General features: G+C 64.9%; 177 protein-coding genes and 1 pseudogene (1 of these 178 cut by a window edge). 82 read left to right on the plus strand and 96 right to left on the minus strand.

All coding sequences use genetic code 11. The features are described 5' to 3' along the window. The 6 genes from ACFWB0_RS00845 to ACFWB0_RS00870 form a co-directional block, all read right to left on the minus strand. Positions 1-632: the 5' portion of an FAD-dependent oxidoreductase gene (locus ACFWB0_RS00845; RefSeq protein WP_378488513.1), read on the minus strand. Its footprint begins 1048 nt before the window's first position; the window shows 632 of its 1680 coding nt (coding positions 1-632); its start codon is at positions 630-632; its stop codon lies off the left edge, out of view. 122 nt (positions 633-754) lie between these two features. Next, positions 755-979 carry a dodecin gene (locus ACFWB0_RS00850; RefSeq protein WP_054712891.1) on the minus strand — a complete coding sequence of 75 codons (225 nt, stop codon included), beginning with the start codon at positions 977-979 and terminating at the stop codon, positions 755-757. Between the two features lie 146 nt (positions 980-1125). Next, entirely contained in the window at positions 1126-2277 is a 1152-nt protein-coding gene (locus tag ACFWB0_RS00855) for a serine hydrolase domain-containing protein (RefSeq protein WP_378488680.1), read from the minus strand. 217 nt (positions 2278-2494) lie between these two features. Continuing rightward, positions 2495-3016 carry a DUF6764 family protein gene (locus ACFWB0_RS00860; protein WP_378488514.1) on the minus strand — a complete coding sequence of 174 codons (522 nt, stop codon included), beginning with the start codon at positions 3014-3016 and terminating at the stop codon, positions 2495-2497. Positions 3017-3115: 99 nt separating this feature from the next. Further along, positions 3116-4129 (minus strand): DNA polymerase domain-containing protein, encoded by a 1014-nt coding sequence (locus ACFWB0_RS00865; RefSeq protein ID WP_378488681.1) that lies wholly within the window; start codon positions 4127-4129, stop codon positions 3116-3118. 62 nt (positions 4130-4191) lie between these two features. Then, complete coding sequence (locus ACFWB0_RS00870) at positions 4192-5256, minus strand: ATP-dependent DNA ligase (protein WP_378488515.1); 1065 nt, start codon at positions 5254-5256, stop codon at positions 4192-4194. Positions 5257-5445: 189 nt separating this feature from the next. On the opposite strand from ACFWB0_RS00870, the gene ACFWB0_RS00875 reads away from it, so the two are divergent. Then, a complete protein-coding gene (locus tag ACFWB0_RS00875; protein WP_378488516.1) occupies positions 5446-6066 on the plus strand; it encodes a hypothetical protein in 621 nt (206 codons plus the stop codon). 106 nt (positions 6067-6172) lie between these two features. Then, positions 6173-6952, plus strand: a complete 780-nt coding sequence (locus ACFWB0_RS00880) for a 3'-5' exonuclease (RefSeq protein WP_378488517.1) — start codon at positions 6173-6175, stop codon at positions 6950-6952. A gap of 8 nt (positions 6953-6960) precedes the next feature. Here ACFWB0_RS00880 and ACFWB0_RS00885 read toward each other — a convergent pair whose 3' ends face one another. Next, positions 6961-8325, minus strand: coding sequence for an FAD-binding oxidoreductase (locus ACFWB0_RS00885; protein ID WP_378488518.1), 1365 nt, complete (start codon positions 8323-8325; stop codon positions 6961-6963). A gap of 100 nt (positions 8326-8425) precedes the next feature. On the opposite strand from ACFWB0_RS00885, the gene ACFWB0_RS00890 reads away from it, so the two are divergent. Next, entirely contained in the window at positions 8426-9109 is a 684-nt protein-coding gene (locus ACFWB0_RS00890) for a GntR family transcriptional regulator (protein ID WP_378488519.1), read from the plus strand. 9 nt (positions 9110-9118) lie between these two features. On the opposite strand, the gene ACFWB0_RS00895 is transcribed toward ACFWB0_RS00890, so the two are convergent. After that, positions 9119-9997: a LuxR C-terminal-related transcriptional regulator gene (locus ACFWB0_RS00895; protein WP_378488520.1), complete on the minus strand. Its 879-nt coding sequence runs from the start codon at positions 9995-9997 to the stop codon at positions 9119-9121. A 124-nt stretch (positions 9998-10121) separates the two neighbouring features. Between ACFWB0_RS00895 and ACFWB0_RS00900 the strand changes: the two genes are divergently transcribed. From ACFWB0_RS00900 to ACFWB0_RS00950, 11 genes are all read left to right on the plus strand, one after another. Further along, positions 10122-11762: an acyl--CoA ligase family protein gene (locus ACFWB0_RS00900; RefSeq protein ID WP_378488521.1), complete on the plus strand. Its 1641-nt coding sequence runs from the start codon at positions 10122-10124 to the stop codon at positions 11760-11762. 36 nt (positions 11763-11798) lie between these two features. Beyond that, the gene (locus tag ACFWB0_RS00905; RefSeq protein ID WP_378488522.1) at positions 11799-12518 is read left to right on the plus strand and encodes a TetR family transcriptional regulator; all 720 of its coding nucleotides are present in this window, start codon (positions 11799-11801) and stop codon (positions 12516-12518) included. 161 nt (positions 12519-12679) lie between these two features. Further along, on the plus strand, positions 12680-13837 hold the full coding sequence (locus tag ACFWB0_RS00910) for an acyl-CoA dehydrogenase (RefSeq protein ID WP_378488523.1): 1158 nt from the start codon (positions 12680-12682) through the stop codon (positions 13835-13837). Between the two features lie 63 nt (positions 13838-13900). Next, positions 13901-14749 carry a 3-hydroxybutyryl-CoA dehydrogenase gene (locus ACFWB0_RS00915; protein WP_378488682.1) on the plus strand — a complete coding sequence of 283 codons (849 nt, stop codon included), beginning with the start codon at positions 13901-13903 and terminating at the stop codon, positions 14747-14749. A 162-nt stretch (positions 14750-14911) separates the two neighbouring features. Further along, positions 14912-15211: a hypothetical protein gene (locus tag ACFWB0_RS00920; protein ID WP_378488524.1), complete on the plus strand. Its 300-nt coding sequence runs from the start codon at positions 14912-14914 to the stop codon at positions 15209-15211. Then, positions 15208-16203 carry a hypothetical protein gene (locus ACFWB0_RS00925; RefSeq protein WP_378488525.1) on the plus strand — a complete coding sequence of 332 codons (996 nt, stop codon included), beginning with the start codon at positions 15208-15210 and terminating at the stop codon, positions 16201-16203. Before ACFWB0_RS00920 ends, ACFWB0_RS00925 begins: the two co-directional genes overlap by 4 nt. A 253-nt stretch (positions 16204-16456) precedes the next feature. Next, the gene (locus ACFWB0_RS00930; protein ID WP_378488526.1) at positions 16457-17215 is read left to right on the plus strand and encodes a hypothetical protein; all 759 of its coding nucleotides are present in this window, start codon (positions 16457-16459) and stop codon (positions 17213-17215) included. 152 nt (positions 17216-17367) lie between these two features. Further along, entirely contained in the window at positions 17368-18300 is a 933-nt protein-coding gene (locus ACFWB0_RS00935) for a hypothetical protein (RefSeq protein ID WP_378488527.1), read from the plus strand. Positions 18301-18418: 118 nt separating this feature from the next. Then, entirely contained in the window at positions 18419-19339 is a 921-nt protein-coding gene (locus ACFWB0_RS00940; RefSeq protein ID WP_378488528.1) for a hypothetical protein, read from the plus strand. Beyond that, positions 19336-19893, plus strand: a complete 558-nt coding sequence (locus tag ACFWB0_RS00945; protein WP_378488529.1) for an LpqN/LpqT family lipoprotein — start codon at positions 19336-19338, stop codon at positions 19891-19893. The genes ACFWB0_RS00940 and ACFWB0_RS00945 overlap by 4 nt, the downstream gene beginning before the upstream one ends. 723 nt (positions 19894-20616) lie before the next feature. Further along, the gene (locus ACFWB0_RS00950) at positions 20617-23088 is read left to right on the plus strand and encodes an ATP-dependent Clp protease ATP-binding subunit (RefSeq protein ID WP_378488530.1); all 2472 of its coding nucleotides are present in this window, start codon (positions 20617-20619) and stop codon (positions 23086-23088) included. A 6-nt stretch (positions 23089-23094) separates the two neighbouring features. On the opposite strand, the gene ACFWB0_RS00955 is transcribed toward ACFWB0_RS00950, so the two are convergent. Genes ACFWB0_RS00955 through ACFWB0_RS00965 form a run of 3 tightly spaced genes read right to left on the minus strand, consistent with a single transcriptional unit; the run spans position 23095 to position 26147 of the window. Then, a complete protein-coding gene (locus tag ACFWB0_RS00955) occupies positions 23095-23796 on the minus strand; it encodes a GTP pyrophosphokinase family protein (RefSeq protein WP_378488531.1) in 702 nt (233 codons plus the stop codon). After that, the gene (locus ACFWB0_RS00960) at positions 23771-25111 is read right to left on the minus strand and encodes a nitrate/nitrite transporter (protein WP_378488532.1); all 1341 of its coding nucleotides are present in this window, start codon (positions 25109-25111) and stop codon (positions 23771-23773) included. Before ACFWB0_RS00960 ends, ACFWB0_RS00955 begins: the two co-directional genes overlap by 26 nt. 40 nt (positions 25112-25151) lie before the next feature. Continuing rightward, positions 25152-26147, minus strand: a complete 996-nt coding sequence (locus ACFWB0_RS00965) for an aldo/keto reductase (RefSeq protein WP_378488533.1) — start codon at positions 26145-26147, stop codon at positions 25152-25154. Between the two features lie 116 nt (positions 26148-26263). On the opposite strand from ACFWB0_RS00965, the gene ACFWB0_RS00970 reads away from it, so the two are divergent. Both ACFWB0_RS00970 and ilvD read left to right on the plus strand, forming a co-directional pair. Then, the gene (locus ACFWB0_RS00970; RefSeq protein ID WP_378488534.1) at positions 26264-26827 is read left to right on the plus strand and encodes a TIGR03086 family metal-binding protein; all 564 of its coding nucleotides are present in this window, start codon (positions 26264-26266) and stop codon (positions 26825-26827) included. A gap of 22 nt (positions 26828-26849) precedes the next feature. Further along, on the plus strand, positions 26850-28568 hold the full coding sequence (ilvD, locus tag ACFWB0_RS00975; protein ID WP_378488535.1) for a dihydroxy-acid dehydratase: 1719 nt from the start codon (positions 26850-26852) through the stop codon (positions 28566-28568). A 6-nt stretch (positions 28569-28574) separates the two neighbouring features. Here ilvD and ACFWB0_RS00980 read toward each other — a convergent pair whose 3' ends face one another. Together ACFWB0_RS00980 and ACFWB0_RS00985 are read right to left on the minus strand one after the other, a co-directional pair. Further along, on the minus strand, positions 28575-29237 hold the full coding sequence (locus ACFWB0_RS00980) for a serine protease (RefSeq protein ID WP_378488683.1): 663 nt from the start codon (positions 29235-29237) through the stop codon (positions 28575-28577). An 82-nt stretch (positions 29238-29319) separates the two neighbouring features. Then, entirely contained in the window at positions 29320-30063 is a 744-nt protein-coding gene (locus ACFWB0_RS00985) for a DUF6319 family protein (RefSeq protein WP_378488536.1), read from the minus strand. A gap of 141 nt (positions 30064-30204) precedes the next feature. On the opposite strand from ACFWB0_RS00985, the gene ACFWB0_RS00990 reads away from it, so the two are divergent. After that, positions 30205-31257 carry an adenylate/guanylate cyclase domain-containing protein gene (locus ACFWB0_RS00990; protein WP_378488537.1) on the plus strand — a complete coding sequence of 351 codons (1053 nt, stop codon included), beginning with the start codon at positions 30205-30207 and terminating at the stop codon, positions 31255-31257. Between the two features lie 33 nt (positions 31258-31290). On the opposite strand, the gene ACFWB0_RS00995 is transcribed toward ACFWB0_RS00990, so the two are convergent. Then, a complete protein-coding gene (locus ACFWB0_RS00995; protein ID WP_378488538.1) occupies positions 31291-31941 on the minus strand; it encodes a TetR/AcrR family transcriptional regulator in 651 nt (216 codons plus the stop codon). A 158-nt stretch (positions 31942-32099) separates the two neighbouring features. Between ACFWB0_RS00995 and ACFWB0_RS01000 the strand changes: the two genes are divergently transcribed. The 8 genes from ACFWB0_RS01000 to ACFWB0_RS01035 all read left to right on the plus strand — a co-directional run bounded on the left by ACFWB0_RS01000 (position 32100) and on the right by ACFWB0_RS01035 (position 40783). Continuing rightward, the gene (locus ACFWB0_RS01000; RefSeq protein ID WP_378488684.1) at positions 32100-33578 is read left to right on the plus strand and encodes an MFS transporter; all 1479 of its coding nucleotides are present in this window, start codon (positions 32100-32102) and stop codon (positions 33576-33578) included. Positions 33579-33699: 121 nt separating this feature from the next. Then, positions 33700-34632, plus strand: coding sequence for a diiron oxygenase (locus ACFWB0_RS01005; RefSeq protein ID WP_378488539.1), 933 nt, complete (start codon positions 33700-33702; stop codon positions 34630-34632). A gap of 94 nt (positions 34633-34726) precedes the next feature. Continuing rightward, complete coding sequence (locus ACFWB0_RS01010) at positions 34727-35503, plus strand: SDR family oxidoreductase (protein ID WP_378488540.1); 777 nt, start codon at positions 34727-34729, stop codon at positions 35501-35503. Positions 35504-35688: 185 nt separating this feature from the next. Then, a complete protein-coding gene (locus ACFWB0_RS01015) occupies positions 35689-36483 on the plus strand; it encodes an enoyl-CoA hydratase-related protein (protein WP_378488541.1) in 795 nt (264 codons plus the stop codon). A 31-nt stretch (positions 36484-36514) separates the two neighbouring features. After that, positions 36515-37246, plus strand: a complete 732-nt coding sequence (locus tag ACFWB0_RS01020; RefSeq protein ID WP_378488542.1) for an SDR family NAD(P)-dependent oxidoreductase — start codon at positions 36515-36517, stop codon at positions 37244-37246. Positions 37247-37275: 29 nt separating this feature from the next. Continuing rightward, positions 37276-38946 carry a class I adenylate-forming enzyme family protein gene (locus tag ACFWB0_RS01025; protein ID WP_378488543.1) on the plus strand — a complete coding sequence of 557 codons (1671 nt, stop codon included), beginning with the start codon at positions 37276-37278 and terminating at the stop codon, positions 38944-38946. Further along, on the plus strand, positions 38943-40091 hold the full coding sequence (locus ACFWB0_RS01030) for an acyl-CoA dehydrogenase family protein (protein WP_378488544.1): 1149 nt from the start codon (positions 38943-38945) through the stop codon (positions 40089-40091). The genes ACFWB0_RS01025 and ACFWB0_RS01030 overlap by 4 nt, the downstream gene beginning before the upstream one ends. Before the next feature lie 29 nt (positions 40092-40120). Continuing rightward, positions 40121-40783, plus strand: a complete 663-nt coding sequence (locus tag ACFWB0_RS01035) for a TetR/AcrR family transcriptional regulator (RefSeq protein ID WP_378488545.1) — start codon at positions 40121-40123, stop codon at positions 40781-40783. On the opposite strand, the gene ACFWB0_RS01040 is transcribed toward ACFWB0_RS01035, so the two are convergent. Continuing rightward, the gene (locus tag ACFWB0_RS01040) at positions 40762-41574 is read right to left on the minus strand and encodes an IclR family transcriptional regulator (protein ID WP_378488546.1); all 813 of its coding nucleotides are present in this window, start codon (positions 41572-41574) and stop codon (positions 40762-40764) included. The two genes, ACFWB0_RS01035 and ACFWB0_RS01040, sit on opposite strands and share 22 nt — an antisense overlap. Before the next feature lie 411 nt (positions 41575-41985). Here ACFWB0_RS01040 and ACFWB0_RS01045 point away from each other — a divergent pair, with 411 nt between their 5' ends. After that, entirely contained in the window at positions 41986-43299 is a 1314-nt protein-coding gene (locus ACFWB0_RS01045) for a bifunctional o-acetylhomoserine/o-acetylserine sulfhydrylase (RefSeq protein WP_378488547.1), read from the plus strand. Positions 43300-43362: 63 nt separating this feature from the next. On the opposite strand, the gene ACFWB0_RS01050 is transcribed toward ACFWB0_RS01045, so the two are convergent. From ACFWB0_RS01050 to ACFWB0_RS01060, 3 genes are read right to left on the minus strand one after another with little or no spacing between them, the layout of a single operon-like run. Next, complete coding sequence (locus ACFWB0_RS01050; protein ID WP_378488548.1) at positions 43363-44328, minus strand: TIGR00341 family protein; 966 nt, start codon at positions 44326-44328, stop codon at positions 43363-43365. 27 nt (positions 44329-44355) lie between these two features. Then, positions 44356-45060 carry a GAP family protein gene (locus ACFWB0_RS01055; protein ID WP_378488549.1) on the minus strand — a complete coding sequence of 235 codons (705 nt, stop codon included), beginning with the start codon at positions 45058-45060 and terminating at the stop codon, positions 44356-44358. A 2-nt stretch (positions 45061-45062) separates the two neighbouring features. Next, on the minus strand, positions 45063-46730 hold the full coding sequence (locus tag ACFWB0_RS01060; protein ID WP_378488550.1) for a SulP family inorganic anion transporter: 1668 nt from the start codon (positions 46728-46730) through the stop codon (positions 45063-45065). Between the two features lie 222 nt (positions 46731-46952). On the opposite strand from ACFWB0_RS01060, the gene ACFWB0_RS01065 reads away from it, so the two are divergent. Beyond that, on the plus strand, positions 46953-49571 hold the full coding sequence (locus tag ACFWB0_RS01065; RefSeq protein ID WP_378488551.1) for a LuxR C-terminal-related transcriptional regulator: 2619 nt from the start codon (positions 46953-46955) through the stop codon (positions 49569-49571). A gap of 38 nt (positions 49572-49609) precedes the next feature. On the opposite strand, the gene ACFWB0_RS01070 is transcribed toward ACFWB0_RS01065, so the two are convergent. Beyond that, positions 49610-50008 carry a hypothetical protein gene (locus ACFWB0_RS01070; protein WP_378488552.1) on the minus strand — a complete coding sequence of 133 codons (399 nt, stop codon included), beginning with the start codon at positions 50006-50008 and terminating at the stop codon, positions 49610-49612. A 178-nt stretch (positions 50009-50186) separates the two neighbouring features. Between ACFWB0_RS01070 and ACFWB0_RS01075 the strand changes: the two genes are divergently transcribed. The 12 genes from ACFWB0_RS01075 to ACFWB0_RS01130 all read left to right on the plus strand — a co-directional run bounded on the left by ACFWB0_RS01075 (position 50187) and on the right by ACFWB0_RS01130 (position 63207). After that, positions 50187-50414 (plus strand): hypothetical protein, encoded by a 228-nt coding sequence (locus tag ACFWB0_RS01075; protein ID WP_378488553.1) that lies wholly within the window; start codon positions 50187-50189, stop codon positions 50412-50414. A 17-nt stretch (positions 50415-50431) separates the two neighbouring features. After that, positions 50432-50884, plus strand: coding sequence for a DUF6069 family protein (locus ACFWB0_RS01080; RefSeq protein ID WP_378488554.1), 453 nt, complete (start codon positions 50432-50434; stop codon positions 50882-50884). 66 nt (positions 50885-50950) lie between these two features. Next, positions 50951-52849 (plus strand): alkyl/aryl-sulfatase, encoded by a 1899-nt coding sequence (locus tag ACFWB0_RS01085; RefSeq protein WP_378488555.1) that lies wholly within the window; start codon positions 50951-50953, stop codon positions 52847-52849. A 93-nt stretch (positions 52850-52942) separates the two neighbouring features. Beyond that, positions 52943-54208 carry an NAD-dependent epimerase/dehydratase family protein gene (locus tag ACFWB0_RS01090; protein WP_378488556.1) on the plus strand — a complete coding sequence of 422 codons (1266 nt, stop codon included), beginning with the start codon at positions 52943-52945 and terminating at the stop codon, positions 54206-54208. A gap of 141 nt (positions 54209-54349) precedes the next feature. After that, complete coding sequence (locus ACFWB0_RS01095; protein WP_378488557.1) at positions 54350-56248, plus strand: hypothetical protein; 1899 nt, start codon at positions 54350-54352, stop codon at positions 56246-56248. Beyond that, on the plus strand, positions 56245-58092 hold the full coding sequence (locus ACFWB0_RS01100) for a glycosyltransferase (protein ID WP_378488558.1): 1848 nt from the start codon (positions 56245-56247) through the stop codon (positions 58090-58092). Before ACFWB0_RS01095 ends, ACFWB0_RS01100 begins: the two co-directional genes overlap by 4 nt. A gap of 105 nt (positions 58093-58197) precedes the next feature. After that, positions 58198-58629, plus strand: a complete 432-nt coding sequence (locus ACFWB0_RS01105; RefSeq protein WP_378488559.1) for a DUF6325 family protein — start codon at positions 58198-58200, stop codon at positions 58627-58629. A 68-nt stretch (positions 58630-58697) separates the two neighbouring features. Beyond that, positions 58698-59018 (plus strand): SHOCT domain-containing protein, encoded by a 321-nt coding sequence (locus ACFWB0_RS01110; RefSeq protein WP_378488560.1) that lies wholly within the window; start codon positions 58698-58700, stop codon positions 59016-59018. A gap of 56 nt (positions 59019-59074) precedes the next feature. Beyond that, positions 59075-59728, plus strand: coding sequence for a GAP family protein (locus tag ACFWB0_RS01115; RefSeq protein ID WP_378488561.1), 654 nt, complete (start codon positions 59075-59077; stop codon positions 59726-59728). Beyond that, positions 59728-61446 (plus strand): SulP family inorganic anion transporter, encoded by a 1719-nt coding sequence (locus tag ACFWB0_RS01120; RefSeq protein ID WP_378488562.1) that lies wholly within the window; start codon positions 59728-59730, stop codon positions 61444-61446. Before ACFWB0_RS01115 ends, ACFWB0_RS01120 begins: the two co-directional genes overlap by 1 nt. Positions 61447-61549: 103 nt before the next feature. Further along, complete coding sequence (locus ACFWB0_RS01125) at positions 61550-62038, plus strand: DUF1269 domain-containing protein (protein WP_378488563.1); 489 nt, start codon at positions 61550-61552, stop codon at positions 62036-62038. Positions 62039-62064: 26 nt separating this feature from the next. Next, positions 62065-63207 (plus strand): AI-2E family transporter, encoded by a 1143-nt coding sequence (locus tag ACFWB0_RS01130; RefSeq protein ID WP_378488564.1) that lies wholly within the window; start codon positions 62065-62067, stop codon positions 63205-63207. An 18-nt stretch (positions 63208-63225) separates the two neighbouring features. Here ACFWB0_RS01130 and ACFWB0_RS01135 read toward each other — a convergent pair whose 3' ends face one another. The 5 genes from ACFWB0_RS01135 to ACFWB0_RS01155 form a co-directional block, all read right to left on the minus strand. Next, positions 63226-63603: a hypothetical protein gene (locus ACFWB0_RS01135; RefSeq protein WP_378488565.1), complete on the minus strand. Its 378-nt coding sequence runs from the start codon at positions 63601-63603 to the stop codon at positions 63226-63228. After that, entirely contained in the window at positions 63600-64304 is a 705-nt protein-coding gene (locus tag ACFWB0_RS01140; protein WP_378488685.1) for an ABC transporter ATP-binding protein, read from the minus strand. Before ACFWB0_RS01140 ends, ACFWB0_RS01135 begins: the two co-directional genes overlap by 4 nt. A 20-nt stretch (positions 64305-64324) precedes the next feature. Then, complete coding sequence (locus ACFWB0_RS01145) at positions 64325-65068, minus strand: ABC transporter ATP-binding protein (protein WP_378488566.1); 744 nt, start codon at positions 65066-65068, stop codon at positions 64325-64327. Continuing rightward, positions 65061-67331, minus strand: a complete 2271-nt coding sequence (locus ACFWB0_RS01150) for an ABC transporter permease (protein ID WP_378488567.1) — start codon at positions 67329-67331, stop codon at positions 65061-65063. The genes ACFWB0_RS01145 and ACFWB0_RS01150 overlap by 8 nt, the downstream gene beginning before the upstream one ends. A gap of 64 nt (positions 67332-67395) precedes the next feature. Next, entirely contained in the window at positions 67396-68769 is a 1374-nt protein-coding gene (locus tag ACFWB0_RS01155) for an ABC transporter substrate-binding protein (RefSeq protein WP_378488686.1), read from the minus strand. A 310-nt stretch (positions 68770-69079) separates the two neighbouring features. On the opposite strand from ACFWB0_RS01155, the gene ACFWB0_RS01160 reads away from it, so the two are divergent. Then, complete coding sequence (locus ACFWB0_RS01160) at positions 69080-70744, plus strand: class I adenylate-forming enzyme family protein (RefSeq protein WP_378488568.1); 1665 nt, start codon at positions 69080-69082, stop codon at positions 70742-70744. 82 nt (positions 70745-70826) lie between these two features. Here the strand turns inward: ACFWB0_RS01160 and ACFWB0_RS01165 are convergent, their stop codons facing one another. Further along, positions 70827-71702 (minus strand): amidohydrolase family protein, encoded by an 876-nt coding sequence (locus ACFWB0_RS01165; RefSeq protein ID WP_378488569.1) that lies wholly within the window; start codon positions 71700-71702, stop codon positions 70827-70829. Between the two features lie 183 nt (positions 71703-71885). Between ACFWB0_RS01165 and ACFWB0_RS01170 the strand changes: the two genes are divergently transcribed. From ACFWB0_RS01170 to ACFWB0_RS01180, 3 genes are all read left to right on the plus strand, one after another. Continuing rightward, the gene (locus ACFWB0_RS01170) at positions 71886-72893 is read left to right on the plus strand and encodes a siderophore ABC transporter substrate-binding protein (RefSeq protein ID WP_378488570.1); all 1008 of its coding nucleotides are present in this window, start codon (positions 71886-71888) and stop codon (positions 72891-72893) included. Between the two features lie 109 nt (positions 72894-73002). Then, positions 73003-73983 carry an ABC transporter permease gene (locus ACFWB0_RS01175; protein ID WP_378488571.1) on the plus strand — a complete coding sequence of 327 codons (981 nt, stop codon included), beginning with the start codon at positions 73003-73005 and terminating at the stop codon, positions 73981-73983. A gap of 22 nt (positions 73984-74005) precedes the next feature. Then, complete coding sequence (locus ACFWB0_RS01180) at positions 74006-75073, plus strand: iron chelate uptake ABC transporter family permease subunit (RefSeq protein ID WP_378488687.1); 1068 nt, start codon at positions 74006-74008, stop codon at positions 75071-75073. Here ACFWB0_RS01180 and ACFWB0_RS01185 read toward each other — a convergent pair whose 3' ends face one another. Next, positions 75074-76090 (minus strand): RNA-guided endonuclease InsQ/TnpB family protein, encoded by a 1017-nt coding sequence (locus ACFWB0_RS01185; RefSeq protein WP_378488572.1) that lies wholly within the window; start codon positions 76088-76090, stop codon positions 75074-75076. A gap of 83 nt (positions 76091-76173) precedes the next feature. On the opposite strand from ACFWB0_RS01185, the gene ACFWB0_RS01190 reads away from it, so the two are divergent. Beyond that, on the plus strand, positions 76174-76929 hold the full coding sequence (locus ACFWB0_RS01190; RefSeq protein ID WP_378488573.1) for an ABC transporter ATP-binding protein: 756 nt from the start codon (positions 76174-76176) through the stop codon (positions 76927-76929). A gap of 39 nt (positions 76930-76968) precedes the next feature. On the opposite strand, the gene ACFWB0_RS01195 is transcribed toward ACFWB0_RS01190, so the two are convergent. After that, positions 76969-77493, minus strand: coding sequence for a ribonuclease H (locus tag ACFWB0_RS01195; protein WP_378488574.1), 525 nt, complete (start codon positions 77491-77493; stop codon positions 76969-76971). 91 nt (positions 77494-77584) lie between these two features. On the opposite strand from ACFWB0_RS01195, the gene ACFWB0_RS01200 reads away from it, so the two are divergent. The 3 genes from ACFWB0_RS01200 (at position 77585) to ACFWB0_RS01210 (ending at position 79904) form a co-directional block, all read left to right on the plus strand. Beyond that, positions 77585-78490, plus strand: a complete 906-nt coding sequence (locus ACFWB0_RS01200; RefSeq protein WP_378488688.1) for a DNA-3-methyladenine glycosylase family protein — start codon at positions 77585-77587, stop codon at positions 78488-78490. A 78-nt stretch (positions 78491-78568) separates the two neighbouring features. Beyond that, on the plus strand, positions 78569-79033 hold the full coding sequence (locus ACFWB0_RS01205) for a MarR family winged helix-turn-helix transcriptional regulator (protein ID WP_378488575.1): 465 nt from the start codon (positions 78569-78571) through the stop codon (positions 79031-79033). 31 nt (positions 79034-79064) lie between these two features. Further along, a complete protein-coding gene (locus ACFWB0_RS01210) occupies positions 79065-79904 on the plus strand; it encodes an SDR family NAD(P)-dependent oxidoreductase (protein WP_378488576.1) in 840 nt (279 codons plus the stop codon). A gap of 22 nt (positions 79905-79926) precedes the next feature. On the opposite strand, the gene ACFWB0_RS01215 is transcribed toward ACFWB0_RS01210, so the two are convergent. The 12 genes from ACFWB0_RS01215 to ACFWB0_RS01270 all read right to left on the minus strand — a co-directional run bounded on the left by ACFWB0_RS01215 (position 79927) and on the right by ACFWB0_RS01270 (position 96709). After that, positions 79927-81075: an acyl-CoA dehydrogenase family protein gene (locus ACFWB0_RS01215; protein WP_378488577.1), complete on the minus strand. Its 1149-nt coding sequence runs from the start codon at positions 81073-81075 to the stop codon at positions 79927-79929. Between the two features lie 18 nt (positions 81076-81093). Then, on the minus strand, positions 81094-82605 hold the full coding sequence (locus ACFWB0_RS01220) for an acyl-CoA synthetase (RefSeq protein ID WP_378488578.1): 1512 nt from the start codon (positions 82603-82605) through the stop codon (positions 81094-81096). A gap of 67 nt (positions 82606-82672) precedes the next feature. Then, positions 82673-83452 carry an enoyl-CoA hydratase gene (locus tag ACFWB0_RS01225; protein WP_378488689.1) on the minus strand — a complete coding sequence of 260 codons (780 nt, stop codon included), beginning with the start codon at positions 83450-83452 and terminating at the stop codon, positions 82673-82675. Positions 83453-83530: 78 nt separating this feature from the next. Further along, positions 83531-84361: an NmrA family NAD(P)-binding protein gene (locus ACFWB0_RS01230; protein ID WP_378488579.1), complete on the minus strand. Its 831-nt coding sequence runs from the start codon at positions 84359-84361 to the stop codon at positions 83531-83533. A gap of 3 nt (positions 84362-84364) precedes the next feature. Further along, the gene (locus tag ACFWB0_RS01235) at positions 84365-86317 is read right to left on the minus strand and encodes a hydantoinase B/oxoprolinase family protein (RefSeq protein WP_378488580.1); all 1953 of its coding nucleotides are present in this window, start codon (positions 86315-86317) and stop codon (positions 84365-84367) included. Beyond that, positions 86314-88416, minus strand: a complete 2103-nt coding sequence (locus ACFWB0_RS01240) for a hydantoinase/oxoprolinase family protein (protein WP_378488581.1) — start codon at positions 88414-88416, stop codon at positions 86314-86316. Before ACFWB0_RS01240 ends, ACFWB0_RS01235 begins: the two co-directional genes overlap by 4 nt. A gap of 226 nt (positions 88417-88642) precedes the next feature. After that, positions 88643-89284 carry a carbon monoxide dehydrogenase subunit G gene (locus tag ACFWB0_RS01245; RefSeq protein ID WP_378488582.1) on the minus strand — a complete coding sequence of 214 codons (642 nt, stop codon included), beginning with the start codon at positions 89282-89284 and terminating at the stop codon, positions 88643-88645. Continuing rightward, a complete protein-coding gene (gene cutA, locus ACFWB0_RS01250) occupies positions 89281-91752 on the minus strand; it encodes an aerobic carbon-monoxide dehydrogenase large subunit (protein ID WP_378488690.1) in 2472 nt (823 codons plus the stop codon). Before cutA ends, ACFWB0_RS01245 begins: the two co-directional genes overlap by 4 nt. A gap of 17 nt (positions 91753-91769) precedes the next feature. Beyond that, positions 91770-92372 carry a (2Fe-2S)-binding protein gene (locus tag ACFWB0_RS01255; RefSeq protein WP_378488691.1) on the minus strand — a complete coding sequence of 201 codons (603 nt, stop codon included), beginning with the start codon at positions 92370-92372 and terminating at the stop codon, positions 91770-91772. 68 nt (positions 92373-92440) lie between these two features. Beyond that, entirely contained in the window at positions 92441-93355 is a 915-nt protein-coding gene (locus tag ACFWB0_RS01260; protein WP_378488583.1) for an FAD binding domain-containing protein, read from the minus strand. A gap of 87 nt (positions 93356-93442) precedes the next feature. Then, the gene (locus ACFWB0_RS01265) at positions 93443-94882 is read right to left on the minus strand and encodes a uracil-xanthine permease family protein (RefSeq protein WP_378488584.1); all 1440 of its coding nucleotides are present in this window, start codon (positions 94880-94882) and stop codon (positions 93443-93445) included. Positions 94883-95047: 165 nt separating this feature from the next. Next, entirely contained in the window at positions 95048-96709 is a 1662-nt protein-coding gene (locus tag ACFWB0_RS01270; protein WP_378488585.1) for a helix-turn-helix domain-containing protein, read from the minus strand. Positions 96710-96952: 243 nt separating this feature from the next. On the opposite strand from ACFWB0_RS01270, the gene ACFWB0_RS01275 reads away from it, so the two are divergent. Continuing rightward, on the plus strand, positions 96953-98140 hold the full coding sequence (locus ACFWB0_RS01275; protein WP_378488692.1) for a CaiB/BaiF CoA transferase family protein: 1188 nt from the start codon (positions 96953-96955) through the stop codon (positions 98138-98140). Between the two features lie 11 nt (positions 98141-98151). On the opposite strand, the gene ACFWB0_RS01280 is transcribed toward ACFWB0_RS01275, so the two are convergent. After that, positions 98152-99522, minus strand: coding sequence for an amidase (locus ACFWB0_RS01280; RefSeq protein ID WP_378488586.1), 1371 nt, complete (start codon positions 99520-99522; stop codon positions 98152-98154). A gap of 141 nt (positions 99523-99663) precedes the next feature. On the opposite strand from ACFWB0_RS01280, the gene ACFWB0_RS01285 reads away from it, so the two are divergent. Next, a complete protein-coding gene (locus ACFWB0_RS01285; RefSeq protein ID WP_378488587.1) occupies positions 99664-100854 on the plus strand; it encodes an MFS transporter in 1191 nt (396 codons plus the stop codon). Here the strand turns inward: ACFWB0_RS01285 and ACFWB0_RS01290 are convergent. After that, the gene (locus ACFWB0_RS01290) at positions 100810-101706 is read right to left on the minus strand and encodes an alpha/beta fold hydrolase (protein WP_378488588.1); all 897 of its coding nucleotides are present in this window, start codon (positions 101704-101706) and stop codon (positions 100810-100812) included. The genes ACFWB0_RS01285 and ACFWB0_RS01290 overlap by 45 nt on opposite strands. Before the next feature lie 87 nt (positions 101707-101793). Continuing rightward, complete coding sequence (locus ACFWB0_RS01295) at positions 101794-102762, minus strand: LLM class F420-dependent oxidoreductase (RefSeq protein WP_378488589.1); 969 nt, start codon at positions 102760-102762, stop codon at positions 101794-101796. 53 nt (positions 102763-102815) lie between these two features. Here ACFWB0_RS01295 and ACFWB0_RS01300 point away from each other — a divergent pair, with 53 nt between their 5' ends. The 3 genes from ACFWB0_RS01300 (at position 102816) to ACFWB0_RS01310 (ending at position 104581) form a co-directional block, all read left to right on the plus strand. Continuing rightward, the gene (locus ACFWB0_RS01300; RefSeq protein ID WP_378488590.1) at positions 102816-103544 is read left to right on the plus strand and encodes an MOSC domain-containing protein; all 729 of its coding nucleotides are present in this window, start codon (positions 102816-102818) and stop codon (positions 103542-103544) included. 186 nt (positions 103545-103730) lie between these two features. Beyond that, the gene (locus tag ACFWB0_RS01305; protein WP_378488591.1) at positions 103731-104363 is read left to right on the plus strand and encodes a hypothetical protein; all 633 of its coding nucleotides are present in this window, start codon (positions 103731-103733) and stop codon (positions 104361-104363) included. Further along, the gene (locus ACFWB0_RS01310; protein WP_378488592.1) at positions 104363-104581 is read left to right on the plus strand and encodes a helix-turn-helix domain-containing protein; all 219 of its coding nucleotides are present in this window, start codon (positions 104363-104365) and stop codon (positions 104579-104581) included. Before ACFWB0_RS01305 ends, ACFWB0_RS01310 begins: the two co-directional genes overlap by 1 nt. Positions 104582-104788: 207 nt before the next feature. Here the strand turns inward: ACFWB0_RS01310 and fahA are convergent, their stop codons facing one another. The 9 genes from fahA to ACFWB0_RS01355 form a co-directional block, all read right to left on the minus strand. Further along, positions 104789-105979 carry a fumarylacetoacetase gene (fahA, locus tag ACFWB0_RS01315; protein ID WP_378488593.1) on the minus strand — a complete coding sequence of 397 codons (1191 nt, stop codon included), beginning with the start codon at positions 105977-105979 and terminating at the stop codon, positions 104789-104791. Further along, positions 105976-106860 (minus strand): hypothetical protein, encoded by an 885-nt coding sequence (locus ACFWB0_RS01320; RefSeq protein WP_378488594.1) that lies wholly within the window; start codon positions 106858-106860, stop codon positions 105976-105978. Before ACFWB0_RS01320 ends, fahA begins: the two co-directional genes overlap by 4 nt. After that, positions 106857-108056 (minus strand): homogentisate 1,2-dioxygenase, encoded by a 1200-nt coding sequence (locus tag ACFWB0_RS01325; protein ID WP_378488595.1) that lies wholly within the window; start codon positions 108054-108056, stop codon positions 106857-106859. Before ACFWB0_RS01325 ends, ACFWB0_RS01320 begins: the two co-directional genes overlap by 4 nt. A 121-nt stretch (positions 108057-108177) precedes the next feature. Next, a complete protein-coding gene (locus tag ACFWB0_RS01330) occupies positions 108178-108705 on the minus strand; it encodes a MarR family winged helix-turn-helix transcriptional regulator (RefSeq protein ID WP_378488596.1) in 528 nt (175 codons plus the stop codon). Between the two features lie 123 nt (positions 108706-108828). Next, complete coding sequence (locus ACFWB0_RS01335; RefSeq protein WP_378488597.1) at positions 108829-110160, minus strand: MFS transporter; 1332 nt, start codon at positions 110158-110160, stop codon at positions 108829-108831. 35 nt (positions 110161-110195) lie between these two features. Next, complete coding sequence (locus ACFWB0_RS01340) at positions 110196-111656, minus strand: FAD-dependent oxidoreductase (protein ID WP_378488598.1); 1461 nt, start codon at positions 111654-111656, stop codon at positions 110196-110198. Further along, complete coding sequence (locus tag ACFWB0_RS01345; RefSeq protein WP_378488599.1) at positions 111653-112450, minus strand: SDR family NAD(P)-dependent oxidoreductase; 798 nt, start codon at positions 112448-112450, stop codon at positions 111653-111655. Before ACFWB0_RS01345 ends, ACFWB0_RS01340 begins: the two co-directional genes overlap by 4 nt. Continuing rightward, positions 112443-113273, minus strand: a complete 831-nt coding sequence (locus ACFWB0_RS01350) for a glucose 1-dehydrogenase (RefSeq protein ID WP_330133604.1) — start codon at positions 113271-113273, stop codon at positions 112443-112445. Before ACFWB0_RS01350 ends, ACFWB0_RS01345 begins: the two co-directional genes overlap by 8 nt. Before the next feature lie 53 nt (positions 113274-113326). Next, positions 113327-113758 (minus strand): nuclear transport factor 2 family protein, encoded by a 432-nt coding sequence (locus ACFWB0_RS01355; protein ID WP_378488600.1) that lies wholly within the window; start codon positions 113756-113758, stop codon positions 113327-113329. A 178-nt stretch (positions 113759-113936) separates the two neighbouring features. On the opposite strand from ACFWB0_RS01355, the gene ACFWB0_RS01360 reads away from it, so the two are divergent. Continuing rightward, positions 113937-114599, plus strand: a complete 663-nt coding sequence (locus ACFWB0_RS01360) for an IclR family transcriptional regulator (protein WP_378488601.1) — start codon at positions 113937-113939, stop codon at positions 114597-114599. A 98-nt stretch (positions 114600-114697) separates the two neighbouring features. Here ACFWB0_RS01360 and ACFWB0_RS01365 read toward each other — a convergent pair whose 3' ends face one another. From ACFWB0_RS01365 to ACFWB0_RS01395, 7 genes are all read right to left on the minus strand, one after another. After that, entirely contained in the window at positions 114698-115642 is a 945-nt protein-coding gene (locus ACFWB0_RS01365) for a permease prefix domain 1-containing protein (protein ID WP_378488602.1), read from the minus strand. Continuing rightward, positions 115639-115989, minus strand: a complete 351-nt coding sequence (locus ACFWB0_RS01370; protein ID WP_378488603.1) for a PadR family transcriptional regulator — start codon at positions 115987-115989, stop codon at positions 115639-115641. The genes ACFWB0_RS01365 and ACFWB0_RS01370 overlap by 4 nt, the downstream gene beginning before the upstream one ends. 70 nt (positions 115990-116059) lie before the next feature. After that, positions 116060-117625: a polyamine aminopropyltransferase gene (locus ACFWB0_RS01375; protein ID WP_378488604.1), complete on the minus strand. Its 1566-nt coding sequence runs from the start codon at positions 117623-117625 to the stop codon at positions 116060-116062. 13 nt (positions 117626-117638) lie between these two features. Further along, positions 117639-118109, minus strand: coding sequence for a DUF350 domain-containing protein (locus tag ACFWB0_RS01380; RefSeq protein ID WP_378488605.1), 471 nt, complete (start codon positions 118107-118109; stop codon positions 117639-117641). Positions 118110-118142: 33 nt separating this feature from the next. Then, entirely contained in the window at positions 118143-118553 is a 411-nt protein-coding gene (locus tag ACFWB0_RS01385; protein ID WP_378488606.1) for a DUF4247 domain-containing protein, read from the minus strand. Beyond that, a complete protein-coding gene (locus tag ACFWB0_RS01390; protein WP_378488607.1) occupies positions 118541-119047 on the minus strand; it encodes a DUF2617 family protein in 507 nt (168 codons plus the stop codon). Before ACFWB0_RS01390 ends, ACFWB0_RS01385 begins: the two co-directional genes overlap by 13 nt. After that, positions 119044-119658 carry a DUF4178 domain-containing protein gene (locus tag ACFWB0_RS01395; RefSeq protein WP_378488693.1) on the minus strand — a complete coding sequence of 205 codons (615 nt, stop codon included), beginning with the start codon at positions 119656-119658 and terminating at the stop codon, positions 119044-119046. Before ACFWB0_RS01395 ends, ACFWB0_RS01390 begins: the two co-directional genes overlap by 4 nt. Positions 119659-119783: 125 nt before the next feature. Between ACFWB0_RS01395 and ACFWB0_RS01400 the strand changes: the two genes are divergently transcribed. Next, a complete protein-coding gene (locus ACFWB0_RS01400; RefSeq protein ID WP_378488608.1) occupies positions 119784-121127 on the plus strand; it encodes a YhgE/Pip domain-containing protein in 1344 nt (447 codons plus the stop codon). Between the two features lie 7 nt (positions 121128-121134). On the opposite strand, the gene ACFWB0_RS01405 is transcribed toward ACFWB0_RS01400, so the two are convergent. Next, positions 121135-121908, minus strand: coding sequence for a CPBP family intramembrane glutamic endopeptidase (locus ACFWB0_RS01405; protein WP_378488694.1), 774 nt, complete (start codon positions 121906-121908; stop codon positions 121135-121137). A gap of 319 nt (positions 121909-122227) precedes the next feature. On the opposite strand from ACFWB0_RS01405, the gene ACFWB0_RS01410 reads away from it, so the two are divergent. Beyond that, a complete protein-coding gene (locus tag ACFWB0_RS01410) occupies positions 122228-123814 on the plus strand; it encodes a bifunctional 3'-5' exonuclease/DNA polymerase (protein ID WP_378488609.1) in 1587 nt (528 codons plus the stop codon). On the opposite strand, the gene ACFWB0_RS01415 is transcribed toward ACFWB0_RS01410, so the two are convergent. The 4 genes from ACFWB0_RS01415 to ACFWB0_RS01430 are packed head-to-tail and all read right to left on the minus strand — an operon-like array spanning position 123766 to position 126236. Then, on the minus strand, positions 123766-124662 hold the full coding sequence (locus ACFWB0_RS01415; protein ID WP_378488610.1) for a DNA-3-methyladenine glycosylase family protein: 897 nt from the start codon (positions 124660-124662) through the stop codon (positions 123766-123768). The genes ACFWB0_RS01410 and ACFWB0_RS01415 overlap by 49 nt on opposite strands. Next, positions 124659-125234 carry a methylated-DNA--[protein]-cysteine S-methyltransferase gene (locus tag ACFWB0_RS01420; protein WP_378488695.1) on the minus strand — a complete coding sequence of 192 codons (576 nt, stop codon included), beginning with the start codon at positions 125232-125234 and terminating at the stop codon, positions 124659-124661. The genes ACFWB0_RS01415 and ACFWB0_RS01420 overlap by 4 nt, the downstream gene beginning before the upstream one ends. 8 nt (positions 125235-125242) lie before the next feature. Continuing rightward, positions 125243-125752 (minus strand): RNA polymerase sigma factor, encoded by a 510-nt coding sequence (locus tag ACFWB0_RS01425; RefSeq protein ID WP_378488611.1) that lies wholly within the window; start codon positions 125750-125752, stop codon positions 125243-125245. Beyond that, positions 125733-126236 (minus strand): methylated-DNA--[protein]-cysteine S-methyltransferase, encoded by a 504-nt coding sequence (locus ACFWB0_RS01430; RefSeq protein ID WP_378488612.1) that lies wholly within the window; start codon positions 126234-126236, stop codon positions 125733-125735. The genes ACFWB0_RS01425 and ACFWB0_RS01430 overlap by 20 nt, the downstream gene beginning before the upstream one ends. A 93-nt stretch (positions 126237-126329) precedes the next feature. Here ACFWB0_RS01430 and ACFWB0_RS01435 point away from each other — a divergent pair, with 93 nt between their 5' ends. Beyond that, positions 126330-126929 (plus strand): ribulose 1,5-bisphosphate carboxylase large subunit, encoded by a 600-nt coding sequence (locus tag ACFWB0_RS01435; protein WP_378488613.1) that lies wholly within the window; start codon positions 126330-126332, stop codon positions 126927-126929. A 19-nt stretch (positions 126930-126948) separates the two neighbouring features. Here ACFWB0_RS01435 and ACFWB0_RS01440 read toward each other — a convergent pair whose 3' ends face one another. The 5 genes from ACFWB0_RS01440 to ACFWB0_RS01460 all read right to left on the minus strand — a co-directional run bounded on the left by ACFWB0_RS01440 (position 126949) and on the right by ACFWB0_RS01460 (position 131799). Then, complete coding sequence (locus tag ACFWB0_RS01440) at positions 126949-127686, minus strand: SDR family NAD(P)-dependent oxidoreductase (RefSeq protein WP_378488614.1); 738 nt, start codon at positions 127684-127686, stop codon at positions 126949-126951. Continuing rightward, the gene (locus tag ACFWB0_RS01445) at positions 127683-128714 is read right to left on the minus strand and encodes a phosphotransferase family protein (protein ID WP_378488615.1); all 1032 of its coding nucleotides are present in this window, start codon (positions 128712-128714) and stop codon (positions 127683-127685) included. The genes ACFWB0_RS01440 and ACFWB0_RS01445 overlap by 4 nt, the downstream gene beginning before the upstream one ends. Continuing rightward, positions 128711-129928 (minus strand): acyl-CoA dehydrogenase family protein, encoded by a 1218-nt coding sequence (locus ACFWB0_RS01450; protein WP_378488616.1) that lies wholly within the window; start codon positions 129926-129928, stop codon positions 128711-128713. Before ACFWB0_RS01450 ends, ACFWB0_RS01445 begins: the two co-directional genes overlap by 4 nt. A gap of 81 nt (positions 129929-130009) precedes the next feature. Beyond that, positions 130010-130636: a TetR/AcrR family transcriptional regulator gene (locus tag ACFWB0_RS01455; protein ID WP_378488617.1), complete on the minus strand. Its 627-nt coding sequence runs from the start codon at positions 130634-130636 to the stop codon at positions 130010-130012. A gap of 35 nt (positions 130637-130671) precedes the next feature. Then, complete coding sequence (locus ACFWB0_RS01460) at positions 130672-131799, minus strand: NDMA-dependent alcohol dehydrogenase (protein WP_378488618.1); 1128 nt, start codon at positions 131797-131799, stop codon at positions 130672-130674. A 157-nt stretch (positions 131800-131956) separates the two neighbouring features. Between ACFWB0_RS01460 and ACFWB0_RS01465 the strand changes: the two genes are divergently transcribed. Beyond that, positions 131957-132400, plus strand: a complete 444-nt coding sequence (locus ACFWB0_RS01465) for an SRPBCC family protein (RefSeq protein ID WP_378488619.1) — start codon at positions 131957-131959, stop codon at positions 132398-132400. A gap of 228 nt (positions 132401-132628) precedes the next feature. Here ACFWB0_RS01465 and ACFWB0_RS01470 read toward each other — a convergent pair whose 3' ends face one another. Both ACFWB0_RS01470 and ACFWB0_RS01475 read right to left on the minus strand, forming a co-directional pair. Beyond that, positions 132629-132922 (minus strand): hypothetical protein, encoded by a 294-nt coding sequence (locus ACFWB0_RS01470; RefSeq protein ID WP_378488620.1) that lies wholly within the window; start codon positions 132920-132922, stop codon positions 132629-132631. Between the two features lie 99 nt (positions 132923-133021). After that, positions 133022-133444 (minus strand): Hsp20/alpha crystallin family protein, encoded by a 423-nt coding sequence (locus tag ACFWB0_RS01475; RefSeq protein ID WP_378488621.1) that lies wholly within the window; start codon positions 133442-133444, stop codon positions 133022-133024. Between the two features lie 128 nt (positions 133445-133572). On the opposite strand from ACFWB0_RS01475, the gene ACFWB0_RS01480 reads away from it, so the two are divergent. Then, on the plus strand, positions 133573-134109 hold the full coding sequence (locus ACFWB0_RS01480) for a helix-turn-helix transcriptional regulator (protein ID WP_378488622.1): 537 nt from the start codon (positions 133573-133575) through the stop codon (positions 134107-134109). 36 nt (positions 134110-134145) lie between these two features. On the opposite strand, the gene hppD is transcribed toward ACFWB0_RS01480, so the two are convergent. Then, on the minus strand, positions 134146-135351 hold the full coding sequence (gene hppD / locus ACFWB0_RS01485; protein ID WP_378488623.1) for a 4-hydroxyphenylpyruvate dioxygenase: 1206 nt from the start codon (positions 135349-135351) through the stop codon (positions 134146-134148). A gap of 187 nt (positions 135352-135538) precedes the next feature. Here hppD and ACFWB0_RS01490 point away from each other — a divergent pair, with 187 nt between their 5' ends. The 3 genes from ACFWB0_RS01490 to ACFWB0_RS01500 all read left to right on the plus strand — a co-directional run bounded on the left by ACFWB0_RS01490 (position 135539) and on the right by ACFWB0_RS01500 (position 138842). Then, on the plus strand, positions 135539-136048 hold the full coding sequence (locus ACFWB0_RS01490; RefSeq protein ID WP_378488624.1) for an Lrp/AsnC family transcriptional regulator: 510 nt from the start codon (positions 135539-135541) through the stop codon (positions 136046-136048). Between the two features lie 141 nt (positions 136049-136189). Next, positions 136190-137443 (plus strand): Glu/Leu/Phe/Val dehydrogenase dimerization domain-containing protein, encoded by a 1254-nt coding sequence (locus ACFWB0_RS01495; protein ID WP_378488625.1) that lies wholly within the window; start codon positions 136190-136192, stop codon positions 137441-137443. Further along, positions 137436-138842: an amino acid permease gene (locus ACFWB0_RS01500; protein ID WP_378488626.1), complete on the plus strand. Its 1407-nt coding sequence runs from the start codon at positions 137436-137438 to the stop codon at positions 138840-138842. The genes ACFWB0_RS01495 and ACFWB0_RS01500 overlap by 8 nt, the downstream gene beginning before the upstream one ends. Positions 138843-139001: 159 nt before the next feature. On the opposite strand, the gene ACFWB0_RS01505 is transcribed toward ACFWB0_RS01500, so the two are convergent. Then, positions 139002-139190 carry a DUF86 domain-containing protein gene (locus ACFWB0_RS01505; protein WP_378488627.1) on the minus strand — a complete coding sequence of 63 codons (189 nt, stop codon included), beginning with the start codon at positions 139188-139190 and terminating at the stop codon, positions 139002-139004. Positions 139191-139202: 12 nt separating this feature from the next. Here ACFWB0_RS01505 and ACFWB0_RS01510 point away from each other — a divergent pair, with 12 nt between their 5' ends. Then, complete coding sequence (locus tag ACFWB0_RS01510) at positions 139203-139334, plus strand: hypothetical protein (protein WP_378488628.1); 132 nt, start codon at positions 139203-139205, stop codon at positions 139332-139334. Between the two features lie 23 nt (positions 139335-139357). Here the strand turns inward: ACFWB0_RS01510 and ACFWB0_RS01515 are convergent, their stop codons facing one another. The 3 genes from ACFWB0_RS01515 to ACFWB0_RS01525 form a co-directional block, all read right to left on the minus strand. Then, positions 139358-139876: a helix-turn-helix domain-containing protein gene (locus ACFWB0_RS01515; RefSeq protein ID WP_378488629.1), complete on the minus strand. Its 519-nt coding sequence runs from the start codon at positions 139874-139876 to the stop codon at positions 139358-139360. 117 nt (positions 139877-139993) lie between these two features. Beyond that, positions 139994-140338 carry a CD225/dispanin family protein gene (locus tag ACFWB0_RS01520; RefSeq protein ID WP_378488630.1) on the minus strand — a complete coding sequence of 115 codons (345 nt, stop codon included), beginning with the start codon at positions 140336-140338 and terminating at the stop codon, positions 139994-139996. Positions 140339-140392: 54 nt separating this feature from the next. Further along, positions 140393-141955 carry an FUSC family protein gene (locus tag ACFWB0_RS01525; protein ID WP_378488696.1) on the minus strand — a complete coding sequence of 521 codons (1563 nt, stop codon included), beginning with the start codon at positions 141953-141955 and terminating at the stop codon, positions 140393-140395. A 230-nt stretch (positions 141956-142185) separates the two neighbouring features. Here ACFWB0_RS01525 and ACFWB0_RS01530 point away from each other — a divergent pair, with 230 nt between their 5' ends. Both ACFWB0_RS01530 and ACFWB0_RS01535 read left to right on the plus strand, forming a co-directional pair. Continuing rightward, positions 142186-143193, plus strand: a complete 1008-nt coding sequence (locus ACFWB0_RS01530; protein ID WP_378488631.1) for an ABC transporter substrate-binding protein — start codon at positions 142186-142188, stop codon at positions 143191-143193. Positions 143194-143250: 57 nt separating this feature from the next. Beyond that, positions 143251-144144, plus strand: a complete 894-nt coding sequence (locus ACFWB0_RS01535; RefSeq protein WP_378488632.1) for an aldo/keto reductase — start codon at positions 143251-143253, stop codon at positions 144142-144144. A 15-nt stretch (positions 144145-144159) separates the two neighbouring features. On the opposite strand, the gene ACFWB0_RS01540 is transcribed toward ACFWB0_RS01535, so the two are convergent. Next, positions 144160-147354: a type I restriction endonuclease subunit R gene (locus ACFWB0_RS01540; RefSeq protein WP_378488633.1), complete on the minus strand. Its 3195-nt coding sequence runs from the start codon at positions 147352-147354 to the stop codon at positions 144160-144162. Positions 147355-147490: 136 nt separating this feature from the next. Here ACFWB0_RS01540 and ACFWB0_RS01545 point away from each other — a divergent pair, with 136 nt between their 5' ends. The 3 genes from ACFWB0_RS01545 (at position 147491) to ACFWB0_RS01555 (ending at position 149410) form a co-directional block, all read left to right on the plus strand. Next, positions 147491-147991 carry a hypothetical protein gene (locus ACFWB0_RS01545; RefSeq protein ID WP_378488634.1) on the plus strand — a complete coding sequence of 167 codons (501 nt, stop codon included), beginning with the start codon at positions 147491-147493 and terminating at the stop codon, positions 147989-147991. 32 nt (positions 147992-148023) lie between these two features. Next, positions 148024-148728, plus strand: a complete 705-nt coding sequence (locus ACFWB0_RS01550) for a DUF4352 domain-containing protein (RefSeq protein WP_378488635.1) — start codon at positions 148024-148026, stop codon at positions 148726-148728. Between the two features lie 82 nt (positions 148729-148810). Continuing rightward, a complete protein-coding gene (locus tag ACFWB0_RS01555; protein WP_378488636.1) occupies positions 148811-149410 on the plus strand; it encodes a DUF2510 domain-containing protein in 600 nt (199 codons plus the stop codon). A 16-nt stretch (positions 149411-149426) separates the two neighbouring features. Here the strand turns inward: ACFWB0_RS01555 and ACFWB0_RS01560 are convergent, their stop codons facing one another. The 3 genes from ACFWB0_RS01560 to ACFWB0_RS01570 form a co-directional block, all read right to left on the minus strand. After that, on the minus strand, positions 149427-150272 hold the full coding sequence (locus ACFWB0_RS01560) for an SGNH/GDSL hydrolase family protein (RefSeq protein WP_378488697.1): 846 nt from the start codon (positions 150270-150272) through the stop codon (positions 149427-149429). 138 nt (positions 150273-150410) lie between these two features. Then, a complete protein-coding gene (locus ACFWB0_RS01565; RefSeq protein WP_378488637.1) occupies positions 150411-151178 on the minus strand; it encodes a hypothetical protein in 768 nt (255 codons plus the stop codon). A 101-nt stretch (positions 151179-151279) separates the two neighbouring features. Continuing rightward, positions 151280-152725 carry a PLP-dependent aminotransferase family protein gene (locus ACFWB0_RS01570; protein ID WP_378488638.1) on the minus strand — a complete coding sequence of 482 codons (1446 nt, stop codon included), beginning with the start codon at positions 152723-152725 and terminating at the stop codon, positions 151280-151282. An 81-nt stretch (positions 152726-152806) separates the two neighbouring features. On the opposite strand from ACFWB0_RS01570, the gene ACFWB0_RS01575 reads away from it, so the two are divergent. Both ACFWB0_RS01575 and ACFWB0_RS01580 read left to right on the plus strand, forming a co-directional pair. Continuing rightward, positions 152807-153475, plus strand: a complete 669-nt coding sequence (locus tag ACFWB0_RS01575) for a pyridoxamine 5'-phosphate oxidase family protein (protein ID WP_378488639.1) — start codon at positions 152807-152809, stop codon at positions 153473-153475. Between the two features lie 42 nt (positions 153476-153517). Then, a complete protein-coding gene (locus tag ACFWB0_RS01580; RefSeq protein ID WP_378488640.1) occupies positions 153518-154423 on the plus strand; it encodes a phosphotransferase in 906 nt (301 codons plus the stop codon). A 467-nt stretch (positions 154424-154890) separates the two neighbouring features. On the opposite strand, the gene ACFWB0_RS01585 is transcribed toward ACFWB0_RS01580, so the two are convergent. After that, positions 154891-155586: an MspA family porin gene (locus ACFWB0_RS01585; protein ID WP_378488641.1), complete on the minus strand. Its 696-nt coding sequence runs from the start codon at positions 155584-155586 to the stop codon at positions 154891-154893. Between the two features lie 365 nt (positions 155587-155951). Here ACFWB0_RS01585 and ACFWB0_RS01590 point away from each other — a divergent pair, with 365 nt between their 5' ends. From ACFWB0_RS01590 to ACFWB0_RS01605, 4 genes are all read left to right on the plus strand, one after another. After that, the gene (locus ACFWB0_RS01590) at positions 155952-156392 is read left to right on the plus strand and encodes a hypothetical protein (protein ID WP_378488642.1); all 441 of its coding nucleotides are present in this window, start codon (positions 155952-155954) and stop codon (positions 156390-156392) included. Positions 156393-156446: 54 nt separating this feature from the next. Continuing rightward, positions 156447-157457 carry an FAD-dependent oxidoreductase gene (locus tag ACFWB0_RS01595; protein ID WP_378488643.1) on the plus strand — a complete coding sequence of 337 codons (1011 nt, stop codon included), beginning with the start codon at positions 156447-156449 and terminating at the stop codon, positions 157455-157457. A gap of 100 nt (positions 157458-157557) precedes the next feature. Next, a complete protein-coding gene (locus ACFWB0_RS01600; protein ID WP_378488644.1) occupies positions 157558-158952 on the plus strand; it encodes an IS1380 family transposase in 1395 nt (464 codons plus the stop codon). 199 nt (positions 158953-159151) lie between these two features. Further along, positions 159152-159610 carry a hypothetical protein gene (locus ACFWB0_RS01605; RefSeq protein WP_378488645.1) on the plus strand — a complete coding sequence of 153 codons (459 nt, stop codon included), beginning with the start codon at positions 159152-159154 and terminating at the stop codon, positions 159608-159610. Positions 159611-159743: 133 nt separating this feature from the next. Here the strand turns inward: ACFWB0_RS01605 and ACFWB0_RS01610 are convergent, their stop codons facing one another. From ACFWB0_RS01610 to ACFWB0_RS01640, 7 genes are all read right to left on the minus strand, one after another. Then, positions 159744-159947: a cold-shock protein gene (locus ACFWB0_RS01610; protein ID WP_378488646.1), complete on the minus strand. Its 204-nt coding sequence runs from the start codon at positions 159945-159947 to the stop codon at positions 159744-159746. A 258-nt stretch (positions 159948-160205) separates the two neighbouring features. After that, entirely contained in the window at positions 160206-160382 is a 177-nt protein-coding gene (locus ACFWB0_RS01615; RefSeq protein ID WP_378488647.1) for a hypothetical protein, read from the minus strand. A gap of 95 nt (positions 160383-160477) precedes the next feature. Further along, positions 160478-160651: a hypothetical protein gene (locus tag ACFWB0_RS01620; RefSeq protein ID WP_378488648.1), complete on the minus strand. Its 174-nt coding sequence runs from the start codon at positions 160649-160651 to the stop codon at positions 160478-160480. Between the two features lie 53 nt (positions 160652-160704). Then, the gene (locus ACFWB0_RS01625; RefSeq protein ID WP_378488649.1) at positions 160705-162126 is read right to left on the minus strand and encodes a wax ester/triacylglycerol synthase family O-acyltransferase; all 1422 of its coding nucleotides are present in this window, start codon (positions 162124-162126) and stop codon (positions 160705-160707) included. A gap of 477 nt (positions 162127-162603) precedes the next feature. After that, positions 162604-163104 carry a nitroreductase/quinone reductase family protein gene (locus tag ACFWB0_RS01630; protein ID WP_378488650.1) on the minus strand — a complete coding sequence of 167 codons (501 nt, stop codon included), beginning with the start codon at positions 163102-163104 and terminating at the stop codon, positions 162604-162606. Positions 163105-163187: 83 nt separating this feature from the next. Further along, positions 163188-163448 (minus strand): SHOCT domain-containing protein, encoded by a 261-nt coding sequence (locus tag ACFWB0_RS01635; protein ID WP_378488651.1) that lies wholly within the window; start codon positions 163446-163448, stop codon positions 163188-163190. 55 nt (positions 163449-163503) lie between these two features. After that, positions 163504-163953, minus strand: coding sequence for a DUF6325 family protein (locus tag ACFWB0_RS01640; RefSeq protein WP_378488652.1), 450 nt, complete (start codon positions 163951-163953; stop codon positions 163504-163506). A 317-nt stretch (positions 163954-164270) separates the two neighbouring features. Between ACFWB0_RS01640 and ACFWB0_RS01645 the strand changes: the two genes are divergently transcribed. From ACFWB0_RS01645 to ACFWB0_RS01655, 3 genes are all read left to right on the plus strand, one after another. Further along, positions 164271-164426, plus strand: a complete 156-nt coding sequence (locus ACFWB0_RS01645; protein ID WP_378488698.1) for a hypothetical protein — start codon at positions 164271-164273, stop codon at positions 164424-164426. Positions 164427-164565: 139 nt separating this feature from the next. Continuing rightward, positions 164566-166035, plus strand: a complete 1470-nt coding sequence (locus tag ACFWB0_RS01650; RefSeq protein ID WP_378488653.1) for a hypothetical protein — start codon at positions 164566-164568, stop codon at positions 166033-166035. Beyond that, positions 166032-167732 (plus strand): alpha/beta hydrolase, encoded by a 1701-nt coding sequence (locus ACFWB0_RS01655; protein WP_378488654.1) that lies wholly within the window; start codon positions 166032-166034, stop codon positions 167730-167732. The genes ACFWB0_RS01650 and ACFWB0_RS01655 overlap by 4 nt, the downstream gene beginning before the upstream one ends. 71 nt (positions 167733-167803) lie before the next feature. Here the strand turns inward: ACFWB0_RS01655 and ACFWB0_RS01660 are convergent, their stop codons facing one another. The 4 genes from ACFWB0_RS01660 to ACFWB0_RS01675 form a co-directional block, all read right to left on the minus strand. Then, complete coding sequence (locus tag ACFWB0_RS01660) at positions 167804-169408, minus strand: MFS transporter (protein ID WP_378488655.1); 1605 nt, start codon at positions 169406-169408, stop codon at positions 167804-167806. Positions 169409-169744: 336 nt separating this feature from the next. Beyond that, positions 169745-169984: a three-helix bundle dimerization domain-containing protein gene (locus ACFWB0_RS01665; protein WP_378488656.1), complete on the minus strand. Its 240-nt coding sequence runs from the start codon at positions 169982-169984 to the stop codon at positions 169745-169747. Positions 169985-170129: 145 nt separating this feature from the next. Further along, positions 170130-171173, minus strand: coding sequence for an LLM class F420-dependent oxidoreductase (locus ACFWB0_RS01670; RefSeq protein ID WP_378488657.1), 1044 nt, complete (start codon positions 171171-171173; stop codon positions 170130-170132). A 1041-nt stretch (positions 171174-172214) separates the two neighbouring features. Then, positions 172215-172820 (minus strand): TetR/AcrR family transcriptional regulator, encoded by a 606-nt coding sequence (locus ACFWB0_RS01675; RefSeq protein WP_378488658.1) that lies wholly within the window; start codon positions 172818-172820, stop codon positions 172215-172217. A gap of 97 nt (positions 172821-172917) precedes the next feature. Between ACFWB0_RS01675 and ACFWB0_RS01680 the strand changes: the two genes are divergently transcribed. Then, positions 172918-174018: an ABC transporter permease gene (locus tag ACFWB0_RS01680; protein WP_378488659.1), complete on the plus strand. Its 1101-nt coding sequence runs from the start codon at positions 172918-172920 to the stop codon at positions 174016-174018. A 19-nt stretch (positions 174019-174037) separates the two neighbouring features. On the opposite strand, the gene ACFWB0_RS01685 is transcribed toward ACFWB0_RS01680, so the two are convergent. Next, positions 174038-175294 carry a VWA domain-containing protein gene (locus tag ACFWB0_RS01685; RefSeq protein ID WP_378488660.1) on the minus strand — a complete coding sequence of 419 codons (1257 nt, stop codon included), beginning with the start codon at positions 175292-175294 and terminating at the stop codon, positions 174038-174040. A 164-nt stretch (positions 175295-175458) separates the two neighbouring features. Here ACFWB0_RS01685 and ACFWB0_RS01690 point away from each other — a divergent pair, with 164 nt between their 5' ends. Further along, the gene (locus ACFWB0_RS01690) at positions 175459-175905 is read left to right on the plus strand and encodes a GNAT family N-acetyltransferase (RefSeq protein ID WP_378488661.1); all 447 of its coding nucleotides are present in this window, start codon (positions 175459-175461) and stop codon (positions 175903-175905) included. Between the two features lie 538 nt (positions 175906-176443). Here ACFWB0_RS01690 and ACFWB0_RS01695 read toward each other — a convergent pair. Beyond that, positions 176444-176605 carry a hypothetical protein gene (locus tag ACFWB0_RS01695; protein WP_378488662.1) on the minus strand — a complete coding sequence of 54 codons (162 nt, stop codon included), beginning with the start codon at positions 176603-176605 and terminating at the stop codon, positions 176444-176446. 133 nt (positions 176606-176738) lie between these two features. Here ACFWB0_RS01695 and ACFWB0_RS01700 point away from each other — a divergent pair. Then, positions 176739-177125, plus strand: a pseudogene (locus tag ACFWB0_RS01700) (TRAP transporter large permease subunit). 217 nt (positions 177126-177342) lie between these two features. Here the strand turns inward: ACFWB0_RS01700 and ACFWB0_RS01705 are convergent. Further along, positions 177343-177996, minus strand: a complete 654-nt coding sequence (locus ACFWB0_RS01705) for a superoxide dismutase family protein (RefSeq protein WP_378488663.1) — start codon at positions 177994-177996, stop codon at positions 177343-177345. Positions 177997-178066: 70 nt separating this feature from the next. On the opposite strand from ACFWB0_RS01705, the gene ACFWB0_RS01710 reads away from it, so the two are divergent. Next, complete coding sequence (locus ACFWB0_RS01710) at positions 178067-178624, plus strand: DUF2231 domain-containing protein (protein WP_378488664.1); 558 nt, start codon at positions 178067-178069, stop codon at positions 178622-178624. Between the two features lie 26 nt (positions 178625-178650). Here ACFWB0_RS01710 and ACFWB0_RS01715 read toward each other — a convergent pair whose 3' ends face one another. Both ACFWB0_RS01715 and ACFWB0_RS01720 read right to left on the minus strand, forming a co-directional pair. Then, on the minus strand, positions 178651-179067 hold the full coding sequence (locus ACFWB0_RS01715) for a hypothetical protein (RefSeq protein WP_378488665.1): 417 nt from the start codon (positions 179065-179067) through the stop codon (positions 178651-178653). A 163-nt stretch (positions 179068-179230) separates the two neighbouring features. After that, positions 179231-179836: a carboxymuconolactone decarboxylase family protein gene (locus ACFWB0_RS01720; protein WP_378488666.1), complete on the minus strand. Its 606-nt coding sequence runs from the start codon at positions 179834-179836 to the stop codon at positions 179231-179233. 674 nt (positions 179837-180510) lie between these two features. Here ACFWB0_RS01720 and ACFWB0_RS01725 point away from each other — a divergent pair. After that, positions 180511-181110, plus strand: a complete 600-nt coding sequence (locus tag ACFWB0_RS01725) for a nucleotidyltransferase family protein (protein WP_378488667.1) — start codon at positions 180511-180513, stop codon at positions 181108-181110. A gap of 44 nt (positions 181111-181154) precedes the next feature. Then, the gene (locus ACFWB0_RS01730; RefSeq protein ID WP_378488668.1) at positions 181155-181355 is read left to right on the plus strand and encodes a hypothetical protein; all 201 of its coding nucleotides are present in this window, start codon (positions 181155-181157) and stop codon (positions 181353-181355) included. Positions 181356-181407 lie beyond the last annotated feature (52 nt).

Raw genomic sequence — 181407 nt, forward strand, 5'->3', positions numbered from 1 at the left:
ACGCCGAGATGACGGTCGCTCGATGCGCCGACCGCGTAGATCACGGCGTGGTGGTGTGCGAGGAGCTCGTCGTGGGTGATGTGCGTGCCGACCTCGACGTTGAACCAGCACTGGGTGTTCTTGTGACCGATCGCGCTGCGGAAGACGTCGCCGACACCCTTGGTGGTCTGGTGATCCGGCGCGACACCGGCCCGCACCAGCCCGTAGGGGGTGGGTAGACGGTCGAACATGTCGACCCGGATGCTCGAGTGCGAGACGAGTTCCTGCGCCGCGTAGCACGCGGCCGGACCGGATCCGACGATCGCGACACGCAGCGTTCCGAGATCGGCGGGGATCTTCTTGCGGCTGCGCAGCTCGGGCCAGTCGGGGCCGATCGGGTACCGCTCGTAGTACGCGGCGTTGATCTCGAGGTACGGCTCCTGCTCGGGAGTGATCTCGTTGTCGGCGAAGATTGCGTCGACCGGGCATTCGTCGACACACGCCCCGCAGTCGATGCAGGTCTCCGGGTCGATGTAGAGCATCTCCGTCGTTGCGAACGGCGCCTCGTCCGGTGTCGGGTGTATGCAGTTGACCGGGCAGACTTCGACGCACGAGACGTCGTTGCAACATGCCTGGGTGATCACATAAGCCACTTCGCTACCTGCCTGAGAGTGCCGGTGGGGTCGTCGAAACCCCAGACTATAACACGTTACAGATTTGGTCGAGAATCACATTGCCCAAATCGTACCAGGCCGTTACCGGTAACGAGAATGCGCTATTCGGACAATTCGTCGCCGGACTCGATGCGGAATCCGATCTTGAGGGTAACTTGCGTGTGCGCGACCGCCCCGTCATCGATGTGGCCTCGCGTGTTGACCACTTCGAACCATTCCAGGTGACGCGTCGTCTCCCCGGCCCGCGCGACAGCCTTGGCAATCGCGTCGTCGACCCCGACGGTCGACGACCCCACGACCTCGATCACTCGGTACACATGACTCATGGCGGCGCTCCTCATACGTCTCGGCACAGGCATGGAATGCCCTGCCCCGGATAATGCCCTGCCCCGGATACTGCCCGCCTCGCCTCCTCTTCGTACCGGAACGGGAATCTCCGCAGTCCCGAAGCCGGCAGCCCGCGGCCGGGAACTCACGTCCTCCTGGCCAGGTCTCGTGCCTGCGCTCCGAGTCGGGCCAGGCGGAGATCTCCGAGCGGGATCGCGCCGGCACCGAGCCGGTTGGTGGTGAACGCGAGCGACAGACCCGAGTCGAGGTCGGCGAACGCTCCCGAACCACCCACTCCGTAGTGCCCGAGCGCGCCTCGTGGGCGCTCGGTGCTCGCGAATATCGGCTGGTGATATCCGAGTCGCCACGCCATCGGGACACCGAGGACGTAGTCGTTGCTGCGACGGCGCACCTTGTTCATCTCCGCAATCGTCTCCGGCTTCAGGAAACGCCGACCGTCGAGCGAGCCCCCGGCCGCGATCGCCCCGTACATCCGCGCGAGCGACCGCGCGGTGAACACCCCGTTCCAGCCGGGCATGACCGCATCGTGCACCGCGGGATCACGGACGAGTTCGTCGAAACCCTCGGGCATTCCCGCCTCTGCGAGGCCCCGGGTCGGTCCGATCCGCGACAGCACCGATGCGCCCAGAGCCCAGTTCATCCGCATCGGATTGATCCGGGGAAACAGCGGTGCGATGCGGTGTCGTTCGCCGACGGGAACCCGGTACCAGAAGTCGCCGATACCGAGCGGCTCGGCGATCTCCTGTTCGACCACCTCGACGAACGGCTTCCCCGTGACCCGCGCGGCGATCTCCGCGACCAGCCAGCCGTACGTCACCGCGTGGTAACCCGACCCACGGCGACGACGCTCGTCGGGGCGGGCCGCAGCAAGTGCGGCAACCGTCCGGTCGTAGTCGAGGATTCCGTGGGTCCCGGGAACGAGACCGCGCACCCGGTGCAGCCCGGCGCTGTGGGTCATCACCTCGGCAACGGTGATGGAGCTTTTGCCGCCCGCCGCGAACTCCGGCCAGTACTGCGCGACGGGGGCGAAGTAGTCGATCAGGCCGCGCTCGGCGAGCCTGTGCACGACGGTCGACGCGACACCCTTCCCCGTCGAGAAACTCAGTGACATCGTGTCGCGGGCCCAGCGCCGGTTGCGACCGGCCCAACCCGCCCAGATGTCGAGGACCTTCTCCCCGTGCAGGTATGCAGTGAGCGCCCCGCCTCCGTGCTGCGGCTCTTTGTAGAGGGCGAAGAATCGGTCGGCGAGTGGCAGGAACCGAGGGTCGACGTGCATCGCGGTCGGTGGCAGGGCCCGGACATCCCGCTCACATGAAGCTTGTTCCCGGTCGATCGTCTGGATGCTCATCGGCACCTCCACTCGGATGTTTCCGACACGCACTCGGATGTTTCCGACACGGTACGGGGTCGACGTGCGTCCGGGAAGGCCTTACATACAGATTGTCGGCACTCCGGTGGCCACCGGCCCACACAGCTGGCCGAGATCCGTCGGACTACGGCATCGTCGTGTACCTGAAGGATCCGTACACGAAGCAGCCCTGGCCGGTCGTGACGTTCGCCGCCAGTGCCGTCTCGCCCTCGCACAGGACCGGATCGGTGGCGTCGCCGATGAAGGCCTGCGAGCCGGGACCCGTGGCGACGAACGCGACGCCCGGCTGATCGAGCACACCGAGCGCGAGCGATCCGGCGCCCACGCCGATGGCGGCAAGCAGTCCCCCCGCACTTTCGGCAGCTCCGACACCACCGTCGAGACCGGCTGCACCGACTCGGGAGTCACCGCGTGAATCGGCGAATCCCACCCCGCCGCTCCCGTAACTCCATGCCCCTCCGGGACCCTCGGTGGTCGCGCCGCATGCTTCGGACCCGAGAATCTCGACGGATTCCGCCGGCGCGCCGGGAGGCGCCGAACACGTCAACGAATGCGCCGGTGCCGCGGTCAGCAGTGCTCCGCCGAGTGCTGCAGCCATCAACGCACCGACTGCCGACACCCGACCTGACATTTTCACCCAGGTCACCACTGCGGCCCTCCAACGCTGACGACGATCCATCTCGTGAGAGAGTCTAAAGAAGTTCGCCTCGACGCGCTGTTCCGTGCGATAACGACCGGGTCTCGGTCAGGTCTTGTTTCCGCTGGTCCACCCACTGTTCAGATCCCGGTCACGACTCGGTTGCACACGCTTCGGTTCGCCGGGCATCTTCGGGTGGTTCGGTGGATACGGCAGATCACCGAGCCCCGCGGCCTCGTCGCGCGCGGCCATCTCCAGCAGAACATCGAGCGACTGCGCGGCATCGTCGAGCCCGGACATCGGATCGGGTCGCCGGGCCAGCAGCTCCGGCACCGTCGCGATCGTGAAATCGTCCGGCTCGGCGTCGGCGAGTTCGTCCCATGTCAGCGGCGTCGACACCGTCGCAATCGGAGTACGTCGGACCGAATACGCCGACGCGATGGTTTTATCGCGCGCATTCTGGTTGAAATCGAGGAAGATTCGTTCGCCGCGCTCTTCTTTCCACCACGCGGTCGTCGCCCGGTCACCGCTGCGTCGCTCCACCTCCCGCATCAGTGCGATCCCGGCACGACGCACCCCGACGAAATCCCATTCCGGCACGATCCGTAGGTAGATGTGGATACCGCGACCACCCGACGTCTTCGGGAAACCCGTCAAACCCAATTCGTCGAGCAACGGACGGACCACCTCGAGCGCGACCGCGCGTGCGTCACCGAAATCCGTCCCCGGCTGCGGGTCGAGATCGATCCGGAGTTCATCCGGTCTGTCCGTGTCGCCGCAGCGCACTGCCCACGGGTGGAACGTCACGCACCCCAGATTCGCTGCCCACACCACATCCGCCGCCGACCGCACGCGCAGCGCATCGGCCGTGCGGCCGGACGGGAAGGTGATCTCACACGTCGCTACGTGGTCGGGACGTTTCGCAGGAGCGCGCTTCTGATAGATCTCCTCCCCCTCGATGCCGTCGGGGAAGCGCTGGAGGTGAGTGGGCCGGTCTCGGAGCGCATCGAGCAGTGGCGCACCCGACGACGTCGTGAGCGTCCGGTAGTACTCGACGAGGTGACGTTTGGTGCCGCCCTCCGTCCCGAGCCTGGGGAAGTAGATCTTGTCGGGGTTCGACATCCGCACGGGCACACCGTCGACGTCGAGTTCTTCTGCGGGTGATCGTTTCGCTGTCGCCACCGTCAGTTCTCCGTCCGGTCGAGTACATCGGCGAGGTCGTAGCGCACCGGCACCTCGAGTTGGTCGTAGGTACAGCTCAGCGGGTCGCGGTCGGGTCGCCAGCGGAGGAACCTGGCCGCGTGACGGAACCGCATCGCCGTCTCGGGGGCTCCCTCCATCTGGTCGTACGCAACTTCGAGTACCCATTCCGGACGCAGCGGGACCCAGCTTCGGTCTGCCGCCGAACGCCACCTCGTCTGTTCCCCATCGGCGACCACGTCGTCGCCCACACGCAACGGTTGCAGTTCGGCGAGCAACTCCTGGCGTCTGACCGTGGTGAATGCGGATGCGCCGCCGACCATCGCGAGTTCGTCGCCGTGGTAGAGCCCCAGCAACAGTGAGCCGACCCCGTCGATGCTCTTGTGCTTGCGGTAGCCGATGAGCACGCAGTCGGCGGTCCGGGCATGTTTGAGCTTGATCATGTCGCGCTTGTCCGGGCGGTAGATCCCGTCGAGCCGTTTCGCGACCACACCGTCGAGGCCTGCGCCCTCGAACTCTTCGAACCACCGCATGGCGGTCGCTGGATCGGTGGTCGCAGCGGTCACATGGCAACTCGGACCGCCGCCGACGGCCTGTTGTAGTCGCGCGCGTCGCTCGGCGAACGGCTCCTCCATGAGGTTGTCCTCGCCGAGCGCCAGCACATCGAACCCGATGAACTGTGAGGGAGTTTCTTCCGCGAGCATCGCGACACGACTCGCCGCCGGATGGATCCGCTCGGACAGCGCCTGCCAGTCGAGCCGGGTACGTCCGCCGCGTTCACGCGGTACGACGATCTCGCCGTCCACCGCACAGCGCTCGGGAAGTTCGACCCGCACCCGGTCGACGAGTTCCGGGAAATACCGGGCGAGGTCCTTGCCGCCGCGCGACGCGAACACGACCTCGTCTCCGTCACGAAACACTATGGCGCGGAATCCGTCCCACTTCGGCTCGTACGACCACTGTGCCGCACCGGATTCCGGTTGCTCCGGCACTGTCGATGCGGCCTTCGCGAGCATGGGCGCTATCGGTGGAACGACAGGCAGATCCATGACCCTCATCGTTGCATCCGAATTCCCTGCGCGCGCCCGTTGCGACCGATCGTCCTCACCGTTCTCCCTTTTCACAGGAGACGAAAATGCAGGTGATGCCGATCATATCGAAGGCATCACACGAGGTAGAACCCTTGATCGGCAACCTTGACGCGAACAGGATCCTTTCGTTCCGTACTCTCAGCAGCCATGATCACCTTTCGCAGTGCGGCCGGCATTGTTGTCGCAGCCGTTGCCGCAGTGTCGTTGATCGCCGGGTGTTCCAGCGACGTCGAATTCCGGGCCGTGCCCGAGGCCGGCTCCTCGGCGACCTCGACAACGGAATCGTCGACGACGTCGCCCAGCACGTCGCGCACCACCACCTCGGCACCGTCGACGACCTCCGGCAGCCCGTCGGCGTCCGGTCTCGACCTGGAGGTCGACGTCGAGGTCGGCGACTGCGTCCTGCTCGGCGGCACGGTCGACGACGCGACGATCGAGGAAGCGACCTGTGGCAGCTTCGACTCCAACTACCTGGTCGTCGACGTCGTGACGGGCAGCTCGGAGTGCATCTCCGACCAGCAGTACTTCGAGTCCATCCGCGGCAACGAACTCGGTGCGTTGTGCCTCGACATCGACTGGCAGGTCGACGACTGCATGGATCTCGGTGGCGAGGACCCGAAGCGAATCGACTGCTCGGACACTGCCATCGAGGGCGAGATGGTCACGGAAATTCTCGAAGGCACCACCGACGTCAACGAGTGCTCGATCTCCGACAGCGGGTTCGTCTACGAGGAGCGCGAGATGGTCGTGTGCGCCGACTCGTTCTGACGCTTCCGGACAGTCTCGACCGGCCGCGACGGGATGTGTCGGTGCCGGCAGACACAATGCCGAATGAACCGCCGACCACGCCCACCGAACGGATAGGGGACTGCGCATGACGCCTTGGCCCGACCGACCCCTCTGCGCGTTCGATCTCGAAACGACCGATCGCGACCCGAGGGCAGCCCGCATCGTCAGCGCGTGTGTCGCGACGTTCGACGGCGAGCACATCGACTCGCGCACGTGGCTGCTCGACCCCGGTATCCCCATTCCGGCCGAGACCACCGCCATCCACGGCATCACCGACGAGCAGGCCCGGGCCGACGGCATGAACTATCACGCCGGATACCTCGAGATTCGGCAGGCGCTGCTCGATGCGTGGGCACGCGGGCACATCGTCGTCGCGTTCAACGCGAGTTATGACCTGACGGTGATGGACGCCGAAGGGAAGCGGCTCGGATTTCCTCCGCTCGAGTTCGGGTTGGTCGCCGATCCGTATGTCATCGATCGCGAGATGGATCGCACGCGGCCGGGTAAGCGCACCCTCGGCGCGGTGTGCGAGGCGTACGGCGTGATCCTGGCGTGCGCGCACGAAGCCGAGTCGGATGCGCTCGCCGCGGGCAATCTGGTCCGTGCACTCGTCGTCCGCTTCCCGCAGCTCGCCGAACTCGACATCATGGCCGATCAGGCCGCGTGGCATGCCGAGCGGCAACGAAACTTCGCCGAGTATCTCGAGGGCCTCGGTCGCGACACCACCGACGTCGACGGCAGTTGGCCGCTGCGCGGTGCGGGCGGCGTCGACGTTCTCGAACGTCCCGCGAGTACGGTCGCCGAGCCGTGGACAGCACGGCTCCGGCGGCGGTTTCGCGAATTCTTGCAGCGCTTTCGTCGGTAGCGGACCGGCTAGATTCCGCGCCCGGGATTGAGGATCGAGGTCGGATCGAATGCGGCCTTCACCTTGCTCATCAATTCGCGTTCCACCGAACCCACCATCTCCTCGAGGTAGGGCTCCTTGAGGACGCCGATGCCGTGTTCGCCGCTGATCGATCCGCCCAGTGCCAGGCATTCCGCCACCATGTCGTCGAACGCCTGCCGGGCCCGTGTCGTCTGGTCGACATCGGCGGCGTCGAACACGATGGTGGGGTGCAGATTGCCGTCGGCGGCGTGACCGAACGTGCCGATGACAAGGCGGTGCGTCGCGGCGATTCGTTCGATCGCCGACAACATCTCGGGCAGTCGCGGAATGGGGACTGCCAGGTCGTCGAGCAAGGTACTGCCCTGCCGTTCGAGTGCGGTCAGCGCGACCCGGCGGGCCTGCATGAATTCTTCGCCTTCGCTCGGGTCGTCGGTGTCGTATACCTCGGTTGCCCCGGTCTCGGTGCACGCGCCGGCGCATGCCTGGGCGGCGGCAGCGGCGTCGCTGCCGTCACATTGGACGAGCAGCAGAGCCCCGGCAGATTCGTCGAGGCCCATGTGGGTCATCGCGTTGACCGCGGCGATGGTGGTGCGATCCATCAATTCGACCAGGCACGGTTCGGCGCGGTCTCGGATCGCGAGCACTGCCTCGATGGCCTGCCCCGTCGACGGGAACGCCGCGACAACCGTCGACGCGGCCGTCGGCGCCGCCCTCAACCGCATGGTCGCCTCGACGATGACCGCGAGAGTCCCCTCCGACCCGACGAGCAGCTGAGTCAGGTTCAGGCCGGCCACGTTCTTCCTGGTCACCGCTCCGGTGTGGATGATGCGTCCGTCGGCGAGCACTGCTTTGATCCGGGCGACGTGATCGGCGGTGACACCGTACTTTGCGCAGCAGGTTCCACCGGCGTTGGTGGCGAGGTTGCCGCCGATGGTCGAGATGGCACGGCTTCCGGGATCGGGTACGTACCAGAGTCCCTGCGCGGCGACCGCGGTCGCCAGGTCTGCGTTGATCACACCGGGTTGCACCGTCGCGGTCCGCGCTGCGACATCGATGTGGAGGATCGAGTTCAGTTTCTCGACGCTGAGCACGATGCATCCGTCGAGCGCATTCGCCGCTCCTGCCAGGCCGGTTCCCGCGCCACGGGTCACCACCGGAACCCCGTGTCGGTGGGCCCACCGCAGGGTGGAAACCACGTCGTCGGTGTCGCGGGCCCGCACGAGGGCGAGCGGCATGCCCGCTTCGGTCAGGAGCGACTGGTCGCGTCGATACGCCGTCATCCGATCCGGGTCGGTGACGAGCGCGTCACCAAGGGTGGCACTCAGATCTTCGATGCTCGCAGAATCAACCATCGACAAATTGTCAGACAAGTACACTAGACAGTCAAGAGCGCACCGGGTGTTCACGTGGAAGAATCGCGCACCGATTCGACAGCGGAGGGAGGAACCGGAAATGACGGGACGGATCAAAGCCCTGTCGATCGTCGACGCCCTGACCGAGGAGCTGCGAAGACGTCTGTTCTCCGGTGAACTCGCGCAGGATGATGCACTGACCGAGGCCGAGGTCGCCCGCGCCTACGAGGTGGCGCGACCGACAGCGAAGGCCGCCATCGAGAAACTCGTCGGCGAAGGCCTACTGCAGCGCAGCGCCCACAAGACCGCGCGCGTACCGAACCTCGGGCCCGACGACGTCCGCGACATCTACCGCACCCGCGCACATCTCGAATCCATCGCCTTGCGACACCTCGCACGAAATGCACACCTTCCCGATCCTGCCGTCGCCGCCAACGGAGAGATCTCCGCGATGACGGACAGCACGCCACTGTCGATCGTCGAACCCGACATGCGCTTCCACACCGCTCTGGTCGACGCGATGGGCAGCCCCCGGACGAGTCGCATGTTCGGTTCCCTCGTCTCCGAGGTGCGGCTGTGCATGGTGCAGGTGCAGGGCCAGCACCTTCTGACCACGCAGAGCATCGCCGCCGAACACCAGCAGATCCTCGATGCGGTCGCCGCTGGAGACGGCGACGGCGCTGTCACGATCCTCTCGAAACACCTCGGACGCGCTCGCGAACGCCTCGTCGCGGCGCTCGGTGGCACTCCCGGCGCGGAGGCCGAACTTCCCGAGCCGGCCTGACGGATCGACTCAGGGCAACACACCCTGCCGACGCGCCTCCACCACCGCTTCATGGCGACTGTGCACCTCGAGTTTCGCCAGGATGTTGCGCACGTAGCTCTTGACGGTTTCGAGGCTGAGAGCGAGACGTTCGGCTATCTCGGCGTTGCGGCAGCCCAAGGCCACATATCCGAGCACCTCCTGTTCGCGCGGAGTCAGGTGCGCTGTCGGCACCCGCGACCCGGAGCTCCCGAGCGCCCGCAGCTTGTCCTCGATCGCCTTCAGCCGAGATTCCAGCTCCGGGTCGTCCGCTCCGGCCGCGAGCTCACGCAACTCCAGGTAGCTTTCGGTGATCGTGTCGGACACCGTCAGCGGGAGCCGCTCACCGTTTCCCACCTGGACGCACGCTCCGACGTTGTCGAGCAGCGTCACCCGGCGATCCACCTCGTCGCGGATCTCGATCTCCCGCGCCAGTGCCCGCGCGGACTGCACGAGTTGTTCGGTGACGGTGTCGCCGATGGGCAGCGGCGTTCGAAGACCCCCGTACATCGCCGCGCGGGTCCGCCCCCGCACGACGACGGGGACCGCCAGCAGCGACTCGATGCCCTCGCCGCCGACGGGCCTGTCGTAGTCGTGGGTGATGTGTCGCGACGCGAAGTAGTCGGCGACCGAACGGGGGCGCTGCTCGGCGATCGCCCGTCCGCCGAGCCCACGTTCGGAACTGATCACGAGGTTACGGAGAAAGCGGCCACGGGTTCCGACGTAACCGGACAACACCAGGTCGGCGCCGTGGACGGTGCCCCCGAAAAGGATGGGCAGACCGGTCGACAGCTTCAAGGAACGCAACTCGGCGCGCAAGGTGTCGACGTCGCTCGGCCGGAGCAGGTCGGCACGGTTCGTAGTACTCACTTGTCGGCCCTCTCACTCCCAACGCCCTCTTCCTAGGGTAGCGACGCCGATTCCGTGATTCGTAACCTCCACTGGATCCGGTGTTGCGACGATCACACGTGACGCCGCCTGTTCTGTTGTCCCGATGTCCCCGGAGGTTTCCGTGTCCACCGCACTCGACCACTCTGCCGCGACCGCCAACCACAGCCAGCTGAGCCCGCTACGCTTCCTCGAGCGCTCGGCGTCGGTGTTCCCCGACCGCACGGCGATCATCTACGGCGACCGCCGGTACACGTATGCCGAGTTCGCCGAGGAGACCCAACGGCTCGCCCGCGTACTGAAGAGCCGGATCAACCCCGGCGACCGGGTGGCCTACCTGACGCCGAACGTGCCCGAGACTCTCATCGCGCACTTCGCGGTGCCGCTTGCCGGCGGTGTACTCATCGCGTTGAACTCCCGGCTCGCCGGCCCGGAGCTCGACTACATTCTCGGTCATGCGGAGGCTTCGCTGCTCTTCGTCGATTCCGAGTTCGTCGGCTCGCTCACCGACATCGACGTCCCGACACTCACCGATATCGTCGAGATCCCCGATTCGACGGTGCCGACGCCCGAGATCCCCGCCGGTGTGGTCACCGCGCGCTACGACGAGTTCCTCGCACTCGCCGATTCGCTCGACGACAGCCCGCTGCCGTGGAGCGTCGACGACGAACTCGGCGTCATCACGCTCAACTACACCTCGGGCACCACCGGCAAGCCGAAGGGCGTGATGTATTCGCATCGCGGTGCCTACCTCAACTCGCTCGGCGAAACCTTCCACAACGGGTTCACCGGGCAGAGCAAGTACCTGTGGACCCTGCCGATGTTCCACTGCAACGGCTGGTGCACGCCGTGGGCGGTCACCGCGGCGGCCGGTACGCACATCTGCCTGCGCGCGGTGCGGGCCGACGCGATCTGGGATGCCATAGACAACCTCGGCGTGACCAACCTGTGCGGTGCGCCCGCGGTGTGCTCGACCATCGCGAACGCCGAGCAGGCGCATCCGCTCGACCGGCCCCTGCACATCACCACGGCCGGGGCACCGCCGTCGCCGACGGTGATCGCGCAGCTCGAGCAGCTGGGCATCACGGTCGTGCACGTGTACGGCCTGACCGAGGTGTACGGGCCCTACACGATCTGCGAGTACCAGGAGTCGTGGGACGACAAGTCCGGTGACGAGCGCGCGGCACTGCTGTCGCGTCAGGGCGTCGGCATGTTGCAGGCCGAAACGGCGCGGGTGGTCGACGACACCATGAACGATGTGCCCGCCGACGCCGAGACCATGGGTGAGATCGTGCTGCGCGGCAACAATGTCATGCTCGGCTACTACCGAGACCCCGACGCCACCGCCGAGGCGTTCGCCGGCGGCTGGTTCCACACCGGTGACCTCGGCGTCATGCACCCGGACGGATACATCCAGCTCAAGGACCGTGCCAAGGACATCATCATCTCCGGCGGCGAGAACATCTCGACGGTCGAGGTGGAGCAGGCGATCATGGCGCATCCCGCGGTGATCGATGTCGCGGTCGTGGGCGTTCCCGACGAGAAGTGGGGTGAGCGGCCGAAGGCCTTCGTCATTCTGAAGGACGGGCAGACCGCGACGGCCGACGACATCATCGCCCACACCCGCAGCCTGCTCGCCGGCTACAAGGTGCCCCGCGACATCGTCTTCCCTCTCGAACTGCCGCGTACCTCGACCGGCAAGATCCTCAAATTCGAACTCCGGGCTTCGGAAACCACCCAGTCCTGACATAACTCCCGCGGCCACGTTGGATACTCGGTAGTTATGTCGCACGGAACAGTCCCCGCCCGTCGTTCCGAATCAACGGGACCTGATCCCGCACAGTTCCGGGTACACGTGGTCTCGCAGGCCATCAGGCTGTTCTCGCAGCACGGCTACGAGTCGACGACGGTCGAGCAGATCGCTGCGGCCGCGGGAGTCTCTCGTCGCACATTCTTCCGGCAGTTCCGCTCCAAGGAAGACGTCATCTTCGCCGATCACGAGTCGCTGATCGAGCAGGTGTCGGAGTACTTGTCGCGCGAGTTCGACGACCCGTGGGCCGCTTCCTGCGACGCGGCGCAACTCGTCTTCGGCTATTTCCGCGACCGGCGCGACCTGTCGGTGTGGCGGTACCGGGTCGTACAGCGGGTCCCTGCGCTGCGCGATCGGGAACTCGTGATGACCTACCGCTACGAGCGGTTGTTCACGGATTTCCTGCGCCAGGCGGTGCCGGGTGAGAAGCCGATCCGGATCGTCAGTTTCGCCGCCGCGATCACCTCCGCCCACAACTTCCTGTTGCGGGCGATGATCCGCGGCGACGACACCGCGACCGCGGAGGTCCTCGACCGAGAGTTGTACGAGATCAGACGCACGTTCGGCGTAGTTCCGGGCGCCGCCCCGACCTCGCCTCCTGAGGCACCGCGTGCCGTCACGGTGGTGACGTATCCAGCGGGAATGCAGCCCGCCGACGTCGCCGAGGAAGTCCGTCGCGCCCTCGGCGGATAAGCGTCACGCGTTGCATCGGCAACCCTCCAACCGTTGACCTGGCACTCAGTGCCGTGGTTAGAATTGAACGATTACGCGACGTTGCGCACTTCACCCTGGATAAGGTGAGCGCAGATCCACCCCTTGGTATGGCACCGCGTGCCGATAGGAGTTCCGACCTCATGGCCTTCAATGCCGATTTCGATCTGTTCCAGCTCAGCGAAGAACACGACGCCCTGCGCGAAGCGATCCGTGCGCTTTCCGAAAAGGAGATCGCGCCGTACGCGAAGGACGTCGACGAGAACTCCCGCTTCCCGCAGGAGGCGCTCGACGCGCTCAACAAGTCCGGCTTCAACGCCATCCACGTCCCCGAGCAGTTCGAGGGCCAGGGTGCCGACTCCATCGCCACCTGCATCGTGATCGAGGAAGTCGCCCGCGTGTGTGGCTCCTCGTCGCTGATCCCGGCCGTCAACAAGCTCGGCACCATGGGTCTGATCCTGCGCGGCTCCGACGAGCTCAAGGCCAAGGTCCTGCCGGACATCGTCAACGGCGCGATGGCGTCGTACGCGCTGTCCGAGCGTGAAGCCGGCTCCGACGCCGCGTCGATGCGCACCCGCGCGAAGGCGGACGGCGACGACTGGATCCTCAACGGCTCCAAGTGCTGGATCACCAACGGTGGCAAGTCCGCGTGGTACACGGTCATGGCCGTGACGGACCCCGACAAGGGCGCCAACGGCATCTCGTCCTTCATGGTTCACAAGGACGACGAGGGCTTCGTCGTCGGCCCGAAGGAGAAGAAGCTCGGTATCAAGGGCTCGCCCACCGCCGAGCTGTACTTCGAGAACTGCCGCATCCCCGGCGACCGCATCGTCGGCGAGCCGGGCACCGGCTTCAAGACGGCCCTCGCGACCCTCGACCACACCCGCCCCACCATCGGCGCGCAGGCCGTCGGCCTCGCCCAGGGTGCGCTCGACGCCGCGATCACCTACGTCAAGGATCGTAAGCAGTTCGGCCGCCCGATCTCCGACAACCAGGGTGTGCAGTTCATGCTCGCCGACATGGCCATGAAGGTCGAGGCCGCCCGCCTGATGGTCTACACCTCGGCAGCTCGCGCCGAGCGCGGCGAAGGCAACCTCGGCTTCATCTCGGCAGCCGCGAAGTGCTTCGCATCCGACGTCGCCATGGAGGTCACCACCGACGCCGTGCAGCTGTTCGGTGGCGCCGGCTACACCACCGACTTCCCGGTCGAGCGCATGATGCGCGACGCCAAGATCACGCAGATCTACGAGGGCACCAATCAGATCCAGCGCGTCGTCATGTCGCGCGCACTGCTTCGCTGACCCTGGTCGGTTAGGTTTGGACCAGCTCGAACATCACACCGATCAGGAGTTTTCGTAGTGGCTGTGGAAAAAGTAGGCGTCATCGGCGGCGGCACCATGGGTGCCGGAATCGCAGAGGTGTGCGCGAAGGCCGGTAGCGACGTCCTCATCAAGGAGACGACGGAGCAGTTCGCCGAAGCAGCGCGTGAGCGTCTCGCGAAGTCGATCGCACGCGGCGTCAAGTCCGGCAAGATCACCCAGGAGGACGCCGACGCGATCCTCGCCCGTATCAAGGTCACGCTCGATATGAGCGAGTTCGCCGACCGCGACCTCGTCATCGAAGCCGCACCCGAAATCGAGTCGCTGAAGGCCGAGATCTTCGCCGAACTCGACAAGGTCGTCAAGCCCGAGGGCATCCTCGCGACCAACACGTCGTCGATCCCCGTCATCAAGATGGCACAGGCAACGCAGCGTCCCGGCAAGGTCGTCGGCGTGCACTTCTTCAACCCGGTCCCCGTGATGCCGCTCGTCGAGGTCATCTCCGCGCTGACCACCGACGAAGCCGCGGCCGACACGGTGTTCGACTACGCGAAGAACACCCTCGGCAAGACCGCGGTACGCGCGGGCGATCGCGCGGGCTTCATCGTCAACGCGCTGCTCATCCCGTACCTGTGCGACGCGGTTCGGATGCTCGAATCAGGTTATGCAACAAAGGAAGACATCGACGCAGCGATGAAGGGTGGCTGTGGTTACCCGATGGGTCCGCTGACGCTGCTGGACACCGTCGGCCTCGACATCGCGCTCAATGCCGCGCAGTCGTTGTACGACGAGTTCGCCCAGCCGAACTACGCTCCCCCGGCGTTGCTCCGCCGCATGGTCGAAGCGGGCCGTCTGGGCCGCAAGACCGGTGAGGGCTTCTACAGCTACAAGTAGGTTCTCGGCTCCACCCCTCGGGCCCTGTCGATCCGTTCGGATCGTCAGGGCCCGAGTTGCGTCGATCCCCCGTGTCCGACCCGAACAGCCACGGCGGGAACAACACACCCATCTGTTACTGTCTCCGCAGACACATCGGGGGATTCTGTCGGGGGGACAGTCGTGACATTGCAGGTAGATCCGCAGGCACTACGCGCGTTCGCCTCATCGGTCACCGGCGCAGCCGACGCCCTCGGATCATGGGACACCGACGCACCCTATGCATATTCGCAATCAGCGCTTCCCGGTACAGGTTTCAGCGATATAAACGCTCGCAGCCACCTCGCCACCACACACGCACTGGTCAACATACGCCTGCGCCTGCTCGAAGTCGTCGACATCTCCAACGGCGCAGCAGACGACTACGACATCGCCGAGGCCGACTTCGTCGCAGCACTCGCGGCGATGGATCCGGCCCGGTGAGTCCCGGCGTCTCGGCCGTCCAATCCTGGAATCCCGACTCCTTCCGGTCGACTGCCGACGCCCTCGACGTGCTCGTCGACAAACTCGACGACCGCATGAAGGGCCTGCTGACCGACCAGGACGCCCTCGCCGAACAATGGAAAGGCGACGCCGCGAAGGCCGCCGCCCTCCGCGTGGTCCGGGAACGTTCACTCGGCAGCGCCATCGCCGGAGCCCTCCTGCAGGTCGCCGACGCCTACCGCACCGGTGCGCCGATCATCGACGGCGCCCAGATGCACGTCGCCGGATTGGTGAGGGCGGCCGAATCCCAATCGTTCACCGTGCACGACAACGGCATCGTCGACGCAGCGAGCCAGATCGCACTGCTCCGTGCCCTGCTACCGTCCGGCGCGACCTACGACACCGCATCCCTCCAACTCGAACGCCAGGCAGCCGAACTGAGCGTCGCGCTGGTCGATGCACTCCAACAGACTGCGGCAGCGGCGGACGACGCCATGGGTCGCATCACAGCCGCAGTCGCAACGCTCGAAGATGCGGCCAAAGCGGCGACGCCCGGAGAGGTCATCAGATCCGACGACGGCGAGTTCTCCTGGGTACCGGACGTGCCCGCCACCGTTGCCGCGTCCACGATCGGGCTCATGTCCGAGGCGACCAAGGAAGGTTTGAAAAGCGCAGCGCTCTCTTCCGGTGACGACCTCGGAAGGGGTATCGCCAGAGGACTCGGCCCGTACGCTGCGATACTCGGCACCATACCGGCCATCAGCAACGACATCGATGGTGGAATGGACCCCACCAAAGCAGTGGTCACGGAAGGCGCCGGTTCTGCTGCAGGTTTCGCTGCGGGAACCTTTGCAGGAACCAAACTCGGCGGGATCATCGGCACTGCAATTGCGCCCGGTGTCGGAACGGCGGCAGGGATTGTCATAGGTGCCGCAGTCGGCAGCTTCTTCACATGGGGTGTCTCGAAAGGGGCTCAAGCTGCTTGGAACTGATACTCCCACACCCAAGACCTCTCGACACCCAAAGGAATCGAGCATGCACACCTCGAGAAGCAATATGCATTCCGAATGCGCGGCGGATCGCAACGTTCCGTCCCGTCCTCAGCCTTGGCCGCAAGCCCTCCGCCCCTTGCAACTTGCCGCCGCTGCAGTCATATTCCTTTCCGCCATAGTCTGCGCAACGACAGCATGGAACGGGGCACAGGGCGGCGAGACACTCACTGCCATCGGATTCGCTGGAGTAGGCGTGGCTGCACTCCTGATAGGCGTTGGCCTCTTACAGGAATCCGGCCTTCGACACATTTCCCTTCCGCGCAGAATCGTGCACCATGCCGATTGCAGATACGGGGCAGGTGTGAATGTGCCGATGGTCAGGTCACTGATCCCAGCCCTGATCGCAGTCCTCGTCGGAATCACCGTCTACGGCCTCACTATTTGGATCAGTTGGCTGGCAGATGTCAGCGACAGCCTCGTGCCCTTCGGGCGCGACACACGCGAGGTCGCGATATTCGCCGCAATCGGTTCAGCCGTCACTGGCACTGCCGTATTGCTGTTGTCCTCTGTACGATTCACAACATCGCTGCAGATCTACCCGAGTGGCATCAGACGGTACACCCGTCGACGCATCCTGTTCTCGATCCGTGAATCCGAGTTGTTCCTCCGCTGGGGCGACATTGCGCAAATCTCTCCGGGGAGCTTGGGTATACGTATCGGATCGGCAGGGCACCCCGTCGTCAATCTGTCCACGACATCGATTGTTCCCATGTCTCTCAGGACTCAACATGATTCCGACAACCTCGTCGCGGTCATGACCCACATGCTGATCTCGGAGCCGAACACATTGTTCGGCTTGTTGGAACGCCTTCACGAAAACCCGGACGACCGGAATCTCATCAGCGAGCCGAACGCAGCCGAGTTACTCAGGCCCCCTCCACTACTCGAGCGCTTCCGCGCCGCACGCACGGGGAGTCGTGGGCGTGGAACCTCAGGATCCACTTCGCATTGACACCCAGGACAACTGCTGCAGCAGTGGATGATCAGTACTATCATCCCTCCACCCACTCTGCCGTTGTCATGGCCAGGCGCGCATCGAGAGATTCCTCCGAGTGCACAGGTAGTGCCCAATCACGGCAATGGAATACCGCAAGGAGGGCAGACATGCCTGTACTGAACCAGGGCACGAACTCATCTGAACCCGAAGGCGCCCCCGCTGGGGATGGTCGCCCGGAATGGCCACAGCGGTTCCGCCCGGCACTACTGATGGCCTCGGTGGGAATGCTCGCAATGACGGTCATTGGCTTCACCACCGCCGCAGAAAGCTGGCGGAGTGGGGACCCCCTAGTCACTACCGGATACGGAGGTGGTGCAGTGATGGCGGCGATGCTATCCATTGTGATGCTGCGCGAAGCAGGCTTTCGTCTCATGGGACTGTCAGGAAGAATTCGCCCAATTCAGGATGCAACCCACGGCAATGGAGTATCGATTCCGACGAGCCGCATCCTGGCCCCTCTCCTGATCGCCTTGCTCGTTGCCGCCGCGGCCTACGGTGTCGCTGCGTCCGTCGGCTGGTTCATAGGCGTGGACGAGTCGCTGCTACCGGATGGGCGAAACTCTCGTACGGGGGCGATCAACGTGGCCACGCTCGCGGCTGTTGCAGTCACGCTCGCACTGTTCGCCTCCTGGATCAGAGTCGACATCGTCGTACGCATATACGGCGAGGGCGTCGAACGTTACTCCCGTCGACGCATTCTGCTATCCACCAAAGAATCCGACGTATTCGTGAGATGGCAGGACATTACACATATCGATGGGCGGACCATCGACTCGTTTCAACACCCCGGCATCGACCTACAAACGTCTTCTGCCATCCCGAAGAAGCTGCGAACGCCACATGACGGAGAGCACAAGATCGCACTCATGGCCCACGCTCTGACCTCCGAACCCAACACGCTTTTCGCGCTCCTGAAACGCCTTCACGAGAACCCGGACGACCGGAAACTCATCAGCGAGCCGAACGCAGCCGAACTCCTGAGGCCCCCTCCACTACTCGAACGCATTCGCATCGCTCGCACCCTGAAGACAAAAGCGTGAAACCTTGGTCGCACAGGGGTCGGCTCAGCATCCTCCCTCGGGTCGGGGCCCTAATTCACAGGGTCCGGCGTCGAACCAGCATCTCGGCATCGGGTTCCCATCGAGTTCAGGAGTGAGGGTGCCCCGAAACCCATCGCATGCGCTCAATGACCGCATTCGTTCCTCCTACGAAGCGCCGTGGCCGCAGCGCCTCGAGCGAGGGAAACTCATCGCCGCCGCAGTTGCACTCCCGTTGGCGGCAGTACTCAGCGCCTTCGCGTTGGAAGGTGTTCGGAGGAACGAGCCCGACACCGCGGTCGGATTCGCGGGATTCACCCTCCTGATGTCGACGGCCGCTGGAATCGTACTCTCAGGGGGTGGGTTCCGCCACCTTACTGTGTCCCGGCGCGTGACCCGAGACCAAACCAGTGAGCACGAAAACGGCATCCACATTCCTCACAAACGAGATCTGCTCCTGATTCTCGTACTGTGTAGCCTCCCGATTGCCACACTCCCCGTTCTTCTGCCTCACCAGCGCCAGGGTGACTTCAGCTTGCTCGACGAGGTGTTTCAACGCATCGGTGGGACGGTAGGTGCCGCAGTTCTCGGAATATTCTCACTCGCCCTCTTCGTCCTTTCGCTGATCATCCGAGCGCCGACTTCCCTCGGGATCTACCCCAACGGGCTTCATCTCACTGTGCGTCGCCTCATTCCCTTCTTCACGAGTACAGCCAAGCACGTCATCGAGTGGGATCACATCGAATCAATAACCCCGGCCTTCTATTCCGGACCGAACAGCAAGTCGCCCACTCACCACCCAGTGATCAGAATCGACGGTGTGGTCATTGACGTCCACACCGGAGAAGAATCGGGCGGCCTCGAAGTTCCGGTCTATCGCCTTATAGGAGAGCCGAATACCCTCTACAGATTGCTTCGCTTCTTTCACGAGAACCCGGATCAGCGAGGCACTCTGAGCGATGCCGACTCGCTTGAACTCCTCCAGCCACCCTCGTTGCTCGAACGCTTTCGCGCCGCACGCACCCAGAAGGCAAAAGCATGAGCCCTGACCCGACCCCTGAAAACCTCCGCGCGTACCTCGAAAGTCACGAGGTCGAGCTCATCGCCTGCCCATCCGATGCACCCGGGCACCCACATGTCACGATCCCGACCCCGGATGGGTGGATCCGTGTACCCGACGAGGTATTCCCCCACGCATACGCGGTCCTCGTCGCACCCGAATACACAGAAGACGAGTGGACACCCAACGCGGTATTGCTCCACGGCCGCCTCTCGCGTTGGCGCCCGACCGACGAACTCCTCCATGCTGCCGCATCGGAATGCCGGTCGCTTCCGGAGTGGACCGAACTTCAGTCCGACACCGGCAATGTCGGCGGTCACCGCTCAGTTCTCACACGAGGCACCTACCACGTCGGTGGTGTCTGGTTCGATGCAACAACTCGATTCCTCGTCGTCGATGCCGAGTACGACCGGTACCTCACCCAGCTGACCGTTACCACACGCGCTGAGCCCGATGCGACACTCGCCGCCGACGCATCCACGATTCACCACGGGTTGATGGCCGTGGTGGATACGCATCCCATGGTGGGCCGATAGATGGACAACCACGAAATGGTGCATGCGGAGGCCATGGCGATACCCAGTTGGCCTCAGGGCTCCCGCCCCTTCAGGTTTGCCGCGGGCTTGGCATCCGCGTGCGATCGAAATACCCACGGGAGCAGACTCTCTTACTGGCCTCCCTGATCGCAGCACTGGTGACACCGGTGGGCGCTGATCCATGTCTGAGCAACGCACGCTGACGCAGTGTTGATCCCGCGCGACGAAGTGGCCGAGCACGTTCCGTTCATCGCCTCGACCGTCGTCTCGACACTGGTGATCGCACTGCTCCCGCTGAGGCTCCGCAGCACCACGGTGCTGAGGTTGCACGAGGACGGAATCCGACGACGGGTGACGATCCGCAGACTCCGTGTTCGCACTTACGACACCTTCGTAAAGTGGGACGACATCGAGGATGTCGTGTCCGACGTCTACACCGTCCACGCAAAGGACACAACCGTCCACTATCAGATGATCCCGCCGCTGTTCGATCGGTTCCGAGCTGCGCGCGGAGCCGAGCCGCGGGTGGTGAGTCGGGTCTCGCCCGAATCCGCCGACCCGCACACAAATCGTAAGTCGGCTACTACGATCGAACTCATTGGTCGGCACGCATCTGTTGTCGGCGTAGCGGAGTCCTCCTCCGCAATAGATCTGTGCTGCAAAGAAAGTGCGTGCGGCACTTCCTGTGGAAACCGAGATTCAGGTCGAAACCGTGGAGTGACAATGACCGACAGCTGGCTTTCCCGCGACCCGTTCGACGACATTTTCGACCGATTCTTCAGCTCCGGCGGACTCCGCCAACCGCAGGTACAGCGGGTGGATCTGAGCCGGTTGCTCAACGACGATGCGAAGCAATTGGTCGCCGAAGCCAAAAAGGCAGCCACTGAGTGGGGCAGTGCCGAGCTGGCACCCGAGCATCTTCTCTATGCCGCCACACTCAACGACCCGACTCGCGGCGTGATCAGTGGCCTGGGTCTGGATCCCGATGCGGTCGCGGAGCAGATGCGTTCCCTCGCCGGAGGCGCGGGGGAAGGCAACGACGACGAGCAGGTGACGCTCAGTCCTGCGACCAAGCGTGCACTGAGGGTTGCCCAGCAGCAGGCGGGACAGTCGGGCATCAGCTACATCGGTCCCGAACACATCCTCTACGGCATTGCCGCGAACAGCGAGAATCCGGCTGCTCACGTGCTGGCCGGCGCCAAGCTCGATACCGGCGGTCGGCGCGACACATCAGAGAGCACGACGCCCACGCTCGACGAGTACGGCAGAGACCTGACCGCAGAGGCGCGCGCGGGCAATGTGGACCCCGTCGTCGGGCGCGCCGACGAGATCGCACAGACCATCGAGATCCTCTCGCGTCGTCGTAAGAACAATCCCGTCCTGATCGGTGATCCCGGTGTGGGCAAAACCGCGATCGTCGAGGGCTTGGCGCAGCGCATTGTCAACGGAGACGTACCGTCGACGCTGGCCGATCGACGCGTCGTTGCTCTCGACGTCGGTTCGCTGGTTGCGGGTAGCAAGTATCGCGGCGAGTTCGAGGAGCGGTTGACGAAGATCCTCGACGAGGTCCGCGAACACTCCGACGAGTTGATTCTCTTCATCGACGAATTGCACACGATCGTCGGCGCGGGCAGTGGCGGCGAAGGTTCGATGGATGCCGGCAATCTCCTCAAGCCGGCCCTCGCACGCGGAGAGTTGCACGCGGTGGGCGCGACCACGATCGACGAGTACCGCCGCTACATCGAGAAGGACGCGGCGCTCGAACGGCGGTTCCAGCCGGTGATGGTGTCCGAGCCTTCGGTCGACGACACCATCGAGATTCTGCGCGGACTGATCGACGTCTACGAGGAACACCATCAGGTTCACTACACGGACGAAGCGCTGGTGGCGGCGGCCGAGCTGTCCGATCGGTACATCACGGACAGGTTCATGCCCGACAAGGCGATCGACCTGGTCGACCAGGCGGGCGCACGTGTACGGCTGCGCACCAAGACTCCGGACGCGGATACTCGTTCGCAGGAAGACGAACTGGCACGCCTCGAACGCGAGAAGGACACCGCAGTCGCGGCCGAGGACTACACCAAAGCCGGCGAGTTGAAAGACGAGATCGCAGCCCTCGATGAGCGCATCGGCTCGAGCGGCTCGGCGTCGACGCCGCAGGTCGAGGTCGTCGATATCGCCGAAGTGATCTCGAGGCAGACCGGCATCCCGGTCGCCGAACTGACGGCCGAAGAACGCCAACGGCTCCTCGCTCTCGAAGACATGCTCCACGCGCGGGTCGTCGGGCAGGACCAAGCAGTCTCCGCAGTGGCCGAAGCGGTGCGGAGAGCGCGCGCAGGGCTGTCCGACCCGAACAGGCCGATCGGCTCATTCCTGTTCCTCGGCCCCACCGGGGTCGGCAAGACCGAACTCGCGAAGGCGCTGGCCGCAGCCGTGTTCGGCGATGAGAACCACATGATTCGCTTCGATATGAGCGAATTCCAGGAGAAGCACACCGTCTCCCGTCTGGTCGGGGCTCCCCCCGGCTACGTCGGGTACGAGGAGGCGGGGCAACTCACGGACAAGGTTCGCCGTCAGCCGTACTCGGTGATCCTGTTCGACGAGATCGAGAAGGCGCACACCGATGTGTTCAACGTGCTTCTTCAGCTTCTCGACGACGGCCGTGTCACCGACGCGCAAGGCCGCGCCGTGGATTTCAAGAACACCATCGTCATCCTCACCAGCAATATCGGTTCCGACCTCATCCTCTCGGACGCCGACGGCGATATCGAAGCCCTCACCCCGAAGTTGATGGAGCGACTGCACTCGCATTTCCGGCCCGAGTTCCTCAACCGGATCGACGAAACCGTGGTGTTCCATCGACTCGTCAAGGAACAACTGCGCGAGATCGTCGACTTGATCCTGGACGGAACACGGCGGCGGCTTCGAGCACAGGACATCGATATCGACATCTCGGTCAAGGCCGTCGACTGGCTGGTCGATGCCGGATTCGAGCCGAAGTTCGGTGCCCGCCCGTTGCGGCGGACCATCCAGAGACAACTCGACAACAAGCTCTCGAACCTGGTGCTCGCGGGAACCCTCGGTCCGGGGGACACAGTGCGTGTCGATTCCGGTACCGATGGTCTCGTCCTCGAGACGGTCGCCGGAAAGGATGACGCAGAAGGCCCCGGCGACGGCTCGCCGCCGGAGGACTGAACCCGCTCAGCGCTCGGGCGCCCCGTGCACCCGGCCGTGGAGTGCTTCCATCTTGACGTCGAGGTCGCGGGCCGTCTCTGCAGCGACACGGAGTTCCTCGCGCAGTTCGTCCGGCACGGCGCGGTCGTGCTTGTAGTAGATCTTGTGCTCGAGGCTCGCCCAGAAGTCCATCGCGACCGTGCGGATCTGGAGTTCGACGTAGACCGACTCGACCCGATCGGACATGAACACCGGGATCTCGACGATCACGTGGACACTGCGGTAGCCGTTCGGTTTGGGCTGCGTGATGTAGTCCTCGATCTCGATCACGTTCACGTCGCCCTGCCGCGTGATCATGTCCATGATCCGGTAGACGTCGGACCTGAAACTGCACGTGATACGGATACCGGCGATGTCACGGACGTGCTCGCGGATGCCTTCGAGGGTCTGCGGCGCACCCTTACGCTGAGCCTTCGCGAGAATCGACTCGGGTGACTTGAGCCGCGACTTGACGTGCTCGATCGGGTTGTAGTCGCGGGCGTAGGTGAACTCGTCACGCAAAATGTTGATCTTGGTCATCATTTCGTCGATGCCGAACTTGTACACCATCAGAAATCGAGTGAGATCGCTCTTCAGGTCCGGTAGCGGGACCGGCAGCAGTCCGGAGAATTCTTCCGGTCCGTCGGGTAGGGGCACGCCCTGTTCAGGGTCGTCCACCGTCGTTGTCACTCGGATCCTCCTCGATACGTTCCGCCCTCGAGTCTGCCAGGTTCCCGCGGGGAGGCTCGTTTCGCGCACGCAATATCTGCCGCAACGTGCGCGGATGCACACCCGCTTCACGCCTCGCCTTCTTCCGGGTGATCAATACACCCGCGATCGCGATCACCCAGATCGGGTACTGCGCGAGCCATGCGATCCGGAACGACTCGAAGCCGTATCCGCCGAACGCCTCGAGCAGCACACCCATCGTCTGGACCACGAGCAGAGTCGCCAGGAAGCCACCGATGTTCACGATTCCCTGAGCGGTGCCGAGCGCCGTCGACGGATTGAAGGTGCGCGCGTAATCGAAGCCGACCATCGACCCCGGCCCACCGACGGAGATGACGATGATGAGCAGCACCAGCAGCCAGATCGGTGCGGGCCCTGGCAGCGCGAGCACGATCGTCCAGGCGGTCGCACACGCGATGATGATCGACAGCACGATCCAGGATCTGTGATTCGGAAACCGGCCGGTAAGGACACCGAGGACGGGGCCAGCCGCGATCGCGGTGGCGACCGACACCGTGAGCATCGAACCGGCAGCCGCGGGCGAGAGCCCCTGCGCGGATTCGAGGTACGGCACACCCCACATGAGCGCGAACGTCGTCACCGAGAACTGCGTACCCATGTGTGTGAAGAACCCCAGCCGCGTCCCGGGCCTGCGCCACACGCCACCGATCTGGCCGAGCACATTGCGCAATCCCGCGGGCGGTGTCTCCAGACGTTCCCCGGACGGAGCGTTCCGGACGACCGCGACCACCAGGACGCACGCGAGGACACCCAGCGCCGCAGCACTGGCGTAGGCGGCCGTCCAGCCCTGACCGGACAGGATGAGCACGAACGGAACGGCCGACAACACCTGACCGAGTTGGCCGAGGATGCCCGTCAGCTGCGACACCACCGGCACCCGGCGCGGAGCGAACCACACCGGGACCAGCCGGAGCACCGAGATGAATGTGAGGGCGTCGCCGACTCCGACGAACACACGAGCGCCATACGCGACGGGCAGCGAGTCGGTGACAGCGAGCACGAACTGGGCCACCGCCATGATCGCGGCGCCCAACGCGATCACCTTGCGCGACCCGAATCTGTCGAGCAGGACTCCGGCCGGAATCTGCATGCCCGCGTAGACGATGAGCTGCAGCACCACGAAACCGGACAACACGGACGGGGAGATGTCGAAGCGCTCGGTCGCGGCCAGGCCCGACACACCGAAGGTCGTGCGGTGCAGGACTGCAACCAGGTAGGCGAAGACACCGATACCCCAGACCAGCCATGACCTCATGGAATACACACGATACGCCGGAGTTCGTTAGGTCGAGTAACTACTCGCGCCCGAGCGACACCCACGTCGGGTCCGAGGCCCGCTCACCGGCCACCTGACCGGCAAGGGCATCGAGACGAGCGACTTGATCCTCCGTCAGCGTCACGTCGACAGCTCCCGCGTTCTCCGTGACGCGCGCAGCGAACCGAGTGCCGGGGATAGACACCGACGGCAGGCCGAACGCACGACCCTTCGCATCGAGCCACGCCAGCGCGACCTGCGCGACGGTCGCGTCTGCCTCGTCGGCAACAGCCCGCACCTTCGCCCGCAGTTCCAGGTTCACGGGGAGCGCCGCTGCGTCGAACCGCGGGAAGCGATGACGCAGGTCGCCGTCGCCGATCTGTCCGGGCTCGAACGCGTCGGTCAACAGTCCGCGGCTGACGGGCGAGAACGGAACGAAGCCGATCCCGAGCTCGACCGCGGCGGGCACGACGTTGCGCTCCACATCGCGCGAGATGATGCTCCACTCCGACTGGATCGCGGCGATCGGATGCACGGCGTGCGCGCGCCGCAGCTCGTCACCGGTCGCTTCGGACAGACCGAGGTGGCGCACCTTCCCTGCCTTCACGAGCTCGGCCATCGCGCCGACGGTCTCCTCGATCGGCACCTCGGGGTCGACGCGGTGCAGGTAGTACAGATCCACCACGTCCACACCGAGCCGCTGCAGAGACTCGTCGATGGCCTCGTGCACGTAGTCGGGGCGCCCGTTGATCGCCCGGTTGCCATTCCCGAGGCCTCCGACGAGACCGAACTTCGTGGCGAGTTGCACCTCGTCGCGCCGCTCACCGAGGAGCTTTCCGACAACCTGCTCACTCGTGCCGCTGCCGTAGATGTTCGCTGTGTCGATGAACGTGACACCGATGTCGACCGCGTGGTGCAGCGTCGCGAGGGCCTCGTCGAGATCGACCGCGCCGTAGACCGGGGCGACGGACATGGCGCCGTAGCCCTGAGCGCTGACGGTCAATCCGGGTGCAAGCTCCACGGTGGGAACGGGCATCGAGCACTCTCCTCGAGTAGGCGAACACGGAACACGACGATCCTTTCGCACAATGCCCCGTCGCGCAGGTTCGAGAATCACAGTGATCGAAACTGCGCCGCGCCTACGCTGGGTTCATGGCGATCGACTGGATTGAACTTCAACACACCGCCCGACGCGAATTCGACACCCGTCTCGCACACATCACCGACTGGTCCGCCCCCACTCCCGACACCGAATGGAACGTCGCCGACCTCGTACGACACGTGGTCGACGAACAGCGGTGGGTCGCGCCCATTCTGGGAGGACTCGCCCTCGCAGACGCGGAGGCGACACTCGAACCGATCCGCGACGACCTCGCCACCGAGTGGCACCGGTACGCGGAAGACGCCACCGCAGCGTGGGCCACCACCCCGCTCGACGCGCCGGTACACCTGTCGTACGGCACCGTGCCGTGCCTCGACTACCTCAAGCAACAAGTCGCAGACATCACCGTGCACACCTGGGATCTGGCACGCGCCGTCGGTGGCGGCGACCGTCTCCATCCCGGACTGGTAGAGGCTGTGTGGACCGACTTGCAACCTCAGCGCGAGATGCTCGCATCCAGCGGATTGTTCGCGCCTCCCGTACCGATAGCCGACGACGCTCCCGTGCAGGACCGGTTGATCGCACTCACCGGTCGCGATCCCCGACAGCCGTGACCCCCCGAAAGCAAGGAACGCAATGACCGACAGGCCCACCTCGAGCACACCCGACATCGACATCAAGCCCCGCAGCCGCGACGTCACCGACGGCATGGAGAAGACCGCCTCGCGCGGGATGCTGCGCGCCGTCGGGATGGGCGACGACGACTGGGCCAAGCCCCAGATCGGTGTGGCGTCGTCGTGGAACGAGATCACTCCCTGCAACCTGTCGCTGGACCGCCTTGCGCAGTCAGTGAAGGACGGAGTGCACGCGGGCGGCGGATATCCGCTCGAGTTCGGCACCATCTCCGTCTCCGACGGCATCTCGATGGGTCACGAGGGCATGCATTTCTCGCTCGTCTCCCGCGAGGTGATCGCCGACAGTGTGGAGACGGTCATGCAGGCCGAGCGTCTCGACGGATCGGTGCTGCTCGCCGGGTGCGACAAGTCGCTGCCCGGGATGCTGATGGCCGCCGCACGCCTCGACCTCGCGTCGGTATTCCTGTACGCGGGTTCGATCCTCCCTGGCGTCGCGAAGCTGTCCGACGGCACCGAACGCGACGTGACGATCATCGACGCGTTCGAAGCCGTCGGTGCGTGCGCGCGCGGATTGATGTCCGAAGAGGATCTCGGCGCGATCGAACGGGCGATCTGTCCCGGTGAGGGCGCGTGCGGCGGCATGTACACGGCAAACACCATGGCCAGCGCTGCGGAAGCACTCGGTATGTCGCTACCGGGCAGCGCGTCGCCCCCGGCCACCGATCGTCGTCGCGACGGGTTCGCACGCCGCAGTGGGCAGGCCGTCGTCGAGATGCTGCGGCGCGGCATCACCGCATCGGACATCCTCACCAAGGAGGCCTTCGAGAACGCGATCGCGGTGGTGATGGCGTTCGGTGGATCCACCAACGCGGTGTTGCATCTGCTCGCGATCGCCCACGAGGCCGACGTCGACCTGACGCTCGACGACTTCGTGCGGGTCGGCGCCCGCGTCCCGCATCTCGCCGACGTCAAACCGTTCGGGCGACACGTGATGAAGGACGTCGACCACATCGGCGGTGTTCCGGTGATCATGAAAGCTCTGCTCGACGCCGGTCTGGTGCACGGCGATTGCCTCACCGTCACCGGCGCGACGGTCGCGGAGAACCTCGCCGGGATCGCCCCGCCCGACCCCGACGGGAAGGTGCTGCGCGCGCTGAACGATCCGATCCATCCCACCGGCGGCATCACGATCCTGCGGGGCTCCCTTGCACCGGGCGGTGCGGTGGTGAAATCCGCGGGCTTCGACGAGTCCGTCTTCGAGGGCACCGCGCGGGTCTTCGAACGCGAGCGTGCGGCGATGGATGCGCTCGAGGACGGCACCATCACCGCGGGCGATGTGGTCGTCATCCGGTACGAAGGTCCGAAGGGTGGTCCGGGGATGCGTGAGATGCTCGCGATCACCGGCGCCATCAAAGGCGCGGGCCTCGGCAAGGACGTCCTGTTGCTGACCGACGGACGGTTCTCCGGCGGCACCACCGGTCTGTGTGTCGGGCATGTCGCGCCCGAGGCCGTCGACGGTGGCCCCATCGCGTTCATCCGCGACGGCGACCGGATCAAACTCGATGTCGCGAACGGTCTGCTCGATGTGCTCGTCGACGACGCTGAAATAGCGACGCGGCGGCAGGGCTGGAAGCCACTGCCGCCGCGCTACACCAAGGGTGTTCTGGCGAAGTACACGAAACTCGTCGGGTCCGCATCACAAGGCGCTGTGTGCGGATGAATCCGATCAGATCGGCCGGAAACCTGCTCCGGCGCCCCCGCGCGCATTGATGTCGGCCATGATCACGTCGATGTTGGTGCCGACCTCGGGACCGACGCACGGTGCCAGCAGGTAGGCGTTGACCATCGCGACGAGGGTGGTGCCGACGACGAGCGGTGCACCCGAATCGCCTTCGATGACGCAGACCTGCGTCCACGTCTCCTGCACGCCGAAGACGTCGCCCCACACGATGCCGCAGGTGTTGCCGGTGGTGCGGCCTTCCTTGCAGGCGATATCGGGGAAGCCCGCGGGTGAACCGAGCCCGGTGATGGTGACGTTGCCGACGCGGTTGACCGGGGTGACCCTGTCGCCGTAGAACTCGATGACCGCGTAGTCGAGCGTCTCGTTGGTCGACACGATGCGGCCCACCGTCCCGGCAGCGATGTCGTATTCGGACTTGACCGTCATCCCCGGGTCGCCGCAGTGCGCGGCAGTGAGTCCGACGAGCCGACCGGCCGCATCGTGTCCGATAGTGGTGAGCGTGCAGTCGTACATGTTCTCGTCGCCGTTGCCGAGCGTGATGCCCGATCCGCCGCCGAGCACAACGGGAGGGGCTGCCGTGGCCACCGCCGCACCGCTGCCGACCAAGGCAATCGCGGTTGCGAATACCACAGCAAGTCTTCTGAACATCATGCCCCTCCAACGCGATCTGGCCCGACCGTCTCCGCGGTCAGAGTACTAGAGCGCCGTCACAGTACTAGAGGTTTACGCACTATGCGGGGTTGGCGCCGAGGCTTTCGAGCGCCTTACGGGCTTCGTCGAGTTCGCGGCTCAACTGTGCGACGCGTTCCTCCACGGTGCGGCGCGCCTCGTCGATCACCGAGTGCACCGCTTCGATCGCGGTCTCGTCGCCGAGTTCCTTGACTGCGCGTTCGACGGCATCGGGGGCGACCGCCGCGGGCTTACCGATCTTCCTCGTGCCCTGCGCGACACTGACCGTCCATTCGCTCTCGGCGTCGATCGTGACGGTGATGCTGATGGAGGCCGGCTTCTTGGCGCCACGCTTGGCGGGTGCCTTGGGTTTGGCGGGCTCGGCGGCAGCCGGCGGGTTTGCGGGGGTGGAGGTCACTGTGGTCTTCTCCTTGGCTGCCTGCCGGGGGGCGGGCTGTGCGGATTCGGTTTTCGCGACGGGAGCTACGGGGGTTTTCGGGGCGGGTGCTCTGGTGGCGGCGGGCGTCTTCGCGGGAGCAGGTTTCGGCGACGACTTCGTCGCTACGTCCCGCGTGAAACGCAGTTCGTCGGTTTCGAAGGGAAGCTCGTCGTTGACACCCTTGGGTCGGACGGTGACCGTGGTTCCCGCGATCGAAACGACCCGCGCCGACGTACCCGGCTCGAGCCCCAGGCTGGAGATCCCCTCGACGAGATATACCGTGGCGCGGCGACCCTCCGCGAGGGCGGAGTTCAATTCCTCGAGTTGTTCGTCGGTCAGATGGTCCGCACGTCTACGGGGCGGCATGCCACGTCCTTTCTCGGCTCTACTGTGCGATCGACGGCGCCCACTCTCGCACACCTGTACGACACGCTGTCCGCGCGGACGCACGGTGGTCGTCTCGTCACAGGGGAACCCGGCGTGTGCTCCGGACCACGACAAGGAAAGATGACGGATGTGAACTCGCCGGAGCAACCATCGCGTCCCGGCCCCGACATGCTGTCCGTCATCCAGCGGGAGCTCGAACGCAGCCTGCTCGGGGGCGAACGTCGCTACACCGTGGACGAGGTCGCCACGATGGCAGGCATGGCCCCCGCACGAGTGCGTCGACTGTGGCAGGCGTTGGGATTCACCGTCGATCCCGAACCCGACGCGGAAATGTTCACCGACGGAGACGTCGGTGCACTTCGCGATATCGCGGCGATCGTCGGCAGCGGCGTGATCAACGAGAACCTCGAGCTCTCGGCAGCCCGGTCGCTCGGCCAGTCCATCTCGCGACTCGCCGAGTGGGAACTGACCCTGTTCAACACCCATCTCTTCGACAACCTGGTCGAGGAGCATTCCGATGTGTCGCCCGAGGAGATGCCCGACCTCATCGACGCTCTGGTGCAGCAACTGTCGATGCGTGCCGAGACCCTGCAGAGCCACATCTGGCGGCGACACATCGTCAGCACCACGGAACGTTCCGTCTGGCGGCCGGAGGGCGACGCCCCTCTTCGCGAGGTCGTGGTCGGGTTCGCCGACATGGTCGGTTACACGCAGCTCACCCGCCGTATCGACGCGGGCGAGCTGAACGAACTGCTCGAGTACTTCGAATCCGAGGTCACTGCGGCGATCGTCGGAAACAACGGGTGGGTCATCAAGACCGTGGGCGACGAGGTGATGTTCGCGGCCGAGGATCCGGCCGACGGCGCGCGGATGGCACTCGAACTGCAGGCGACGTTCGGCGCGAGCAAGGACAGCCCGGAACTCCGGGTGGGGTTGGCGTGGGGACCGGTGCTGGCACGATTCGGCGACCTGTTCGGCTCCGTCGTCAACAACGCCGCTCGTCTCACGGGCGCAGCCCGGCCCGGCACGATCCTGGTGGACGAGATGCTCGCCACCGAGCTGGATCCGGACGAGTTCCGAATCCAGCCACTGCGCAGGCTCAGGGTCAAGGACTTCCGCAGGTCCCGTCCGTTCGTTCTGCGGGCACCGGATCAGCGACGCTGGGCCCTCTGACTCTGCGACCCGGTTACCGAATATCCCGCCGCCCTACCCGCGTGCGCTGCGACGGGCGGCGAGGAAGTCGTCGACGATCTGCTCGCATGCCCGCCTGCCGATGGGTGGGAGGGTGACGAGCCGATTGAACACGATCGGGCCGACCAGCTGGATGAGAGCGAGATCGTAGTCGAACTCGCCGAGATCCTCCCGCGCGGATTCCGTACCGAGCACACGGTCGAACGACGAGCGGTAGCGCTCGACGAGTTGCTCGCGCAGCGACTGCAGCTCGGGCCGTTCCTGGGCTTCCGGGTCGGCAGGGCGGCTCGCGTGGACGAGTTCCGGCCCCATGCCCAGCCAACACATCGCGGCGAGGGGGATGGGAACTTCTTCGACGATCCGTGCCTGGCCGATGAGCAGTTCGACGAGTTGTTCGCGCAGGTCGGCATTCTCCGGCACGGGTGGCGCCGGCGGGATCAGCCGCGCGAATGCGGCCGCGACGAGTTCGGTTCCGTTCGCGAAGTGCCGGTACAGCGTGGCACGACCCACTCCTGCACGGGTGGTCACGGCGTCGATCGTGACGGCGTCGGCGCCCCCCGTTGCGAGCAGCTCAGTGGCAGCGTCGAGCAGCCGTGCTCGCGACCGCGCCTTCCGGGGGTCGGGTTCTCGGGATGTCTGGATACCTTCGTGCGCGCTCACACCCACAGTTTCTCTCGTCTCCGCCGGGACCTGGTTGTGGAACCATCGGTTCCGTTACGATACCGGCAGTCTCGTTTGCAAGGCGACAAATCCACCTTCACGTTCGGAAGGCAACCGTGCCCGAAGCATCAGCACCTCCGAAGTCCGACATTCCCGCCGCTCGCATGAACTGGTCGCAGCTGTGGCTCCTCGCGGTGGCATGTGCTTCGGTGTCCGCGGTGATCGCGGCGATGGCGGCACTCAACACCGCGTTGCCCGACATCGCCGTCGACACCGGAGCGACACAGAGCCAGCTGACCTGGATCGTCGACGGTTACACGCTCGCCCTCGCCGCCCTTCTGCTCCCTGCCGGCGCGCTCGGCGACCGGTTCGGCAGGCGCGGCATTCTCATCGTCGGCCTGGTGGTGTTCGGGCTGGGGTCGGCGCTACCGCTGATCACCGACGGGCCGACGTGGGTGATCGCATCCCGCGGGGTCGCCGGAATCGGCGCGGCACTGGTCATGCCGGCCACGTTGTCACTGATCACGACGGGATTCTCGCCGGAGCACCGTGCACGCGCGATCGGCATCTGGGCGGGGGTGGCCGCCTCCGGCGCAGTCGTCGGCATGATCGTGTCCGGGGTCATCCTCGAATACACCTCGTGGAAGTTGATCTTCGGTGGTTTCGCGGTCGCGTCCGTTGCACTCGTCGCGATGGCGCTGACCATCCCGTCGTCGCGGGCGGAGAATCCCGGACGCTTCGACTTCGGCGGGAGCATTCTTGCTATCGCGGCCGTCGGATTGTTCGTCCTCGGCGTGATGGAGGGACCTCACCGCGGCTGGCTCGACCCGGTGACCATCAGTGCCCTCGTGGTGGGCCTCGCAGCCGCCGTGGGGTTCGTGTTCGCGGAACTGCGCGCGCACGAACCACTGCTCGACATGCGCCTGTTCACGAACCGCGCATTCAGCGTGGGCGCCGCCTGCCTGAACCTGCAGTTCCTCGCCGGATTCGGGATGTTCTTCCTGATCGTGCAGTACTTCCAACTCATTCTCGGCTACTCCCCCCTGATGGCATCCGTCGCGCTGACACCCATTTTCTTCGTCGTGATGGCCCTGTCCTTCGCGGTCCCTGCCCTGCTCCGCTGGATCAGTCTGCGCATACTCGTCAGTCTCGGACTGGGCTTGATCGGGGTGTCGATGATCTTCATCGGAATTCTCGACGCAGAGTCGTCGTATCTCGATGCCGCATGGACGATGCTGGTGACCGGCGTCGGGTTCGGACTCTGCACCGCGCCCGCGACGCACGCGATCGTCACGAATACCCCTGATGACCAGCAGGGTGTCGCGTCGGCCGTCAACGACGCCACGCGCGAGATCGGAGCAGCGATCGGAGTCGCCGCGGCAGGCAGCGTTCTCGCGGCGGCCTACGGCAACCAGATCGCACCGACTGCCCAGATGCTCCCGGAACCGGCTCGCGGGGCCGTGGAGAATTCGCTCGCCGCCGCCCTGCAGGTCGCGGAACAGGCCGGTCCGCAAGGCGACGCCCTCATCGGACCCGCACGCGATGCGTTCCTCGTCGGCATGCAGCAAGCGTCGTGGGCGCTCGCGGCGATTCTGCTGGTCGGTGCGGTCGCCGCGGCATTCTGGGCCCCCTCTCGCACCTGACCCTGCCGGTTCGCCGGTTCACAACGCCCATCGCCACTTCGGCGGTGGGCGTTGTGTCGTGGGCGCCGTCACTGTAGTCTCGAGTTAACAGTTACTTACCGTCACACTTAAAGGTGGAGGCATGACCGCATCGCTCACCCGCGAGAACAGCAAGGGTTTCGTTCCCGGACTCCCGATCTCCGACCGCGAGGACACCGCGCGACGCCTGCTCGCATCGTCCGCCCGCAAGTCGTACGACCCGGTCATCGAGGTCGACTGGGAGGCACCGATCCCCGACGACAAATTCGGCATGACGCCGGAGTGGAGCACGCTCTACGGCACCGCGCTGTGGGACGAGCTCACCGACGAGCAGCGCATCGAACTGACCAAGCACGAGGCCGCGAGCGTATCGAGCGTCGGCCTGTGGTTCGAGGTCCTGCTCATGCAGATGCTGCTGCGCGACGTGTACGACCGCGACAAGTACTCGAGCCACGTGCAGTTCGCGCTCACCGAGGTCGCCGATGAGTGCCGCCACTCCGTGATGTTCGCGCGCGCCGGCGAACGTCTCGGCATGCCCGGCTACGGCCCTCCGAAGTACATCCACCAGCTCGGACGCCTGTGGGGGCACTACTTCCGCGGCGCCAACGCCTACGCCTCGGTCATGGCCGCCGAGGAGATCCTCGACATGATGCAGCGCGACTTCATGCGCGACGAGCGCGTGCAACCGGTCACCCGCGCTGTGAGCAGGATCCACGTCCTCGAAGAGGCCCGGCACATCCGATTCGCTCGCGAGGAAGTCACCCGGCGGCTCACCGGCGCGAGCCGCGCGCGTCTGGCCTTCGAGCGCATCCAGACCGCAGTGGTCGTGTACTTCGTCGTCAAGAGCATGATCCACCCCGCGGTGTACTCCAACGCCGGTCTCGACCGCGACCGCGCCCTCGCGGAAGCCAAGGGCAACAAGCATCATCACGACAAGGTGCGCAAGTCCGGCGCGAAGCTCATGACCTTCCTCGACAGCGTCGGCCTCGTCGGCGGCCCGTCGAAGATCCTCTACAAGAAGGTTCATCTGCTCTGACCGCAGAAACCGACCCACTGAGCGGAACGCGACACCACCCACTGAGCGGAACGGCGCGACCGAGCGATCGGCCGCGCCGTTACTCTCCGCTTCCATGAGCATCTCGAACCCGGCCGACTTCACCGGACACGCAGTCGTCGTCACCGGCGGGACGAAGGGCATCGGTTTCGTCATCGCCGAGACGTTCCTCGCCGCGGGCGCCGACGTTCTCGTGTGCGGGCGGTCCGAGCCCGAGACCCTCCCGGCAGCGGATGGCCGTACGGCTTCGTTCGTCTCCGCCGACATCCGCGACGCGGACCAGGCCGCGGCCGTCGTCGATGCCGCGGCCGCCGAATTCGGTCGCCTCGATGTTCTCGTGAACAATGCGGGTGGCTCCCCCGACGCGGACGCCGCGACGGTCTCGACACGATTCTTCGATCGGATCGTCTCGCTCAATCTTTCTGCGCCCTTCTATGCGGCGCAGGCCGCGAACAGGGTGATGAGCACCCAGCCCACCGGCGGCTCGATCATCAACATCGGCAGCGTGTCGGCGCACGATCCCCAGCCCGGCACCGCCGCGTACACGGCAGCCAAGGCCGGCCTGCTCGCGCTGACCAAGGCCCTTGCGCTCGAATGGGCTCCGCAAGTGCGGGTCAACCACATCACCACGGGGCTGATCCGCACCGAGGCCGCCGCCCACGTCTACGGCGACGACGGTGGTGCGGCGGTGACGAAGACCCTGCCCATGCAGCGGATGGCCGTTCCCTCCGATATCGCGGGCGCGTGCCTGTACCTGGCCGGGCCGCTTGCGTCTTACGTCAACGGCGCCGATCTCGCCGTCCACGGCGGCGGTGAGGTGCCCGCGCGCTTCATGGCGCTCAATTCGCGGTAACAGCTCCGCGGGCGGACACTTCCGCCTCGACACTCACCACCCTGGGCGCTCCTGCAGCCCGGGGTGTTTTCGGCTGCACACACTACGGCCGCCGCAGCTGTGACCCTTGACACTCCGCGTGAGTGAATGTAGCTTCATAGCCAGTGAATGAGCATTCATTCCCTCACCTCGACCAGGGAGTCACCATGACCGACTTCGACGACATCACCTACGAAATCGACGGCCCCGCCGCGATCATCACCATCAATCGCCCCGAGCGCTACAACGCCTTTCGCGGCAAGACCGTCGAAGAACTGATCAAGGCGTTCCGCTCCGCCTGGGCCGACACCCGCGTCTCGGCGATCATCCTCACCGGCGCCGGAGAGAAGGCGTTCTGCACCGGCGGCGACGTCAAGCAGCGCGCAGAGACCGGCGACTACGGCCCCACCGAGAGCGGCATGTTCGAGATCGGCAATCTCCACAAGCTGATCCGCGACGTCCCCAAGCCCGTCATCGCTGCCGTGAACGGAATCGCAGTGGGCGGTGGGCATGTCCTGCACGTTCTGTGCGATCTCACCATCGCCTCCGAGAACGCGAAGTTCGGCCAGGCCGGCCCCCGTGTCGGATCGTTCGACGCCGGTTTCGGTTCCGCCTTCCTCGCCCGCATCGTCGGCGAGAAGCGCGCCCGCGAGATCTGGTACCTGTGCCGCCAGTACGACGCACCCACCGCCGAGCGTTGGGGGCTCGTGAACTGGGTTGTCCCCCAGGACAAGCTGCTCGACGAGGCGAAGGCCGTCGTCGCCGAGATCGCCGAGAAGAGCCCCACCGCGATCCGCTTCCTCAAGCAGTCGTTCAACGCCGACACCGACCATCAGGCCGGCCTGAGCAACCTCGCGATGTCCGCACTCGACCTGTTCGGCAAGTCCGACGAAGGCCTCGAGGGAGCGCAGGCATTCGCAGAGAAGCGTCCCGCCGACTTCGCGAAGTACGTCAAGGCCTGACCGCATCTTCCACGCCCAGAGGACAATCCACATGAGCAACATCGCACTCGTCACGGGAGCCGGTTCCGGCATCGGCAAATCCATTGCACTCGCCTTCGCTGCGCAGGGCGACAAGGTGATCGCCGCCGATCTCGACCTCGCGGCCGCCCAGGCCACCGCGAAAGAGAATCCGGAGCTGATCACCGCGCTGCCGGTCGACATCTCCGACCGCGCCCAGGTCGACGCACTCCGCGAGCACACTCACGCGCAGGTCGGCGTCCCCGACATCCTCGTCAACGCTGCGGGATGGGACCGAACCGACCAGTTCCTCAACGCGACTCCAGAATTTGCGCAGAAGGTAGTCGCGATCAACTACCTCGGTCCGGTGAACATCTGCAGCGCATTCCTGCCCGGCATCATCGAGGCAGGTAACGGCGGGCGGGTCATCAACCTTGCCAGCGACGCCGGCCGCGTCGGCAGCTCGGGCGAATCCATCTATGCCGGGGCCAAGGGCGGCGTCATCGCGCTCACCAAATCGCTTGCGCGAGAAATGGCCCGGCACGGCATCAACGTCAATTGCGTGTGCCCCGGCCCCACCGACACACCGCTGTTCCAGTCACAAGACGAGAAGCTCAAAGCGGCACTGATCAAGGCCATCCCGTTCCGGCGGCTCGCCCGCCCCGACGAGGTTGCCGCTCCGGTGCTGTTCTTCGCTTCCGATTCCGCATCATTCATCACCGGACAGGTGATCAGCGTCAGCGGCGGCCTCACCATGGCCGGCTGAGCGGCCCTCACCAGGACAGGACGAGCAAGATGACCGCGTCGTACAACGCCCGGGCCTACCGGGAGTACTTCGAGAACGACTTCACGTATCTCAACGGATTCCGGCGCAACACCGGGCGTTACGCGCACCGGGTCGCCGTCACCGACCCCGACACCGGGCAGCAGTGGACCTACAAGCAGCTCGGCGAACGAGTCGATCGGATCGCGACCGGCCTCGCCGACGCAGGCGTCCGAAGCGGCGACGTCGTCGCATACCAGCTGTTCAACGGAATCGAGTTCGCCGAGCTGTACCTCGCGACACAGGCCGTAGGCGCCGTCGGCTCACCGGTCAACTTTCGGCTGGCCGGGGGCGAGACTGCGTTCGTGCTCGACACCAGCACGCCCAAGGTCTTCGTCTACGACACCGAACTCACGTCGAATGTTCGAGAAGCATTGGAACACTCGTCGCACACACCCGAGGTGGTGATCGTAGTCGGCGACGGGGAGCCTCTCTCCGTCCCGGGAGCCACCGTGATCCGCTATCGCGACCTTCCGGCCGACCGGGTGGCATTGCCGCCGCTGCACCGGACCGTCTGGGACGAAACCACCCGCCTGTACACCTCCGGCACCACCGGTATGCCCAAGGGTGTGCCGCTCAACAGCATGATCGAGATCCTCAGCGCACATGACGTGATCATGCACTTCCCGCTCGATCCCGAAGACAAGACGCTCAACATGACCCCGTGGTTCCACCGCGGCGGGCTGTACTCCGGCGGACCGAACCCGACGTTCTACATCGGCGGGCAGGTGGTGCCGCTGCGCACCTTCGATCCCGATCGCGTCCTCGACCTCGTCGAGCAACTCGGCCTGACCTTCCTGATCGGCGCACCCACCAACCTCGCGATGCTCGCTACCGCGCAGGAGCAGCGTCCCCGCGACCTGTCGACGCTCCGGGGCATCGTCACGATGGGCGCGCCTCTCGAGCGCGAAGCCGCACTCCGCTACCAGGACGTGCTCAACCCGCGGATCTTCAACGGCTACGGGAGCACCGAGGGTTTCTGGAACACCTTCCTGCGTCCCAGTGATCTGCCCGATCACGCCGGAACCGCGGGCCGCGCCTGCACCGACGACGATGTTCGAGTGGTGCACCTGTATCCGGACCGGCTCGCCGATCCCGACGACGTGGTCGCACGCGACGGAGAGGACGTCGGCGAGGTCATCGTCCGGTCACCGAAGTGCTCCAACGCCTACTTCGACTCACCCGATCAGGAGAAGGCCAAGTTCCGGAACGGCTGGCTGCACATCGGAGACCTCGCGACGTGGGATGCCGGTGAGTTCGTCACCATCGTCGGCCGCAAGGACGACATGCTCGTCTCCGGCGGCGAGAATGTGCACCCCGTTCAGGTCGAGGAAGCGCTCAATCAGCATCCGGGCGTGCAGGATTCCCTGGTGGTCGGCGTACCCGACGAACGGTGGGGACGCATCGTCGTCGCCTACATCGTCGCGTCCGACCCCGGCCTGTCCGTCGACGCTCTCGACGAGCACTGCCGAGCACACCACCTGCTGTCCTCGTTCAAACGACCGCGAGCATATCGGTTCGTCGAATCCCTGCCCGTCTCCGCAACGGGAAAGAAACTGCACTACAAGGCGACCGCAGCAGCAGCGGCCGAATTCACCGACGGCCGGTTCACTGCCCCCATCGCTTCCGGGGTGACCCGATGAACACAGCGCTGATCCACGAATCCGAGCATCTCCAGTTCCGCGACGTTGCACGAGGTTTCGTCCGCGAGAAGATCACACCTGTCCACGAGGACTGGGAGCGTGCGAACTGCCTCGATCGCTCTCTGTTCACCGAAGCGGGCAAGCTCGGGCTGCTCGGCTTCTCGGTCGCCGACGAGCACGGCGGGCCTGGCGTAGACGACTTCCGCTACAACGCCATCCTGATCGACGAGGTCAACCGGGCCGGGCATGCCGCCGCCGGTATCGCGTTCTCGCTGCAGAACGACGTGGTGCTGCCCTATCTCACCGACATGACCACCGACGAGCAGAAGGCGCGTTGGCTACCCGGTGTCGTCAGTGGTGAGACAGTCCTCGGCATTGCGATGACCGAACCGGGGACCGGGAGCGACCTGACCGGCATCCGCACGTCGGCGGTGCGCGACGGCGACCACTACGTCGTCGACGGATCGAAGACGTTCATCTCCAATGGACAGAACGGCGACCTGTTCGTCGTCGCGACCCGCACCTCCGACGACCCGCACAAGGGCCTGACGTTGCTGGTCGTCGAGGCCGACACTCCCGGCTTCTCCCGTGGCCGGAACCTGGAGAAGATCGGTCTGCATGCGCAGGACACCAGCGAACTGGCGTTCACCGACATGCGCGTGCCCGTCGCGAACCGTCTGGGTGACGAGGGGCAGGGTTTCTACCAGCTCGTGCACAACCTCCCCCAGGAACGATTGTCGCTGGCGGTGGGAGCAGTCGCTGCAGCCGAAGGCGTCTTCGAGACGACGCTCGCCTACGTCCAGGAACGCAAGGCCTTCGGTAAACCGGTGTCCGGCTTCCAGAACACCCAGTTCGTCCTCGCCGAACTGTCCACCGAACTCGACCTTGCCCGCACGTTCCTCGACGACTGCATCGCCGAGCATGTCGACGGCAAGCTCACCGCCGCCCGCGCCGCCCGGTTGAAGTGGTGGACCACCGAACTGCAGGTGCGCGTCGCCGACCGATGCCTGCAGTTGCACGGCGGCTACGGTTACATGCGTGAATACGCCGTGTCGCGGGCATTCGTCGATGCCCGCATCCAGACGATCTACGGCGGTACCACCGAGATCATGAAGACGATCATCGCCAAGGATCTCGGGATCTGACGAGAGCGGCAGCGCGACAGGAGCAGGACATGACCAACGACCAGGACGAACTGTCCGTCCACGACGCGGTGCGGGCAGTACGGACGGATTCGCGGCGACGTCAGGTCCTTCGCGCCGCCGCGACGGTCATGCAGCGGACCGGGTTCCATCAGATGTCCATGCAGGCACTCGCCGACGAGGCGGGTGTCAGCGTGGGCCTGATCTACAAGTACTTCGGCGGCAAGGAGGACGTCCTCCTCGCGACGATCGTCAGCATCCTGGAATCGTTCCGCGACCAGCTGGCACCCGCGATGGACACCGCGGGTGACGATCCCGTCGATCGCCTCGTTGCCGGCATGCGGCGGTACATCGAGATCGTCGACGAGAACATCGATGCCGTGACGTTGACCTATCGGGAGAGCCGCACACTCGATCGCGCCGGCCGCGACCGCATCAAGGAACTCGAGGTGTCGACGTCGGCACCACTGCGGGAAGTCCTCGAAGACGGCATCGCCACGGGCATCATGAACGACGTCGACGTCGATCTCATGGTGTTCGACCTACTGCTTCTCGCACACGGGTGGGCGCTCAAGCACTGGCACTTCGGTGCCCTCTACTCACTGGACGAGTACATCCGCCTGCAGATCCGCTTCGTGCTCAATACGATCCTGCCTGCCGAGCGTCGCGACGATTACGCCCACCTGGTCCGCTGATCCTCGTCTCCGCACGCGAGCGCGCTCGAGATCTTCCGGGCGAAGTCGGCCACCAGCGGTGCCATCCATTCGAGCTGGATCGCGCGCACGCCGCCGGCCAGCGACACACTCGCGACGATTCCGCCGGTGCCGCGCAGGGGCGCACCGACGCTACCGATGCCGACGATCGATTCTTCGCGGTCGAATGCGATGCCGTGACGCTTCCGGACGCGGTTGAGTTCCTGATGGAGCATCACCCGGTCGGTGATCGTGTGGTGCGTGCAGGGAGCCAGTCGAACGGGGTACAGGCTGTCTACCTGTTCGGGGTCGAGCGTCGCAAGCATGGCTTTGCCGCCCGCGGTGGCATACGCTGCGGTGCGTCCGCCCACCCTGGTCGGTAGCCCCGCCGCGCCTGCGCCACCGACCTTGTCGAGGCAGTATGCCTGCGCTCCGTCGAGAACGTCGAGGTGTACGACCCCGCCGGTCTGCATCGCCAGTTCGTGGAGATGCGGTGCCGCGCACTCACGGAGACGGTCGCGGTCGATGTCGCCGCCGAGGCCGAGTGCGCGAGATCCGAGCCCGTAGCCGAGCGCACCGTGCTCGAGCCAGTCGAGGCGGACCAGTTGGTCGAGAATGCGGTGCACGGTCGACCGGGGAAGACCCGAACGGAACGTCACCTCTTCGAGGGTGAGCCTGGCGATGCTTGCGTCGAAGGCCTCGAGAATGCGGGTCATCCGCTCGACCATCGAGGGCGGCGACGTGCGCAGCATCGTTGCGTCGGCCTGCGCGAACTCCGAATCGATGACTGTCAACTTGCCCTCCATCGCTAGTGGTCAGGGTGCAGAACTCGAGCAGAACTGAAATTGATTACTGCACGGTAGCAGTTGCGCATCCCCCCGAGAAGTACAGCACACAGAGTGTATGTGCGCTACGGATGCAAAAACATCGGCGCGTCACGGAGGTATTTCCCCGCGCACTGGTAGAGATCATCGATTGCGACTATCGTCACGACCGTGAGCAGGACGTACGAATACTCGCCGGATCATCCGACGGCGTATTTCCGTGCCCGAAAACTGTGTATCTGCGGGTGCCCGGCTCGCTGACCGCCCGCACCCGTAGCCCCGGTCCCCACGACTCCGTCGGCGCAACGTGTGCTGCACGGGTCACGGACCGCAAGGTCGGCACGCCCCTGAACCATCCGAGCAATCCGGAGCCCGAAACCCATGAGCGACACCACGCCCGACGCCGTCGACCCGACCGCCGACTGGAACTTCGAGACGAAGCAGATCCACGTAGGCCAGCCCGCCGGAGGCGACACCAAAGCGCGGGCCCTCCCGATCTACCAGACCACCAGCTACACCTTCGACAACACCGACCACGCTGCCGCACTGTTCGGCCTCGCCGAAACCGGAAACATCTACACCCGCATCATGAATCCGACCCAGGATGCGGTCGAGCAGCGCATCGCTGCCCTCGAAGGCGGTGTCGCGGCACTACTGCTCTCCTCCGGTCAGGCAGCCGAGACCCTCGCAATCCTCAACGTCGCGCAGTCCGGCGACCACATCGTCGCGAGCCCCTACCTGTACGGCGGCACCTACAACCTGCTGCACTACACACTCACCAAGCTCGGCATCGAAACCACCTTCGTCGAGGATCCCGACGACCTCGAACAGTGGCGCGCGGCCGTCCGACCCAACACCCGGGCGTTCTTCGCCGAGACCATCGCGAACCCGAAGAACCACATCCTCGACATCTCCGGGGTCGCCGGTGTCGCTCATGACAACGGGCTGCCGCTGATCGTCGACAACACGGTAGCCACCCCGTACCTGCTGCGACCGTTCGAGCACGGCGCCGACATCGTCGTGCACTCGGCCACCAAGTACCTCGGTGGTCACGGCACCGCCATCGCAGGCGTCATCGTCGACGGTGGCACCTTCGACTGGACGCAGGGACGCCACGCCGGGTTCACCACCCCCGATCCCAGCTATCACGGTGTCGTCTACGCCGACCTCGGCGCACCCGCGTTCGCGCTCAAGGCGCGTGTCCAACTCCTGCGCGATCTCGGCTCCGCGGTGTCCCCGTTCAACGCGTTCCTCATCTCGCAGGGGCTCGAAACCCTGAGCCTGCGCATGGAACGCCATGTCGCGAACACCCAGAAGGTTGCCGAGTTCCTCGAACAGCGGTCCGAGGTCACCTCCGTCGCCTACCCCGGGCTGAAGTCGTCGCCGTGGTACGACCGCGCACAGGAGCTCACACCCAAGGGCGCCGGTGCGATCGTGGTGTTCGAACTCGCAGGCGGCATCGATGCCGGTAAGAAGTTCGTCAACGCGCTGACTCTGCACAGCCACGTCGCCAATATCGGTGATGTGCGCTCTCTGGTCATCCACCCCGCGTCCACCACCCATTCCCAGCTCTCCGCCGAGGAGCAGCTCGCGGCCGGCGTCACTCCGGGACTCGTCCGTCTCGCCGTCGGTATCGAGCACATCGACGACATCCTCGCCGATATCACCACCGGCCTCGAGGCTGCCGGAAGCTGATCTCACAGTTATCGAACGCAGGCAGGGGAGGGAACGCATCGCGTCCCTCCCCTGCCTTGCTCGTCACTCGGTGACGCGGCCACCGACCGTATGCACCACGACGACCTCCGGGTGCCACGGAACGAGATCGTCCACTGCCGTCTGGAGTTCGTCCACCGGGGGCAGCTCATCGGGTGTGAGGACGTGAATCGTCGCCGTATTCTGCTGCAGTGACACGTCGGTGACCTGAGTACTCGACTCATCCCCTAGCCAGATCGCGGTGGCATCAGCGATCTGGCCTGCCCACAGTGACGACAGCGAGTTCACCACCATCGGAATGGCCACGATGATCAGCGCGGTGACGAGGACGGCGTACGCCCGACCGCGTCGTGCTTCACCGGTCCCGGCCTCTTGGGCATACCCCACGACGACGAGCACCACCGTCGCGGTGACGATCATCGCCACCATATTCGACGCGAACAGCACGAATGCGCCGAGCGCGAGGCCGGGCGCTCCCGAGCCGAGGCACACACCGACCACTACCAACGGCGGTACCAGAGAGATCGCAATGGCCACGCCGGGAAGTACATCTCCAACGTCACGCCGGGTCATGGCGATGACCCCCACCAAGCCGGTCGCCAATGCGGCAGTGAGATCCATCAGCTTCGGTGAGGTGCGTCCGACCACCTGAGAATTCATGAGCACATTCGTCGGATTGGGGAGCAACTGCGAGACGACGAAACCGATCGCCACCACCAGCACGATGCCCACGAGGACCAGGAGCAGGCTCCGGACGATCAGCTTTCCGCGTCCGGTCGCAATCCCCAGTCCGACGCCGAGAATGGGGACCGACAGCGGTGCGACGATCATGGCGCCGATTACCGTCGCAGTCGAATCACCCGCCACACCTGACGCGGCGATCACCGCAGACAAGGTCAGCATGATCCAGAAGGCCGAGCGTTTCGATGCAGACTCCCCCGTACTGAGATCGAGGCGGTCGACGAGTTCGTCGAGTGTTCGCCGCTGACTGTCCGGAACCAACGCACTCATGGCCGCATTCCAATCCGATAGACGAATTCACAAGGTGTTCAGTGCCTTACCGAACTGCATCACTGCGAGCAGCACCAGCAGGGCCACGTTGAGAAGTTTCGTGTGCGTCGCAATCCACGTTCTCAGTTCGGTCAACGGCTTCTGCGCGCGCTCACCGCGAATCATGAGGAAAAGGACGGGCACGGCAACGGACGAGACCGACACGATCACGAATGCAGTGGCAATGACCCACTGGATGTTGCCCGAAAGCCCACTGAGTCTCAGGGTGAGCGCTGCCGCGATCGCGCACGACAGGTCGACAGGATTGAGCACGAACAATCCGATTCCTAGAGCGAAGTTCTTGCCCGGACCGAACTCCGAGATCTTCTGGAACATCTTCGGTAGCTCGGGATCGCGCTCGACTCCGGCAGCGCGTTCGGCGCCGATCGCCTTGATCCGTTGCGATGCAGCAAACATCACCCCCGCGCCGATCGCGAAGACGAGCGCGAGAAACAGGTGGAGGACGGGAACCCAGAACGGCGGCTCGCGGTGCTCGTGCACGGCGAGCTCGCTCAGGATCAGATACGTCACCCCGATCGAGGCACAGGCACCGAGTACCCAGCCGGCAAGGAACGCAAGACTGTTCGGCCGTGCTCGCGCCGACAGAAGGACCGCAACCACACCGATGATCGCGAGCGGACTCATGATGATCCCGAGCGCGAGCGGAATCAGCTGAACCACCACACCACTCATGTTCACTCCTCGTCAGGTGAATCCCGCTGAGCGGCAAGCCAACGCATGCCCTCGTCGAACGCATGCAGGGTCGAGCGACCCAGAACGGATTCGGCCTCGACCACGGTGATGCACGGAGGGAGCCCGACTTTCTCGCGATATCTGCTCATCAACACCGGATCCACACCACTGACGTACATGTGCCCGCCTCGCTCGTCGAGTCTCCTCGCATACTCGACCAGGGCTTTCATGAACGTGACTCCGACGGTGACGCGTCCGCGCAGCCGCAGCACCACCACAACCCTGTCCGTCGCCGGCGGCAATTGGTTCGCAAAGTTGTGTGCACCCGCGTAGAGCAGACTCCCGTAGACGTCGAGCACTGTGACGTGATCCGGGTGCAGCACGACGGGTGGGTCGAGTTCGCGGAGCCCGCCGTCGTCGGTCGGTTCGAGCTCGACGATACGCATATCGATCGAGTCCCTGTTGAGCTGCAGCACCAGCGACAACGCGACACCTACACCCACCGCCGTCGCCACAGGAAGCAGCAGGGTCGCGAGCGCGGTGATCAGTAGGGTCACGCGACCGATTCCGCCGGCGCGGAACACCGAGACGATCTCGCGCGGGCGGATCGACATCACCGCGGCGTAGATCAACAGTGCGGCCAAGGCCGGCATCGGAACCCTCCCGATCAACCCTCCCGCAGCAAGGACGAGTACGAGAACGAACACACCGCGGAACGCCGCGGCCCACCTGGTGCGTGCACCCAATGCGATGTTGAGCGAGGTCGCCGACACAGAACCCCCGACCGGCATCCCCTGAAAGAAGCCGGACGCGACATTGGCGAGCCCCTGCGCCGAGAAATCACGGGAGACCGCGTTCGGATTCCGGCTCGGTTCCGGTACGGATTCGCGGACACCGACACCTTGAACCAGCACGATGAGCGCGACGGATGCTGCACCCGCAATCAATTCAGGACTCAACAAGGAAAGTTCGGGTATTTCGGGCATCGGAAGACCTGTCGGGAGATCACCGGTCTCTCGAACCTGCGCGACCCCGTCGAACCAGGGGAAGAAAACGATCACACTCGGAATCGCAATTGCTCCGAGCGCACCGAGCGCGACGAATCGGGTCCGGCCCAATACACCCACCACAGCAAGGGCCACAGCGCCGCACACCAGCGACGCGAAGTCGATGTGTCCGAGTTCCGTCACGAGGTCGAGCGCCTTGGCGAACGCTGAGGGCCCACTCGTGGAGACGCCGATCATCGTCGGGACCTGGGAAATGAGGATCGTCGCGGAGATCCCCGTGAGGAAACCGATCATCACGGAATGCGAGATGAAGCGTGTGTAGCGAGCGACGCGTAGTACCGCTGCTGCCCACATGAGCAGGCCCCCGAGAATCGTCAGGAGAATCAGCGCCGAGTCGCGGTTCTGGGCGGGAACACTCTCCAGGGCCGAGCCCGTTGCGAGGGCGGCCGCACTCGTCGTGGTCACGACCATGAGGGGGGTGGAGGTGGCGATCCCTCCGAAGAACGCACCGGATGAACTTGCATAGAGGCCGTAGACGGGATTGACACCTGCGAGCAGACCACAAGCCATCCCGTCCGGGATCGACGAGATGGCCCCGCCCAGCCCGGCCACGGCATCGCGCAAGGTGTGTGCACGCCGCGGACCGGCTTGCTTCGCCGGCACTGTCCCTCCTCGGCTCGTGGCCTGCACCCACCGTCAGGCGGCACACACAACCGTAGTGAGGGCGACTCTCCTGTCGGCTCACCCGACGAGGATGAAATGCCGTCGTTGTGGAATCTTGCTGCACCGTGCGCTCAGTCCGTTCATCCCCCGAGATCGGTTCGACTGCGATAAATTCGAACGCGGGGGACAAATCCTAGGAGAAGACATCTGACAGTTTCTTGAATGGGAGCCGCTGTGCTGCTCATAACCAGCGACGACAGTTCTACAGGAGCCGCCGGCCGAGGCGTTCGTTCGATACCCCGCCTCGCTACAGAGCCGGTCCACCGGCATCAACTGTGCGCCCACTTCGAGCGTGCCCGGAAGCTCGGCGGGGGTGTCGCGCTCGTGTGCGGCATGGCCGGAACCGGCAAGACCGTGGCAGTGACCGAATGGCTGCGCTGCGCTCATCTGCCTGCATCGCAGACACGGGTGGCATGGGCGACGCTCTCCGAGGAACACAACAATCCCCGAGCATTCTGGGACGAACTCCACCGGTCGTTCGGCGAGTCCCCACCCTGCCACGGTGACCAGGCCCCGAGGACGCGGGCGGAGATGTTCGCACAGTGGCTCGGCGCGATCGATGGTCCGGCCGTGCTCGTCCTCGACAACGCTCATGCCGTCCACGACCCACTGACGCTGTCCGGGTTGGCGCATCTTCTCGAGATACTTCCCGAGCACCTCACCATGGTGTTGACCTCCAGATTTCCACCGCCGATACCGTGGCACCAACTGGATCTGACCGGAGCTCTGGTACGGCTCGATGATGCCGTCCTGGCGTTCGACCGAGACGAGACCCGCCGTACGCTCACGGCGGGCAATGTCGTGGTCACGGACGACGAACTCGATGCGGTCGTGGCACTCACCGGCGGGTGGGCCGCCATGGTTCGCTTCATCGCGCTCCTGTTGTCGGCGCGCGGCGACAGCAGAGAGATCCTGGCGGCGGCCACTGCATCGGATCATCCGGCAATATCCGATTTTCTCGTGGGAGAACTACTCGACAGCATCAGCGCGGAGCAACGCGAGTTCCTGATGCGGACAGCGGTTGCCGATTCGTTCGATGTAGATCTCGCCACCGAACTCGCGGGCCCGGAGGCCGCACGGATTCTCCCGGAGATCCTCGCCGCATACTTTCCGATGTCGCACACCGGAAGCTCCGGATCGGAAATCTACAGTTACCACCCGCTGATGCGTTCACACCTCAAAGCCGAACTCGACCGGATGCTCGGTCGTGACGGGGTCCGCAGGCTCGAACTGAGGGTCGGTGGTTGGTATTCCAGGGCCGGCGACCCGGTCCAGGCCATCCGGTATCTCACCGCCGCGCAAGATCGCTATGCGCTGTCCAAATGCATCCTCGACCTGGGGCCGAAAGCGGTGTTCGGACCGCACGGTGCCGCGTTTCTGAAGGTCCTCGATTCTGCACCATCCGACATCGCGGACGACCCCTTCGTCCATCTCCTGCGCAGCGTGCATGCGCTGGCGCTCGGCGTTCCGGTCGAAGCCGAAGCATTTCTTCGCGCCACGTCCGCTCGCTCGTCTTCCGTCTGCCCCGCAGAAGTGTTCGACCGCTTCCATCACGCCGTCGAGATCGACATCCGCAGCGCACTCGGAGACGAGGTCGTCGATGTCTCCGCGCCGACAGTGCCCGGGGACCATCGCGATATCGAGTCCTATGTCGCGGTCCAGCAGTCCAAGTGCGCAATGATGACCGGTGATCCAGGCACGAATGATCGTCTCCGCGCCGCCGTCAGCATGGCCGAGCACGCCCACAACATTCGCCCTCATTTGGAGGCGCTGATGCTGCTCGCCCTGAACGAAGGTGCTCGCGGGCATGTGTCGGCGATGGGTCCGCGCGCGCTCATCGGTGTCGAATACGCGCGGAGTGTCGGCCTGTCGGGGTCGGGTGATGCCGACCGGTGCGCGGTGATGTGCCGCTACCATCACTTCCTCTGCGGAACACAACCGCCGGAAGGAATCGATCGGCCGCTCGCAATGTCCGTCGGCAGCGATGGTCTGGCGTCGCCTCTCGCAGGGTGGGACAGCTACTCGATGTCGCAACTCATCGACTTCCACAAGACCACCGACAAGATCGCAGCTGCCCGCGATGTCGCCGACGTGGTCCTGACTGCTCTGGCCGACTCTCGGATGGGCGCCCGGTCAGCGCCGATCATTCCGTTCGCCACCCGAGTGCTCGTGGCCGTCCACGAACTCGACCAGGCTCAGCGGATCATCGAGGAGGCAACAAGAGTTCTAGGGCGACGCCCCCACTTCGATCTCGCCGCTGCAACGGTCGAGCACGCACGTGGACGCTCGGCGCGTGCCCGGGAACTGCTGAATTCCGTCCTGGACCATCGGCTCGACCACGGGGTTTCCGAGGTCGAAGCTCATGTATTGCGAGCGGTCCTCCGTGCAGAATCCGACCACGAATTCGGGGCGTACGACGACCTCGAGACCGCGCTCACCCTCGCCGAACCCGAGCACCTGATCCGGCCGTTCCTCATCATCGGTGGCGCGGTGGCGCTGCTCGACACCCACAGTGGCCGATTCGGCAGGCTGGATCCGTTCGTCGAGAGCATCCGGACGCACCCCGACGCGCCTCATGCTTCGACGAACGTCGTCCTCACGCCCGCCGAAGCGCGCGTGCTCAAACAGCTGCCTTCTCCGCAGACCACTCAGGAGATTGCGCACGCGCTGGCGTTGTCGGTCAACACCATCAAGACACATCTGAGAGGCGTATACGGGAAGCTGGGAGTGTCGTCGCGGGGAGAGGCCATCACAGCAGCGCGGCTGATCGGCCTGCTGTAATACAGCAGGCCGCTCGGACCAAGAGATCGAGCAAGGGATCAGCGGTCGGGGTCCCACGTCGACACTGCCCAGATCACAACGATGTCCAGGGCAATGATCAGGATCGACCACATCGGGTAGTACGGCAGCCACAGGAAGTTGGCGACGATCGACAAGCAAGCCAGGACGATCGCTGTGAAGCGTGCCCATGTGGCACCCGATATCAGCGCAAACGCCGTGATCACCACGAGGATGCCAACAATCAGGTGGATCCAGCCCCACGTTGTCGTATTCAGCTCGAAAATGTACTCGGCGCCCACCACGAACAGTTCGTCGGTGGCGATGGCAGAGATCCCCTGCAGGATCGACACCACGCCGACGACGAGCAGGAGGAGCGCAGCAGCGATCGATGTGCCTGCCGCGAAACCTTGTTCGACGCCTCCACCATGCGAAGACATATGGATTCCCTTCATGTGTGATTCGGACCTGAGCACGGTCCGATGCACTCCATTGCACGCGATGCCCGAGGAACCTCACATCGCCCGCCACAGGTGATCTCACGATGTTCACCACCTACGGGTGAAGTGCACCGAGGACAGACGAGGCACTCTGGTGTGCACCATGAGAGGAGCGGCGATGCAGCCAGATTCGTGGCCGAAGGGAGTGCGCTACTCGTTCACCGTCGCCGGCACACTGTCCGAACGCACACTCGCAGCGTTCCCCGAACTGCACGTGTCCGACATTCCTGGCGCGTACACCATGCTCTATGGCTCGATCGCGAGTCCGATCGAATTACGAGGTGTGCTGGCGCGATTCGATGCACTGGGGATCACCGTCATCGAAATGAGCCGACTACCCGACTGATCGAAAGGATCCGCCGTATGACCCAGTACAACCCCAATCAGGCGCCGACCACGGTGGACGCCAAGAAGTTGTGGGCCGGTGGTGCTGCCACCGCGGTCGTCGCAGCTCTCGCGGCCGTCGTGGGACTACTCGTCATCCGTGGACTGCTCGACGTCCCGGTGACCACGCCGGAAATACTGTTCGGGCGATCCCAGGCCGCCAACCTTGCGGTGTTCGCCGCCATTGCGGCACTGGTCGCGACAGGGCTACTCCACTTGCTCATGGTGTCGACACCGCGTGCCACGAGTTTCTTCTCTTGGATCTGCACTCTCGCCACCGTCGCCGTAGCGCTGTGGCCCTTCATGTTCGACGCGACCTTGGCGTCGAAGGTGTGCAGCGCCCTGCTCTACCTCGTCGTCGGTACCGCAATCGTGTCGCTCCTGTCGGGTGTCGCACGATCGGCAGCGTTTTCCCGACCTATCGGTCGATGAGGTGCAAAGGCGAATTCACCTGCAATAGGTGATGGCACTGCACGGAGATGGCGGCACGATCGATACATGACGCAACATCAGGACGCCACAACCACTGTGTCGAACAAGAATTCGGAAGCACAACGAACCCTTCCGTTCTCGGACACTCAGGACTTCTCCGACGCCGAGCGCGGGTTCATCGCCTCCCTGGAGCCCGGGGTGGTCAAGGATGCGTCGGGGAACACCGTGTGGGACAGCGATGCCTTCGCGTTCCTCGAAGGAGAGTGCCCACCCACCGTGAACCCGAGTCTGTGGCGCCAGTCGAGGCTCTGCGCGATGCAGGGCCTGTACGAGGTCACCGACGGGATCTACCAGATCCGCGGACTCGATCTGTCGAACATGACCATCGTCGAAGGCGACACCGGTGTCATCATCATCGATCCGCTCATCTCCACCGAAACCGCCGCCGCAGGGCTGGGCCTGTACCGCGCGAACCGAGGAGAGCGTCCCGTCACCGGCGTGATCTACTCGCACTGCCACATCGATCATTTCGGTGGCGTCAAAGGTGTCACTACCGAAGAAGACGTCGAGGCGAGACGCTGCCCCGTGGTGGCCCCCGTCGGGTTCGTCGAACATGCGGTCGCCGAAAACGTGTACGCGGGTACCGCAATGGCGCGGAGGTCCGCGTACATGTACGGGGCAGCGCTCCCGCGTGGCGCTCAGGGATCCATCGGCGCCGGCCTCGGACCCACGAACTCCACCGGCACGCCGACGCTCATCCCCCCGACCATCCACATCGATCACACCGGACAATCCGAGGTGATCGATGGGGTGCGCATCGAATTCCAGCTCACGCCGGGCACCGAGGCTCCCGCGGAGATGAACTTCTACTTCCCCGACAAACGTGCATTGTGCATGGCCGAGAATGCGACCCACACGCTGCACAACCTCCTGACGCTGCGCGGTGCGCTGGTCCGCGACCCGCACGTGTGGTCGAAGTACCTGACCGAGTCGATCAACCGCTACGCATCGCGCACCGATGTGCTGTTCGCGTCGCACCATTGGCCGACGTGGGACACCGAGCGCATCACGGACTTCCTGTCGGTTCAGCGCGACCTCTACGGCTATCTCCACGATCAGACGCTCCGGGCCATGAACAAGGGGTCCGTGGGCATCGAGATCGCCGAGGACATCGATCTGCCTCCGGCGATCGAGACAGCCTGGCACACGCACGGCTATTACGGCTCCGTCAGTCACAACGTCAAGGCCATCTATCAGCGCTACATGGGTTGGTTCAACGGAAATCCGGCAAATCTGTGGGAGCATCCGCCGGTCGCGTCCGCGAAGAGACACGTCGAGTTCATGGGCGGCGCGCAGGAAGTCGTCTCCAAAGCACGCCGTTCGTACGATGAGGGTGATTTCCGCTGGGTAGCACAGGTTTTGAATTACGTCATCTTCGCCGACCCCGACAACACCGAGGCGAAGGCACTGCAGGCCGACACCCTCGAGCAGCTCGGCTACGGTTCCGAGAACGGCACCTGGAGGAACTTCTTCCTGATGGGCGCGTACGAACTCCGCAACGGCGGCATCGGCACGCCGTTGTCGACGGCGTCCCCCGACATCGCCGGCGCGCTCACCGTCGATCAGGTCTTCGACGCCCTCGCGTTGAGGGTCGACGGCCCCCGGTCATGGGATGCGCAGATCACCATCGACTGGCGAGTGAGCGATCAATCGATCACCCATCGAGCTCAATTGCGAAACGGGCTGCTCGTCCACTTCGATCTCGGGGACGCCGATCTCCCGGCGCCGGCCGTCACCTTCACACTCACGAATCGTGAACTACACGAAGCCCTGCTCGGAGGCGCGGATCTGAATGCCATGATCGAGGACGGGTCGGTCGAGGCCGACGGCAACGTCGCCGCATTGTCCGAGCTCGTCGGATATCTCGATTCTCCCGACCCGGACTTCGCGATCGTGACACCGTAGTAAGGCCGGAGTGGCCCCTGACGAGTCGCGTACTTCGTCAGGGGTCGCGTCGAACATACTCACTGCCCGAAACGACTCGGCAGAGGCATACTCATGGAAATACTCATCCTCGGCGGCGACGGATTCTGCGGCTGGCCGACCGCTTTGCACCTCTCCGCACACGGACACACCGTCACGATCGTCGACAGCTTCGTGCGGCGACGAATCGACGATGAACTCGGGGTTCGGTCGCTGACCCCGATCCGTCCTATAGGCGAGCGCCTCGAGGCGTGGGATAGCTTGACCGGCAACGAGATCGATCTCGCGGAAATGGATCTTTCGGAAGACTATTCATCTCTGAGGGACCTCCTCGCGAGGAAACGGCCCGCTGCAGTCGTGCACTTCGCCGAACAGCGTGCGGCACCGTATTCGATGAAATCACCGGCCCACAAGCGCTATACCATCCAGAACAACCTGGCCGTCACCCACAATCTCCTCACCGCAGTGGTCGAACTTGGGCTCGACACCCACATCGTGCATCTGGGAACGATGGGGGTCTACGGCTACGAATCGGTACCGATGGATCTTCCCGAGGGGTATCTGACCGTCTCGTACCCCGATCGCACGGGCCGGAACCACAGCAGGGAGATCTTGTATCCCACACAGCCAGGCAGCGTGTATCACCTGAGTAAATCGTTGGATCAGTTGCTCTTCCAGTTCTACGCGAACAACGACGGTCTCCGCATCACCGACCTTCACCAGGGGATCGTGTGGGGCACACAGACTGACGAGACCGCGCTCGACCCGCGACTCATCAACAGATTCGACTACGACGGAGACTACGGAACCGTCCTCAACCGGTTCCTCGTCGAGGCCGCGATCGGATACCCCCTGACCGTCCATGGGACGGGTGGGCAGACCCGCGCCTTCATCAACATCCGCGACACGGTGCGCTGCATCCAGCTGGCAGTGGAATCGGGTGCGGAGGTCTCCGGGCGCGTGCGTGTGATGAATCAGGTCTCCGAAACTCACCGGGTATCCGATCTGGCCCACCTCGTCGCCGACCTCCTCGGCGCCGAAGTCGGGTCCGTATCCAACCCCCGCAAGGAAGCCCACGAGAACCAGCTCGAGGTACGCAACGACCAACTCGTGAGCCTCGGGCTGCGACCGATCAAGCTGGCGACGGGCCTGCTGACGGAGTCTGTCGAGATCGTGCAGAAGTACTCGGATCGCGTCGACACCGATCGCATCCCGTGCACATCGTATTGGAACCGGGACCGGCAGGCCGCCGCCGAGGGAGAGACGGTCGCACACCCTCGTCAGGAGACGGACGAAAATGAACTTTCGGTCCGCAACCACAGCGCGCGGAGAATAGGGTAGGGCACAGTAGCACTGAATTCGGATCTGTTGATGGCGGGATTCCAGATCGCGCGACGAAACGCAGACGATGTCCCCGAAGTCGCATGCCGCCAAGTCGTTCTGGAACGAGCGCCGTAGGTCCGCCGGCGAGAGGCGGCATACTTGAGCGACGAAGACCACGACGAGGGCACACCGCCCGGTAAGGACGACTCGGAAGAATCCGAGTACTTCCCCGGGGAGAAGGGACGTTCGGTTCCGAAGGCTGCATGGGTCGTGCTCGCGGTGGCCCTGGTGGCGCTGCTGGCGTTCTTCCTCGTTCGGCCGACGTGGTTCACGCGCGACGCGGACGACCACAGTCTGCACGTGCCGGCGGACCGTCACTTCGTCAAGACACTGGCCGGCTCCGGCCATGCCGACGGTGTGTGGCTGACCGACAACTCACCTTCGACGAACTTCCTGGTGACGTTGCCCGCGGACTCGGGGCGCAGCCAGACTCGCCTGCACCTCGCCGGGACCTCGCTGATACCCGACAACAGCACCGTTTTCCTGTCGGTGTCGATGGACGGGCAGCAGGTGTTCAACAACAAGCTCGCCACCGGCGAAAACGAGGTCGACGCCTACATCGACGTACCAGAGCAGATCGCGGCCGACGGCCAGGTCCGTGTCCAGGTCCGTGCGGAGGGCACCCGCCATGACGAAACCTGCACCCCTGATCACTCCTCCGGATTGCAGGTCCACCTCGATCCCGACTCGATGGTCGAAGCCGCGCTCACCGAGCCGGTGCACACGGTGCGCGACGCGGTGGTGTCCTGGGACCGCAACCTGACCATCGTCCTGGCAGACGACGGCACCGAATGGCGTACTGCTGCCGCACAGACCGGCATCGCACTCACCCGCGCAGGCCACCAGGTCACATACGCAGCGGAAGTGCCTGAATCGGATGCACACAGCGTCATACTCGTCGGCCCGGAGAGCGCCTTGCGGGAGGACGGGTGGACCGCACCCGACAACTCGCCGGAGGGCGCTGTGGTCGGCCGGCGCTCGGATACTCCGGTACTGGGTATCACCACGCCCGACGGGCAGCAGATCTCGCGTTATCTGACCAGTCCCACCGTCGCGACCGCGGATGCTACGGCTGCGGATCCCACCGCGCTGTCGCCCACACCGACCGGCGGCGATCGAGTGACCCTCGAAACGCTGGGCGCCGACACGTCGGTCGAGCAGATCACCGAGACCCGGCGCTGGCGGATCGGCTATTCCCTCTCCGATCTCCCGGAGGGTCGTATACCGCAGGCCGTCTCTGCCAACTTCCAGCTCCCGGCCTCGCCTCCGGACCTGACCTGGATCCTCAACGTCGATCTCAACGGAACACTGGTCGCCAGCGATCGGCTCAACGATACGGCCGGGAGGGTGACGATTCCGCTGCCACCGGGTAGCGAATTGCTCGAGAACGCGTTGACGCTGTCGGTCGAACGCGACCGCGATCTCGGTGGATGCGACGTGCGGGTGACAAGCTACCCCATTCAGTTGCAGGCCGACTCCACCCTCGATCTGGGAACCGATCCCGGCGCGGGTTTCACCGCGGCACCTCGGACCCTCGCGCCCGGATTCGCGGTCTACGTTCCCGAGGACCCCGGTGATCGGGTGGTCGAGCAACTCAATGCGATCATACCCACGCTCACCAAGTTCACGCCCGCCGGTGAGACTCCCGACTTCCGATGGAACGAGAATCCGGCAGCCGGTCAACCCTTCATCGTCGTAGGCAGTACCCCCGACGTCATTCCCCTGGTCAGCCTGAGTAACGGGCGGATCGTTTCTGGGCCGGACACCGCTGCACTCGACATCCCGGCGTTCGACAACGGCCTTCTCGTCGAGACGGTGGCCAGCGCCAGCGGAGCAGGCGGTGTGATAATCCAGGCTCAGGGAAGCATCGGACACACCGAATTACCCGACTTCGGGCGCGAGGTCGCGAAGGTGATCACGCAGCAGGGCAGCTTCACGATCAACGGTGACGGCACTGTGGAGACCAACGCCCCACCGAGACAGGACCTCCCACGATGACCCACGTCTCGGAGGACCGGCCGCAGACCGGGGACAGTGACAACACGGCCATTGCGGATCATTTCCGGTCGGTCGACAGCGCACCCGCCGACTATGCCGTCAACAGGCCTGCCAGCGGGACCAACGGATTCCTGATCGTCTTCGTAGGGATATCAATTCTCGCGATGTGCTTGCGTACCTTCCTGATCCACTCCGGAGTCGCCTATGTTCCCCGCGATCTGGTGTTGTTCGCAGAAGGACGAGGCAACGTCGAGTTCCCGCTGCGCATGTTCATCGCGCTGTTCTTCCTCACCTACGCCCTGTTCGCGTATTCGAACAGGTGGCGTCGACTGTTCATCGGGGTGAGTCTGCTCGGGAAGTTCGCCGTGTTCTGCGTGGTTGTCGACACCCTCAGCGGTCTCCTGCACGCCGCCGACATCATCTCGATCTCGATGTTCGCCGGGCAGATTCTCTCCGGGCTCGCGGCGCTGGCCATCTTCCCCCACACACTGCTGCGGCAGGCCCAGCTCCCCCCGCAGGGGCCGCTGCCCGCGACCCGTGCCCGCATTCCTCTCACGTCGTTCCTCAAACTCGCGTGCTGTCTGGTCATTGCGATGGTCGGTGCTGCGGTAGCGCTCCACTTGCTCTTCGACGTTGTCGAGGTACTGAAGAACCTCGCGATTCTCGGCGGCGTCGGCGCCGGCGTGTTCCTGATGCAGCAGATCCTCGCTACATGCACCGCGGTCCTCGGGTTCCGAACGCTCAGAAAATCCAGCGAGCTCCATTTCTCCCCGCCGGCAGCAATTCTGGTACCTGCGCACAACGAAGCACACAGCATCGGCGCAACCATTTCCTCGGTCGACGAGGGGGCAGCGACCTACCCCGGGCGAATCCACCTCTACGTGGTCGACAATGCCTCCACGGACGCGACTCGCGAGGCGGCTGAGGAAGCGCTCCGGAATTGCACCCACATCACCGGTGAAGTGCTGGATTGCCCCACCCCGGGCAAGGCAATCGCCCTCAACATGGGCATCGAGCATATCCGTGAGGAATTCATCGTCCGCATCGACGCCGACACCGTGATCGGGCCAGGATGCCTGGAGAACGCGATGCGGCACTTCGCCGAGCCTGACGTCGGTTGTGTCGGCGGTATTCCGATGCCTGCGGAAGAGAAGACATGGATGGACAAGTGCCGTCTCGTCGAGGTCTACATGCGGCACGGATTCTTCCAGGTCTCTCTCGACGGATACGACGGAGTGATGGGAATCCCGGGGATGTTTGCCGCATACCGGCGTAGCCAGTTGCTCGAAGTCGGCGGCATGGTCCGAGGTATGAACGGAGAAGACACCGACATCTGTATGCGTCTCACCGCGGCCGGATACAGGAGTGTCGCTGATCCGAACGCGGTGTACTACAGCGAAACCCCAGCGTCGTATGCTCACCTGCTGGAACAACGGACCCGCTGGTTTCGCAGTATCTACCACCTCGCCGCACGGAACCGAGCCATGCTGTTCGATCGGCAGACCATGGTCGGCACTTTCGTTCTCCCCTTCAACCTCGTCAATGCCGCGCGTCGCGCCATGCTGGCTCCCCTGCTCCTCTACGCCCTGGTGACCGTAGTGGCCTTCCACTCCACCTTTCCCTCGATGCGATGGCAACCCGTCGTCGCAACCCTGCTCGGTATGTCGATGATCATGACCGTCGTCGTCTGTCTCGTCTGGCGGTCCAGCTCGGTGAAGTACATCCCGATGTATCTGGTTTTCCGCGTGTTGCGCAGCTACTTCACGCTCGGTTCGACCCTCAGCCTGATCTATCCGCCCATGCATCCCCGGCTACCACGCAACCTACGTCCATTCCGCGCATGACCGGACTCATTGCGGTATTACGCTCAGCGATCTACACGTGACGGGCCGAACCTCATCCGAATCAGGTGAAGCGAAAACACTGACATCGACGGAAGGATCGAGCCTATGACGCAGCCAGTTTCTCTCGGACCCGTCGAAATGGTCGTCCTGTCGTTCCCCGGAACGCAGATCGACGCGGCAGTGACAGCAGCCTTCGCAGAAGTGATCGACGGTGGCTACGCCACGATCCTCGACCTCATCTATCTGTCGAAGGATGCCGACGGCACCCTCGGCCAGGTCGAGATCGACGAACCACTCTCCGAAACGGGCCTCGACGGAATCACCGTCGATCCGCTCGGACTGGTCAGCGACGAAGACCTCGACGTGGTCCGCGAGTCGATGGAGCCCGGCACCTCGGCCGTCGTGATCGTGTACGAGGAGACGTGGGCCCGCAAGCTCGCCGGTGAAGTTCGCAGTGCAGGCGGAGAGGTCGAACTGCACGTGCAGGTCCCGCGCGATGCAGTCGAAGCGGCGATGTCCGCGTCGTCGAAAAAGTAGCGTCGTCGAAACAGTAACGTCGTCGAAACAGTAACGGCACTCGCCGCATCCCAGAAAGAGGTAGTCCTATGGTCTTCCGTCGAGGACGCGTCGGCCGCCCGGGTCTGCTCGGTACGGTCGCACGCACCGCCGTCATCTCGGGCACAGCCACTGCCACGTCCAATGCCATCAACCGGCGCGGCCAGCAGCGCGCGGCCGAACAACAGGCCTACGCCGCGCAACAGGCTCCGCCTCCACTCCCCCCGCAGGACTATCCCGCGCCGGCGCCTGCACCGCCCGCGTCGTCCGATGACCTGGTCTCGAAGCTGAAGCAGCTCGGTGAGCTTCACACGGCAGGCGTGTTGTCCGACGATGAATTCGCCGCCGCGAAAAATCAACTCCTCGGCTGAGTTTCATCCGCAACGGGTGAGCCGGGGATCGCCGGCCGGCTGATTGACTGGCCGTCATGGCCACCACAATCGGAGAAGTCCTTCCACTGGCCGTAGGTGTCGCGCTCTCGCCGATACCCATCGTGGCCGTCATCCTGATGTTGTTGTCGCGCAATGCGAGAGCAACCAGCTCGGGATTCGGAGTGGGCTGGGTCGTGGGGATTCTCGCCGTCACCGGAATTGTCATCGTGCTGTCGGGCTCGGCGACTCCGGACGACGGCGGCGGCTCGACCACCGGGTGGATCAAAGTGGTCCTCGGTCTCCTCCTGATATTCCTCGCTTTCAAGCAGTGGCACGCGCGCGCCGACACCACACCCCCGAAGTGGATGCACGCCATCGACGAATTCACCTTCGTCAAGTCTGCCGGTCTCGGGCTGGCGTTGTCTGCGGTGAACCCCAAGAACCTGCTCCTGTGCGCGTCGGCGGGTGTCGCCATCGGCACAGCCGGACTGTCCTCGGGCAACGCGGTGGTGGTGTGGCTCATCTTCACGGTCCTCGCCGCCTGCTCGGTTCTCGTTCCCGTCATCGGCTACGCGTTCGCGGCGGAACGACTGGCGGACGTTCTCGATACGGCCAAGAACTGGTTGCAGGCCAACAATCACATGGTGATGGCCATCGTGCTGCTGATCATGGGTGTGACGGTCGTCGGCAAGGGCCTCGGAGGGCTGTGATGAACCGCCGGGCCACCCGCTCCTGGCCGATCTTCGGATCGTTGCAGGGATATCGACGATCATGGATCCGCGCCGACGTGGTCGCCGGATTGACGGTCTGGGCGGTTCTCGTCCCTGAGGCTCTGGCCTACGCGACGATCGCTGGGGTTCCTCCGGTGATCGGCCTGTATGCGGCGATACCCGCCTTGGTGCTGTATGCGGCAGCGGGAAGTTCGAGACACCTCGTGGTCGGCCCGATGTCGGCTACCGCCGCACTGTCTGCCGCGATCATCGCGCCGATCGCCGACGCTGATGACGGCAAGTTCGTGGCGCTGTCGGCGGGGCTGGCGATCGCCACCGGAATCGCCGGCCTCATCGCGGGGTTCGCGCGCCTCGGATTCATTGCGTCGTTCATCTCCGAACCAGTATTGAAGGGGTTCATCGTCGGCCTCGCGTTGACGATCATCATCGGACAGGTACCGAAACTCTTCGGTATCGAGAAGACGGAAGGCAACTTCTTCGTCCAGGCGTGGAGAGTGATCCGAGGAATCGGAGACACCGACTGGCGCACCCTGGGAGTCGGCGCTCTGTGCCTCGTTGTCGTCCTGGGTTTCAAGCGGTGGCTGCCACTCATCCCCGGCGCGCTGGTCGCGGTGGTCCTCGGCATCGCGACCGTGATGCTCTTCGGACTCGACGACAAAGGCGTGGCAATCGTCGGACACATAGATTCCGGGCTACCCGCACTCGGCATGCCCGAGGGACTCGATTTCCACGACTACCTCGACCTTCTCGGGCCCGCCGTCGGAGTCCTGTTGATCGGGTTCGCCGAAGGCCTCGGCGCTGCGAAAACCTACGCGGTCAAACACGGCTACACCGTCGATCCCAACCGTGAACTGCTGGGCCTCGGCGTCGCCAACCTCGGATCCGGGCTCAGCTCGGGCATGGTCGTCAACGGCAGCCTGTCCAAGACCGCCGTCAACGGCGGAGCGGGCGCCAAGACACAGGTCAGCGGGCTCGTGGTCGCCGCGCTGGTGGTCCTGACCCTGCTGTTCCTCACCGGGTTGTTCGAGCAGTTGCCCGACGCCGCACTCGCCGCGATCGTGATCGCAGCGGTCGTCGAACTTGTCGATTTCGCCGCGCTGCACCGCCTCTACCGAGTGTGGAGCGACAGGCTCGGCAGCATCTACGGCCTCGCCGCGCGAGAAGATTTCGCCGCTGCGATCGCAGCGATGCTGGGCGTGCTGCTGTTCGATACGCTCCCCGGTCTCGTCGTCGGCATCGGCGTGTCGATGCTGCTGCTTCTGTACCGGTCGTCGCGACCACACGTCGCGTCGCTGGTTCGTGAGGGCGACCGCTGGGTCGATGTCACCGCGCACGCGAGCGATCACATTGCAGGCAGGACAGACGCTCTCGTGGTACGAGTCGAGTCCGGCCTCTACTTCGCCAACTCCGACTACGTGCATCAGCAGATCAAGTCGCGGTGCACGGACGAGACCCGACTCGTCGTCCTGGATGCGGAGACGTCCCCGTTCATCGATGTCAGTGCCGCACAGATGCTGCTCGAACTACGCGACACGCTCGCCGAGCGTGGCATCACGCTGCGCATCGCCCGCGACATCGGCCAATTCGGCGACGTGCTGGAACATTCCGGTTCAGGGGGAGCGCCGATCGCGGTGTATCCCACTGTCCGGGCTGCCATCGCCGATCCGTACACAACAGTCGATCCGGACTCGAGCTGACCCACTCGACGAATCTCACCCTCATCGCATGAAGACCGGATGTCAACAGAGCTCCTAGCGTCGAGTCCGACAACATCACTGCGTCACTGAAGTGAGGAAACCCATGGCCGGAACCTTGACCGTATGGAAGTTCGAATCCGATTCCGGTGCCGAGACAGCCGTCGAGACGTTGAAAGACCTGCAGCGGCGAGAACTCATCACCGTTCACGATGCCGCCGTGGTGAGCTGGGCAGAAGGAGCAAAGAAACCGAAGACACGTCAACTGAACAATCTCGCGGGAGTCGGCGCGCTGGGCGGCGCGTTCTGGGGATTGCTGTTCGGAATCCTGTTCTTCATCCCCCTCATCGGCGCTGCCGTCGGAGCCGGGATCGGTGCCCTGAGCGGTTCTCTGACCGATGTCGGAATCGATGACAGCTTCATCAACCAGTTGAAAGAGAAGATCACTCCGGGCACCTCCGCCTTGTTCGTCCTGACCTCCGACGCGACCCTCGATCGAGTTCACGACGAGTTCAAAGGGAAGAAGGCCGAACTGATCTCGACGAACCTCTCCCATGACCAGGAAGCAGCCCTGCGCGAGGTCTTCGCCGAATAGCACAGCGTCGACCAGGAGGAATCCGGATGGGCTCCCGATACACACCTGTGAACACAGAATCGGCACCGCTCCCTTGGACGATTCCTCGTGGTTTGATCGTCCTCCTTTCCCTGGCAGCCACCGTCGTCGCGGTTGCCGGGGCAAGGGCGCTGTCAGGCCTGCTCGCTCCACTCTTTCTGGCTTTGATGCTCACCATCGCGGTGCAGCCGATCCAGACATGGGCGCAGCGGCGGGGCATTCCCGCGTGGGCGGGGATGCTCGCCGCCCTGGCGGCCGTCTACGCGATCCTGCTCGGATTGATCGGCGCACTCCTGCTGTCGGTCGCGCAACTGGCCACAGAGCTACCGCAGTACACGGACAGCTTGAACAACCTGCTCGACGGAGTTCATGCGCAGTTGAGTAGCGCCGGAGTCGGCGACGATCGCATCGCCACCACGCTGGGCAGCCTCGATCTCGGGAAGCTCGTCAGCTTCCTCGATGGGCTGCTTGCCGGACTCCTCGGCGTGGTCTCGAACCTCGTCTTCATCATGGCTCTGCTGCTCTTCATGGCGGTCGACGGAAGCACCATCAGGCGTCGCATGCGCGTCATCGACCGGCTGCGACCCGACATCTCCTACGCTCTCTCGGCTTTCGTCGGTGGAACACGCAAGTACCTGATCGTGTCCACGGTCTTCGGCCTCATCGTCGCGGTCTTCGACGGTGTCGCGCTGTTGTTGCTGGGTGTACCACTCCCCATCCTCTGGGCGCTGCTGTCGTTCATCACCAACTACATCCCGAACGTCGGCTTCATCATCGGACTCGTTCCGCCCGCACTTCTCGCCTTGCTCGAGGGTGGACCGGCGCTCATGGTCTGGGTGATCGCCGTCTACAGCGTCATCAACTTCGTGATCCAGTCGATCATCCAACCGAAGTTCGTCGGTGACGCAGTCGGATTGAGCGTCACGGTGACATTCCTGTCGCTGGTGTTCTGGTCGTGGGTACTGGGGGCTCTGGGAGCGCTACTGGCCGTGCCGTTGACGCTGCTCGTGAAAGCGCTTCTCATCGACATCGACCAGTCCACCCGGTGGGTCGACGCCTTGATCGGCGATTCGTCCCCCGACACCGAAGAGCCCGGGATCCTCGACGACGCAGCCGAACAACAGGAGCGTCACGTCGAGGCCCCGGGCTGACCGGTGCCGTCCACCTCGTCAGGCAGTCGTCGGCGCGAGTGCCTCGTCCACCTTCTCCACCTTTTCCGCCTGAGCGTTGTTTTCGAGCAGTTGCCGCACGAGCCATAAGCTCAGCACCCGGGTGACCGCGGCCGCGAGATAGACGAACCCGCCGATCAGCGTGAGCGCGATGAATCCGATGCTCAGCAGCTGATACGACATCAGGTCCCGCGTATCCGACAGCGTCAGCGACGCAATGTAGATCACGAATGCCGCAACGGCGCCGACGATCATCAGCGTCAGGCCGATGATCCGTCCTTTGCCTCCGCCGGAGCCCGCACTGGCCGAGTCGAGCCCCAATGCGGCCACATCCTTCTTGAACTGTTCACGTCGTTCGTCGACGAGAGTCATGGTCAACCTCCTAGGTAACTGGTGGACAGTGCTTCTTCGATCTCCGCCGGATCACCGGTACGAACCACTCGCCCCTGCAACATGAGTCCGGCACTGGTGGCGATGGGAAGCACTGCCCTCGCGAACTGTTCCGCGACGAGAATCGAGACCCCCTCGGCAGCAAGCTCACCCACGATGTCGTAGATCTGGGAGACGATACGCGGCGCCAGCCCCATCGAAAGTTCGTCGAGCAACAACACGGTCGGATTGGTGCCCAACGCCCGCGACAGAGCGAGCATCTGTTGCTCACCACCCGACATGGACCCGGCCAGCTGGGTGCGTCGCTCACCGAGAATCGGGAATCGCGTGTAGGCGACGTCTTCGAGCTCGGCCAGCGAAACGCCGGTGCCCGTGGCAATCCACAGGTTCTCCCGCACCGTCAGGTTGGGGAACACACCCCGCCCTTCCGGGATCGAGCACACTCCCAGACGCGCCAACTCTGCTGCAGACGCACCGTTGACGACGCGACCGGCCAGTCGGAACTCCCCCGAGGTCACCGGATGGATACCGGAACACACCTTCAGCGTCGTCGTCTTACCGCCGCCGTTGGGGCCGAGCAACGCCACGACCGCGCCCGGCGCCACCGCGAGGTCGACGCCGTGCAGAACCTCGATCGACCCGTATGCTGCACGCACATCCACCAACTCGAGCAGAAACTCGGTTTTCATGTCGAGCGGAGACTCGGTACTCATACCGCTTCCTCCTCGGTTCCGATATACGCATTGATCACCGTCTGGTCGTTCTTGATCTCGTCCGGAACTCCGCTGGCGAGAATCGCACCGTAGTCCAGGACGTGAATCGTCGAGCAGATCTTCATGACCAGCGGAATGTCGTGTTCGACAAGGCAGATCGCGAGCCCCCCGTCGGCGAGACCGCTGAGCAGAGCCGAGAATTCCTCGGTTTCCTGCTCCGTCTGCCCGGATGCCGGCTCGTCGAGCAACAGGACCCTCGGAGAGGTCATGAGCGCTCGCGCCACCTCCACCACACGAGCACGCCCGGTGGGGATATCCGAAACATCCTTGCCCGCGATATCCGCCAGGCCGGTCAGTTCGAGCAACCGGTCGGTCTCGGCTTCCACATCGATGCGTGCACGACTGTTGGCATTGTGAATGTCGCCTGCCACGCGCAGATTGTCGCGCACCGACAACGACACGAACAGTTCGAGACGCTGGAAGGTCCGCGCGAGGCCACGACGCGCCCGCTTGTACGGCGGGGTCGACGTGATATCGCGACCGTCGAGGAACACCGTGCCTGCCGTCGGTTTCTGCAAACCGGTGATGGTGTTGAACAAGGTGGTCTTCCCGGCACCGTTCGGGCCGATCAGCCCTGTGATGGTTCCGTTCGATATCCCGATGCTCACATCTTTGACTGCCTTGTGACCACCGAATTGAACCGTGATATCCCGTGTTTCGAGAATCGGTGTGTCAGCCATTGGTGACCAGCTCCTTGTCGGTCCGGACGGGAGGGGTCGCCAGGTACTCGGCGATACCGAGTTCCCGGTCGATCTCGTCGCGCACCTGATCGCTGTAGGGGACGTCGAGACCCACGCGCTCCGGTACCAGCGGCGCGCGCCGCTTCGCTTCCTCGGCTCCGAGCACCGCCTCCGGCATCAGCCACTGCCCCATGACGGGAAGCATGAACACCGTCGCGATGGTGATCGATGCGAACCACCAGTTGTCCAGAATGCCTCCGAGCGCAAGGAGGTAGGACACCAGCACCACCGCAGCTCCACCGATCAGCACCGGCTTCGCGTTCGCGAGATGACGGTAGCCTTCGACCATCTGATGGACACTGCCACTGGGGTTGGCCGCAACTCCGATACCGATCAGCGCCGGGCTCACCGCAGCAATATGGCCGAAGAGCGTCCACATGTCGGCGTGACCCGGTTGCGCTGCAGCAAGATTCGCGAACGAGGTCATGATGACTGCGAAACCGATACCCGACATGATGCCACCGAACAGCGCACCCGACACGTACCCGATGCCCGCGACGACCGTGAGCATAAGCAGCGACAGGCTCACCATGATCGAGAAGCTCTCAGCGGACACCGAACCCATCGCACTCGCCATGAACAGGCCGCCGAGCCCCGCGATGCCGGACGACAGCATGAACACTCCGAGCTTGAGTCGCACGAGACTCTGTCCGAGCATCGCCGATGCCGCGGGGCTGTCCTTCATCGCGGCCAGTCGTCGTCCGTAGCCGCTGTTGCGCAGAGCGATGATGCCGACGCCGAGCACAGCGAACACGACCGTCATGGTCATGAGGAACACGGTCTCGTTGCTCAGATCCAGTGGCCCGACCTTCAGCGGCGGAATTGCGATGTTTGCGTCGGTGAAGATGGAGAACTCGATACCGAAGAGTTCGCGCGTCGTGGTGTCGCGCAACACCATGTTCGACAGGAACACACCGAACGCCATGGTGGCCAACGCCAGATACAGACCGCGGAGCCGCAGTGCAGGCAGTGCGATCAGCCCGCCGATCACGGCTGTCACAGCGACACCGAGCGCCACACCCCACAGGTTCAGGTGCGCGGCGAGTCCGGCACCGGAGATCCCGAAGTGGAACGCGACGATCGTGGAGATCGCCCCGAACGACACCGGCGCCAGGTTCATCTCACCCGCGTACCCGGTGAGCAGCGTCAACGACAACGCGATGATCGCGAAGGTCATACCGATGGTCAGTGTGGTGACCGCCGAGGTCACCATCAGCAGTCGGATCGCGTAGACGATGACCACCAACGCCACCGCCCACGCCACGGCCTTACGCACCGACGGCACATGATAGCGCTCGCGGGTGCGGGTCACCGCGCCGCGCAGACGATCCTGAGGAAGCACGATCAGGACGACGAACAACGCGATCATCGGCAGCGACACACGCAGATTCGACGTCCATGTCCACGCGGTCGGGAAGTATGCGAGCACGTAGGTGGCCGTCAAGCCGAGGAAGAGCGCCCCTGCGAAGGTACGGGGAATGCTGCGCAGCCGACCGAACATCGCGGCGGCAAACGCATCGATGACCAGCAACGTCAACATGTTCGCTTCGAGGGTGCCGCCGTTGATCGGTGTCACGAGGATCCCGGCCAGCACCGCGAGCGTCGACCCCATCATCCACGACAGGGCTGCGAGCCGGTCGGGGTCGTGCCCGTTGAGCCGCAACAGGTCCGGGTCGTCCACGACGCCGCGCATCGCGACGCCCGCGCGGGTCCTGGTGAACATCACGCGCAGCCCCACCGCGATGAGTATGGCGACCGCGATGCAGATCAGTTCGTGATAGCGGATCCCGACGCCGAATATATCGATGCCGTTCCGGTCGCCGAAGAACATCGTCATCGTCCTGGCCTGCTCCGGATGCCAGAACCAGTGCGAGACGGACAGCATGCCGAGCAGGATCGAGACCGTGACGACGATCTTGGTGACTTCCGCGGTGTCGCGCATGCCGCGCATGATCACGACGTAGAGCAGCAGTCCCATCATCGGCCCGAGCACGCCGAGCGTGAGGATGAGCGCCACCGGGGTGGGCAGGCCCCAGCCGTAACGCAGCTGCCAGTAGACGAATGCGCCCAGCATGGCCTGCGCGCCGTGCGCGAAGTTGAAGATGCCCGACGTGTTGTAGGTGAGAACGAGGCCCGATGCGGCGATGGCATACACCGAACCGAGCACCAACCCCACGATCGTGAAGGTCAGGAAGGTATCCATGCAAGTACCTCTGGTCGAGGGTGTCGGCGGTCGCAGGTGCGTCCGCCGACACCGGTCGAAGGGATCAGGCGGTCGGCCTGATGACGTTCGGGTTCAGGAATTTCGTGGAGATGCGGTCGGGGCCCAGTTCGGTGCCCCACGTGCTCGCATCGGTCGCGACGAGGTACTTGTCGTCGCACTTGAACTCGCCCGTCTCGGCGGGGAACGCCTGCGAGTACTCCGTACCCTTCACCGTCACCATCAGCCCGCACTTGGCCGGCATGTTGGCGCCCGGGTCGGTGACGGCATGCAGTCCGCCGCCGTCCCATTCGTGGACCTGCGAGAGTTCGTTCACCATGCACTGCCGGGTCAGGTCGGAGCCACAGTCCTTCGCGGCAGTCGCCCACAGCAGGAACGACGACGTGGCCTGCATTCCGAGCAACGCGGTCTTGCCACCCGCTTCGGTGACGAGGTCGACGTACTGCTTCACGGCCGGGATCGAGTCACTGTTCTCCAGCATCTGGAAGGTCATGCCGGCATGCAGGTTGTCGAGCAGGCCGTTCTCACCGTTCCACGCGGGCACGGCGTTGGCATACCAGGTGGCCTCACCGAGAATGATCGGATCGATACCGACCTGGTCGAGTGCCTTGACGAAGTTGAACTCGGCGGGCACCGGCGAGCGAGATGTCCACAGGCCCTTGACGTCGCATTGCTTGAACTTCTCGGCGAACGGGACGTAGCTCGATTCGCCTTCGTAGTTGAGGGTGACGCCGCAGTTCTTGAGCGTGAATCCGGCTGCTTCGGCGATCGAGCGGGTCTTGGTGTTCGCCGAGATGATCGTCGGCATCGTGCTGTCGACGATGTCGAACTCCCCGACGAGCTCGGGGTGCATCTCCGCCATCTGGAACCACTGCGACCCGTTCGCGTGGTCGACCGGGAACGGAACGCCCTGGAAGGTCATGGGCCCGTTCGCCGCGTCGGGCGACACGGTGAACCCGGGGACGGACACGAGGTTGCAGGCGACACGCGTCTGCTCGGAGGTCTGGTCCATGGCGAAGCCGTGACCGACCAGCATGAACTCGGACGTACACGCGTTCTGCGTGACGGCGTTCGCCTGCGTCATCGCTGCGTCGTAGCGGGTGCCGACGATCGTGCGTCCGTTGATGCCCCCCTGGTCGTTGCACCAATCGATCATGGCCGCGACAGCGTCGCCCATTTCCTTGTTCAGGCCCGGGCTCTTGGTGTAGCCGCTGTCGTCGCCGTAGCCGATCCTGATCTCGGTGTCGGTGACGCCCTGGTCCGTTCCCCCGGCGGCATCGCCTGCACCGCAGGGCGACTCGAGGGTTCCGAACTTCACATCGGTCGGAGCGGCGGCCGCCTCCGCGGCGGCGGCCGGAGCGAGCCCGGCAAGAGACGGATCCGAACCGCGATCCGTTGCACAGGCCGTGGTCACCGCCATGGTGGCGGCCAGGCCGGCCACCAGCTTCGAAGCAGTACTGCGTTTCACGATGAGAAGCTCCTTCGTCTCGAGCGCGCCGAGGACGGCGAGGGAATCGGACCTCGCGGCGGCATATCGGGGTGCCGAGAAAGTAGCCAGCGCCGTGCAACGGACATCTCGGACTCCCGGTGAGTGAGACTTGGGCGTGATCGCCACCACAGCGCACTCCCGGTCAGTGGTAACGGTCACGCCATACTGGGGACCCGGCGTGAGATCGTCGCGCGGCAATGAGTGAAGTACCCCTCGGCGACACCGAAGAAAGGCGATCGAAGTGACAGCACCAGCTGACGTCCAACAGATGCTGCAGAAGGTCGTATCCCAACTGACAGGCCCCGGCGGACGGTTCGAGATCGCTGTGGAGGAGGTTCGCGGGAACGCCATGCCCGTAATGGTCAATCGCGATCGGCGTGTCGGCGACGTCATCGCTGCATCGAAGGCGTGGGGCGACCGCGACTACATCGTCACGGCCGACCGACGTATCTCCTTCGCGCAGCACGCCGACGCGGTGGCTGCCCTGGCCACGACCCTGCGCGACGAACACGGCGTGGGCAAGGGCGACCGGGTCGCGATCCTTGCCGCCAATTCGCCGGAATGGATCATCACCTTCTGGGCGACGCAGTCCCTCGGTGCGATCAGCGTCGGGCTCAACTCGTGGTGGGTGCCCGCAGAGATCGCGTACGGCGTCGACCTGGTGAAGCCGAAGGTGATCGTGGCCGACGCCAAGCGTGCCGCGCTGCTCGCCACGGCCGAGGTGTCCGGGTTCGATGTGCTCTCGATGGAAGAGGATGTGCCGCGGATCGTGTCCGCAGCGTCCGGCGCCGAGCTCCCGATCACCGACGTCGCCGAGGACGATCCCGCCGTCATCCTGTTCACCAGCGGCACCAGCGGACGCCCCAAGGGTGCTGTGCACTCCCAGCGGAACCTGCTCGCCGTCATCGACTACCACCGGTTCAACGATGCGATGATGGCAACGATGTACGGGCGCCAGTACGACGACTCCGCGCCGAGCGACCTTCGTTACCTGTTGACCTCGCCGCTGTTCCACATCGCCAGCCTGCACAACCTCGCCGTTCCCCGGCTCGCCACCGGCAGCGCGCTCGTCATGACCGAGGGCGCCTTCGACGTCGACAAGGTGTTCACCTTGATCGACCGTGAGAAGGTCACCAACTGGGGCGCCGTCCCGACCATGGCGTCGCGCATGCTCGAGCACGAGGGCACCGACAAGTACGACCTGTCGTCGCTGAGTGCGTTCGCGCTGGCGTCCGCACCGTCGTCGCCGGCGTTCAAGAAGCGACTGCAGGAGAAGTTCCCCTTTGCCCAGCAGGCGCTGGTGGACAGCTACGGCCTGACCGAGTGCAGCACCGCGATCGCTGTGGCGACCGCACCCGAACTCGAAGCCTTCCCCGGCACCCTCGGCAACCCGATTCTCACGGTGAGCATGGAGATCCGCGACCCGTTCGGCGAGAAGGTGGCCGACGGCGTCGAAGGCGAGATCTGCGTTCGCAGCCCGTTCGTGATGCTCGGCTACTGGGAGAACGACGCGGCCACCGACGCCGCGATCACCTCCGACGGATGGTTGCGCACCGGCGACTACGCAGTCCTCCAGAACGGTCGCCTCCGGTTGACCGGCCGGCGTTCCGATCTGATCCTGCGGGGCGGCGAGAACGTGTACCCCACCGAGATCGAGCAGGCACTCGACGAGCATCCCGATGTCCAGGAGTGCGCGGTCATCGGTGTCGCGGACGAAGACCTCGGGCAGGAAGTCGCGGCAGTGGTGGTGTTGCGACCCGGCGGTGGGGCGACCGAAGACGATCTTCGGGACTTCCTGAAGGAGCGTCTCTCCTACTACAAGATCCCGAAGACCTGGAAGATCACTCAGGATCTTCTGCCGCGCAACGCGACCGGCAAGATCATCCGGCGCGATCTCGCGGTCTGACGATAGTCACAACCGAAAAAGGCAGATACACACCTTCAGAAGGTGTGTATCTGCCTTTTTCTGCAGCACACGCCGGGGTGCGCTATCCCAGCCCGAACAACGCAGCCGCGTTGTGGTGGCACACCTCGCGCACCCACGCTGAATCCGGCGCGAACCGTTCGACCGCCTCGAGCTGGTGGAGGTAGCCGTACGGGATGTTGGGGAAATCGCTGCCGAGAAGAATCCTCGACCGGAGGGCGTCGAGCCTGGGCAATGCCGCCTCGGGGAACGGCATATCCGCTTCGACGAAGTCGGTGAACGCCATCGTGGTGTCGAGGTACACGCGTGGGTACTCGTCCGCGAGGTCGAGGAAAGCCTCGTACTCCGGCATACCCATGTGCGCCACGATCACCGTCAGATTCGGATACCGGCGCATGAGTTCGGCCATCGGCCCGGGGCCGGTGTGTGTTCCGGGAGCGGGCCCCGACCCGCAGTGCACGACGATCGGCAGGCCCGCGTCCTCGAGTAGTCCCCACACATCTTTCAGCTGTGGATCGAGTGGCGTGTAGTCGCCGACCTGGATGTGGGATTTGAACACCACTGCACCGGACGAGATCGCATCGGACACGTAGGACGCCGCGCCCGCCTCGGGATAGAACGTCGCGGTGTGCAGGCAGTCCGGGGTGCGGGCGGCGAAATCGGCCGACCATGCATTGAGCCACGCCGCCATTTCCGGCCGATGCGGATAGAGCATCGACGTGAAGTACCGGACCCCGAACGCGCGCAGGCGCTCGACGCGTTCCTCTTCGGTGTGCCGGTAGGTGATGGGCCAGGTCCGTCCGACGAGCGGCCCCGCGGTGTCGAAGTACTCCCAGACCTTGTCCATCACGTTCTTCGGCATGAAATGCGTGTGGACATCGATGAGCTCATCGATGCCGTGACGCCGACGGAACTGCGCAATCTGTTCGATCTCGTTCACACAGCGACCGTACCGGGGCCGATCGACGTCCGTCTGCGCACCGATGCCGACGGGAAAACCCGAGTTCAGAGCGGTATCCGACCCGATCCTAGAAATCCCTCTGGCTTAGGTTATGCTAACCGTTTTATAGGGTGTCCTAAACGGCATACCCACCCCTTTGTAAGCAAGCAGCGAGGAAATTTGATGAACGCATCCCGCCTGTACCGAGGTGCCGTCCTCGGCACCCTGGCTGCCCTGGCCCTGACGGCATGTTCGAGCGACCCCGCCACCGAGGCGACCGACGACACCGCCGCCACTGTCACCGTCGAGGACAACTTCGGCCCCCAGACGGTCACAGTGCCGCCGCAATCCGTCGTCGCCACCGACAACAGCACGTTCGAGACTCTCGACACGTGGGGTATCCCGCTCGCCGCAGGCGCGGTCACCCTCATGCCGAACACGATCTCCTACACGGAGGACGAGAGCATCATCGACCTGGGCTCGCATCGTGAGCCCAACCTCGAAGCCATCGTCGCCGCAGATCCGGACCTGATCATCAACGGCGGACGGTTCGCCCAGTTCCGCGAACAGTTCCAGGACCTCGCACCGGACGCCGCCATCGTCGAGGTTTCCCCGCGCGACGGCGAGTCCTTCGACGCCGAACTCAAGCGCGGCGTCACGGTTCTCGGCGAGATCTTCGACAAGGAAACCGAAGCACAGGCTCTCAGCGATGCGTTCGACGAATCCATCGCCCGCGTGCAGGCCGCATACTCCCCCGACCAGTCGGTGATGGGCCTCATCGTGTCCGGTGGCCAGATCGGGTACGTCGCCCCGAGCACCGGCCGCACCATCGGCCCCATGTTCGACATCTTCGGCCTGACCCCCGCTCTCGACGTTCCCGAGGGAACCGACGACCATCAGGGCGACGACATCTCCGTCGAGGCCATCGCAGCCTCCAACCCGGGCCTGATCATCATCATGGACCGCGACGGCGGAACCTCGACCGGTGGCGGACCCGACTACATCCCTGCCACCACGGTGATCGAGCAGTCCCAGGCGCTGCAGAATGTGGCGGCGGTCCAGGAGGGCAACATCATCTACCTGCCCACCGACACCTACACCAACGAGAGCATCCAGACCTACACGGAGTTCTTCAACTCCCTCGCGGATCTGCTCGAAAAGCAGAACACACAGGGCGAAGCGAACAACTGATCTTCGCGCGAGCGAAGTGAGTACCTGACGCACAGCGTCGATCGCCGTGGGCCCGGCCATCAGGCCGAGCCCACGGCAGGCGTTATTCACGAGTGAGAACGACGGTGACATGAGCACTCAGACCCAATCTCCCCGGACCGGGGAGAAGCTGTTCGACTGGAAGCTCCTACTGGGATTCCTCGGGGTCGGAGTCCTGCTGGTCATATCACTGTTCACCGGTGTGTTCGACATCTTCGGCGGCGAATTCGGCTGGGAGATGTTCAGCATCACCCGCATCCCCCGCACGATCGCGCTGGTCCTCGCCGGCGCCGCGATGGCGATGTCCGGTCTCGTCATGCAGTTGCTCACGCAGAACCGTTTCGTGGAGCCGACCACGACCGGCACCACCGAGTGGGCCGGACTCGGTCTGCTGATCATGATGATCGTCTTCCCCACCGCCGGCCTCATGCCCCGGATGATCGGCGCGATCGTCGCCGCTTTCATCGGAACGATGATCTTCTTCATGTTCCTACGGCGAGTGCAGCTGTCGTCGTCGCTGATCGTTCCCATCGTCGGCATCATGCTCGGCGCTGTCGTCGGCTCCATCACCACATACATCGCTCTGTCCACCGACAAACTTCAGAGCCTGGGCATCTGGTTCGCCGGAAGCTTCACGTCCATCGTCAAGGGCCAGTACGAAGCCCTCTGGATCGTTGCGATCGTCGCGGTGCTGGTATTCGTCGTCGCCGACCGACTCACGGTCGCGGGACTCGGCGAGGACGTGGCCACGAATGTCGGCCTGAACTACAACCGCATCATTCTTCTGGGAACCGGCCTCATCGCCATCTCTACCGGAGTCGTGACCGTCGTGGTGGGCGCCCTTCCCTTCCTCGGGCTCATCGTCCCCAACATCGTCTCGATGTTCCGTGGCGACGACCTACGCAGCAACCTCCCGTGGGTGTGCCTGCTCGGCATCGCCATCGTGACCGTCTGCGACCTGATCGGCCGAACGATCATCATGCCGTTCGAAGTACCGGTATCCCTCATCCTCGGAGTCGTGGGCTCCGTCGTGTTCATCACCCTGCTTCTCCGGAGCCGCCGCAATGCCTGATACGACGCTTCCTGAGAAGACCATGCTCGAGAAGACTCTGCCGGATACGGCCGTCGAGCCAGCGCCCACCACTGCCGTGAAGACCGAGCACACGGGCTCCGGAGCATTTGCCACCGCACGCCAACAGCGTCGCTACTGGATCCTCGTCGGGGCCCTGGTTCTGCTGTCCGTTGTCGTCGCCGTGGGGATCGTGACCTGGAACAACCCGGCGCCCTTCGGGACGGCGGGATTCTGGCGGATCACGCAGATGCGCGCGACCAACCTCGTCGTGATCGCCATCGTCGTCGTGTGTCAGGCCGTCGCGACGGTGTCGTTCCAGTCGGCGACGAACAACCGCATCATCACACCCTCCATCATGGGTTTCGAGGCGCTCTACGTCGCGATCCAGACCGCCGCCATCTTCTTCCTCGGCGCGGTCGGAGTGACGACGTTCCAAGGGGTGCCGCAGTTCGCCCTCATGCTCGTCCTGATGGTCGGCTTCTCGCTGATGCTCTACGGATGGTTGCTCTCCGGCAAGTACGGGAACATGCAGGTGATGCTCCTGGTCGGCATCGTCCTCGGTGGCGGCCTCGGCTCCGTGGCCACCTTCATGCAGCGCATGCTCACCCCCAGCGAGTTCGACATCCTCACCGCCAAACTGTTCGGGTCGGTGTCCAATGCGGATGCGTCCTACCTGCCGTTGGCGATCCCGCTCTGCATCGCGTCTGCGGGGACGCTGTGGTGGCGATCCCGCCGGCTCGACATCGTCGCGCTCGGTAAGGACATGACCACGAACCTCGGCCTGAACCACCGCCGCGAGATCATGCTCATTCTGTTCCTGGTGTCGGTCCTCATGGCCACCACCACGGCGCTCGTGGGCCCCATGACCTTCCTCGGCTTCCTCGTGGCGACCCTCGCCTACCAGTTCGCAGCCACGCACGATCACCGCTTCGTGTTCCCGGTCGCGATCCTCACCGGGTTCGTCATCCTCGGCGGTGCCTACTTCGTCCTGAAGAACATCTTCTACGCCGAAGGTGCCGTCTCCATCATCATCGAGGCCGTCGGCGGCTCGGTGTTCCTCTACGTGATCCTCCGGAAGGGCAGACTTTGACTACTCCCCGCCCTGAAGGACGGGGACTCTCGGACTCACATCCGGGAGTTCCTGTTTCACCGGCGATTGCGGACGGGAGGACCCGTGCCGTCTGACATCGCCTCCGCAGGCGTTTGGTGCCTCCGCCAGCCCGGCGGCGACGAGGATGTTCTTCGCGGCGTTGATGTCCCGGTCGTGCCGGGTGCCGCAGTCGGGGCACGTCCAGTGGCGTGTCCCGAGGGACAGCACGGCGAGCAGATGCCCGCACGCACTGCACGTCTTCGAGCTGGGATACCAGCGGTCGATCACCACGAACCGGCGTCCGGCCCGCTCGGCCTTGTACTCGAGCATCGACCGGAACTCACCCCACCCGCATTCGCTGATCGACTTCGCCAACCGGCGGTTGCGGACCATGTTGCGCGGGGCGAGGTCTTCGACGGCAATCGTGTCGAACCGCGCCGCGAAGTCCTTGATGCCGAGGTCGACGCCGACCGATTCGCCGGTCTCGGGCAGCGGGGCGGGATCGGTCGTGTCGACGGCGAACGTCACGAACCACCGGCCGTCCGCCTCGCGGGAGACAACCACCATTGTCGGGTCGAGCGTGGCAAGGTCGATGTCCGGCCAAGACCACGCCACCCGCAGCAGCGCGGTGGTCTTCGCCGGCCACAGCCCGTCCGTTTTGATGCGGAACGCGGAGCGTGTGTAGTGCGCGGACTGGCGAGAATGCCGGTTCTTGAACCGTGGGTACTTGGCGGTGCCCTTGAAGAACGATTGGAACGCGGTGTGCTGGTGGCGCAGCGTCTGCTGAAGCGGCACCGAGGACACCTCGCCGAGGAACGCAAGCTCCTCGGTTTTCTTCCACTCGGACAGCGTGGCGTCGGTTTCCTTGTACGAGGTCGATTTCTGCTCGGTGGTGTACCGGCGTTGCCGGTCGGCGAGGGTCTTGTTCCACACGACGCGCACGCAGCCGAATGTGCGGCGCAGCAGCGCCGACTGTTCGGGGTCCGGGTAGGCCCGGACCTTGTATGCGGTCCTCATCTCCTCATGACAACAGAAGGGTCCGACATGTCGAACGCCATTCCTGCCCGCCGTGAACGACGGGGCATCCTCGCGAGGTCCCTGTGATCGAGATCAAAGGACTCTGTAAGGAGTACAGCAGCACGGTCACGATTGGCGAGATCGACCTCACCATCCCCAAAGGCGGCATCACCGCCCTGGTCGGGCCCAATGGCGCAGGCAAGTCGACGATGCTGACGATCGTGGGACGGTTGCTCGGTGCCGACGCCGGAACCATCGAGATCGCCGGCTACGACGTTTCGAGCACCAAGTCGAAAGATCTCGCGAAGATCGTCTCGGTGCTCCGCCAGGAGAACCATTTCGTCACCCGGTTGACGGTTCGTCAGCTCGTCGGCTTCGGTCGCTTCCCGCACTCGAAGGGCCGCCTCACCCGCAAGGACGAGGAGGCCATCACCCAGGCCATCGAGTTCTTCGGACTCACCGACCTCGAACACCGCTACCTGGATCAGCTCTCCGGCGGGCAGCGGCAGCGCGCCTACGTGGCCATGGTGCTGTGCCAGGACACCGACTACATCCTGCTCGACGAACCGCTGAACAACCTGGACATGAAGCACTCGGTCCAGATGATGCAGCACCTCCACAAAGTCGCGGTCGAGCTCGGGCGCACCGTGGTCATCGTGCTCCACGACATCAACTTCGCCGGCCACTACGCCGACCGGATCTGCGCCATGAAGGACGGCAAGGTCGTGGAGTTCGGAACCCCCGACGAGATTTTGGTGGACGACGTGCTCACGCGAGTGTTCGATACCCCCGTCACTTGCGTCGACGGGCCGAACGGACGCCTCGCCGTCTACTACTGACGCAGCGCTGTACTACCGACACAGAGCTGTACTACCGACTCAGAACAAGGTCATTTCGGCGTCGGCGGCGGGCGAAGTCTTCTTGGGCTTGACCACCGCGGGCGCGACCTTCGGGACCTCGATAGGGCCGGGCAGCGCGGCGGCCTCACGTGCCGCTTCACCGGCAAGCTTGTCGGCGACCTCGTTGAAGTGGTTACCGACGTGCCCCCGCACCCAGCGGAACCTCACGGGGCCCGTGCGCTCGGCGATTTCGCGGTCGATGTCGCGAACCAGCTCGAGGTTCTTCACGGGGGCACCCGACGCAGTCTTCCAACCCTTGCGTTTCCAGCCGGGCAGCCACTCGGACGCACACTTGATCGCGTACTGGGAATCGGATTCGATGAGCAACGGGTCCGGTCCTGGATGAGCACGGAGCGCTTCGAGCAGCGCCCGCAGCTCCGCGATCTGATTGGTACCGGAGCGATCACCACCCGACGCGCTGGGGCCTTCGTGATTGACCCACGCCCACCCGATAGCGCCACCGGGATTGCGCAAGCAGGATCCGTCGGTGCTCACGATGATCATGCGCGAACCATAGCCTTTCCCTCCGACACCGTCTAAACCCGAGTTTCGTTCACGGGCGTACGGTGATTCGGTGCCCACGTCCACATTCGAGATGGACACCCGTATAAGAGTGCCATGGCCCGTCGACCTCGTGTCGACGCTTCGGCCTCTCCAGCGTGGCGGGTGGGATCCATGTCACCGCACCGACGGCGCCGCCGTGTGGCGGGTGTCTCGGATGGAGTCCGGTCCGGTGACCTACCGCCTGACCCAGGACGGCCCGAACGGAGTGCACGCCCGGCTGTGGGGCCAGGGCTCGGCAGAACTGCACGAGCAACTACCCGCACTCCTCGGCGCACGAGACGACCCGTCCGGCTTCGCACCCGAGCATCCCGTGCTCGTCGAGGCCCACCGGCGATTCCCGGCACTGCGGATCACGCGTACCAGCCGTGTCCTCGAATCGCTCGTGCCCGCCGTGCTCGAGCAACGAGTACACGGCGTCGCGGCATTCGCATCGTGGCGCCGCCTCGTCACACGTTTCGGCGACCCCGCGCCCGGACCCGCACCGGCAGGTATGCGCGTGCCGCCGAGCGCTCAGGTGTGGCGTCGCATCCCGTCGTGGGAGTTCCACAAGGCGAACGTCGATCCGTCCCGTGCCCGCACGATCGTGCGGTCCGCACAGCTCGCCGACCGTCTCGAGCGTTTGTGCGACGACACCCCGGACGAAGCCCAGCGGAAGCTGCGGACACTGCCGGGCATCGGGGAGTGGACTGCGGCCGAGGTCGCACAGCGCGCGTTCGGCGACGCCGACGCCCTGTCCGTGGGCGACTACCACCTGGCGAACGTGGTCGGCCGGTCGCTGCTCGGCAGACCCCTCGACGACGCGGGGATGGTCGAGTACCTCGAACCGCTACGCCCCCATCGCTATCGAGCGGTCCGGTTGATCGTCGCATCCGGTGGATACTCACAGGTTCCGAAGCGCGGACCACGCACACCGATCACCGATCACCGCGGTCACTGAAGAGGTACGAGTCCCGGCCTCAGGAGCGCCATCTGCCGGAACTCGCTTCCTGGATGCGCCCGACCGTAGACTCCGTCCATGCCCGCCACCGATGCCCCGACCGGTCCGGCCCGACTCGAGCATCTGCCCAGTTTCCTGCTGAGCCAGGCAGCGCGGCACGTCCACCGCGTCGTGTTCGACCGGCTCGACGCTGCCGATGCCCGCGGGCACCATTACCGAGTGCTCGCCGCGCTGGACGAGTACGGGCCGTCCAGCCAGGTCGATCTGGGGCGCCGGTGTGGTCTCGATCGCAGCGACGTCGTGGCCGTCGTCGACGCACTCGTCGACCGGCATTTCGTCGAGCGTGACCCCGACCCGAGCGACCGGCGCCGGAACATCATCAGCCTCACCCGCCGAGGGCGGAATCGGCTGTTCGGCCTCGAGCGGACACTTGCCGTGGTGCAGGACGAGGCGTTCGCCCCGCTGGATGCGGACGAGCGCGCGCAGCTCACTGTGATGCTGAGCAAGCTGGCGGAGCACCACACCCGATCCGTTCGGTCTTGAACCGAGCATTCCCAGAAGTATAGTTCTCTTCATGGAGAATAATATTCTGACCAAGGTCGCCCTCGTCACCGGCGCCAGCCGAGGAGTCGGCGCGGCCACCGCCATCGCTCTGGCCGACGCCGGGTACGCGGTGGCATGCGCAGCCCGGTCCACGCGAAACAACCCCCGACGCACACCCGGCACGCTCGACGACATCGTCGACACGATCCGCGCCCGAGGTGGCACAGCGATCGCCGTGCCGGTCGACCTGTCGGACCGCGAGCAGGTCGGCGCCATGGTCGAACAGACCGTCGCCGAACTCGGTCGACTCGATGTGCTCGTCAACAACGCCGGGGTCACCTTCGTCGGCGACGTCGACATCCCGCTGCGCCGCCACGACCTCGTGATGGCGATCGACCTCGACGCACCGCTGATCGCGATCCGCCATGCCATACCGCACCTGCGCGCGGCCGGCGAAGGCCGCATCCTCAACGTGTCCTCACTGGCCGCCCTGAAGCCGGTGCCCGGACTGATGTCCTACGGCATCGCCAAGGTGGGTCTGGAGCGGATGACAGTCGATCTCGCCCGCCAGCTCGCGGTAGACAACATCGCCGCCAACTGCTTCCGCATCGACTCCCCGGTCGCATCCGAAGGCACTCTGGCCAACCTGCCGGACGTCGACCACAGCGACTTCGCACCGAGCTCCGAGGCCGCCGAGGGCATCCTCTGGATGCTCGATCAGCCCACCGGTTACTCCGGCCGGCTCGAAAGCATGACCCACCTCGCTCACCGCGAAGGGATCATGCCCACGGCGGCCTCGCGGCCCCTGACTCCGACCGAAATGTTCACCGGCGTCCACGACGACCAGCCGAACGTATTCGTGGACGGGTGACGAAGTCAGACCCTCCGGATCCCTACAGCGACCGGGCGATAAGGGATTTCATCACTTCGTTCGCCCCCGCGTAGATCCGCTGGACGCGTGCATCCTCGTACATCCGCGCGATCAGGTACTCGCGCATGTACCCGTAGCCGCCGTGCAACTGCACGCACCGGTCGATCACTTCGCACTGCTTGTCGGTGAGCCAGTACTTGACCATCGCGGCGTCGGACGCGTCCAGCGTGCCGTGCAGGTGCTTCTCGATGCAGTAGTCGAGGAACACCCGGCTGGTGCGCGCGATGGTCTGACACTCGGCGAGCTCGAAGGCGGTGTTCTGGAATTCGAACAGACTGTGCCCGAATGCCTCCCGCGCCTTGGTGTAACGAACGGTTTCCTCGACGGCGCGTTCCATCGCACCCGCGGCCTGCGCGCCGATGATGAGACGCTCCTGCACGAGTTGAGCCATGAGCTGACCGAATCCGAGACCCTCCGATTCACCGAGCAGGTTCGACACCGGCACCCGGACGTCGACGAACGACAACTCCGAAGTGTCCGCCGCGTGCTGGCCGACCTTGTCGAGTACGCGGCCGACCTCGAAGCCGTCACAGTCGCGAAGGTCGACGATCAGCAGCGACACGCCTTTGGCGCCCGCCTTCGGATCGGTCTTGACGGCGAGCACGATGACGTCGGCCGACGCGCCGTTGGTGATGAACGTCTTGCTGCCGTTGACGACGTAGTGGTCGCCGTCGCGGATCGCGCTGGTCTTGATCGCCTTGAGGTCGGATCCGGCGGTCGGCTCGGTCATACCGATCGCACCGAGGATCTCACCGGTGGCCATTCCCGGCAGCCACGTCTTCTTCTGTTCTTCGGTGCCGTATTCGAGGATGTAGTGCGCGACGATGCCGCTGTGCACCGAGACCCCGAACGCGAGGTCGCCGGAGTAGCCCTGTGCTTCGAACACCGCAAGATCATGCGCGAATGTGCCTCCGCCACCGCCGTATTCCTCGGGCACCGAGCACAACAGCAGACCCAACTTGCCTGCCTTCGACCACACCTCGCGGTCGATGCGGCGCTGCGCGTCCCACTTCTCGGCATGGCCCATGATCTCGCGCTCGAAGAAGTCGCTCGCGAGTTCGTGGACGGCGCTCACTTCGTCGTCGTACCACGAGGGAACGTGCTTGTTCATGATGAAAGTCCTCTTTTTCTAACGGAGTTCACGCTTGAGGAGCTTGCCGCTCTGATTCCGCGGCAGCGTGTCGACGAACCGCACGGCCTTGGGCACCTTGAACGGCGCGAGGCGCTGCTTCACGTGATCGATGAGTTCACTCTCGGTGACGGTCTCGCCGTCCTTGCGCACCACGACCGCGGTGACGGCCTCGATCCATTTCTCGTCCGGAGTGCCGATCACCGCTACCTCGGCGACCGCACTGTGCGTGTAGATCGAATCCTCGACTTCTCGGGAAGCAACCAGAATTCCGCCGGTATTGATGACGTCCTTGATGCGGTCGACGACCGTGATGTACCCCTGAGCGTCGCGCGTGACGAGATCGCCCGAGTGGAACCAGCCGTCGCGGAACGCTTCCGCGGTGGCATCGGGATTCTCCCAGTAGCCGAGGCACAGCTGCGGCGACCGGTACAGCACCTCACCGGGTTCGCCGTCCGGTACGTCGTTGCCTTCGGTGTCGACGACACGGGTTTCGACGAACAGGATCGTCTTACCGCACGACGACGGCCTTGCCTCATGTTCCTCGGGGCGCAGCACGCACGCGAGCGGGCCGATCTCCGACTGGCCGAAGCAGTTGTAGAACGCCAGGTCGGGATAGCGCTCACGCAGTCGGTTGAGCACCGTCACCGGCATGATCGACGCACCGTACTGGGCCTTGCGTAGCGACGACAGGTCTCGGGTATCGAGATCGGGGTGGTTGGCGAGCGGCACCCACACCGTGGGCGCGAGGAACAGCGATCCGACGGACTCCTCCTCGATCATGCGCAGGATCCCCGGAATGTCGGGTGCAGGCAACAGCCGGACCGTAGCCCCGATCGCGAGGTACGGCAGCATGAACACGTGCATCGCCGCCGAATGGTACAGCGGCATGCAGATGAGGGGATTGTCGTCGGGCGCGAGATCGAGCGCGACTATCGACGACGTGTACTCGAACACGAGCGCCCGATGAGTCATCATGGCGCCCTTGGGCTTCGACGTGGTACCGGAGGTGTAGAGGAGTTGCGCCAGGTCGGTGTCGGCCACCTCCGCCTCGACGACGGGGACATCGCCCGTGGTGGCGAGCGCGAGGAGCGAGTCGTCCGTGTCGCGCAGAGCGAGGACGGTCTCGGTGGGGACCACGGAGAGCACCTGGTCGACGTTCTCGCGCAGCGCGGGATCGACGAGAATTGCTCGCGCACCCGACTGCCCGAGGAGGTAACTCAACTCTTCACCGCGCAGTGCGTAGTTGATCGGCACATGCACCAGGCCGGCACGCGCGGCTGCGAGGTAGCCGATCACGTAGGCATCGGAGTTGGTGCCGTACGCAGCGACCCGGTCTCCGGTATCGAGCCCGAGCGTCAGCAGGTGCGCGGCTGCGCGCGACACCGCGTCGTCGAGCTCGCGGTAGGTGACCGTGCGGTTCTCGAACCGCAATGCGGCACGATCGGGGAAGCGTCCGGCAGAGCGTCGGATGATGGCATCGACAGTGCTGGAACGAGGGTCGGGACTCATGTCGACGAGGTTATAGGACGTCCAACAATCGGTCCAGATCCAGCGGTCGATCGAGGTAGGAAGTCCCTCACCGCCCCTGCCACACCGGCGCGCGTTTCTCCACGAACGCGCTCATGCCTTCCTGCGCGTCGCAGATCATCGCGTTCTGGGCCATCGTCTCGCCCATCGCTTCATACGCCTGGTCCTGAGGAAGATCGATCTGCCGGTAGAACGCTTCCTTGCCGATCTTCACTGTCGCGGGCGAGGCGCCGACGATTTTCGCGGCCAGTGCCGTCGTCTCGATCTCCAGCTCGTCCGGGTCGACGACGAAGTTCACCAGACCCCAGTCGGCTGCAGTGTGCGCGTCGATCGTCTCGCCCGTGAGCAGCATCTGCAGCGCACGTTTGCGTCCGATTGCCCGGCTCACCGCAACCATCGGCGTCGAGCAGAACAGGCCGATCTTCACACCCGGCGTACCGAACACCGCAGCGGACGACGCCACCGCGAGATCGCACGCCGCGACCAGCTGACATCCGGCAGCGACCGCCGTGCCCTGCACCGAGGCGATCACCGGCTGCGGGATCGACTGCACCGTCTGCATCATCTCGGTGCAGGTGTCGAAAACTGCCCGCTCTTCCTCCAGGGTGCGACCGATCATCTCCCGCAGGTTGTGGCCCGCCGAGAACACCGGCCCCTCGGCCCGGATCACGATCACCCGAACCGCGGCTTCTGCGGACAACGCCCGCAGCCCCAGTGTCACCTCGCGCATGGTTGCCACCGAGAGCGGATTCCGCTGCTCGGGGCGATTGAGGGTGAGCACACCGATGTTGGAGGACTCGGCGACCGCGATGAGTACGGACGCGGGCAGGGACTCGTCGGCGGAGCGGCCGTTCGCGTGGTGATCCGTCACAGTCCCTTTCCTACACGACGCAGACGGCAGACGCCCTCACATCGCGCCGACCAGATCGGTGACTCCGACAGGACGGCGGCCCAGGAGCGCACGTAGCTGTGTGCTTCCGGCGACGAATCCGTGCCGATCGTAGAAGTCGAACATCGCAGCCAGGCGTGCACGCGCATCGACGGTGAGGTCGCCCCCGTGGCGGTCCATCCAGTCGGCCACCGGCACCTGCCCGACCACCACGGACCCAGGCGCCCGACGGCACAACTGCCGAACGCTGAGCTCCTCCGGCCCTCCGAGCTCGTACGTCGCACCGTGGTGGATGTCCGCACCCTCGATCAGGACACGGGCGGCGGCCTCCGCGACATCCGCCAGGCCCACGAACGAGAACACGGCATCCGGGTCGTACGGCACCGCGAGTGTGTTCACCGAGCCGTCGAGTACGGCGGCAAAATTCTCCGCGTACGCGCAGGGTTGCAACACCGTCCATCGCACACCGCCGTACCTGTGCAGCTCGTCCTCACACCGTGCCTTGTCGAGATGGTGCGGCATGTCGGGTGTGTACGGCCACGCGACGGAGTGATAGACGACGTGGTCGACGCCCCCCTCGGTAGCAGCGGCGAGCACCCGGCGCAGTAGCGCGGGCTCGTCGGGGTGCACGTTGGGCGCGATGAAGTACACGCCCCGGCATCCCGACAGGGCCTCCCGCAGGCCGGCACCGGTCTCGAGGTCGACGGCGCGATCGTCCGCCCGCCGGGCGGTATGTACCACCCGGCGAACAGAAGCCTTCTTCTCGAGCGCTGCCACGACGGCGGCCCCCGTCTTCCCGGCGGCGCCGATCACTGCAAGATCAGCGCCGCCGGACGTGAAGGCACCCACGAGTCAGTTGCCGATGAAGTCGTACTCGGCGAACTTCGCTCCACCGGACAATCTTTCGTAACCGGGTCCTCGATCGAAGAACGGCTCTTCCGGAGCACGCTCCGATCGCATCCGCTCGCGCAACACCTCGGTCGCTTCGACATCCGCGACCGGCGAATCGGCCGGCGCATCCTTCAGGACGACACCGTAATCGGTACGGGCTCCGCCTACGGACACCTTGCGCCACAGTACGTCTCGCACCACCTCGTCGACGGGACGGTCGAGCGGGTCGCCCCAGCCACCGCCGCCGGTCGTGCGAATCCGGACGACTTCGCCCGCCTTGATGGGTTCGGCATCGGTGAGTGCGTCGAACTCGCGTTCGTCGGGACCACCCGGATTCAGCACGACGGAGAACGGCCGTCCGGCCTTGCCGCCCTTGACGCCCCAGCATGCCAGGATCGACCGGTCGGCGATGGACATGAAGTGCCCGTCCTTGAGCATCCGGATGTGCTTCTCGTATCCGAGACCACCGCGGTAGCGACCTGCTCCACCGGAATCGACGGCAAGACCCAGCTTTTCGACGATGAACGGGAACCGGCTCTCGGTGAACTCCGTCGGCAGATTGCGGGAGTCGGGCACCACGTGGATGGTGTCCTCGCCGTCCGCATAGTGCCTGCCGCCCGAGCCGCCGCCCAGCACCTCGCGCATGAGGTACGAGTGCCCCTCGAAGTCCTCACCGTACACACCGGTGTAGCGGATGGTTTCCTGGTCGGCGGGCATGTTGCCGTCGACGGCCTTCGCGACCACACCTGCCAGTACACCGAGCAGACGCAGAATCACGAATGTGCGGGCGTTGGTGGGCGCCGGGAAGATCGGCGTGATGAGCGTGCCCTTTTCGGGGAACTTCATCTCGATCAACGGCACGACGCCCTCGTTGACGTCGAGTTCGGCCATGCGTTCCGGGGTGTCCGCCAGGTTGCGGAGGATCGGCGCCAGCCACTTGATCAGGAAGTTGCCGTCCGCGTAGTCGCCGCAGTGGTTGATCGGCCCCTTCGCCTGCGGGCCGGTGCCGTTGAAGTCGAGGATCAGGCGTTCCCCGCCCTCGTCCTCCGGGCCCGTCTTCGTCAGAGTGATCCGCTGGACATGCAGCATGGGCTCGTCCACACCGTCGTGCTCGGCGTAGTCCTCCCAGGTGTATTCGCCCTTCGGGATCTTACTGAGGATCTCGCGACGGTAGGTCTCCGTGGTGGCGTCCATCATTGCGTCGAAGCATGATTCGACGGTTTCGACGCCGTACCGCTCGAACAGTTCTGTGAGACGACGTGCCCCCATGAGACAGGCCGAGCACTCGGCGTCGAGATCCGCGGCGAGGGCGTCGGGCATCCGCGAGTTGCGGGTCATGATGCGCAAGGCCGCCTCGTTGGGAACACCCTGGTCCCACAACTTGATCGGCGGAACCATCAGGCCCTCCTCGAACACCGTGGTGGCACCCGACGGCATCGATCCCGGGCAGCATCCGCCGATGTCGTCGTGATGGCCGAACGCCTGCACGAAGGCAACGACCTTCGGCTCGGTGTCGCCGGGCCGGGTCGCGAACACCGGCACCGTGACGCACAGATCCGGCAGGTGGCCGATGCCACCTTCGGAGAGGTAGACGTCGTTGTGGAAGAAGACGTCGCCCGGCTTCATGGTGTCGAGCGGGAAATCCCGCGCGATCGGGTGCACCAGCGCCGAATACGAACGGCCCGTGAGTTTGCGAAGGTTCCGGTCGTGGATTCCCGCGCGGAAGTCGTGGGCATCGCGGATCATCGGCGAACGCGAGGTCCGCGAGATGGAGGTCTCCACTTCCATCTCGACACTCGCGAGGTAGCCGGCGACGATTTCCACGAGCACCGGGTCGGGTGCTGCTCCCCCGGCCTCGGTGAGCCGGTAGGGTTTCGCCGCCTGTGCTGCAGCAGCATCGAGGATCGCGGTCATCGGTTCACTCCGTTCGAGTCGGACGTCTTGGTGATGCGGATATTTCCGAAAGCGTCGATCCGCGCGCGGAATCCGGGGTGCACGGGAATCGTGGAGCTGAACTCCTCGATCACTGCGGGACCGTTCAATTCGTCACCGGCACCGAGCAGGGCCCGGTCGTACACCGCGGTGGTGACCCACTCTCCGAAGTAGGCGTCGCGAGTTCCCGTGACAGCGACCTCGGCGCCGCGACCCGCGGCGATCTCCTTCAGCTCGGGACGCTTGATGGGCCCGATGCCGCTCACCCGAAGATTGACCCACTCCACATGCTGGTGCGGGTCACCACAGAAGTCGTATCCGTAGAGTTCGCGGTGGGCTTCGTGGAAGCGTGCCGCAGCCTCGTCCATCAACTCCTGGGTGACGGGTCCGTCACCGAGCGGTACGCGCACCTCGAAGGCCTGTCCGAGGTACCGGAGGTCTGCCGAGCGTGCGTAGCGACGCTCGTCGGGAGCGAAACCTTCGTCGGCGAGCGCGCGCTCGGCCTCCACCGCGAGCGCATCGAGTCCGGATTGCAGCTCGGTGACCTGCAGCCGGTCGTGCCGGCTCACGTGCGTCTGCACGTAGTCGTTGCGGACGTCGACGGTGAGCAGCCCGAATGCGGAGACGTTACCCGGGTTGAGTGGGACGAGAACATCTTTGAGACCGAGGATGTCGATGAGGCGGCACGCGAGCAATGAACCGGAGCCGCCGAAGGTCACCAGCGTGAAGTCGCGGACGTCGAGTCCACGCTTCACGGTGACCTGACGCAACGCGTTCGCCTGGTTCCATGCCGATACTTCGAGGATGCCGGTGGCACATGCCTCGAATTCGAGACCCAGCCGGTGGGCGAGCTCCTCGACGCCCTTGCGCGCGAGCTCGGTGTCGAGGGGGATCTCACCGCCGAGCAGGTGCGGGGGGATCCGGCCGAGCAGCACGTGCGCGTCGGTGATGGTCGGTTCGTCACCGCCCTTGGCGTAGCACAACGGTCCGGGATCGGCGCCGGCCGACTGCGGACCGACACGCAGCGTGCCTTCGGGGGTCATCCACGCGATCGAACCGCCACCGGCACCGACGGTGACCACGTCGATCATCGGGATCTTCGACGGGTACATCCCCACTCGGCCCTCGGTGGTGAGAGCAGGCTCTCCGCCGACGACCACGGTGACGTCCGTCGACGTGCCGCCGCCATCGCACGTGAGCACCTGGTCGACGCCCGCGACACCTGCGATCAGAGCGGCACCGAGTGCGCCTGCCGCCGGCCCCGACAGCACCGTCGTGATCGGCTGATTCACGACCTCTTTCGCCGACAGCACACCGCCGTTCGACTTCATCACGTAGAACGGGATGTCGCGCTGTTCCCCGTCGATCGAGGAGAACTCCCGCAGACGGGTGGCGATGTTGCCGACATAGCTACGGATGTTGGGCTTGACGGAAGCATCGACGAGTGTCGTGATGGACCGCTCGTATTCGCGGTACTCGCGCAGCACCTCGCTCGAGATGCTCACCGTCGCCTCGGGGTACTCGTCGAGGAGGATGTCGTGGACGCGGCGCTCGTGCTCGGGGTTCGCGTACGAGTGCATCAGGCACACACCGATGGTGAGCACTTCGCGCTCCCGGAAGAACCGTGCCGCAGCGCGGACGTCGTCCTCGTTCAGCGAGCGAATCTCTTTGCCCTCGAAGTTGAGTCGTCCACCCACCGTGCGGACCCGGTCGGCCGGGACGATGCGGTCGGGCTTGACCCAGAAGTACGAGTTACCGTAACCGTCCGGGACGGACTGACGGGCGATCTCGAGCACGTGCTCGTAGCCCTCGGTGGTGATGAAACCGAGGTGTCCGACCTTGCCTTCGAGCAGCTTGTTGGTTGCGACGGTGGTGCCGTGACTGACGGCCCCGATCGCATCGCCGGTCTCGCCGAGCTTCGCGAGCACCTTCTCGACACCGGCGAGAAAGCCCACCGCGGGGTCCGACGGGGTGGACGGGGTCTTCGTGGTGACGATCGCACCCGACTCGTCGTCCACGGCCACGATGTCCGTGAATGTTCCGCCGGTGTCGATACCGACCCGAATCTTCCTGGATCCCACACTTCCTCCTGGGTTCGTCTCGCCGGTTCTTCTTTGACGCTTGGTGACATTCCACCCGCTGCGCGACGCCGTTTCTTTGTCACATATCGCCGAACTCACTCGCACTTGTTGGGGGCTTCGTGCATCGACCGCTGTACACACGACGGCACCCCACACACGACGGCACCCCGGGCCGGCAGGGCGGATGCCCGGGCCTGGGGTGCCGTTCGGTTCGTGTCGCAGCGCTCTATCGGCGGGCGAGAATCCCGCCGAGGACCACACCGGCGAGTGCAATGACCGCACCCACCGCTGCCGAGGCCAGAACTGTGGCGACCGGCGTGGCCTGGTCGGAGCCCTGCACCGCAGCGGCCGGCGCGACTGCAACCGTTGCGCTCTCGATTGCAGCAGGCCCGGCGACAGCAACGACCTCGTCGGCCACAGGTTCGGGGATTCCGTTCGCGATCACCCCGTCGATGCCGTTGAAGAACACCCCGGCCATCTTCTTTGCTACACCGGTGATCATTCGCTGGCCCACGCCGCCGACCATTCCGCCCACGACCGCGTCGGCGTCGTAGCTCAGGACAGTGCCGCCGTCGCGCTCCTCGAGTCGTACCGTCACGTCGGCCTTGACCGTCCCCGGCGCGCCGGAGCCCGATGCGGTCATCACGAACGAGTCGGGCCGGTTCTGCTGGGACAACAGCACTTCGCCGTCGTAAGTGCCCTTGATCGAGGCGACGCCCGCGGTGATGGACAGCTTGTAATGGTTGTCGCTGATCTGCTCGAGCGATTGCACACCGGGGATCGTGGCCGCGAGAACACGGCCGTCCTGCAGGCTGTCGTACACGACCTCCGGCGGGGCGATCAACTGCGCGGTACCGGCGATTCTCATTCGTTCTCCTTGATCCGGTTCGCCGCGTGGTTCAGACGCAGCTCGAACAACTCCGAGGGGGAAATCGGCATGGACGTGATCGGGATGCCTTCCGCGTCCTCGATCGCAGCGGCGATGACGGCCGAGGTCGGGATCACTCCTGCCTCACCGGCACCCTTCATGCCGAGAGGATTGAGCGCGGACGGGGTTACCGTGTGATCCATCTCGAGGGAATCGGGCATCTCGGTGACGAACGGCATGAGGAAATCCATGTACGACGCATTGAGCATCTGCCCGTGCTCGTCGTAGACGATCCGCTCGTAGAGCGCACCACCGATACCCTGGGCCACCGCCCCGATCACCTGGCCTTCGACGATCCGCGGGTTGATCACGTTGCCGCAGTCGTGCACCACCGCGTACTTCCGCACGTGGATCTCCGCGGTCACGGGGTCGGTTTCGACGATTGCCGCATGCACACCGGACGCGAACGTCGACGTGGGCGGCGAATAGTAGCCGGTGGCCTCGAGCCCCGGCTGCTCGCCTTCGGGAACGGGCGGCACCGTCATGTCGGTGTCCGCTTTGGCGAAACCTGTCGCCTGCCGGGAGGCGTCATCGAACGCGTAACGCAACGGGTTGGAGAGCACCGCAACCACTCCGAGCGGGATCGATGTGCCATCGGCGCCGGGCTCGGTGCCGAGGACGCACACATGTCCGCCGCGCAGCTCGAGCATCGCCGGATCGACATGCAGGTGGTCGGCGGCGATCTTCTTCGCCTTCTCCGCGACCATCTGCCCCGCGACATGGAACGCCGAGCCGGACATCACGGCACCGCGCGACGCGAAAGTTCCGACTGCGTAACCGAACCGGCGAGTATCTCCGGTCACGATCTCGACATCCGACACGGGTACCCCGAGATCGTCGGCGACGATCTGCGCGAACGACGTCTGGTGGCCCTGCCCCTGGGTGGTGAGGCCGGTCGCGGCTTTCACCTTGCCCGAGGTCTCGACGAGCACATGCGCGCCCTCGTACGGCCCGGGGCCGGTCCCTTCGACATAGGCGCCGATTCCGATACCGACGGTACGGCCTTCGGCCTTCGCCTGCTCCTTGTACTCGGCAAAGCCGTCCCAGTCGACGAGTTCCTTCAACTTGTCGATGCCGGCCTGGTAATCGCCGGTGTCGTAGATGAGGGGCCGGCCGTCCTGGAAGGTGAGGTGGAAGTCGTAGGGCATCTCCTCCGGCCGGATGAGATTGGCCTCGCGCACCGCGATGACGTCCTTGCCGAGGTACTTCGCGATCGCGTCCATCGACCGTTCCATCGCGAACACGCCCTGTGGGCGGCCGGCACCCCGGTAGGGCGTGACGATGACCGTGTTCGTATACAGCGAATAGGCTTCCACCCGGAAGGATTTCGGCTTGTACGGGCCGAGCACCTGCGTGGAGGTGTTGAGGATGACGATGATGCCGTACGGCAGGTAGGCGCCGTTGTCGTGCCAGAGGGAGAAGTCGAAGGCAAGCAGCCGGCCCTCGTCGTCGAACCCGACCGTCACCTCGTGCACCTGCCCGCGTTCGTGCGCGCTCGAGATGAAATGTTCACGCCGGTCTTCGACCCATTTCACCTCGTTGGAGATGCCTGCTTGTCCGAGCCTGCGGGCGGCCCAGGTGACCATCACCTCTTCGGGCCACGGGTGCACGATCTTCACACCGAATCCACCGCCGACGTCGGGGGCGATGCAGTGCACCTTGTTGTGTGCCATACCGAGTCGCGCGGCGATCGCCGCGCGCGCGGACGTCGAGGTCTGGGTAGAGGTCCAGAAGGTCAGGGCCTTCTCGTCGTCGTCCCAGCGCGCGTAGACACCCTTGCCTTCCATCGGCATCGAGGCCGACCGCTCGATCTCGAGGTTCAGTGTCAGACGGTGCGGTGCAGCTTCGAGTTCGGCGTCGACGTCGCCGAATCCGTGCTGCAGGTGCGCGGCGACATTGTCCGCGACATCAGGATGGACGGTGTGCTCGGCACGACGGGACACGTCGATACCGACGACCTCGGGCAACGTGTCGTAGGTGACGTCGATGAGTGCGCACGCGTCCTCCGCGATGTACCGGTTGTCGGCGACGACCATCGCGATGGCCTCACCGACGTGGTTCACCTCGTCCTTCGCGAGCGGATACCCGTTGCGCGGGGCGGTGATCGCCGGATGCGGAATCAGCAGCGGCAGATTCTCCGCCATCTCCGGGGTGTCGTCCACGAGATCGTCGTAGGTGTAGATCGCGTGCACACCCGGCACGTCGAGGGCGGCGTCGATATCGATCCCGGTGATGCGGGCGTGGGCGTGCGGCGACCGGACGAACGCCGCGATGAGCGCACCATGCCCGAGGTCGTCGAGGTAGCGGCCCTGCCCGCTGAGCAGGCGGCGGTCTTCGCTACGCGGGATCGGTTTGCCGAACGACTTGCCGTCCTTGTCGTCCTCGAGGTCCGGGGTAGCGCCCGCAATATCGGGAGTGGTGGTACTCACGCGCGTCCTGCCTTTCCACCCACCGGATGGGTGGTGCCGCGAACTTTGCCGTCGAGCGAGGCACGCGCCGATTCGTCGTCGGGCCCGAGCGGTGAACCGCCGGCGCGTTCCCGCGTGATCTCCGCGGCACGGAGCACCGCGGCCTGGATGTTCGTGTATCCGGTGCACCGGCAGAGATTGCCTGCGATCGCCTCCGTCGCCTCCTCGCGGGTGGGCGTGGGGTTCTCCTCGAGGTAGGCGGCAATCGTGGTGACGAAACCCGGTGTGCAGAAGCCGCATTGCAGACCGTGGCAGTCGATGAACGCCTGCTGCACGGGATGCAGCGTGCCGTCGGGTTCGACGAGTCCTTCGACCGTCGTCATCGAACGGCCTTCGAGGCTCGCGGCGAGCACGAGGCAGGAGCGCACGGGTTTACCGTCGAGCAGCACCGTGCACGCACCACATACGCCGTGCTCACATCCGACGTGGGTGCCGGTCTGGCGCAGATGGTGCCGGATCGCGTCGGACGCGAGCGTTCGTGACGGCAGCACAACCGTCTGCGTCACGGAGTTCAATGTGAAGGTCACGGCCACATGTTGTTCGCCGGTGTCGGCCTCCATTTCGCTCACACGCTCCTCGAGGGTGCGTTCCGGTGCGCGACCTCGGCCTCCACGCGGCGTCGTGCTCGTCATGATCGTCCTCCTGTCGGCATCGGCATTCTGGTCCCGTCGCGCGCGGCATCCTGCGCGGCGGCGAAACCGACCCGTCCTGTCAGCGCAGCCACCAGCTGCGAGCGGTAACGAGCGGTGGCATGGATGTCCGCATCGGTGTCGACGGTCTCACGGGCCATCTCCGACACCAGTTGCCACATGGGGTCGCGGTCGTCGGTGGCCGATGCTCCGCGCAGCGCGTCGCTGTAGTCGACGACCTGCCCGAGCTCCCCGGCGGACACGTAGGTCATTCGGGCGGAGGTGATGGCCCCGTCCTCGACTTCTACCTGCGCCACGACACCCACGAGCGCGTAATCGCCATGACGACGGGCGATCTCGTCGATCGCCGTACCCATCCCGGGCCGGGTGGGCGGCACAGTCACGCTCGTGGCGATCTCGTCGGGTTCGAGGGTCGACTCGAGCGGGCCGGCGAACAACTCGTCGGCTCTGATCTCCCGTACGCCGCGCACCGATCGCACGGTGAGTGTGCCACCCAGTAATGCCAGCACGGCGGGCATCTCCGCGGAGGGATCGGCATGGACGATCGAGCCCACTGTGGTACCGCGGTTGCGGATGGTCGGATGCGCCACCAGCCGCAGCGCCCGTCCGAGGAGGGGCTGCACCGCTGCTGCCGAGGCATCGGCTTCCAGCGCGGTGTGGGTGGTGAGGGCATCGAACGTGACACCCAGCTCGGGCGAGGCCGACACCGCGTCGAGACGCGGGATGGAGCCGATGTCCACGAGGTGCGCGGGCGCCGCGAGCCGCATCGACAGCAGCGGTATCAGCGATTGACCACCGGCGAGCACCTTGCCCTCATGGGCCACCCGCGCGAGAATTTCGCAGGCCTCGTCGATCGACCGGGGTCGGTGATAGGTGAGTGGCGACGGTTTCATTCAGTAGATCCTGCCCGCATCGTGCGATCGGTGTTTGGTGAAGAAGTGACAACGCTCACGCCCTTCCTCTGTCAAAAGTAATCGAGGTCACGCGGGTTGTTCGACCCGGTGCCGCGTGGTCCCGCCGTCCGGGTCGGTGTCGGGTTCACGATCCAGCTCGGCGCCGCTACCGCCGGTGTCCGCATCGTCCTTCGGGGCAATGGCCCGGCACACGTGGTAGAGCACGATGACGACGATGGTGCCGAGCGCGATGCCGCCGAGCGAGAAGGAGTCGGTGAAGTTCAGCGAGGTGTCGCCGATAGCGATGATCAGGCCCGCAGCGACGGGCATGAGGTTGACCGGGTTGCCGAAGTCGACGCCGTTCTCCTTCCATATCTTGGCGCCGAGCAGGCCGATGATGCCGTAGAGGACGACGGTGATCCCGCCGAGCACACCGCCGGGCGTCGCCGAGATCACGGCACCGAACTTGGGCGAGAACCCGAGCAGCATCGCGATCACACCGGCCGCCGCGTAGGCCGCGGTCGAGTACACCTTGGTCGCGGCCATGACGCCGATGTTCTCGGCGTATGTGGTGGTCGGCGAGCCGCCGACGCCGGTCGCCATGGCTGTGGCCAGACCGTCCGCGGCGAGTGCGCGCCCCATCATCGGGTCCAGGTCGGTCTTCGTGATCTCGGCAACGGCCTTGACGTGGCCTGCGTTCTCCGCGATCAGGGCGATGACGCCGGGCAGTACGAGCACGATGAACGTGAGGCTGAAGGAGGGTGCGTGGATGCCGACGATGCCGTTGGCCTCATCGGTGAACGGGGGCAACCCGAACCACGATGCGGACGCGACACCGTCCCAGTTGACGCGGAAGTGTTCGGTGACGGCGCCGGCGGTTGCATCGTACGAGGTGATCGGCCCGGTAACCAGATCGAGCACCCACGACAGCGCGTACCCGAACAGCAGCGCCAGGAAGATCGCCACCCGGCCGAGGAATCCGCGGAGGGCGACACTGCCGATCACCAGTACCACCATCACGATCAACGCGACCCACTGGTCCTGTGGCCAGTAGGTACCGGCCACCACGGGCGCCAGGTTGAATCCGATGAGCATGACGACGGCGCCGGTGACGACAGGCGGCAGAACTCTGAACACCAGCGAACCGCCGAGGAAGTGGACGGCCACACCGATCGCGGCGAGGACGAGGCCCGACACCATGATCGCGCCCGTCACCTCCGCGGAGGTGCCGCCTTGCGCGTGGATCGCGGCTATACCGCCGACGAACGCAGCCGATGTTCCGAGGTAGCTGGGGATCCGACCTTTCACGACGAGCAGGAAGAACAGCGTGCAGAATCCCGAAAGCATCACAGCGAGCTGTGGATTGAGTCCCATGATGATCGGGAAGACGAAGGTGGCACCGAACATCGACACCACGTGCTGACCGCCGAGCCCGATGGTGCGGCCCCAGGTCAGCCGTTCGTTCGGCGCGACCACTTGCCCCGGCTCGATGGTCTTTCCGTCTCCGTGCAACGTCCATATGGCCATGGTCGGACCTTTCAGGAAGAGTGTGGTGCCACCGAGAGTCGACGTCGATTGTTACGGTTGTGTTGCCGCTCACACGTGCACCTGGATAGGCGCAAACGTTAATTGAGTCAGGGCGTTCGAGGATAGGAACAATCTGCCAGTGCGCGACGGCAGATATTGGCACTATTAGGAATTGATCCCACGCATGGCGATGATCTTGAGTGCGAGCGAGAGGTCGAGACGCAGCTCGGGCTGCGCGGTGAACGGGCCCAATATCTTCTCGAGCTTCGCAACCCGATATCGTAACGTGTTGTAATGAAAATGTAACTGGCGCGCGGTTTCTGCGATGTTGATGTTCGTCGCGAGCAACACCTCGAGGGTGCGTCGCATGTCCTGTGCTTCGGCGGTGTCGTCGGTGAGCTCCTTGAGCGTCTCCCGCGCGAACGACTCGAGTTCGTCGGTGTCCTCGACGAGGCTGAGCAACCGGTACACACCGAGATCGTCGAAGTGCGTCACCGCCCACGACCCGGTTATCTTGCGCCCCACCTCGAGTGCGGTTCTGGCCTGTCCGTAGAGCGCCGGAAGGTCGGCAGTCGACGACGATGCCCGCGACACCCCCACTCCGAACGGCCGACGTCCGCCACCTCCGGCGCCCCGTACCTGCGCAACAAGTTCATGAACGAGGGTCATCGTGTCGCTACCTTCGCCCATGATGATCACGGTCTCCGTCGCGAGCGCTGTCACCGCAGCCCCGGGATCGCGTCCTGCGACAGCACCGACGAACGCTCGCGCCTGCCGCTCGACGACCGGCAGACGAGCGGGGGCGGGTGGCTCGTCGTCGTCGACGACGTCGGGTTCGACCGCCACGACCACGATGGGCCGATCGAGATTCCACCCGAACATCTGCGCGTGCACGATGACCTGCTCGGGATCGCCACCGCGCCCACGCAACAGATCGCGGACGAAATTGGCTCGGTGCTTCTCTTCGACCGCGGAGACGGCCAACTCCCGGCTCACCACGAGTGCACACACCGTCGCGGCCTGCTCGACGAGATACAGATCCTCACTCGCGAGAGTCCGCCCCGGACAGAAGAGTACGAGCCTGCCGTGGTCGATGCTGTTGGCCGAGATCGCAGCGATCGCCACATACTCGTCACCGAAGCGATGCAGGCCGAGTCCGCCGTCGAGGCAATCCGTGCGGACCCGTCCCGTGGAATCCAGTGCAGCGGTCGACGCCAGCCAACCGAAATCCGCGTCCGCTCCGGCACGGCAGGTCTGGCGGCCGTCCGGGGTGGTGATGAGCACCGCGCCACCGAGGCCGCGTGCCACACCATCGGCGAGCGCCTTGTGACCGCCACCCGCCATCACGATCTCGAGCAGTCCGCGGCGCAGGTGATCGGCTCGCAACACGGCATCGACCTGTGTCTTCGCCATGCCGGAGAGGCCGTATGCGAGCTCGTGATCTGCGTCGATGTCAGCGGGGGTCGTCACGACCGGGAAAGCGGCGTCCCGCGCGATATCGTCCGGCAGCCCGCATCCCTCGTCGAGCCGGACGACGAGGCCTGCGATCTCGTGCCGGGCCAGCCGGGCGGTGAAGTCGCCGATCGTTCCCGCCAGGCGCCGGAGCACCGTGGTCGAGGTGACAAGGAGTTGGTTCGGACGGAGCCACGGGCCTATTTCCGGGAGCATCATCACGGCGACGTCGGTGACGTCACGTGCAGTGGCCACGTCGCCCGCTATCACCGTCGGGTCGATGAGAAGTCCCGAAACGACGATGTCGGCGAACGGAATCGGCTCGGATACGGCGTGATGGGTACCGCCTGCGTCGGCGCTCCGGGAGGCGTTCATCTTCCGTACCGTCACAGCAACACCCGTTCACCTGCCAGTAGTTCGTCCCGCCGGGCGCGAGACCATGACCATAGATTCCCGCTACGTCGTCGTCAACACGGTTTCGCGGTAGGTGACGGTCGAGTCTCGACGTTATCCGCAACGCTCGACATCACCGGGCACAGAATACGCCGAAATCAGGGGCACCCACTTGTACATTGTCGCCGTCGCGCCATGGTGCCCGACTCGACCATCGTCGTGACGATGAAGCCTCTACTCCACAGCGTCCGCGTCCTCGATCTGTCCCGAGCCCTCGCCGGCCCCCTGTGCACCTCACTGCTCGCCGATTTCGGCGCCGACATCATCAAGGTCGAGTCCCTCGGTGGCGGCGACAGTTCACGTCAGTGGCCTCCGTTCGACGGCTCCGACAGCTTGTACTTCGCATCGGTGAACCGGAGCAAGCGGTCTGTCGCACTCGACATGCGAAGCGACGAAGGGCGGAAGTTGCTTCTCCGCATGGCATCCGAAGTAGATGTGGTCGTCGAGAACTTTCGGCCCGGGGTACTCGCTTCGATGGGACTCGACCAGGAAACGCTGCGCCGCGACAACCCCGGAGTGATCGTGATGAGCGTCAGCGGCTTCGGACCCACCGGACCCGACCAGTTCGCACCGGGTCTCGATCAGGTCGCGCAGGGCATGTCCGGACTCATGTCCGTCACCGGTGCCGGCGAGAACACACCCCTGCGAGTCGGTATTCCCATCATCGACACGGTGTCGGGAATATATGCGGCACTGGGCATCACGGCTGCGCTCGTCGCCCGGTCCCGAGACGGCGAGGGCCACCACGTGCAGACTTCTTTGATCGAATCGGCCTTGTCGATCATGACGTTCCAAGCGCAGGACTATCTCAGCACGGGGCGGGTCGCCGAACCCAATGGCAACACTCACCCCACCATCACCCCGTACGGCTGCTTCGATACCGCCGACCACCCGATCATCATCGCAACGGGATCCGACAAGCATTGGGAAGCGCTGTGCGCCGTGCTCGGCGACCCCGATCTCGCGGCGCGTCCCGAGTACGCCACCGGCAAATCTCGCCTCGAGTACCGCGATCGATTGACCGAGGAGCTGCTCGAATTGCTGGCGCACAGGTCGGCGGCCGAGTGGGTATCGGACATGAGGAAGGCGGGAATACCTTGCGGTCCGGTGCATTCCGTCGACCAGGCGTTCGCCGATCCGCAGGTGCAGGCTCTGAACATGGTCCAGACCGTGTCCACGCCCGACGGCAAGGATCTGCCGCTGATGCGGGGACCGTTCTGGGTCGATTCCGAAACGCTGCCGATCCGGAACGCCCCGCCGATGACCCTCGGACAGGACACCGACGCGGTGCTCGCCGAATTCGGTGTCGCCGACGACGAACTCGAATCCTTACACCGATCCGGTGTGATCTGACCCGGGCCCTGTCACAGTCGCGCTGCCGCTGCCAGCGCAACGTGTTCGCAGAAGGGACGGGCGACGAGCTGCACACCGATCGGCATGCCGTCGGCCGTCTCGCCCACCGGCACAACCACTGACGGGAACCCGACGACGCTGATCGCGCGACAGCTCGCGAGTGCCTCCTGCCAGGTGAGGGCTCGGCCTTCCACGTCGAACCGATCGAGCTCGAGCGGCGGTGCGCCGATCGACGCCACGGGCAGCACCAGCAGATCGCCCATCTCGGCGAGCAACCGATGGACGAGCCGGGTACGGAGTGCCCACAATTCCTCGACCTCGACGCTGTCTGCACGATGGCCGGTGGCCAGCATCGTCCGGATGCTCGCGCCGAACTCGCCGGGTGTCGCCAGCGCGGTGATATCGGTGTGGGACTGGGTCGACCGCAGCTGCCCGAACAGGGCGTTGCCCTCGCCGAGCGCCGACCCTTCGTAACGGCGCGCACCGAGCCTGCCCGCCATCTCTGCCACGGCGGCCACGATCTCCGCGGAAACCGGCACGGTGCCTTCCCCGGGCACCCATGTGATGTCCAGACTGTTCACGTCGACGGACGCCGGGTCGGCCCACGCGACATGCGGTTCCGACACCACCCGCAGGACGAGGGCGGCGTCGTCGAGACTGCGCGCCATCGGGCCGATGGTCTGGAGCATGCCGTGCACGGTCGTCGGATTCGCCAGCAGGTGATCACCGGCGACGACGCCGGGGTACTGGCCATCGGGGCAGACCCGGCCGAGAGTCGGACGGATCGACGCCAGCCCTGTGCAGTGCGCGGGCCACCGCACGGAACCACCGAAGTCCGTGCCGAGTCCGACCACGCTCATCCCCGAGACGATGGCAGCCGCCTCGCCGCCACTCGACCCGCCGGGCGATCGTGCCACCTCCGGTGTTCCGAGCGGGTTCACGGTCGGTCCGAAGAGTTCGTTGTCGGTGAGACCGGACGTGCCGAACTCCGGGGTGTTGGTCTTTCCGACGAGGATGGCCCCGGCCGCCCTCATCGCCGCAACCGCAGGTGCGTCGGCACCGGGCACATTCTCGGCGAGCGCCCGCGACCCGGCCGTGGTGCGCACTCCGTCAGTAGTGATGAGGTCCTTCGCGGTGAACGGAACACCCGCCAGCAGGCCGGGTTGCTCGCCACGCGCGATCAGCCCATCGAGAGCGTCGGCCTCGCGCAGGGCCTGCTCGGTCGCGACGGTGACGATCGCGTTCAGACTCGAATTGCGGTCGTCGATGTGTGCGAGATGCTGCTCGACGACGGCGCGCGCGGAGATCTCACGGCGGTGCACCGCCCGCGCGATCGTGTGCGCGTCCGCGCCGACCCAGATATCTGCCACCTTCGTCCGCACGCGTCCTCCTTCGTTCCGATGGAGGTGAACGCTAGGTGCGGACAGGCGGGGCCGCCAACGTCCAGTGTCCACAGGATCTCGGCCTGCGGGCTGTGAACAGTTGATACGTCGACGTTCGCGCGTACCTGCGAGGATCGGTCCATGTTCTCACCCTGGGCACGCCTGTCGTTCGCCGTGTTCGCGGTGAGCTGGGGTGCGAATCAGTTCGCCCCGATGCAGCTCGTCTACCGCGAGCACCTCGGTCTCGGCAGCGGATCGTTCGCCGCGATGCTCGGTTCCTACATCATCGGGCTGATTCCCGCCCTGCTGTACTTCGGCCGCGTCGCTGATCGGATCGGTCGACGTCCGGTGATCCTCGCGATGGTCCCGGTGAGCATCGTCTCGTCGGTGGTGTTGCTTCTCGGTGCCGAGGTGCCGCTGTTGCTGTATCTGGGCCGGATCCTCGCCGGTCTCGCATCGGGAATGGCGTTCGGCGCGGGCACCGCCTGGATGAAGGAACTGAGCGCCGGCGCCGGGGTGGGGGCGCGCCGCGCAGCGGTGTCGCTGTCGGCCGGCTTCGGGTGCGGAGCGCTGTTCGCCGGGTTCATCGCGCAATGGTTGCCTGCGCCCGAAGTGCTGGCGTATCTCGTGCACATCGTGTTGATGGTGGTGGCTCTGGCGCTGGTGTGGTCGGTGCCCGACGGTCACGTACCCCGCACCGTGCGGGGTTCGTGGCGACTGTCCGTGTTGTCGAGCCCACGGTTCCGGTGGGGTGTGGTGCCGTGGGCACCGTGGGTGTTCGGGTGTGCCACAGTATCTTTCGTCACGCTTCCGCCTCTCGTGTCCGACAGCGTGAGCGACGTGTCCATCGCGTTCACCGGCGCGATCGCCGCGCTCACCCTGCTCACCGGCGCCCTGATCCAGCCCTGGGCGCGGCGCATCGCCCGACACGGAGAGACGGTGGGGATCCGCACCGGGGTCGGGATCGGCGTGCTGGGATTCGCTGCGGCCACCGGCACCGCCTACACGGACGGCCCCTGGGCGGTGGCCGTCATCGTCGCCGCGGCGATCCTCCTCGGTGCGGGTTACGGCATCCTGCTCATCTCGGGCCTCGTTGCGGTGGAGAACACGGCACCGGCCGATGAATTGGCGCAGAGCGTGGCGGTGTTCTACTGCCTGATCTATCTCGGTTTCGCGGTACCGTTCGCCATCTCACTCGCCGCCCCCCACGTCGGGTTCGGTGTGTGCTTCGGTGCGGCCGCAGCGTTGATGTGCGTCGGCGTGATGCTGGGCCGCACAGTTCCTTCATCAGCACGCCTCGATGAGCGCGCTCTCACGCACCCGCGCAAGTAGTCCGCCGACCGCACCCGCGACCGCGACCGCGTTCTCGGAGAGCACACGGTGTCCCGCGCCGGAGATCCGAACCAACTCGGCCCCGGGTAGATGCGACACGATCGCCTCCGAGTGGGCGATCGGCACGAACCGGTCGTCCGTTCCCGATGCCACCACGACAGGAACGGTCGCGAGTGCCCCGATCGCGTCGTACTCGTCGAGCACCGCGAACGCCGCCAGCAGCCGCGACCAGGTGACGACGGACGTCTCGTTCGCCAGCACCATTCCGAGCATGCGCAGCCACGAGTCGGCCGAACGTCGTCGGCCCAGCATCGTGCACACCGCACCGCCCGCACGCTTCGACCGCTCCATGGTCCGCGGCGCGCGCAGCACCGCCCGATGCAAGAACGATGCGGCGGGATGTCGCAGGTACCGGCCGACACCGGCGTCGGCGAGTCCTCCCGCTGCGGTCGACACCAGTGCGAACCCCACGATCCGCGTTCCGATCGCAGCCGGATGCAGCCGTGCATATGCCAGCGACACCATGCCGCCCATCGAATAGCCGGCCAGCACCACCGGGCCGCGCGGCACGAGCGTACGGAGGACGGACTCGAGGTCGCGCGCCAACTGGTCGAACGTGAACGACTCGACGTCGCCGATCCCGGAGCGCCCGTGACCGCGCTGGTCGTACCTCACCGTCCGCACGTCGGAAACGTCCAACTGCGCACCGACACCGACCCAGCACGCCGAATCCTGGCAGTGGCCGTGCACGAACACGACGGTGAGCTCGGCCTCCGCCGGACCGTCCACATAGGCGACGAGTGGTACGCCGTCGTCGGCAGCGACCGTGAACCGGGAAGATGAATCGGACATGAACAACTCCTCGAGCGACCTGCTCGATTAGTCGTGTCGCCGTTCCCTTCCGTTAACCTCCGCTACCGAATCGTGACGACCGGAACCTCAGCGCGGCGCGAGGGCGCGGATCATCGGCGTCGGATCGCCGTCGGCGACGAGCAGAATGGCCGGTGTCGTGACTCCCGCCTCGGTGTACCGCTCGATGTGCTCACGGCATTCGTCGGGATGGCCGTGCACGATGAGGTCGTCGACGACGCTGTCGGGGATCGCCTCGAGCGCAGCCTTACGGTCGCCCTCCGCCCACAGACGCCACATGCCCTCGAACTCGTCGGAGCGTCCGAGAAATTCGTGGAACGCACGGTAGACCGGCACGTTCATATATGCGGCGATCATCCGGCGGCCCATGGCGCGAGCGGTGTCGGTGTCGTATCCCGGCAAGACGAAGATCCGCGCGACGATCTCCTTGCCGTCGCCACCCTCGTGAACGTAGGGCGCGACGGTACGCACGTCGTCGGCCGACAACCAGTTGACGATCGCTCCGTCGGCTTCCTTGCCTGCGAGGCGGAGCATCCCCGGGCGCAGCGCCGCGAGCAATACCGGTGGAGCGGGGTCGGCGACCAGCCCGGCACGGAACCCGTCGACCGAGAACGTGTCGTACTCCTGGGTCACCTTCTCGCCGGCCAGCGCCGACTTCAGGAACCGCAACGTGTCGCGGGCGCGCTTGTACGGCTCGTCGAACGGGATGCCGTTCCATTTCTCGACGATGACATTGGACGACGTGCCCACACCGAGCACGAATCGGCCCGGAGCAGCGGAGGCGAGGGTCGCTGCAGACATGGCGAGCGTCGCCGGGCCGCGGGTGTAGACGGGAACGATCGCGGTGCCGAGCCGCAGCGATGGAGCCCATGCGCTCGCGAGTGCGAGCGGGGTGAAGGCGTCGGCCACGTTCGCTTCGGACGACCAGACGTCGGTGTAGCCGAGGTCGGGAAGCTCTTCGATGATGCTGCGCTGGTCGGCAAGGGGGATGCCGTCGAGGGGCACTGTGAGCCCCCACCGTCGTCTGTTCTCCGTCATGGCCGTCACACTAGGTCCCCACAGGTCACACCGCATCCGTATGCTGGCTCGTTGTGCATGTCGGTCAACTGTGGCGGTATCCGGTCAAGTCGTTCGGAGGCGAGCGGCTGCAGTCCGCGACGATCGAAACCGACGGCCTGCTCGGCGACCATGTGTGGGCGGTGGTCGACGCAGAATCAGGAGCGGTGGCGAGCGCGAAGAAGTTTCGTCGTTTCGGCGTGCTGCTGACCTGCGGTGCGCGTCTGACCGACGAGACCGACCCACGCGACCCGGCGTCGCTGGAACTGACGTTTCCCGACGGCACGGTTCTGCGAGGCGACGACAACCGCGTCGACGCGGTGTTGTCGGACCTGACTTCGCACCCGGTCCGACTCGAGGCGAGATCCCGCTCCTATGATGCCGCTCCCCTGCACGTGGTCACTTCGTCGTCGGTGAATGCGCTGGACACGGGCGATCCGATCGGGGTTGCGGTTCGACGGTTCCGGCCGACGATCGTCGTCGACACCGAGGGCGTCGACGGGTTCGTCGAGAACGATTGGCTGGGTGTTCAGCTCGAGCTCGGTGCCGTCGTCATCGAACCGAACAAGCGCACCGATCGGTGCGTGATGGTGACGCTCGATCATCAGGAAGTCCCGGCTCGACGCGAGATGTTGCGTACCGTCATGTCGCGCAATCGCGTGCTGACCCGTGAGGGTGGCAAGGAAGCACCGTGTGTCGGCGTGTATGCACAGGTCAGTGTGCCGGGCGCCATTCACTGCGGTGACCCGGTCGCCAGAATCTGAGGCCGGCAACTTTCCTCTGGTTCCACGGGTTTCCGCATGTCGTCGACCTGCGGAAACCCCGACTATCGGAGGAAAGTTCCGGACGTCGCCGATACTGCACCTCTGGACATATCGTTTATCGATGTGTATAACGATAATCGATGCATCGTTTATCGATATGGACCTTTACGAGGTGCGGGAGCAGCCATGGACACGACCGATACCGGACCGATCACTCCGACCGACACATCGAAGAAAGACCGCCGCGACCTGTGGGCGTCGATCACCGTCTTCGCCCTCACCGGCGGCGTCGTCCTCTACACGTATGTCACCGGACTCCTCCGCGAACTGAACGACGGGATCGTCACAGCACGTGTCGAGTTCGACGAGCCTCAGGCCCTGACGTCGATCGACGGTGTCGCGATGCAACTGGGGTCGCCTTCCACCATCGACGTGTCGACAGACCCGCTCTCCCCCGTGACCGTCGGCTTCATCCGTAGCGCCGACGCACTGCAGACGTTCGGCTATCTGGCGATACTGGCACTGCTGACGTGGATGGTCGTGCGATTCATCCGCGGCCACCTGTTCGACCGCCTCGCGGTACGCCTCGTCATGATTTCCTCCCTCGTGGCGGTCGCGACCATCATCGTTCCGCAGATCCCACGAACGCTCGGCACCAACATGCTGCTCCGCGACGTGGAGGCACGCGAGATGCTCGACTTCGCGCCCCTCGGGCCCGAGTTCTGGTACGGCTACGTCTTCTGCATGGCGCTGTCGGCAGTCGCGGTCGCGCTGCGCATCGGAAGCCGCATGGCCCGAGACAACGAAGGCCTCGTCTGATGCCCCCCGAAACCGAGCATGCCGTCCGCTGCCACCTCGACACACTGCTCGCCGACCGAGGTATGACGTTGGCGCAATTGGCCGACGAGGTGGGGGTGAGCGTCGTCAACCTGTCGGTGCTGAAGAACGGTCGAGCTCGCGCCATCCGATTCTCCACCCTGACCGCACTCTGCCGAGTCCTGAATTGCTCCGTGGGAGAAATTCTCTCGATCGACTGACTGGACAGACATCGATACCCGGGTCCTTGTGGGTCCCGGGTATCGATGCGTGGTCCGGCTGTCAAACCAGGGGCGCTCCTGTTGCTGCCCGGACCTGCTCTTCGGTCACACCCGGCGCGGGGTGAAGAACGCACGAATACCGGCGCGCAGCTTCTCCGCGAGAGTGCCCTGCGGCGACCGCGTCGGCCGCAGTAGCGAAGACCTTGCTTACTTGGCGTCTCCCGTGGCAGGCAGGATGCGGTTGCGCACCTCGCCGAAACCGATACGCGAGCCGTTCGGGCCCGGAGCGGTAGCGGAGATGGAGATCTCGTCGCCGTCCTCGAGGAAGGTACGGGTCTCGTCACCGACCTGGACGGGTTCTGCTCCACCCCAGGTGAGTTCGATGAATGCGCCGCGCTGATCCTTCTCCGTACCGGAGATGGTGCCGGAGCCGAACAGGTCGCCGGTGCGGGTCGCGGCACCGTTGACCGAGGTGTGCGCCAGCATCTGCGCGGGCGACCAGTACATCTGCGCATACGGCGGACGCGACACGACGTGGCCGTTCCACTCGACGGCGAGATCGATGTCCAGGCCCCACTTCTCGGTGCCCTTCAGGTACGGGAGCGGCTCGGGATCCTGAACCGGGGTGTCGATGCGCGCGGCTTCGAGCGCGGCGAGCGGCACGACCCACGGCGAGATCGACGTCGCGAACGACTTGCCGAGGTTCGGTCCGAGCGGCACGTATTCCCACGCCTGGATGTCGCGGGCCGACCAGTCGTTGAGGATCACCGCGCCGAAGCAGTGATCGGCGAACTCGTCCGGAGCGATCTGCTCACCCATCTTCGAGCCTGCGCCGACGATGAAGCCCATCTCGGCCTCGATGTCGAGCCGGATCGACGGGCCGTACACAGGCGCTTCGTCGTTCGGGCCCTTGCGCTGACCGCACGGACGGACGATGTCAGCACCCGACGTGATGACGGTCGACGAACGACCGTGGTAGCCGACGGGCAGGTGCTTCCAGTTCGGCATGAGCGGGTCGGGGTTCTGGGGGCGGAACAGACGGCCCAGGTTCGATGCGTGATTCTCCGACGCATAGAAGTCGACGTAGTCGGCGACCTCGATCGGCATGTGCAGCGTGACATCGGCGATCGGGAATACGGCGTTGTCGGCTACGTCGCCGGCGACCGTCTGCTTGATGGTGGCGCGCACCTCGTCCCAGTGGGCACGGCCCTGAGCCATGAAGGCGTTGAGGCTCGGCTCGGCGAAGACGACCTCATCTTCGAACACGCGACTCAGGTCGAGGACCGAATCGCCCACCCGCACACCGACACGCGGCTCCGAGTCGACGGTGGAGAAGATGCCGTAGGGCAGGTTGTCGAGCCCGAAGAGCGAATCGTCCGGGATTGCAATGGTGGTCATGCGTGATTTCCTTCGCTGATCGGAGATACGGTCGACGGTGCGAGCCCGAGGTCGAGCAGATCGGTGAGCGGGTCGGCGATGCTGCAGGTGCCGTACGAACGGAACCGGCTGCGCACCTCTGCGGCTCGCTCGTCGGACAGCTCTTTCAGGCGCGACGCGAGTGCCGCACTGTTGCGGTCGGCGAGCGCATTCGCGACTGCAGCATTGTCGCCGCCGTCGAGTGCCACGGCAACCGCGTCGAGGATGTTCAGGAAACCGTGCTGTTCGAAACCGGTTTCGGGGTCGGTGTTGCGAACCGCGTGGTGCAATCCGGCGGTGGCCTTGAACGGGACATCCGTCGCGACAACCGTGCGGATCGCGTCGGCAAGTTCTGCTTCGTCGGGGTATGCCTCGGCGACGATGCCGCCGGTGCGGAACTTCGCCGAGAACGGCGTCCCCGCCAGGCGAGTCAGGATCTCGGAGCGGCGCTCGTCGCGGGGCACCTCGACGAAGATTCCGAGTTCCGGTTCGGCCGAAGCGATCTCGTCGAGGTCGGCAAAGAGTTCGTCGACGGTTTGCTCCGCGGGTACCGCGATCTCGAGGGCGGTGACGGACACCGAATCGAGTGTCGCTGCCTTCGCCAGCGCCGGAGCAACCGCGGCGGTGCCTGCCGGCACCGTCAGGCTCAGTTCGAGCTCACCGGCGTAGGGCTGCCGCTCGAGCAGTTCGGCGAGCTCGCCGAGGCGTCCGGCGGGGAACACGAACGAACCGACGAGTGGTGCGTGATCGGCATCGGTGTGGACGGCGTGCGCAGGGACTGCCTCCGCGATCGGCGCATTGCCGGGCGGGAAGAGCGCGGCGTCGTCGCACAGGTGCGTGAGCAGGGGCCCGAAGGTGGTCACCTCGCCTCCCGGTTGCGGTTCCAGCTACCAGCGTACGAGTCGTCCTCGCACGCCAAGGCGCCTTCACCGAGTTCGAGGGGACGGAAGGTGTCGACCATGACGGCGAGTTCGTCGAAGAACTCCGCTCCGATGCTGCGTTCGTACGCGCCGGGCTGCGGGCCGTGAGCGTGACCACCGGGGTGCACCGAGATGGAACCCTGGGCGATGCCCGAACCCTTGCGGGCTTCGTAGTCGCCACCGACGTAGAACATGACCTCGTCGGAGTCGACGTTCGAGTGGTAGTACGGCACCGGGATCGCCAGCGGGTGGTAGTCGACCTTGCGGGGCACGAAGTTGCAGATCACGAAGTTGTTGCCCTCGAACGACTGGTGCGCCGGCGGCGGCTGGTGCACGCGACCGGTGATGGGCTCGTAGTCGTGGATCGAGAACGTGTACGGGTACAGGCAGCCGTCCCAGCCGACGACGTCGAACGGGTGGTTCGGCACGAGGTAGCGGGTACCGACGATGCCGTGGGAGGTGCGGTGCTTGACGAGCACCTCGACGTTCTCTTCCTCGACGATCAGCGGCTCGGTGGGGCCGTGCAGGTCGCGTTCGCAGAACGGGGCGTTCTCGAGGAACTGGCCGAACTTCGACAGGTAACGCTTCGGCGGCACGATGTGGCTGTTGGCCTCGATCGTGTAGGCACGCAGCGGCTCGTCGCCCGTGGGAACCCAGCGATGCGTGGTCGCCATCGGCAGCAGCACGTAGTCGCCGGGCTTGGCTTCGAGGGTGCCGAACACGGTTTCGACGTTCGCGGTGCCCGACTCGACGTAGACCATCTCGTCGCCCACCACGTTGCGGTAGAGCGGCGAGGGCTTCTTGGACACGGCGTAGGAGATGCGCACGTCGGGGTTGCCGAGGATCATCCGGCGGCCGGTGACGACGTCGGTGTCGTTCCAGACGCTTTCCGGGAACAGATCGTGCAGCTTCAGATGCCGCGGCTTGAGCGGATGGTTCGGAGTCGTGGACTGATCCGGCACCGCCCATTCGGTGGCTTCGACGATCGCCGACGGAATGTACTTGTGGTACAGCAGCGCGGAATCGGACGAGAAGCCTTCCTCACCCATCAGCTCCTCGTAGTAGAGGTTGCCGTTGTCGTCGCGGTGCTGGGTGTGACGCTTGGGCGGGATGACGCCGAGCTGTCGGTAGAAAGCCATGGTTCAGCTCCTCGGAAATGATGAATCGGGCTGCGCGGGGTCTCTGTCGCCGCCGGGGTTAGTAAACACATTAACTAACTCGAGAGCGTGAGCGCAACCACAGGGTTGAAATTGCCGTGAATCAGTTACGCCCGCGCACGTCGAACTGGCTGCGGTTGGTGATGAGCTTGTTCAGCAACATCACGAGAATCTGCTGCTCAGCGTCGCTGAGGACGTCCACCCACGCGAGTTCGCGTTCGTTCTGCGCACCGAAGGCCTCGACGATTTCCTTCTCGCCGGCCTCGGTCAGCGACAGCTGCACCGAGCGGGCATCGTGGCTGACGGGGGTCTTCTCCAGAATATTGGCTTCGACCAGCGGTTTCGCGAGATTCGACACGGCCGCACGACTCATCCCGGTCAGCCTCGCCGCGACATTCGGTTCGATGGGCCCGGCCAGCCAGATCACGAACATCAGGCGATAGGCCGACCACGAGCGCCCGCGCGGGCGGTGCACGCTCGATTCGAGGTCGTAGGTGACGATGTCCGACGCCCGGTTCAACGTGAGCAACACTTCGGTCGCGCTGCGGTGATGGTCGCCGAACTTGCTGTTCAGACGCTCCTGCGCGAGTTCGACGAAGGACCAGTAGTCGAGGTCGCGGGGTGCGGACATGCGGTCACAGTACCGCAGGAGCAGAACTTGTTCATGCATTAATTACCCATGCATTTATTACCACTGCAACACCGAACGCCGGCGCCCCGATGGGCACCGGCGTTCGAGCAGGGTCCGTCGGGATCAGTCGGTCCGCAGCTCGACACCCTTGGTCTCCTTGATGAAGAAGACCGCGCCCAGCGTGAGCAAGGCACAGAATACGAAGTATCCGGCCGGTGCCAGCGAGTTACCGGTGACATTGATCAGGTAGGTCGCGATGAACGGTGCGGTGCCGCCGAGGCACATGTTCGTGACGTTGTTGCCGAGGGCGATGCCGCTGTACCGCACCGATGCCTTCAGCATCTCGACATAGACGACGAAGGAGGCCCCGTTGACGATCGACACACAGATGAACAGCACGGACTGACCGAGAACGGCCTGCCACAGGGTTCCGCCCGACATCAACATGAACATCGGGACGCCGAGCACCGCCGACGCCACGCTACCGGTGAACAGCACCGGCTTGCGCCCGTATTTGTCGGCCATGTATCCGGCGATGGGCAGCGTGATCACACCGAGAACGAGCGCGAGCGACGTGGACAGGAACGCCGCCGACGACGTCTGCCCACCTTCGGTCTGCAGGTAGGTCGCCGCGTAGACGGACGCGATGTAGTAGCCACCGACGATGAGCGCACCGAGCAGAACGATCTTGACGACGCTTCCACCGGAGGTCTTCAGCAACTCCATGATGGGCAGCTTCTTCGTCTCACCCTTGTCCGCCATCTCCTCGAACTGCGGGGTGTCCTCGAGATGATTCCGGATCCAGACGCCGACCACACCGATCACGACGCTGAGCAGGAACGGAATGCGCCACGCCCACTCCAGGATCTGCTCCTCGGAGAACGTCGATGTGATCCCGAGTGCGACGAGCGACGCCGCCAACGAACCGAGATAGGTACCGGAGTTGACCATCGACGTCTGTGTGGCCCGCCAGCGAGCGGGAGCGGATTCCGAGACGAATGCATTGGCGCCGCCGAGTTCACCACCGGCCGCGAAACCCTGCAGGCAGCGCGCGAGCACGAGCAGGACGGTCGCCCACACACCCAGAGTGGCGTAGGTGGGCATCAGGCCCATGGCCGCCGTCGCCACGACCATCAACAGAATGGTCCATGACAATGCGGTCTTGCGCCCGTACTTGTCGCCGATGTGCCCGAAGAAGATGCCGCCCGGCACACGCAGGAAGAACGCCACCGCGAAGGCAGCGAACGTGCCCAGCAGTGCAGCCGTCTCGTCTTCCGAGACGAAGAACAGGGTGGCGACCATGGTTGCCATGTAGCCGTAGATACCGAAGTCGTAGTACTCGACGATGGTGCCCACAACAGCCGCGCGGATGACCTTGACCGTCGATTGCTTCTGCGGTGCTGGGTCTGCCTGCGGCGGCCTTTCCGCGGCGGTGGCCGCGTCGGATCCAAGCATGATGTGTCCTTTTTGGTTCGAGGGGTCGGCCGGCGTCAGATGCCGGCTGTCCCGAGTTCTGCGGGCGGCGCGGAGCCGATGGTGGATGCCCGTGCCGCGTTGCGGCCGGCGATGCGCCCCATGGTCAATGCGTTGGCGACGGCGTTACCGCCACCCACGTAGCGGAGGCCGAGGATCCCGGCTCCCGCCTCTCCGGCCGCATACAGGCCGGGGACGACGTTCCCGGTCGTGTCGAGAACTTCGGCGTTCTGATTGATCTCGAGCCCCGCGTGCGTACAGACCAGTTCGGCGGGCAGCATACGCACCGCGTAGAACGGCCCCTGTGCGACGGGGTCCGGATCGGAGGTCGAGCCCTTGTTCGCAAGGGTTCGGTGGCGCAGGAAATCGTCGTCGGTACCGTTCGGGAGCTGCAAATTCCACCGCGTCACGGTGGCTACCAGCGCAGAGACGGGCACGTCGATCAGTCCTGCGAGTTCTTCGAGGGTGCCGGCGCGCACTGTGCGCCCCTCGTCGGCTTCCGCCGCGACGCGGTCGGCGTCCCAGTCGGCGTAACCGGTGGGAAGTTCCGTGCGGGCCTTCTCGTCGAAGATCGCCCAGACGGGCCCGGCCTGCGCGTCCATGAGACCGCCCGATACCGCATACGACGCGTCCTCGTCCATGAACCGGCGACCGGCCTTGTTGACGTAGATCCGCGATGTGGGCGGGAACCCGGCCTGCCAATGGTGATAGCGCTGGAAGTAGGCGGTGGGCATGGTCAACCCCCAGTCCTTGCCGACGACCGCGGAACCGATCTGCTCACCGAACCGGAGGTGATCGCCGCGGCTACCTGGTGCGGCGACGACGAACAGCGACTCGCCCGCGGCGAGAGGGTACGGGTAGTACTGCTCGAGCAGTTCCGGGCTCTGTGCGAATCCGCCGGACGCCACGACAACGGTGTGTGCACGGACCTCGATATCGTCCGCCACAACACCGACGACCCGACCGTCCTCGACGAGCAGACGCTGCACCCGGGTGGCGAGGATCGCCTCGACGCCGTGGGCGCGGCGGGCACGGTCGAGCGTCTGCACGAGCCCGTATCCCTGATCCTTCGGCACATGGCCGCGCCACACGTCCTCGACCCCGGCCTGGCACAAACCGGGCATGTGGGCGTTCGACGATTGACGCGCCGGGATCTCCACACCCAGTTCGAGGAGCCATTCGAGGGTCGGGCCTGCGTTCTCGCAGAACGCCCGGATCAGTCCCGGGTTGAGGATCCAGTGATTGAGGTCCATGTAGTGCTGGAAGAACTTGTCGGCGGAGTCCTCGATGCCGAGTCCGGCCTGCACGCTGGTGCCCGCGGCGGTGAACAATCCGGCCGACAATTGCGTCGACCCGCCGAGTTCGGTTTCGGATTCGAACAGCAGAACGCTCGCGCCGGCTTCGGCAGCGGACACCGCCGCAGCGAGGCCCGCGCCGCCGCCGCCGATCACCACGACGTCGATGATGTCGTCGCTCATGACAGTTGATCTCCCGTCTCCGCGATGATGCGGTGGTAGAGGCCGTTGGAGGTCATCCCGCCGTCGACGGTGACCTCGCTGCCGGTCATGTACGTGGACCGGTCGGACAGCAGGAACATGACGGCGTCGGTGATTTCGTCGACCGTCGCCATCCGCCCGAACGGAACGCTGTCGAGAGCGGCGCCGACGAAAGCGTTCGCCCCGCCCAGCAGCGAGGTTCCGACGAGTCCGGGATGCACCGAGTTGACCCGGATGCCCCACTTCGCGAAATTGCCTGCGGCCGATTTCGACAACCCCCGCACTCCCCACTTGCTCGACGAGTAGGCCGGTGAGAAATAGCCGATCTGCCCGGAGATCGAGGAGATGTTGACGATGGATCCGCCGCCGCTGTCGCGCATCAGGGGCGCAACGGCTTTCATGCCATAGAAGGGACCGAACAGATTGATACGCATCGTGGCTTCCCAGACGTCGTCCGGGGTGTCCATGAACTCGAGCCGCCGCGAGATCCCGGCATTGTTGACCAGTCCGTCGAGTGTCCCCTGCTGAGAACGGATCTCGTCCACCACCCGGGTCCACGATGCCGAGTCGGCGACGTCGAGCATGTGAGCCGACGCCGAACCGCCTGCAGCTTCGATCTCCCCGACGACCGCGGAGGCGTCCGTCACGTCGGCCAGGCACACATGAACACCGCGGGCCGCGAGCACCCGCGAGTGGTTGGCGCCCATACCCGTAGCCGCGCCCGTGACGAGAACGACCGACGGGTACGTCACGGTTTCCAGGACCGGATCAGACATGGCGTGAGCCACCGTCGACCGCGATCGAGTGTCCCGTGACGTAGCGGGCGCTGTCGGACAGGAGGAACAGCAGCGGACCGAAGACCTCTTCCGGCGAGCCCAGGCGGTGCAGCGGCACGACGTCGAGTGCGTGCTTCAGCGCTGCCGGATCCTCCTGCACCCACCGGGTCATTTCGGTGTCGATGTAGCCGGGAGCGATCGAGTTGACACGAATTCCCTTGTCGCCGAATTCGACTGCGAGAGACTCGGTGAGATGCGCGACGGCAGCCTTCGACGCGCAGTAGGCACCGCGTCCCTTGCGCACGCGCAGTGCCGACACCGACGACATGTTGACGATCGCGCTGCCCGGCTGCATGTGCCGCGCTGCGGCCTGCGCACCGAAGAGGACGCCCTCGACGTTGACGTCGAGCGTGGCTGCGATCTGCTCCTTCGAGATCTCGTCGGCGAGCGCGAACGGGAAGATGCCGGCGTTGTTGATCCAGAAGTCGATCCAGCCGAACTCCTGCAGCGCGACCTGGGCGAGCGCCTCGTGCTCGGCAGGATCGGTGACGTCGATGCGCGCGCCGACCACGATGCCGGGAGTCTCGGCGAGGGACTCGGCTGCGAGCTCGGCGTTGATCTGCTCGGCGGTCTCCTTCATCTGGACGTCGTTGATGTCGCCACCGACGACGTTGACGCCGCGCGACGCGAGACCACGGGCGAACTGTGCCCCCATTCCGCGTGCGGCTCCGGTGACGACGGCGACCTTGCCTGCCATTTCCGGGTACTGCGCGATGATCTGCGAGGTGACGGTACGACCCGGGTTCTGGGCATCAGTGGTCATCGTGGAAATTCCTCCGTAAGTACGAAACAAATTGGTTTACAACAACGCAGCGTTCAAGCGTCGTCGCGAGCGACGGTGCGGCGGTCGACGAGCCACGTGTCGCCGTGCCGGACGACGCGGTCGCCGATGGTGGTGAAACGAACCAGACGTGAAGCACCACCACGGGCGGTGGCCACGATCTGCAGATACGCCCGGACACGCAGGGTGTCGTCGTCGACCCGGTCGACGGCCACGTTGGTGATCACATGACGATGTACCTCGCCGGCGTCCCGCGCTCCGACGTAGAAACGGCCGGCGAATGCCTCGAGCGCATCCGTTCCGGTGACAGGCGCCGGGTAGCTGGGTGAGCAGAACTCCCCGTCGGGCGTGAACGTCTGCGCCCATTCCCGCGCGAAGCCACCGTCGATGAGGTGGCTCTGCCGTCCGTAGAGCTGGTGGATCCGCGCAAGCAGTGCTGCGTCGACATCGTCGTCCGTACGTGCCATGTCGTATGAAACCGTCCGTGGTTGTGTGCGATAATCGCACGCAGTGTGCGATTAATGATGATGCTAGGTGTTACAGTTCACAGACGTCAAGGAGGTACCGGGAAAGATGACCCAAACGCAGGATGAGGCTGCGCCTATACAGGGGCTGGACGTGCCACGAGTCGCACCCGATTCAGGCATGTCGAAGACCTTGCACAACGGGCTCGAGATCCTCGAACTGCTGGCAGCACACCCGAACGGGCTGTCGGTCAGCGACATCGCGGAGGGAATCGGGGTCCACCGGACAGTCGCCCATCGGTTGATCCGAACCCTCGAGGCTCATCGGCTGTGCCGCCGCGACGAGTACAAGCGGGTCTCGCTGGGAGCCGGACTGGTCACGCTCTCCGAATCGGTCGAGCAGGATCTGCGCACACTCGCGCGACCGATCCTCGAGGAACTCGCCGACACGGTGGAGGCAACTGCCCACCTCGTCGTCCGCGAATCGGACACGACGGTCCGCGCCATGATGGTGGTCGAACCACGACGAGCACAGGTGCACATCGCTTTTCGGCCCGGACAGGTCCATCCGGTCAATCGCGGATCCGCGGGCCTGGCCATCCTGTCGACGCTGCCACCGACAGCCGACGAGCGCCCAGAAGTCGACCGAGCACGTCGACTCGGATACGCGATCTCGGCGGGCGAAGTCGTCTCCACCACCATCGGTATCTCCGCCGGTGTCCCCCGCCGCCTCGGCGGGACTCAGGCAGCGGTAGGTGTCTCGGTCTTCGATGCCACCGACGAAGCACGGATCGGTGCCGCCGTGGCGGCGGCAGCGAGATCTCTCGGAGATCTCCTGCACTGACCGGCCCCTTCGCCGCTACTGGACGGCGTCATCGCGTCGGCGGGCGGACTCACCCCGCTGGTCGATCTGGATCGCAGCCCGGCCGGCCGGCAGCGGGACTACCGGGTCCGCAACAACTTCCACCAGCCTTCACCGATCTCCCATGCTGCGACTCCGAGGGCAACGACGATGACGACCACGTTGGCCACGCGCATCGGTTCGGTGGTCGCACCGAACGCCGCCTCGAAGTATGCGGGCTCGAACAGTCGGTCTGTCGAGCCGAGCCAGACCAGGGGAACAGTGAACAACACGCTCACGACGGTCACGGCCGCAGCGAGCGACACCGTCCAGTGCCCGACCGCATATTTGACGATCTCGAGGACCGCACCGAGTGCCGTGAGAGCAAGGAGTACCGGAATCCAGAACGACCACAGCTCCGGGTCGAGAATCGGGATCGTTGAACCATCGGCGTCCTGGTATGCGGTGAAATCGCGTTGCAGGATCACCGCCGCGATCACGAAGATCTGGAACGCGACGGCCCACACGGTATCGCTGAGCCGGATCTGACGATCCCCCACGGTGTCGGGCAGCCTCTCAACGGTCCATTCCCCGGCGAGGTCGCGCTGACGATGACCGTTCCGTTCCAGGACGGCGAAGACCAGGGTCGTCCAGAACACGATCTGGACTGCCACGATCGCGGTCACCCAGATGCCGGAGGCGATCGCACTACCGACCGCGCCACCCTCGATGACGTCGAGTGCAAGCACGACCACGCCGGGAATCGGCGCGATCCACAGTAGGACGGCGAGGAGTCGGCGCCAGCCCAGGTAGAGCTCGGGTCCGATGAGGTACAGCGGTCGTCCTGCGTATTCCGCTGCGAGACGGTCGGGGTCTCCGAGTTCGGTGAGCACCTCCGTTTCGGCAGCGACCGGATCGATACCGGAGTCGATGCGAGCATCAACCGCGTCTGCGATCGAGCCGCGCAGTTCACGGTCGATGTCGTCGCGTTTGTCTGTCGGAATTCTGCGCAACGTCGTGGCGATGTAACGGTCGGTGAGCGTCATCGCGCATCTCCTTCGGTGAGAGAATCGATAGCCTGCAGGCTGCGTCCGAGTGCGATCCATTCATCGAGCAGTAGCGCGGCCAACTCGCCTCCCGCTGTGGAGGTCCGGTAGAATTTGCGTGGGCGCGCCTCGTCGGTGTTCCACTCACTTGTGAGCAGCCCTTGCTTTTCGAGGCGGCGCAACAGCGGATAGAGAGTGTTGGCGTCGACGGCGATACCCGCATTGGCCAGCGCTTCGAGCAAGCCGTAACCGTACCCGGGCGTGCGCAGCATCAGGAGACTTGCGACGACGACGGAACCTCGTCGCACTTCTTGGCCGTGGCCGGTGGAGATCTCGGGGTCGATCACACGTCACACGATAGTGTGTGTCACACACTATCGCAACAGACACAGGCACCGAACGGGAAAGACATCGCTGTCAGAACTGGTATCCGCGGCGGAGGTCGTCGACGATCCGCGGCCGATCCAACGTCGACGGCTCCATCTCGCGAGGCTGCCGATCGAGTGGAAACGTCGATGCCGCAGCGAGGGTCGCAGGGTCGAGGAACTTCCGCGGCGCGGCATTCACCGACAGAGCCGGTGTCGGTGGTGCGCCGGCCTGCGCGAGGGTGAATCCCCAGTCGCCGAAACTCGGGACATGTACGTGATACGGAGTCGTGCTCAGCCCCGCCGACCCTACCGTCGACACCGTCCGCCAGTACGCATCCGGGGTCGAGAACGGACTGCCCGACTGCACCGTCATCAGGCCGTCGGGATTCAACACCGCTGCGGTAAGTCCGTAGAACTCCGTCGAATACAGCCTTCCCAGCGCGGGAGTATCCGGGTCGGGCATGTCGACGACGATCGCGTCGAAGCCGGGGCCGGTGTACTCGCGCAACCATCGGAATGCGTCGGCGACGACCACCTGCACACGGTCGTCCTGCAGCGCCCCACCGTTGAGCGCGACCAGCCGGGTGTTCGCAAGGTCGAGGACCGTCGGGTCCAGTTCCACCTGCACGACCTCCTGCACGTGCGGATGGCGCAGGATCTCGCTCGCGGCGAGACCGTCGCCGCCCCCGAGAACGAGGACTCGGGCGGGGTCGCGGGCGAGCGCCGGATATACCAGCGATTCGGTGTAGCGGTGCTCGTCGCGGCTCGAGAACTGCAGGTCACCGTCGAGGTACAGGCGCATATCGTCGCCGCGCTCGGTGAGCACGATCTCCTGATACTGAGATCGCTCCGCATACACCACGGGATCCGGGTAAAGCCGCTGCCTCGAAGTGGTCTCGATATCGGACGAACGCATCAGCAGGATCGCCAGTACCGTCGCGGCGAGCAGCAACACCACCAGCGACAACGCCCGGGTCGCCGGCCGCAGGTGCCCCCGCAGCAGAAACAACGCTGCGATCGCCGCCGCAGCCAGGTTCACCATCCCGGTCAGTGCTGCGCCGCGGATCATCCCGGCTGCCGGCAGCAACAGCAGCGGCCACGCCAGACCGCCGATCAATGCGCCCGCGTAGTCGGCCGCGTTGAGATTGGCGAGCACCTTGCCGGTGTCGCGGGCGTCGGCGGTGCGACCGGTCTGCAGCAAGGTCATGAGCAGGGGCACTTCGGCACCCACGAGCATCCCGATTGCGGCGGTCGCGACGACGAGCACCCACGTCGACGACCCGACGAACGTGAACGCCACATACAGCACCGTCGCGCTCAGCCCGCCGATCAGGCCGAGGGCAACTTCGACGCCGATGAATGCCGCCGCGGCATGGGGCAGCAACGGCTTCGCGGCGAGCGCACCCACTCCGAGCGCGGCGACGAAACCCGCCACGATCAGGGAGGTCTCGGTGATTCCACCACCGGTCAAACTCACCGACAGAGTCAGCAGCGCAAGCTCGTACACCAGTCCGCACGCGGCACACGCCGCCACCGCCGCGAGCAACAGCACGCGTGTCCGACGTCCCAGAGCCGGGCCGCTCGAGTCGAGGTCCGGAGTCGTCACCGTAGTCACAGCATCAGAGCCGTCACGACAGGGCGACGGCGTTGACCAACCCCACCGACAGCAACGTGACCGCCACAGCCCATGCGGCACCGTTCATGCGAGGCTCGGAGACGAGTTCCGTGATCTGTCCCGGCAACACGCGGTTCATGATGAGCAACGCCGCTGCCTGCAGCAGCACGCCGATCAGGCCGTAGACGAGCGAGTCGGTTATCCCCTGCGCGAATCCGTCGGCACTGGTGGCGATCGCGGTCACCACGATGATGGCCAGCGCGAGGTGATTCGCGCCGAGCAACAACGCGGCGTTGGGATTGTGGTCCACATACACCTGATGGCGCAGGTTCCCGGGAGTCAGACCATCGAGCACCGTGAATCCGAGGGCCAGCACGCCGACGCCGATGACGAAGTAGATCAGCGTCGCCACCACCCCCTGCAGGAGCAGGGACGGGTCGACGGTGCCGATCTCGAGGTCGGCTGCCAGCAAGGTGACGGTCATAGTCTCAGGGTTCCGATCTGGTGAGTTCGTTCGTCATTTCGCGCTCCCCGAGCCACCGGAGGTGTTTCCGGCGGCCGGCGAACCCGGTGTGAAGCCCGGCCCGAGGAACACGAACCCGCCGCTGCTGTAGCGGCCGTCTAGATCTTCGACGGTAATGGTGCTGCCGCCCTCCGGCGCAGCCCCGACCGTGACGATGTCGTCGTCGTACCGGAGATATTCTCTTCCGCCGTCCGCCTGTCGCGCCGCGGGTTGGTCCGCCGCGACGATCCGGGAGACCGTGGTTCCCACCGGATCAGGCGAGTAGTAGGTGTCGATATCGCCCGACGTGCCGCGGTGTTCGTAGGTGTCGACGATGTGGTCGCGTGCCTGACTCCCACACGCTGCGGTGATCAGTAGCGCGACCCCGAGCATGAAGCCTGCAACGATTCGCCTCACGGCCGCCACCGGCTTTCCGTCTCCACGATCACACCCACATCGCCGCACGGATAGAGATGCCAAGTACGCCAATGCCATTCGCCGGAATCTACTGCTCCACTGAGGACGGTGAGTGCGTCGCCGTCGCCCGGGAATCCCGCACACAGCCAACCGTGCTCGGACGACGCCGTGTCGCGGAGTCCCGCGGCTTTCTGTGCCAGTTCGTCGCGCTGCACCGTGGTGGCTCGGCTCCGGAAGCGATAGCCGTCGCGGTCTTCGCTGTCGGGCAGCAGACGACCGCCCGCGTCGACGGCGTCGCATGAAACTTGTTCGGTGAGCGTGTGTTCGCCCGATTCGGCGGTGACCACGTGCGAGGCTCCGAGCACACCGAGGGTGAGGGTGCCCGCGACGGAATCGGTCAGCTGCACGGACACGAGCGGTGCGGGCGCGGGGGCGTCGAGCACCAACCCCAATGCCGCAGCAGAGACATCACGCGGGGCGATGTCGAGTACGTGCACACTCATTGCGGAGGTCCCGCATGGATGACGGTCAGTTCGCTGCGCGTCACCGCACGTCCCGTAGACACCTCCCACGATCCACCTCGCGACCACCGCTCGAACGCAAGCAGACCGGTGCGGTCCGCCGTCGCGTAATCGGCGTAATCCATGGTTCCGTTCGGGGCCGTACCGGTTGTCCCTTCTGCGGTGAATCGGGCGGTTCCTGCTTCGAGTTGGCGGTGCACACGATCGTCGAGGACGACATCGCCGCCGGGTTCGAGGGCGGTACCCTCGCGTCGCATCCACAGGACCATCTCGAGTTCACCCTCGTCGTTCTCGACGGTGAGCCAACGTCGGCCGGTCGACCCGTCGAGCAGATGCTCGTACCAGCGATAACCTTCTTCGTCGAGGGTCAGCGTGCCGCGCACCACGTGGTCGATACCCGCGTACGTGATGATGTCGCCGACACCGATCTTGTAGGGATCCCACACTTCCGGATAGTCGGCGAGCGGATCGACCCGGACAGACGGGGCAGCGGGTTTGCGGGTGCGGACCACCAGCACGACAACCGCTACGACGACAGCCACGATCAGCAGGACAAGCAGGACTTCGGTCATCGAGTACCCCGGGTCGGCAATTTTTCCGTTGGGTCGACCCTACCGGCCCACGTGAGCTCTGCCCCAGCCGTCCCGTCGTCGTGCGCTCGAGCACTTACCTGCGTCGGCCGGGTACGAATCCGCACACGCATGTGCACAATCAATGGGTGAGTTCAACCGATATCGCGCCCGATCCCCACCGCGGCACATTGCGCGGCCCTCGATTCTGGCTCGCACCGCTCGTCGTTGTGGCCGCGGTGATGTCTGCGCTCGCGTACTTCTATCTGGCCAGCATGGTCAATCCGACCGAGAACCTGCGCGACTTCCCGATGGCGATCGTCAACCAGGACATCGGGGACGTGATGCCGGGTGATGACGAACCACGGAACCTCGGGACCGAGATCACCGCCGCGATCCTGGACGGCATCGACCCTGCACAGATCGACATGCAGGAGATGGGCATCTCGGCGGCCAATTCGGGACTCGACAACGGGTCGTTGTACGGCGCAATCGTGATTCCCAGCGATTTCACCAAACGCACCTCGATTCTCGCGCAGGGCAGCGTCGTGCCCGGCGACATCGAGAAACCGATCATCACGGTCTATTCCAACCCCCGCACCGGCACGTTCTCGACCGGCATCGTCGACGTCATCGGCGACACCGCCATGACCGAGGTCAACAACACGGTGGGGGAACAGCTCACCGCCCAGGTCACGAACACCCTCGCCGAAACCGCACCGGATCTGCAGTTGTCCGGCGGGAGTCTGCTCACGCTCGAGGAGCCGATCAACGTTCTGAACGTCGAGCACAAACCACTCCCCGACGGAACCGGCGCCGGCCTGTCTGCCTTCTATTTCACGCTGCTGCTGATCCTCGCGGGATTCACCGGCGCCACGATCGTCAATACCCTCGTCGACACTGCTCTCGGCTTCATCCCCACCGAATACGGTCCCCTCTACATCAACAGGGAGACCACCCGTATGTCCCGGTTGACGGTGCTGTTCATCAAGTGGGGAATCATCATCGTGCTGTCGCTGATCGTGTCGGCGCTCTACCTGTGGATCGGGACAGCCCTCGGCATGCCCGTACCGCGCGCCCTGCTGATGTGGGAATACGGAGCACTCGCGATCACCGCCGTGGGCGTCACCTCGGTGTCGATGATGTCCGTGTTCGGATCCGCAGGCCTGCTCGTGAACCTGTTCATCTTCATCGTGCTCGGGCTGCCGTCGTCGGGCGGCACGGTGCCGATCGAGGCAATGCCCAAGATGTTCGAGTGGCTGTCGACATTCGAGCCGATGCATCAGATCTACATCGCAACCCGCGCGATCCTCTACTTCGACGGACACGGCGCCGCAGGACTGACGCACGGTGTCGCGATGACCTTCGTGGGTCTCGCCGTCGGCGTACTGCTCGGTGCCATCGTGACGTGGCTGTACGACCGTCGTGGATTCCACCGCTCCACCGAATTGCCCGCGGTCTCCGAGAGCAGCGAGTCGGCTACTCGGCCCTGAACGGTCGCTACCCCACGCGCTGGTTGCGACGAAAAGGCACAATGTTGCCGCGGCGGTGGGCGGCAACGAGCATGGGGATGGCCAAGAGCACGCTGACCACGACCGGGACGATCGACGCTTCCAGGCCGAAGTCGCCGCCGGTGAGCAGGGTCGGCCCCGTCGGAGTGGTGATCAGCAGGCCGGACGACGGGTGGCCGGAGACAGGGATGCCGATCAGGCCGATAGTGGTGTTCCACGTGAAGTGAAGGCCGACGACCAGCCAGATATTGCGCTTCCACAGGAACGCGGCTCCGAGCAGGACTCCCGCCTCCACAGCGATCGCGAACGAACTCCACAGCGTGGCGCCGGGGTTGGCCAGATGCAGGCCTCCGAAGAGCAACGCGGTGATCGCCAGGGCAACCCAGCTGCCGCAGAGTCGTTCCAGCGCCTGCAACAAGAGTCCACGAAAGATCAGTTCCTCGGCGACGGCAGCACCGATCGAAACTGCGGCAATGCCGGCAATGATGTGGAAGGTGTCTCCGGAATTGGCGGTGAAGGAGAATTCGGTGACCACGGCGAGCATCGACACGGCAACGAACCCGAAACCGATGACACCACCCAGCAGAGCGAGCCTCCCGGCCCGTGCACGCCCGATCTCCGGAGCTGCTCTGTGGGCGACATACCGCATGACCGCCCAGTAGACCGCCACCGCGACCACCGCGCCCGCGATCGGCAGCACCATGCCCTGTGCAGTCAGCGCCGATACCACGGCGATGCCGACGATTCCGACCGAAACCCACACCAAGGGAAGTTCGAAGAAACGGGAACCGGCCGAGCGCGTCCGGGCGGGTGCCGTGTTCGTCGCAGACTCCGCTCGGCTTCTGTCACTGGAGGAACGAACCTGAGGGACCGATCGATCACCCATATCGTTTCGATCGCACAATGTGGCTTCTCCTCGCGATGTGGATACCGATTGCCGTACTGCGGCGGTCAGCGTAGCCGATCTCCGGTCACTGTCGATCGGCCTGCTCGGACCGACCGAAACCACGACCACTGACGGGAAGTGCCGTCCTTTCGAGCCTGAAGGACCGGGGTCTCCCACTGCTCCGTACCCTGAACCGATGCGTGTCGTCGTCGTTCCCCACCCTTCCGATAGCGGGGACGTGCGCGGGGGCGCGATTGCTCTGCTCGACGATGCGGAAGCCCCGGTGGGCGACATCCGGGAGTGCCGCGATCTCGCCGCGACCGTCGCGGAACTCGAATCGTCCCGCAGCCCACGCTGGGTGTGGACCTCCACTGCAACCGTGTACCCCGACCTGCTGCGCGCCGGCGTGCGGGTAGGGCGGTGCCACGACCTCGCGACCACCGCAGCAATCCTGAATACGCGGGACGGGATCCCCCCGGACCCCATCGAAGAGCCCGCAGACGAGCGACCGGGACTCTTCGACGCGGCGCCTGCCGTCGACATCGGCACCGTGGTCGAACGCTTCGCCGAGCAGCGGCGTCGTATGGCCGCCGATCGTCGTCTCGATCTGCTTGTGGCAGCCGAATCCGCGGGGACACTCGCCGCCGCCGAAATGGGTTTCGACGGATTACCGTTCTCCGCCGCCGCACACCGCGCCCTGCTCGAGCGCACCCTCGGCCGACGCCCTCTCGGGTACGAGCAGCCGCCGCGGATCGCCGAGGTGATCGCGGAGATTCAGGCCGTTTTCGGTCGGCCGGTGAACCCGGCCTCGCACGTCGAAGTTCTCGACGCGTTTCGTCGCGAAGGCATCGAACTGACGTCGACGCGTAAACATGTACTGAGCGAACTCGACCATCCCGCAGTGCCGTTGTTGTTGCGGCACCGCGACCTGTCGAAGCTGTACAGCACCAACGGGTGGAGTTGGCTCGACACCTGGGTTCACGACGACCGCTTCCGTCCCGTGTACGTGCCGGGCGCAGTGGTCTCCGGGCGGTGGGCAAGCCGTGGTGGTGGTGCCCTGCAGATCCCCAAGGCATTGCGATCGAGCGTGCTCGCCGATCCCGGGCACACCTTCGTCATCGCCGACGCCGGGCAGCTCGAACCTCGCATCCTCGCCGCCATGTCGGGAGATCCCCGCATGGTCGCGGCCGCGGGCAGCGACGACCTGTACGCACCGGTCGCGGCAACAGCGTTCGGTGGAGATCGCGCGAAAGCGAAGGTCGCGGTGCTCGGTGTGCTGTACGGCGCGACGTCCGGTGATTCCCGTGCCCTGCTGACGGTGCTGCGGAGGAGCTTTCCCGACGCGGTCGAATTCGTCGAACGCGCAGCCCGCGCCGGGGAGCGCGGGGAGGTCGTGCACTCGTGGCTCGGGCGAGCCTGCCCACCGGCCGAACCCGGATTCCTTTCGCACGGCGACGTGCGTGCACGCGGACGTTTTACCCGCAATTTCGTCGTCCAGGCCACGGCCGCGGAGTGGGCGCTGTGTGTGCTAGCCGAACTGCGACGCAGGCTCGCGGCGGCACCGAATGGCCGCGACGGCGAACTGGTGTTCTTCCAGCACGATGAGGTCGTGGTGCACACCCGTAATGCCGATGCCGCGGCCGCGCACATCGAGGCGTCGGTCGAGGCGGCAACTCGGTTGATGTTCGGCGCGACCGACGTCCGGTTTCCCATGTCGACGTCGGTCCGCGCCTGTTACGCCGACGACGAGTCGGACGACGAGGATGTGCGGGACGGCGTATAGGCCGCGTGCGTCCACAGGTGCGACACGGCGTAGGCGCGCCACGGCCGCCAGGCTTCGGCGCGCGCGGTCGCCTCACCGGCGGTGACGCCGCCCAACGCTCGGCGCAGCACCAGGTCGCCGGAGGGATACGCGTCGCGATCGCCGAGTGCGCGCAACGACAGGTAGTCGACGGTCCACGGTCCGATTCCCGGCAGGGCCAGCAGTTCTGTTCGGAAGTCGGCGGTCCGCGTCGCGTCGAGCCCGTCGGCCGCGGCGGTCGCGAGTGCGTGCACCGTCCGGGCGCGCGCACGCGTGACCCGCACCGTCGCCTTCAGTTCGTCCGGATCCGCAGCCGCGAGACGCTGCGGCGTGGGGAAACACCGCAACCCATCTGGCGCGGGTTCACCATATGCTGCAACGAGTCTCGATGCGAACGTCGAGGCCGCCGCGAGGCTCACCTGTTGTCCGAGCACTGTCTGCACGGCGGTGGCGAACCAGTCGGTGGCACCGAGGACACGCAGACCGGGCCTCGCCGACACGAACGGCGCGAGCAAGGGGTCTGTGCCCAGCACCGCGTCGATCGCGGCCGGTTCGGCGTCGAGGTCGAGCCAGGCGGTGATAGACCGTTCGAGTTCGGGAACATCTCGATCATCGGTGGCATCGATCCGCGCAGTGATGTGCGCGGGTTCCGGATCGTTCTCGAACGTCACCGACACGACCGCGGGACCTCCACGACCCCGGACCGCACGGCTGTGGGTACCGCTCTGAGCGTTGTGCCGTTCGTGTCCTGCGACGGTGTGACTCCGCAGAGCGTCGAGCATCGCCTGCGCAGCGAACGGCGGTGTCAACGGCAATCGCAGGGTGGTCATGCTGCGGTCTCGAGACTCAGCAGGATCCGTTTCGCCTCGACACCGCCCACGTACTGCCCGATCCCACCGTCGCTGCGCACTACCCGGTGGCAAGGAACAATCACGGGTAGAGGGTTTTTCGCGCATGCGGTACCCACTGCGCGCACAGCCCTGGGGCTACCTGCCGCCGCCGCGACCTCCGCGTAACTGGCCGTGTGCCCGTAAGCAATGTCGGGTAGGTGCGTGATCACGTCGCGACGGAACCCGGTCGCGAGCCTGAGATCGAGAGGCAGATCGAACGACGATCGAGCGCCCTCGAAGTACTCGTCGAGCTGAGCTGCCGCGGCGTCGAGCCGTGCCGGGGCTTCGAGGATCCGAGGGCTGATCCGCGCGGCGAGTTCGTCGAGCACGTCGTCCAGGCTGTCGACGACATACGCCACCCTCACGAGTCCCGCCTCGGTTGCCGCGAGCAGCAGCGGTCCGACGGGGGTGTCGAGGATTCGGTACGCGACATCGAGGAGGCCGGCAGCTTCGGCATCGATCGTGAGCCGCTGATGTAGCCATGCGAGGTCGGGTGTCGAGACCGGTGGCATCGGAAAGGTCATTTCACGCTCCCTGTCTCTGTGCTGTAGCGACGACGCAACGCTGCACGCCCGTCGGAGGCGGCGCGGCGCGCGGCTTCTGCGGTGTTGCCGAGGAGTTCACCGATCTCCGCGTACGGCAATCCGCCGAGGTAGTGGTAGACGAGCGCGGCCCGCTGGGTGAACGGCAGTGCCGCGACCTCACTCCACAGTTCGTCGTCGCCGGTGCCGGGGAGGTCGGTGGTCGATGCGCGCTCGGGCAGCGCCTCAGTGGGCACCGGTGTTCGCTCGTGCACGCGGTGGACGTCGATGGCCTTGCGATGCGCAATGGTCACGAGCCACGCCTCGATGTTGGCACCCGGCTTCAGCTCCGGATAGGCCCGCAGAGCAGCGAGGAACGTCTCCGACCACGCGTCGTCGGCGTCGGCAGCGCTGAGCATGGCGCGGCATACCCGGAGCACCGTCGGGCCGTGGTCGGCGACGACCCGCTCGAACGGTGGCAGGTGCGCATCAGGCCGGCGTGGGGGCATGGGCGATCCGCGCCTCCTGCTCGAGAAGAAACTGTTTGCGCTCGACTCCCCCGGCGTACCCGGTGAGCCTGCCGCTGCTCCCGATGACGCGATGGCACGGAACAACGATGCTCAGAGGATTCCGGGCGTTGGCGGCGGCGACTGCCCGGACCGCGGTGGGTCGGCCGATCGCGGCTGCCACCTCCCCGTAAGTCGACGTGGTTCCGAATTCGATGGCCCGAAGGGCGGACCACACCGTGTGCTGGAATTCGGTGCCGACCGGGGCAAGCGGGACCGTGAACGTCGTCCGTGCGCCGTCGAAGTACTCGCGGAGCTGGTCGATTGCCTCCTCGAACCCCTCCGCCGTCTGCGGCCCGAAACTGTCGCGATCAGGTGCGGGGTGGTGATCGGCCATGTACAGGCCCGACAGCACGTCGTCGGTGTTCACGAGGGTCAGCTCGCCGATCGGCGAGCCGATCACGATGTGGGTGCGCGATGCGGTCACGGCTTCGATCCTTCCATCCGGTGCAAGGTCTACATGAGGTAGACGCACGGGGCGGTGAAAACGTGAGGTGGCTCGTTCCTGCACTATGAGCGGATGATCCCGCTGCCCGCATTGCCCCTCGTCGGACCGGTCACGGGTGTGGCCCGCGCTCTCGTCGACCGCACCGTCGACACCGTCCTGTTCGCCGTGTCGGTTCCCGGACGGGTCGAAGCCCTCCTCGACACCGCAGAAACACTTGTGGCACGAGTGGACGGCGTCGTCACCGACGCTGCCGCAGCCGTCTCTCGTGCGGCCGCAGTGATCGAGTCGACGACGCAGGTCGTCGAAGAAGCCGCGGGTACCGCTGCTCACGCGAAGCAGGTCATCGAGTCGGCGGGTACCAGCACTGCCGTCGCAGGTGAACTCCTCGATACGTACGCACCGCTCGCCAAGCAGGCAGCACCGCTGGCGTCGCAGTTCATCGACGAACTGTCGCCAGAGGAAGTACACGCGGCGATCCTGATGCTCGACCAGTTCCCGGAACTGTCCGAGCGGATGGTCGGACTGATGCCTGTCCTCGCCACCCTCGAGACCGTCGGACCGGAACTGCACGAACTGCTCGATGTCGCCAAGGACGTGCGCCAGGCAGTCACCGGGATGCCCGGCTTCAACTTCCTGTTCCGCCGCGGCGAGGACAAGGTGCAGGACGCCTGACCCTCATAACCGCGGGGCGTCAGGCCTCGTACAAGCTCGCTCCCGCGCGGCTGAGCACCAACCTCGGCAGCACCGCCCGCGACGACAACTTGAGCAGCGCATCGACCAATTCGACGACGTCGTTCACCTCGAGCATCGTCTCGGCGGGGATCTTCTCTTTGATCCAGCCGGACATGTCGGTGTCGACGTAGGCGGGCGCGATCGCCGACGCGGAGACCCCGTTGCCGGATTCCTCGAGATTGAGGGTCTCGACCAGGGAGATCAGCGCGGCCTTCGTCGCCCCGTATGCCGCGAGCCCGGCCTCGGCGTACACGCCGGTGATGGACGACAACGCCACCACCTTCGCGCCGCGGCCCGGGTCGGCTGCCGCGGCCGCCCGCAGCAACGGTAGCGACGACTGGAGCAGCGCGAACGGTGCAGCAAGGTTCACCGCGAGCGTCTTGTCGAAGCGGCGTGCCGGGAAGTCGGCGATCGCACCCGCGGTGCCGACGCCGGCGTTGAGGATAAGCGCACGCATCGCGCCGAACGATTCTTCGTGCGCCGCCACGACCTGTGCGGCTGCTTCGGGGTCGGCGAGATCCGCAGCGATTGCGCGTACCTCCGAGGCACCCGCCTCACGCAGTTGTGTGGCGGCCTTCTCGAGCCGCTCCTCGCCGCGCGCCGAGATCGTCAGGGCGTAGCCCTGCTCGGCGAGCCTCAGCGCGACACCGAAACCGATGCCGCGCGACGCTCCGGTCACCAGTGCACTCGAGGTCACGAGGCCGCTCCCTTCACTGCATCGAGGCCGGCTGCGACGAGTGCCGGAACCGCTTCTCCTGCTTTGTCGAAACCGTCACCGATGGTCGCGCCGACGCGCCACCGGTGGTTGATACCCTCGGCGATCACGGCGAGTTTGAAGTACGCGAGACCCATGTAGAAGTCCCAGTGTGCGATGTCGCGACCCGACGCCACCGCGTATCGCTGGACCAGATCGTCGTTGGCAGGCAAGCGGGAACTCGTCCACGCAGCCGGGAAGCCGAGCACATCGTCGAGTGCGGGATGGCGATACACGCACATCAGTGCAAGGTCGGTGAGAGGATCGCCGAGCGTGGACAGTTCCCAATCGACCACTGCGGCAACTTTGCTCGCGTCGTTCTTGTCCAGGATGGTGTTGTCGATGCGGTAGTCGCCGTGCACGATCGACGGCGCAGGCGATTCGGGAATCGAATCGGCGAGCGTCGCATGCAGTCGTTCGAGATCCGGAAGTTCACGGGTCTTGACCCGGCCCCACTGGCTCGCCCACAACTTCACCTGCCGTGTGACGTATCCATCGGGGCGACCGAGTTCGCCCAGGCCGACCGCGGCGAAGTCGACGTTGTGCAGCGCGGCGATGATGCGGACGAGTTCATCGGTGCAGCGGGTGATCTCGTCGTCGGTCAGGGTGTCGAGGTCGTCCTTGCTGCGGATGACGCGGCCGTCGATGTGCTCGACGACAGTGAAGGGTGCGCCCATCACTGCGTCGTCCTCGCACAGCGCGACCGTACCCGCGACCGGGACTCCGCTGTCCTGCAGCGCCGAGGTGATGCGGAATTCGCGCGCCACGTCGTGTGCGGAGGGTGTCAGTCCCGCGGTGGGGGGGCGGCGGAGAACCCATTTCGACGTGTCGTCGAAGATTCCGTAGGTGAGGTTCGATTTGCCGCCGGAGATGAGTTCCGCGCGGAGCTCACCGTCGACACCGACTCCGGATTCCGACAGGAAACGCTGGAGAGCAGGAAGATCCAGGCCCTCGTGCTCGACTACGGTCACGACCGGGCCGCCTTCGCTGCAGCAGCCTTACGAGCAGCACCGACGGTGCGCTTGGCGATGGCCCAGCGGTGCACCTCGGACGGTCCGTCGTACACGCGGAACGGACGCACCTCACGCGAGAGGCGTGCGAGCGGAAGGTCTTCGGACACACCGAGGCCGCCGCACATCTGCACCGATCGGTCGACGATCCGGAAGATCGCCTCGGCGGCGAACGTCTTTGCGATGGACGTGGCGTTGGCGGCGTGCGAGCCCTGGTCGAGCTCCCAGCACGCCTGTGTGAGTAGAGCGCGGGTAGCGGCGATATCGATTTCGTTGTCGGCGACCATCTTCTGGATCATGCCGAGGTCGCCGAGTTTCGATCCGAAGCCCTCGCGCTCGGAGACGTAGTCGACGGCGACGTCGTGGCCGCGACGTGCGGCACCGAGCCAGCGCATCACGTGGGTCATGCGGGCGGGGCCCAGACGGACCTGCGCGTATGCGAAGCCTTGGTCGACTTCACCGAGCACCGCGGAGTCGGGGACGAAAAGGTCTTCGAAGTCGACCACGCAGTGTCCGCCGAGCATCGACCTGTCGAGAGTGCCGATGTGCCGGCCGACCGTCAGACCCGGGGTATCCGCGGGTGCGAGGAACATGGTGGCTCCGCCGCGCCGGCCGGGTTCGCCGGAGGTGCGAGCCATGATGATGAAGAAGCCGGCACCGTCGGCGCCGGTGATGAAGTGCTTGCGACCGTTGATCTTCCAACCGCCCGGCGCCTTCTCGGCAAGTGTGTTGAGCGCGTTGGGGTCGGCGCCTGCGCCGGGTGCGGGTTCGGTCATCGCGAATGCGGAACGCATGTCGCCTGCCGCGAGTGGGGCGAGAAACTGCTGTTTCTGCTCGTTGCTCGCGATGTGCGCGAGCATGTGCACGTTGCCTTCGTCGGGTGCGGCGATATTCAGCGCGGTGGGGCCGAAGAGCGAGTAACCGGCGGCTTCGAATACGGGCGCGCGGTTGGACATATCGAGGCCGTGTCCGCCGTACTCGATGGGAGCGTGGGGCGCGAAGACCCCGGCGTCCTTGGCGGCCTTCTGCAGTTCGATGCGGATGGCATCGCCTCCGGCCGCTGTGATGTCACCACCGTTGGCGTCTTCGATGGGCAACACGTGGTCGCGGATGAATGCTTCGGTCTTCGCGACCAGGCCGGTTACCTGATCCGAATACGACAGATCGACTGCCATGATCACTTCCTCTCCACACCGACCGAACGATCGCTCGGTTATGGATACCGTGACACACCCCGCCCGTGCGGTCAAGAGGAGTCAGCGCGCTCCCACCGCACTGCGTGCGATAGCGAGGTTCCGCTCGACGAGTTCATCGGGCGTGAGCGAGCCGTTCGGGCGATACCAATCGGCCACCCCGATGCACATCGTGGCCACCGCACGTCCCGCATCCTTGGGAAACGGCGTGGTGAACTCGCCCGACTCGACACCTGCCTCGATGATCTCGTCGATCATGCGCTGCTGTTCGTCACGCAGCGCGACGTATGCCTCGCGGCTCTCCGGCTCCATGCTGCGCATCTCCGTGGACGCAACGAAGGCTTGGTCGCGGCGGAACATGTGGAAGCGCAGCAGCGACTCCACCACCGCGTCGAACCGCTCGGACGGGCTCGGGCCTGCTTCGGCGAGAGCCCGTCGACTGCGGTCCAGCAGGTCGTTCATGACCGCCGTCGTCAGCGACACCAGGAGCGCCTGCTTCGACGGGTAATGGTGATAAAGACCGGGCACGGAGAGTCCCGCGCGCGCAGCGACCTCCCGGATCGACGTGCCGTCGTAACCACGCTCGGCGAACGCGTCGAGCGCCGCAGCCAGGGGTTTCGGCAATGACACCGGGCCGTAGTGTCGCCACGACCCGGCGTCGCCGGAGACCTGATCCTCACGCGTGTCCATGGACATCACGGTAAAGGACGGCCGGTTTCGCAGCCTCAGTAGTCGTCGTCGCCGTAGACGATGACACCGCGCAGGTTCTTGCCTGCGAGCATGTCGGCGTAGCCCTCGTTGATCTCTTCGAGCTTGTACGTCTTGGTGACGAGACCGTCGAGGTCGAGCTGGTTGTTGCGGTACAGCTCGAGCAGCTTGGGGATCTGCGAACGCGGCCCCACCCCGCCGAAGATCGCGCCCTGCACCCGCTTCTGGAGCAAGGTGAGCTCGAACAGACTCATCTTGACGTCGATATCCCTCGCATCACCCATGCCGACGACCACCACCTGACCGCCCTTCGCGGTCACCGCGAGAGCCGGTGCAATCATGTCGCCGTGGATTTCACCGACGGTGATGATCGTGACGTCGGCCATGGCACCCCAGGTGATCTCACCGATCACAGGAGTGGCTTCCTCGAGCGATGCGAAAACGTGCGTCGCGCCGAACTCCTTCGCTTTCTGCCGTTTGAATTCGACAGGGTCGATCGCAATCACGAAGCGCGCACCCGCGTGCGCGGCGCCCTGCACAGAATTGATACCGACGCCACCGACACCGATGACCACCACCGCGTCACCGACCTTGGTGCCGCCGATGGCCGTCGCCGATCCCCACCCGGTCGCGACGCCGCACCCGAGGAGCGCCGCCTTGTCGAGCGGAATATCCTTCTCGATCTTGATGACCGAGGCCTCGTTGACAGTGACATACGGGGCGAAGGTTCCCAGCAGACACATCTGAATGACAGGCTCACCGCCCAGCGTCACCCGATTGGTCTTGTCGGAGATCGCCTTTCCGGTGAGGAGGCCTGCACCTTCGTCGCAGATGTTCTGCAGCCCCTTCGCGCACGAGCGACACCGTCCGCATGCCGGGATGAACGCGAGAACGACGTGGTCGCCCTCCTCCACGCTGGTCACGCCCGGCCCGACCTTGGTGACCACCCCCGCGCCCTCGTGACCGCCGAGCGCGGGGAACGACGGCAGCGGTGAAGCCCCGGTCCGCAGATGCTCGTCGGAGTGGCACAGTCCGGACGCCGCGAGTTTGACCTGCACCTCACCCGCCACCGGGTCACCGAGATCGATCTCCTCGATCTCCCACGGCTGGTTTACGCCCTTGATGACTGCTGCTTTTACCTTCACCGAAGCCTCCTGCGTCATGGGGAACCATGTGATCCACCGGTGAGTGAAACAGGTTTCCGGACGTTTCGGGGAGAATTTCGGACACATCCCTTCCCGCGCCTAAAAGTAATAGCTACTCTCGGTAACAGGAACACGCTTCGAAGGGAATCCGTCCACCATGATCGAGGTCCGCCACAGCGCCGTCGCGACAGTCCCCGTCGACGTCGCCTTCGGCTACATCGACGACCACCGCACCGTCCCCGACTGGATGTTCGGTGTCGCCCGATTCGAGCCGGTCGGCGACCGGACCCACGGCCTCGGGGCGAGGTTCGATGCCACCATGCGGGTCGGCCCGAAGAATCTCGATTCCCGCGTCGAGATCGTCGAATGGGACCGCAGCAAGGCAATCGTGTTGTCGTCGATCTCGGGGTTCCGCACGTTATCCTCGTGGCGATTCACCGAACTCGGTAACGAGCAGACCCGGCTCGACGTCGTCTTCGGCTATGAACTTCCCGGAGGCCTGGCCGGCCGCGCCCTCGGTAAACTCATCGAGCCCATTGTGGGCACGGCCGTACGGCAGACCGAGCAGGCCTTGCGTTCCCAGCTCGAGAACCTGACGTAACCATCCCCGATCATCATGTGCGCCCGAGCCGAGCTCGGGCCTGCAGCACGGCCCAGTGTCGACTCATCGCAAAGCACTGGCCGCCCTGCACGGCCGACAAGTGACTTCCACCTTCGGTGGCCCTGCGCCCCAGAGATCCGTCAGCCGGTCGACGAGGCGACGGATATGGTTGACGCCGTAACGTACACATCGAATAGTCGGCGGTGCCGGGCGGTGTGCGTCATCGGTTCATTCGGATCTCGGAGGTGAGCGTTGCGTCGCTTGCCGCTCGGGAACCGGGCAAGAAGACACCGACCAGCTCACCGAAGCAGGGCAGTGCAGGCGCGGCGCGTCGGGCTGCGCCGCGGCCAACCGCATGAGCATTGCCGCAGCATGCGGTGTGAGCGCGTCGGCGAGAATGCGGTCCGAATCAGTCACGTACGCTGCATAATCCAATTCGTGCCACGGACGGATCACTTCACGCGCACGGATCTCCGCCATTACGTCGATGTCCGCCTCGATCTCCATGGTTGCCGATGTCATCGTCGTTCACCTCCTTCCACATCGCATCATCACGCCGCTCGCTCGTCATCCCACACGCCTCGCTGCCGCGCCCCAGCGGACGTTTCCCCTCCACATCCGTCAGGCGGTGACTGCCTTTCTCTCGGAATGTCCGTTGGTGATGGCGATCTTGCGAGGCTTGGCCCTTTCAGCAACCGGAATCATCAAGCGTAGGACGCCGGCCTCGTAACTCGCTTCGATCTTGTCGGCATCAAGGTTCTCACCGAGAAACAACTGACGACTGAACACGCCGCGCGGACGCTCGGCCGCGACCATTTCCCGGCTTTCGTCGAGCACCGGCCGTTCGGCGTGGACCGTCAAGGTGTTCTTCTCGACGTCCAGATCCAGCGAGTCGGGATCGACGCCGGGCAGATCGAACTCCACTACGAACCGGTCGTCCTCACGCCAGGCATCCATCGGCATGACGGCCGGACGGGCTGTGGTTCCGAGGATCTGCTGTGTCAGTCGGTCGAGTTCTCGGAACGGATCGGTACGCATCAACATCGCGTCCACCTCCTGAAACGCTGTTCATTCCACCAGGTAAACTACAGCAGATGCTGTAGATTCGTTATAGCATCTTGCATATATCATGACAAGTGGGTTCAGCAGAAAATTCCCGATTGGAGCAGAAAATGTCAGACCGATCCGATCGGTACCACACCGAATCATCTTCTGCTCGTGGTGTATACGGTATCTCGGTAGCCGCTGAGCTCTCCGGATTCGGGGCCGCGGCGCTGCGATTGTACGAGGACTACGGGTTGATAACCCCCGGCCGTACCGTGGGCGGCACCCGCCGCTACAGCGACGACGACCTCGCCCGGCTCCAGCGCATCGCCGAGCTCATCGATGCCGGAGTCAACCTCGTCGGCATCGGCCGAGTCCTCGAGCTCGAGCTCCGCACCGACGAACTCGAACGCGACAACCGCCGCTTGAAAGCAGACAACGCGCAGCTACGCGCCGAGTACTCGCCCCCGACCGCCCCGGAACATAGTGGAACGCAGGGCCTGCTCGAAGACGGAGACACCGCAATATCCCCCGGGGGGAAGCACACACTCCCCCGGACCGCGGCAAACTCGGCGAGGTCCCGCCGGCGACAGAGCTCCGCTCAGCGCCAGCGCTCGGGGCGCTCAACAGGTACATCCGACGCCGCCGAACGCGATCATCACTGACACGCCCCGACTACGTCGTCGCGGGCGCAGGTGTCCTCAAAAATTTCCTCGCGCAGCCTGCTCCCGCTCGATGGCCTCGAACAACGCCTTGAAGTTGCCCTTGCCGAAGCCCAGAGACCCGTGCCGCTCGATCAGTTCGAAGAACACCGTCGGACGATCACCGATCGGCTTGGTGAAGATCTGCAGCAGATAGCCGTCCTCGTCGCGATCGACGAGGATCCCACGCTTCCTGAGCTCCTCGATCGGCACTCGCACCTCACCGATACGAGCCCGCAGTTCCGGGTCCTCGTAGTACGCGTCGGGAGTGGCAAGGAATTCGACGCCCTCGCGGCGCAACCAATCCACCGTGGTGAGAATGTCGTTGGTGGCCAACGCAAGATGCTGCGCCCCCGGCCCTCGATAGAAATCGAGGTACTCGTCGATCTGCGACCGCTTCTTCGCGATCGCCGGCTCGTTGAGCGGGAACTTCACGCGGTGGTTGCCGTTGCACACCACCTTGCTCATGAGGGCCGAATAGTCGGTGGCGATATCGTCGCCGACGAACTCGGCCATGTTCGTGAATCCCATGACCTTGTTGTAGAAGCCGACCCACTCGTCCATCCGGCCGAGCTCGACATTGCCGACCACGTGATCGAGCGCCTGGAAGAGCCGCTTCGGAGCGCCATCACGCTTACGGAACGTGGAGGTGCGCTCGACGTAGCCGGGCAGGTACGGCCCGTTGTAACGTGACCGGTCGACGAGCGTGTGGCGAGTATCGCCGTACGTCGCGATCGCTGCGGTGCGTACGGTGCCGTTTTCGTCGGCGACGTCGCGAGGCTCTTCGAGGATCGTTGCGCCCTGCAGACGAGCGTGCTCGATGCACTTGTCGACGTCGGGCACCTCCAGCGCGATGTCGACAACACCGTCACCGTGGAGTCGATGGTGTTCGATCAGCCGACTGTTCGGGTCGACCGCACCCTTGATCACGAAACGTACAGCACCACTGCGCAATACGAATGCATGATGGTCGCGATTACCGGTGTTCGGTCCGGAATAGGCGATGAGTTCCATTCCGTAGACGGATTGGAAGTAGTGCGCGGTCTGCGTCGCGTTGCCGACCACCCACACCACCGCATCCCAGCCGCTCACCGGGAACGGGTCGCTGTCACTGTCGTATTCGACGAGCCCGACGAGCCGATGGAGTTCGTCGGCGTCGAGGTGGGCGAGTTTCTCACTGTCGGTGAGGGTGTATTCGAGAGTCATGTCCTGAACCTCCTGCCGCCGTCCGCGGCACCGTTCCGTGTGTCGTGTATCACCAGGAGAAACCCACCCAACGGGGTCGCGCAACGTCGCCTCGTACAACTGGTCGCGATGGCTCGAATCCACCGAACAACCCGCATTCAGCTATACAATCGGTCTAGAATTTGCGGCTCAATGGGAAGGACCGGCCATGCGTGAGCCCGTGCAACTGGACGAGTTGGATTTCGCCCTCCTGGAGGCGCTGCACACCGATCCGAAGGTCGGTGCGCTCGAATTGTCCCGCCGGCTGACCGTCGCGCGCGCCACGGTCTCGGCTCGGCTCAAACGCCTCGAGGACACCGGTGTCATCGCAGGATACGAACCCCGGATCAACCTGGCTGCAGCAGGATTCGAGGTCCAGGCATTCGTGACGATGGAGATCGTCCAAGGCGCACTCGAAGCAGTGACCGAGGTGCTCGAAGCGATCCCTGGAGTGCTCGAAGCATTCGCCACGACCGGCGCCGGCGACATCCTGTGCCGGATCGGCGCCGACTCACATATCGGACTGCAGCAGACACTCATCGAATTGAACCGCTCGTCGATCGTTGCCCGGTCGACGAGCGTGATGGTGCTATCGGAGGTGGTGCATTACCGCGCAATGCCGCTGCTACGAACCCTCGAGCCCGAACGATCGGCGAAGGCACCCGCGTATCGCCGCTGACCCGATCACCCGGGCCGTACCCGCATAACTGGACGAATTGCACAGAAAATCGCCCTATCACTCAACCGAACCTCCGCACGCTGCGCAGTTGCCTGAACCGCAGTTGCGTGCGGATTGTTACTGCCGTCACAGTTCTTCCCCATGAAGAACCTACTGACGAAGTTCGAAGACAAAGCTCCCGAGATCGTCTTCGAGTGGCACGACACCGACACCACCGCCCGCGGCTGGGTCGTCATCAATTCGTTGCGCGGCGGAGCGGCCGGCGGCGGTACCCGTATGCGACGCGGACTCGACCGCCGCGAGGTCGAATCCCTCGCGAAGACCATGGAAATCAAGTTCACCGTGTCCGGGCCTGCTATCGGTGGCGCGAAGTCCGGCATCGACTTCGACCCCTCCGATCCACGCAAGGACGGCGTCCTCCGACGTTGGTTCGCCGCCGTCACACCTCTGCTGCGCGCCTACTACGGCACCGGCGGCGACCTCAATGTCGACGAAATGGCCGAGGTCGTTCCGATCACGGAAGCGAACGGCCTGTGGCATCCCCAAGAAGGCGTTGTCACAGGACATTTCGGCAACGACGAGCGCGAGCGCATCCAGCGCGTCGGCCAACTGCGACTCGGTGTCGCGAAGGTCGTCGAGGATTTGCGGTTCACTCCTGCCCTCGATGCGAAATACACTGTCGCCGACTTGGTCACCGGGTGGGGTGTCGCCGAATCGATGCGCCACCACCAAAGCCTCCATCCCGGCAATGATCTCGAGGGAAAGCGCGTCATCGTGCAGGGTTGGGGCAACGTCGGCGCCGCGGCCGCCTACTACCTCGCGCAGGCCGGCGCTCGAATCGTCGGCATCATCGACCGTGACGGCGGGATCATCGAGCCCGGCGGCCTGTCGTTCGACGAGATCCGCACACTGCTGCTCACCCGCAACGGCAACGCCCTGCGCAGCGACCGCATGCTTCCCTTCGCCGAGGTGAACGAGAATATCTGGGACCTCGGCGCCGAGATCTTCCTCCCTTGCGCTGCAAGCCGTCTCGTCACCCGCGAGCAGGTCGACCGGATGGTGAGCGCCGGACTCGAGGTGATCGCGAGCGGTGCCAACGTTCCGTTCGCCGACGACGAGATCTTCTACGGCCCCACCTACGAGCACGCCGACAAGTCCGTCGCCGTCATCCCCGATTTCATCGCCAACTGCGGTATGGCCCGCGCGTTCGCCCAACTCATGGAAGGCGAGGTGGAGGTGTCCGACGCGGCGATCTTCGGTGATGTCTCCAACACCATCGCGACCGCGCTGCGGCGCTGCCACGACCGCTCTCCCGAGCTCACCGGACTCGCCGCGACGGCCTTCGAAATCGCCCTCGACCAACTCGTACCCGCAGGGGAGCGCATCGATGACTGACACCCTCGTCGCCGCGCCTGCCACCACGGCCGAACCGGCGGGTCTGCATCGCGCGATGAAACCGCGCCAGCTCGTCATGATGAGTCTCGGCGGTGCGATCGGCGCAGGCCTGTTCGTCGGGTCGGGCGCGGGAATCGCGGTCGCGGGCCCCGCCATCCTGATCTCGTTCCTGGTCGCGGCGGTGCTCGTCGTGTTCATCATGCGGATGATGGGCGAAATGGCGGCGGCGAACCCGGCCAGCGGTGCGTTCTCCACCCACACCGAAGCGGCGCTGGGCCCGGTCGCCGGACGCACCATCGGCTGGCTCTATTGGATTCAGGTGATCATCGTGATTGCCGCCGAAGCGACCGGGGCCGCGGCGATCACCGCGGTAGCACTGCCGGGGGTCCCGCAGTGGGCGTCGGCGCTGTTCTACATGGTCGTGCTCACCGGCGTGAATCTCGTCGGCGTCAAACGCTTCGGCGAAGTCGAATTCTGGTTCGCGGCAATCAAGATCACCGCAATCGTCGCGTTCCTCGCGGTCGGTATCGCCATGATCGCAGGGTGGATGCCCACCTTCGACACCACCGGTTTCGCCAACCTCACAGCCCACGGCGGTTTCGCGCCGACCGGCATCGCGGGGATCGCCGCCGGTCTGCTGATCGTCGTCTTCGCATTCGGTGGCACAGAGATCATCGCGATCGCCGCCGCCGAAACCTCTGATCCGCGACGCAACGTCGGCCGCGCTGTGCGCACCCTGGTGTGGCGAATCCTCGTGTTCTACATCGGTTCCGTGCTGGTGATGGTGACGATCCTGCCGTGGACGTCGGACGATCTCGCGACCGGACCGTTTGTTGCGGTGCTGCAGGCCGGTGCTGTGCCGGGAGCCGCTGCGGTGATGACCGTGATCGTGGTAGTGGCCCTGCTGTCGTCGCTCAACGCGATGCTGTTCAGTGCATCACGGATGATCTTCTCACTCTCGCAACGGGGTTCGGCGCATCCAGCGTTCGGACGCACCTCCAAGAACGGGGTCCCGCGCAATGCGGTCCTCGCCTCGGTGGCGTTCGGATTCATCGCCGTCGGCCTGAACTACGCCTACCCCGACAAGGTGCTGCCGCTACTGCTCAATGCCGTCGGCTCCACCATTCTGGTGCTGTGGACGTTCGTCGCCGTGTCGCACATGGTGTTGCGTCGTCGAGCTCGGCGCGACGGCACCGAAGATACTCTGCCACTGAAGATGTGGGGCTTCCCGTACCTGTCGTATGCGACGCTCGGTCTGCTCGCCGGAATCGTGATACTCGCATTGTTCGACAGTGCCGCTCGCACTCAGCTGCTCGCGACCGGTGCACTCACCGCTGCGATCGCCGGGACGTGCACGGTCCTTCACCGTCGGAAGACCGAAGCGATGAGTCTCCGATAGCCGCCGGGTCTACCTCTCGAGACACTCGGGAGGTAGACCTACAACATCTTCGCCGCGTCGTGGCCCAACTCCACCGATCCCGACGACCCGGTCGCGCGCGCACTCGACACGCTCCCCGAATACGTCGCGTCGCGCACGCTCACCGGAACGTCCGATCGATCACTCGACCAGACCGAGCTTGTCGCCGAGATCAGGTATCCGCGTCGCCAAGGTGGTGTAGACGAGACGATCGTTGACTTTGTCGTAGTGGTGGGCGATCAGATTCCGCATCCGGCCGATCGCCGACCATTCGACATCGGGATGTGCCGCCTTGTACGCGTCCGGTAGCTTCTCGACGACGGTAGCCACCTGGATGAGAATATGCCGACCATTGTTTCGGAGGACTCTCCCGGGCGCACTGTCCTCGAGGTACGCATCCACGCCGAGGCCGACGGTATAGGCGGCATCGGCGGCGAAATCCGAGAGGTCTTCCAGCCGTCGACGTACTCGTGAGCCTCGCCCGGATACGGGTTCATTCACAGCGCAACCGATTCTGTTCGCGCGTTCTCCAGGACCTTTCCTGTGTCCCTGCCATCGACGATCTCCACGCGCACCGTCAGCAGATCTTCGAGGGCATCCTGAAGCGCCAGCAGGTCGATGATGTCGTGTCCATCAGTGAAGTTCACGATCAGGTCCAGATCGGACGTCGGTTCGTCTTCGCCGCGCGCCACCGATCCGAACACCTGCGGCTGGGGTAGATTCGCCCGCGCGAAGACCGCGATCACCTCGTCACGCCGCATCGCCAACGCTACTGACGGTCGCACGGCAAGCGCTTCGGTCAACGCGGTCCGCGCCGATTCGGACGGCTCGCGTCGTCCGCTTTCGATCGCTGCAATCAATGGCTGCTTCAGTCCGGAACGAGCCGCGAGATCGCGTTGAGAGAGACCGAGAATGCCCCTGCGGGCACGCACGAAGTCACCAAATGCACCAGTCACGAACGTCATGATAACAAAATCTGTTATCGGCGCGTCCGCAAGCCTGAGCGAACGGTACACCCGTCTCCTTCAACGTAGCGAGGGATACATTCGCTCGGATCGCCCTCCCCACTCTCGCCATCGGCCTGTTCACCATGGCTGTGCTGTCACATCACATCTCGGTCCGGACCGAACGGCTCAGCGATACGACGGGTAATCCGTCACCGCCTCGACACTCGCCATCGCCACAGCAAAAATGACGACGTACAGGATGACTAGCAGCACCGTGAAAACCGCGCAGATGATCAGCGAGATCTTCCCCAGCTTCTTCGCCTGGGCCGAGGCACGGTGGGAGCCTTCGTAGTCACCCATCATCCACAGCGGGAACACCTTGGACGAATTGTGGAACGCCGAGAATGCGAGCGGCCAGAAGAAGATGAGTGCCGCGACAGCCCAGCCCGTGTTCTGTGCGGGCAACGGCGGCCGTGAGTACTCGGGCGCCGCACCGGGCTGGAAACCGTGCTGCTGGAACTGCTGGGTCATTCTTCCTCCGTATGCGTGTCTGCGGAGGCAAGGTCGTGATCCCCCGTCACATGCTTAGATGCGCCGGAGACCTGTTTGGTTCCCTCGACCGGAAAATTGCTTGGGGTCGGACGCCGTCAGGATCCGGTAGCCGAGTTCGTGCAGGCGGCGGTGCTCCGGCCAGTGTTCGCGGGCCCATGCCGGGTCGCTGTGCGCGGCCGTGATGGCTGCGGCGGTGGAAGCGTGCAGGTCGAACTCGAGGTCGCGACGCAACTCGGACAGCTCTGCGCCATCTGTCTCGAAGGCGATCCGCGAGAGGGTGTCGCGGATCCGGCCGTCCGCGAACGTCAAGGTCCGGCGATGTGCGCGCGGCAGCACACACCACATGACGACCAATGCGACAGCCACACCGACGACCGTTTCGAAGAAGCGGTCCCGAGCAGCGGTCACCAGGTCTACCGGGGTTCCGAGCGACCCGAGGATCACCGCAAGTGGCGTGATGAACACCATCGCGAGTCCGTAGTTCCGCACCAGGAAGTTCTCGGTCCCGGCCATCGCCAACATCAGCACCACGACGAGCGCAGCACCGTTCAGATCGAAGAACGCCAGACCCGTCAGCAGTACGAGGCCGAGCACGGTGCCGGCGAACCTGTGGGCAGCCCGGTACATGCCGAGGATGCGGTCCGGCCCCTGGTGCAGGATCATCGCGGCCGTGATCACCGCCCAGTCCGGCCGACCGACTCCCAGCGCAACCGCGATCACCCCGGCCGTCGGGCAGGCGACGAGCAACCACACCACGATGGTCGTCGAACGGGCTCGCAGATGTGCCGCGCGAGCGAGTCGATAACGGATCGACGGCCGGCGCAACGGGATCTGCGGTCCGAGGTCGTCTGCCGGGTTGGCTTCGACCTCACGGTCACTGTGCAGAAGCGCGGCGCAGCGCAGGTGAGCGTCATACAGCGTCTGCGCCAGCACATGACCCGAGCCTGCGAGACCCGCATCGTGCAGGCATTGCCACGCAGCATGCAGCTCGTGGACCGCGGCGCGGCGACACGTCGGCGAATTCTCCGCGAGCACCGCGTCGACGGCGGCGACCGCGGCACCGACCATCATGTGCTCCGGAGTGCGAGGCCGGACCACCACACCGGACATCGCGATCACGAGCGCCGTGCCCGCACCGACCGCCGTCCACCCCACGATCGACGCAACAGAGACTCCTGCCGAGGGCAGAGCAGACGCGATCTCCAAGGCGAACAAGAGCAGGAACGCTCCGGGTGCGCCGAGCCGCAACGCATCGACGACGAACGCGCACGCCGCCACGACAAGTGTCATGGCCAGCACCACCGCCATCGACCACCACGCGGAACCACCCGCGATCACGACGTGGTGGACCTCCGAGCCGACGGCTGCGCCGATACCCACCAAAGCAACGATCACTGCTCCGATGATCGCGACGATCCGCCAACGCACCCGGTACGGTCTGCCTTCGCCGTAGACGACGGCGAACGCTCCGAGGGTCGCGACCGCGGCGACCGAACCGAACCCCGCCGCCATACCGACGAGCCCGGGCAACGCGACCGCCAGCGCGGCGCGTGCAGCACCCGGCCATCGGCGTCCGCGGGGAGGCACGGCCAGCATGGCCGACAACGGCGAGGCAGGAGTGGGAAGGGGCAGGTCGGTGCCCGTCATCTGCTGCTCTTCCGTTGTCTTCGACACAACCGTCCAGCCTAGGAAAGGATCGGATCGATCCCCGAATCCTCGAGGGGCGGTGAGTCACAATTCACGCCGAACACCGTCGTCGAGCGGTTCTCTGCTTGCGCTCGGGTGCGCGCACCACCGCACGATCCCGATAACTTAGGCTCACCTACATGTCGAAAATTTTGTCACGCATCGGCGTCGCGGCTCTCGCGACCGTATTCCTTGCCGCCTGCGGCACGTCGAACACGCCGAGCCCAGGGGCAGGCAACGCCGATGTCGCGACAGGTGGGGCGCAGTTCAGCACCGCCGACAGCGAAACTGCCAAGCTCGGCAGCGACGCCGAACCCGGCGTGTTCCCCCGCACCGTCACCCACGCCCTCGGCGACACGGTCATCGAAAGCAAGCCCGAGCGCGTGGTCGTGCTCGACAGCGGCGAACTCGACGACGTGCTGTCGCTCGGTATCACCCCCGTCGGACTGGCCAACCCGGAAAGTGCTTCAGGGCAGCCGTCCTATCTCGCCGACGACCTCGACGGCGTGACCACCGTCGGAACGATCAACAACCTCAATCTCGAAGCGATCAGTGCGCTCCAGCCCGACCTGATCATCGGCAGCAAACTCCGTGCCGACATGCTGTACCCACAGCTCTCGGAGATCGCGCCGACGGTGTTCAGCATCCGCCCCGGTTTCCCCTGGAAGGAGAACTTCCTCCTCGTTGCGGACGCACTGGGTGACGAGAACAAGGCGGTGGAGGTCCTCAACAACTACCAGACGCGCGCCGACGAGGTACGCGAGTCGATCGACGGAGATCCCACGATCTCGCTCGTCCGGTTCATGTCGGGCAAGCTCCGCCTGTACGGCAATCTGTCGTTCATCGGCGTGATCCTGCAGGATGTCGGACTCCCCCGCCCCGAGATCCAGGACATCGACGAGCTGGCCGTCGAGGTCAGCCCCGAAACGATCACGGAAGCAGCGGGAGACCAGATCTTCTACACCAGCTACGGCCGCCCCGAAGACACCGGCGAAGCAGCAGTCGTCTCGGGACCGCTGTGGAACCAGATCGAGGCTGTCCAGGAGGGTCGAGTGGAACGCGTCAGCGACGAAACGTGGTTCCTCGGCCTCGGCCCGACCGGCGCGATGCTCGTGCTCGACGATCTTCAGGACATGCTCGGCTCCTGACGTCTCCGCGAACCTCACGCTTCCCCCGCCCCGCGAAACACTTCTATCGTGGCCACCATGCCCACGAACACAGTTCCTGACTTCACGCTCAACAACGGCATCACCATGCCCGCACTCGGCTTCGGCGTCTTCCAGACACCGCCGGACGAGACCGTCGCAGCAGTCGAAACTGCACTTCGGACCGGCTACCGGCACATCGACACTGCGGCCGCCTACGGCAATGAACGGGAAGTCGGCGAAGCCATCCGCCGATCCGGCCTCGACCGCACCGACATCTTCATCGAAACCAAAGTCTGGATCAGCGACTACGGCTACGACGCCACCCTGCACGCCTTCGACAAGGCCGCCGGCAAACTCGGCGTCGATCAACTCGACCTGCTGATCCTTCACCAGGCACTCCCCTGGCGGTTCGACCTGACACGCGAGGCCTACCGAGCCCTCGAGACGTTGCTCGCCGACGGCAAGGTCCGCGCAATCGGCGTCAGCAACTTCATGACCGAGCACCTCGACCAACTACTCGAAACCGCCACCGTGACACCGGCAGTCAACCAGATCGAGGTACACCCGTACTTCCGGCAGCCCACCGTGCTCGCCGCGGACAGGGCACACGGAATCCTCACTCAGGCCTGGTCGCCGATCGGTGGCATCACCTTCTACCGCGACGGCAAGAACAGCAGCACCCTCGACGACCCGACCATCCGCGCGATCGGCGACGCACACAACAAGACCGCCGCCCAGGTAATGCTGCGCTGGCACCTGCAGCAGGGCCGGTCCGCGATCCCCAAGTCGGTCACCCCGAGCCGCATCGCCGAGAACTTCGCTGTCACCGATTTCGAGCTCACCGACGCCGAACTGGCCTCGATCGACGCTCTCGATACCGGAGTGCGCGGCGGCCCCGAACCCGAGGCGATCACCCTCGAAACCTTCGGCAGAGCAATCCCCGAAGCCTGACCGGCGAGTGGCGGTTCACGCCGCCATGGTGGGTGCGATCGCCTCCATCTGCTCGAGCACCAGTTTGATCGCTCCGGTCTGCCGGTCCGGCGGGTACTTGTAGCGGGTCAGCAAGCGCTTCACCTGCGACCGCAATTTGGCCTTGACGTCCTCGCGCACCTTCCAGTCCGTCTTGATGTCGCGCCGCATGACTCCGACGAGTTCGCGGGCGATCTGCGCGAGAACGTCCTCTCCCATCCCATCCAACGCCGACTCGTTCTGGGACACTGCGTCGTAGAACGACAACTCGTGATCGCCGAGAGGTGGGTCGAATCGCTGCCCGCGCTGCGCTTCGGCCTGAACCTCTTTCGCGACCTCGACGAGTGCCGCGATCACCTCGGCCGACGTCAGTTGGCTGTTGGTGTACTTGATCATCAGTTCCTGCAGCTTCTGCGAAAACGCTCGCTGCCGCACCAGGTTGTGCCGCGACACCTTGCGGGATTCCTCCGACACCAGCTTGCGCAGTGCTTCGATCGCCAGGGCCGGGTTCTTCGCCTGCAGAGTGCGTTCGAGGAAGTCCGCGTTGAGGTCTGCGAGAGACGGCTTGGGCATCCCGGCTGCGTCGTAGATGTCCAGCACCTCACCGGATTCCACGGATGCAGCCATCAGCGCACGCAGAGCCCGCTTGACGTCCTCGGGCACCGCGACACCGTTCGCCTGCCGCTCGGCAGCATCGTATTTCGCCACGTACACCCGCACTTCTTCGAAGAAGCGCGCGTCGCGAGCGAGTGGCTGCACCTCCTCGTGGGTACTGCAGATCGCCCACACCCGCGACAACTGCGACGCGTGCTCCCGGAAACGGGCCGAGAGGCTCTTCTCGCCCTCGGCCACCTTGTTCTGCGGGTTCTGCTTGTCTCGCACGAAGTTGACGGTCGCGAGAACCGCGTCGAGCCATGCCCGCGGTCCGGGGGCGTTTCGGTGCGCTCGCCAATCGAATCCGTGCAACATGTTGTCGAGGATCGTCATGCAGTTCTTCACTGCGTCGACCGCCTCTTCGACAGGTCGGCCGAGCGGCTTGGTCGTGCGGTCGGAGGCCGTGTACTCGGCCAGTGCGTCCGCCAGGTTGTCCGCGACAGGTGCGTACGCAACCAGCAAGCCGTCCTGCTTGCCACGGAAAGTGCGATTCACACGAGCAAGGGTCTGCATCAACAGCGCGCCCTTGAGCGGCCGGTCGAGATACAGCGTGTGCAGCGGTGGAGCGTCGAATCCGGTGAGCATCATGTCTTTGACGATGACGAGTTCGAGTTCGTCGTCGATGTCTTTGAGACGCTTCTTGATTGCCGCGTTCTCGGAATCGCGACGCACGTGGTCGCTGATGGGTGGCTTGTCGGTCGCGTCACCGGAGTACACGACCTTGATGCGACCGGCGGAGAGTTCGTCGGAGTGCCAGTCGGGCCGGAGCCCCACGATCTCCTTGTAGAGGTTGGCGCAGATCTCACGGGTCGCACCGACGATCATCGCCTTACCTGGGGCTGTCGGATTCTCTTCCGAGCCCACGAACTTCGCCATCTGCGAGCGACGACGCTCCCAATGCGCGACGAGGTCTTCCGCAAGCATCTGGAGTCGAGCCGGCGTGCCGTAGACGGCGTTGATGACGGCGACGGACTTCTCGATGCGTGATCGCTCGGTGTCGTCGAGGCCCGCAGTGAGCTCGTCGGCCGACGCGTCGATCTGCTCCTCGGTGATCTCGCCTGCGAACGACACCTTCACGAGTCGGCTCTCGAAATGCACTGGGACGGTTGCGCCGTCGTCGACCGCGCGGGTGAGGTCGTAGACGTCGATGTAGTCGCCGAATACTGCACGAGTATTGCGGTCCTCGAAGGAGATCGGCGTTCCGGTGAACGCAATGAGGGTTGCGTTCGGGAGTGCATCGCGCAGGTGCCGCGCGTATCCGTCGAGGTCGTCGTAGTGACTGCGGTGAGCTTCGTCCACGACCACGATGATGTTGCGGCGGTCGGACAGTTCGGGGTGACTGAGCCCGGCCTCGCGTTCCTCCCTGCTCTTCCCGAACTTCTGCAGGGTCGTGAAGTAGATGCCGCCGGTGGTGCGGCCGGAGAGTTCCTGGCGCAGCTCTTCGCGTCGGCGAATCTGTTTGGGCTGTTCGGGAAGCAGCTGCGACCGGGCGAAGGTTTCGTAGAGCTGGCCGTCGAGCTCGTTGCGATCGGTGATCACCACGATCGTCGGGTTGGCGAGCTTCGGATGACGGATCACCTGATTGGCGTAGAGCTCCATCTCCATGGACTTTCCGGAGCCCTGGGTGTGCCAGACGACGCCGGCCTTACCGCCGGAACCGACGGCGACCACAGTGGAACCTACAGCCTTGGCTACGGCGAAATATTGGTGCGGCTTGGCAATTCGCTTGAGTAGACCGTTCTCGCTTTCGTCGAATGCGGTGTAGTTGCGGAGGAGCTGGAGAAACCGTTCCTGATTGAAGATTCCGAACAGCGCGGTGTCGAGCGGATGATGATTGCCGCTGGGTTCGACGGGAGCACCGTCGTCGTCGACGTTCCACGGGGAGAAGTGCTCGAAAGGAGTGAACGGAGTGCCGTACGACGCGGTGATCCCATCGGAGACAAGAGCCATCACCGCGTAGCGGAAGGCAAGCGGGAATTCACGCAGGTAAGTCTGCAGCTGAGCGTGGGCGTCAGGGAGGCTGGCGCACTCGCTGCCCGCATTCTTCAGTTCGACGACGGCGATCGGCATACCGTTCAGGTACAGCACGAGATCGAAGCGGCGCTCGTAGTCACTGCGGATCACGGTGACCTGGCTGGCGACGAACCAGTCGTTGTCGTCGGGATCGATGGACACCAGCCGGATTGTCGGTGTGACCTCCACTCCGGTGTCGTCGGTGTAGGAGATCTTGCGCAGACCCTCGGTGAGATATTCGTGGATGGTCCGGTTCTCCGCGATCGCGTCGGTCGAGCCGGCCGTCGCCACGAGCGCAACGGCGTCGTCGACGGCGCTGGAGGGCACGTTCGGGTTCAGTCCGACGATGGCGGCGCGCAAACGCGAGGGTACGAGGAGATCGTCCCATGAGGTGCGCTCGCCCGAGCCTGGAGCGATATCGGCGCCGGGAATGTATCGCCACCCGAGCTCGCCCAATGTCTCGAGTGCCATCTGTTCCCACACCGATTCGTTGAAGCGCCCGGGGAAGTCCAAAACGTCTGCCATGCACACAATTTAGAAGCTTCTTCGAGAAGGAGCGACAGCAGCATCCGATAATGGGGGTTATCAGGCCGAGAATGGATCACGGCTCCTGTCGGAACGCACGATTCAGGTGTTCCGATTACTTGATCAGGAGATCGCCGTGACCATTCAGTTCGCTCCTGCGACCACCGTTCCCGACTATTACGCCGATGACCGTCGCACCGCAGGCGACGGCGCCGGCAGCCGCTTCTGGCCGGGTTTCTCGGTGGGCGTGTGTGCCGCAACGATGGTCGGGGCACTCATCGCTACGGGCTTCGTCGTGGCAGATCGAACCCCGCTGTTCGCGATCAGCGGCACCGTCACCCTCATCGACGGCGCCGCTTCCAGCAGCACGTCAGGATTCGAGTGCGAAGGCGCCCGCGGCTACGACGATATCTCTCCTACCGCCGCGGTCCGGGTGTCCGACGCCGCCGGAGCCCTGCTCGCGACGGGTTCGCTCACACACAGCGTGAGCGAAGGAAACTTCTGCACCTTCTTCTTCACCGTCCCCGAGGTGCCGCGCGGCGCGGCGTCCTACGACGTGGAGATCTCCCATCGCGGGTCCGTCTCCTACAACGAGACCGAAGCCGATTCGGGTGTGCATCTCACTCTCGGCAACTGATCCATCAACCTTCTCGAGAAACGAGGCCTGTCATGACCATGCCCAACCAGCCCGATCCGCGTATCCAGCAGCCGAACCCTCAGCATCCGACGCAGCCGGCAGGGTGGCAGCAGTCCGGAGGGTTCGCACCGAACCTGCAGCCCGCGCCGCAGGAACCGAAGAAGCGCAAGAAGTGGCCGTGGATCGTCGGCGCTGTCGTCGCGCTGTTCGTCGTCGTGTCCGTGTCGGGCACCGACGAGGAACCGGCAGGCGGTTCCGACCCGGGCGTCGCGGCACCTGCGGCCGACGCCCCCGCCGCACAGGCACCTGAAGCGGAAGCCCCCGAACCCGAAGAAACGACCGCATCGATGAACATGCCCGTGCGCGACGGCAAGTTCGAGTTCGTCGTCACCGGCGTCCAGACCGGAGTCACCACCCTGGGCGACAACCCGTTCCTGGCCAAAGACGCCCAGGGGCAGTTCGTGATCGTCACGATGACAGTCAGCAACATCTCCGACGCGCCGAAGGGACTGAGCCCCAGCGACCAGAAGCTGATCGACGAGCAGGGACGCACTTTCGGCCCCGATTCCTCGGCGGCGCTGAACCTGGATTCGGACGTGCCGATCTGGGATGAGATCAACCCGGGCAACACCGTCACGATGCCCGTCGTATTCGACATGCCCGCGGACGCCGTCCCCACCGCGATCGAACTGCACGACTCCATGTTCTCCGGCGGAGTCACCGTCTCACTGCAGTAGTTCCCCCTCTCCCTGCCGGTGCGCTCGACGAGGGGTCGGGCGCACCGGTGCTCCCTCTGCCTTTCCTGGAAGGACTCTTTCGATGTCTCCCGACAATTCCCCGGCACCCGCCGGCTGGTACCCGAATCCCGACGGCGGACAGCGCTACTGGGACGGAGCCGCATGGCTCGACCTGCCCGACCCTGAGGCCGGTGGCGCTCCCGAGAAGAAGATCCGCAAGAAGCCGATCTTGGTCACGCTGGTCATCATCCTCCTCATCATCGTGGGCGGCACCGTGTCGTGGAAGCTCAACCACGACGCTCAGGTCGCCGCACAGGTGGCCGCTGCGGAGGAGGCCGCGAACCAGGAGGCCGAGCGTGTCGCGGCAGAGAAAGCCGCTCAGGAGAGCCGGGACGAGACGGAGCGCGCATCACGGCAGTTCAGTGTGTCGGGCATCGAATCGAGCATCGAGGAGATGGCGAACGAACACGTCGCAGAAGGAATGCTCGACGGCCCGGTGCTGTCGGTGACGTGTTCACCGGTCAATGGCGGATCGACCGACAACCTGAGTGAAACCACCACCGTATTCGAGTGTTTCGTGGCGAACGAGGATGTCGGCGGCGGACGGATGCGCGGCTACACCTACCACGCAACGATGAACTGGTCCACCGGCAAATACACGTACGGGTACGGGTCGTCGTAGTGTGCTCCGAAGATCGTCAGCCGGCCTGCAGCACCTCCACCACACGCCGGGCCATGTGCCGCATCCCGGCCTCGGTGGGGTGCAAGGGCCTTGCCAGCGACAGCGGGTACCGCCCCTCGAAGAAACTGTTGCCGGGTAAGGCGCATGCGTCGTGGCCGCCTGCCCCGACTGTGACGTCGACGAATTGGGCTCCGGCGCTGGCAGCTGAGCCTGCCAGTACACGATTCATCCTTGTGAAGAACCCGTTGACGAAGGCTGCGTCGGCGTCGCTGGTGGGGATGTTGGGCCAGCATCCGCGGGTGCCGAAGATGCCGCCGTGGCCGACGAGAAGAACTCGCGCGTTCGGTGCCCGCTGGCCGATGACTCCGAGCGTTGCGGTCACTTTCGGACCGAGTGCACCGAGCGCAGTATCCATTCGCGACGCCACCGCCGGATCGCTCCGGCAGTGCGCATCGACAAGCGGTGCGCCGGTGTAACACGCGGAAATCAATTGGGGCCAGGCGATGTCATTGCCACCGACGCTGACTGTGACGAGTGTGGTGCCGGGTCCGAGCGCGTCGAGCTGAGGCGGCACCGGCCCTGTCGACGTCTGTTGCGGAACAGAGGTGATGTGCTCGGTGCGTGCTCCGGTGCACGAAACGTTCGTGAACGATTCCGGGTGCAGTATCTGCGCCACCACACCCGGGTATCCCAGGTTCGATCGCGCACACCCATCGAGCCACGCAGCGGCGTCGAGATGCGGTCCGGCCGCCCGTGAGTCGCCGAGGGCAACGTAGCGGACGTGTGTGTCCGCAGAGCCCAACGCTGGACTCGACAACACCGCGATCGCAGCAACGATTGTCGCCACGACCAACGCGCGCACCGCGGGGATCGGGTTTCGTCCTCCGGCTGCTTCAGATACATCAACGCTCACGAAATTGCATTATCCGGTAAGGACGCGGTTGCGGCAGGGTAAACGAGATCGGCCGCCCTCACGCTCGTTACGAATCGAACCACCGAGTCAGCAACCATTGGGCTCCCCTTCCTTGACGACCGAGAGAACGGCGTCGCCCTCACCGAACAGTGCACCGGCCGGCGGCGCCTGGTCGACGACGATCCAGTTGCGGTCCCGCACCTGCGGGCGTCCTTCGCCGGTGGCATCGATGCTCCGCGAATAGAACACGCCGGCAGCTTGAATCGTGTCCTGTGCCGCTTGGAGGTCCATGCACACCACGGCGGGCATGACCGCTGTCGATGCAGCGACCGTCGTCACTGCTGCGGCGGCGACCGTGGTCGTCGGCGCTACGGTGCGCGCCGTGGTCGCCGCCTCCGTTGATATCGGGGCTACCGACGTCGCTGGTGCGGCGGCACGAGAGGAAGACTGCGGCGTCGTGACCGCACCGTCCTCGGATGGCGCATCGAGCCCGTCGGAGATGTCACTGATGATCCCGATGAGTACGAAGAAGGCTGCAACAACCGCGGCGATCACGACACCGCGGCGCACCTTCGACGGCGGCGGCGGTGGAGGTGGAGGCGCGAACGCTGCGGGATGTCCCGCCAAGAACGCGCGGTGCCCTGCCTCCGCTCGGGCAGCGAGCGAGTCGCGCTCGGCTTTGGCTCTGGCGCGATGTTCCCGTATCAGTTTGCCGATGGCGAGGTAGACGAGACCGACCGTGAACATCCACTGGACAAGAGCTGGGACGACGTTGCCGTTGATCAGTTCCACGATCGCCAGCCACAGCGTGATGCCCGCGAACATCCCCGCGAGAACCCTCAGATAGGGCTTCAAGTGTGCTCCTCCGACTACCCGGCGACACGCACATGGTCGGCGTGACCTCGCAGATGAAATCGGGCCCGGTGACCACACCGTTACCGACTGCCCCGTCACATCTACCCGGCGACCATCTGCCGCACCGCCGCCGCGATCACCGTCGCGGTCTCCCCCGCTGCGGATTCGGGCAGGCACGCATAGCCGCACACCAGCCCACGTGGCCCTTGATCACCTGCGAGTTGCGTCGACACCGGGGTCGTACGGACCCCGAGTTGTTCGGCCGCTGCTGCGACCGCGGCATCGTCGAGGCCATCGGGCAGGCTCAACACGACGTGCAGTCCTGCATCGATGCCCGCCACGTGCACCCCGTCCAGGTCGTCGGTCTTTCGTCGTAGTGCGTCGACGAACGCAGCGCGGCGCGCCCGGTAGGTGCGCGCCGTCCGCGCGAGATGCCGGGTCAGGGAGCCGTCGTCGATGAAGGCGGAGAGGGCGAGTGCCGACACCGCGTTCGCGCCCTCGCCGCACACAGTAACCGCCTCGGCAATGCTGGCGCGCAACGGGTCCGGCGGGATCAGCCACGCAAGACGCAGCGCCGGCGACAAGATCTTCGACGCGGTTCCGAGGTAGGCGACACAGTCGCGACCGCCGTCGACGCTGCGCAGAGCCGGGAGCGCCGACACGTCGTACCGGAACTCGCCGTCGTAGTCGTCCTCGATCACCAGCATTCCCGCAGCGCTCGCCCGCTCCACCAGCTCGGCGCGACGCGCGACAGGCATACGCGATCCCAGCGGATACTGGTGTGCGGGTGTGCAATAGACGGCGGCATCGGTGTCGGCGAGGAGATGTGGAGGCAATCCGTCACCATCGACGGGAACCGGTCGGATACGAGCCCCCTCGGTGACCAGCGCGCGGCGCGCGCGATGGTATCCGGGATCCTCGAAGGCAACATCACGTCCGTCGAGCTCTGCGGCCACCGCGAGGACACGCGTGGCTGCGGCAACCCCCGGAAGAATCACGAGATCGTCCGGGATCAGCGCGATTCCGCGGTTTCTGCGCAAGTGGGCGGCGAGAGAACGCCGAAGCTCGGGGTGGTCCAGTGGGTCGACGCTCCCGGCGGTCGGCGTTGTATTCGCAGCTCGGCGCCAGGCCCGCCGCCATGGAGCTTCGGCGATGAGTGCGGTGTCGGGGAGTCCTGGACGAAGATCGACGACTGCCGGGGCATATCTGGTGTGGGGTCGCGGCGTTGGTGCCGCAGCAGGAGCGACGGGATGAGGTCGCGCGTGCGCGCGCGCAGCGGTGTCGGCCCCTGCGGCGATGCGGGTAGCGGACCCGGCCACGGCAACGACGAAGCCCGAGGCCGCGAGCTCGTCGTATGCCTCGACAACTCCGCCGCGCGCCACTCCCAGCTCGGCGGCGAGCACCCTCGATGACGGGAGGGCGTCACCGATCCGCAGGTGACCGAGCCTTATCTGCTCGACGATCGCTTCCGCAATGCGGTGTCGCAGCGGAGCCTTCCCGTCGGGCACGACCAACGGCAGGTGGACGGGAGGAGATACGCGTGGCACGCCTGCCCACAATACTGGTCTGCCACTATTGCTGGAATCTGGATCTGTTCTCCGGTCCAGATTCCCGGCAGAGTTGATGTCATGGACACCCTGACTCGTTACCCCGACCGCGCCCGCACCGACCGCGAAGACCTCGATCACGTGCTCGATGCCGCGTCGACCTGCACATTCGCCACTGTGCTCGACGGACAGCCGTGGTTGGTGCCGATGTTCTACGCCCGCGATGGCGACCGGATTCTGCTGCACGGCTCCACCGGAGCCGGCGCGCTGCGGCACGTCGCAGCCGGGGCACCCGTTGCCGTGAGCGTGATGCTCCTCGACGGCATCGTCGTCGCCGAGGATCTGTACCACTCGTCGGCCAACTACCGGTCGGCAGTGGTCCGCGGCACCATCGAACAACTCCGCGGGAAGGATGCGCTCGATGCGCTAAACCGACTGTCCGACACATTGATTCCCGATCGCAGCGCCGAGGTTCCCGGCCCATCCGGCAAGCAACTTGCCGCCACCTCAGCCCTGGCGCTGACGATCCTGCCCCGGCAATGGACAGTGAAGGCACGGAATGCGCCGCCCACCCGGACGGACACGCCGGGTCCGTGGGCCGGGGTGGTGCCGCTGCGCACCGTCGCCGAGCCTCCGATTCCGGCGCCATGGATATCCGACGACGCGCCACTTCCCACGTCGGTGCAGCGCCTGATCGCTGGTTTCGGATCGGCTGCCTCGCACGAACCGACCGGTGTCGGCACCCACTGACCCTTGACAGTTGCCTTGAATTCGGCGGCCACAGGAAAGAGCGTGTGCTCACGCACGACGCTGCAGTCCCGCAATCAGCCAGTTCCCGTAAAGTGGATGCTCATGCTCGCCGCACTCGACCGCCTGACCCAGCCGCAACAAACAGCACTGCGTCACCGATTCCCCCGGTTCGACGTGGTCGCCGACATGAGCTGGAATCTCGTCGAGACCACCGTTCTGCAGATTGCTACACCCGAGGGCCGGTTCGTCGTCAAGGCCGGCGGCGCAGCGGATCATCACATCGCCCGCGAGATCCGGGCTCACGAAACGTGGACGGGTCCGTGGGTCGCGACAGGTCGTGCCGCTCGGATGGTCCACTCGGACCGCAACGCCAAGCTCGTGGTGACCGAATTCCTACCGGGACAGCTCGTCCAGGGCGACGCCGCGATGTCGAACCTCGACACGTACGCGCAGGCCGGGCAACTACTTGCCGCGTTTCACGCACAGGAGAGCGTCGAGGACGACGGGTACGAGCGGCGCGCCAACGACAAATCGTTGCGCTGGCTTGCAGCGCCTCACCGCATCGAACCCGACGTCGCTGAGCGCCTGCGGGCGATGATCCGGTCCTGGCCTACTCCCACCACCACGATGGTGCCCACTCACGGAGATTGGCATACCCGCAACTGGATCATCGACGACGGGATCGTCCGGGTGATCGACTTCGGGCGGACGGATCTTCGACCTGCTATCGAAGACTTCGACAGATTGGCGGCACGGGAGTTCATCCGTATTCCAGGCGCTGAAGACGCTTTTCTGGGCGGCTACGGCACCGACCCGCGCGAGCCGAATGCCTGGTTCCGGCAACGCATTCGCGCCGCCGTCGGGAACGCCGTGTGGGCATTTCAAGTGGGCGACGAGGCTTTCGAGGCCGAGGGGCACCAGATGATCGCCCAGCTACTCGGCGGATAGTGTGGATGCGATCGAGTCACATGCCCTGTAATGATCCCTCGCAATGAGGGAACATAGGTCCTCGGCGGGCCTGCTGAATAGACGGCACAACCAGATCCACGGCCGGGACGCTGCAGGGATATCCCGATCGAGCTTCCCAGCGGTTCCCCCCGACACACACGTAGCCGAGATCGAGCAATACCCTGTCGACTCCTTGTGGACCTCGGTGATCTTGACTTCGAGATCGGCCCGACGAAAATTCCACCAAGAAGGTGTTGCATTTCTCGAGTTCGCTTACCTGCCTTAGCAATCGGAGCGTCTCAGCGTGCTCGGCCGCGTCCATAGGCTTCTCGCCCTGGGACTGGGCGGCGGCGATCCTGTGTCGCTCGAGTTCGACCCATTCACCGAGGAGGCTCTCGTTCAGGTCGAGTAGACGATGTGGAGCTCGTCGACGCCCTCGATTGTGCCTTCTCCGCTCGCCGAGAGAGTCAGAGCCGGTGCGGCGCACCGTAGGTGATGACGACATCGTTGGTCGAAGTCACGGCCTTGGCGTACGGACGGATGGTGACCGGACCGAGCGCGCCGGACACCGAGCCGTGAATACCTGCGAACCGCACCGTGGCAGTATCGCCGTCGAATGTGTGGTCTTCGACGATCGGCACCTCGGTGATCCCGCCGGGTTCGAGCTCGACCTCGAGTTCCTGCTCCGGGATGATCGACGCGTTCCAGTTGTTTCCCGTGCCGAGGTCGAACCCCACCGCGAGGTCGGGAATGAGCTCCACCCCGAGGTCGGCGCTGTTCCCGCCTCCGATACCCAGGCCCGGAGTGATGACGTGAGCAACCGCGCCGGGCAGCGCAACCGGATAACCGATCTGATACCCGACGGTCAGTTTTGTACCCCGCGCCTGCGCCGCGTCATACCCTGTGATCCGGACGGATGTGGCGCCGTCGGCGAAGAACTCGACGCTGAGCGGTGAACTGTCGAGCGGCGGATACATCTGGATCGACGTGTCGGCCTGCTGCACTTCGATCGCCCGGCCGCCCTCGAGAGGGAGGGTCCGGGAATTGTCGACGGCAGCGGTCGCGGCGGCCGGGTGGGCGAGGACACCGAGGGCCGCGGCCGCGCCGACCACGGCGAGCCGCAGGGTCGATTTCCTCCATGTGCAGGACACTCTGTTGCGCATCGCATCTCCCTGTTCCGTAGAGGTAGAACGTTGCAACGAGCGTTGCGAACAGGCTGCAGCGTATATAGGCATCCCGCTTGCCGGGGCAGAGTTGATCTCCGATCGGTCACGAATCAGAAGCGTTTTTGCGTCACACCAGTATCATGAGTCACTCGAGTAACATGATCCCGGGTCGGCCGGAGGGTGGTCGGCTGAGCAAACGCAGTGATCGTCGGGCATGAACACTCACCTCGCCTGCCGGTTGTCGCCGCGATCTCCGTGGTAGACGCACTCGGGAAGAATTAGAGTACAAAGTCCCTGCTGGCAGATGGGTGCCGAAGCGCACACTGGGAAAAGACCTCTCCCCGCCTCGGAAAGGGGCACCCATGTCTCAGAGTGTGTATGCCGATCAGGAGGACAACTCCGTCAAACAGGGCATCGCTGCGGGGACGTCGATCGGAGCGGCCATCATCATGGTCACGATCGGGACCCTGCAGTTCCTCCAGGGGCTCGCGGCGGTGGCCGAGGACGAATTGTTCATTCAAGGCCAGGAATACACCTTCAAATTCGACTTCACCACCTGGGGGTGGATCCACATCGCCCTCGGTGTGGTCATCGTGGCGGTGGGCATCGCCTTGATCACAGGCGCGACGTGGGCACGAGTGACAGCGATCGTGATCGCCGCGATCTCGATTCTGGCAAACTTCTTGTGGTTGCCGTACTACCCGTGGTGGTCGGTGCTGATCATCGCGCTCGATGTGGTGGTGATCTGGGCTGTCTCGACATGGCATCCGCGAGCCGACTACTCGCGGGCCGAGTACCGCTGACACCGTCCTGCTGCCGGACCATCGCACCACACACTTCCATCTGGGCAGGCTCCGATGAACAGCCCCAGTACACCAGTATCAGGATCACTCATCGAGACGTGCGACGTCTGCATCATCGGCGCCGGGATAGCCGGATTGAACGCTGCAGCGGTTGCGTCGCAGTATCTCTCGCCCGACGGCAAGATTGTCCTTCTCGACCGGCGGCACCGGTGCGGCGGGATGTGGGTCGACACCTATCCGTACGTTCGGTTGCATCAGCCTCACCCACTGTTCACTGCAGGAAACATCAAGTGGACCTTGGAAAAACACAGGTCATACTTGGCGGCCAAGCCCGAGGTGCTCGATCACTTCGCACATTGCCTCGACGTCATCAAGAAGCGCGTTCGGGTCGTCGAGTACCTCGGGTGGACAGTCGATTCCCACACCGAGTCGACGGAAGGCAACCGTCTTACCGCGCATTCGGACACGGGACAACGTCTTGCGATCGCCGCACAGCGCGTCATCAAGGCAAACGGCTACGGGGTCACCCCGAACGAACCGCTGTCGGTCTCGAGCGAACAGATCCACTCGGTATCGCCCGACTCCTTCGATATCCGAAGTGAGCAGATGCAAGCAAGTGAGACGCCGATCTGGATCGTGGGCGGCGGCAAAACAGCCATGGATACCGCCTACGCGGCGATCACCGAATATCCGGGCAGGGAAGTCAACATCATTGCCGGGGAAGGGACTTACTTCACCAACCGGGACAGCATGTTTCCCCGCGGTACGCGACGATGGTGGACGGGAAAATTGCCGAGCCATCTGTTCAACGACACCGCGCTTCGATTCGACGGGACCAACGAAGACGAGGTCAGGCAATGGTTTCAGGCGACCCATGGACTCGAACCCATCCGACCATCACGACGCTTCTTCAACGGGCTGCTCTCGGAACCGGAGGCTGCGACGATTTCGTCGGGACTCGCGACCGTCGATATGGAGTATTTCGACAATGCGATCGACCGACCAGACGGAGTTGAACTCCTTTATCGCAGTGGAGCAACTAGCCCGGGACTTTCACGGAAATAACGAGCCGACCGAGTGTCGAAAGCAAAGAATGGTGCCCTGAACTGCGAAGATATGGCTTGTCTAAGGTCATGTCCGCAACAGTTCGAGAGGCACCATTCCGGTGAGCAAGTCTACGTCTCCCTACCCACACGTGTCCGCATCAGCCACCGGAACCGGCCTCGTGTCGCAGGCCGGCGCGATCCTGCTGCTGCGCACCGCGGAGAAAACCGGCCTCACCACGGCATTGACGACCGAACTCGGCCCGTTCCGGAAACCGTTGGCCCGCCACGATCCCGTCAAGATCGTCCTCGACCTCGCGGTCTCCCTCACACTCGGCGGGGACTGTCTCGCCGACATCAACCAACTGCGCGCTCACCCCGAACTGTTCGGCACGGTCGCCTCCGACCCGACCGTCTCCCGCCTGATCACCGCCCTCGCCGGTGACGCCGATACCGCACTGGCCGCGATCGGTCGGGCGCGCGCCACTGCCCGCGCCCATGCCTGGACCGCTGCCGGCTCCGCGGCACCGGATCACACCATCGACGAGCAGACCCCGCTGGTCATCGACATCGACGCCACCCTCGTCACCGCCCACTCGGACAAAGAACACGCTGCCCCTAACTTCAAACGCGGCTACGGATTTCATCCACTGTGCGCATTCGTCGACCACGGCGAGCACGGCACCGGTGAACCCGTCACGATGCTGCTGCGCCCCGGCAACGCCGGCTCGAACACCGCCGCTGATCACGTCACCGTGGTGCAGGACGCCCTCGCGCAGTTGCCGTTCGACCCGACATATCGAGTCGGGACGAAAGTGCTGGTGCGCATCGACGGTGCCGGCGGCACCCACTCCTTGATCGAGTACCTGACCAAACGCAGGCTCTCGTATTCGGTCGGGTTCTCCCTGACCGACACGATGGTCAGCGCGCTCGATCTGGTCCCGGAGCAGGCCTGGACCCCGGCCTACGATTCCGACGGGCAGGTCCGCGACGGGGCCTGGGTCACCGAGATCACCGACCTGCTCGACCTGTCCACGTGGCCGAAAGGCATGCGCGTGATCGTAAGGAAGGAGCGCCCGCATCCAGGTGCGCAGTTGCGATTCACCGACCGTGACGGCCTGCGGTTGACGGCGTTCGTGACGAACACCCGCCGCGGGCAACTACCCGATCTGGAGCTGAGACACCGGCGGCGGGCTCGGTGCGAGGACCGAATCCGGGCAGCGAAAGTCACCGGGCTACAGAATCTTCCGCTGCACGGCTTCGACCAGAACCGGATCTGGCTGGCGCTCGTGCAACTCGCATGCGAGCTGACGACGTGGATGCAGATGCTCGCGTTCACCGAGGTTCCAGCGCGGCGGTGGGAGCCGAAACGGCTGCGGCTGCGGTTGCTGTCGATCGCCGGGAAGATCGCCCGGCATGCCCGCCGTGTTCGTCTGCGGCTGGCCGCGACGGCTCCTGGTGTCGATGTTCTCGTGGCCGGCTTGAACAGGCTCTCGGCGCTACCTGCGCCCGCTTGACCTGTACGTATCTTCTTCATCGAGACGAAAGGACGCTCAACTCGGGGCCGTGGACCCCGGCGTCACCCGACTGTGTCGGGTAGTCGATTGTGGCCGCACACCGGATCCGCGGTTTCCGCACCCAGTCCGAACTGCTCAGGCCGGCGCGTCACCCGCACGAAAGATCGAGGCTAGGCGCATAGCGCCCGGGAGTTGGTTGGTGAACTGTTCCGGTTATCTGCTCCGAGGTGACACCGAGTACGAGCCCTATGTGTCGGATCAGGGTAAGACGCTGTCGATCAATACGCGTTCGGCGACAATCGGATTCACCTCGTTCGCCAGCTATTTTCTGACTCATCTGTTGTTTCTCGGCACGCTCGTGGAAACACCACTGTACGAACTCGATGGTGAAGGTCTGGCTCGCAAGTCCAAGGAGGTGATGGTCTGGACGGGGCTGGCTCTGGGTCAGTACAACCTCAGTCTCATCTTCGATGCCGTCCCACTGCGGGTCTTCCTGGATTGCGGTCTCGACTTCGATCGCTGGTATCCCGCTCCGCGCAGGATGCTGGGGAGCCTTCGGTTCATGCGGACGCATCACCGGGATCGTGAACATCATCGGCAGACACTCGATACCGTTCGTGAGCGCTTCGACGTGCGTTGCGGACCGCTCGGGTCATAGATGGTCAGCGAGGGTCTCGTTGACCCTTGGGCCGCGATGGGGGTGCTCCCCCGAGGGAACGGGAGAGCCACCGACGCCATCCGTCTGCCTCGGCCGGTGAAGGAGCCGTCCCGGGTGGGTGGGTGTGTGTCAGTCAGAGCGTCCGCACGTTCCGGGCCTGCGGACCCGTCACTCCATAACCGATCTCGTACTCGACCCGCTGGTTGTCCTCCAGTGTCTTGAACCCGTTGCCCGCAATCTCCGAGTAGTGCACGAATATCTCGGCGGTGCCGTCGTCGGGGACGATGAACCCGAAGCCGCTTTCGTTGTTGAACCACTTCACGATGCCCTGCGTCATGCTGGCGTACCTCCTGTGGACGGCGCTCATAGCGCTGTGTTCTGTGATGGACAGCTGCCTCGCACTGGGGGATCGCGAAGGCGGTCGTCCACGTTCGGGCAGGTCAGGACCCGTTCCCGGCGGGCTGCAGGATCCGGGCGCCGAGCCGGAAGGAGCGGCGGTGCGGGCCACGGCGCCTTGACCGTCGCGCCCCCTGCAGCGCTACGGTCCGGGCGAGGCTGGTGGCCAGCACCGCCAGTGTGTGGGCGGCGGGGGAATTCACGCCGCGTTGTTGCGTCGTCGCGACACCCCAGCGCCGCGGGCCGGCGGGTCCGCGTGAGGTGCGGTGTCCTCGCCGGAGTACATGGCGTCGATGCGAGCCTTGATCTCCGCGGTGCTCATAGATCCGCCGGATGTCCAGCGTTGGGGGAACGGAGGTGTGGCCGATGCGTTCATACGTGAAGCTCCTGTGGTGCGGTGTGGGTGAGCCGTGTCTGTGATCGAGTCGCGTGGCTTCGGTTGAGCGACAGTAGGTGTGCCGGGTGTGTCCGTCAGATCATCAGGGCAGCGAGACCGACGCACACCACGGTGAGTACGGCGACCAGCGCGCACAGCGCAAGCGAACCGGTCAGCATCAATGCGGGTGCGGAGGCCGGCACACCGGAGCCGAGAACCAGGCCCGCGTGCGATCGGAATCGAGAGGCCGACGGCTCGGCGGGGTCCAAGACCCGACCTGGTTCGGGGTGATTCGAGGCGGCGTCCATGTATGAATGGGGCATCACAGGCCGACGGCGTGTTCGAGGGTGCCGAGTTCGTCGTCGAGGTGCTCGAGCATCGATGCCAGAGACGGCAGCGTCCTTCGACAACCGGTCAGCCCGAACGCGATCTCGTCGTCGGTGCTGGTGCACGTGATGTTCAGCGCCTGATTCTCGACCGGTATCGACAGCGGATACAGCGCGACCAGGCGCGCGCCGTTCCAGTACAGCGACTCACGGGGGCCGGGCACGTTCGAGATCATCACGTTCGGCGGGCGGATCGGGCCACCGAGTCCGACCATGCCCAGCGCGAGCGGGGCGGCGCCGAGCGCGCTCATCGCCAGGATCTGCGCCGCACTGCGAGTGCGCATCGCATCCTTTCCCTCGCGCATGCAGTCGCGCACCGTCGCGAGTCGGTCTACCGGGTCTGCGAGATGGGTGCCGAGAGTGCACATCAGGACCCCGATTTCGTTGCCCGACTTGCTATTCTGCTGCGTGTCCCGCAGTGAGACGGGAACCATCGCGATCAGCGGGTCGGCGGGCAGTGCATCCAGTTCGCTCAGGTAGGTGCGCAGCGCCCCTGCGCACATCGCGAGGACCACATCGTTGATGGTGGCGTCGGCGGACTTGGCGACCAGGCGCAGGCGTTCGATCGGCCAGGACCGGGCCGCGAACTGCCGGGCACCGCCGATCGGCACGTTGAGCAGAGACTTCGGTGCCGCGAGCGTGAGCGGACCGCCGCGGCGGCGGCGGGCCCGATCCACGGCGCCGGCGATCGCGGGCAGCATGCCGGCGACCTCGCCGATCGTGTCGCGGGCGGTGCCGACGGTGCTGCGAGCGGTGCGCAGGGCCGCTGCGGGGAGGTCGAGTGGGCCGGGGCGCTCAGCGGGTGTATCCGGAACCACTCGGAGAGTGGGGCGCTCGCGCACCAGCGGCTCCCACGGGGCGGGCATACCGGACGCGTCTGGATTTTCACTCAGTGCACTGCGCAAGAGTTTCATCGCCGCGACGCCGTCGGCGAGGGCATGATGAATCTTCATATAGACCGCGAACCGGCTGTCGCCCAGACCTTCTATCAGGTGCATCTCCCACAACGGGCGGCTGCGGTCGAGTGGGATGGCGTGCAGGCGGGCGACCAGCGCCATCAGCTCGGTGCGCCCGCCGGGCGCCGGTAGTGCGTCGTGGCAGATGTGGTGGTCGAGATCGACGTCGGTGTCGGTCTCCCAGCCCCACTGCCCGAGTGAGGTGATCGATCGGGTGGCCCGTTTGCGGAGCAGTGGGGCGACGGTGTCGCGGGCGAGCGCGGCATCGAGCATCGCGCGCAGTTCCTGTGGGCCGGAGCCGTCCGGCGGGTCGAACAGGGCGAGGCCTCCGACGTGCATCGGGTGGTCGCGGGATTCGCCGAGTAGATACATCGAGTCGGTCGGCGACATGGGAAACAGCAATGGTCAGGCCTTCCTTGAGCCCAGCCGGATCGAGCGCGGTCCGGTTCCCCCTGGGAACTGTGGGTGTGGCGTGTGTGGTGTGTCATCAATAAAGGTTGGATATGCGAAACATCACAACCTGGTATCCCCTGAATATGGTTATACAACACCGATGTGGCGAGGCGCTACCCGGGAAAATGCCGGGTTTTCGCTGGTGATAGGTAGTTTCGGTACGTTCGTACCCTTCTTCTTGGGACCATGTCCGCACAGCCGGGTTGTGCGGCTCCATTCCTGATGAGCGGCGTGTCCCGTGCGGCGTGCGCACCGCTGCAGCGAACGGAAGAGTCCAGGTTGGCCGGATCTGGCGTTTTCCCGCAGACGGGAGGTGAGGCCTTTCGGCAGAAATATTGGGGTCTTTCGACCTATACGGCGAGGTGCTATGCGGCCGGGCCGTACCGCCGCCGGCCGTGCCACCGATGGGGCCCAAAGACGTGCCTTTCAGCGCGGCTCGAGTCGGAAGACGGGGATCTGACGCTCGAGGGACGCCGTCGTGGCGCGATAGTCGCGGTACCCGGCGTACACCCGCTCAGCGAGCGCGAACAAGCGTGCATACTCGTCGGAATCGGTGATCTTCGTCGCCACAAATCGCTCTCCGCCGAGTCGGCACTCAGGGTGCGCGACCAGGTTGTAGTACCACTGCGGGTGCTTCGCGCCTCCGTAATTGGACGCAACCAAGATCGGGGTGCTCCCATCGTGGAAGTAGGTCAACTGCACCTCGCGTCGCAGGCCCGACCTGGCGCCCGTGGTCTCGAGCGGCGCTGAGGGGATTGTCCAAGCCCGTGAGGGCAGACGTCCGCCAGTTGTGCGGTACACCCACGGATCGATGCGGGAGGCGATCTTGCGGGCGTAGAACTGGCCGGCGCGGGAACGCGCGAAGCGTTCCGTGGCCTTGTAGGCGCGACCATGCCTTCTGTCCGGATCGACGTAGCGCAGCGGCATACAGCGGTCATACCCCCGATCACTTTGGATAAACACACTTCTGACCGGGTGATGTGTGTGGGAACGCCGATCGGGTGGCGCGGTCAGGACGCCAGGATCCGCGCCTTCTCGGCCTCGAACTCGACTTCGGTGAGCACGCCTTGCGCCTTCAGTTCGGCGAGGTCCTTCAATGCGGCAATTCGGTCCGACCCTGCAGGTGCCGGTGCCGGTGCAGGCGCAGGCGCAGGTGGCGACTCCTGCGCCGACCAGCGTCGACCCTGCCGGCGGGACACACGATTGGACACGGAGGTGGCGGTTCCGGCCACCACGGCGGTGCGGGCGATTCCGCGAAGCAGTCCCGGCATGGCGCTCTCCTCGTGTACTCGACTGATATTTCGACTCGAATATTCAGTGTTCACTTCAGTTTTCGGGCTCGAGAGCGTCGAGGGACGACAGGATGCTCTGCACCGGGATCCGGCCCGACGCGACGAGCTGGGCGCCGTTGCGGCGCAGTGCCCGCGCAAACGGGGCAGCCCAGGTGTTCTCGTAGACCAGGACCGCTGCCGAGCACCCGGGCTCGAGCGCGGCCCCGGCTTCCTCGAAGTCCGTGTCGTCGAGCAAACCCGAAGCGGCCTCCGCGAACAGTGTCACGTCGATCTCGCCCTCGAACCCTACTTCGGCGATGTCGATCCCGGCTACAGAGCCGTCGGAACCTTTACGGACGAAAGCCAAGTCCAGCACGCGGACGATGCCGCGCTCGACGAGGTCGCGTAGCAGCGGTAGAGCCGACCCGTCGGGAGGACGATCGGCAGCAAACTCGATGACGAGATAGTCGACCGGGCCCATCTCGTTGATGTCGGAATCGGTCACCAGCAGCCTCGTTTCAGCGACGGAACCAGCCTTCGGCGGGACGGGGAGCGGACCACGCCGGCCAGGCCGGGTCGACGCACCTCGGACGAGGGACGGCGAACACCCCCGCGGCACCGGTTCAACGATAGCCCCGCGCGGCAACCCGCACCGGCGTTTCCACTGGTGTCATCGCGACCATGCGGCATCGCGACACCGACACCACCGACGCATGCCTATCCGTTATCGCTTCGAAACCGGAAAAGACCCGAAGTCCCTGTTGGAAAGGGGATCCTCGGCGCACACTGACGATACCCAATGCCGCCTCGGAAGGGACCGTCATGTCTCAGCGTCCGCGCGTCGACCGGGGAGGCACGTCCGTCGAACAGGGCATTGCGGCGGTGGCCGAGGACGGAGTGTTCGTCCAGGGTCAGGAGTACACCTTCAAGTTCGACTTCACCTCGTGGGGTGGGTCCACATCGTCTTGGGTGAGGTGATGATCTGGGTGATCTCGACCTGGAATCCCCGAACCGACCACTCCTGACTTCGGCGACACCACCGGATCCTATCCTCACCGGTCGAGCGAGAGTTCCCCGTAAGCGATACGAAGCGGTTGCAGGAAGGGACGACCCCACGATGACGGATTCCGGACAGCCCGATAAGAAGACCCCCACCGGACCGCTGGGCACCGACGAGCGCGTAGAACTCGAACAGTTGCGCGCCGAGGTCGCCACCCTGCGGGAACGGACCGCGACCGGGGCGGCGGCATCCCCTGAGCCTCCAGCCCGGCCGCCGCGGCACGGATGGAGATGGGCCGCGGTAGCGCTGCTGGCCTTCCTCGTCGCCGCCCTGGCGATCAGCTCGGTGACTGCACGCTTCGTGCGCAGCGAGATCCTCGACACCGACCGATACGTCACCACCGTCGCGCCCCTGGCCTCCGACCCGGCGGTGCAAACGCAGATCGCAGACACCATCACCGACGAAATCTTCACCCGCGTTGACATCGAAGGACTGACCACCGACGCACTCACCGCGTTGACCGACGCCGTCCCGGCCACCGCGGACGCCCCCCGCGTCGACCGCGCGATCGAGGGCCTGGCACCGGTCATCACCGGACAAGCCCGAGGTTTCGTCAACCAGACCGTGTTGTCACTCGTTCAGAGCGACCAGTTCGAGGATCTCTGGAACCAGGCCAACCGCGCCGCGCACACCGCGCTGGTGTCGGTGATGACCGGCAACGCCGGACCCTCGTCGGTCACGGTCGAAGACTCCGGCACCGTCAGCATCTCCCTCGGCACAGTGCTCGACAACGTCAAGGCCCGGCTCCTCGACCGCGGATTCACCTTCGCCGAAAAGATCCCGAGCGTCGACAAGCAGTTCGTACTCTTCCAGTCTCCGGATCTGGTCCGGGCGCAACGCGCGGTGAACACCCTCGACAACGCCTCGGATGTTCTGCCGTGGCTCACGATCGCAGCCGCGGTCGCCGCGGTCGCCGCCGCCCCATCCGGCCGGCGCCGGCGCGCTCTTTGCGTCGTGGGTCTCGCGCTTGCAGTGGGAATGCTGGTGCTCGCGATTGCGCTCCTCATCGCCCGCGCAATCTATCTCGACCAGGTTCCCGCCGAAGTGCTGTCCCCGGACGCAGCCACCGCGATCATCGACACGGTGCTGATACCGATACGCACAGCGCTGCGCGCAGTGGCCGTGCTCGGGCTGGTCGTCGCACTCGGTGCGTACCTGACCGGGGATTCGTCCTCGGCCGCAGCGGTGCGCCACGGATTCGGCCGCGGCCTCGATTCCGTGCAACGAGCACGCCACCCCCGCCCCCCGAACTCATTCGAGCTGTGGGCCTTCCACGCCCGCATCGCGCTCCGGTCCGCAATTGTCGGGATCGCCGCGCTGCTGCTGATGTTCTGGCGTTATCCGACCGGTCTGGTGGTGGTGTGGATCGTGCTCTGCGCACTGCTGGCCCTGCTGGCCCTGGAAATCGTGATTCGGCCCGCCCGCACCCGATCGGAGTTGCGCCCCACCCCGGAGCAGCAGACCCCGGACGGGAACGCGACGGAGAATCCGTCGGTGGACAGTTCGGAGGGAAAGGCCGCGCCGTGACCAACAGCGCTGCGCCCGTTCCGACCACGGCGGGAGATGACGAAGATCGGCCGGTTGAGACGGCGGCCCACCGGAAGTTGCTGTACGCCACCCTTCCGGGATGCTGGGGCGCACTGTTGTTCGCGTGCCTGTCGTTCACACCGTCGCTACTACCGCGCGGGGGTCTGCTCCAGGGCATGATCTGTGGCATCACCGCCGCGATCGGTTACGGGTTGGGGGTGTTCGCGGCATTCGTGTGGCGCGCATTCGCCGACCGAGGTCCTCGACGTCCGCGGCGCGTCTCCTGGTACGTCTTCCTCATCACCGGGGCGGTCCTGTTCGCCGGCGCTTTCAGCGCCGGGCAGTACTGGCAACATGAGATCCGCGCGTTGATGGGCGTCAGCGAGTACACCATCGCGCTCGTGGTGCTCTCACCTGTCGTGGCTGCGGTGATGTTCTGTCTCCTCCTGGCTGTCGGGCGCGGTGTCCGAGGTTTGTACCACTGGCTTGCCGCTCAGCTCGAGAGGTGGATCGGACACCGCGCGGCGACCGTGGTGGGGTGGGTCGCGGTCGTCGGGCTTGTCTATACGGTCGTGTCGGGTGTGCTGCTCGGTGGCCTCGTCGGTATCGCCAATAAGGCATTTTCGGTGCGCGACACCATGACCCCGGAGGGCATACAGCAGCCCGTGACCAGCCTGCGTTCGGGCGGGCCGGAATCGGTGGTGCCGTGGGACTCGTTGGGGTGGCAGGGACGCAGCTTCATCGGATCCGGCCCCTCCACGGAAGACATCACCCGGTTCGCCGCCCGCCCGGCCCTCGAGCCGATCCGAACCTACGCCGGCCTGGCGTCGTTCGACGATTCCGAATCCCGGGCGGCTGCGGCGGTCGAAGACCTCCGCCGCGCGGGTGGTTTCCAACGGGAAAATCTCCTGGTGGTCACCACCACAGGGAGCGGATGGGTGGACCCGGCGCTGGTGGATTCGTTCGAGTACCTCACCGGTGGTGACGCGGCAACCGTCGCGATCCAGTACTCGTACCTGCCGTCGTGGATCTCCTACCTGGTCGATCAATCCAAAGCCCGACAAGCGGGCCGCGACCTGTTCGACGCGGTCTACGACGTGTGGTCGAAGTTGCCCCAGGGCAACCGCCCCCGGCTGTTCGTCGCCGGTGAAAGCCTCGGCGCGTTCGGCGGCGAGACCGCATTCAGCGGCGAACACGATCTTCGCAACCGCACCGCCGGAACACTGTTCGCCGGTCCCCCGAACTTCAACACCTTGTTCCGGGAATTCAGCGATCGGCGAGACCCGGACAGCTTGGAGATCGAACCGGTCTACAAGAACGGGCGCACAGTGCGGTTCACCAACGATCCTCAGGACAGGATCCCTCCCACAGACCGGCCCTGGGACGGCACTCGGGTCCTGTACCTGATGCATCCTTCCGACCCGATCGTCTGGTGGAGCCCGAACTTGATCTTCGACCAACCGGACTGGATCGGTCAGCCACCCGGACGCGATGTGCTCGAGGACATGGTGTGGATGCCGTTCGTGACGTTCTGGCAGATCACCGCGGACCTGCCGTTCTCCACCGGTGTTCCGGCCGGCCACGGCCACAAATACACCACCGAGTACGTCGACGGCTGGAACGTGGTCATGCAACCCGCAGGGGTCACTTCCGAGCAACTCACCGCCCTCCGGGCGATCATCGAAGCAGGGGGGTAGCTGCCTCGTCCTCCTTGCCTGAGGTAGTCGAAGCAGGTGAGGTCCTGCGGTTTCTTGACGACGGCCGCGAATCAGTTCCCATCCGACTCGTCGCCGGTGCCCGCGGGGCTGGGGTCCGGTATGCGCCTCATGCGGAACGAGTTGACCACCCCGATGAGACCGGCAAGAAGGGGAATGAGCAGTGCCACCTGGAGGGCGAGAGGTCTTGCGTCGGTGTTGATGCGGATGATCTCGTCCTGAATCTCCGGGGGTTGATCGACCAGCAATTGTTCGAGCTGGGTATTGCTCATGACTTCGGCGTCGTCTTCCAGTACTTGCGCCACCTGTTGCTGCTCGGCCGGCGGAAGCACGGTGCTCGACTCCGCCATCGAACTGAAGGTGAAGGACAGCGTTGCCAGCATGATGGCGCCGGCGAACGCCAGCCCGAACGAGAGCCCGAACGATCCCGCCGCAGAATTGACGCCGGCGGCTTCGCTGATGCGTTCCTCCTCGATCGGGGCGAGTGTGTAGTTGTTGAGTTGAGACACGAGTAGCCCCAACCCCGATCCGGCAATCATCAAGGGGAGCACGAGGCCCCAGCCGAACTCGGCCCGCGGCACGATCGGGATCAGCGCCGCGATTCCGATCGTCAGGAGCACGAATCCCCACCGGATGATGCTGCTCGGGCGCCGATCGCCCACCTTGCTGCCCGCGAGTAGCGCCACCGCGAACATACTGAGCGAGAGCGGTGCGAGGGACAGGCCCGCCTGCATCGCGTTGTACTCGAGCACCATCTGCAGGTAGATCGGCAGCGCGATCATCGTGCCACCAAGGGCGATCTGCTGGAGCATCTGCCCCGATATGCCCAGTCGGAAGATAGTGGAGCGGAACAGCTCCGGGTCCAGCAGTGTCGGCTTCCCCAGACGTTTGCGTCGCACGAGCCAGTAGGCCAGCCCGGCCATTGCAATCGCACCGAGCGCCAGGAGCGCACCAACGGATTCGCCGCCCTCCTGCCACACCAGGATTCCCAGCACGATCCCGCCCATCCCCAGGACGGAGAGCGCCGCTCCCCTCAGGTCGATCACCCGGAGTCCGGTGTACGGCACATCCCGGACAAGTTTGATGCCGGACAGCACGATCCCGATGATGACGACCTCGAGTACGAACCCGACGCGCCACGAGAGGTAGGTGGTGATGAAACCGCCGAGCAGCGGACCGACGGCAGCGGCGATCGCGGCCGCCGCCCCGACCAGGGCGTAGACCTTCTTCTGAGCGGCACCTTCGAAGTTACCGTGGATGAGGGACTGCATGGCGGGCAACAGGAGCGACGCGCCGATGCCACCGAGTAGGGCCCAGAAGATGATAACGGCGGTCAGGTTTTGTGCGAGTGCCATCGCCGAGGCACCGACTGCGTAACCGAGCAGGCCCAGCACATACGCCCGCTTACGTCCGATGAGATCACCGACCTTGCCGCCGATCAGGATGAACGCGGCAGAAACCAACGCCTCGAGCGCGATCGCTCCTTGGACACCGCTGACCGTCGTGTCGAGGTCGCGAACCACCGACGAAATCGACACATTCATCAGCGACGTGTCGACGACGAGCACGAACATCGCCATCGCCAGCAGGAGCGCGAGCAGGCGTGAAGGGCCCGCTGCCTTCTCGGAGGACTCTCTGGTCGTCGGTCCGTCGGTCATCGGTCATCCATCGTCCCGGTCGACATGACGTTCATCAGGATGCGCGTTTCAGCTCGGGGGGGTGTCGGCCTGCAGATCGCTCGCGGATGCCTGCGGACAAGACGTCGGTCGGCAACCTGCCAAGATGTCACAGGCACCTCCTGGGCGCACACCGTCCAAGTCCAGGGCCTCGAGCCCGGGACGGGAATGGTTGAGGCGGAGAGGTTCCGAGCGTGACGTACCTCCCGCAACAACAAGTGTCTCATGGGTGGGGGCGCTGGATCCAGTGCCGAAAGCCCTGTTGCATACTCGCGGAAGAAGACCGCCAAGTTATCGGTGCACAGCACCGCTGGGTCGCTACCCGGCGGGCGGAAGCACAGGGGGTGTGGCCATCGGCGAGACCGATTCGGTGATGTACCGACGGGCCGCTTTCTCGACGAGGAGCGGTACGAAGTCACGTATTTTCCCGTTCACGAAACGTTTGTGAACAGTCCGTACGGTGTTTTCGATGTCCGCGGGTGGGATCGCGGGGTATCGGATGATCATGCGGGCGATGACTTCTTCGATCTGCAGCATTTCGTCGTCATCTCCGCGCATGCATCCATCGTCTGGCACAGAATCGAGACAGGTCAACACACAAAACGGCAACGATTAAAGGGGCGATCGCCTACCGATATCGGCTTTGCGCGAACTCATTTCGGTACATTGGCCGGAATTGCCGGATTTCGCCGACACTGGGCACTCACGCATCCACGAGGGCGCGTAACTTCTCGATCTGCGCGACACGTCCCGCTGCGTCGGGAGCGAGAGCTCTGACGTTCAGCGTCGTCGCACCCGACTCCTTGAACGCCGCGACCCGCTCACGGACATAGCCTTCGGGGCCGATCAGCGAGATGGCCCGCACCAGCTCGTCGGGCACTGCCGCAGCGGCCTCGTCCTTCTTACCGTCCAGGTACAGGTCCTGAATGGACTTGGCCTCCGCCTCGTATCCGTACCGGCACGCGAGGTCGTTGTAGAAGTTTCTGCCTCGTGCGCCCATTCCGCCGATATACAGCGCCAGGTGCGGTTTGACGGCATCGAGGAGGTGATCGACGTCGTCTCCGATCGCGAGCGCCGGACCGGCGTAGACCTCGAGATCGCCGAGCGACGAATCGCGACGTGCTGCGCCCTTCGCCAACGACTCGCCCCACACATCCTGTGCCCGTTCGGGATGGTAGAAGATCGGTTGCCAGCCCTCAGCGATCTCCGCCGTCAACGCGACGTTCTTCGGTCCCAGTGCGGCGACGACGATCGGGATACGCTCGCGCACCGGATGATTGATGAGCTTCAGCGGCTTACCGAGGCCGGTGCCCTTCTCCGGAGGGAGCGGGATCTGGTAGTACTTGCCGTCGTGGCGCACCGGTTCGCGTCGCCACACCTGCCTGCAGATATCGACGAGTTCGCGGGTACGACCCAACGGGGCGTCGTACGGCACACCGTGGAAGCCTTCGATCACCTGCGGGCCCGACGCACCGATCCCGAGCACGAACCGGCCGTCCGACACGTAGTCGAGGCCTGCCGCGGTCATCGCCATCAGCGACGGCGTGCGGGTGTAGATCTGGAAGATTCCGGACGCCAACTGCACCCGCGAGGTCTTCGCCGCGAGGTATCCGAGTTGGCTGACGGCATCGAACGAGTACGCCTCCGCCATGAAGATGATGTCGAGTCCGGCGCGTTCGAGATCGGCGACCTCCGCGACGGTCTCGGCGAACCCACCGCTGTAGGTGATCATCGTTCCGATGCGCATCGGCACTACTCCCATCGAGCTACCCGGCATCGATTACAGACCCGAGCTTCGCGAACCTGAGGACTTGGGCAGTTCAACACTCCGCGGCGTACGGCGCAAAGACACATCACCGATGCGATGCATCAGCAATGCCTATGCCTATGCCGAACCATGCACTCATCGGCAACCGTGAGTGGGCGATTCCGTTCCACACACACGGTAGAACAATCGTTCGAGTTGACTGAAGCCCCCGCACGTGGGAATATCCCTCCACTGACCTTGAAATAGGTCGACCCCGGCAGGTGCGCCAACACCGAACCGGGGTCTGGGCACAAGACAGAATGGACTGTCATGCACCGTACGGTGGATTCTATCCGCACGCCCCACAGTGGCGTGCATCAGCAACGAGCCGCGAGCGCACTCTCCCGCGCCGGCCATCACCTCACCTGGCCACCAGGTTCTTCACCGACGTCCTGACTTCTCGCCTCTCGATCCTGCTCCGGCAGCCGGTCGAGGGGCTCGAGGTGTTTGCCGCCTGCACCGGTGTACACAAGGGCCGTTTCGGTAACCACGGCACACCGACAGGCAACGTCGCTTGCCTCCCACAGTCCGACGTCAGCGCATCGACGCTGCGAACCGGGGTGCCATTCCCGAGGTTCGAAACCGACTGGGCGCCAGTATCCTTCGTCTCCACAGCTGGCGGTGGAGCACCCGATCGCGCGGGTCGACACAACCGACCGGGTCCAGTACAAGCCACACGTCACCTCCGACGTGGGGCCAAAAGTATTGGCCGAGATGGTCTATCGGGGTATGGCGACCGGGCAGCATTGGGGAAGGGGCCGAAGGCAAGCTCAGGGACCCGCAGGGTCTCCGTATGGTCGAGGTCAGCCGCCCGCAGGGCGTCCGTTTCCCCATGGTGGATACCTGCGTCCTCCACCCTCGATCACCTGACCACCCACCAATGGGACGCCTTCGTGCCTCGATCGGGACGGCAGCATGGGCGTTTTCAGGTGGGTGACGAGGCGTTCGAGGCCGGAGGGCACCGGATGATCGCCGAGCTACTCACAACATCTCCACTGTCATAGCGATGTATGTGTCGACGTCGAAGTCGTCGAGCAGGGCCTGTTGCACGATGAAGCCCTGGACCACCCCGAGAACCACCGGCGCGTACCGGGCCGCCCAGGCGTACGGGTCGGTCACCCCAGAAGGAAGAATGCCCGGGTCGGCTTCCGCGCACGCCGCGAGTGCGTCGGTGACCGCACCGAGAAGCCGGGCGATGACGAAGTCTGCGATTTCGCGGATCTCGGGGTCGCTGGCGGCTTCGGCCCACACTTGCAGGATCGCTCTGCCGTAGTTGCCTCCCGCGAGACTGTGCAAGGACTCGGTGAGAACCCTCATGATTCCCCCGGCGACCTCCCCCGGACTCTGCGCTCCCGCGAGTGCACCGCCGGTCGCCAGCGCGGTCATTCGATCACTGAGCACGTGGTCCGCAACCGCGACGAGCAATTGTTGCTTGCCGTCGAAGTAACTGTAGATGGCACCGGCCGATAGCCCGGATTCAGCGATGATGTCGGCCATCGATGTGCGCTGGAAGCCCGCCCGGATAAAGCATCGGAGAGCCGCGTCGATGATCTCTGCCCGTCGCGCGACGCGGTGCGCCTCACTCACCCTCGGCACCACATTCCTCCTGTTCACAGCCCCACCGTTGACAAGCAACTCTAACGGACCTCACTATAAAGAACGAATATTCGTTTTAGGAGAGATTATGAGTCCCACACCAGCGGCGACCACTACACCGCCTCTTGCACGCGCCGTCGCCCTCGCGGCCGGCGCAGTCGTCGTCGTCAGCGTCGTCCTCCTCGCCTTCGCCTGGCCGGCCGCCACGTCCGAACCCCGCGATCTGCCCGTTGGAGTCGTGGGCCCCGACGCCTCGGTCGCGCAAACCACCGACATGCTCGAAGCACAGTCGGGCGACGCACTGCTCCTTATCCGGGAGGACGACCGCGACGCAGCAGTTGCGGCCATCGCACGACGCGAGACCTACGGCGCAATCATCCTCGGCGCCAGCCCCACCGACATGCCCGAGATCCTCGTCGCCACTGCAGCGAATACCCAAGTCGCGCAGATGCTTCAGGGCATCGCGACAGGTATGCAACAACAGATCGACACACAACTGCGAACGACTGCCGAAGCGGCGATCACGCAGCGTCTCGCGGATCCGGCCGCGGCGAACACGCCGTTCACGATCCCGCACGCCGAGGTCGCCGTGACCGATGTCGTGCCGTTCTCCGATTCTGATGCGCGCGGAGCAAAGCTGAGCGTTGCCTCGTTCCCACTCGTCCTCGGCGGAATGGCCGGCGCCGTCCTCATTTCGTTCGGCGTTCCCCGCGCATCGCACCGCATTGCGGCGCTCGTGGCGTACGCGGTGGTGGGCGGACTGCTGCTCGGCGCCATCCTGCAGGGACTGTTCGGCGCACTGCAGGGCAGCTACTGGACGAATGCGGCTGCTATCGGGTTGGCGCTCGTGGCGATCACCGCGCCCATCGTCGGGCTGCGCAGCCTGATCGGCGCCCCCGGCCTCGGAATCGGTGCCGCATTGATGATGCTCGTGGCCAACCCCATCTCGGCTGCCACCATGCCCGTCGAATTCCTGCTCGCACCATGGGGCGTCCTCGGCCAATGGTTCCCGCCGGGCGCGGGTGCCACACTACTGAAGGAACTCTCGTACTTCCCCGATGCGAACACCGCCTTCCCTTGGGCTGTGTTGGCAGGGTGGACCGTCGTCGGCGTGCTGCTCACCGCAGTTGCGGTTGTACGTGAACGCGACACCACCCCTGCAGACCCGGAACTCGCAGCGGTGGGCTGAGCGACCACCCGGCTCAGGTCTACCGAACGATCCCCGCCGCCCGAGCTGCGCGCAGCCAGTCCGGAAATTCGCTGAGCAGACGACGGTACAACTCGGCGTCGCTGATCTTGTCGATGTCGTCGACGCTGAAGAACCCGGCATTGTCGACCGTCCGACCTTCCATCGTGTCGAGGCGTTCGAGGACGCCGTAGTCGGCCTTACCGAGTCCGACGAACTGCCAGAACGCCGGAAGCTTGGATGCCTCTTTCATCAACTCGCTGATCTGCTTCTTGTTGTTGAATCCTCCGTCGGTGAAGAACAGCACCAGCGTCGGCGTCGGCGCACCGGGAGCGAGCGAGGAAATGATCTCGCCCATGATGGGCCGTTCGTCGTTGAACCCGCCGATACGTTTGTAGTCGATCCCGCCGTGCACGCCGCTGATATGCAGGTAGGTCGACGACCATTCTTCGGCTTCGTGGACGGTGATGTCGGGGAGCCGAGCGAACGACTGGGCATACAGGTAGGGCTCGAGCGTCCCATCGTCGTCGACCTGCACAGCGATCGGAACCATGCGTTCGACGACCTCGTGGATGCGCTTCTTCAAATACTGCCTGCTCATGCTGCCGGTCTTGTCGATGACGAGGACCACGCGTGCTCGTACACCGGGCTCACCCTTGTCGAGAAGAACCTTGGCGACTTCGCGTTTGCGTAGGTCGAGCTTCTGGCGCTTCTCGAGCGACAGTTTCTCCTCACCTGCCACAGTGCGGATGCCGCTCTGATCTACTGCCGGCGTCGGCGGTGCGTCATCGACCTGCACGCCGTGTTCGGTGACGAGGGCGGACAGCCCGGCATCCCAACCAGCGGAGACGTTGCGGATCTTCCACTCACCATTGCGGCGGTAGATCTCGAGGAGCACTGCGGCTCGTTCGGTGGTCAGTTCCAGCGCCTTCGCGGTCGCGGTTCCTGCGGGATGGGCGACGACGACGCCCAGGCCGGGTACGGACGCGAGACTCCCGGTGACGCTGTCGTCGAGAGCTACTGCGATGGAAAGCCGTTCGATCGCGGGCGGGATGGCCGTGAGGTCGAGGGCGACGCGGTCGGCGGCGACCAGCCGAACAGCGCCTTCGGGCGAGGCGGGTTGGTTGAAGAACACGAAGTCGCTGTCGCTACGGACTTTGCCGTCGGCGCCGAGCTGAAACACCATCAGGTCGACGGTCCCCTGCTTCGCTCCGGATACCGACACGGTGACCGCGCCGGTGCCGATGGTGGTGTTCTGTCCGCGTGCCAATTCCGTCATGACTGATTCATACCTCGAGATCGACCAGACAAAAAGTTCGGGCGGGCCCTGGCGTCGACGCATGTCAGCGGGCCTTTCGTACACCACGGACTCGGTTAGTGAGGTTTGCCCTGTCGAAAATACGGTATGGCTGGTACACCATCGACGAACAGTACGATCGGCTCATGCCAGCGATCCAACATGCACCCCTCGCGGCCATCGACCCTGCCACCTTGTACAAGATCCTGATGCTGCGCATCGAGGTGTTCGTACACGAACAGCGCATCGTCGACGAGCCAGAATTGGACGGGGTCGATCTAGAGCCGTTCACGGAGTTGTACTGGATCGAAGAGAACAATGCGGTGGTGGCGACGCTTCGCTTGATCAACGACGGCGACCCTGCCCACATCGGCCGGGTTGCCACGGCGCGTTCGGCTCGTGGCCGTGGGCTCGCGGCCGATCTCATCGAGGCCGCACTGTCCGCAACTTCGACTGCGGTCGAGATATCGGCGCAGGCACACCTCGAAACTTGGTACGAGCGCTTCGGATTCGCTCGCACAGGCCCGAACTACATCGAGGCCGGGATCGACCACGTACCAATGCGCGTGACCACGACACGGCTGCCGCGGTAGGGGCTCGATTTGGGTGGATTTTTGCCCGGAGAGCGGGCAAAAATCCACCCAAATTGCTTGCAGGTTTGGCTACAACACGGCCTCGACGGACTTCTCAGCGTCGCGGACGCGGAGTTCACCGGACATGAGGCGAGGGAGGAGTGCATCGCGAAGCGTGGTGAGGGAGCGTGACTCGGTCGCCGCACTCACAGAAACCCTGTGCAACTCAGCAGCCTTGGCCGAGAAATCTGCAACGACATCCCGATCTGGAATTGCGACTGGCAGTGTCTTGAACCGTCCTCTCGGAATCTCGAGGAAGGTGGCTCCGTTTGATCGAGGTGCGCCGCGATGTCTACCTAACCGATCCACGTACCCCAGACGCTGCGCGCCCGGCGGCTCGTTCCGTTTCAATTGCGGCGCACTCTTACCCCGCGATTGCGCCTGCCGGTGCCCCCTCGATGCGGATTCGTTCCAGACGCAACGGTTTGATCTTCCAGGCGCCATCCACCTTCTGGAAACCTCACCGAGGAGGGGAGCCACTCCACCCATCGACCTGAAATCAGGCCTCTGTCACGCGTTGGTGGAGAGTCATGAACACGTGGTCGAAGGCGCTGCGGTGCGAAGCGTCTATCGCGGAACTTTTGGTCACCTCCGCAACCCATTCCGGGGCGCGGGCCGCGGAAGCGGCAACGGGCAACACCCACACCCGCTTCTCTGCCACGGAAGTCATTCCAAAGCCGCCAATCAGGTGCTGATACCGGTCGTGAGGATCGAAGTAAGTTCACCGGTAGGCGTTGGCATCCCCAAGACCGGCGACCGCGCGGACGCGGCCCTGCTGGGTACGCACCACCATGGTGGCAGCGAGGTCTGCAGCGAATTCCGCGTTCACTCCACGGAAATCGCCGTCGACGACACCCGCAGCCGTCCCATCGTACGCGCTGGCGTTTCCTGCGCTCGGTGTGATGCTGGTGATCGGCCTGTTCTATGTGGTCCTGGGGTTCTTCATGGATCAGATCGCGATCATCGCGTTGACGGTGCCGATCATGGTGCCGGTGGTCGAGGCGTTGGGGTACAGCCCGGTGTGATTCGGTATCTTCGTGGTGCTGCTCGCTGAGATCGGTTTGGTGACGCCGCCGCTCGGGTTGAATGTGTTTGTGGTGGCGAAGTCGGCGAATCGCCCTGTGGGAGAGGTTTTCCGGGGGCGTTGCCGTATGCGGTCGGTCTGTTGGTGTTGGGTGTGATCTTCCTGATCTGGCCGGATATCGTGATGGGGGTACCAGAATCGCGTTGATGCCCATAACGGGTACTGACGGCGCTCGCCGATGCTTCTCCGTAGCGCTCACCGACGCTTCGGCGAGCAGCAGGGGTGTACTTGCTGCCCGCCGAAGCGCTGTTGAGGTCCTCGGGCATGACCGGTTGCCGGCAAGCAAGCCTTCCCTCCGGCCAGGAGGACTCCCGTCAGAAGTCGGCGTCAATACAGGCCAAGCGGTCGCCCGCCATTCCGGCCTCACCGGGTTCGGTCATGGTGTGCTGTGCGTGAAGCACCACGGAGTTGGCCTCGTCGTCGCGGAACTCCCACTCGACTGTCGTCGAAGCCTGCGCGTTCCCGGCGTCATCGGTGGTGATGTCGAGCCAGATCTCGTTCTGGGGGTTCGCGTAGGCGGGGTCCGCCGAGGGGGCTTCCGGAGTGGCCGCCGGGTCGAGATCGTTCTGATAGTGCGGTCCCGAATCCGACGGTTGCATACCGCACGGCTGGGTATGCACATGCACACCGAAGTCCCGGTCCGGTGCCAAACCCGTCGCGTCGAGCGTGATCGTGGTGCGTCCGTCCTCTTCCTCGGAATCGACAGTCACCACTGAGCCGACGGGGACCGCAACTTCGTCGTAGGTGAAGGCGCTGTCGTCGTCGACGGGTTCTCCGGGCACTTGGAACGCGCCGGCCATGCCGGGGGCAGGCACCGGAGTGGCCATGTCGTCGGTTGTCGTCTCGGCAGTGGGCGACGGCGTTTCGAGGGTCGCCTCATCCGTCGTTGCCTCGTCGTCACCGCACCCTGCAGCAACAAGCGCTACCAAGGAGAGCCCTGCAATGAAGGTAGTTCTTCGTGTATTCATGCCTGCGGCATACCCGGCGACACACGATCGAATCAGGTTTCGGATCGTCCACCTGAGGTATCCGCTCCCCATGACTGAATTGTTCTCGAAACTGGAATCAGCGGCTTCGCTGGACCGACCGTCGACTGCGGTCCGCGATGCAGTCCGCCGCGTCACGTCAGGAACGGCCGGCGATCTGCTGCGCGGTGACGTGGCACCCGGACACCCACTGCATCCGGCGCTGGTCGCGGTGCCGATCGGGGCCTGGACCGCCGTTCCACTGTTCGATTTCGCATTCCACAAGCCGGAGGCTGCGCGTCTGCTGGTCGGAATCGGACTGGCCACAGCGGTGCCTTCCGCGCTCACCGGCTGGGTCGATTTCGCCGAATGCGACACCACACAACGCCGGGTCGGACTGGTGCACGCGGCCGTCAACGGGACCGGTATCGCGCTGATGGGCCTGTCGTATCTGGGGCGTCGTCGCGGCGGTGGTACCGCGGCGGTAGCTGCCAGCACGGCTGCGACCGCGCTGATCGGCCTCGGCGGCATGCTCGGCGGGCACTTGGCATACGCCCTTGGTGCAAGGACGAAGCCGCGCGTCGCCGAGCAGCCACCGGCAGGGTCTGCGTTCGACCCGGTGCACGCGTGACCTCAGCAGATTCGTAAGGCCAACGCTCAGTTGCGAGGCGGCAGACCGGTCCCGGGATCCGATCGATCGGTCCGGTCGGTGCTGTTGCCCTCGCGGTACGACGGATCGAGTTTGTTCGCGCGCTCCACCTCTTCCTCCAGTTCTGCACGGGAGCGTTCGGCTGCGGCACGCTGATTCTCCGCGCGATTGCCGAGGCGTTGCGCTTCTGCGGCCTTGGCATCGGCATCCGCTGCCGCCCGTCGCGCTTCCGCTTCGGTCTGGTCGGCTGCCACAGCACGTTGTTCGACTACCGGCTGCCGCTCCGTCACTCGTTCACGAATGTGCGTTGCCTCGGCATGCCGTTTCGCGACACCCCGACGCCTCAGGGCCACGACAAGCCCGACGAGCAACAGCAACACCACCAACGCGATGATGATCACTCCGACCCAAGCGTTCGTACTCATTGCATCCTCCTCCAAGTGATGCCACTGGTTACCCACGAGGACAAACGGGAAACACTCGGTTCGGACTTACCGGGCCGATCTCATGGAACGAATCTGTCTGGACGTCGGGTCATCGTCGGTCCCCTCGATGCTGGAGTATCTGCAGAGATGAGGACGGGCACCGCTACAGGGCTTCTGCCTTCGCAGCGTGTTCCGCCACCAGATCCTTGATGTCCTGATCGATCTCGAGCTCGAATGATCTGAACATCCGGGCCAACAGGTCGTAGCTGCCCACGGTGAAGATCAGGTCGAGAATCTGCTGGACGTCGAGATGCGCAGCCAGCACCTTCCATGTGGACGCGCTGATCTCGCCGTCCACGATGAGTTCGTCGACGGACCTCAGGATCGCCGCGTCGAGCTCATCCCAGAACGGTGCTGTCGGGCCGAACGTGACGCGGCTGATCTCATCGTCGTCGAGACCGGCATCGCGCGCCATGAACACATGCTGAATCCACTCGTACCCGGAGTCGCGCACAACGGAGACCCGGAGCACGAGAAGCTCGCGCTGGCGTTCCGACAACGTGGTCGCCATCAGCAGATGACCGTTGAAGGTGAAGTACGCCTTGGCCAGCTCCGGATGATGGGCGAATGTCCCCAACGTGTTGAGCGCCTTGGGGCGCCCCTCCGTCGACGGTTGTGCGTGTCGCGGATTCGGAGGCGTCATCGCAGCCAGCGCCCCACGCATTTCCTTGGGGAACTCGCGCAGAGTGAGCGGTTCGATTCGTGCCATATCGGTTGCCCTTCGATTCGTAAGTTTCTGAGTGTGCGACGCCGGACTACGCGACGGCCTCGTCGCCCACCAAAGTGGTGCGATGCAGCAGACGACGCGATGCTTCCAAGAGCAAGTGCTATCACCACGGGGATCTTCGCGCAGCACTCCTCAGGGAAGCCGAAGAACTATTGCAAACATCCGGGGAAGCCGGACTGTCGCTACGTGAGGTCGCTCGTACGGTCGCGTCAGCCACGGCGCACCGAGCCGGCATTTCGCCGATTAGGCCGCACTTCTCGAATCCCTTGCTGTGGAAGGCTTTTGTTGCCTGGGAACCAGGCTGGCGGCTGCGGCTACATTCGACGATCGCAGTTTCGTGCCCACCCTGCGCGATGTCGCAGTGTCTTTCGTTCGATTCTCGGCCGAGAACCCCGCATTGGTGGAGCTGATGTCCCGTTGCCGGCGGGAAGACGTCACCGATGAACTGCGGCACGCACGTGCCGCGAGTTTCGCCCCGGTTGCGACCTTGATCGACATCGGCTTGTCGGAGAATGAGCTGTCCGGTGATGCGCGGACCGTCGAGTCAATTCGGCCGACGTCGACCCCCTACTATAGTCAAGATTCCCCTACTATAGTAGGGGAATCTTCGAGTGGGAGGATCAACAGGAATGGACCTATCACGACCGCTTCAGACGGTGACCCCCACAGTCGACGGCGACGTTCTTGCCGTCCTTGCCGCGACTGCTGACAATCCATTCACCACAGGCCAATTACATCGCATGCTCAGCCACTATTCGGAAGCGGGAATCCGCAAGGTACTGCAGAGGTTGAGTAAGCAGGGAACCGTACTGGCCTCCAAGATCGGCAATGCGTATGTCTACCGATTGAATCCCGACCACTTGGGATATGAGCATATCGTCGGCCTCGCAGGCATCTTCAACGAGTTTCTGCGTCGCGTTGAACGTGAGTTGAGCACGTGGCCGGCCGCCCCGGTCTATGCAGCAATATTCGGTTCCGCTGCACGCGGGACGATGACCGTCGACAGTGATATCGACATCTTTCTCGTCAGGTCTGATACCGCCCCTGTCGACGACTGGGACGGACAGGTCACTGATCTGCTGTCTGCCATCACCAAGTGGACGGGAAACGACGCACGAGATCTGCAGTTCACCGAGTCCGAGATCACGCGGCACCGCAACGATGAACCAGTCCTTGACGATATCGCGTCCGAAGGCGTGACGGTCGCAGGTTCACGATCGCACTTCATTCGAACACTCCGTAGGGAGAGCGCATAGTGGCTCGGGAAAAGCCCTGCGATCGAGTGATTAGCACGGGGAGAATGAACAAAGCGGAACAGTTCTTCGACGCGGCTGCGATCGTGAACGAACTCGCAGACAACAACGATCTCGATGCGGTCGTCACCCTATGGGTGCACGCGGGTATCGCCGCATCGGACGTGATCTGCTGTGCCCGTTTGGGCAAGTATTCCCAATCCGACCTGAGTTGGCTCATTTCGTTAGTGCGTGAGTCACCGGCCTGAAATCCGATCCAAAATCTCGCGGATCTCGGGCTCGACCTGCGGTGGAAACGTA

The sequence above is a fragment of the Rhodococcus sp. NPDC060086 genome (assembly GCF_042730275.1).
GTDB lineage: Bacteria > Actinomycetota > Actinomycetes > Mycobacteriales > Mycobacteriaceae > Rhodococcus.

Coding starts and splice junctions, on each gene's coding strand:
- ACFWB0_RS00850 (WP_054712891.1), bottom strand. CDS start 979: ATGAGTCATGTGTACCGAGTGATCGAGGTCGTGGGGTCGTCGACCGTC.
- ACFWB0_RS00855 (WP_378488680.1), bottom strand. CDS start 2,277: ATGCACGTCGACCCTCGGTTCCTGCCACTCGCCGACCGATTCTTCGCC.
- ACFWB0_RS00865 (WP_378488681.1), bottom strand. CDS start 4,129: ATGTCGAACCCCGACAAGATCTACTTCCCCAGGCTCGGGACGGAGGGC.
- ACFWB0_RS00870 (WP_378488515.1), bottom strand. CDS start 5,256: ATGGATCTGCCTGTCGTTCCACCGATAGCGCCCATGCTCGCGAAGGCC.
- ACFWB0_RS00875 (WP_378488516.1), top strand. CDS start 5,446: ATGATCACCTTTCGCAGTGCGGCCGGCATTGTTGTCGCAGCCGTTGCC.
- ACFWB0_RS00880 (WP_378488517.1), top strand. CDS start 6,173: ATGACGCCTTGGCCCGACCGACCCCTCTGCGCGTTCGATCTCGAAACG.
- ACFWB0_RS00885 (WP_378488518.1), bottom strand. CDS start 8,325: ATGGTTGATTCTGCGAGCATCGAAGATCTGAGTGCCACCCTTGGTGAC.
- ACFWB0_RS00890 (WP_378488519.1), top strand. CDS start 8,426: ATGACGGGACGGATCAAAGCCCTGTCGATCGTCGACGCCCTGACCGAG.
- ACFWB0_RS00900 (WP_378488521.1), top strand. CDS start 10,122: ATGTCCCCGGAGGTTTCCGTGTCCACCGCACTCGACCACTCTGCCGCG.
- ACFWB0_RS00905 (WP_378488522.1), top strand. CDS start 11,799: ATGTCGCACGGAACAGTCCCCGCCCGTCGTTCCGAATCAACGGGACCT.
- ACFWB0_RS00910 (WP_378488523.1), top strand. CDS start 12,680: ATGGCCTTCAATGCCGATTTCGATCTGTTCCAGCTCAGCGAAGAACAC.
- ACFWB0_RS00935 (WP_378488527.1), top strand. CDS start 17,368: ATGCCTGTACTGAACCAGGGCACGAACTCATCTGAACCCGAAGGCGCC.
- ACFWB0_RS00945 (WP_378488529.1), top strand. CDS start 19,336: ATGAGCCCTGACCCGACCCCTGAAAACCTCCGCGCGTACCTCGAAAGT.
- ACFWB0_RS00950 (WP_378488530.1), top strand. CDS start 20,617: ATGACCGACAGCTGGCTTTCCCGCGACCCGTTCGACGACATTTTCGAC.
- ACFWB0_RS00960 (WP_378488532.1), bottom strand. CDS start 25,111: ATGAGGTCATGGCTGGTCTGGGGTATCGGTGTCTTCGCCTACCTGGTT.
- ACFWB0_RS00965 (WP_378488533.1), bottom strand. CDS start 26,147: ATGCCCGTTCCCACCGTGGAGCTTGCACCCGGATTGACCGTCAGCGCT.
- ACFWB0_RS00970 (WP_378488534.1), top strand. CDS start 26,264: ATGGCGATCGACTGGATTGAACTTCAACACACCGCCCGACGCGAATTC.
- ilvD (WP_378488535.1), top strand. CDS start 26,850: ATGACCGACAGGCCCACCTCGAGCACACCCGACATCGACATCAAGCCC.
- ACFWB0_RS00980 (WP_378488683.1), bottom strand. CDS start 29,237: ATGTTCAGAAGACTTGCTGTGGTATTCGCAACCGCGATTGCCTTGGTC.
- ACFWB0_RS00985 (WP_378488536.1), bottom strand. CDS start 30,063: ATGCCGCCCCGTAGACGTGCGGACCATCTGACCGACGAACAACTCGAG.
- ACFWB0_RS00990 (WP_378488537.1), top strand. CDS start 30,205: ATGACGGATGTGAACTCGCCGGAGCAACCATCGCGTCCCGGCCCCGAC.
- ACFWB0_RS01000 (WP_378488684.1), top strand. CDS start 32,100: ATGAACTGGTCGCAGCTGTGGCTCCTCGCGGTGGCATGTGCTTCGGTG.
- ACFWB0_RS01005 (WP_378488539.1), top strand. CDS start 33,700: ATGACCGCATCGCTCACCCGCGAGAACAGCAAGGGTTTCGTTCCCGGA.
- ACFWB0_RS01010 (WP_378488540.1), top strand. CDS start 34,727: ATGAGCATCTCGAACCCGGCCGACTTCACCGGACACGCAGTCGTCGTC.
- ACFWB0_RS01015 (WP_378488541.1), top strand. CDS start 35,689: ATGACCGACTTCGACGACATCACCTACGAAATCGACGGCCCCGCCGCG.
- ACFWB0_RS01020 (WP_378488542.1), top strand. CDS start 36,515: ATGAGCAACATCGCACTCGTCACGGGAGCCGGTTCCGGCATCGGCAAA.
- ACFWB0_RS01025 (WP_378488543.1), top strand. CDS start 37,276: ATGACCGCGTCGTACAACGCCCGGGCCTACCGGGAGTACTTCGAGAAC.
- ACFWB0_RS01030 (WP_378488544.1), top strand. CDS start 38,943: ATGAACACAGCGCTGATCCACGAATCCGAGCATCTCCAGTTCCGCGAC.
- ACFWB0_RS01035 (WP_378488545.1), top strand. CDS start 40,121: ATGACCAACGACCAGGACGAACTGTCCGTCCACGACGCGGTGCGGGCA.
- ACFWB0_RS01045 (WP_378488547.1), top strand. CDS start 41,986: ATGAGCGACACCACGCCCGACGCCGTCGACCCGACCGCCGACTGGAAC.
- ACFWB0_RS01050 (WP_378488548.1), bottom strand. CDS start 44,328: ATGAGTGCGTTGGTTCCGGACAGTCAGCGGCGAACACTCGACGAACTC.
- ACFWB0_RS01055 (WP_378488549.1), bottom strand. CDS start 45,060: ATGAGTGGTGTGGTGGTTCAGCTGATTCCGCTCGCGCTCGGGATCATC.
- ACFWB0_RS01065 (WP_378488551.1), top strand. CDS start 46,953: ATGGGAGCCGCTGTGCTGCTCATAACCAGCGACGACAGTTCTACAGGA.
- ACFWB0_RS01070 (WP_378488552.1), bottom strand. CDS start 50,008: ATGTCTTCGCATGGTGGAGGCGTCGAACAAGGTTTCGCGGCAGGCACA.
- ACFWB0_RS01075 (WP_378488553.1), top strand. CDS start 50,187: ATGCAGCCAGATTCGTGGCCGAAGGGAGTGCGCTACTCGTTCACCGTC.
- ACFWB0_RS01080 (WP_378488554.1), top strand. CDS start 50,432: ATGACCCAGTACAACCCCAATCAGGCGCCGACCACGGTGGACGCCAAG.
- ACFWB0_RS01085 (WP_378488555.1), top strand. CDS start 50,951: ATGACGCAACATCAGGACGCCACAACCACTGTGTCGAACAAGAATTCG.
- ACFWB0_RS01090 (WP_378488556.1), top strand. CDS start 52,943: ATGGAAATACTCATCCTCGGCGGCGACGGATTCTGCGGCTGGCCGACC.
- ACFWB0_RS01100 (WP_378488558.1), top strand. CDS start 56,245: ATGACCCACGTCTCGGAGGACCGGCCGCAGACCGGGGACAGTGACAAC.
- ACFWB0_RS01105 (WP_378488559.1), top strand. CDS start 58,198: ATGACGCAGCCAGTTTCTCTCGGACCCGTCGAAATGGTCGTCCTGTCG.
- ACFWB0_RS01110 (WP_378488560.1), top strand. CDS start 58,698: ATGGTCTTCCGTCGAGGACGCGTCGGCCGCCCGGGTCTGCTCGGTACG.
- ACFWB0_RS01115 (WP_378488561.1), top strand. CDS start 59,075: ATGGCCACCACAATCGGAGAAGTCCTTCCACTGGCCGTAGGTGTCGCG.
- ACFWB0_RS01120 (WP_378488562.1), top strand. CDS start 59,728: ATGAACCGCCGGGCCACCCGCTCCTGGCCGATCTTCGGATCGTTGCAG.
- ACFWB0_RS01125 (WP_378488563.1), top strand. CDS start 61,550: ATGGCCGGAACCTTGACCGTATGGAAGTTCGAATCCGATTCCGGTGCC.
- ACFWB0_RS01130 (WP_378488564.1), top strand. CDS start 62,065: ATGGGCTCCCGATACACACCTGTGAACACAGAATCGGCACCGCTCCCT.
- ACFWB0_RS01140 (WP_378488685.1), bottom strand. CDS start 64,304: ATGAAAACCGAGTTTCTGCTCGAGTTGGTGGATGTGCGTGCAGCATAC.
- ACFWB0_RS01145 (WP_378488566.1), bottom strand. CDS start 65,068: ATGGCTGACACACCGATTCTCGAAACACGGGATATCACGGTTCAATTC.
- ACFWB0_RS01150 (WP_378488567.1), bottom strand. CDS start 67,331: ATGGATACCTTCCTGACCTTCACGATCGTGGGGTTGGTGCTCGGTTCG.
- ACFWB0_RS01155 (WP_378488686.1), bottom strand. CDS start 68,769: ATGGCGGTGACCACGGCCTGTGCAACGGATCGCGGTTCGGATCCGTCT.
- ACFWB0_RS01170 (WP_378488570.1), top strand. CDS start 71,886: ATGAACGCATCCCGCCTGTACCGAGGTGCCGTCCTCGGCACCCTGGCT.
- ACFWB0_RS01175 (WP_378488571.1), top strand. CDS start 73,003: ATGAGCACTCAGACCCAATCTCCCCGGACCGGGGAGAAGCTGTTCGAC.
- ACFWB0_RS01180 (WP_378488687.1), top strand. CDS start 74,006: ATGCTCGAGAAGACTCTGCCGGATACGGCCGTCGAGCCAGCGCCCACC.
- ACFWB0_RS01185 (WP_378488572.1), bottom strand. CDS start 76,090: ATGAGGACCGCATACAAGGTCCGGGCCTACCCGGACCCCGAACAGTCG.
- ACFWB0_RS01195 (WP_378488574.1), bottom strand. CDS start 77,493: ATGATCATCGTGAGCACCGACGGATCCTGCTTGCGCAATCCCGGTGGC.
- ACFWB0_RS01200 (WP_378488688.1), top strand. CDS start 77,585: ATGGACACCCGTATAAGAGTGCCATGGCCCGTCGACCTCGTGTCGACG.
- ACFWB0_RS01205 (WP_378488575.1), top strand. CDS start 78,569: ATGCCCGCCACCGATGCCCCGACCGGTCCGGCCCGACTCGAGCATCTG.
- ACFWB0_RS01210 (WP_378488576.1), top strand. CDS start 79,065: ATGGAGAATAATATTCTGACCAAGGTCGCCCTCGTCACCGGCGCCAGC.
- ACFWB0_RS01215 (WP_378488577.1), bottom strand. CDS start 81,075: ATGAACAAGCACGTTCCCTCGTGGTACGACGACGAAGTGAGCGCCGTC.
- ACFWB0_RS01220 (WP_378488578.1), bottom strand. CDS start 82,605: ATGAGTCCCGACCCTCGTTCCAGCACTGTCGATGCCATCATCCGACGC.
- ACFWB0_RS01235 (WP_378488580.1), bottom strand. CDS start 86,317: ATGACCGCGATCCTCGATGCTGCTGCAGCACAGGCGGCGAAACCCTAC.
- ACFWB0_RS01245 (WP_378488582.1), bottom strand. CDS start 89,284: ATGAGAATCGCCGGTACCGCGCAGTTGATCGCCCCGCCGGAGGTCGTG.
- ACFWB0_RS01255 (WP_378488691.1), bottom strand. CDS start 92,372: ATGGAGGCCGACACCGGCGAACAACATGTGGCCGTGACCTTCACATTG.
- ACFWB0_RS01260 (WP_378488583.1), bottom strand. CDS start 93,355: ATGAAACCGTCGCCACTCACCTATCACCGACCCCGGTCGATCGACGAG.
- ACFWB0_RS01265 (WP_378488584.1), bottom strand. CDS start 94,882: ATGGCCATATGGACGTTGCACGGAGACGGAAAGACCATCGAGCCGGGG.
- ACFWB0_RS01270 (WP_378488585.1), bottom strand. CDS start 96,709: ATGAACGCCTCCCGGAGCGCCGACGCAGGCGGTACCCATCACGCCGTA.
- ACFWB0_RS01275 (WP_378488692.1), top strand. CDS start 96,953: ATGAAGCCTCTACTCCACAGCGTCCGCGTCCTCGATCTGTCCCGAGCC.
- ACFWB0_RS01285 (WP_378488587.1), top strand. CDS start 99,664: ATGTTCTCACCCTGGGCACGCCTGTCGTTCGCCGTGTTCGCGGTGAGC.
- ACFWB0_RS01290 (WP_378488588.1), bottom strand. CDS start 101,706: ATGTCCGATTCATCTTCCCGGTTCACGGTCGCTGCCGACGACGGCGTA.
- ACFWB0_RS01295 (WP_378488589.1), bottom strand. CDS start 102,762: ATGACGGAGAACAGACGACGGTGGGGGCTCACAGTGCCCCTCGACGGC.
- ACFWB0_RS01305 (WP_378488591.1), top strand. CDS start 103,731: ATGGACACGACCGATACCGGACCGATCACTCCGACCGACACATCGAAG.
- ACFWB0_RS01310 (WP_378488592.1), top strand. CDS start 104,363: ATGCCCCCCGAAACCGAGCATGCCGTCCGCTGCCACCTCGACACACTG.
- fahA (WP_378488593.1), bottom strand. CDS start 105,979: ATGACCACCATTGCAATCCCGGACGATTCGCTCTTCGGGCTCGACAAC.
- ACFWB0_RS01325 (WP_378488595.1), bottom strand. CDS start 108,056: ATGGCTTTCTACCGACAGCTCGGCGTCATCCCGCCCAAGCGTCACACC.
- ACFWB0_RS01330 (WP_378488596.1), bottom strand. CDS start 108,705: ATGTCCGCACCCCGCGACCTCGACTACTGGTCCTTCGTCGAACTCGCG.
- ACFWB0_RS01335 (WP_378488597.1), bottom strand. CDS start 110,160: ATGCTTGGATCCGACGCGGCCACCGCCGCGGAAAGGCCGCCGCAGGCA.
- ACFWB0_RS01340 (WP_378488598.1), bottom strand. CDS start 111,656: ATGAGCGACGACATCATCGACGTCGTGGTGATCGGCGGCGGCGGCGCG.
- ACFWB0_RS01345 (WP_378488599.1), bottom strand. CDS start 112,450: ATGTCTGATCCGGTCCTGGAAACCGTGACGTACCCGTCGGTCGTTCTC.
- ACFWB0_RS01350 (WP_330133604.1), bottom strand. CDS start 113,273: ATGACCACTGATGCCCAGAACCCGGGTCGTACCGTCACCTCGCAGATC.
- ACFWB0_RS01355 (WP_378488600.1), bottom strand. CDS start 113,758: ATGGCACGTACGGACGACGATGTCGACGCAGCACTGCTTGCGCGGATC.
- ACFWB0_RS01360 (WP_378488601.1), top strand. CDS start 113,937: ATGTCGAAGACCTTGCACAACGGGCTCGAGATCCTCGAACTGCTGGCA.
- ACFWB0_RS01365 (WP_378488602.1), bottom strand. CDS start 115,642: ATGACGCTCACCGACCGTTACATCGCCACGACGTTGCGCAGAATTCCG.
- ACFWB0_RS01380 (WP_378488605.1), bottom strand. CDS start 118,109: ATGACCGTCACCTTGCTGGCAGCCGACCTCGAGATCGGCACCGTCGAC.
- ACFWB0_RS01390 (WP_378488607.1), bottom strand. CDS start 119,047: ATGAGTGTGCACGTACTCGACATCGCCCCGCGTGATGTCTCTGCTGCG.
- ACFWB0_RS01410 (WP_378488609.1), top strand. CDS start 122,228: ATGCGTGTCGTCGTCGTTCCCCACCCTTCCGATAGCGGGGACGTGCGC.
- ACFWB0_RS01415 (WP_378488610.1), bottom strand. CDS start 124,662: ATGACCACCCTGCGATTGCCGTTGACACCGCCGTTCGCTGCGCAGGCG.
- ACFWB0_RS01420 (WP_378488695.1), bottom strand. CDS start 125,234: ATGCCACCGGTCTCGACACCCGACCTCGCATGGCTACATCAGCGGCTC.
- ACFWB0_RS01425 (WP_378488611.1), bottom strand. CDS start 125,752: ATGCCCCCACGCCGGCCTGATGCGCACCTGCCACCGTTCGAGCGGGTC.
- ACFWB0_RS01435 (WP_378488613.1), top strand. CDS start 126,330: ATGATCCCGCTGCCCGCATTGCCCCTCGTCGGACCGGTCACGGGTGTG.
- ACFWB0_RS01450 (WP_378488616.1), bottom strand. CDS start 129,928: ATGGCAGTCGATCTGTCGTATTCGGATCAGGTAACCGGCCTGGTCGCG.
- ACFWB0_RS01455 (WP_378488617.1), bottom strand. CDS start 130,636: ATGGACACGCGTGAGGATCAGGTCTCCGGCGACGCCGGGTCGTGGCGA.
- ACFWB0_RS01465 (WP_378488619.1), top strand. CDS start 131,957: ATGATCGAGGTCCGCCACAGCGCCGTCGCGACAGTCCCCGTCGACGTC.
- ACFWB0_RS01470 (WP_378488620.1), bottom strand. CDS start 132,922: ATGACATCGGCAACCATGGAGATCGAGGCGGACATCGACGTAATGGCG.
- ACFWB0_RS01475 (WP_378488621.1), bottom strand. CDS start 133,444: ATGTTGATGCGTACCGATCCGTTCCGAGAACTCGACCGACTGACACAG.
- ACFWB0_RS01480 (WP_378488622.1), top strand. CDS start 133,573: ATGTCAGACCGATCCGATCGGTACCACACCGAATCATCTTCTGCTCGT.
- hppD (WP_378488623.1), bottom strand. CDS start 135,351: ATGACTCTCGAATACACCCTCACCGACAGTGAGAAACTCGCCCACCTC.
- ACFWB0_RS01490 (WP_378488624.1), top strand. CDS start 135,539: ATGCGTGAGCCCGTGCAACTGGACGAGTTGGATTTCGCCCTCCTGGAG.
- ACFWB0_RS01495 (WP_378488625.1), top strand. CDS start 136,190: ATGAAGAACCTACTGACGAAGTTCGAAGACAAAGCTCCCGAGATCGTC.
- ACFWB0_RS01500 (WP_378488626.1), top strand. CDS start 137,436: ATGACTGACACCCTCGTCGCCGCGCCTGCCACCACGGCCGAACCGGCG.
- ACFWB0_RS01510 (WP_378488628.1), top strand. CDS start 139,203: ATGCCGACCATTGTTTCGGAGGACTCTCCCGGGCGCACTGTCCTCGAG.
- ACFWB0_RS01520 (WP_378488630.1), bottom strand. CDS start 140,338: ATGACCCAGCAGTTCCAGCAGCACGGTTTCCAGCCCGGTGCGGCGCCC.
- ACFWB0_RS01525 (WP_378488696.1), bottom strand. CDS start 141,955: ATGCTGGCCGTGCCTCCCCGCGGACGCCGATGGCCGGGTGCTGCACGC.
- ACFWB0_RS01530 (WP_378488631.1), top strand. CDS start 142,186: ATGTCGAAAATTTTGTCACGCATCGGCGTCGCGGCTCTCGCGACCGTA.
- ACFWB0_RS01535 (WP_378488632.1), top strand. CDS start 143,251: ATGCCCACGAACACAGTTCCTGACTTCACGCTCAACAACGGCATCACC.
- ACFWB0_RS01540 (WP_378488633.1), bottom strand. CDS start 147,354: ATGGCAGACGTTTTGGACTTCCCCGGGCGCTTCAACGAATCGGTGTGG.
- ACFWB0_RS01550 (WP_378488635.1), top strand. CDS start 148,024: ATGACCATGCCCAACCAGCCCGATCCGCGTATCCAGCAGCCGAACCCT.
- ACFWB0_RS01555 (WP_378488636.1), top strand. CDS start 148,811: ATGTCTCCCGACAATTCCCCGGCACCCGCCGGCTGGTACCCGAATCCC.
- ACFWB0_RS01575 (WP_378488639.1), top strand. CDS start 152,807: ATGGACACCCTGACTCGTTACCCCGACCGCGCCCGCACCGACCGCGAA.
- ACFWB0_RS01585 (WP_378488641.1), bottom strand. CDS start 155,586: ATGCGCAACAGAGTGTCCTGCACATGGAGGAAATCGACCCTGCGGCTC.
- ACFWB0_RS01590 (WP_378488642.1), top strand. CDS start 155,952: ATGTCTCAGAGTGTGTATGCCGATCAGGAGGACAACTCCGTCAAACAG.
- ACFWB0_RS01595 (WP_378488643.1), top strand. CDS start 156,447: ATGAACAGCCCCAGTACACCAGTATCAGGATCACTCATCGAGACGTGC.
- ACFWB0_RS01610 (WP_378488646.1), bottom strand. CDS start 159,947: ATGACGCAGGGCATCGTGAAGTGGTTCAACAACGAAAGCGGCTTCGGG.
- ACFWB0_RS01615 (WP_378488647.1), bottom strand. CDS start 160,382: ATGAACGCATCGGCCACACCTCCGTTCCCCCAACGCTGGACATCCGGC.
- ACFWB0_RS01630 (WP_378488650.1), bottom strand. CDS start 163,104: ATGCCGCTGCGCTACGTCGATCCGGACAGAAGGCATGGTCGCGCCTAC.
- ACFWB0_RS01635 (WP_378488651.1), bottom strand. CDS start 163,448: ATGCCGGGACTGCTTCGCGGAATCGCCCGCACCGCCGTGGTGGCCGGA.
- ACFWB0_RS01645 (WP_378488698.1), top strand. CDS start 164,271: ATGTCTCAGCGTCCGCGCGTCGACCGGGGAGGCACGTCCGTCGAACAG.
- ACFWB0_RS01650 (WP_378488653.1), top strand. CDS start 164,566: ATGACGGATTCCGGACAGCCCGATAAGAAGACCCCCACCGGACCGCTG.
- ACFWB0_RS01660 (WP_378488655.1), bottom strand. CDS start 169,408: ATGACCGACGGACCGACGACCAGAGAGTCCTCCGAGAAGGCAGCGGGC.
- ACFWB0_RS01665 (WP_378488656.1), bottom strand. CDS start 169,984: ATGCGCGGAGATGACGACGAAATGCTGCAGATCGAAGAAGTCATCGCC.
- ACFWB0_RS01670 (WP_378488657.1), bottom strand. CDS start 171,173: ATGCGCATCGGAACGATGATCACCTACAGCGGTGGGTTCGCCGAGACC.
- ACFWB0_RS01680 (WP_378488659.1), top strand. CDS start 172,918: ATGAGTCCCACACCAGCGGCGACCACTACACCGCCTCTTGCACGCGCC.
- ACFWB0_RS01685 (WP_378488660.1), bottom strand. CDS start 175,294: ATGACGGAATTGGCACGCGGACAGAACACCACCATCGGCACCGGCGCG.
- ACFWB0_RS01690 (WP_378488661.1), top strand. CDS start 175,459: ATGCCAGCGATCCAACATGCACCCCTCGCGGCCATCGACCCTGCCACC.
- ACFWB0_RS01705 (WP_378488663.1), bottom strand. CDS start 177,996: ATGAATACACGAAGAACTACCTTCATTGCAGGGCTCTCCTTGGTAGCG.
- ACFWB0_RS01710 (WP_378488664.1), top strand. CDS start 178,067: ATGACTGAATTGTTCTCGAAACTGGAATCAGCGGCTTCGCTGGACCGA.
- ACFWB0_RS01715 (WP_378488665.1), bottom strand. CDS start 179,067: ATGAGTACGAACGCTTGGGTCGGAGTGATCATCATCGCGTTGGTGGTG.
- ACFWB0_RS01720 (WP_378488666.1), bottom strand. CDS start 179,836: ATGGCACGAATCGAACCGCTCACTCTGCGCGAGTTCCCCAAGGAAATG.
- ACFWB0_RS01730 (WP_378488668.1), top strand. CDS start 181,155: ATGAACAAAGCGGAACAGTTCTTCGACGCGGCTGCGATCGTGAACGAA.